Source organism: Streptomyces sp. NPDC018610 (assembly GCF_044391765.1).
Taxonomy (GTDB): Bacteria; Actinomycetota; Actinomycetes; order Streptomycetales; family Streptomycetaceae; genus Streptomyces.
The window spans coordinates 1-174,300 of the sequence record NZ_JBISAL010000007.1 but is presented as its reverse complement, the minus strand read 5'-3'; the positions used below and the strand labels follow the sequence as shown (position 1 = coordinate 174,300).

Here is a 174,300-nt window from a genome sequence, read left to right as displayed (position 1 = left end):
GTTCGCGAGCAGTGCGTTGGTGGTCCAAGGAAAGACGTCCCGCTTCCTGCGGGGAGATGCAGGTGCAAGGCCTGCCCGGCGCTCGAACAGACCCCGTCCCCGGTTCTCCGGGGGCGGGGTTCTTCGTTGTCCGCGGCCGGTCCGCTTGCCGGGTTCGGGTGAGGTCGCAGGGGGTGGGGCCGACGAGTGGTGCGTGGGCCGTCCGATGGAGTATGATCATCACACGCAAGCGGGCAACAACGGTTCGCGAGCAGTGCGTTGGTGGTCCAAGGAAAGACGTCCCGCTTCCTGCGGGGAGATGCAGGTGCAAGGCCTGCCCGGCGCTCGAACAGACCCCGCTCCCGGTTCTCCGGGGGCGGGGTTCTTCGTTTCCGGGGTTCTCCCCTCCCGCTTCCCCCGCCGGAACCACGGCGGGGGAAGCGGGACGCGGAGCGGGTGCGGCTCAGTCCGCCGCCGAGACCTCGGCCGGGCAACGCAGCCGCCGGTCCTCGCCCAGTTCCCGCACCGGGCCCGTCAGCGTCAGCCGGGCGGTGTGGCGCACGTCCGCGGCGGAGGCGGCGAGCCGCAGCTCCAGGACGCCCGGCTCGACCACGCGGCGGCCCGAGCGGTCGGTGAACGCCGACAGGTCCGCGTGGAAGCGGAACGTCACCCGGGCCGACTCGCCGGCGGCCAGCTCCACCCGCTGGTAGCCGATCAGGCGGACGTCGGGACGGGTCACCGATGCCACCGGATCGTGCAGGTAGAGCTGGACGACCTCGGCGCCCGCCCGGTCACCGGTGTTGCGGACGGCGAGCGAGAGGTCGTACGAGCCGTCCGTGCCGATCTCGGTGACATCGTTGCCCTGGAACGACTCCCACGCGAACGTCGTGTACGAGCGGCCGTGACCGAACGGGTACAGCGGTGTCGGGTCGAGGCTGCTGACCTCGCCGGCCAGGCCCAGCGGCGGCTGGAGGTAGGTCCACGGCTGGCCTCCGGTGCCGCGCGGCACGCTCACCGGGAGGCGGCCCGAGGGGTTCACCCGGCCCGAGAGCACCCCGGCTACCGCCGGACCGCCCTCCTCGCCGGGGAAGAACGCCTGCACCGTCGCGCCCAGACGGCCGTCCCAGCGGCCGAGCGCGTAGGGGCGGCCGGTCAGGAGCACCAGGACCACCGGGACGCCGGTCTCCACCAGCGCGTCCAGCAGGTCGCCCTGCACGCCAGGCAGCGACAGGTCCGCCACGTCGCAGCCCTCGCCGGAGGTGCCGCGGCCGAACAGGCCCGAGCGGTCGCCGAGCACCGCCACGACCACGTCGGCCTCCGACGCGCGCGCCACCGCCTCCGCGAAGCCCGAGACGTCCGTGTCCGTGACGCCGCAGCCCTCGCTGAACGTCACCTTCGCGTCGGGGAGTTCGGCGCGCAGGGCGTCCAGGACGGTGGGGATCTCGATGCCCATGGGCGTTTCGGGGTGCTGGGTGCCCACGTGGGAGGGGAAGGAGTAGCAGCCCAGCATGGCCAGGGCGTCGTCCGCGCGCGGGCCGACGACCGCGATCCGGGTGTCGGGGGCCAGGGGGAGCACGCCGTCCGGGTCGGCCAGCAGCACCACCGACTCCTCGGCCAGGCGGCGGGCCACGGCCCGGTTCTCCGGCGAGTCCAGGTCGACGTCCCGGGCGGGCGCCTCCGGCTCCCAGCCGGCGTCCAGCAGACCCAGTTCGCACTTCTGCAGCAGCACCCGGCGGGCCGCGCGGTCCACCAGCGCCTCGGGGACCGTCCCGGTGCGGACGGCGGCCACCAGGCCGTCGCCGTAGCACTTCACGGTCGGCAGTTCCACGTCGATGCCGGCGGCCAGGGCCAGGTGCCCGGACTCGGCGGGGCTGCCGGCGACCCGGTGCAGGGTCTGCAGGAAGTCGATGCCGAAGTAGTCGGCGACCACCGTGCCCGTGAAGCCCCAGCGCTCGCGCAGGAGTTCGGTGAGCAGATGCGGGTCGGCGGAGGCCGGCACGCCGTCGATCTCGTTGTACGCCGCCATCACCGAGCGCGCCCCGCCCTCGCGCAGCGCCATCTCGAACGGCACCAGCGTGATGTCCGCGAACTCGCGGGCGCCCGCCCGGACCGGGGCCAGGTTGCGGGCGCCGGCGGAGGAGGCGTAGCCGGCGAAGTGCTTGAGGGTGGCGACGATCCCGGCCGACTCCAGGCCCCGTACGTAGGCGGTGGCGACGGTGGCGACCAGATAGGGGTCCTCGCCGATGGTCTCCTCGACCCGACCCCAGCGCAGGTCGCGGACCACGTCCAGGACGGGGGCCAGGCCCTGGTGCACGCCCACCGAGCGCATGTCCCGGCCGATGCGGGCGGCCATCGCCTCCACCAGCGCCGGGTCGAAGGTCGCCCCCCAGGCCAGCGGGACCGGGTAGGCGGTCGCGCCCCAGGCGGTGAAGCCGGCCAGGCACTCCTCGTGGGCGACGGCCGGGATGCCGAAGCGGCCTGCCCCGGCGATCCGGCGCTGGGCGCGGGCCAGGGCCTGCGCGCCGAGCGCGGGATCAACGGGCGCGGTGCCGAAGGAGCGGGTGAGCTGGCCCAGGCCGCGGGTGATCAGCTCGTCCCAGTCGTAGTCGGTGTTCATGTGCTGCTGGTGTGGGGCGACTCCGTCGCCGTCCGTCGACGCGCCCACCCACACCCCGTACAGCTGGGCGGTCTTCTCCTCCAGGGTCATCCGGGAGAGCAGGTCGTCGACGCGGGCGGCGGCGGGCAGGGCGGGGTCCTGCCAGGGGGCGGTGGTCATGGAACTCCTGTCGGAGACGAAGGCGGAAGGTGGGTTCACTTGCCGCCCACCCCCATCAGGCCACCGACGAGGGCGCGCCGTGCCACCAGGTAGACGACGAAGATCGGGATGCCGGAGAGGACGACCGAGGCGAGCAGGGCCGGGATGTTGACCCCGAACTCGCTGACGTAGTTGAACAGGCCGAGGGTCAGCACCCGCGGCCCGTCGGACTGGGTGAAGATCAGCGGGAAGAGGAAGCCGTTCCAGGCCTGGAGGGCGGAGTAGATGACGACGGTGCTGATGCCGCCCTTGGTCATCGGGATGACCAGCTGGAACAGCATGCGGGTGGTCGAGGCGCCGTCCAGGGCCATCGCCTCGTACATCTCCTCGGAGATGTCCCGGAGCGTGCCGGTGAGGATCAGTACCGACACCGGCATCGCGAAGGCCGCCGTGGGCAGGATGATCGCGAGCAGGCTGTCGTAGAGGTTCAGCTTGGCGATCATCAGGTAGAGCGGGACGACGACCGCCTGCGCGGGGATCGCCACGCCCAGCAGGAACAGCCGGAAGGCCGCGCCCGACCAGAAGGTGCGCGAGCGCACGGCCACGTAGGACAGCGGGACGCACAGCACCAGCACGATGCCCACGACCGCGGCCGCCACGACGACGGTGTTGAGCAGGAGGTGGCCGAAGCCGTTGTGCAGGACGGTGTTGTAGTTGTCGAGGGTGGGGTCGGTGGGCGGCTTGAGGGCGTTGTTGCCCAGCGCCTTGTCCTGACGGGTCAGCGAGGTGGAGATCATCGCGTAGATCGGGATGATCACGACGGCCAGCCACACCGCCGAGCTCAGGCCGGCCACCGGGTTGGGGCGCCGGGTCCAGTGGCGGCGGCGCGCGGAGCCGGTGGTGCGGGGTCGTTCGGGGGTCTTCACGGGACGCGTACGTCGCAGCGTGTCGTGTGACACTGCGTCACATTCCTTCCCTGGTGCTGCGCATGGTGCCGAAGCCGGTCAGCCTGACCAGCACGAGCGACAGCGCGGTGGCGGCCACGACGAGGAAGGACGCGACGGCGCTCGCGTAGCCGAAGTCGTAGCTCTTGAAGCCCGCCTCGTACATCAGGTACGGCAGGATCGCGGTGTCCGTGCCCGGGCCGCCCTGGGTGAGGATCAGCACGGTCTCGAAGTACGTCAGCGAGCCGACGATCATCAGCACGGTGGACGTGGTCGCCGTGTTGCGCAGCTGGGGCAGGGTGATGGAGAAGAACTGGCGGTAGCGGCCGGCGCCGTCCATCGCGGCCGCCTGGTAGAGCACTTCGGGGATCTGCCGGGCGCCGCCCTGGTAGATCAGGGTGTGGAACGGGATGAACTGCCAGCCGCCGACGAAGACGATCGCCAGGAAGGCGCCGGAGGTCGTGCCGAGCGTGTCGCCGCGGACGATGCCGAAGTTCGGGTCGAGCAGGGCGTAGAACAGCAGCGCGATCGCCGTCGAGGAGAGCAGGAACGGCACGAAGAAGATCGCGGACAGCACGGCTCGGTTGCGCTGGCGGCCCGCCGCCCAGACGCCGAGCAGCAGCGACACGACCGTCTGGAAGGCCCAGCTGACGACGGTCAGCAGCACGGTCACCGTCAGCGACTGGGTCAGGCGCGGGTCGTGGATCAGCTTCTGCCAGTTGGCGAGGCCGACCGGCTGTGGATCGCCGAGGCCGTTCCACTTGGTGAAGGACAGGTAGAACGCCAGCGCCATGGGAGCGACGGCGAAGAACGCGAAGAACAGGACGCCGGGCAGGGCCCAGGCGGCGTGCGGACGCCCGGTCCGCGTGCCGCTGCCGGGCCTGCCCTTGGTCCGGGTGGTGACCGACGAACTCACTTCAGCCCCTTGAGCGCGGCCACGAACCTGGTCGGCGTCGACTTGCCCACGAACAGCTTGTTGATCTCGGTCAGCATCGGCGTCTGCCAGCTCGGGTCGACCGCCTGGTCCCAGCTCAGGGTGAACGCCGGGGCCTGCTGCACCATCTGGTACTGGAACTTGGCGAACTCCGGGTTGGGGGAGGAGTCCAGCAGGTTGGCGGCGATGGTGGTGGTCGGGACGTCGCCGTTGGCGATCAGGTCCTTGGTGTACGTCTCGGAGGCGCAGTCGCGCAGGAAGGCGATGGCCGCGTCCTTGTTGGAGACGCGGGCGTTCACGGACCAGTAGTTGTTGGGGTTGCCGACGACGTTGCGTATGTCGCCGGCGCCGCCGTCGAACTTCGGGAAGGCGCACCAGCCCACGTCCTTCTTGGCGAAGTCCGGGAAGATGCCGAGCAGCGTGGAGAACTCCCAGGAGCCCATCAGGTGCATGGCCGCCTTGCCCTTGGCGAAGGCCGCGGACGCGCCGTGGTTGTTGTACGACACCGAGCTGTAGCCCTTGCCGAAGGCGCCGTCGTCGATGAGCTGCTCGACCGTTTGGGCGGCCTTGAGGACGGCCGGGTCGCCCCAGCCGGAGGCGTCGCCGTCCTTGATCCGGGCGAAGACCGCCGGACCGCCGATGCGGTCGACCAGATACTCCAGCCACATCAGCTCGGGCCAGACGTCGGCGCCGCCGAGCGCGAAGGGGGTGATGTTCGCCTTCTTCAGCTTGGCGTTGATGTCGAGCAGCTGGTCCCAGCTGGTGGGCGGCTGCAGCTTGTGCTCGGCGAACAGCGTCTTGTTGTAGAAGAGGACCACCGGCTGCGTGCCGCGCATCGGGACGCCGTAGGTCTTGCCCTTCAGCCCGCCCGAGGCGAGGACGGTGGGCAGGAAGCCGTCCTTGAGGACCGCGTCGGACTGGATGATGTCGGTCAGGTCGATCAGCTGGTCGGCCTCCTGGTACGCCTTGATCGAGCCGCCGCCCCAGTTGAAGAAGACGTCGGGGGCGTTGGGCGAGCCCATCGCCGTGCGCAGCTTGGCCGGGTAGTCGGAGGCGGGGATCTTCTGCAGCTTCACCTCCCCCTTGGCCTTCTTGGCGGCCGCGGAGGAGTTGAACCGCTTGACCTGCTGGGCCTGGATCTTCGCCGCGTCGTCGCCGTACACCATCGCCGTGATGGTGCCGCCGCCCGAACCGCCGGAACCGCTGCCGGATCCGCAGGCGGTGAGCGCGGCCGCCGAGGCGAAGGTGGCGCCGGCGCCGAGGAACCAGCGCCTGCTGTAGGACTCCATGTGACGGCACCTCTCACAGAAGTTCGCTCGGGAGGGACTCTTCGCCCGGACCCGAATGTTTCGGATGCTACTTCGAATGTTCCGGGAACGTAAGACGTGCGAGGGGGTTCGTCAAGGGGTCGCGCAGAGATACGATCGCGACCATGAAACCGACGAAGCCCGCAGGAACGCGCACCGCCACCCTCGCTGAGATCGCCCGCGAGGCCGGGGTGTCAGCTCCGACTGTTTCGAAGGTGCTGAACGGGCGTGCGGACGTCGCTCCCGGGACCCGCAGCCGGGTCGAGGAGCTGCTGCGCGCCCACGGCTACCGGCGCCGCCGCGCCGAGGCGACCCGCTCGCCGCTGATCGACGTCGTCTTCCACGAGCTGGAGAGCGCCTGGGCGATGGAGGTCATCCGCGGTGTGGAGAACGTGGCGCGGGAGGCGGGCCTGAGCGTGGTGCTCTCCGAGAGCGCCGGCCGGCTGATCCCCGGCCGCAGCTGGGCCGACCAGGTCGCCGCCCGCCGTCCGCACGGCGTGGTCCTCGTGCTGTCCGGGCTCGACGAGTCCCAGCGGGCGCTGCTGACCAGCCGATCCATCCCGTTCGTCGTGATGGACCCGGCCGGCGACCCGGGCACCGACGTGCCCTCCATCGGCGCGACCAACTGGCAGGGCGGGCTCGCCGCCACCCGGCACCTGATCGAGCTGGGTCACACCCGGATCGGCGCGATCAGCGGGCCCTCGCGGATGATGTGCAGCCGCGCCCGCGTCGACGGCTACCGGGCGGCGCTGGAGACGGCGGGGCTGCCGGTGGACCCGTCGGTGATCCTGGCGGGCGACTTCCACCACGAGGCCGGCTACCGGCTGGGGCTGAAGCTGCTGCGCCGCGAGGACCGGCCGACCGCCGTCTTCGCGGGCAACGACCTCCAGGCCCTCGGCCTCTACGAGGCGGCGCGCGAGCTGGGGCTGCGCATCCCGGAGGACCTGAGCGTGGTCGGCTTCGACGACCTGCCGGTGGCGCGCTGGGTGGGGCCTCCGCTGACGACCGTACGCCAGCCGCTGACGGAGATGGCGGAGGCGGCGGCGAAGCTGGTGCTGGATCTGGGGCGCGAGGACGAGTCCCCGGTGGCGACCCGGGTGGAGCTGGCGACGAGCCTGGTCGTGCGCAGCAGCACGGCGGCGCCGGCCCGGTGAGGGACGGGGCGGCTTCCGCGTCGACCGGGGCGTCTTCGAAAGTTTCGAAGACGGGACCGGATCAGACCAGGGCGGGCTGTGCGCTGCCGCAGTGACGGCACTTGGCGGCGGCCTCGGGCAGGTCCTTCGAGAGACAGGCCGGGCAGGTCTTGAGGGGGCCGTCCTCCTCGAAGACCGTCACGCCCCTGCGGCTCTGGACGTGCTTGTACGGCACGACGATCAGGAAGTACACGACCGCCATGAACACGATGAAGTAGATCAGCGCGGAGATGAACGCGCCGATGTCCAGATAGGTCGCGGTGTTGCCGGGCCGGCCGAGCTGCCAGCCCAGTCCCGGCGACGCGTTGCCCTGGGCTCGGGCGATGATCGGGTTGATCACGGAGTCGGTGAAGGCCTTGATCAGCGTGCTGAACGCCAGGGCCACGATCAGGCCGACGGCCACGACGATGACATCGCCGCGCATCAGGAAGTTCTTGAAGCCCCGCAGCATGGTTCTCCTCGCCTCCGCTCGACACGGTCAGTCTCGGCGCGTCGGGCGGGGGACGCATGCGGGGCGGGTCCGAGTGGGGGCCTCAGAGCTGCGAACAGAAGTGGGCCCCGGCGGGCGGCGCCCGGCACGCGCGATCGCAAGGCGCCGGACACCGCCCGCTGATCGGAACCCACTTTTGTTCGCAGCTCTCAAGGGCCGGGGCTCCGCGGGCGGCCTCACCCGGCCGGGTGGCCCAGGAGCATCGTCGGGGCGCCGGCGACCCGGGTGAGGAAAACGGTCACGGCGGCCCGGCCGTGCGGCTTCGGCAGCACTTTGCGGCGCAGTTCCTCCGGTTCGACCGCCGAGCCCCGCTTCTTGACCGTCAGCACGCCGATCTCCCGCTCGCGCAGCAGCGCCTTCAGCTTCTTCACGTTGAAGGGGAGCCGGTCGGTGATCTCGTAGGCGGTGGCGTACGGGGTGGGGCGCAGCTCGTCGGCGGTCACGTAGGCGATCGTCTCGTCGAGGAGGCCGCCGTCGAGTTCCTCGGCGACCTCGGCGACCAGGTGGGCGCGGACGACGGCGCCGTCGGGCTCGTACAGGTACCGTCCGAGCGGACGTACCTGGGGGTCCGGGAGGCCGCGCCCGCGCAGGGTGCGGGGGCCGGGCAGCAGCGTCGCCCGGACCAGGCCCGGCTCGGTGCCGAACCACAGCACCGCCTCCTTCACGTCCCCGCCGTCGGAGATCCACTCGGCCTCGGCCTGCGGCGGGAGCGCCTCGTGGGGGATGCCGGGGGCGATCTTCAGGGCGGCGCGCGGCGCGCCGAGGGCGGTGTCGACGGCCCAGGACAGCGGGGGCGAGTAGGCCTCCGGATCGAAGATCCGGCCGCGGCCGCCCCGACGGGCCGGGTCGACGAAGACCGCGTCGTACGGCGACGGGTCCACCTCCGTCACGTCCGCCTCCCGCACCTCGACGAGGTCCGCGAGCCCGAGTTCATCGGCGTTCGCCCGCGCCGCGGCGGCCGTCAGCGGGTCCCGGTCCACGGCGAGGACCCGGATCCCGGCGCGGGCCAGCGCGATCGCGTCGCCACCGATGCCGCAGCACAGGTCGGCGACCGAGGTCACGCCCAGTTCCCGCAGCCGTGCCGCGCGGTACGCGGCCACGCTCGACCGGGTGGACTGCTCGACCCCGTTCGGCGTGAAGAACATCCGCCGCGCGTCCGCCTCCCCGAACTTCGCCGCCGCCCGCTGCCGCAGCCGGGCCTGGCCGAGCGCCGCCGAGACGAGTTCGGCGGGGTGCTCGCGGCGCAGGCGGGTGGCGACGGCGAGTTCGTCGGCGGGGTCGGTGCCGCGCACCTCGTCCAGGAGGGCGCGGCCCTCGGGGGTGAGGAGCGCGGCGAAGGCGTGGAGCGGGGCGGCGGCCTGTGCGTCGTTCACCGGCTCATTGTCCGGCAGCGGGGGAGCGGGCGGCGCCCCGGCCGGAGGGGGAGGCGCCGCCGGGCCCGGCGGGGCGGTCCACGGGCGGGCAGTTCGCGGGCGGCGGGCGGCGGTTCGTGGGTGGTGGGCGGCAGGTGGAAGTCCGCAGGCGGCAGGCAGGCGGCAAGCGGCAGTCCGCAGGTGCGGGCGGCGGTCCGCGGATGGCGGGCGGCAGGCCGGTTCGTTGGGCCGGTCGGTGGAAGGTGCGGCGCGGGCCGCGGTGTCGGCGCGGGATCCGGGCGGTGTCCTGGGAGGATCCGGCGCCATGAGACTAGTAGTACAAACTGATAAAAAGACCATGTATCGACGTGTCGGCGCCCGAGCCGCACTCGCCGTCCTCGCCGTCGCCGCACTCGCCGCGGGCTGCTCGCGGCCGGACACGCCGGTCCGCCCCGCCCAGGGCCAGCAGCTCCTCCAGGCGCCCCCCGCCCGCGCCCTCGACTCCTACGCGACCCGCCTGCACGCCTCCTATACCGCGCGGGTCGCCGCGGCCAAGCGCTGGGGCCTGGCGCGGGTGCCGCTCACACCCCCCGCGCCCCCCGCCGTGAAACCGAGGATCACCGCCCGCCCGGGCTTCGAGGTGGACCACCAGGAGGACTGGAACCTGCCCCCGGTCTTCACCACCGTCCCCACCGAGGACAAGGTCGTCTTCCTCACCATCGACGACGGCGCGGAGAAGGACCCCGAGTTCCTGCGCATGATGAGCGAGCTGAAGATCCCGTACACGGCGTTCCTCAGCGACTACCTGATCAAGGACGACTACGGCTACTTCCGCAAGATGCGCGACGCCGGGGTCACCCTCGACAACCACACCCTGCACCACCCGTACCTGCCGGGCCTGTCCTACGAGGACCAGCGGCACGAGATCTGCGACATGCAGGACATCATGCGGAAGCAGTTCGGCAGGCGCCCGGCCGTCGTGCGCTTCCCCTACGGCAACTACAACCAGGACTCCCTGGTCGCCGCCAAGTCCTGCGGCATCAAGTACGCGCCGATCTGGAACGAGGAGGTCTACGTCGACCACTGGGAGTTCCGCGAGGACGACCAGCGGATGCGCCGGGGCGACATCGTCCTCACCCACTTCCGGGGACGCGACGAGTGGAACGGCACCATGGCCGACGACATGCGCCGGTTCCTGAACCACGTGACGGCCGAGGGGTTCGCGGTGGCCCGGCTGGAGGACTACCTGTGAGACCGCCGCGCCGGCCGGGGACGGGACCGGGGGCGCGGCGCGCCGTCGCGACGCTGCTCGCGGCCGCGCTGCCGCTGCTCCTGGCCGGCTGCGCGCCGTCCGTCGACCCGATCGAGCGGCTGGGCCGCAAGGCGGCGCAGCGGGTGCGGCCCGCGAGCCCGGCCGCCGAACAGCCCTACCGCCGCTGGGGCCTGGACGCCCCGCCGGCCGAGCCGCCGCGCCCGCCGGACCGCCGCCCGGCGTCCGCCACCGCGGCGGCCACCGCAGGAGCGTCCGCGCTCCCTCCGGTGGTGGACCACGCCGACACCGCGGACCGCGTCGTCTTCCTCACCTACGACGACGAGGCCGAGCGGGACCCGCAGTTCGTCGCCATGGTCCGCGAACTGCGGCTGCCGGTCAGCCTGTTCCTCACTGACAGCGTCGTCGGACCGGGGTACGGGCACTTCGCCCGCCTGCTGTCCGTCGGCGCGGACCTGCAGAACCACACCCTCGACCACCCCTCACTGCGCGGCCTGCCCTACGCCGGACAGCGCGCCGAGATCTGCGGACAGCGCGACAAGCTGCACGCCCGCTTCGGCGTCCGCCCCCGCCTGTTCCGGCCGCCCTACGGCGCCTACGACACCACGACCCTGCGCGCCGCCGCCCACTGCCAAGTGTCGGCGGTCGTCCTGTGGCGCGCCGCGCTGACCGCGACCGGCCTGCGCTTCACCCACGGCCCTCACGCGCTGCGCCCCGGCGACATCGTCCTCGTCGCCTCGGACGACGACGACCTGAACGGCCCGGGCCTGCGCGAGCGCACCACCCGGCTGCTGCGCGAGATCGAGGCCGAGGGGCTGACGGTGGGGCGGCTGCGGGACTACCTCTGAGGCGTCGACCAGCCGGTCGGAGGGGGGAGTGGCGGGGAAGCGGTCGCGGTGGTGCGTGTCGTGCCAGGCCCCGAGCGCGGCGCCCGCGACCAGCACGGCGAGCGCCAGTTGCACCGCGCCGGTGAACCGGGACCCGCCGCGCACGAGCAGGACCCCGGTCGTCGCGGCCGCCAGCGCCAGGGCGCCGTACAGCGCCACCGGGACCAGGTCGCCCGGCGGCGGCCCGGCGGGTCCGCCGCCCGGAGCCTCCACCCGGCCCAGCCCCCGCACGGCGAGCACGATGACGACCAGCAGCCCGGCCGTCACGTCCGCCACCAGGACGAGCAGCAGCAGAAGCCCACCGGTGACCGCGACCGAGGCAGGGGAACGTGACCGCATGAACCTACGGTCGTACAAACGCGGACGCCGGGGAAGGGGGCGGGGCGCTCGCATCCACGCGCCGGCGCGGACAGCCCGTCCGGCGCTCGCGCGCGAGGCCGTTCGGGCCGGAGCGGGGATCCGGGGCGGCGGCCCCCGGGGAGAGGCCGCTCCAGGGCACGGCGACTTCGTACGCACGTACGACAAAAGGCGGCCCACATCCCGACGCGCCGCGAGCAATTGGCACTCCGCTTGACCGAGTGCTAACGACGGTCATAGTCTCAGGTCTGGCACTCCCCCCTGGAGAGTGCCAACAAAGCGACGGGCAGGTCCGGCACCCGCGACGACGGATCGACCTGGTCGCCACCTCAGACAGTTAACCCCGTGAGATCTCCGAAGGGGGAGGTCGGATCGTGACGACCGCCAGCTCCAAGGTTGCCATCAAGCCGCTCGAGGACCGCATCGTGGTCCAGCCGCTCGACGCCGAGCAGACCACGGCTTCGGGCCTGGTCATTCCGGACACCGCCAAGGAGAAGCCCCAGGAGGGCGTCGTCCTGGCCGTGGGCCCGGGCCGCTTCGAGGACGGCAACCGTCTTCCGCTCGACGTCCAGGTCGGCGACGTCGTGCTCTACAGCAAGTACGGCGGCACCGAGGTGAAGTACAACAACGAGGAGTACCTCGTTCTCTCGGCCCGCGACGTGCTCGCGATCATCGAGAAGTAAGAGGTTCTCGGGGACATCCCCGGAAACCCTCACCTCAGCATTCTGCTGTGAGCTGCGCCCCTGGCCCCCGCGACCGATAAGAAGCCGGGCGCCCGGGGCGCGGCTTTTTTCACCCTAGATTTCGGAAGAGGGCTCCCGCTGCCATGGCGAAGATCCTGAAGTTCGACGAGGACGCCCGTCGCGCCCTCGAGCGCGGCGTCAACAAGCTTGCCGACACGGTGAAGGTGACGATCGGTCCGAAGGGCCGCAACGTCGTCATCGACAAGAAGTTCGGCGCCCCGACCATCACCAACGACGGCGTCACCATCGCCCGCGAGGTCGAGATCGAGGACCCGTACGAGAACCTCGGCGCCCAGCTGGTGAAGGAGGTGGCGACCAAGACCAACGACATCGCGGGTGACGGCACCACCACCGCCACCGTGCTCGCCCAGGCGCTGGTGCGCGAGGGCCTGAAGAACGTCGCCGCCGGCGCCTCCCCGGCGCTGCTGAAGAAGGGCATCGACGCGGCCGTCGCCGCCGTCTCCGAGGACCTGCTCGCCTCGGCCCGCCCGATCGACGAGAAGTCCGACATCGCCGCCGTGGCCGCGCTGTCCGCCCAGGACCAGCAGGTCGGCGAGCTCATCGCCGAGGCGATGGACAAGGTCGGCAAGGACGGTGTCATCACCGTCGAGGAGTCCAACACCTTCGGTCTGGAGCTGGACTTCACCGAGGGCATGGCCTTCGACAAGGGCTACCTGTCCCCGTACTTCGTCACCGACCAGGAGCGTATGGAGGCCGTCCTCGACGACCCGTACATCCTGATCAACCAGGGCAAGATCTCCTCGATCGCGGACCTGCTCCCGCTGCTCGAGAAGATCATCCAGACCAACGCCTCGAAGCCGCTGCTGATCATCGCCGAGGACGTCGAGGGCGAGGCCCTGTCGACCCTGGTGGTCAACAAGATCCGCGGCACCTTCAACGCCACCGCGGTGAAGGCCCCCGGCTTCGGCGACCGCCGCAAGGCGATGCTCCAGGACATGGCGATCCTCACCGGCGCCACGGTCATCTCCGAGGAGGTCGGCCTCAAGCTCGACCAGGTCGGCCTGGACGTGCTGGGCTCCGCCCGCCGCGTCACGGTCACCAAGGACGACACCACGATCGTCGACGGCGCCGGAAACAAGGCGGACGTCGAGGGCCGCGTCGCCCAGATCAAGGCCGAGATCGAGAACACGGACTCCGACTGGGACCGCGAGAAGCTCCAGGAGCGCCTCGCGAAGCTGGCCGGCGGCGTGTGCGTGATCAAGGTCGGCGCCGCCACCGAGGTGGAGCTGAAGGAGAAGAAGCACCGTCTGGAGGACGCCATCTCCGCGACCCGCGCCGCGGTCGAGGAGGGCATCGTCTCCGGTGGCGGTTCCGCTCTGGTCCACGCCGTGAAGGTCCTCGAGGGCAACCTCGACAAGACCGGCGACGAGGCCACCGGTGTCTCCGTCGTCCGCCGCGCCGCCGTCGAGCCGCTGCGCTGGATCGCCGAGAACGCCGGCCTCGAGGGCTACGTCATCGTCTCCAAGGTGGCCGAGCTGGAGAAGGGCAGCGGCTACAACGCCGCCACCGGCGAGTACGGCGACCTGGTCAAGGCCGGCGTCATCGACCCGGTCAAGGTCACCCGCTCCGCCCTGGAGAACGCGGCCTCCATCGCCTCCCTCCTCCTGACGACCGAGACCCTGGTCGTCGAGAAGAAGGAAGAGGAAGAGCCGGCCGCCGCGGGCCACGGCCACGGCCACGCCCACTGAGGCGACACGCCGAGCCGATCGACGGCTTGAGCGGACCACCGGTGCCCGGCACCCCTTCGGGGGCGCCGGGCACCGGCGTGTCGGGCCCCCTGCTGCCGGGCGCGCTCGCCCGGACGTGCCCGCGCTGCGTCCGCTACTCCGTGCGACTGGTACCGCAGGCCTGTACCGTAAGACCGGTACAGCTTTCCCGTACCAGTTCCGCCGACCGGAGGGAGCGGGCCATGTCCATCACCGCCAGCGAGGCCCGAGCCAGGCTCTTCCCGTTGATCCAGCAGGTCAACGACGACCATGAGCCCGTCGAGATCACGTCCAGGGGCGGCAACGCCATACTGATGTCCGCCGATGACTTCCGCTCCTGGCAGGAGACGGTGTACCTGCTGCGTTCACCGGCCAACGCCGCCCACCTCATGGCGGCCGTCGCGGCGGACAAGGCAGCCGACACTCCGGTGATCACCAAGAGCATGGAAGAGCTTCAGGTCCTGGCGGAGGACGTGGATTGAGGGACGTACGGTTCCGCCCCACCGGGTGGGAGGACCTCCTGTACTGGCAGGACGCCGACAGGAAGCCGTTCCGCAAGCTTGTCCGCCTCATCGGCGAGATCCAGCGCGATCCTTTCGCCGGCATCGGCAAGCCGGAACCCCTGAAGGGTGACCTGTCCGGCTACTGGTCGCGCCGGATCGACGACGAGCACCGGCTCGTCTACCGGGCCACCGACAAAGAAGTCGTGATCATCAAGGCCCGGTACCACTACTGACGTTCACACGCCGCCGACGGGACACCGGTGGGCACGACGGCCCACGCGGTCTTGCCGGGGGCGTCGGGGCGAGCCGCCGTGCCCCACTCCTCGGCGAGTGCCGCGACCAGGACGAGCCCTCGCCCGCCGTCCTCCTCGTCCCTGGCGTCCGGCACCAGGGGCAGCCGCAAGGTGTTCTACCTGCCGGTTCGACAGGGCGGCAGCCGCCCGCTCGTCGATCGCGGCACCGCCCTATGTCTCGCGTGGAGGTGACGCCGCTTCCAGTTCCCCTCCTAGCGGCGCCGGAAGTCGGACAGATGGTGGAGCGAGGTCTTCCCGACCCGTGCCCTCAACATAAGGCGCGGCCCGACGGCGCAGCGGCGACGTCCTGTCCCAGACGTGCCAGCGCGCACCGCACACCGGATCGGCCGCGTACGTCACCTCGCCGGGGAAACCGTCGACCTTGACCTGCTCGGCCGGCGGGTCGGCGAGACGCCTGCCGCAGCCCGGACAGCGCTCCGGCGTACGCATCGGGTACATGCCCATGTCGCTCCTCCCGCCCGCCTCAACGCCCGAGCGGACCCGCGGAGCGGCCCCGCTCGGAGGCCGCCCACCCGCTCACGTCGGCGAGGTCGGCGCCGCAGGCCAGCACGCGCCAGGCGGTGGCACTCCAGGCGAAGACCGCGTCCTGGCCGAAGCGGTGGCCCAGGTCGCGTGCCGCGGCATCGCTCAGGCCGACGACGGCGACGCTCTCCTCGCTGTGCGCGCCGGCCGGGTCACCGCCCACCGCGGGCCACCAGGTGAGACCACGGCGGCGGACCTCGTCGAGCAACCGGGACTGGGCGCGGGCGTTCGCGTCGTCCGAGGCGGCGCGGCCCAGGGGGTTCCACGCGGTGATCACATGGACGGTGGCGCCACCGGCTGCCTCCGGGAAGGAGCCCTCGGCCGTGCCGGAAGGACGGGGTTCGGCGTGGACGGTCCGGTCCGGGAACCGGATGTCGACGACGGCGGTTCGGTAGTGATGCCAGTTGCCGGGCGTGACGGCTGCGTCGACGGCGAACACAAGGGCCTCCTGGGGAACGAAGACCCCCTTACAGACGGTGCAGGGAGATCAGAGCTTCGGGTCTCGACCCCGCCGTGCCCGGCCGGGTCGTCCAGGCCGCAACATTTCATGAGGAGACCTTCAGGGCAAGGGGTTCGTGAAGATCTTGCGGGAGATCGGCACCGGTGTTAGCTTCCGGCACGGTCGTGTGATCCGCCGTCGAGCCCTGGCTCGCCGGACGGCGTCGGACCGGCGCGAGAAGCCGCCGGTGAGCGGCCGGCCCGCGCGAGGTGCGCGGGACAGTACAGATCACCGGGGTGCGGCAGTGCGCTACCGGGGTCCTTCGACTCCGGGAGGCTGCTCGTCATGCCCGTACCATCCGAGACCGAGCCGGTCCGCGAGGGCCTGCCGCTCGTCGATCACGCCGCCGCGCGGGAACTGTTCCGCTCCGCCGAGTGCACCGGCCTCGGCAGACCCGGAAGCGACGAGATCTTCGACGAGTGGCTCGACGGCCTCAGCGACATCGCCTTCTACCGCAACGGTGATCTGCCCGTGCAGGCGCGTCAGGTCGACGCGAGCGGCGGGTGGGTGCCGGAATCGCTCGGCAACAGCCGCGTCGGAGTAGCGCGGCTGCAGGCGGTCTTCCTCAACCCCGCGCAGCCCGCTCCCGCACCGGAGAAGGAGTGGTCGAAGCCGTCCCCGGACACGGGGGCGGACGAGAAGGCCGACGAGACGGACGGGATCAGCGAGGCCGGCGAGACGGACGAGGCCGACGCGGCGGGCGAGTTCGACGCGGCGGGCGAGTCCGACGACGACACGGACACCGGCGGCTGCGACGGCATGCCCGGCCTCTGCTGGGACTGCGAGGGCGACGTGGAACGCTACGCGGAGATCGTCCACAACAGGCGCCCCGAGGGCGACGACGACCCTTACGTCCTCCGGTTCGTGAACACCTACCCGGGAGGGATGGGCGAGGACCCGTCCTACGGCCTGGGCGGCGAACTCCCACCGGACCTCCGGCCGAACTCGATCGACGGCCTCACCGTCCTCACCGAAGCCGCCCAGAGGAAACTGGACACGGAGCGGTGGGACGTGGGAGGGCCTTGGCGTCTGGACGGCTTCTCCTGCGAAGGCGACATCGCCGACCCCGACGGCGCGGACGAGGAAGACGAGGAACCCGACTCCGGCGACGACGAGCCGGACCGGGAATCGGACACGATCCGCTACTACGCCGAGATCGACGACGATGACGACGTCCCCGCCCTCCAGATCACCGGAGCCCGCTGGGGAGAACTGCACATCTTCTACCGCGAGCCCGTGACCGTCCCCGGCGACGAGCCCCTGGACACGGGCACCGTCGACGGACTGCGAACCCTCCTGCGACGAGCCACCGAACAAGTCGGCGAGGCGGGCTACCGGATGGACGGCGGCTGGACCCTCCACTGGTCCCGCTGCTACGTCCTCCTGGCGGACTGATGACGATGAGACGGACAAGCGCACCTGGCGCGCGAAGCCCCCACCCACGAAGACGGGACCGGCCGTTGTCCGGCACTCCGGCCGCCTACCGCTCCAGCTCGTCCAGCGCGCCCAGCTGTTGCAGCAGGCCCAGCTGGTCGTGCTGCCACCAGGTGTCGGTGAGTTTGCCGGCCGCGCCGAAGCGGAACAGGGTCATGCCGGTCATGGTGACCCGGCGGCCGGTCGGGGCGATGCCCAGGAACTCGCCCTTGTGAGTGGCGTTCCAGGTCCAGCGGGCGCAGATCCGGTCGTCCTGGGCGATCAGGTCCTCGACGGTGAAGGCGAAGTCGAAGGCGTCCCGCCACATCCTGAACTCGCGCCGGATCGCGTCCAGCCCGATGGTCGGCTGTGGGTCGACCGGGTCGTGGCTGTGGCAGTCCTCGTCGAACAGGTCGTTCAGCGGCGGCAGTTCGCCCGCCGCGGCGAGGGTGTCGAACAGGCGTCGCACGGCCGCGCCGTAGAGCCGCTCGTCGCGGACGACCTCCAGGTCGGTGAAGGTGGGCATCTCGTCGCAGAGCGCGACCATGCCGCGGAAGATCTCGTCGGTCTCCGGGAGGTTCGAGCTCCGCATCGCCTCCTCGTAGGACGGGAACTCCACCATCTCCACGATGTGCGCGCGGTCCGAGCGGTCCTTGCCGACCAGGGCGTGCGTCGCGGTCCGCCTGCCCCCGGTCTGTTCGACCCAGGTGTCGATCAGCCGGTTCATCTCGTCGAACCGGCTCGTCCTGCACTCGATGAGCTGTACGAAGGTCATGACGCCGCCTCCGGCCCCCCTGGCCCGGTCTCGTCCATGCCATTTTCGCACCGGGGCGGCGACGTCACCTCTCAGGCCGCGGGCGCGGACCGGCCGCCCGGCTGGGCCCTCACCGGGGGCCGTACTTGCGGCCCGTCCGCGACGTGACTCCGCCCAGCAGGCCCCTCGGGGTCAGCTTCACCAGGCCCATCAGCGCCTTGTAGCGAGGGTCCGGGACGGACAGCGTCCGGCCGCGGGCCAGGTCCGCCAGGGCCGTCGCGACCAGCTTGTCCGCGTCCAGCCACATCCAGTTCGGGATGTTGTCCGTGCCCATGCCGGCCCGCTCGTGGAACTCGGTGCGCACGAAACCGGGGCACAACGCCATCAGGCGTACGCCGGTGCCGGCCAGGTCGCGCGCCGCGCCCTGGGTGAACTGCACGACCCACGCCTTCGACGCGCCGTAGGTGCCGCGCGGCACGAAGGCCGCCACCGAGGCCACGTTCACCACCCCGCCCCGGCCGCGTTCGCGCATCGCCGCGGTCGCCGCCGACGTCAGCCGCAGCACCGCCTCGATGTGCACCTTGAGCATCCGCAGCTCGTCGGCCATCGGCACGTCGAGGTAACGGCCCTTGTTGCCGAAGCCCGCGTTGTTGACCAGCAGGTCGACGGGGTTGCGGCGGTCCTCCAGCCGGGCGGCGACCTTCTCGACCCCCTCGTCCGTCGCCAGGTCGGCGCTCAGCACCTCGGCCTCGATGCCGTGCTTGTCGTGCAGCTCGGTCGCCTGCTCCGTCAGGCGCTTGGTGTCGCGCGCCACCAGGACGAGGTCGTGCCCGTCCGCCGCCAGCCGCCGCGCGAACGCGGCGCCGATGCCCGCGGTCGATCCCGTAATCAGAGCCGTTGTCATGGCGAAAGGTTAGTGGGCCGGACCCTCCCGTTCCGATCTGCGCACAGGCTCTCCCGATCAGTGGAGGACGGGTGCGCGCGCCCCTCGCGCGCGCTGCGTCAGCCCGCGTACGCCTCGGCGTACTTCCGCGCCGCCGCCAGCGACTCCGGGTGCAGCGCCGTACCCGCCGCGAGCAGGCTCGGCAGCAGCGATCGGTCCGTCGTCGACGCCCGGAACTGGAGCGCCACGGTCACGGCGTGGTCCGGGCGGTGCACGATCTCGACCGGGTCGCCCGCACGGATCTCACCCGGCTCGATCACCCGCAGGTAGGCGCCCGGCGCGCCGTTCAGCGTGAACCGCCGCACCCAGCCCTTCTCGCCCAGGTGGCCCTGGAAGGTCCGGCACGGGATGCGCCCGCAGGTGACCTCCAACAGCACCGCGGAGCCGCCCGGCGTGCCGATCCGCCAGCGCTCGCCGATCCGCGCCCCGGACATGTCGAGGCCCACGGTCGTGAGGTTCTCGCCGAACGAACCGTTCGGCAGGGTCCGGCCCAGCTCGCGCTCCCAGAAGTCGAGGTCCTCGCGCGCCATCGCGTACACGGCCTGGTCGTCGCCGCCGTGGTGCCGCGTGTCGCACACCGCGTCCCCGGCCAGCCCGCTCGCTCCCACGCCCTTCGGCCCCGGCGCCGACACCCGCACCGGCCCGTCCACCGGCCGCTTGTCGATCCCGGTCACGCCCTGCGGCTGGTCGGTGTACGGCACGGCCTCGGCACGGCCCACGTTGACGGAGAGAAGCTGCATCATCCCCGCACCGTAGGCGACCGGACACCAAAGTGTCGACGTGATATCGCGTGATCCATCCAAGGGAGGCTTATGCTCGAGGGGTGATCGAGGCTCGTCATCTCCGCGTCCTGCGCGCCGTGGCCGCCAGTGGCTCCTTCTCCGCCGCGGCACGCGACCTGGGCTGCACCCAGCCCGCCGTCAGCCAGCAGATGAAGGCCCTGGAGACCTCCGTCGGCACCCCTCTGCTGGTCCGCACCGGCCGCGAGATGCGTCTCACCCAGGCCGGTGAGGCGCTCGTCCGGCACGCCAACGGCATCCTCGCCGGGCTCACCGCCGCAGAGGAGGAGGTCGCCGCCATCGCGGGGCTGCGCGCCGGACGGGTCCGGCTCGTCTCCTTCCCCAGCGGCAGCTCCACCCTCGTGCCCACCGCGCTCGCGGCGCTGCGTGCCGCGCACCCCGGTACCCGGGTCTCCCTGGAGGAGGCCGAGCCGCCCAGGTCGGTCGAGCTGCTGCGCGAAGGAGACTGCGACGTGGCGCTCGCCTTCCGCTACGAGGGCGCCGCCGGTCGAGACGGCGCGGGCGCGGAGGAGTGGGCCGATCTGGTGGTGCGGCCGCTGCTGACCGACCGGCTCGTCGCACTGGTGCCCGAACAGCACCGGCTGGCCCGCGCCGGTTCCGGCTCCGTCGCGATCGCGGAACTCGCGGACGAGCCGTGGATCGCCGGCTGCCCGCGCTGCCGCGGCCAGCTGGTGGAGGTGTGCGCGAGCGCAGGCTTCACGCCCCGCATCGACTTCGCCACCGACGACTACCCCGCCGTGGCCGGCCTGGTGGGCGCGGGCCTGGGCGTCGCCGTCCTGCCCCAGCTCGCGGTCGAGTCCGTACGACCCCGGGGCGTGCGCACCGTGACCCTCGAACCCGCCGTGCGCCGCGAGATCGTCGCCCTCACCCTCCCCGACCTGTCACAGGTCCCGGCGGTGGCGGCCACGCTGGACGAACTGGTGCGCGCCGGGGCGCGCTGAGCCGACGCGGCCCCCGGGCGACCTGGCCACCCCTGTCGGTGGGGGCGCACTGGGGCGACGCCCGCCTGCCCGTGCCGCCGGGGCGACGCCCGCCTGTCCGTGCCGTGCATGCCGCCGGGACGGCCCCGCGGCAAAGGAAGGGCACGCCCAGAGCGTGCCCTTGGTGATCGCGAATATGAAGAAGAAACGTTCCTTCAGTTGTTCGAAGCGGTGTCCCCGGTGGGCGACGAGGCCGTCACCAGACGGTTCCGGGCCCGCCCCATGAGCTCCTCGCGCTCGTCCTCGGTGAGGCCACCCCATACCCCGTACGGTTCGCGCACCGCCAAGGCGTGCGCCGCGCACTCCGCACGGACCGGGCACCTCATGCAGACCTCCTTGGCCGAGTTCTCGCGAGCGCTGCGAGCCGCTCCGCGCTCGCCCTCCGGATGGAAGAAGAGCGAGCTGTCCACCCCGCGGCAGGCAGCGAGCAGCTGCCAGTCCCACAGGTCCGCATTCGGTCCTGGAAGGCGGGAGAAATCTGCCATTGCGTGACCCCTTGTAGCCGTTCGGTGGCGGATACGGTGCCGACGACCGTACATCTCCGATCTAAGGAGATGAAAATATGACTCATTGCGAATCTAGCCCTAGACACCTGGAAACGGGAAGAAAAGGGGCTAAATGGGGCATAGCTTGTGATGAAAAGTTGAGGGGATGACGTCTGTGTCTGCACTGTGTCCGCTCCCTCACGTAGAGTGCCGAAAACGGCGTACGGCCCCGTAACTCTTTCGAGTGACCGTCGTTGAGAGTGCGGAGGCGGTTGAAAACACAAGTGCTCGGGCAGGCGTCCGAGACGGTCGACCGCACAGGTGACGATTTCGTACCAGCCTGGAGGCTCAAGGTGACGCGCATCAGCTGCGGAGGGCGGCCATGACATCCGTCCTCGTCTGCGACGACTCCCCGCTTGCCCGAGAGGCGCTCCGCCGCGCGGTCGCGACCGTGCCCGGTGTCGAGCGCGTGACGACGGCGGCCAACGGCGAGGAAGTCCTCCGCCGCTGGGGCGCCGACCGCTCGGACCTCATCCTGATGGACGTGCGCATGCCCGGACTGGGCGGCGTCGAGACGGTCCGGCGGCTGCTCTCCGCCGACCCCGGGGCGCGCATCATCATGCTCACGGTCGCCGAGGACCTCGACGGCGTGGCGCTCGCCGTCGCCGCCGGCGCGCGCGGCTACCTGCACAAGGACGCCTCCCGCGCGGAGCTGAGGGCCACGGTGACACAGGCCCTCGCCGACCCCACCTGGCGGCTCGCCCCGCGCCGGCTGCGGTCCGCCGAGATGGGCGCCGCGCCGACGCTCACCGCGCGTGAGATCCAGGTCCTGGAAGGGATGAGTCACGGCCGTTCCAACGCGGAGATCGGCCGCGAGCTGTTCCTCTCCGAGGACACCGTCAAGACGCACGCCCGTCGGCTGTTCAAGAAGCTCGGCGCCTCCGACCGCGCGCACGCGGTGGCGCTCGGCTTCCGCTGGGGCCTGGTCCGCTAGGGCCTGCCCGACGGGTCGTGTCGCAGGTGAGTCACGGTGCCGGATCGCCCCGCGTCCGCGGCACGATCCGCCGGGCAGGACCCGGCCCCGCCCAGGTCCCGGGCTGGTCGCGAACGGGCCCGGGTCCGGCCGACCGGGCCGCCTCCCGCGGCGGGGTCCGGCCTGTCCGACGGGCGGAGCGCGACGGTGAGACGCCATGACGCGACGTGACGAGGCGACACGACGTGACGAGGCGACACGGCGTGACGCCGCGACGCGGCGAAGTGACATGGCGACACGACCCGACGCGGCGACGGAACACACCGGATCCGACGCGGCGAACGCGACGACCGCGACCACGGTGCACGGCGGAGCCGGCGCGGACCGGGCGGTCCGGGGCACCGGGACCGTGTGCCGGGGCCCCGCGCGAGGCCGGTTCCGGACCGTGGCCGGCGCCGCGTACCGCACGCCGGTCACCTGCGGCGACGCGGCCCGCCGGACGGCCGATGCTCGTTTCGCCGCTGATGCCGCATCCTTGAGGTGTGGAGTTCCTCGGGGACGAGTCGGTCGAGCGGAATGGGAGGGCGCAGGGGATGGGTTCCGGCGCACCCGCTCATAACGCTTCGGTGCACAACCACGACGGTGGTGCCTCGGAGCGTTCGGCGCCAAGGCACCATGGACCGATGCGCGACGACGAGGCGGCAGTTGCCCCAGGGGCGATCGGCGCACTCGTCCATCGCGCCGTCGACGGCGACGAGCGGGCGACGCACGACCTGCTCGCCCGCGTCCATCCGCTGGCGTTGCGCTACTGCCGCACCCGGCTGTCCCGGCTGCCGGGCGACGCGCGCCACTTCGTGGAGGACCTGGCCCAGGAGGTCTGCGTCGCCGTCCTCCTCGCCCTGCCGCGCTACCGCGACACCGGCCGGCCGTTCGAGGCGTTCGTCTTCGCCATCGCCTCCCACAAGGTCGCCGACCTGCAGCGCGCGGCGATGCGGCACCCCGGCTCGACCGCCGTGCCCTCCGACGAGATGCCCGAACGTCCGGACGACTCCCTCGGCCCGGAGGAGCGCGCCCTGCTCAGCAGCGACGCGGAGTGGGCCAAGAAGCTGCTGGCCAACCTCCCCGAGAACCAGCGCGAACTGCTGCTGCTGCGGATCGCGGTGGGCTTGACCGCGGAGGAGACCGGGCAGATGTTGGGAATGTCACCGGGAGCCGTCCGGGTCGCCCAGCACCGCGCGCTGAGTCGGCTGCGGGCCCTCGCCGAGCAGTAGCCGTACGCCGGTTGAACCGGCGCCGCCCCGGTTCCGTACGAAGATACGAAGCCCGGGGCCGCCGTCCATCGTGGAATGAGACGCCTCCGCTTCCCGTTAGCATGGACATCCGCACCGATCAAGGCCATTTGGGGAAGGTGTCATGACTGCAAACGTCGACGGAGTGCCCGAGAAGTTCGCGACACTCGGGCTGACCTACGACGACGTGCTGCTGCTGCCGGGCGCATCCGAGGTGCTCCCCAACGCGGTCGACACCTCGTCCCGCATCTCCCGCAACGTCCGGGTCAACATCCCGCTGCTGTCCGCGGCGATGGACAAGGTGACCGAGTCCCGCATGGCGATCGCCATGGCCCGCCTCGGCGGCGTCGGCGTGCTGCACCGCAACCTGTCCATCGAAGGCCAGGCCAACCAGGTCGACCTGGTCAAGCGCTCCGAGTCCGGCATGGTGGCCAACCCCATCACCATCCACCCGGAGGCCACGCTCGCCGAGGCCGACGCGCTGTGCGCGAAGTTCCGCATCAGCGGCACCCCGGTCACCGACCCGGCCGGCAAGCTGCTCGGCATCGTCACCAACCGCGACATGGCCTTCGAGCCCGACCGCTCGCGCCGCGTCAGCGAGGTCATGACGCCGATGCCGCTGGTCACCGGCAAGGTCGGCATCTCCCGGGCGGACGCCATGGAGCTGCTGCGCCGCCACAAGATCGAGAAGCTGCCGCTGGTCGACGACGCGGGCGTCCTCAAGGGCCTGATCACCGTCAAGGACTTCGTCAAGGCGGAGCAGTACCCGAACGCCGCCAAGGACGCCGAGGGCCGCCTGCTCGTCGGCGCCGCCGTCGGCGCGAGCCCCGAAGCCCTGGAGCGCGCCCAGGCCCTCGCCGAGGCCGGCGCCGACTTCCTGGTCGTCGACACCTCGCACGGCCACAACAGCAACGCGCTGAGCTGGATGGCGAAGATCAAGTCGAGCGTGTCCATCGACGTGATCGGCGGCAACGTCGCCACCCGTGACGGCGCGCAGGCGCTGATCGACGCCGGCGTCGACGGCATCAAGGTGGGCGTCGGCCCCGGCTCGATCTGCACGACCCGTGTGGTCGCCGGCATCGGCGTCCCGCAGGTCACCGCCATCTACGAGGCCTCGCTCGCCGCCCGCGCGGCGGGCATCCCGCTGATCGGCGACGGCGGCCTGCAGTACTCCGGCGACATCGGCAAGGCGCTCGCCGCCGGCGCCGACACGGTCATGCTGGGCAGCCTGCTCGCGGGCTGCGAGGAGTCCCCCGGCGAGCTGCTCTTCATCAACGGCAAGCAGTTCAAGTCGTACCGCGGCATGGGCTCGCTGGGCGCCATGCAGTCCCGCGGCCAGGCGAAGTCGTACTCGAAGGACCGCTACTTCCAGGCCGAGGTCGCCTCCGACGACAAGCTCGTGCCCGAGGGCGTGGAGGGTCAGGTGCCCTACCGCGGTCCGCTGGCCAACGTGCTGCACCAGCTTGTCGGCGGTCTGCGCCAGACCATGGGCTACGTGGGCGCGGCCACCATCGAGGAGATGGAGTCCAAGGGCCGCTTCGTCCGCATCACCTCGGCGGGTCTCAAGGAGAGCCACCCGCACGACATCCAGATGACGGTCGAGGCGCCGAACTACAGCAGCAAGTAGGCGACGGACCTCGGCAGCAGGTCTCACAGGGCGGCTCCGGATCCTCCGGGGCCGCCCTCGCCATGGGCGTCGGCGATACTGGAAGACGCTGAAACGCATCAGGGAAAGGCCACAGACGTGACTGAGATCGAGATCGGGCGCGGCAAGCGCGGCCGCCGGGCGTACGCCTTCGACGACATCGCCGTCGTCCCCAGCCGCCGTACGCGGGACCCGAAGGAGGTCTCGATCGCCTGGCAGATCGACGCCTACCGCTTCGAGCTGCCCTTCCTGGCCGCCCCCATGGACTCGGTCGTCTCCCCGGCCACCGCCATCCGCATCGGCGAGCTGGGCGGCCTGGGCGTGCTCAACCTCGAGGGCCTGTGGACGCGGTACGAGGACCCGCAGCCGCTGCTGGACGAGATCACCGAGCTGCCCGCCGAGGCCGCCACCCGCCGCCTCCAGGAGATCTACTCCGCCCCCATCAAGGAGGAGCTGATCGGGGCGCGGATCAAGGAGGTGCGCGACTCCGGCGTGGTCACCGCCGCCGCGCTCTCCCCGCAGCGCACCGCCCAGTTCTCCAAGGCCGTCGTCGACGCGGGCGTGGACATCTTCGTCATCCGCGGGACGACCGTGTCGGCCGAGCACGTCTCGGGCGCCGCGGAGCCGCTGAACCTGAAGCAGTTCATCTACGAGCTGGACGTCCCCGTGATCGTCGGCGGCTGCGCCACGTACACGGCGGCGCTGCACCTGATGCGCACCGGCGCGGCCGGCGTCCTGGTCGGCTTCGGCGGCGGCGCCGCGCACACCACGCGCAACGTGCTCGGCATCCAGGTCCCGATGGCGACGGCCGTCGCCGACGTGGCCGCCGCGCGCCGCGACTACATGGACGAGTCCGGCGGCCGGTACGTGCACGTGATCGCGGACGGCGGCGTCGGCTGGTCCGGAGACCTGCCCAAGGCGATCGCCTGCGGCGCGGACGCGGTCATGATGGGCTCCCCGCTGGCCCGCGCCACGGACGCGCCCGGCAAGGGCCACCACTGGGGCATGGAGGCGGTCAACGAGGAGCTGCCGCGCGGCAAGAAGGTCGACCTCGGCACGGTGGGCACCATCGAGGAGGTCCTCACCGGCCCCTCGCACACCCCCGACGGCTCCATGAACCTCTTCGGTGCGCTGCGCCGGGCCATGGCCACCACGGGCTACAGCGAGCTGAAGGAGTTCCAGCGCGTCGAGGTGACGGTGGCGGACTCCCAGCACAAGCGGTAAGCACCGCTCCGGTACGCCCCAGGGGCCCGGCCCTCGCTCAGGCGAGGGCCGGGCCCCTGCGTGTTCGGCGCTGAAGGGGGGCGCGTCGCGGTGCGCCCCCCGTCACAACCGATGCGCCGCCCCCGTGGGCGCCGCGCCCCGGGTGTCCAGGAGGAGCTGGGCCTTGACCGAGAGGCCCTGGAGGTCGTACGTGCGGTGGTGCTGGAGGAGGATCGTGAGGTCCGCGTCGGCGACCGCCTCGTACAGCGCGTCCGCGCGGGGCACCGGGTGGCCCTCGACCTCCCAGGCGGGCACGTGCGGGTCGTGGTAGCTGACCGAGGCGCCGAGGCCGGTGAGGCGGACGGCGATCTCCTCGGCGGGCGTGCCCTCCAGATCGGCGAGGTCGGGCTTGTAGGTGACGCCGAGGAGCAGCACCCGTGCGCCGCGGGCCGACTTGCCGTGCTCGTTGAGCAGGGTCGCGGCGCGCTGGACGACGTAGCGGGGCATGCGGCTGTTGACCCGCTGGGCGAGTTCCACCATGCGCAGTCCGCCTCCCGAGGGGCCGGTGAGGTCCTGGGGGTGGCCGTGGCCGCCGACGCCGGGGCCGGGCCGGAAGGCCTGGAAGCCGTACGGCTTGGTCTCCGCGCAGCGCAGCACGTCCCACAGATCGACGCCCAGGTCGTGGCAGAGCACGGCCATCTCGTTGACGAGGGCGATGTTGACGTGCCGGTAGTTGGTCTCCAGCAGCTGGACGGTCTCGGCCTCGCGCAGTCCGCGCGCGCGGACCACCTTGTCGGTGAGCCGGCCGTAGAAGGCGGCCGCCGACTCGGTGCAGGCGGGGGTGAGGCCGCCGATCACCTTGGGCGTGTTGGCCGGGGTGACGTCGCGATTGCCGGGATCGACGCGGCTGGGCGAGTAGGCGAGGTGGAAGTCGCGGCCCGCGCGCAGCCCCGAGCCCTCCTCCAGCAGCGGGCACAGGAACTCCTCCGTGGTGCCCGGCAGCACCGGCGACTCCAGGATCACGGTGGTGTGCGGGCGCAGCTGCCCGGCCAGGGCGCGGGCGGCGGCCTCCACCTGGGTCAGGTCGAGGCCGCCGTCCGCGCCGCGCGGGGTCGGCGCGCAGATCACCGCCGTGCGGACGCGGCCCAGTCCGGCCGGGTCCGTGGCCGGTCGGAAGCCCCCCGAGAGCATCCGGCGCAGTTCGGCGGCGCTGAGCAGGCCCGACTCGTCCCCGGTCCGGTAGCCGAGCGTGGAGATGCCGGCGGCGACGGCGGCCTGGGCCAGGGGCAGGCCGAGTGGACCGAGTCCGATGACGGCGAGATCTGCGGGCATGGCGTGGGCCGTCCTTCCCAATAACCGACGTGGTGCGAACCCGCAAGCCCGGTGGACAGGACGAGCGAGTGCAATGTCAGACTAGGAGTAAATATGACCGTTTTGCGGGATTGACCAGCGTGTTTCTCGGTGCGCCGGGCCGAGTTGTCCACAGGCAGGCGGCGACTGGTGGCTGAAGTCGGGCAAGACGGTCAGAATTCTGGGCAGGGAGACACGTGGGGGAGATGGGACGGGCTTCGCCCGACGGGTGCGGCCGGCGCGACGGACACCGGGAGGCAGCAGTGATGACAGCGACACTGGGGCCGGCGCAGCGCGCCGAGTCACTGGCGGGAATGGCCGAGCGTGAGCTGGACATCCTGGTCGTGGGCGGCGGCGTGGTCGGAGCGGGCACGGCCCTGGACGCGGTCACTCGCGGCCTGAGCACCGGCATCGTGGAGGCGCGCGACTGGGCCTCGGGCACCTCCAGCCGCTCCAGCAAACTGATACACGGCGGGCTGCGCTATCTGGAGATGCTCGACTTCGCCCTCGTGCGGGAGGCCCTGAAGGAGCGCGGTCTGCTGCTGGAGCGCATCGCCCCCCACCTGGTGCGGCCGGTGCCGTTCCTGTACCCGCTCCAGCACAAGGGCTGGGAGCGCTGGTACGCCGGTTCGGGCGTCGCGCTCTACGACGGCATGTCGATGGCCCGCGGTCACGGCCGGGGCCTTCCCCTGCACCGCCACCTGAGCCGCCGTCACGCCCTGCGCGTCGCCCCCTGCCTGAAGAAGGACGCCCTGGTGGGCGCGTTGCAGTACTACGACGCCCAGATGGACGACGCCCGCTTCGTGGCCACCTTGGTGCGCACCGCCGTGTCCTACGGCGCGAAGGCGGCCAACCGCGCGCGCGTCACCGGCTTCCTGCGCGAGGGCGAGCGCGTGGTCGGCGCGCTGGTGCGGGACGTGGAGGGCGGCGGCGAGTACGAGGTCCGCGCCAAGCAGATCGTCAACGCCACCGGGGTGTGGACCGACGACACCCAGGCGATGGTGGGGGAGCGCGGCCAGTTCCACGTCCGCGCCTCCAAGGGCATCCACCTCGTCGTGCCCAAGGACCGCATCAACTCCACCACCGGCCTGATCCTGCGCACCGAGAAGTCCGTGCTCTTCGTCATCCCCTGGGGCAGGCACTGGATCGTCGGCACCACCGACACCGACTGGGACCTCGACAAGGCCCACCCGGCCGCCTCCAGCGCCGACATCGACTACCTGCTGGAGCACGTCAACTCGGTGCTCGCGGTGCCGCTCGGCCGCGACGACGTGGAGGGCGTGTACGCGGGCCTGCGCCCGCTGCTGGCCGGGGAGTCCGACGCCACCAGCAAGCTCTCGCGCGAGCACACCGTCGCCCACCCGGCGCCGGGCCTCGTGGTGGTCGCGGGCGGCAAGTACACGACGTACCGGGTGATGGCGAAGGACGCCGTCGACGAGGCGGTGCACGGCCTGGACATGCGCGTCGCCGACTGCGTCACCGAGGAGATCCCGCTGTTCGGCGCGGAGGGCTACCGCGCGCTGTGGAACGCGCGGGCGCGGATCGCCGCCGACACCGGCATCCACGTGGTGCGCGTCGAGCACCTGCTGAACCGGTACGGATCGGCCGCGCAGGAGGTCCTCGCCCTCATCGCCGACGACCCGGCCCTGGGCGCGCCCCTGCAGTTCGCCGACGACTACCTGCGCGCCGAGGTCGTCTACGCCGCCTCGCACGAGGGCGCCCGGCACCTCGACGACGTGCTGACCCGGCGGACGCGCATATCCATCGAGACCTTCGACCGGGGGACGCGCAGCGCCCGCGAGGCGGCGGAGCTGATGGCGCCGGTGCTCGGCTGGGACGCGGACCAGATCGAGCGCGAGGTCGAGCACTACGAGAAGCGGGTGGAGGCCGAACGCGAGTCGCAGCGCCAGCCCGACGACCTGACGGCCGACGCGGCACGCCTGGGAGCGCCGGACATCGTGCCGCTGTGACCGGCCGCCGCGGCCGGCCGAGGGAGACTGATCGGTGATCGGTGGCGGGCGGTCGGCGGTCGGGCGGCGGCGGTCGGTCAGTCGGCAGGTGAGTCGGCCGCCGAGTCGCGGCGGCCGGGTGTGTGGGCCGGGCTCGTGCTGCCGCCCGGCCGCCGGTTCCGGGCGGGGGCGGACGTCCGGGGACCCGTCTGCGCGACGGTGTCGGCGTGTCTCGGCGCGATCGGATTTCGGCGGAACCGGAAGGAGGCGGGACCCTTACGGACGGAAGTGTCCGGGAGAGCCGGTACCCGGCGCTGACCTGTTGTCACGGCCCGTCATCCCGCCGCCCGAAGAGCGCCGTTCGGCGACGGGACGGAGCGTCCCGAGGGGCACCCTGGGCGTTGAGCACTTGTCGCGTGAGGGACAATGGAGCCTCTGTCAGGGCGGGTTGCATGAGGGGACGCATGTCGGAGGCGGAGCGGACGGGGGCATCCCGTCAGGACACTCGTCAGGACAACAGCGAGCGTCTTCTCGCGGGGCGTTACCGGTTGGGGGACGTGCTCGGCCGGGGCGGCATGGGCACGGTGTGGCGGGCCCAGGACGAGACCCTGGGCCGGACGGTCGCGGTCAAGGAACTGAGGTTCCCGTCCAACATCGACGAGGACGAGAAGCGGCGCCTGATCACGCGCACGCTGCGTGAGGCCAAGGCCATCGCGCGGATCCGCAACACCAGTGCGGTGACCGTCTTCGACGTGGTCGACGAGGACGACCGGCCGTGGATCGTGATGGAACTGGTCGAGGGCAAGTCCCTGGCCGAGGTGATCCGCGAGGACGGTCTGCTGGAGCCGAAGCGGGCCGCGGAGGTCGGCCTCGCCGTCCTGGACGTGCTGCGCTCCGCGCACCGCCAGGGCATCCTGCACCGCGACGTGAAGCCGTCCAACGTGCTCATCGCCGAGGACGGCCGGGTCGTGCTCACCGACTTCGGCATCGCCCAGGTCGAGGGCGACCCCTCCATCACCTCGACCGGCATGCTGGTCGGCGCCCCCTCCTACATCTCCCCGGAGCGGGCCCGCGGCCACAAGCCGGGCCCCGCGGCCGACCTGTGGTCGCTCGGCGGCCTGATCTACGCGGCGGTCGAGGGCACGCCGCCGTACGACAAGGGGTCGGCGATCGCCACGCTGACCGCGGTGATGACCGAGCCCCTGGAGGAGCCGAAGAACGCCGGCCCGCTGCGGGACGTCATCTACGGCCTGCTCAACAAGGACCCGGCCAAGCGCCTCGACGACGCGGGCGCGCGGGCGATGCTCAAGGCCGTCATCGCCGCGCCCGAGCCGAAGGCGGCCGACCCGGAGCCGCCCGCGGACGCGACGAAGGTGGTCCCGCTGCCCGCGCAGCCGGACCGGCGCTCGGGCAAGGGCGCCAAGGCGGGCCGGGGTTCCACGTCCGGCCTCGCGGCCGAATCCGGTTCCGGTTCCTCTTCCTCCTCCGGTACGGACTCGCGTCCGGCTTCCGGCGGCAAGCGGGGCGAGGAGGCGGCCGACCGGCTGCGGGGGGCGCTGCGGTCCGTGCGCAAGGCGGCCGGCGCGGGAGCGGCCGGCTCGGCGGCGACCCGTACCGAGCCGACGGCCGGCGAGGCGGGAGCGGCGAGCGTGGCGGGCGCCGCCGCGACGGGTTCCGCGAGCGCCACGACCGGTGGCCCGGGCGCGAAGGGGAACGGGAGCGGGAGCGGCGCGCAGACGGGGCGTACGAGCTCCGGCTGGCCCGTGATGCCGCCGCCGGACCTGGACCTGCCGCCCCGCCCGGTGCCGAGGGCGCCCCTCACCGATGTGGTGCCCCGGCGGACGCTGGTGATCATCGCGGTGCTCGTGGCGCTCGCCGTGGTCGGCGTGGTGCTGGGCATCGTCCTCAGCGGGGGCGGGGACTCCGAGGACGGCAAGAGCGGCGCGGCCCGCACGTCGACCGCCGCGACCGGGAGCGCCGCCGCCACGGGCACCGGGAACGGCGCCGAGGGCACGGACGGCAAGCGGACCGACTCCGCGAAGGGCACGGCCCGGGCGTCCGGTTCGGGCGGCGCGGCCGACGCGACGGACGCGAGCACCGGCGGCGAGGCGAAGGGCGACGACTCCGGTTCCGGTTCCGGCGCGGACTCCGAGGGGGCCGGTGACGACGACGGCGTGGTGACGACGTACAAGAGCCCGCACGGGTACTCCATCGGGCTGCCCAAGGGGTGGAAGTACGCCTACGCCGCTGACGCCGGGGACCGGTTCACCGGCCCCGACGGGCAGAAGCTGCTGGTCGCCTGGACGTCCCAGCCCAAGAGCGACCCGGTGGCCGACTGGAAGCGCCAGGAGCCCGACATGATCCGCTCCGAGTACCGGCGCATCCGGATCGAGAAGGTCGGCTACCGCGGCTGGAACACGGCCGACTGGGAGTTCACCTACGTCGACGACGGGACCAAGTACCGCAGCGTGGACCGCGGGTTCGTCACCGACTCCACCCACGGCTACGCCCTGATGTACACGGCCAAGGCCGGCGACTGGGGCGACGACCTGCGCCGGGACACCTGGCAGACGCTGACGAAATCCTTCGAACCCGCCAAGTGAGGCGGCCGGGCCCGGTCCGGCCGGGCCCCGGCACACGCGTTCGCTGCCACGAGATTCCGGCATCCTCTCTTTGCGGGTTGCCTCCGGCACGTATCGTGAGTGGTTGCGGACCGTAAGCATCGGGAACGGGTCGCGTGGCGAACGGATTTGACCGACCGTGCGGCCGGGGGAGGCAACGTGGACGACTATGCGGGCCGGGTTCTCGCCGACCGCTACCGCCTGCCGCTGCCCCCGTCCGACGAGTACGAACTCACCGAGACCCGGGCCTTCGACACCTACAGCGGTCAGGAAGTACTGCTGCGACAGGTGCCGTTGCCCGAGGTGGTCGAGGCGGAGGTGCTCGACGCGGACGGCCTGCCCGAGGGGTTCACGCCTCGGGAGGGCATGGCCCGGCGGCCCTCGGCACGCCCAGCAAACGCAGGACACCCGGGACGTACGGGCAGTCCGGCGGCGTCCGGGCGCGGTGCCGGGGCGGCCACCCGGCGGCCCGCCGACCCGGCGGTGCGGCGGGCGGTGGAGGCGGCACAGGCCGCGGCCCGGATCCCCGACCACCCCCGGCTCGACCAGGTCTTCGACGTGTTCGCGGAGGGCGGTTCGCTGTGGATCGCCAGCGAGCTGGTCGCCGCGCGGCCACTGGCGGCGCTGCTGGCCGAGCAGCCGCTGACGCCGTACCGGGCGGCCGAGGTCGCCTCCGACATACTCATGGCGCTGCGGGTGCTGCACGGCCACGGCTGGGTGCACCGCAACATCACCGCCCGCACGGTCCTGGTCTGCGACGACGGCCGGGTGATGCTGACCGGTCTCGCCGTCGGAGCGGCGGAGGAGGCGCTGTGCGGCTATGACCCGGTGCCCGCGCAGGACGGCGAGGGCGACGGCGACGAGACGTCAGCCCCGGGCCCGGTCGCGGGCCATGGCGCCCCGGGCCTGTCCGCCGCCCCCGGCGGGCCGGGCGAACTGGGGAGGCCGGGCGCGCCCGGCGCATCCGGTGGACTCGGCGGGCCGGGGCGGGACGCGGGCTACGGCGGCGGTGCGGCCGGCTCCGGTGACTTCCCCGGAGCCGGTGACGGCCCGGGGCGTGCGCCCGCTCTTCCCGGTGCCCGTCTTCCCGGCCCCGTTACGGGCCTGTCCGGTACGGGAACCGGCCTGCCCGGCCCCGGCGGCGCCGCCCCCGGTGGCGGCAGCGGCGGTGCGGGCGGCGTCTCGGGTGCGGCCGGCGGCTTCGGCGTCCCCTCAGAGGACCCCGAGGCCGCACGGCGGGCCGCCATCGAGGCCCGGGCCGCCGGTGCGCTGCCGCCGGCCGGGGGCGACACGGCGAACGGCGCCGGTGAGCCGGGAGCGCTCGTGCGGCGGACACCGGAGAGCGGCGAGGACGTCCGGGCGGCGCGTGCCGGGGCGATCGCCGCGTACCGCGCGGGCGCACGGGCGGCCGCCCGGGTGCAGGAGGCGCAGCAGGGCGCGCGTGCCGCCCTGCCCGGCGCCCGGCCGCCCGCCGAGGACGAGACCCGCGGCATGCCGCCGGGCCGGATCGCCGACCCCTACGGCGTCCGCGCCACCCCCTGGAACGGCGCGGCGACCCACCCCGGAGCCGACGGCCCGCCCCCGGCCGAGGGCGCCGGCCAGGGGCGTACGGCACTTCCCGCCGGAACCTCCGGGGACGACCGGACGGAACGCGGTCTCCCGCCCGTCCCCGCCCCTGCTCCCGTCCCCGTTCCCGGTGCGCGGCCCGCCCCCGGCACCGGTACGCCCGGCTCCCCCGGGGAGCCCCCGGCCGTACCGGCCGCCGCCGGCTGGGACGGGCCGGCCCCGGCGGTGTCGATGCGGCGCGGCCCCGGCACCGCGCTGGCGGCCGAACGGGCGCGGCAGGCGCGGATGACCGTGGTCGGGCCGGTCACCGAGCGGTGGGCGCCCGAGCAGGCCGGGCCCGTGCACGAGAACTGGCAGCTGGCCGCGCCGATCGGGCCGGCGACCGACCTGTGGGCGCTGGGCGCGCTGTTGTTCCGGGCCGTACAGGGACACGCTCCCTACCCGGAGGAGTCGACCGCCGAGCTGGTGCAGCTGGTGTGCGCCGAGCCGCCCGCCTTCGCCGAGGAGTGCGGGGCGCTGCGCCCGGTCGTCGAGTCGCTGCTGCGTCAGGACCCGACCGAAAGGCTGGACTTCGAGGAACTGGGCGGCTGGCTGCGGTCGCTGGTGCGCTCCGCGCCCGAACCGGAGGCCGGCGCGCACGTGGTGGCCGCACCGCCCGCGGACCCCGCCCGGCTGCCGGTCATACGCCGCCGCGGCGAACTGGTGCGCAGGCGGCGCGCCGGGCTGCCCGCCCACCACGGGCGGCACAAGCGGGCCCGCGGCCGGACCGGTTCGCCGCGCAGCCTCGGGCGCGTCCTGCTCCTGCTGGTGCTGCTCCTGCTGGCCGGCGCGGTCGCCTACGCGATGCTGTTCATGCCGAAGGCCGGGCACGACGGGGCGGCCGGCGGGGACCGTACGGGTTCCGCCGGGGACGCGAGCCCGGCGCCGTCCCGAGGCGGTGACGCCGGCGGCGCGCCCGCGCCCGGTGGATCCGCGCCCGCCACGAGCGACCGCCCGGCCGGCTCGGCGAGTTCGGCGGGCTCGGCCGAGACGCAGACCACCGGCCCGGGTGCCGCCGACGGCTTCACCCTGCGCGAGGACGCCGCCGGGTTCCGGGTGGCCGTCGCCGACGGCTGGACCCGGACGCCCAAGAACGGCCAGGGGCAAGTGGTGTACTCCAAGGGCGGCTTCGAGCTGATCGTCGTCCCCGGGCGGGACAGCGCGGCCGAGTTCGGGAGCGACCCGATGACGTACCAGCGGGAGAAGGAGAGCGAGCTGCAGGGGTACCGCGCCTCCAGCTGGGCGACCTCCTCCGGGCTGCGGACCATCGAGGTCGGCGGGAAGTCCATGGCGGAGGGGCAGTTCACCTGGAACGGCGCGGGCGGGCAGGAGCTGTTCGTGCGCAACCTCGCGATCCTCCTCGACGGCCGCTACCACGTGGTGCAGGTGCGCGGCCCGGAGACGCAGCGCGACAAGGTCGACAAGGTGTACGAGCAGGCGTCGGCGACGTACCGGTACACCGGCTGAGACGTCAGGAACCGCGGCAGTTCCCGGAATTGACAGAAGCGACAACTGTCACAGTGCGGATTCCGTGGGACCCCGCTGGTTCCCTGCCGGGTGGTCGGTCCTTACGCTGACCCTGACAAGAACATTGCGGGGAAACGTGAATCAGATGCAGGGCCAGCTCCTCGCGGGCCGCTACCGGCTCGCCGAGTCCATCGGCCGGGGCGGCATGGGGCGGGTGTGGCGTGCGCACGACGAGGTGCTGAGCCGGACCGTCGCCATAAAGGAGTTGACCGCCGCGCTCTACGTGGCCGAGAGCGACCAGGCCGTCCTCCTCGCGCGCACCAGGGCGGAGGCGCGCGCCGCCGCCCGGATCAACCACTCCGCCGTCGTCACCGTGCACGACGTGCTCGAACACGACGGCCGTCCGTGGATCGTGATGGAACTGGTCGAGGGCCAGTCGCTGGCGGACGCCGTCAAGGAGCGGGGCCGGGTGGAGCCGGCGGAGGCCGCCCGGATCGGCCTGTGGGTGCTGCGCGCGCTGCGCGCGGCGCACACCGCCGGTGTGCTGCACCGCGACGTCAAGCCCGGCAACGTCCTGCTCGGCAAGGACGGCCGGGTCCTGCTCACCGACTTCGGCATCGCGCAGATCGAGGGCGACACCACCATCACCCGCACCGGTGAGGTCGTCGGCTCGGTCGACTACCTGGCCCCCGAGCGGGTCCGCGGCCACGACCCCGGCCCGGCCTCCGACCTGTGGGCGCTCGGCGCGACGCTCTACACGGCGGTGGAGGGACTGTCCCCGTTCCGCCGTACCTCGCCGCTGACCACCATGCAGGCGGTCGTCGACGAGGAACCCCGCGAGTCGCAGTACGCCGGCCCGCTCGCACCGGTCATCACCGCGCTGCTGCGCAAGGACCCCGCCCAGCGCCCGGACGCCATGGCGGCCGAGCAGCTGCTCGCGGAGGCCGCCGAGGGACGCCGTCCGAAGGACGCGCAGATGTACGTGCCGACGCAGGTGGTCGGCGCCCCCGGCGCCCCCGGCGTGCCGGGCGCCGACCCGGGCGCGGAAGCGGGCGGCGGCGGACCCGGCGTGGGCACGGCCGTCGGCCCGGGGCCCGCCGGCTCCGCCGCGCCGACGGGCACGGACGCCCACGGCGCCACGAGTACCACGGGCGCCCACGGCGCCACGGGCGTCACGGGCGCTCACGGCACCGCGGGCGTCACGGGCGCCCATGGCGCCACGGGGTACCGGCCGGTGGGCGCGCCGACGACCGTCGGGCCCGCGTACGCCACCCCGCCGGGTCCCGCCCCTGCCAAGGGGCACCGCCTGCGCAACGCGGCGCTCGTGGTGGTCCTCGCCGTGCTCGTCGGCGGCGGCACCGCGCTGGCGCTGCGCACGTGGGACGCGGGCCGGGAGCAGGACGGCGGCGGCTCCGCGACGACGCACCACTCCGCACAGGCCTCGCCCGGCCCCACCCGCACCAAGAAGGCCGAGACGGGCGGCCTGCCCGCCGGCTGGACGAGCAAGAAGGACCCGTACGGGTTCAGCATCGCCGTGCCCGGGGCGGACTGGAAGCGGGTGGTGTCCGACGAGTCCCTCCACCAGGTCGACTACACCCCTGACGGCGGCGAGCACTTCATCCGCGTCGCCATCGACGACTCGCCGGACTTCTCGTCCGCGCACGACCACCAGCTCGACCTGGAACAGCAGTTGCACCGGCTGGTCGACTACCGGCAGGTGAGGCTGGAGGAGAACACCTTCCGTGACCAGCCGGGCTCCCTGTGGGAGTACACCTGGACCGCGCTGGCCAAGGACACCCCCTTCCCCGGGCCGCGGCACGCCGTCGAGGAGACGTACTTCTCCCGCGACGGCGTCGAGTACGCGATCTACATGTCCACGCCCGCGGCGGACTGGGCGACCACGGAGAAGCAGTTCAAGGCGGTACTGCAGAGCTGGCGGCCCGGCTCGGGCTGACCGGAACGCACCGTTCATGCTTGGCCGGTCGCCACCCCGGAACGGGACCGGCCCATGCGGCATGATGGGGCTCATGGTGACCGAGGGGGACGACTTCCGTGTGATCGCGGGCCGTTACCGCCTGGAGGCGCGGCTCGGCCGCGGGGGCATGGGCATCGTGTGGCGGGCCACCGACCAACTGCTCGCCCGGCAGGTCGCGGTCAAGGAACTCCCGTTCGACGAAGCCCTGTCCGCCGAGGAGGCCCGGCAGCAGCGCGACCGCACGCTGCGGGAGGCCCGCGCGGTCGCCCAGCTGCGGCACCCGCACATCATCGTCGTCCACGACATAGTGGAGCAGGACGAACGCCCCTTCATCGTCATGGAGTTGATCGACGGCGGCTCGCTGGCCGACCGGATCGCCACGCACGGCCCGGTGGACGCCGCCGAGGGCGCGCGGATCGGCATCGCCCTGCTGAGCGCGCTGCGGACCGCGCACGCGGCCGGGGTCCTGCACCGTGACATCAAACCGGCGAACGTGCTGATGGAGACCGGCACCGACCGGGCCGTCCTCACCGACTTCGGCATCGCCCAGGTGGCGGGCGCGACCACGCTCACCGAGACCGGCTCCTTCGTCGGCTCGCCGGAGTACACCGCGCCCGAAAGGATGTCCGGCACCGGCGCGGGCCCGCAGTCCGACCTGTGGTCGCTGGGCGCGCTGCTGTGCACGGCGCTGAGCGGCGAATCCCCGTTCCGCCGGGACTCGCTGGGCGGCATCCTGCACGCGGTCGTCATGGACGAGATCCGGCCGCCCGCGCAGGCCGGACCGTTGCTGCCCGTCGTGCGCGGCCTGCTGGAACGCGACCCGGACCGGCGGCTGACGGCGGCCGAGGCGGAGGCCATGCTGCGCGGTTACCTGGAGTCGGGGCGTACGCCGCAGCAGCCGCCGTCCCCCCACACGCCGTTCCCGGCCCACACGCCGACGCAGCGCGATGTGCCGCGGCCGCCCGGACCGCCGCTGCCGCCCGGTTCCCCGGAAGCGGCCACGGTGCCCGGACCGGGCCGGGCCGGCGCGCCCCGGGCGCCGGCCGGCCGGTTCACCCGGCGGATGCTGGTCACCGCGCTGGTCGCCGCCGCGCTGGCCGGGGCGGGCGTGTCCGCGGCGGCCCTGCTGATGAGCGGCGACGGCAACGGCGGCGGCACGCCGTCGAGTCCGACCCCGCACACCGCCACGAGCGGCGGCGAGAGTCCGTCGAGCGGTTCGGCGAGCACCGAGTCCCGGACGCGCGCGCCCGCCTCGCCCGCGCTGTCCCCGTCGTCCGCGACCCCGGCCGGTCCGGCCGGCTCGGTCACCGCCGCCGCGACCCGGTCCGCGCCGGGCGGCGGGGACCGGGTCGCGGCGCCCTCGGGGTACCACCTGGTGCGGGACCCGGCGGGATTCTCGCTGGCCGTGCCGGACGGCTTCACGCGCACGCCGCAGGGGGTGCGGACCTTCTACATGTCGCCGGGCGACACCTTCCGCATCGGCGTCAAGGTCACCGGTCCGGGCACCGGCGGTCCGCTCGCCGTGATGCGCCGCGCGGACGCCGCCGGCCCGTCCACCAACCCCGGCTACCACGACGGGGAGGTCACGGCCACCCGGCACATCGGACATCCCGCCGCCCTGTGGCAGTTCAGCTGGGAGGGCTACAGCGCGGCGGAGGGGGCCCGCCACACCTACGACCTGTGCTGGGAGCAGGACGGGCGGATGTACGACGTGTGGGTGTCGGCGCCGGTCGGCAAGGTGCGGGAGGCGAGGGAGTACTTCGACGTGGCGGTCGACACGTTCACCGCCGGCTGAGCCGTACGGCGTCCGCTCCCGGGGCGACGGGCGCGGGCGCGCGGTGGAGGGTGCGTGGGGCGGGAGGGCGCGCGGTGGAGGGTGCGTGGGGCGGGAGGGCGCGTGGTGGAGGGTGCGTGGGGCGGGAGGGCGCGTGGGGCGCGGGACGGGAGCGCCGGGGAGCGGGCCGTACGTCACGGGTCTGTGACCGCCCGGCCGGCAGGCTGGAGAGCACGGCGGCGGTCGCGGTATGGATGGACCATGAGCGACAACGGGGGACACCGCCGCGAGGCCGAGGAGCCGACGAGTTTCGTGCTGCGACCGCCTGACCCGCAGCCGCGGATCCCCCACCCGCACAACCCGTACGCCACACCCGCCGCGCCGGCGCCGGCGACCCCGGTCCCGGCGCAAGCAGCGCAAGCAGCGCAAGCAGCGCAAGCGGCGCAACCCGCGGGCTCGGCCGTGCCCGTCCCGCCCGCCCCACCGGCCCCGCCCGCCACGGTGACCGCGGCCGCCGGGGCTCCCGCCGGGCACGGGCGACCGCCGGAGCCCGCCCCCGGCGCCGGGCGGCTGATCGCCGGGCGCTACCGGCTGCTGGCCAAGCTGGGCCACGGCGGCATGGGGACCGTGTGGCGGGCCCGGGACGAGACGGTGGACCGCGAGGTCGCCGTCAAGGAACCCCGTGTCCCGGACCACCTCCCCGAACGGGAACGCGCCAACGCCTACGAGCGCATGCGCCGCGAGGCCCGTGCCGCGGCCCGGCTCGACCACCCCGCGGTCGTCGGCGTCCACGACGTCGCCGTGGTCGACGGGCAGCCGTGGATCGTGATGGAGCTGGTGCGCGGCCGCTCGCTCGGCGCCGTCCTCGAGGAGGGCACCCTGGACGCGCGCGAGGCCGCCAGGATCGGTCTGGAGGTGCTCGGCGCGCTGGAGGCCGCGCATGCGGCGGGCGTGCTGCACCGGGACGTCAAGCCGGACAACATCCTGCTCGGCCGGCACGGCCGGATCGTCCTCACCGACTTCGGCATCGCCCGGATCGAGGGTGAGACGCGGCTGACCGACACCGGGGGTTTCGTCGGCTCGCCCGAGTACATCGCGCCGGAGCGGGTGCTGGGGCAGCACCCCGGCCCGCCGAGCGACCTGTGGTCCCTCGGCGTCGTCCTGTACGCGGCGGCGGAGGGCGTCTCGCCGTTCCGCCGCAGCAACACCCCGGCCACCCTCCAGTCGGTCCTCAACGCCGTGCCCGCCCCGCCCACCGCGGCGCCCGGCCCGCTCGCCGAGGTCATCACCGGCCTGCTGCACAAGGACCCCGCGCACCGGCCGGACGCAGCCCGGGTCCGCGTCCTGCTCGAAGAGGCCGCCGCGCCGCCCGCACCCGCGCCCACGCAGGCCGTCCGGCACGTCCAGGGCGCCGGACGCTCCCGGCGCCCGGGACGCGGGACGTGGCTCGGCCTCGGCGCGGCGGCCGTCGTGGCGGCGGTGACGGCGTACGTCCTGCTCGCGCGCCCGTTCGCCGGCCCGCTGCCGGACGGCTGGAAGACCGACCACGTCAAGGACGTCGCCGCGACGCTCGCCGTGCCCGACACGTACCAGCGCTCGCTGCCCGACCGGAAGTCGGACAAGGGCCACTGGGTCACCTACACGGACTGGAGCGGCAGCATCTCGATCACCCTCACGCTGGACAGGGCGGCCGAGGACACCAGCCACGACATCTCCGACTCGGCCGCGGCCGAGATGTACGAGGACAACGGCAAGTTCAAGGAGAACGGCGACTACGGCCTCGACATGCCCTCGGGCGGGAAGACCCGGACCAGGCCCGACGGCGACGCCACGTTCGACGGACGGAAGGCGGCCGGGAACACCGTCTCCTACACCACCGACGACGCGCAGCACCCCCGCCCGCGCGAGGTGCGGATCCTGTACTACAAGACCACCGGCGGTGACATGTACAAGCTCTTCGTCGGCTATCCCGGTGAGGGCGACTTCACGGCGCGCGGACGCGAGGTGGCGAAGACGGCGATCGCCGACCTGGAGGTCGACAAGCCCTGACCCGGCCCCGACGTCGGAGCGCAGCGCCGCCACACCCTGAGGCCCCACGCCGCCGCACCCCGAGGCCCCACGCCGCCATGCCTGAGGCGCCACGCCGCCGCACCCCGGGGCACGGCATGGCCGTCCGTCTCCGTGCGGCGCGCCGGAGAAGACCGTGGGCCGGCTGCCCGGAGTCGGCGACCGTCAGAAGGACCGCTGATCAGCACGTTTGTTGCCAGTGATCACTGGCGGCGTGTGAGCACTCCGTGAATGACCGTTACCGACGGGTACACAAACCCCCGCCCACGTCATACCCTGCGCTTCATGACGGACGCGCAGGCCCCGGCACAGACCGGCACGAACCCCCTGGCCCCCGCACCGGCGGGCGCCCGAACCGCCGCCGACGTGGTGACCCCCGAGCTGGTCGCCCAGCTCACCAAGGGCGTCGTCGGCTCCGGCCGGACCGCCAACCACTCGCCGTTCACCGGCGACAAGCTCGCCGACCTGCCCGAGTCCACCCCCGAGGACGTGGCCCTCGCCTTCGACCGGGCCCGCGCCGCGCAGGGCGCCTGGGAGCGCACCCCGGTCCGGCGGCGCGCCGCCGTCCTGCTCCGTTTCCACGACCTGGTCCTCGCCCGCCAGGCCGAGGTGCTGGACCTGATCCAGCTGGAGACCGGGAAGGCCCGCCTGCACGCCCACGAGGAGGTGCAGGCCGTCGCCGTCGCCGCCCGGCACTACGGCCGCAAGGCCGCCGCCTACCTGAAGCCCAAGCGGCACACCGGTGCGATCCCCACCCTGACCAAGGTCACCGAACTGCGCCACCCGCGCGGCGTCGTCGGCCAGATCGCCCCCTGGAACTACCCGCTGGAGCTGTCGGTCGGCGACGCGCTGCCCGCCTTCGCCGCGGGCAACGCCGTGGTGATGAAGCCCGACACCGAGACCTGCCTGACCGCGCTGTGGGCCCGCGACCTGCTCATCGAGGCCGGACTGCCCGCCGAGGTCTTCCAGGTCGTCCTCGGCGACGGCCCCGTCGTCGGCCCGGAGGTCGTCCGGCACGCAGACTACGTCTCCTTCACCGGCTCCACCCGCACCGGCCGCGAGGTCGCCCAGAGCGCCGCCGCCCGCCTGGTCGGCGTCTCCCTCGAGCTCGGCGGCAAGAACGCCATGCTGGTCCTGGAGGACGCCGACATCGAGAAGGCGGCGGCGGGAGCGGTCCGCGCCTGCTTCTCCTCCGCCGGACAGCTGTGCATCTCCATCGAGCGGCTGTACGTCCACGAGTCGGTCGCCGACGCCTTCCTCGAACGCTTCGCCGCCCGCACGAGGGCGATGCGGCTCGGCACCTCCCTCGCCTACGGCGCCGACATGGGCTCCCTGGTCGGCGAACGCCAGCTGGAGACCGTCACCCGGCACGTGGAGGAGGCCGTCGCCAAGGGCGCCAAGGTGGTGGCCGGCGGCGTCGCCCGCCCGGACATCGGCCCCTACTTCTTCGAACCGACCATCCTCGACGGCGTCGACACCCCGATGTCCGTGTGCACGGAGGAGACCTTCGGCCCGGTCGTCTCGGTCTACCGCTTCTCGACCGACGACGAGGCCGTCGAGCGCGCCAACTCCACTCCCTACGGCCTGAACTCGTCCGTCTGGACGCGTGACGCCCGCCGGGGCCGTGAGATCGCCGCCCGGCTGCGCACCGGCACCGTCAACGTCAACGAGGGCTACGCGCCCGCCTACGGCAGCGTGCAGTCGCCGATGGGCGGCATGAAGGACTCCGGCCTCGGCCGCCGGCACGGCTCCGAGGGCATCCTCAAGTACACCGAGGCCCAGACCATCGCCCACCAGCGGCTGCTGCCCATGGCGCCCTCGCTCGGCATGGACGACGAGAAGTACGCGGCGTTCATGAGCCGGAGCCTGCGGGCGATGAAGGCGTTCCGCTTCCGCTAGGACCTCCCGCCAGGACCTCTCGTCCGGATCAGGCCGGATCAGGCCGGATCAGGCCCGCGAGTCCGGCGCGCTCCGCACGAGCGGTCCCAGGGCCCTCGTCCGGATCCCGCCCGGTCCGGACGGCAGGACCCGGGTCCCGTCGAGGACGGGACCCGGCCCCCGACCCCATCCCGTTCTCGACGAGGAGAGCACGTGTCGCAGGAGAACTCCGTCCGCGATCAGGACGACGCGGCGCACGACCACGACGGCGCGGCCTACGACTACGACGTCATCGTCGTCGGCTCCGGCTTCGGCGGCTCCGTCACCGCGCTGCGCCTGACCGAGAAGGGCTACCGCGTCGGCGTCCTGGAGGCCGGCCGCCGCTTCACCCGCGAGAGCCTGCCGAAGAACTCCTGGGACCTGAAGAACTACCTGTGGGCCCCCAAGCTCGGCATGTACGGCATCCAGCGCATCCACCTGCTGGGCAACGTGATGGTGCTGGCCGGCGCGGGAGTCGGCGGCGGCTCCCTCAACTACGCCAACACCCTCTACGTACCGCCGAAGGCATTCTTCGACGACCCCCAGTGGCGGCACATCACCGACTGGCAGGAGGAGTTGGCTCCCTACTACGACCAGGCCAAGCGGATGCTCGGCGTGCGCCTCAACCCGACGATGACCCCCTCCGACGTGCACCTGAAGGCGGCGGCGCAGCGCATGGGCGTCGGCGACACCTTCCACATGGCGCCGGTCGGGGTGTTCTTCGGCGACGGCGAGGACGCCGACGGGAAGGCGAAGGCCAAGGCGGGCGAGAAGGTCGCCGACCCCTACTTCGGCGGGGCCGGGCCCGACCGCCGGGCCTGCACCGAGTGCGGCGAGTGCATGACGGGCTGCCGGCACGGCGCGAAGAACACGCTGAACGAGAACTACCTCCACCTCGCCGAGAAGGCGGGCGCGGTGGTGCACCCCATGACGACGGTCACGTCCGTCACGGACGACTCGCGCGGCGGCTACGCGGTCACCACGCTCCCCACCGACGACAGGAAGAAGGGCGCGAGCCGCGTCTTCACCGCCCGCAGGGTTGTCCTGGCCGCCGGCACCTACGGCACCCAGACGCTGCTGCACCGCATGAAGGCGGGCCGCCAACTTCCCCATCTCTCGCCCCGGCTGGGCGAGCTGACCCGCACCAACTCCGAGGCGCTGGTCGGCGCGCAGACCGACGACCGGCGCTACCGCAGGGCCACCGGGCAGGCGAAGGCCGACTTCACGCGCGGAGTCGCCATCACCTCCTCCATCCACCCCGACGGGAACACCCACATCGAACCGGTCCGCTACGGCAAGGGCTCCAACTCGATGGGCGGCCTGTCGATCCTGCAAGTGCCCTTCACCGACGGCGGATCGAGGGCCGCCGCCTGGCTGCGCAACGCCGCGCGCCACCCGATGCTGGTCCTGCGCTCGCTGTCGAACCGCAAGTGGTCGGAGCGCACCATCATCGGTCTGGTGATGCAGTCACTGGACAACTCCCTGACCACGTACCTGAAGCCGGACGGCGTGGGCAAGGGCCTGCTCACCGCACGCCAGGGCCACGGCTCGCCCAACCCCAAGCAGATCAAGGCCGCGACGGAGGGCGCCGACGCGCTCGCCGCCGAGATCAACGGCTTCGCCGGCTCCAACGTGGGCGAGCTGATGGGCACCCCGCTCACCGCGCACTTCCTGGGCGGCTGCCCGATCGGCGACTCGTCCGAGACCGGCGTCATCGACCCGTACCACCGCCTGTGGGGCCACCCGGGCATCTCGGTGGTCGACGGCGCGGCGGTCTCGGCGAACCTGGGCGTGAACCCGTCCCTGACCATCACCGCGCAGGCCGAGCGGGCGATGTCGTACTGGCCCAACAAGGGCGAGGCCGACCCGCGTCCGGCGCAGGGCGCGGCCTACGAGCGGCTGAAGCCGGTGGAGCCCCGGCGTCCGGCCGTCCCGGCGGACGCGTTCGGCGCGCTGCGACTGCCCTTCCTGGGGATGCCGTCGGTGCCGCCGAAGAAGTAGCGGCGCGAGGGACAGCGCACGCAGGGGAACGCGAAGGGCAGCGCACGCGGAGGACGCCCAGCGCAAGCAGAGGAAGCAAGAGGAACGCCCAGCGCAAGCCGAGCAAAAGGAAAAGAAGAAGGACCTGTGCCCCCCTCCTGGCTCAGGTCCTTCTCCTTGGTGCGGGTCCGGCGCCGTGCGGCACCGGACCCGGTGGTCCTCCGCGCTTACGCCCGCGCGCCGTCCTTGCGGCGGCGGACGGCGAACAGCGCACCCGCGCCGACGACGACCGCGACGCCGCCGACCAGACCGACGGCGGGCAGCATCGAGCTGGAGCCGGTCTCGGCGAGCGTGCCGGTGGGCGGGATCTCCTTGGCGCCGCCCTGCGGCCGCTTGCCGCCGGCGGGCTTGTCGCCGTCGCCCGGCCTGGGCTTGGCGTCGCCCGGTTCGTCGTTCGGGCTGCCGGGCTTGAGGACGGTGAACCCGTAGTAGTCGAACGCGCTGTGGACGCAGTTCTTCTCCTGGTCGACGTAGCCGCCCAGGCCCACGGTGTAGCCGTCGCCCGCGGGGGCCTTCGCGGTGATGTCGACGCGCATCCGGATGTCGACCGTCTGCTTCGGGCCGAGCTCGGTCTCGCCGAAGTAGATGCCGTCGCCGATCTCGTCCGCGAGGGACTCCCAGGCCTTGGTCTCGGGGTTGAAGTACTCGAGCCGGGCGTAGTCGCTCAGCCAGTCCGACTCGTCGTCGCTCATGGAGTCGTTGTCGACGAGCGCGAGCCACTGCACCTGCCCGAGGGACTGGTCACCGTGGTTGGCGGCGGTCAGCTCGAAGGGGTGCCAGCCGCTGCCCGCGACGATCTTGCCGGGCAGGCCGGAGACCGAGATCGTCAGCTGGGAGTCGGGGTCGACGTCGTCCATCGTGCAGGGCGTCGGTTCGGCGGTGGGCTCCCCGGACGGGGAGGCCTGCGGGGAGGAACTGCTCGGCGCCGGGCTGGACGCGGACGCCGACGCGCTCGCGGAGGCGCTGGCGGAGGCGCTCTCGGACGCCGACTCGGACGCGGAGGCGCTGGCGGAGGCGCTCTCGGACGCCGACTCCGACGCGGAGGCACTGGCGGAGGCGCTCTCCGACGCCGACTCGTCGGCGCTGGCGCTGGCGCTGGTGCTCGGAGTGGAGCCCTCGCCGTCGGACGCGAACGCGGTCGTCGCCGACAGCAGTGCCAGGGGGGCTATGACAGCCGTCGCGGCCGTGGCGACCAGGGCGCGGCGAAGCTTCATGAAGACCTCGGGGAGTCTGGCGTACGGCGCCTTGGGCGCAGCACGAGCGCTGGGAAGGCCTCCGCGTGTGGGGCCGCGGGTGTGGCTCTCGGTTCTCCTGGTGTGACCAGAGGAAACTGTGAATGGTTGCGCTCGTTCTCACGGAATTCTCATGTGACGCGCCTCACGCCCTGTCGGATGGGCGGGCGTGCGCCGTCGCGCGGTGCGGGGATTCCGTGCGCCCTCGTGTTCACGGTCGGCCCCGGGCGTCCCCGGGGCCGACCGTTACCTGGGTGACCGGGCTGCTGTCCCCTGCCGTCCGGTCACTGTCCCCGGCGCGAGGTCCCACGGCGCACGGCACGATTCCGTGCGCCTCATCGCTCCGGGGAGCCAACGCGTGGCTCTCGTGGAGCCGCCCCTGGCCGGCGCGGACATCCAGAGCAACGAGGCGCGGTGCGCGTCGGTCACGCGCCGTACGGGTGAGATGCGGCGGACGCGGCGAGCGCGCGGGACGGGCCGCAGGGCGGGGCGGGGCGTTCGGGAGGGAGCCGGATCCCGCCCCCGGGACCTGGAGGCGGGACGGGCCGTGCCGGGGCCCGGGGTGCGCCGGTGCGTCCGGGTGCGCCGGGAGGGGCCGGGTGTGCCAGGAGGGGCCGGGACGGAGTCAGATCCGGCCCCGGCACAGCTCCAGCAGCGTCATCGCCAGCGACGTGCCCGGCTTGCCGAGCGCGTCCCTGTAGTGGCCGAGGATCTCCATCTCGCGGGAGAGGTTCACGCGCCGGCCGCCGGAGCCGATCCGGGCCTCCTGGATGACGGCCGAGACGGCCATCCGTTCCTGGACCAGTCCGATGATCCGGTCGTCGAGGGCGTCGATGCGCTCACGGGCGCCGGAGATCACGTCCGCGGCCTCGTCGGTACGGGCGCCGGTGCGGTCCGTCGTGGTGGTGGTCATTCTGGGGCTCCTCACGGGGTGGGGGCGGTGCCCCGGACCGGCAAGGACCGAAGGAAACGCCAGGCGCCCCGGGCCTTGTCGGCCCGGGGCGCCTGGGAAGTCGCTCGTCAGTAGCTCAAGCGACACGACCATGGCAGCCGGCGGGCCGGGTGCCATAGGTAAACAGGAAGGTCGTGGTCTGCGAGAGCATGGTTCCAGTATGACGCCGTGACGGCCGGCGTCCAAGCCGGTTCGGATGGTGAGACGCCGGCTCCGGACCGTGACCGTCGTCGGAGCTCGGGACGTCACCCGTGCCCACCCCGTTAGAATCGGTGTACACAGCCCCCGCCCAACCGCCGGAAGGCACCCCGTGTCATCAGCGACCCCCGCTGCCGCCGCCCCCGACACCGTCCTGGTCGTCGACTTCGGCGCGCAGTACGCCCAGCTCATCGCCCGTCGCGTCCGCGAGGCCCGGGTCTACAGCGAGATCGTGCCGAGCACCATGCCGGTCGAGGACATGCTCGCCAAGAACCCGGCGGCGATCATCCTCTCCGGCGGCCCCTCCTCGGTGTACGAAGAGGGCGCCCCCCGCCTGGACCGCGAGATCTTCGAGTCCGGCGTGCCCGTCTTCGGCATGTGCTACGGCTTCCAGCTGATGGCCCAGGTCCTCGGCGGAACCGTGGACAACACCGGTGCGCGCGAGTACGGCCGCACCGACCTCGCCGTCTCCAAGCCCTCCTCCACGCTCTTCGAGGGCACCCCGGACGAGCAGGCCGTGTGGATGTCGCACGGCGACGCCTGCTCCGCCGCCCCCGAGGGCTTCACCGTCACGGCCTCCACGGACGTCGTCCCGGTCGCCGCGTTCGAGAACGACGACAAGAAGCTCTACGGCGTCCAGTACCACCCCGAGGTCATGCACTCCACGCACGGCCAGCAGGTGCTGGAGCACTTCCTGTACCGCGGCGCGGGCCTGAAGCCCGACTGGACCACGGGCAACGTCATCGACGAGCAGGTCGCCGCCATCCGCGAACTGGTCGGCGACAAGCGCGCCATCTGCGGTCTGTCCGGCGGCGTGGACTCCGCCGTCGCCGCGGCCCTCGTCCAGAAGGCCATCGGCTCCCAGCTCACCTGCGTCTACGTCGACCACGGTCTGATGCGCAAGGGCGAGACCGAGCAGGTCGAGAAGGACTTCGTGGCCGCGACCGGCGTCCAGCTGAAGGTCGTCGACGCCGAGGAACGCTTCCTCACCGCTCTGAAGGGGGTCTCCGACCCCGAGGAGAAGCGGAAGATCATCGGCCGCGAGTTCATCCGGGTCTTCGAGCAGGCCCAGGCCGAGATCATCGCGGACGAGGGCCCGGCGGTCGAGTTCCTCGTCCAGGGCACGCTCTACCCGGACGTCGTCGAGTCCGGCGGCGGCACCGGCACCGCCAACATCAAGTCGCACCACAACGTCGGCGGCCTGCCCGAGGACCTCGAGTTCAAGCTGATCGAGCCGCTGCGCAAGCTGTTCAAGGACGAGGTCCGCATGGTCGGCCAGGAACTGGGCCTGCCCGAGGAGATCGTCCAGCGCCAGCCCTTCCCCGGCCCCGGCCTCGGCATCCGCATCGTCGGCGAGGTCACCAAGGAGCGCCTGGACCTGCTGCGCGAGGCCGACGCCATCGCCCGCGAGGAGCTCAGCGCGGCCGGCCTGGACCGCGACATCTGGCAGTGCCCCGTCGTGCTGCTCGCGGACGTCCGCAGCGTCGGCGTCCAGGGCGACGGCCGCACCTACGGCCATCCGATCGTGCTGCGCCCGGTGTCCTCCGAGGACGCGATGACCGCGGACTGGTCGCGTCTGCCGTACGACGTCCTCGCCAAGATCTCCACCCGGATCACCAACGAGGTGCGCGACGTCAACCGGGTCGTCCTCGACGTCACCTCGAAGCCGCCGGGCACCATCGAGTGGGAGTAGCCCCGCCCGAGGGGGAGTAGTCCCACCCGATCGGGAGTACTCCCACCGGCCAGGTGCGGAGGATCCGGGAGAGGTGGGGGGGGGGGGGGCCCCCCCCCCCCCCCCCCGCCCCCCCCCCCCCGCCCACCCCCCCCCCCCCCCCGGGGCCCCGCCCCCCCCCCCCCCCCCCCACGCCACCACCCCCCCCCCCCCGCCCACTGCGGCGGGGCCCCCCCCCGCCGGGGCGGGGGGGGCCCCCCCCCCGGGGGCCCCCCCCCCCCCGGCGGGGGGGGGGGGGGCGGGGGGGGGGGGGCGCCCCGCCCCCCCCCCACCTCTCCCGCGTTCACGCCCCTCTTTTCCCGCGCCGGGCCGCGCCGTGCGCCGCATCTTCACACACCGGCGCTGTCCTCCCGGCCCCACCGCGGGTACCTTCCGGCCGTACGCCGACCCCGCGCCGGAGGACCCATGCACGGCTCCACCCCGCCCCCGCCCCTGCCGACCGACAAGCTGCGGTTCGCCATGCCGCCGATGCACGACTCGGTCGAGGACGAACGCCGGTACCGCAGGGAACGGCTCGCCGGCGCCCTGCGGATCTTCGGACGGTACGGCTTCGAGGACGGTGTCTCCGGGCACATCACCGCCCGCGACCCCGAGTTCAGCGACTGCTTCTGGGTCAACCCCTTCGGGATGCCCTTCAAGCACGTGACGGTGGACGACCTCGTGCTCGCCAACCAGGACGGGCAGGTCATCGAGGGCGCCCACCACGTCAACCAGGCCGCCTTCACCGTGCACGCCCAGGTCCACGCGGCCCGCCCGGACGTCGTCGCCGTCGCCCACTGCCACTCCGTGCACGGCCGGGCGCTGGCGGCCCTGGGCGAACTGCTGGACCCCATCACCCAGGAGAGCTGCGCCTTCCACGAGGACCACGCCCTCTACGACGCCTACACGGGCGTCACCGTCGACGCCGAGGAGGGCCGCCGGATCGCGGCCGTGCTGGGCTCCCGCAAGGCCCTGGTGCTGCGCAATCACGGGCTGCTCACCGTCGGCGACTCGGTGGACGCCGCCGCCTGGTGGTTCCTGTCGATGGAACGCTGCGCCCAGGTGCAGCTGACCGCCCGGGCGGCGGGCCGGCCCGTCCTCGTCGACCACAAGGCGGCGGTCGCCACCCGGGAACAGCTCGGCGGGGACCTGGTGGCGTGGATCAACTACCAGCCCCTGTGGCAGGACATCAGCCGTAGCGAACCCGACCTGCTGGGCCGGACCGGCCCCGCCGGACCGGCATCCGCCCCGCCGGACGATCACGCCGGCTGATCCCACCAGTTGCTTCCACCGACTGATCCCACCAGCTGATCACGTCCGGAAGACGATTCCCGCGCCCGGGTCAACACGGCACCCCGAGCTTCACCCGCACTGATCAGAGCGAGTAACCACGGACGGCCAGGTAGGGCACAATTCGCAGTCGGCGTAAGCGTGTTGGCCGCAGGGTCTCTGCGGGTTCCGGGGAAGGCGGGCGTCGGGCGTGGCGGTGCAGGAAGCGAGAGACAGCGCGGGGGCTGCTGCCCACTCGGGCGGCTGCACGTGCGGGGACTGCCCGCACGGGGCGCGCACGGGACACCGGCGGGCCGTGGCCGCGTTCCTCCTCAAGCGGGAGGAGTTCGCCGCCGGGCAGGGGCTGCCCGCCGCCGTGGCGCACTCCGCGTCGGCCTCCCGGCAGTGGGTCTCGGAGGAACTGACCCAGTCCGCGGAACTCGTCGCCGTCCGCGGCCGGGCCGAGGGCGAGGCCTGGCTGGCCCGGCTCTGGGCCTGGACGGCGTGCACGGTGTGGGCGACGGTGGTGCTGCTGCTCCTGACGCAGGCGCTCACGGCGATCGGCGCCGGCTGGAGCGCCGCACGGACGGCGGGTCTCCTGGCAGCCGTGGCGGTGGCCGGGGCGGTGACGGCCGCCTCGTGGTTCCACCGGGCGCGCGGCGGGGCGCTGGCCCCGGTCATCGGCGAGGACAACCGCCTGTCCACCTCGCGCGCCGTCGCCGCGGCGTGGGTGCTGTTCGTGGTGTACGCGGTGCTGGTGCTGGCCGGCCGGCTCGCGGCGGCCTCCGACCACGCGGAGCGTGACGCGCTGCTCGACGGGCTGGCCCTGGCCCGGGGCGCCGGCGTGGTCACCGTGCTCGCCGTGGTGTGCGGGATCGCCGTGCTGGTGCGGCGGGTGGTCGGGCTGCGGGTCCTGGGCCAACGGCTCCAGAAGGTGCGGGCCCACCGGCCGCGGGCGGCCGACCTCCTCACCGACGACGCGGGACGGGGCGCCTTCCCGGACATCCAGTACGTCGTCATCAGTGCTGTCTCCCTCGTGTTCGCCGCGGTGCGGCTGGCCCGGCGGCCCGATCAGCTGCCCGATCTGCCGTGGGGTCTGGCGGTGGTGGTGCTGGTGTCGGCCCTGACCTACCTGGCGGGCAAGTACGCCGAGGGCGGTCGGCCGGTCATCCTCTCGGTGGTCCGGGCCCGGGAGGCCGGGGACCTGGACGCCCCGATCCGCACCGGCGACGACATCGAGATCCGCGGGGCCGGGTTCGTCCCGCCCGGTGCGCAGGGAGCCGACCGGCTGTCACGGATGGTGGTCCGCATCGGCGCGGTCAACGTCCACGTCCCCCTGGTCCCCGTCACCGGCGGCTTCAGCAACCCCACGGACGCGGCCCTGACCGTCCCCGTCCCGGCGGACGTGGAACCGGGCCGGGTGGAGGTCCAGCTCGTGACCGCGGCGGGCGTGGAGACGAACCGGTGCACGATCGACGTGACGGAGTGAGCGGACGGGAGTGAGCGGACGGGAGTGAGCGGGCGGTCGGCGAGTGGACGGGGAGCCTGGGGCGAGGGAGCGGCGGACCGGGGGACGGCAGAGCGGGGAGCGGCGAGTCGGGGGACGGGGGAAGGGGAGCGGCGGACCGGGGCGGTGGGGAGCGGGAGTCGGGCCGCGCGAGGCCGCGAGAGGGAACGCCGGGAGGGGGAGCGCAGGGCGCGGCCCGCTCGGGCGGTCGCGGGGAGCGCCGTAGGGGCGCGCGCCAAAATCATACGGAAGTCGGAAAAACATCCCGGCGTGATTGAGTGAGCCCTTTCTTACATACGTATGGTCTGTTGAGGAGTGAACGGCTTTGCGGTGAGAGGTGGCTGGCAGCGATGACTCACGGCGTTCGTATGGACACCCGGACCTCGTACGACGACCGGCACGGTGACTGGCGTGACACCGCCGCCCGTTATGCCCTCCTTCCCCTCCGTTTCTTCCTGGGCGTCACCTTTATCTACGCCGGCCTGGACAAACTCACCGACAGCGCCTTCCTGAAGGCCTCCGGCGCGGGGTCGATCGGCGACACGATGCGTGCCGCGCACGGCTCCTCCGCCATCCCGGCCCTGGTCGACCTGGCGCTGAAGGCCCCGGTCGGCTTCGGCTGCGCCATCGCCGCCGGAGAGCTGGCGGTCGGCATCGGCGTCCTGTTCGGCCTGTTGGGCCGACTGGCCGCACTCGGCGGCGCGCTGATCTCCCTCAGCCTGTGGCTCACGGTCAGCTGGCCCACCACCCCCTACTACTACGGCAACGACCTCGCCTACCTCATGGCCTGGCTGCCTCTCGTGCTGGCCGGCACCCCGATGTTCTCCCTGGACGCCGCCCTGCGGACACGCCGCGGGCGCAGTCCGCGCCGCTACCGCTGACCGTTCTCGTCACCCCTTCCGGACCTCGGGCCCGTCCTTCGCTCCTTCCGGACCTCGGGCCCGTCCTTCGCTCCTTCCGGACCTCGGGCCCGTCCTACGCTCGACGGTCGCATGGGTCCCCGTCGGCTCAGTCAGTCGGCTCAGTCCGTCGGCTCCGGCCCGGTGGCGTCCGGCCTGGTGGCGCGGGACCCGGTGGTGCCCGGTGCTGGGCGACGGCCCGCCCGCTGTCTTCGTATCGTGCGGCTCAGCAGTCCCGTCACTCCCGCCAGGCACAGGCCGCCCACGACCAGGGGGACGGCCGCGAACCAGGGCGTTCGCCAGAGACCATCGGCGGCACCGGCGTAGACGACGCCCGCCGCTACCAGGAAGACACCCGCCACCAGCTTCCCGGGCTGGAACTCATGACGCAGCACGGCTCACCTCCGCCTGTCCCAGGCCGACCCGCAGGTCGAGATCGAGTGTTCCGGCATCCTCGCCGCCCGATGCCGGGGCCAGAGTCACCTGCTGGTGCCTGCCCGGAGTCACGTCCACGTCGTCGGACTTCTCGCCCGGCAACTGGACGTCGCCGAGACCCACGTCGATGGTCGCCAGGACGGTCACGTCCCGGGGAACGACCACCCGCAGCCGTCCCACCCCGACCTCGGCCCGGGCCGTGACCGTCCGGCCCCGGCCGACGTGTATTCGGGTCAGGTCGAGCGTGCCCTCGCCGGTGCCGAGGTCGTACTTCCGCTGGACCTCCGCCGTCGCGGCCGGCCGCCACGTCGCGTGCGTCCACCGGGTGCCGATGTCCTTGGGGAGCGCCGCGGACGCGGTGAGCAGGGCCGCGGTGACGAGTGCCAGCAGGACCGACCCCGCGCCCGTCCGCCCGAGGAAGGCGCTGACCGCTATGCCCAGCCCGAAGACGGCGAGCGCACAGCCCAGGCCGGCCTGCAGACTGGTGCCGAGCGCGTGGTCGTCCCAGGTCAGCCGGGTGGCCAGGCCTCCGGCGATCAGCGCCAGCAGGAAGATCCAGCCGCCGATCCAGCGCGGGCCCCGGGGGCTCGGCGGCTCCGAGCGCGGGGTGCGGGCCTCCTCTCCCGCGGGACTGCCCAGGCCGATGTTGACGGCGGCCGCGATGTCCCGGTCGCGGGAGTCCCGGGGACCCCACAGATAGCCGGTGCCGCCGACATGGGTGCCGTCCTTGACGATCGGGTCGCGCCACCAGGAGGGGTAGGAGGCGGGGAACGGCGGCGCCTGAGCCTCCGGCGGGGCGTCGGCGGCGGCTTGGGCCGCCAGCGGATCCGGGTCGGAGGAGCCGCGGTGCCGCGACCAGTACCCGGCTCCCGCGAGCAGCAGGGAGAGGACGACGGCGAAGGTCAGCACGCTGCCGTTGCTCAGCATCGACAGGAACACCCCGCAGCCCACCAGCGCGAACAGCACGCCCGCCAGCGCCTGGCCGTCCACCCGGCCGGTGAGGAGCTTGCGCACCTCGTTCTCGTCCTCGTCGTCGAAGGGGACGAGGAGCCAGGCGAAGCCGTAGAAGATGAGGCCTATCCCGCCGGTCGCGGCGAGCACGGCCAGCGTGATCCGGAAGATCACCGGGTCCATGTCGCACTGCCGTCCCAGTCCCGAACAGACCCCGGCGATCAGCCTGTGCCGTCTGTCGCGCCGGAACCTCGGCGCTCCCCCCGCGCCTCCGGGCCCCTCGGCCGTTGCACCTCCTGCCCCGGCCTCCAGGCCGGACTCCGGGCCGGCCGCCCCCGCTGTCCCCGTCACACTCGCCTCTCCGGTCCGGCGAGGGCGGTCGCCCGCACCCGGCTGTCCGCTTGTGTCCCACGCACGCGCGCCCGTGTGCCCGGGCGTGCGCGGTTCCTCACCCGCACCCGTGCCGGGCGCGGTGTCCCGCGGCCCGGCGCCCGGGACCGGACGGGGGCCGGAGCCGGGCTCCGGACCCGTCGCGGCGTGCTGGTGATTCGTCATGCGTCCATGGTGACGGGCGCGCCGCCGCGACGGCAGTCGGGACGACCCTGGCCGAACCCTGATTCGCCCCTGACTCCTGCCGGGGATGCGTTCGACGGCTCTCCGGGACGGCCGGCGTCGCGCCCCTCGCGGCCCGCGCGAAGATCAGGGGCGTCTCGGGGGCGGACCCTGATGTCCTCGCTCCGGCGGCGTGTGACCATCGATGGCATGCCGGAAGCCGCAGCACTGCCTCTCGACGACCCGCGGCCGCCGCGCAAGCTCTACCGCAGCAGCGACGGACGCTGGCTCGGCGGAGTGGCGCGGGGCCTCGCCGGGCATCTCGGGCTGCCCGTGGTCTGGGTGCGGCTCGTCTTCGCGGGCCTGTTCATGGCCGACGGCCTCGGCGCGCTGCTGTACGCGGCCTTCTGGTTCTTCGTACCGCTCGGCGTCGGCGGAGTGGGAGGCCAGAAGCCGCCCTCCCTCGTCACCACCGAGACGTCGCCGGACGGCCGCCGCAGGATCGTCGCCCGCAAGCCCGACCGGGGGCAGATACTCGCCCTGCTCCTCATGGTCGTCGTGGCGATGGTCTTCGTCGGCAGCGTGGACCTGGGCAGCGGCGCCAAGGCGTATCTGCTGCCGGCCGTGCTCGTCGCCGCGGGCGTCGCCCTGGTCTGGCGCCAGGCGGACAACGCCCGGCGGGCCCGCTGGGTCGAGGTGGGCCGGCACCGCCGCACGCTCACGCTGCTGCGCGCCGGCGCGGGCGTCCTGCTGGTCACGGCCGGCGTCTCGGCCATCTTCGTGCTGCAGGGCTCGGCCGCCCACCTCGGCTCGGTCCTCCAGGCGGCGCTCGCCGTCCTCGTCGGCATAACGCTGCTCGCCGGACCGTATCTCGTGCGCATGACGCAGGACCTCTCCGAGGAGCGTCTGATGCGCATCCGCGCCCAGGAGCGGGCCGAGGTCGCGGCCCATGTGCACGACTCGGTGCTGCACACCCTGACCCTGATCCAGCGCAACGCGGAGAACGCGGGAGAGGTGCGCCGCCTGGCCCGCGCCCAGGAGCGCGACCTGCGGGCCTGGCTCTACAGACCCGAGGGCAACGGCAAGGACGAGGCCGACGAACCGGCCACCCTGGCCGAAGCGGTCAAGCGCAACGCCGCCGAGGTGGAGGACAAGCACGGCGTCCCCATAGAGGTGGTCGTGGTCGGCGACTGCCCGCTCGACGAGCGGATCGGCGCCCAGATGCAGGCCGCGCGGGAGGCCATGGTGAATGCCGCCAAGTACGGTGGCGAGGGCGGCGCCGTGCAGGTCTACGCCGAGGTGGAGGGGGAGAAGGTCTTCGTGTCCGTCCGGGACCGCGGTCCCGGGTTCGACCTCGACGCGATACCCGCCGACCGCATGGGCGTCAGAGAATCGATCATCGGCCGCATGGAGCGCCACGGGGGCACTGCCCGGCTGCGCGCGGTGCCGGACGGCGGCACGGAGGTCGAGCTGGAGATGGAGAGGGCGGAGAACACGTGATGAGCGACCCGACCGAGGCGAACGGTACGGCGGGAGCGGAGGCGGCGCGGGGGGCCGGCGACGGGGCGGACGGCCGACGCGTGCGCGTGGTCCTCGTCGACGACCACCGCATGTTCCGCACGGGTGTCCAGGCCGAGATCGGCCGGACCGAGGAGACCGGGGTGGAGGTGGTCGGCGAGGCCGCCGACGTCGACCAGGCGGTCGATGTGATCACCGAGGTACGGCCCGAGGTGGTCCTGCTCGACGTGCACCTCCCCGGCGGCGGCGGGGTCGAGGTGCTGCGCCGCTGCGCGGCCCTCATGGCCGACGCCGAGCGGCCCGTGCGCTTCCTCGCGCTGTCCGTCTCGGACGCGGCGGAGGACGTGATCGGCGTCATCCGCGGCGGGGCACGCGGGTACGTGACGAAGACGATCACGGGGGCGGACCTCGTCGCCTCGATCTTCCGCGTCCAGGAAGGGGACGCGGTCTTCTCGCCGCGGCTGGCGGGATTCGTGCTCGACGCCTTCGCCTCGACCGACGCTCCGCCGGTCGACGAGGACCTCGACCGTCTCACCCAGCGCGAGCGCGAGGTGCTCAGGCTCATCGCCCGCGGTTACGCCTACAAGGAGATCGCCAAGCAGCTCTTCATCTCCGTGAAGACGGTGGAGTCCCACGTGTCGGCGGTCCTGCGCAAGCTCCAGCTGTCCAACCGGCACGAACTGACCCGCTGGGCCACGGCACGCCGGCTGGTGTGAGCGAACGGCTCCCGGCGACGGACCCGCTCACACCACCCGCGTCGCCCCCGCGAACGGCATCTGGTCGATCGGGGCCAGGCGGACGGGGGCGGAGGGGTTCGGGGCGTGGATCATGCGGCCGTCGCCCACGTAGATGCCGACGTGGCTGACCCCGGAGTAGAAGAACACCAGGTCACCGGGGAGCAGCTCGGACCGCGCCACGCGGTGGCCGGCGTTGATCTGGGCGTAGGTGGTGCGGGGGAGGGAGACACCGGCGGCGCGGTAGGCGGCCTGGGCCAGGCCGGAGCAGTCGAAGGCGTCGGGCCCGGTCGCGCCCCAGACATAGGGGCTGCCGAGCTTGCGGTAGGCGTACGCGACGGCGGCCGCCGCCCGGGAGGTGGGCGCCGCGACCGCTCCCGGCCCGCCGAGCGCGTGCGCGGACGCCGTGGAGGAAGGGGAGGCGGCTCCGGCGTCCCCGCCCTGGCCGGTCGTCGCGGTCATCGCGGCGCGCTCGGGCGGAGTGAGCCGGGACAGCAGCCGACGGGCCTCGCTCAGCTTGCCGTTGATCGTCTTCTTGTGCCGCCGCAGCTCCGCCTGCTGTGATCGCAGCGAGGTCAGTTCGACGCGGGCCGCCCCACGCAGCCGCTCGATCCTCCCGAGCTGGCTGCGCACGCCGGCCACGGCGGCCGTCTGCCGGGCGCCCGCCCGCTCGGTGAACTCGGCGTCCCGCAGATACCGCCCGGGGTCGTCGGACAGCATCAACCGCAGGGCGGGGTCGACCCCGCCCTCCCGGTACTGCGCGGCGGCGATCGACCCCAGGGCGTCCCGCGCCGAGTTGAGCCGGTCCTGGCCGCGGGCCGCCTCGTCGCCCAGCGTCCGCAGCCGTCGCTCGGCCGCGTCCGCCTTCTCCTTCGCGCCGTCGTACTTCTGGGTGGCGACCTCCGCCTCCCGGTACAGCTGGTCCACCCTGGCCCTGACCTGCGTGGGCGTCGGCTGAGGAGCGGCCTGGCCGACACCGTCGAAGCCGGCCGCCGTCGCCGCGCCCGCCAGGGCGATCGTGACGGCCGTACGCGCCGCGGCACTGCCGCTGAGCGAGCGTTGTCGGGGCCTGCGGTGCGCTGCCACCTGAAACGTCACGTTCCCTTCGTCCGGCCGCGGATGCGGGCTGGCGTGCCCGGCGGCGGCCCGAACAGGGGGGAGCGTGCCGCCGCCGGACCATTCGGCGGGGTGTCCGGCTGCCGCCCCTGACCCGGGCGGTGCTGGGGAGCCGGTCACCTGGGGAAGGACGCTAGGGCTGAGCGCGTCGGGCAGGCGCCTCCATGTGCGGAACTGGCACGAGCGGACCGAACGGTGACCGCATGTGACCATGACGAGGCCACAGGGGTGGCCACTTCACGCTGAGTGATGACCGATGCGGAGGTTCCTGCGTGAACGGGAGCAAGAGGGTGCTATGGGGCTTGTGAGTGCCGCGGTGGCCGTCGGGGCCGCCCGTCCCGGTGTGGCGCTCGGGGCCGGGGCGGTGTCCGAGGGGCGGGGCGCTGAGATTAGGCTCCGGCCTCATGGACGTACTCATCCATCTCTTCGTCGGCCTGCACATCATCGGCATCGCCGCGCTGCTCGGCGGTTTCCTCACCCAGATGAAGGCGATGGGCCGGGGCACGGCCCGGTTCGTGCCGGCGATGCTGCACGGCGCGCTCACCATGCTGGTCACCGGCGTCGTCCTGGTCGGCCTCAACCAGGCCGAGGACTTCCACGTCAACAACATCAAGATCGGCGTCAAGCTCGCGCTGCTGATCGTCATCCTGGGTCTCGTCTACGTCAAGCGTGACGACGAGAAGGTGGACAAGAGCCTGTTCGGCCTGGTCGGACTGCTGACCATGACGAACGTCTTCATCGCCGTGCTGTGGACGTGACCGGGGGAAGGCGGGCGTGAGGATCAGCGCACGGACCTGAGCTCCGCGCGCGCTTCCACGACCGCGCCCGTGGCGACCGCCAGCCACGCCGCGACCGAGATCCACAGCAGCACCCGGCCGGGCGTCTCCAGCCCCGGGACGTGCAGGGCGGTGACGACGGTGAGCGCCGCCGCCGCCGTCATCCCCAGGGGGAAGACGGTCGACCAGCGGCGCACGTCGTAGTGGAGCCGGGGCCGTACGAACTCGGCGACGAGCAGGACGGCGTACCAGCACAGGTCGAGGACGAACAGGGCGACGGTCACGGTGTGCAGGACACCGCTGTCGTCGTCGTTCCACAGGTACCGTCCCGCATCCGCCGCGGCGATCAGCTTCGCGCCGGCGAGCGTCGAGATCGCCAGCGCGCCGCCAGCGACCCACTGGTCCCCGTGCCCCTCGAGGACCTCCCGCAGTCCGAACCGGGACAGTGCGAGGAGGTAGAGCGCGAGGCCGAGCCAGAAGAACACCAGGGACGTGTGCGCCAGCCAGGCCACGGCCTCCGCCTCGGCCAGGGACGCGCCGAGCACGGCGAGTCCCTCCGTGGCCACGCAGCACAGGAAGACGGCCCCGGGCATGGGGCGCCGCGCATTGCGCACCACCAGCACGAGCAGCCACGGCCACAGCACGAACGCCAGCGCGAGCAACGCCGCGGCGAGGGTCTGCCACCCCAGTGCGGAGAAACGCGTCCCCAGCACGGTGGTCGCGGCGACGGCGGTGAGCCCGCCCGGCGTCCCCGCCTCGGCCAGCCACCTCGGCCGCTCGCGCAGCAGCCGTACGGCGAAGTCCGCGGCCAGTGCGAGATAGGCGGCGCAGGCCACCGCCAGGACGGCCAGGGAGAGCGCCTCGTGACCCGTCAGATGCAGCCCGATCGACACGATGCCGCTCGCCATCACGGCGGCCCCGGCGGCGGGCGGACGCTGCGCCAGCCAGGCGCGCAGGGGTGAGTCGACGGGCATGGTCATGATCTTAAGGAGCCGTGCGCGCCGTGCGAGCGGGGCACGCGCGCGGGCGCACCCGAAAAAGCGCCGGGGGCGACACGTGCCGGACGCGCGGGCCGCCCCTCCGGGCGGGCGCCCCGTCTCTTCCAGGACGCGCGCGCATCGGCCCCCCGGCGCACGCCCGCGTGCCCCGGGGCCCTCCTCAGGCCGGCGCGTCCACCTCAGACCGGGCGCACCACGTGGTGCACGGTCGGCCCGCCGTCACCGAGGACCGGGTCCTCGGTGACGCACGCGCCCGGCCCCGGGGCGTGGATCATCCTGCCGTGACCGGCGTAGACGCCGACGTGGCCGGCGTCGTCTCCGAAGAAGACGAGGTCGCCGGGGAGCGCCTCGGACAGCGGGACCGCCGGGCCCGCCGCGGACTGGTCACGGGCGGTGCGCGGGAGGGCGACACCGGCGGCCTTCCACGCGGCCTGGGTGAGCCCCGAGCAGTCGTAGGAACCGGGGCCCGACGCGCCCCAGAGACACGGCTTGCCGATCTGGGCCCGGGCGAAGGCGAGGGCCTTGTGCGCCTCGGCCGTCCCCGCGGTGACGTGCTCAGCCGTCATGTGTCCGGTCGCCGCGTGGTCGGCCGGGGCGCGCCCGGCGGCCGTCTGCTCCGTCGCCGTGTGCTCCGCGGGCTCCGGGCGCGGGCGCGCGTCCGCCGGAGCGGCCGGTTCCGGACCGCCCCTCGGATCCGTCAGGTCCGTCACGTCCGTCAGATCCGTCACGTCCGTCAGGTTCGACAGCAGTGTGCGGGCGGCGGCGAGCTTGCGCTGGACGCCGGCCTTCGCCGCCTTGATGTCGTACGGCTGTGCGGCCTGCCGCAACTCGTCCGGGGCGCAGCGCGGGTCGGCGGCCGCCGGGGGCGCCGGAACCGGGGGCGTCGGGGCGGTCTGGGGCGTCGGCCGCTGGGCGGCCCGGTCGCCGGCCCGGATCCTCTGGCGGGCGGTCAGCCGGCTCATCAGCTGGGCCTGGTCGAAGTAGCCGCGAGGGGCGTCCGCGAGCAGCAGGGCCGCGGCGTCCGGAGCGTCGGCCGCCGGGCGGTTCGGGGCCGCGGTGAACGCGCCCAGCATCTCGCGCGCCCTGGTGAGCATGTCGGTCCGCTTGGTGACGTCGTCGAGGAGCGCCGCGACCCGGCCGCGCTGCCTGGCCGTCGGCTCCTCGGCCCCGACGTGCCCGCCACCGGCGCCTCGGGGGGTGTCGCCCGCCGTGTCGGCCCGCCGGTACAGCTCGTCGATCTTCTTCTCGACCTCTTCACGGCTCGGCGTGCGGTCCCGGGCGTCCAGGGGCGTGGCCTCGGCCGTGTGGGGAAGCAACGCCACGGCTGTCGGGGACGGGTCGGCCGGCGCGGGAGCCGCGGCCGGTGCGGGACCGGGCAGGCCCGCCGTGTTCGTGACCGGGGGAGGGAGCTTCGTGACGGGGGGAGGGAGCTTGCGGTGCGACGCCAAGGGGGGCGACTCCTTCCATCGTCCGCCTGCCGGGTGGGCTGTCGGGTTCGGGCGGACGTTCCGGAAGGAAGGGGCGCCTTGCTGTTCCCGTTCGTTCCCGTTCGCGGAAGGAGCTCCTGGAAGAAGGCGGACCGGTTCCCCTCGGGGCGCGGATCCCGGCTCCGGCCCGCATGGCGGCGGGGCCGGATTCGGCGGAGGCCGCGCGGCCCGGCGCCGTTCGCCGGTGGGGTCGTGCGGCCCGACGGAACGGTAACCAACCCGTGAGGCTCGTGTGAAGGTCGATGCGGGATATGCCCGATACGTATGCGTGACCTGGCCGAACAGTGCCGTTGCCGTGACGGACCGGCTCCGCCCGGTGAGCGGCTGGTCCGGGCCGCGCGGCTCCGCGGGCGGTGGCTGGCCCGGTCCACTCGGCGCCGTGGGGGGATCGGCCGATCCGGCCCCGGGTTGTCGGTGGGGAGCCCTAGACTCGTAGAGCGATGAGCAGCCTCTTTGACGACAGCTTCCTGGCGGACCTCCAGACCCCGCGGGGCCATGGGGAAGAACCTCCGCCGCCGCCCGAGGACGATCACGCTCCGGAGCCCGTTCCGGACGATCTGTTCGGCGGGAAGTTCGACGTGCCGCCGGACCCGGCCTCCTACCGCCCGGATCCCCACGACCCCGACGGGTACGGGCGGGACGCCTACTACCGCGACGGAGCCCCCCGGCCCGTCCTCGACCCGGCCGCGCTCCTGGAGGGGCTGAACGAGAACCAGCGCGCCGCCGTCGTCCACGCGGACTCCCCGCTGCTCATCGTGGCCGGCGCCGGCTCCGGCAAGACCCGCGTGCTCACGCACCGCATCGCCCACCTGCTGGCGGAGCGGGGCGTCCACCCGGGCCAGATCCTCGCGATCACCTTCACCAACAAGGCCGCCGGGGAGATGAAGGAGCGCGTCGAACAACTGGTCGGCCCGCGGGCCAACGCGATGTGGGTGATGACCTTCCACAGCGCGTGCGTGCGCATCCTGCGCCGCGAGAGCAAGCGCCTCGGCTTCACGTCCTCCTTCTCGATCTACGACGCCGCCGACTCCAAGCGCCTGATGGCCCTGGTCTGCCGCGACCTGGACCTCGATCCCAAGCGCTACCCGCCCAAGTCCTTCAGCGCCAAGATCAGCAACCTGAAGAACGAGCTGATCGACGAGGAGGACTTCGCCGCCCAGGCCACCGACGGTTTCGAGAAGACCCTCGCCCAGGCCTACGCGCTCTACCAGTCGCGGCTGCGCGAGGCCAACGCCCTCGACTTCGACGACCTGATCATGACGACGGTCAACCTGCTGCGCGCCTTCCCGGACGTCGCCGAGCACTACCGCCGCCGCTTCCGGCACGTCCTGGTCGACGAGTACCAGGACACCAACCACGCCCAGTACGCCCTGGTGCGCGAGCTCGTCGGCACCGCCGCCCACCCCGCGGACGTCCCGCCGGGCCCGGACGACCTGGGCCCCGCCGAGCTGTGCGTGGTCGGTGACGCCGACCAGTCGATCTACGCCTTCCGTGGCGCCACCATCCGCAACATCCTCCAGTTCGAGGAGGACTACCCGGACGCGACGACGATCCTGCTGGAGCAGAACTACCGCTCCACGCAGACCATCCTGTCCGCCGCCAACGCGGTCATCGAGCGCAACGAGTCGCGCCGCCCGAAGAACCTGTGGACCAACGCCGGCGCCGGCGCCCGCATCACCGGGTACGTCGCCGACACCGAGCACGACGAGGCGCAGTTCGTCGCCGACGAGATAGACCGCCTCACCGACGCGGGCGAGGCCAAGGCCGGCGATGTCGCCGTCTTCTACCGCACCAACGCCCAGTCCCGCGTCTTCGAGGAGATCTTCATCCGCGTCGGCCTGCCCTACAAGGTCGTCGGCGGTGTCCGCTTCTACGAGCGCAAGGAGGTCCGGGACGTCCTCGCCTACCTGCGGGTGCTGGCCAACCCCGAGGACTCCGTGCCGCTGCGCCGCATCCTCAACGTGCCCAAGCGCGGCATCGGCGATCGCGCCGAGGCGATGATCGACGCCCTCGCCCAGCGCGAGAAGATCAGCTTCCCGCAGGCCCTGCGCCGCGTCGACGAGGCGTACGGCATGGCCGCGCGGTCGACGAACGCCGTCAAGCGGTTCAACACGCTGATGGAGGACCTGCGCACCATCGTCGAGTCCGGCGCGGGACCGGCGACCGTGCTGGAGGCCATACTCGAACGCACCGGTTACCTCGCCGAGCTGCAGTCCTCCACCGACCCGCAGGACGAGACCCGCATCGAGAACCTCCAGGAACTCGCCGCGGTCGCCCTGGAGTTCGAGCAGGAGCGCGGGGAGGGCGAGCCGGTCGCGCTGTCCGAGTTCCTGGAGCAGGTCGCCCTGGTCGCCGACTCCGACCAGATCCCCGACGAGGAGGACGGCGACGGCGTCATCACGCTGATGACCCTGCACACCGCCAAGGGCCTGGAGTTCCCGGTCGTCTTCCTCACCGGCATGGAGGACGGCGTCTTCCCGCACATGCGCGCCCTCGGCCAGACCAAGGAGCTGGAGGAGGAGCGCCGGCTGGCCTACGTCGGCATCACGCGCGCGCGGGAGCGGCTGTACCTGACCCGCTCGGCGATGCGCAGCGCGTGGGGGCAGCCCTCGTACAACCCGCCCTCGCGGTTCCTGGAGGAGATCCCGCAGACGCACGTCGACTGGAAGCGGACGGGCGGCTCGGTGTCCGCGCCCTCCGGAGCGGCGTCCGGCGTGGCGGCCTCGCTGTCCTCGTCCCGTTCCCGCTCTTCGGCGTCCGGCGCCTCGGGCTTCGCCACCCGCCGTGCCGCCGACAAGCCGGTGGTGTCCCTCGCCGTCGGCGACCGGGTCACGCATGACCAGTTCGGCCTCGGCACGGTGGTCGCCGTCAAGGGCACGGGCGGCAACGCCGAGGCGACGATCGACTTCGGCGACGCCAAGCCCAAGCGGCTGCTGCTGCGGTACGCGCCGGTGGAGAAGCTGTAGGCCTCAGGCAGACAGCGGTGAGCCCCCGCACGCGGCGGGGGCTCATCCCTCTTCCCGGGACGGACCGGGACTACGCCGGGTCGAGACCGTGGCTGCGCAGCCACGGCAGGGGGTCTATCGGCGACCCGCCCGCGGGCCTGACCTCGAAGTGCAGATGCGGGCCCGTCGAGTTGCCTGAGTTGCCCGAGTACGCGATGGGATCCCCGGCCTTGACCGTCGTTCCGGAGGGAACCCGGTAACTGGAGAGGTGGCAGTACCAGGTCTGGGTGCCGTCCTTCGCGGTGAGGATCAGCATGTTGCCGTAGGCGCTGTTCCACTGCGTGCGGACCGTGCCGTCGGTCGCGGCCATGACCGTGGTCCCGTACGAGACGGGGAAGTCGATGCCGGTGTGCACGGACATCCAGTTCACGCCGGCCTGGCCGAAGTAGGCGCTCAGCCCGTGCTGGGTGACCGGCAGGACGAACTTGGGGCGCAGTCGCTCCTTGCGGGCCGCCTCCTCGGCGGCCTTCCTCAGCTCGGCCGCCTGCTGCGCCTTGAGGTCGATGCGCTCCTGCGTACGGCTGGCCCGGTCGGCGAAGTCGTTCGCCCCCGCCGACAGGCCCTGCAGTTGGGTGTCCAGCTTGTTGTTGGCGGTGGCCGGCTGGACCGGGTGCACGTCGGACGCGGACGCCGAGGTGTCGTCACCGTCGTGGCTGAAGGTGCCCACGGAGGCGGCGGCCGCCCCGGCCACGCCCAGCACGCAGACCGAGGGCACGGCCACGGTCAGCAGTGCCGACCGCTTGGCCGGGGAACGGCGGCGGGAACGGCCCGCGCCGCGGCCCGCGGCGCGCGGGGCGGGGAGGGGGACCGGTGTGATCTCCTCCTGGTCCTCCAGCAGGGCGACGGCGGGCAGTTCACCGGTGTCGCCGTGCTCCTGGGACGCCGGGACGTCCGGGGCGGAGCCGGCGTCGTCGTACGGCTGCCGGGGTTCGGGGAACCGGCCGGGTGTGCCGCCCTCGTCGCCGGCCGCGCCGTCGGTGTTCCACTGGGTGGCGTCGTAGGCCCCGGTGTCGAAGGCCTGCGCCTCGAAACCCCCGGTGTCGAAACCCTGGGCGTCGAAGGCCCGCGCCTCGAAGGCCTGCGCCTCGAAGGTCTGGGTGTCGAGGGTCTGGGCGTTCCAGTCCCACTGGCGGGCGCCCTCGTCCGTGGTGTCCGGCCCGTCGGGCTGGAGCCAGGCGCTCGCGTCCCACTGGCCGCTGGTCTCGGTGGGAGCGGACTGCTGCGGCACGTAAGGCAGTTGCTGATACCCGGTGGCCCAGGCCGTCGTGTCGTAGGCGCCGGTGTCGTACGAGGCGTGGTGCTGGGCCGCGTACACGTCGTAGTTCAGCGTCCGGTGGCTGCCCGTGGACCACTGCGCTGTGTCGTAGGCGCCGGTGACCTGGGCGCTCTCGGTCGGGAGGCCGGCGAAGCCGGGGTCGGCGCCGTAGCCCGCCGTGTCGTACGTGCCGGTGTGAAAACCGGTGGCGCCGTACTCGCCGTACGTGGTGAAGTCGCCGTACGCGGCTTCCTGTCCGCCCTCGTACGACGCGTAGGGCGCCGAGGCGTCATCGGAGGCCGGAGCCGGGGCGGGGGACCCCGACGGGTGACGGTCGTTCACCAACTTCTCTTTCGCCTCGACAACAGTGGCTGCCAGAGCAGTGCGGTGACTGTACCCGGCGGTACGCGGGCGCGACAATCTTCGGCCGTCTCCCCCGACGCGGGAAACGGCCGATCGACAGTGTTCCGGCGGGCCGTCGAGACGGCCTTGGCGTTGTGTTCGAGGCGAGGTTCGACCCTGATGGGTCAACGTCAGGCCACGGTCAGGCCGCCGGAGTGCCCTGTGGACGGGTCTCCGGGACGCGCGGTGTCCAGCGCCTGCCGGATGCCGCTCGCGACGGCCGGGTGCACGGGCAGCGCGAGATGGCCGATGCCGCTCACCCGGACGTTCTCCGCCTTCAGGTCGGGGTGCTCGACGCACGCCGACTCCAGCGGGTCCATAAGGTGGTCGAGGTCGCTCCAGAAGCTGACGAAGTACGTACGGCAGCCCGGTGCGGGACGGGACAGTTCCTCGATCAGTTCCGAACCGGGGCGCATCTGGCGCACGATCGGATGGGCGTTGGCCAGCGGTGCCACCCGGGTGCCGGCGTGCGGGGTGCCGAGGGTGACCAGGGTGCGCACCCGCAGGTCACCGCCGAGCCGCTGCACGTAGTAGCGGGCGATCAGCCCGCCCAGGCTGTGCCCGACGACGTCGACCCGCTTGCTTCCGGTGCGCTCGCAGATCTCCTCGATGTGCCGGCCGAGCAGTTCGGCCGCGGTGCGGATGTCGCAGGTCAGCGGCGAGTAGTTGAGGGACTCCATGCGCTGCCGGCCGTGCTGGGCCAGGCTGCGGCGCAGCAGGACGAACACCGAGCGGTTGTCGATGAACCCGTGCAGCAGCACCACGGGGGGCTTGGCCTCCACGGGCAGCTGCTGGGCGGCGGATCCGCCGGGCGCGGGGAGCGGGCAGGCCGGTCCCCGGCGCTCCTGGACGATTCCGGAGGGATAGAGGAGGACGTGTCCCGCGAGGATCGCGAGTTCCAGGGCGGTCGCCTTCAGCAGGCCCAGCGAGAGTCCCGCGATCCTGCTCGGGAGCAGACGCTGACAGAGCGGAAGAATGGGGTCTGCGACGCTGGTGACCTTCATGGCCGACCTCCTGTCGGCACGCGGGAGGACGTCCCTGTCCCCCGTGTGCTCTCGTGGGCGGTCGCGGCGGAGGCGGCCGGGAGGACATGAGCGGGGCACCCGGGGCGGCCCGCCCGGTGCGCGGCGGGCGTGCCGCCGAGCAGCCGGCGCGGCCCCTCGCCGGCGGGGCGTCGGGCATCCCCGCCGCCGTGCCGGATCCGCCCTGTGCGTCCTCCGAGCCCTCGCCGGTGCGCGGCACCGCCACGGCGCGCGGAGTGCTGCGCCGTGGTGCGACGACCTTGTTGCGGCTCCCGTGGAGCCTGTTCCCGTCGGGATTCCCCTGCCGTGGTGGCACGGGGTTCGTGAACCGCTGTGACGGGGAACAGTGCGCGGTGTGGGAGTCCTCCTCGCTCCAGGAGCCCGGAGGAGTGTCCCACCGTGTGATTTGCCCCTCGCTGCGCACCCTGAAACTGCCGGTTGCGGGATGCTGGCGATAACGTTCGTTCACTTCCCCGGACGATGTGGTGCGGGGCGTCCGTCCCGCACGGGGCGGGTGTAGTCGCTTCATGGAGGCAGTGATGGGTGTGGCAGCCGGTCCGATCCGCGTGGTGGTGGCCAAGCCGGGGCTCGACGGCCACGATCGCGGGGCGAAGGTGATCGCGCGGGCGCTGCGCGACGCCGGCATGGAGGTCATCTACACGGGGCTCCACCAGACCCCGGAGCAGATCGTCGACACGGCCATCCAGGAGGACGCCGACGCGATCGGCCTCTCCATCCTCTCCGGCGCGCACAACACGCTGTTCGCCGCCGTGATCGACCTGCTCAGGGAGCGGGACGCCGAGGACATCGTCGTCTTCGGCGGCGGCATCATCCCCGAGGCGGACATCGCGCCGCTCAAGGAGAAGGGCGTCGCGGAGATCTTCACCCCGGGCGCGACCACCCAGTCGATCGTGGACTGGGTCCGCGCCAACGTCCGCGAGCCCGCGGGGGCGTAGCTCCTCCGGCGGCCGCACAGGGGGCTCAGGGCGGGGCCCAGGGCGCGGCCCCCGGGGCCGGCCGCCGAGGCTCAGGGCGCGGGCCGGCCCGCCGGGGCCGGCTCCAGTTCCTCGGCCATGGCGGCGCGCAACCGCAAGGTCGTCACCAGCCGTTGGAACGCCTCCGCCCAGTACCCGCCGGCCCCGGGCGAGGCGTCGTGCGCCTCGTCCGGCACCGCCAGCAGTCCGTCGAGCCGGCTCGCCTGAGCGGGGTCCAGACACCGCTCGGCCAGTCCCATCACTCCACTGAAACTCCATGGGTAACTCCCTGCGTCCCGCGCGATGTTGAGCGCGTCGACCACCGCTCGTCCGAGCGGTGCGGCCCACGGCACCGCGCACACCCCGAGCAGCTGAAACGCCTCGGACAGACCGTGCGCCGCGATGAAGTCGGCGACCCAGTCGGCCCGTTCGGCCGCACCCAGGGTGCCGAGCAGCCGGGCGCGCTCGGCCAGCGACACCGCTCCCGGACCGCCGGCCTCGGGCGCCGCGGGCGCCCCGAGGAGCGCCCGCGCCCACCGCGCGTCCCGCTGCCGCACCGCCGCCCGGCACCAGGCGGCGTGCAGCTCGCCCTGCCAGCCGTCCGCGACCGGCAGCGCCACGATCTGGCGCGGTGTGCGCCCGCCCAGCCGCGCCGGCCACGTGCCCAGCGGGGCCGCCTCCAGCAGTTGGCCCAGCCACCACGACCGCTCACCCCGTCCCGTCGGCGCCTTGGGGACGACACCGTCACGCTCCATGCTCGCGTCGCACTCGTGCGGGGCCTCGACGGCGATGGTCGGCGTGCCGAGGGTGTGGTCGACGGCGACGCACGCGGCGGCCCGCCCGGCCATCCGCGCGGCCAGCGCCGAACCGGGCAGTGCCGACAGCAACTCCGCGGCCGTCGCCCGCACATTGCGGCTGCGGTCGGCGAGGGCCTGTTCCAGGAACGGCTCGTCGTCCGGCCCGAGGCCGCCGCGCAGCGAGTCGAGGAACATCAGGCGGTCCTCGGCGCGCTCGGTCGCCCAGGTGGAGGCGAGCAGCTCGCGGGCCGCCGCCGGCTCGCGCTCGCGGATCGCCGCCAGGAGGGCCACCCGCTCGGCGAACAGACCCTCCTCCCACAGCCGCCGGACCCGGTCCGCCTCCTCGGGGCCGGGCAGTGCGGAACCGCCGCCGGGAGCCGCCCGCAGGGCGAACCGCCAGTCCGGGTTCAGCCGCGCCAGCCACAGCGCGCGGGGGCCCGCGAAGGCCAGCACGGCCGACCGCAGATCCGTGCGCCCGCGGGCGGCGTCCAGCAGCGCGGGCAGTGCCTGAGGGGGCGCCGCGTAGCCGCGCGCGCCGGCCGCCGCCAGCCACTGGGGCAGCAGCTCCATCAGGTCGGGCGCCGTGCCCCTGCGCCCGCCGCCCGCCGCTCCGGGCCGGTCCGCCAGCAGCATGGTGAGCCGGCGGGCCGCCGCCGCGGGCAGCGGCGGACGCGGGTCCTCGGGCGCGGGCCTCGGACGCGGGGCGGCCGGCGCCGGACACAGTCCGGCCCGCCGCCGCACCGTCTCCACGGCCGCCTCGTCCAGCAGCGCCGTCGGCGCCTGCCGGCCCGCGGCGCCGCCCGGGGGCGTACGACGGTCCGTGCCGAGCAGGGCGGCGGTGACCAGCTCCTCCCAGGCGCCCGGTGCGGGCGCCTCCACCGGGGCGGAGGTCTCGATCATGAGCTTCCCTTCGGTTGCCGGGTGCCTGAGGGTGGTCGGAGGGTCACCCGCGCCGGGTTTCCCATGGGGCGGAACAAATGCGTGAAACCGGTGAGTAGGGGTGGACGGATGTGGCGTGGTCCTCGCCGGTGTGCGCCTTTCGGGTGAGGCTTTCCCGCCGGACGCCGGGGCCGCCCCGCCCACCCCCGTGACGTCACTCCAATGCCGGACACACGCACCCCGCGACCAGCGAGAATATCGCCCTGGGTATGTGATGTGTCAGCGGAGAGTGACCATCTCGTCCTCCTCCGGCCGCCAGGCCGTCAAGGGGGTGAAGCCGCGGTGGCCGCACTCGCCGAACACCGTGAGGGGAGCGCCGCCCGACAGCGCCACCAGCCGCCACAGCCCCGGGCGGGCACGGGCCGCCGCGGTGATCGGCAGCGCGTCGTCCGAGCCGGCGTCGGCCAGCTGCCAGGAGTCGCCGTCGGGCACCGGTATCACCTCCCGCAGCGTCACCGGAACGGCCTCCAGCCACGGGTCCTCGCGCAGCGCGTCGCCGTAGCGCGCCGCCGCCCGCGCGGGCGGCACGCCGGACGGACGGGCCCCGCCCGGCGCGGGAGGCGCGAACCGCTCGCCGAGGGCCACGCGCGGCCGGCCGTCGCCCGGATACGCGGTCACCTCCGCGTCCAGCGTCAGCCCGACCGGCAGCGTCGGCTCAGGGGCTCGGCCGGCGGCACCGTGGGAGAGCAGCAGGACCGTGCGGCCGCAGTCGGCGCCGTACAGCCAGATGCGGCGCGTGGTCAGCTTCGCGTCCGCCGTGTCGTACTGGGCGAGGACGAGCCAGCGGTCACGCAGCGGCGGGCCGTCCACGGCGGTGGGCAGGCCGACGCGGGAGCGGACCGTCGCCGCCAGCCCCTCCGGCAGCCGCTCGCGGCGCAGCCAGCCCTGGTCCAGCAGGTGCAGCAGCGCGCACTCCTCCAGCAGGCGCACCGGCCAGCCCGGACCGGACGACGCGATCGCCCCCAGCTCCCGCACCCGGGCCGCCAGACCCGGGGCCTGCGCGTCGACCATGCGGGCCGCCGTCTCCTCCCACAGCCCGTACCCCGCCTGCTCGGCCGCGGCCAGGCCGCCGCGCAGCAGGTCGGCCAGGCGCTGCTCCAGCTCCGTCGCCCCCGCCGTGACCCGCTCGGCCCGGCGCTCCGCCCGCCGCCGCGCCGCCCGCGGGTCCGCGGCGCCGGCGCTCTCCGCCGCCCCGGCCGGCCGGTCGCCCGCCCGCCCGCGCCGGCCCGCCAGCCACCGCTCGGCCCAGTCCGGCGCCCGCCCCGCCGGCACCGCGCCCTCGTCGCCCGCCCACAGCAACAGCAGCCCGAGCGCGTGCTTGCACGGGAACTTGCGGCTAGGACAACTGCACTCGTACGCCGGCCCGGCTCCGTCCGCGAGGTCGACGACCGTCCGGTACGGCAGGCTGCCGCCGCCCTTGCACAGCCCCCACACCGCCCCCTCGACCGAACTCCCCGCCTCCGACCACGGCCCGGCCGTGCCGAGTCCGCTCCCCGCCTCGCGTGACGCGTCGTCGGGCGCCAGGGCCAGCACCTGGTCCGCGGTCGGACGCACCCCCTGCTGTGTCATGCCGTCGAAGGTAGGTCCCCCCACTGACAATCGGCCCGGCGAGCGCGTTCGCGCAGGTCGGAACGGATTGTCAGTGGTGTGGTGCACGGTGGTCGACAGATCCGAACCGGCCGAGCTGGAGGGGGCCTCAGCCATGTCTGTGTCCGTCGAGTCCGTCGAACCGACGCCCGTCGAACCGAGCCGGAACCATCCCGCGCCCGCGCACACGAGCCATCCGGGGGGCACGGAGGACCCGGAGCGCACGGAGAGCGCGGAGCGCGTGGAGCGGCCCCCGGGCGCCGAGGCGCTGCGACCGCATGCCGAGACCGCCTTCGCCGCCGAGCTCGCCGCGCTGGCAGCGCAGGACGACCGCCCGCGCCCGGCCCGCTGGAAGCTGTCGCCGTGGGCCGTGGCCACCTACCTCCTCGGCGGCACACTGCCGGACGGCACCGTCATCACGCCGAAGTACATCGGCCCGCGCCGCATCGTCGAGGTCGCCGTCACCACCCTGGCCACCGACCGCGCCCTGCTCCTGCTCGGCGTGCCCGGCACGGCGAAGACCTGGGTGTCCGAGCACCTCGCCGCGGCCGTCAGCGGCGACTCGACGCTGCTGGTCCAGGGCACGGCGGGCACACCGGAGGAGGCCATCCGCTACGGGTGGAACTACGCACGGCTGCTCGCGCACGGCCCGAGCCGCGACGCCCTCGTGCCCAGCCCGGTCATGCGGGCCATGGCGCAGGGCATGACCGCCCGGGTCGAGGAGCTGACCCGCGTCCCGGCCGACGTACAGGACACCCTCATCACGATCCTGTCGGAGAAGACCCTGCCGATACCGGAACTGGGCCAGGAGGTGCAGGCGGTCCGCGGCTTCAACCTGATCGCCACCGCCAACGACCGCGACCGCGGGGTGAACGACCTGTCCAGCGCCCTGCGCCGGCGTTTCAACACGGTGGTGCTGCCGCTGCCGGAGACAGCCGAGGCCGAGGTCGACATCGTCTCGCGCCGCGTCGGCCAGATCGGCCGCTCCCTGGACCTGCCGGCCGTGCCGGACGGCATCGACGAGATCCGCCGGGTCGTGACCGTCTTCCGGGAGCTGCGCGACGGCGTCACCGCGGACGGCCGGACGAAGCTGAAGTCGCCCAGCGGCACGCTCTCCACCGCCGAGGCGATCTCGGTGGTCACGGGCGGCCTGGCGCTGGCCGCCCACTTCGGCGACGGCGTACTGCGGGCCGGTGACGTCGCCGCGGGCATCCTCGGCGCCGTCGTCCGCGACCCGGCCGCCGACCGCGTCGTCTGGCAGGAGTACCTGGAGACGGTGGTCCGCGAACGCGACGGCTGGAAGGACTTCTACCGCGCCTGCCGGGAGGTGAGCGCGTGACCGGCCACGGTGCTCACGGCGGGACCTCGCCGCGCCCGGCGCGGGCGCGACGGCCGGTGCCGAGCGGCGCGGTGCGGGCCCGGCCCGACGACGACCCCAGCTGGACGGGCGGGCGCGGCGGACGACGCGGACGGCGCGCGAGGGGGACCGCGTGACAGGGGCTGAGACGACGCGCGGCCGGGGGCCCGGAGCGACGCCGCTGCTCCTCGGGGTGCGGCACCACGGGCCGGGCTCGGCGCGGGCGGTGCGGGCCGCGCTGGAGGCGGCCCGGCCCCAGGCGGTCCTGATCGAGGGCCCGCCCGAGGCCGACGCGCTGATCCCGCTCGCCCTGGACGAGGGGATGCGGCCGCCGGTCGCCCTCCTCGCCCACGCCGTGGACGACCCGGGGCGCTCCGCGTTCTGGCCGCTGGCCGCGTTCTCCCCGGAATGGGTCGCCGTCCGCTGGGCCCTGGAGCACGGCGTCCCGGCCCGCTTCGTCGACCTCCCGGCCGCGCACACGCTGGCCTGGCAGAGGGACGACGAGGACTCCCCGCGAGAGGGCGCCGGCGAGCCCCCGGACCGCGCGCGACCCGCCGGCTCCGATGTACGCGTCGACCCGCTCGCCGTGCTCGCCGACGCCGCCGGCCACGACGACCCCGAGCGCTGGTGGGAGGACGTCGTCGAGCACCGGGGAAGCGGGGAGAGGGACCCGTTCGCCCCGTTCCTGGCACTGGAGGAGGCCATGGGCGCGCTGCGGGAGGAGTACGGGAGCGGGGGCCACGAACGGGACCTCGTGCGCGAGGCCCACATGCGTCTCCAGGTCCGCGCGGCACAGCGCGAGTTCGGGAAGGGCGTCGCCGTGGTGTGCGGGGCGTGGCACGTGCCCGCGCTGCGGCGCAGGACCACCGTCGCCGCCGACCGGGCCCTGCTCAAGGGCCTGCCCAAGGTCAGGACGGACATGACGTGGGTGCCGTGGACGCACCGCCGGCTGTCACGGGCCGGCGGCTACGGCGCGGGCATCGACTCGCCGGGCTGGTACGCCCACCTGTTCGAGGTGCCGGACCGGCCGGTCGAGCGGTGGCTGACCAGGGTGGCCGGACTGCTGCGCGAGGAGGACCGGATGGTGTCCTCCGCGCACGTCATCGAGGCGGTGCGGCTGGCGGAGACGCTCGCGGCGATGCGCGGCCGCCCGCTGCCCGGACTGAGCGAGACGACGGACGCGGTGCGCGCGGTGATGTGCGAGGGCTCGGACGTGCCGCAGGCACTGGTGCACGACCGTCTGGTGGTCGGGGACGTCCTGGGCGAGGTGCCCGCGACGGCGCCCGCCGTGCCGTTGCAGCGCGACCTCACCCGGCTCCAGCGACGGCTGCGACTGAGACCGGAGGCGCCGGAACGGGAGCTGGAACTCGACCTGCGCAAGGAGACCGACGCCGAGCGGAGCCGGCTGCTGCACCGGCTGCGGCTGCTCGGCGTCGGTTGGGGCGAGCCGGCCGCCTCGCGGGGCGGCACGGGCACGTTCCGTGAGACGTGGCGGCTGCGCTGGGAACCGGAGCTGTCGGTGCGGGTCGCCGAGGCCGGGGTGTGGGGGACCACCGTGCACTCCGCCGCGAACGCCAGGGCGGAGGCGGACGCGACCGGCGCGCGGGCGCTCGCCGAGGTCACCGCGCTCGCCGAGCACTGCCTGCTCGCGGGCCTCTCCGCGGCCCTGCCCGCGGTGATGCGCGCGCTCGCCGACCGGGCGGCGCTCGACGCGGACGTCGGCCATCTCGCCCAGGCGCTGCCGGCGCTGGTCCGCTCGCTGCGCTACGGCGACGTCCGAGGCACCGACACCGGGGCGCTGGCCGAGGTCGCCGCGGGCCTGGCCGAGCGGATCTTCGTCGGTCTGCCCCCGGCGTGCGCCGCACTGGACGCGGACGCGGCCGAGGAGATGCGGCGCCACGTGGACGCGGTGCACACGGCGGTGGGCCTGCTGGGCGACACCCCCGCGGCAGACCCCGCCGACCTGCGCGCGCGCTGGTACGCCGTCCTGCGGACCTTGTCGGGACGGGACACGGCGCCCGGTGTGATCCGGGGACGCGCGGTGCGGCTCCTGCTGGACGACGGGGAGATGGAGCAGGAGCGGGCCGCGCGGCTCATGGGGCTAGCGCTGTCCCCGGGCACGCCCCCGCAGGACGCGGCGGCCTGGATCGAGGGATTCGTCGGCGGCGGAGGCGGCGGAATGCTGCTCGTGCACGACGAGCGGCTGCTCGGGCTCGTCGACACCTGGCTGAGCGGGGTGCCGGCGGAGGCGTTCACGGACGTCCTGCCCCTGCTGCGGCGGACCTTCTCGGCGTACGAGCCGGGGGTGCGCCGGACACTCGGCGAGCTGGTCCGGCGCGGCCCCGGGCAGGGCGGCGGCGCGGCCGGGGCGGTGGCGGCCGGTGCTCCCGGCTTCGGCCCCGGCCTCGACCGGGATCGCGCGGACGCCGTGGTCCCGGTGGTCCGGCTGCTGCTGGGCCTGGACGACACGGAGGCGGCGGCATGACGGACGAGGCGGCGCGGGAGCGGCTCAGGCGCTGGCGGCTCGTGCTCGGCGGGGACGGCGCCGACGGCACCGGTCACGCGCTCTCGGGCAGGGACGCGGCCATGGACGGGGCGCTCACCGCGCTCTACGGCACGGGCGACGGCAAGCGGGCCGGGACGAGCCGCTCGGCGGGGCTCGGGGCCTCGGCGCCCTCGGTGGCGCGCTGGCTCGGCGACATACGCACGTACTTCCCCTCCTCCGTCGTCCAGGTCATGCAGCGCGACGCCATCGACCGGCTGGGGCTGGCCACATTGCTGCTGGAGCCGGAGATGCTGGCCGCGGTGGAGGCGGACGTGCACCTCGTCGGCACGTTGCTCTCGCTGAACAAGGCGATGCCGGAGACGACGAAGGAGACGGCGCGTGCGGTGGTGCGCAAGGTGGTCGAGGACCTGGAGAAGCGCCTCGCGAGCCGCACCCGGGCCACCCTGACCGGCGCCCTCGACCGCAGCGCCCGCGTCAGCAGGCCCCGGCACCACGACATCGACTGGAACCGCACGATCGCGGCCAACCTCAAGCACTATCTGCCCGAGTACCGCACGGTCGTGCCGGAGCGGCTCATCGGCCACGGACGGGCGTCCCGGTCCGTGAAGAAGGAGGTCGTGCTCTGCGTCGACCAGTCCGGGTCGATGGCGGCGTCCGTCGTGTACGCCTCCGTGTTCGGGGCGGTGCTGGCGTCGATGCGGTCGATCAGCACCCGGCTGGTCGTGTTCGACACGGCGGTCGTCGACCTCACCGACCAGCTCGACGACCCGGTCGACGTGCTCTTCGGCACCCGACTGGGCGGCGGCACGGACATCAACCGGGCGCTGGCGTACTGCCAGTCGCGGATCACCCGGCCGACGGAGACGGTGGTCGTGCTGATCAGCGACCTGTACGAGGGAGGCATACGCGACGAGATGCTCAAGCGGGTCGCGACGATGCAGGCGTCGGGAGTGCGGTTCGTGACGCTGCTCGCGCTCTCCGACGAGGGCGCGCCCGCCTACGACCGGGAGCACGCCGCCGCGCTGGCCGCGCTCGGGGCGCCCGCGTTCGCCTGCACCCCCGACCTGTTCCCGGAGGTGATGGCGGCGGCGATCGAGAAGCGCCCGCTGCCGGTGCCCGACACCGTGTGATCGCGCGGCCCGCCCGGGTATCCGTACGATTCCGCGGGACCGGTGGGCCCGGATGGCCGAAAGCCGTCGGTTCGTCCGGCCGCCCGCCCGGAACCCCGCGGAAGGGCCGCTGGTCCCCATCGGGGTGGGAATCAGCGGTCCGGGACCGTTCCAGGGGTCTCACCGGGTCGACCCCAGCCCGGTGAGGCCCCGCGGGAGCGGCACGCCGTGCCAGGAAGCGCGGCATCATGTGACAGGTATCACCGCTCAGGTGTGACCCCGGATTTAGGGCGCCCCCGCGAGCGGAGATAACCTGCGAGATGGACATGCCGCGCGCTCGGACACCGTGTGCGCCTCCCTTGTGACACAGCGGACGTCACGTTGCCCTTCGCGGCACGCCCACGCATCCAACGAACCGCGAGATCACTGATAGGGACGGAAGCGCGTGGACCTGTTCGAGTACCAGGCGAGGGACCTCTTCGCCAAGCACGGTGTACCGGTGCTGGCCGGTGAAGTCATCGACACGCCTGAGGCGGCGCGCGAGATCACCGAGCGGCTGGGCGGCAAGTCGGTCGTCAAGGCCCAGGTGAAGGTCGGTGGTCGTGGCAAGGCCGGCGGTGTGAAGCTCGCCGCCACCCCGGACGAGGCCGTCGCCCGTTCGACGGACATCCTCGGCATGGACATCAAGGGCCACACGGTCCACAAGGTCATGATCGCCGAGACGGCCCCGGAGATCGTCGAGGAGTACTACGTCTCCTTCCTCCTCGACCGTGCGAACCGCACCTTCCTCTCCATCGCCTCCGTCGAGGGCGGCATGGAGATCGAGGAGGTCGCGGCCACCCGTCCCGAGGCCGTCGCGAAGACCCCGATCGACGCCATCGACGGTGTGACCCTGGAGAAGGCCCGCGAGATCGTCGCCGCCGCCAAGTTCCCGGCCGAGGTCGCGGACAAGGTCGCCGACGTCCTGGTCACGCTGTGGGACACCTTCATCAAGGAGGACGCCCTCCTGGTCGAGGTCAACCCGCTGGCCAAGGTCGCCTCCGGCGAGGTCATCGCCCTCGACGGCAAGGTCTCCCTGGACGACAACGCCGAGTTCCGTCACCCCGACTTCGAGGAGCTCCACGACAAGGCCGCCGCCAACCCGCTCGAGGCGGCAGCCAAGGAGAAGAACCTCAACTACGTCAAGCTCGACGGCGAGGTCGGCATCATCGGCAACGGCGCCGGCCTGGTCATGTCGACCCTGGACGTCGTCGCGTACGCCGGTGAGAAGCACGGCAATGTGAAGCCCGCCAACTTCCTGGACATCGGCGGTGGCGCCTCCGCCCAGGTGATGGCCAACGGCCTGGAGATCATCCTCGGCGACCCGGACGTCAAGTCCGTGTTCGTCAACGTCTTCGGCGGCATCACCGCCTGTGACGAGGTCGCCAACGGCATCGTCCAGGCCCTCAAGCTCCTCGAGGACCGCGGCGAGAAGGTCGAGAAGCCGCTCGTCGTCCGCCTCGACGGCAACAACGCCGAGCTCGGCCGCAAGATCCTCACCGACGCCAACCACCCGCTGGTCCAGCGCGTCGACACCATGGACGGCGCGGCCGACAAGGCCGCCGAGCTGGCCCACGCCGCCAAGTAAGCACTCAGGACGAGGACACCAACACACCATGGCTATCTGGCTCAACAAGGACAGCAAGGTCATCGTCCAGGGCATGACCGGCGCCACCGGCATGAAGCACACCAAGCTCATGCTCGGCGACGGCACCAACGTCGTGGGCGGCGTGAACCCGCGCAAGGCGGGGCAGACCGTGGACTTCGACGGCACCGAGGTACCCGTCTTCGGCACCGTCAAGGAGGCCATCGAGAAGACCGGCGCCGACGTCTCCGTCATCTTCGTGCCGGAGAAGTTCACCAAGGACGCGGTCGTCGAGGCCATCGACGCCGAGATCCCGCTGGCCGTCGTGATCACCGAGGGCATCGCCGTGCACGACACGGCCGCCTTCTGGGCGTACGCCGGCAAGAAGGGCAACAAGACCCGCATCATCGGCCCGAACTGCCCCGGCATCATCACCCCGGGCCAGTCGAACGTCGGCATCATCCCGGGCGACATCACGAAGCCGGGCCGCATCGGCCTGGTCTCGAAGTCCGGCACGCTGACGTATCAGATGATGTACGAGCTGCGGGACATCGGCTTCTCGACGGCCGTCGGCATCGGTGGCGACCCGATCATCGGCACCACCCACATCGACGCCCTCGCCGCGTTCCAGGCCGACCCCGACACCGACCTGATCGTCATGATCGGCGAGATCGGCGGCGACGCCGAGGAGCGTGCCGCGGCCTACATCAAGGAGAACGTGACCAAGCCGGTCGTCGGCTACGTCGCGGGCTTCACCGCGCCCGAGGGCAAGACGATGGGCCACGCCGGCGCCATCGTCTCCGGCTCCTCCGGCACGGCCCAGGCCAAGAAGGAGGCCCTGGAGGCCGCGGGCGTCAAGGTCGGCAAGACCCCGACCGAGACGGCCAAGCTCGCCCGCGAGATCCTCGCCGGCTGAACCGGCCGGGCAGTACCTGCCCGACGCGACATCGGTGGGCCCGCTCCCCGGCATGGGGGGGCGGGCCCACCGGCGTGTCCGGGCGGGGAGGCCGGCCGGGGGACGCGGACCGGCCGGGGAGGGACGGCCGCGGGCCGGTCGGGCGGTGTCAGCGGGCCTCGGGCACCGTCCTCTCCCGTCCTCCCGCGACCCGGGCCTTGAGCTCGGCGCGCAGCTTGAGCGCGTCCTGCGACAGAGGGCCGGCCGCCACGCCCTTCGGCGGCAGGCCCTGGACCGCGTGACCGGGGGAGACGGGGGCCAGGTAGTGCGTGGGGGCCGTGCGGAGGGTGAGCGCCGTCGCGCCCATGATGGTGACCGTGAAGGCGATCGCGGACCGGGTCCAGAAGCGGGTGCTGCGTTCCCCGGCGGTCCGCACGTCCGCCGGAGCGGAGACCGAGGCGGACACCGACGCGGACGCCGGCGCGCTCGCCGCCTTCCAGGAGGGTCCCGGCCCAGGCGCCGGACCGGCGGCCGGCCGTGCCGACGGCCCGCCGGCCGTGCCGCCGAAGGCCCCCGCCGACGCCTCGCCCGCGCCGCCGGACGCCCCCGGCCGCGCCGGGCTCCCCGTCGCGGCCAGGTGGCCCGCCGAGGCCAGCCTGACCAGGCGGCGGTGGAGTTCCGCCGGGTCCGCGAGCTCGGGCAGGTCGGCGGCGACGGCCTCCCGGGCGTGCATCAGGCGGTTCGCCGCCGCCGGGGTGCTCGCCTCCGTCTCCGCCGCCGTCTCCGGCAGATCGAGGCCGACGCCGTCGTAGAGCACCAGGGTGCGGCGGTACGACGGCGGCAGCCGCAGCAGCGCGTCCTGCAGGGCACGGTCGGCGGGGTCGGGCGGCGGGTCGGGCAGGCGGTCGCGCCGGCGGAGCCGGTGCCAGGGGGAGAGCGCGCACTCGTACGCGGCCGCCCGCACCCAGCCCGCCGGGTCCCGGTCGTGGGCCACCTCGGGCCAGCGCTGCCAGGCCATGTGGAAGGCCGCCTCCACGGCGGCACGCGCGCGTTCGTGACGGCCGGTCAGGAGGTAGGCCTGCCGTACGAGGGCGGGGGCGCAGAAGGCGTAGAGCGCGTCGAAGGCTTGAGCGGGCGTCAGCGTGCGCTCGTCCTCGCCGCCCGCCTTTCCCGCCGTCCCGGCGTCCGCGTCCCTGCGCGCCCACCTCGCCGTCCTGGCTACTGCTTCCCTTGCCGTCGCGACCCCCGCCGCCCCTGCCTCCTCGGCTCCCGCCGCCCCCGCCGACGTCCCCTCCGCCCGCCTCCGGGTGTCCGTGTCCGTCGCTCCTGCGGTCTGAGTGCGTGTCAGGGCCGGTACCGGTACCGCGCAGGCGGTACGGCCTGGGGTGGTGCTGCCCTCCACGGGCTGCGGCAACGACCTGGCTTGACGATCCGTCATGATGCGTCCCTCCGCATGAATAGGCACATAAACGTATATTGAGCGACACTTCGGAGGTTCGCCTGTTGCGCCGGGAAAGCGTGTGACGTTGGGAGCATGGCGGACGTGATCCAGACGACCCATCGCCGTCCGCCGCTGGCCCACCTGCGCACCCGCGTGCGGGACCGATCGCCTGGGCTCGGCGCGGGCTTCCTCGGCGGCGTGGTCGCGGCGGGCCTCGGGCTCGGCTCGTCCGCCGTGCTCGTCATCGTGCTGTGGATCAGCTCGCCCTACCCCGACAGCGGGCCGAGCGGCGCGCTGCACGTCGCCGCCGCGCTGTGGCTGCTCGCCCACGGCGCCGAACTGCTGCGCACCGGCACGCTCACCGGGGCGCCCACCCCCATCGGAGTGACCCCGCTGCTGCTGCTCGCGCTGCCCGTGCTGCTGGTGCACCGGGCGGCGCGGGACGCCACCGACGGCAGCGACGGCGGCCCGCTGCTGCCCCAGCGCACCGCCTGGGCGGGCGTGGTGCTCGGCTACCTCTCCGTCGCCTGCGCGGCCTCGGTGTACGCGGCCGGCGGCCCGCTGCGACCCTCGTGGCCGTGGACCGTCCTGTGGGTGCCGCTGGTCGCGGTGGCGGCGGCGGGCAGCGGCGTCTGGGCGGCGTACGGCTGTCCGCGCGCCCCGCTGGACCGCGCGCTGACCCGGCTGTCGCTGTCGCCGGGGGTACGGCGCCTGCTCCTCGGGCCGGGTCCACGGGCCCGCCTCGGCGCCTCCGCGCGGGCGGCGGGAGCCGGGGCGGTGGTGTTCGTCGGGGGCGGCGCGCTGGTGCTCGGGGTGTCGCTGGTGTGGCACGGCGGTGCGGCCCAGGCGGGCTTCCTGAAACTGACGGAGGGCTGGTCGGGGCGGTTCGCCGTGCTGCTGCTGTGCCTGGCGCTGCTGCCGAACGCGGTGCTGTGGGCGGCGGCCTACGCCCTCGGGCCCGGCTTCGTGCTCGGTCCGGGGCACGCCGACCCGTTCTCGTCGGCGCCACTGCCGTCGCTGCCACCGTTCCCGCTGCTCGCGGCGGTCCCGGACGCGGGGCCGGGAACCCCGCTGAACTGGGCGGCCACGGCGGTGCCCGCGGCGGCCGGGCTGACGGTCGGGTGGTTCGTCGCGGGTGCGGCGGTCCGGGACGAGCGCGGCGCCGGAGGCGCGGGCGCGGTGCGGGCGTGGTCGTGGCGGCGGACCGTGGGCGGGGCCGGGCTGGCCTGTCTGCTGTGCGCGCTCGGGCTCGGAGCGGGCGCGCAGCTGGCGGGCGGCCCGCTGGGCGACGCCGCCCTCGCCCGGTTCGGGCCGGCGGGATGGCAGGTGGCCGGGGCCGCACTGCTGTGGACGGCGGTCGCGGCCGTGCCGACGGCGGTGACGGTACGGGCCTGGCGCTGCCGGGGACACCGGGCGCAGATCGACGACGGGACCCCCTGGCGGATCGGGCGGCCCCGACCGGGCGGCGGAACCGACCGGGCGGCACAGGCGGCCCAGAAGGCGAAGGCGGCCCAGGCGGTGGACGCCGGCCGCAGGCCCCTGCCCGACCACCACTACGACGCGACCCTCGAACCGTACGACGTGCTCCCGCTGGACCCGTCGGCGTCCGAGCCCGCCGGAGCGACCCCGTGGCCGGACACCGGCACCGTCACCAGCACCACCAGCGCCGCCACCGACGGCGGTCACCGCCCCCACCGGCCCGCGCCCGACCAGCCGACCACCTCCTCGACGAGCCTCACGAACCCCGCAGCCCCGGCGAAGCACCCGGAGCCGAACCGCTCCGCGAGGCCCGAAGACCCCCAGAATCCCGAGGACCCCGCCGCGTCGGGGAACCCCGCCGATCCGAAGGGCTTCGCGCAGCCCTCACAGCCCACCCGGTCCGCGGAACCGGCCGAGTGAGTGAGTGCCCCCGGCCGCCCTGGCGACAAGGAGCCCCGGCGTTCTCAGCCGTCGACGCCGAGCACGCCGCGCAGCTCCTGCGGCAGATGCTGGTCGCAGGAGTGCTTCGCCTCGTTGGTGAGGGCGTCGTTCATGCAGGAGTAGTAGTCGCTGTAGACGAACTGCGCGGCGAAGCCCGTGGCGACCAGGACGAGGGCCAGGGAGGCGGTGACCAGGCCGCTGACCGCCGCCGTCGTCTGCGGGCGGCCCTCGGGCGCCGGGGCGTCGGGGCCGGGGCGGCGCGGCTTGGCGCGCAGGGCGCTGACGCCCCAGTACAGGGCGAGCGCGCCGAGCAGCAGGGCGACATAGGGCCAGCTGAAGAGGGCGAAGAAGAAGGCCCACATGCCGGACAGCAGTGCGAACCGCGCACGGCGCTGGGCGGGGTCGGTGGGGTCCCAGCGCATGCCGGAACCGCCACCGGGCTGCTTCTCGGGGGCGCCGCCGGGCCGCTGCGGGCGCTCGCCGAAACCGCCGGAGGACCGGCCGGGCTGGCGGTCGCTCCACTGGCTGCCCCAGGGCGAGCGGCCGTCACCGGAGCCGTCGCCGGTTCCGGGGGCGCCGCCGGAGCCGGATCCGCCGTCCGGGCCGTGCCCGTGACCCGACGGGTGCCGGGGCTGCCAGGGACGGTCGGGGGTGCCCTCCGGGGGCGGAGCGAAGGGGTTGTCGTCCGGAGCGGTGCCCTTGCCCCGGCCGCCCTCGCCGCCGCCGGAGGGCGCGTTCGGCGGCGAGGCGGGACGCTCCCTCAGCAGCACGGCGCCGCGCTCCCCTCCCCGCGTCGTCTGCGGAGGGAGCGTGAGGAGTCGCAGGCTGCGGTCCGGCATCAAGTGAGCGTCTTCCCCTTGTAGTCACGTGTCCCGGAGAGTCCGGTGTCCGGTCCGGTACCCATGGAACGCACGGCGCACCGACTGCGTTCCCGCGCGTTCCCGTACCAGCTCTCCCCAGACGCTACCTTCCGGCCACGCCCCCGTCCCATGGGGGCCTTCCGGTGTGCCGGTATCGTTGCTGGCGGTCGGCCGTTTCGTAGGCTTCCCCGTATCCGGGGGCGCGAAGCATTCGTACGACCGTACAAACTGCCTCCCCGAGAAAGGGCCCCACCGTGGCCGCCAAGCCCGTGGCCAAGCGCCTCGTCGTGCTGGTCTCCGGATCCGGCACCAACCTTCAGGCGCTCCTCGACGCGATCGCCGAGACCGGAGCCGAGGCCTACGGCGCCGAGATCGTCGCCGTGGGCGCCGACCGCCAGGGCATCGAGGGGCTGGCGCGCGCCGAGCGTGCCGGGCTGCCGACCTTCGTGCGGAAGGTCAAGGACTACGGCACCCGCGAGGAGTGGGACGCGGCGCTCGCCGAGGCCGTCGCCGCCCACGAGCCCGACCTCGTCGTCTCGGCCGGGTTCATGAAAGTCGTGGGGAAGGAGTTCCTCGCGCGCTTCGGCGGGCGGTTCGTCAACACCCACCCCGCGCTGCTGCCCAGTTTTCCCGGGGCCCACGGCGTCCGTGACGCGCTCGCGTACGGCGCCAGGGTCACCGGCTGCACCGTCCACTTCGTCGACGACGGGGTCGACACCGGCCCGATCATCGCCCAGGGCGTGGTCGAGATCCGGGACGAGGACGACGAGAGTGCGCTGCACGAGCGCATCAAGGAAGTCGAGCGAAGGCTGCTCGTCGAGGTCGTGAGCCGGCTCGCCCGCCACGGCTATCGCATCGAGGGACGAAAGGTAGTAATCCTGTGACCGCCGAGAGCAACAAGCGGCCCATCCGGCGCGCGCTCGTCAGCGTCTACGACAAGACCGGTCTGGAGGAGCTCGCGCGCGGGCTGCACGAGGCCGGCGTCGAACTCGTCTCCACCGGCTCCACCGCCGCGAAGATCGCCGCGGCCGGTGTGCCCGTCACCAAGGTCGAGGAGCTGACCGGCTTCCCCGAGTGCCTGGACGGCCGGGTCAAGACCCTGCACCCCAAGGTCCACGCGGGCATCCTCGCCGATCTGCGCCTCGAGGACCACCAGCGGCAGCTGGCCGAGCTGGGCGTCGAGCCGTTCGACCTGGTCGTCGTCAACCTGTACCCGTTCCGCGAGACGGTCGCCTCCGGCGCCTCGGCCGACGAGTGCGTCGAGCAGATCGACATCGGCGGCCCCTCCATGGTGCGCGCCGCCGCCAAGAACCACCCCTCGGTCGCGGTCGTCACCAGCCCCGAGCGCTACGCCGACGTCCTCGGCGCGGTGCGCGGCGGCGGCTTCGACCTGAGCACCCGCAAGCGGCTGGCCGCCGAGGCCTTCCAGCACACGGCCGCCTACGACGTCGCCGTCGCCTCCTGGTTCGCCTCCGAGTACGCCCCCGTCGACGAGTCGCGCTTCCCCGACTTCCTCGGCGCCACCTGGGAGCGCGCGCACACCCTGCGCTACGGCGAGAACCCGCACCAGCCCGCCGCGCTCTACGTCGACGCCGGCGCCGCCGGTCTCGCGCAGGCCGAGCAGCTGCACGGCAAGGAGATGTCGTACAACAACTACACGGACACGGACGCCGCGCGCCGTGCCGCGTACGACCACGACGAGCCCTGTGTCGCGATCATCAAGCACGCCAACCCGTGCGGCATCGCCGTCGGCGCGGACGTCGCCGAGGCGCACCGCAAGGCGCACGCCTGCGACCCGGTCTCCGCCTACGGTGGCGTGATCGCCGTGAACCGGCCGGTCAGCAAGGAGATGGCCGAGCAGGTCGCCGACATCTTCACCGAGGTCATCGTGGCCCCGGACTACGAGGAGGGGGCGCTCGAAGCCCTCACCAAGAAGAAGAACATTCGCGTGCTGCGGGCCCCCGAGGCTCCGGCCGCCCCGGTCGAGGTCAAGGCGATCGACGGCGGCGCGCTTCTCCAGGTCACCGACCGGCTCCAGGCCGACGGTGACGACCCGGCCAACTGGACCCTCGCCACCGGCGAGGCCCTGTCCGCCGACGAGCTGGCCGAACTGGCCTTCGCCTGGAAGGCGTGCCGGGCCGTGAAGTCCAACGCGATCCTGCTCGCCAAGGACGGCGCGTCGGTCGGCGTCGGCATGGGCCAGGTCAACCGCGTCGACTCCTGCAAGCTCGCGGTCGAGCGGGCGGGCGAGGAGCGGGCGCGCGGTTCCTACGCCGCCTCCGACGCGTTCTTCCCCTTCCCGGACGGTCCCGAGATCCTCATCGCGGCGGGCGTGCGGGCCATCGTCCAGCCGGGCGGCTCCATCCGCGACGAGCTGGTCGTGGAGGCCGCGAAGAAGGCGGGCGTGACGATGTACTTCACCGGGACGCGCCACTTCTTCCACTGATCGCCGTTCCCCGCGCGCGAGTGTGAGGCACCGCGCGGGGAATGCCGACCGTTCGCCGGTGGCCTCCGGCCCTCCCCCAGGAGGGGCCGGAGGCCACCGGTGTCGGACGGGCCGGGATCAGCAGGGGCGCAGGGACCAGATCGGGTCCCAGGTGGCCGTACCGGCCTGGTAGGCCGTGGACGTCCAGCGGACGCTGCCGTCCCTGTTGTAGAACCTGGCCACGGTGCCCGGCGTCTGGTTGTTGGTGAACGGGCCGTCGCCGGTCCAGTTGTTCACGGTCCACGTCTGGCACTTGTAGAAGTCGAACTTCGTTCCCTTCACGACCATGCACAGATGGCCGTAGCCGCAGGCCAGGTCCTTGAGGGCGGCCTTGCCCCGGGGCGCGGCGGTGACGGTCAGGCCCTCGTAGCGGACCGCGTCGGCGGACACGTGCAGGGCCTTCGGGTGGCCGGCCAGCACCTGCTCGGCCCTCTGCTGGAGGCTGGTCACCCGGGTGCCGGCCGGGTCGGCGGCGGATGCCGCGACCGTGGTCCCGGCGAGCAGGGCGGTGGCCGCGACGAGCAGCGCGGCGGGCTTCTTCACGTTCACAGGTTCCCCCATGTGACGAAGGTGGTCGTTCCGCCGGAGCGGAGTGGTACCACCCTGCCGACGGCCGACCCCCGCCGGTACCTCGGAAGTCTCAGGGTCACCTGCGGCCCGGGGGCGTGTACTCCTTGAGGTAGTGCGCGACGCGGGCGCAGTAGTCGCGGTTCTTCGGGGGGACTCCGCCCGCGCCGTTCACCTTCCGGAAGGACGTCCGGTAGGCGGCGGCGATCAGCACCCGCCTGTCGCCGGGCAGGCCGGGGTCCAGGTTGGGCGCGATGAAGCAGAGGTAGCGGCCCATGGCGGGGATGGACACCGCGGCGGAGAAGGGCGGCCGGGGGACGGCGTCGGCGGGCCGGCCGTCCGGGCGGATCCAGTAGCGCAGCACCCGAGGTGTCCAGCGGGCGATGCCGTACTCGTCCCGGGCCGGGTCGGACAGGGCGGGGTCGAAGTCGCTCTCCGCCTTCAGCATGGCCGCGATCAGCGCGGGCGTGACGTCCGGATGGGGGCAGTCGTGCGCCGCGTCGACGATCAGCGGCCGGTAGGAGGGCGGTACGCCCCGGTCGGTGCGGAGTTCGGGGGCGCCGTAGGTCGCCGGGGCGACGGGCCCCGGCAGCGCCGTGGCGGCCCGGGTGCCGGGCGGGGCGTGCGCGAAGGTGCCGATGCCGTAGCCGAGCCCGGCGACGAGGGCCGTGGCGAGCGTGCCGCCCAGCACCAGCCGTGCGCGGCCCGGGCGCGCGGTCCTGTACGGGGTCCTGTGCCGACGCGTGGACGTTCCCCTGCGCCGGCGCGGTCCCGGTGCGGCGGCGCCGCGCCGCCACGGCCCGGGTGACAGGGGGCGGGGGAGGGATGCGATGCCCGTGGCGGCGGCCACCCGCCGCAGCAGGGCGTCCGTGCCGATCCGGTCGGCGTGCGTGCGGGTCAGGCACGCCCGGACGATCTCCCGCCACTCGTCCGGGAGCACGGGGGACAGGCGCAGTTCCTCCGTGCGCCGGGCGTACGCCGCCGCCGCGTCCCGGCGGGCGGCGGGGGTGGCGCCGGGCAGCGGGAAGGAGCCGGTGAGGGTGAGGTGGGCGAGGACGCCGAAGGCCCACACGTCGGCGGACGGGCGGACCTGGCGGCCCCGCACGTCGACCTCCGACCACAGCAGCTCCGGAGGGGTGTAGTCGGGGGTGGAGAAGGCGGGGGAGTAGGCGTGGGTGCCCTCCAGTTCGGCGGCCATGTTGAAGTCGGCGAGGCGGGCCGAACCGTCCCGCATCAGCAGCACGTTGGCCGGCTTCAGGTCGCCGTGCACCCAGCCCGCCCGGTGCAGTTGGGCCAGGCCCTCGCAGATCTGCGCGAGCAGCGCGGGCCCGGCGGCGGGGCGGGGCCCGGCACCGAGCAGCGCGGCCAGCGAACCCTCGGCCTTCTCCAGCACCAGCACGGTGGCGCCGTCGAGTTCGGGGCGGGAGGGATCGTCGACGGTGAGGGTCTCGTACATCCGGATCAGCCGGGGGCGGCGCAGCCGCCGGTGCAGCGTCACCTCCCGTTCGACGAGTTCACGCAGATGGGTGAGGTGGCGCGGGGTTCCGGTGCCGGTGGGCAGGAACTTCAGGGCGGCCGTGTCCGGGAGCGCGGTGTCCGGCGCGGCTCCCGCGCGGGCCGCGTCCGGGCGCGGCGTGCGGCCGTCCACGCGCCGCGCCTCGTACACGCTGCCGAAGGCGCCCGTCGCGATGGGCCGGCGGACCTCCCAGACGCCGACCCGGTAGCCGCGCGGCACCACGACGGCGTACGCGTCGGTCACCGGGCCGCCCCGTCCGGCGGCGCGGCCAGCACGGCGAGGTCGTCCTCCCGCACCAGGTCGAAGCGGAGGGCCAGCGAGACCAGCGACTCCTTCTTGCCGTTGAGGCGCGGGCCCGTCTCGGCGGTGTCCGGGCCGGGCTTGAGCCGCAGTTTCACGGCCAGGTAGTCGATGTTCCACTGCACCGAGGTGCGGGAGACGGCGGCCCAGGCGGGGCGCAGCCGCTCGACCACCTGGTCGACGGTGGGCAGCGGGGCGTGCGGGTCGCCGCGCAGCCGGGGCTCGCACAGGGCGGCGAGCACCGCGAAGTAGCGCTTGGCGCGGTCCACGGAGAAGGCGGGCGCGGTGGGCTCGCCGTCCGTCCCGTCCGCGTCGGTCAGGTAGTCGTGCCGGGGCGCCCACACCTCGATCGGCAGCAGGTCCCCGGCGGCGGGCAGCACGATCCGGGAGAACTCGAAGGGGACGGGCGCGTCCAGCCGGCCCGGCCCCACCTTGATGTGCTCGCCCGCGCCCTCCGGGTTCTCCACGACGTAGGTCTGACGTGCGGAGAGGTTGCTCAGTATCCAGAACGCGCCGTGCGCGACGATCTCGCCGGCCCGGCGGGACACCCCGTCGTGCCGGATCACCAGCCCGTTGTCCGGGGCGGAGCGTCCGAAGGCGAGGCGTTCGCCGGGCGCGAGCCGGATCTGGGCGCCGTTCCGTTCGTCCTCCGTGGTCGGCGGAGGTACCACGATGATGCTGTACAAGGTGCGTCTCCCCGTGCCTGTACGGCTACGGATTCCAGATTAGGGGGACGCACAAGGGCCGTGCCCCGCCTGTGGACAAGCGGGTCACGGCCTGGGCGCGAACGGCGCGGAGCGAGTTCGGGGCTCCGTCCCAGGGCCTGCCTGACGAATTCCCGCCTGCCTCGCGGCGTACGGGCGAACGACGGGGACGTGTCGGACAGGTCCTAGTAGCGTGGGCGGTTGAACCACTCCTTGCCCTTGGAGCCGCCGACGAAGCAGGCGATCAGGATGGCGAGCACCAGGTGGACGATGCCGATGATGGTGAACGGGTACAGACCGAGGACCGCGGTGATGATGGCGAAGACCATGAGGGTGACGCGGACGCCGTTGCCGCCCGAGTTGAACTTCGTGGCCAGCACGGCCGCGAACACACCCCACGCGATCGCGAACACCACGAGCGCCCACAGCTTGCCGGTCGAGTAGTCCACGAGCTGCTGGAAGGCCGAGTCGTCCTTCAGGGTGTCGTCGTTCTTCGCGGCGTTCAGGCCTATGGCCCCGAGGGCGAAGAGCGCCGCGCCGACCACCTGAAGGCCGACGATCACCCACATCATGGCCCGGGCTCCGCTGACGGTCCCGGGCATCGTCTGCGGCACGCCGCCGTACGGCTGCTGCACGGGCGGGGCCTGCGGGTAGCCGTAGCCGGGCTGCTGGCCCTGCTGGGGGTAGGCGTACCCGGGCTGCTGCGGCTGCTGCGGCGGGCCGTACGGGTTGTTGGGGTCGCCGTGACTCATGGCGGTGTTTCCTCCGTAGATCAAGCGCGGGGACGACGCGCGGCACCGCACGGAGGAGAGTTCCACAGAATGCGGCCCGTCCCCCCGATGAGCTGCCCGCGGCACTGTGCCGTTCATCGTTCTTGACCGAACCCTTACTTGTCCAGCCGCATTCCGTATGTGTTGTGCAAGTGCAACATCGTCGATCACCAAGGCGGGAGGGGGGATCAGGGGCCGGGCCCGAAGCGGCCCCCCGGATTGGAACAGGCGCCGGGTCATCCGCGAGGATGGGGACATGACCGCCCAGATTCTCGATGGCAAGGCCACCGCAGCCGCGATCAAGTCCGATCTGACCGCCCGCGTGGCGGCGCTGAAGGAGAAGGGCGTCACGCCCGGCCTCGGCACGATCCTGGTCGGTGACGACCCCGGCAGCCGCAAGTACGTCGCGGGCAAGCACCGCGACTGCGCCGAGGTCGGCATCGCCTCCATCCAGCGCGAGCTGCCGGCCACCGCCTCCCAGGAGGAGATCGAGGCGGTCGTCCGCGAGCTGAACGAGGACCCGACCTGCACCGGTTACATCGTCCAACTGCCGCTGCCCAAGGGCATCGACGAGAACCGCATCCTCGAACTGATGGACCCCGACAAGGACGCCGACGGCCTGCACCCGATGAATCTCGGCCGCCTGGTCCTGGGCGAGCCGGCTCCGCTGCCCTGCACCCCCAACGGCGTACTGACCCTGCTGCGCCGCTACGGCGTGGAGATCAAGGGCGCCGAGGTCGTGGTGGTCGGCCGCGGCGTGACCATCGGCCGCCCGATGCCGCTGCTGCTGACCCGCCGCAGTGAGAACGCCACGGTCACCCAGTGCCACACCGGCACCCGCGACCTGTCCGCCCACCTCAAGCGGGCCGACATCGTCGTCGCCGCGGCCGGCTCCCCGCACCTGATCCGCGCCGAGGACGTCAAGCCCGGCGCGGCCGTCCTCGACGTCGGCGTCTCGCGCAACGCCGAGGGCAGGATCGTCGGCGACGTCCACCCGGACGTGGCCGAGGTGGCCGGCTGGATCTCCCCGAACCCCGGCGGCGTCGGCCCGATGACCCGGGCCCAGCTGCTGGTCAACGTGGTCGAGGCGGCGGAGCGCAGTGTCGGCTGAGCCGGGCGGACCCCGCAGGGACCGGGCCACCGAGGAGACCTCCGGGGAGCCGGAGATCGAGGTACGGGACGCGGTCAGCGCACCGGACGCCGAGGGACGGCCGCGCCGGACCACGCGCCGCTTCCCGCTGTTCACCAGGGACACGGCACGCCCCGAGGGCGGCGGCCGGGCCGCGGCCGGCGGCGCCCCGGCGCCCGCCCGGCAGTGGCCGCTGCTGTCCGTGCTGATAGCCGTCGGCCTCGGCCTGCTGGTGACCGCCTTCGACGCCTTCCGCGTCGGGCTGCTGCTGATCGGCGCCGCGCTGCTGGGCGGCGCCGTGCTGCGCTGGCTGCTGCCCCGCGTCGGCATGCTCGCCGTCCGCTCCCGCTTCACGGACATCGTCACCTACGGCGTCCTCGGCGTCGCCATCGTGCTGCTCGCGCTGATGGCCCAGCCCAAGCCGTGGCTGGAGATACCGTTCCTGGACGACGCGCTGCACTTCACCGTGCGCAACAGCTAGTTCCCGTCGCGAGCCGGCTTCCCGTCCCGAGCCGGCTTCCCGTCGCGACCGCCGGTCCTCGCCGTGACGGCGGCCCGTCCTCTCCCCCGAGCAAGGACGGGCCGCCGCCGGGACCAACCTTCCTGCACGGAGAACGCCCTGTTCAACGGCTGTCCGGGCGCTGTGGCACGGAAGTGACCGTTCCGCTACGGTGTCCGCGCTCTGCCACAAGGGCGGCCCGACCGGTGCGGGAACCGTTCCGTCGCCGCCGTCGTCACTCGCCGTGAGGGCAACGCGAGGGACTCCGGGAGGGGAACGATGGGGGCCTGGCAGGCGCTGCCGGACGATCTGCCGCCGGAGGTGCGGCACTTCACGGAGCAACTGCGGCTCCTCAAGGACGGAACCGGCCTCAGTCTCGTCGCGCTCGGTGCGCGCACCGCCTACAGCAAGTCCTCCTGGCAGCGCTACCTCAACGCCACCCAGCCGCCGCCGGCGCAGGCGGTCGCCGCGCTGTGCCGGGTCGCGGGTCTGTCCGGCGCGGACGCCGAACGGCACGCCGTGCGCTGGGAGATGGCGGTCAAGGCCTGGCCCAGAGGAGGGCAGACGGACCGCGAGGGGGGAACGGACGCGGTCCACGAAGAGGGAGCGGTCCACGAAGAGGAAGCGGTCCGCGAAGAGGAAGCGGGGCGTGCGGAGGGAGCCCGGTGTGAAGAGGGCGCGGGGCGTGCGGAGGGCCGGGAGCAGGGGGAGCGCGGGGAGTCCGACGGGGATGCGGAGCGTGACGCGCGCCCGGGGCCGGAACGGCGCGGCGAGCGGGGCGAGGAACACGAGCCGTACGAGGAGGTCCCCACCGTTCCCTGGTGGGACCGGCCGCCGGAGCCGCCGCGCGCGGCACCGGGCGGGCGTCTCCTGCTGTACGCCGTCGCGCTGCTCGCCGTGGTCCTGCTGACGGCCGTGGTGAGCGCGGTCCTCCTCGGTTGACCGGAACCGAACCGCGCACCCGTGTGGCGAACGGGCCGACGTCCGGGCGTACTCAGTGTCGATGTGTTGACAAAATAGGGGTCCGCGGCGGAGCCGTCCGGCAACCGGGCTAGCTTGGACAATCAGCGCGACGGCACGTGTCCTGGGCCGCGACGGGCACCGAGCCCGGGGAACAGCCGGCACGAACCGGGGGAGAGGGTGAAGCAGCGATGCCTCGTTGGAAGGCCTTGCCCGAGGAACTCGATCCGCAGGTCAAGGAGTTCGCGACCCAGTTGCGGCGGCTCGTGGACCGCAGTGGCCTGAGCGTCGCGGCGCTCGCCGACCGCACGGGCTACAGCAGGACCTCCTGGGACCGGTATCTGGGGGGCCGTCTGCTGGCGCCCAAGGGAGCGGTCGTCGCCCTCGCCGAGGTCACCGGCGCCAACCCCGGCCACCTCACCGCGGTGTGGGAGCTCGCCGAGCGGGCCTGGAGCCGCTCCGAACTGCGTCACGACCGGACCATGGAGGCCATCCGGATGGCCCAGGCACGTGCCGCGCTGGGGGAGTTCGGCGCGGCGGCGCCCGGAACGGAGCTGACCGGCGGCGAGCGGGACGCCGACGGCGAGCCGCGCGACGGCTCCCAGGGCGGCGGCAAGGCGAGCGGCGGCAGGGCCGGCGGCGACGGCAAGGCGGGCGACGCGCGCGAGGCGGGTCAGGGCGGCAGGACCGACGGCGCCGACGAAGGCGACGGCGCGGCGCCCGTCCGGCCGGTTCCCGCGGGCGCGGGCCCGGCGGGCGTGTCGCCCACGGTGCCGGTACAGCCGACGGTGTCCGACGCGGACGCGCGCGAGGGAGCGGGGCGCGAGCGTCCGGTGCGGGACCGGCCCCGCACCGACGCGTCGGGTCCGGGGACCGAACCCCGTGCCGAAGCGTCAGCTCCCGCCGACGCGCGGCCCGGCGCCGCACCGGCATCCGTCCCCGACGCACCGTCGGGTGCCGATTCCACTTCCGTGTCCGATGCGGATTCCGGTTCCGGCTCCGGTTCCGGTCCGGCGGTCTCGTCGGGCGGCAACTCGTGGCGGCTGGCCGGGTACCGGGGGCCCTCCCCGGTGGGCGGAAGGAGCACGGCCCAGGCGTCCGGTATCGCGGGGGCCCCCGGTCCCGCCGGTGTCGCCGCCCCCTCGGCGACCCCGCGCACACCGGGCGACGGCACCCCGTCCCCGTACGCCACCGGCGTCCCGCGCCCGAACGTCATGGGCACCTCGCACCCGTACGGCGGCGCGCCCTTCCCGGTCCCCGACGGCGCGAGCGCCCCGCCCGTCGTCCACGGCGCGCCACCGGAGGAGCCGGGAGCCGCCGGTGCCGCCGGCGGCGGTGGGTTCAGGCAGCAGGTGACGATGTTCCTCGCGGGGCTGGTCGCGACGCTCGTCGTGATCGCGGCCGTCTTCCACCTCACCGGGGGCGGCAGCGACGGGAAGGCCGGGCGCGCGGGCGGGTCGCCGTCCCCGTCCGCCCGTACGGCCGTGAGGCTGCCGCCGGGGGTGAAGTGCGTCGGCGCCGGCTGCACCGGCAAGGACGCCGAGGCGATGGGGTGCAGCGGCGCGCTGGGGACCACGGCCCGCAGCGTCACCGTCGGCACCACGCTCGTCGAGGTCCGCTTCAGCGAGCGCTGCGGCGCGGCCTGGGGCCGGATCACTCAGGCGGCTCCGGGCGACCAGGTCCGGTTCACGGCCGGCACACGCACGGAGACCGACACCGTCGACGCCGCCGGGGACACCATCGCGTACACGCCGATGGTGGCCGTGCCGGACGCGGCCCGGGCGACGGCGTGCGTGACGCTCGCGGCGTCGGGCCGTCAGGGGTGTACGACGTGAGATGCGGGGCAGCCGGAAAAGATTCGGCGTAGGGCGCGCATGAGCTCCCCGGTTCGGGGCAGACGGACACCCCCCACGGGAGTCAGGTTGCTCCGGCAACCCCCGTACGGCGGCCGCCCTCGTCCCACCTCTCCTGGACGGGCGGCCGCCACCTGTGCCCGCCACTTGCCGCCACCCCGTCACTCTGTGGGACGGGCCACATGGTCCGGGCGGTGCGTGATCCCCCAGTCGCGATAGCCTGACCGGTGGATCTCTCTTGACGCCAAGAGATCGATCATCCGTACCTTTGATCGATCATCGCGGCGGCACACGGCCACGAACCGGACAAGAGGATCCAGCTTCCCGGGGCAGGGACGCCCCACCGCCAGCTGTCATACGGAGAACGCCATGACCCGCACTCCCGTGAACGTCACCGTCACCGGCGCGGCCGGCCAGATCGGTTACGCCCTGCTCTTCCGCATCGCCTCCGGCCAGCTGCTCGGCGCGGACGTGCCGGTCAAGCTGCGCCTCCTGGAGATCACCCCGGCGCTCAAGGCCGCCGAGGGCACCGCGATGGAGCTGGACGACTGCGCGTTCCCGCTCCTGCAGGGCATCGACATCACCGACGACCCGAACGTCGCCTTCGACGGCACGAACGTCGCCCTCCTCGTGGGCGCCCGCCCGCGCACCAAGGGCATGGAGCGCGGTGACCTCCTGGAGGCCAACGGCGGCATCTTCAAGCCGCAGGGCAAGGCCATCAACGACCACGCCGCGGACGACGTCAAGGTCCTGGTCGTCGGCAACCCGGCGAACACCAACGCGCTCATCGCCCAGGCCGCCGCCCCGGACGTACCGGCCGAGCGCTTCACCGCCATGACCCGTCTCGACCACAACCGCGCGCTGACCCAGCTCGCGAAGAAGACGGGCACGACGGTCGCCGACATCAAGCGCCTGACCATCTGGGGCAACCACTCCGCCACCCAGTACCCGGACATCTTCCACGCCACGGTCGCCGGCAAGAACGCCGCCGAGGTCGTCAACGACGAGAAGTGGCTGGCCGAGGACTTCATCCCGACCGTCGCCAAGCGCGGCGCGGCCATCATCGAGGCCCGCGGCGCCTCGTCGGCCGCCTCCGCCGCCAACGCGGCCATCGACCACGTGTACACCTGGGTCAACGGCACCGCCGAGGGCGACTGGGTCTCCATGGGCATCCCGTCGGACGGCTCCTACGGCGTCCCGGAGGGCCTGATCTCCTCCTTCCCCGTCACCACCAAGGACGGCAAGTACGAGATCGTCCAGGGCCTGGAGATCAACGACTTCTCCCGCGCCCGCATCGACGCCTCCGTGCAGGAGCTCGTCGAGGAGCGCGACGCGGTCCGCTCTCTCGGCCTCATCTGAGTTCGACGCACCGTCACAGCGGTACGCCCGGCTCGTGCCCGTCAGGAGCACGAGCCCGCACCACGGGCCCCCTTCCGGTCTTCTCCGGAACGGGGCCCGTGGCCTTTTCCGCGCGGGTGGTCCGGGAGGCGCGGGTGGTGCGGGTGACGCCGGCGGTGCTCAGGACGCGTCCCGTCCGCGTCCGCCGTCGCGGCCGTAGCCGGCGACCACCACCGCCGTCGCCACGAGGACCAGCAGGGCGACGACGCGCAGCGTGGGCGCCATGCCGTCGAGGAGGCCGTGCCGGCCGGGGCGGGCGGCGTGGGTGGACAGGACCGTGCCGGTGACGGCGACGCCCAGGGCCGCGCCGAGTTCGCGTGCCGAGGTGCCGAGTCCGGAGCCCAGCCCCGCCTGGTGCGGGGGCAGCGAGGTGACCACGCCGACGGTGAGCGCGGGCATGCTGAGCCCGGTGCCGGCGGAGATGACCAGCAGCCAGCAGGCGTACACCGCGTACGGCGTGCCCGCGTCGGCGGTGGACGCGCCGAGCAGCCCGAGGCCGATCAGGGCCAGACCGCCGCCGATCACCGGACGCGGACGGTCCGACCAGCGCGCCGCCAGCTTCGGCACCAGCGCCATGCCGACGGTGAGCGGCACGATCGCCACGCCGGTGAGAGCGGCGCCGTACCCCTTGACGCCCTGGAGGTACTGGGAGTTGACGTAGAACAGGGCGAACAGGCCGAAGAAGCCGGTGGCCGTGCCGAGGGCGGCGGCGCGCAGCCGGGGCCGGGCGAAGACACGCGGGTCGAACAGCGGCGCGGGCGAGCGCAGGGCGTGCCGGGCGAAGACGGCCACGAGCAGCGCGCCGACCGCGAACGCGGCGACGATACGGGGCGAGCCCCAGCCGTACGACGGACCCTCGATGATGCCGAAGAGGACGGCGACCAGGCCCGCGGTGAGCAGCACGGTGCCGAGCGGGTCGGGGTGGGCGCGCGCCGTGCGTCCGGTGCGGGGAACGGCGACGGCGACGGCCGCGGCGAGCGCGGCGGCCAGCGGGACCATGACGGCGAACAGGGCGCGCCAGGACAGGAACTGGCCGATCAGGCCGCCGCCGAGGTTGCCCGCGAGGCCGCCCAGGCCGATGGCCAGGGTCCAGGAGGCCAGCGCGCGGGCACGGTGCTCGGGCGTGCTGAGGTGCACCAGGATCGACAGCGTAGCCGGTGTGATCAGCGCGGCGCCGGCCCCGGACAGGCCCCGGCCCGCGATGAGCAGCGCGGGCCCGGTCGCGAGCGCGCTGGTGGCGGCGCCCGCGGCGAACAGGGCGAGACCGGCGAGCAGCGCGCCCTTGCGGCCGTGCCGGTCACCGAGGGCGCCGGCCGGGATGAGCAGCCCGGCGAAGGCGATGACGTAGGCGTCGACCGTCCACAGGATGTCGCTGTGCGTGGGGTGCAGCGACGACGAAGTCAGCTGCGGGATCAGCAGGTTGATGGCGGCGACCATGCTCTGTGCGACCAGGACGCAGGCGCACAGGGCCAGCAGGGTGGAGCGCTTCGGCGCGCCCGGGCCGGCGGTGCCGGGGGAGTCCGGGGCGGGGCCGGCGACGGGAGCCTCGGCCGGGGCGACGGCGGGGACGCCGGCGCGGGGGCCGGAGTTTCGGGCAGGCGAGGGCATGGCTCCTCCAGGGAGACCGGTGTGGTGGGGGATGCCCTGTCACCGTAGGCTCGGAGGCCGACCGCACTCCAGTGCAACCTTCGCAAGGGACGAATGCGCGTGACGCAATCCGCGGACCCGGCCGGGACCCCGGCGCCCACCGGGGTCGACCTCAACCTGCTGCTCGCCCTCGACGTCCTGCTGGAGGAGCGGAGCGTCCAGGGCGCCGCGCGCCGGATGCACCTGTCCGAACCGGCGATGAGCCGCACCCTGGGCCGGATCCGCAAGGCGCTCGGCGACCCGGTGCTGGTGCGCGCGGGCCGGCGCATGGTGCCGACCCCGCACGCGCTGGCCGTACGCGCCGAGGTGAGCGCGGTGGTGGAACGCGCCCGCGCCCTCTTCACACCCGGCCGGGACAGCGATCTGCGCACGGTCACCCGCACGTTCACCGTGCTGTGCCACGACGCCGTGCCCGCCTCCTGCGGCGCGGCGCTGTTCGACCGGGCCGCTCAGGAGGCGCCCGGCATCCGGATCCGCTTCCTCGGGGAGAGCCACGTCGACGCGCCGTTCCTGCGGCAGGGGACCGCCGACCTGGAGGTCGGGGTGATCGACACGACCTCGCCCGAGGTGCGCACCGAGCGCCTGTACGAGGACCGGATGGTGGGCGTCGTACGGTCCGGGCACCCGCTGCTCACCGGCGAGCTCACCCCCGAGCGGTACGCGGCGGCCGAGCACCTGTCCGTGTCCCGGCGCGGCCGGCTGCACGGCCCCGTCGACACGGCCCTCGCCCGGCTGGGCCTGACCCGGCGGGTGGCGGGCGCCGTCGGGACCTTCCCCGCCTCGCTGTTCGTGATCCGTGACTCGGACCTGGTCGGACTGATCATGTCCTGGGGGCTGCCGCTGGCCGCCGCGCTGGACCTGGCCACCTTCGAGGTCCCGCTCGAACTGCCCGTGCTCGGGCTGGGCCTGGCCTGGCACCCCCGCCACGACGCCGACCCGGCGCACGCCTGGCTGCGCCAGTGCTTCCGGGAGGTGATGGCCCAGTGGTCCCGGGCCCGGGGCGGGTGATCCCGCGTCGACGGTCGCGGCGCGGACGGTCCCGGGAGCGGGCGGTCCTCTGAGCGGCCCCAGGGCGGACGATCCCCCGTGTCGCCCGGCCCCAGATGGCCGAAGTTGCCCAGAGCCGCCCCGGACCGGCCCGCCCAGGCCCGCGCATGACGGCCGGTCGCGTGGCGGCCGCCGGCGCGCGGCGCCTACCCGGCCAGGCCGTCGGCGATCTCCCGCAGTGCCGCCGCCGCGCGCCGCTGGAGCCCCGGACCGAAGGTGATCCGGGTCGCCCCGAGTGCGCCGAGCTCGGCCGGCGAAGGGCCGCCGGCGGGGAGGGCCAGCGCGTTCAGCGGACCCGGGACGCCGGCCCGCAGCGCCGGCAGCGCGTCCGCCGGGGCGAGGAGGGGATACACGCAGTCCGCGCCCGCCGCCACGTACGCCACGGCCCGCTCGACGGTCCGTTCGACGGCCTGTCCGGCCGCGCGGCCGGGGCCGCCGTCCCCGTGCACGAACGTGTCGACTCGGGCGTTGACGAAGAGCCGGTCGCCTGCCGCCGCGCGGACCTCGGCGAGGAAGTCCGCCTGCCGCCGCAGGTCCTTCAGGACGCCCCCGTGCGAGTCCTCGAGGTTGCAGCCCACGACCCCGGCCTCCAGCAGCCGTTCCACCAGCTCCTTCGGCGCCAGCCCGTACCCGTCCTCGACGTCCGCCGACACCGGCACGTCCACCGCCCGGGCGATCCGCGCCACGGCCGCGAACATCTCCCGCGGCGGAGTCGATCCGTCGGCGTACCCGAGGGAGGCGGCCACCCCGGCGCTCGGCGTCGCCAGCGCCGGGAACCCGGCCTCGGCGAACACCCGGGCGCTCGCCGCGTCCCACGGGCCGGGCAGCACCAGGGGATCGCCCGGCGCCCGCCCGTGGTGCAGGGCGCGGAACGTCTCGGCCCCGCTCACGACTGCCCTCCTCCCGGCGGGACGCGGCGGGTGACCATGAGCCGGTTCCAGCCGTTGATGACGGTGATCAGCGAGACCAGATGGGCCAGCTCGGCCTCCTCGAACAGTTTCGCGGCCCGGTCGTATACCTCGTCCGGGACGAAGCCGTCGGTCAGGACGGTGACCGCCTCGGTCAGGGCGAGGGCGGCCCGTTCCCGCTCGGTGTAGAGACCCTCGGCCTCCTCCCATGCGTCGAGCAGCTGGATGCGGTCCTGCGACTCGCCGTTCTGCCGGGCGATGCCGAGGTGCATGTCGAGGCAGAAGGCGCAGTGGTTGATCTGCGAGGCCCGGATCATGACCAGCTCGGCGAGGACCGGGTCGCCGAGCCCCTTCTTGGCGGCCGCGCTGACCGCCTGCATCGCCTGGAACACCTTCTGGTCCAGCAGCTGCGAACGGCTCACGCGTGCCGCCCCGGCCGATAGTGGCCCGGCGTCATCCGGGTGGTCACGCCGAACCGGTTCCACGCGTTGATCACCGTGATCGCGGCGATCAGTTGGGCCAGCTCGGCCTCCTCGAACAGCTTCGCGGCCCGGTCGTAGACCTCGTCCGGGACGAAGCCGTCGGTCAGGACGGTGACCGCCTCGGTCAGCTCGATCGCCGCGAGCTCCTTCTCCGTGTAGAAGTGCCGCGACTCCTCCCAGGCGCTGAGCTGCACGATCCGCTCCACGCTCTCGCCGGCCGCGAGCGCGTCCTTGGTGTGCATGTCGAGGCAGAAGGCGCAGTGGTTGAGCTGCGAGGCGCGGATCTTCACCAGCTCGTACAGCCGTGCGTCCAGGCCCTGCTTGGCGGCGGTGTCCAGACGGATCATCGCCTTGTACACCTCGGGGGCGTGCTTGGCCCACTCCATCCGGGGGGCCTGCTCGGGCGCGTACTCGGCGCCCGTCGTCGTGTTCGTCGTCGTAGTCACGCTTCGACCCTAGGGGCGAAGCGTCCCAGGAGTATGGTCCATTCCCATGGCGGAATCGTGGGCCACTTTGGGCGTCGACCTGCATCTGGAACCGGCCGGTCCCGGCGTGCGCCGGGGGCTGACCGACGCGTTGCGCGAGGCGGTGCGCACCGGCCGCCTCGCGCCCGGCACCCGGCTGCCCTCCTCCCGGTCCCTCGCCGTCGACCTCGGCGTCGCCCGCAACACCGTCGCCGACGCCTACGCCGATCTGGTCGCCGAGGGCTGGCTGACCGCCCGCCAGGGCTCCGGCACCCGGGTCGCCGCCGGGGCGCCCACCGCGCCGTACCCCCGTGCGGGGCGGACGGCGGTGGCGCCCGGCAGCTCCTCCCGCCCGCGCCGCGCGGAGCCCCGGCCCCGCCACGACCTGCGCACCGGCGTCCCCGACCTGTCCTCCTTCCCCCGCGCCGAATGGCTCAGGGCCGCCCGCCGGGCCCTGACCGCGGCCCCCCACCACGCCCTCGGCTACGGCGACCCGCGCGGCCGCCCCGAACTGCGCGCCGCCCTCGCCGGCTACCTCGCCCGCGCCCGCGGCGTGCGCACCGACCCGGATCACGTGCTGGTCTGTTCGGGCTTCGCGCACGGCCTGCGGATCCTCGCCGAGGTGCTGCGCCGCCGCGGCGCGACCACCGTCGCCGTCGAGTCGTACGGACTCGACGTGCACTGGGACCTGCTGGCCCGGGCCGGACTGCGCACCCGCCCCCTGCCCTTCGACGAACGGGGCACCGTCACCGGCGGCGTCGAGGACGTCGGGGCGGTCCTGCTGACCCCCTCGCACCAGTTCCCGATCGGCGTGCCGCTGCGGCCCGACCGGCGCGCGGCCGTCGCCGACTGGGCCCGGCGCACCGGCGGCCTGATCCTGGAGGACGACTACGACGGCGAGTTCCGCTACGACCGCCAGCCGATCGGCGCGCTCCAGGGACTCGAACCCGACCACGTGGTGTACCTGGGCACGGCGAGCAAGTCCCTGGCGCCCGGGCTGCGCCTGGCCTGGATGGCGCTGCCGCCGTCCCTGGCCCGGGAGGCCGCCGAGGCCAAGGGCGCCACGGAGACCTGCGGGGTGCTGGACCAGCTGACGCTGGCGGAGTTCATCACCTCCGGCGCCTACGACCGCCATGTGCGCTCCGCCCGGCTGCGCTACCGGCGCCGCCGGGACGCCCTGGTCGAGGCGCTCGCCACCCGCGCCCCCGACGTCCGCGCCACCGGCATCGCGGCCGGCCTGCACGCCGTCCTGCGGCTGCCGCCCGGCGCCGAACCGACCGTGGTCCAGGCGGCGGCCTGGCAGGGCCTCGCCCTCTACGGCCTCGCCCGCTTCCGCCACCGACAGGCCACCGCCACCGCCGTGGACGCCCTGGTCGTCGGCTACGGCACCCCGGCGGACCACGCCTGGCCCGGTGCCCTGGACGCGCTGTGCCGGGTGCTGCCCTAGGGAAGGGGCCGGCCGGGGGCGCCCGACCGCTCGCGGCCCGCACCGCACGCGACCCGGCCCGCGGGCCCGCTCCGGCGCGGGCCGGGCCGGGAACAGGGCGCCGCCGCGCCCTCGCACCGCGCGGCCCTTCACCGCACCGCCCGGCCCCTCACCTCACCGTGCGTCCCCTGCGGGCGTCCTCTCGGCCGGGGCGCTCACGGCCGGGTCCTCCTCGGCCGGCGCCTCCCCGAACCGGGCCAGCGCCAGCGCTCCGGCCACCGCCACCGCGAAGCCCAGCACCGCGAGCCAGGCCAGGCCGTCCCGGGTGCGGTCGCCCAGCCACACCACGCCGACCGCCGCCGGGCCGAGCGTCTCGCCGATCACCATGCCCGCGGTCGCCGTCGTGACCGAGCCGCGCTGGAGGGCCGAGGTGAGCAGGAGGAACGCCGCGCCGCCGCCCAGCACCAGGGCGTACGCCGCCGGATCGGCCAGCAGCTTCGCCGGGCTGAGCGAATCCACCAGCCGTACCGTCACCTCGACCACGCCGAACCCGAAACCCGCGCCCAGTCCGAGCAGCAGGGCCCGGCCGCGCTCCGGGAGGCGGCCGGCCACCGCGCCCAGCGCCAGCACGGCCAGCGCCGCGCCCAGCATCACCCACCTCAGCGCGGCGGAACCGCCCTCGTGCCCCTCGGCCCCCGAGGCGAGGCCCAGCATGGCCAGGCCGGCGCACACGACTCCCACGGCGGCCCACTCCGTGCCGCTCAGCCGCACCCGCAGCAGCCGTGCCGCGGCCACCGCCGTCACCGCGAGACTCGACGCCAGGGCCGCGCCGACCGCGTAGATCGGCAGCGAGCGCAGCGCCACGACCTGGAGCAGGAAACCGAGCCCGTCCAGGCCCAGACCCGCCACGTACCGCCACTGCCGCAGCGCCCGCAGCAGCAGCGCCGCGTCCCCGCCCGCATCCCCCTCGGGACCGGCGGCCGCCCGGGCGGCGACCGCCTGGAGCACCGTCGCCGTACCGAAACACACCGCCGCGCCGAGCGCGCACACCATTCCCAAGAGCACGCAGCGACTCTAGGGCCTCCAGCCCGGACCGTGCCGGGACGGCGGCCGATCCAGGGGCCCCCTGGGCGGTCGTCCGCGCCGTTCTCTAGGCTGACGGCCGGAAACCGGCCACATCCAGGCGGCCGGCGGTCGATCACGACGGGGAGAAGCGGATATGGCGGACGCGCGGCGACAACTTCGGTCGGCCACGGTCGTACTCGGTGGCATGGGACTGCTCGCGGCGGCGCTCACCGCCTGTTCCTCCGACCCGGACAAGCGGTGCGTCGACCGCAACAGCTACAACCTCACCAAGGGCTACAAGGTCGTCTCCGACAAGTACTGCAAGAGCACCGGCACGACCAAGACCTCCGTCAACGGCGTCTGGTACTACGGCGGCAAGAAGAAGAGCGGCTGGATCGACGGCGGTTCCCTCACCAAGCCGCACAAGAGCTCCAGCGGATCCGGCGGGTCCGGCGGCCACGGCGGCGTGGACCGGGGAGGCTTCGGCAGCGGCCACGGCAAGTCCGGCGGCTGACGCCGCGATGGAACGCCGTACGATCACGCCCCGCCCCGACTGGCAGCGGACCGTCGAGTCCCAGGGGCTCATCTATCCCCTCACCCGGCACCCCGACGACTCCCTGCGGCCCTACTGGGACGAGAGCGCGTACTACGTCTTCTCGCTCCCCGAGGTCGAGGCGCTGGAGGAGACCGTCGAGGAACTGCACCAGATGTGCCTGGCGGCGGCCGACCACATCGTCGCCACCGGCAGGTTCGCCGACCTCGGCATCACCGACCCGCGCGTCGCCGCGGCCGTCGCCGAGGCATGGCACCGGCGTGCCGAACTCCCCACCGTCTACGGCCGGTTCGATCTGCGCTACGACGGCACGGGACCGGCCAGGATGCTGGAGTACAACGCCGACACCCCGACCTCCCTCGTCGAGGCGGCCTCGCCCCAGTGGTTCTGGATGCAGGACCGCTTCCCGGGCGCCGACCAGTGGAACTCCCTGCACGAACGCCTGGTCGCCGCCTGGGGCAAGCAGGCCGGCCTCCTGCCGCCGGGCAGCCCGCTGCACTTCGCGCACTCCGCCGACGACGAGCTCGGCGAGGACCTGATGACGGTCGCCTACCTCAAGGAGACCGCCGAGCAGGCGGGGCTGGACACCGACTGGACATCCATGGAGGAGATCGGCTGGGACCCGCTCTCCGGCCGGTTCGTCGACAACGGCCTCCAGTTCATCCGGGCGATCTTCAAGCTCTACCCCTGGGAGTGGCTGACCACCGACCGCTTCGCCGGCCACGTCCTGGACACCCTCGACAACGGCGGCGGCACCGGCTCCACCCTGTGGATCGAACCCGCCTGGAAGATGCTGCTCAGCAACAAGGCGCTGCTGGCGATCCTCTGGGAGCTGTACCCCGGCCACCCCAACCTGCTGCCCGCCCACCTGGACGGTCCGCGCGACCTGGCGGCCGGCCCCGGCTACGTCGCCAAACCGCTGCTCGGCCGGGAAGGCGCGGGCGTGACCGTGCACGAACCGGGATCCGCGCCCGTCCCGCGCGACGAACCCTGCTGCTACCAGGCCCTCGCCCCGCTGCCCGCCTTCGACGGCAACCACGTCGTCCTCGGCGCCTGGGTCGTGGAGGACGAGCCGGCGGGCCTCGGCATCCGCGAGTCGGCCGGCCTGATCACCGACGAGTACGCGCGCTTCGTCCCGCACGTGATCCTCTGAAACCGTGACCCTCCAAGACCGTGACCCTCTGCAACCGTGATCCTGTGACACCGCGATCCTCCGGAACACGGCACCGGCCGGGCGACGGCCCGGCGGCGTACGACTCCGCCCACCGGGGCCGGCCGGTGGGCGGTCGCCGAGGCCGCCCCGCCCGACCGGCGACACCCCGATCGACAGCACAGGGACGACCCGCCACGCGCTCGTATGGTGGACGCCGCGCCGTCCGCCGTGCACCGCCCGGTAGGCTGGCGGGCAGGCCGTGACTGGCGCGCTGGGATGGGATGGACCATCGGGGAGCGGCCTGAGCGGGAAACTAGTGCCGTGCGCCTGGGCCGTACCGTGAACGCCGAACGCACGTCCGGAGGTCCCTGCCATGTCCGCGCCCCTCTCCACCGAGTCCACCGCCTTCCGCGCCGCCCTCGACGTGATCCGCGCCGTGGAGCCGCGCGTCGCCGACGCCATCGGCCAGGAGGTCGCCGACCAGCGCGAGATGCTCAAGCTGATCGCCTCGGAGAACTACGCCTCTCCGGCCACGCTGCTCGCGATGGGCAACTGGTTCAGCGACAAGTACGCCGAGGGCACCGTCGGCCGCCGCTTCTACGCCGGCTGCCGCAACGTCGACACCGTCGAGTCGCTCGCCGCCGAGCACGCCAAGGAGCTCTTCGGCGCCCGCCACGCCTACGTCCAGCCGCACTCCGGCATCGACGCCAACCTCGTCGCCTTCTGGGCGGTCCTCGCCGACCGGGTCGAGGCCCCCTTCCTCCAGAAGACCGGCGTCCGCCAGATCAACGACCTGTCCGAGGCGGACTGGGCGGAGCTGCGCCAGGCCTTCGGCAACCAGCGCATGCTGGGCATGTCCCTGGACGCCGGCGGTCACCTCACCCACGGCTTCCGCCCGAACATCTCCGGCAAGATGTTCGACCAGCGTTCCTACGGCACCGACCCGGCCACCGGCCTGATCGACTACGACGCGCTGCGCGCCCAGGCCCGCGAGTTCAAGCCGCTGATCATCGTGGCGGGCTACTCGGCCTACCCCCGCCTGGTGAACTTCCGGATCATGCGCGAGATCGCCGACGAGGTCGGCGCCACGCTCATGGTCGACATGGCCCACTTCGCGGGCCTGGTCGCCGGCAAGGTCCTCACCGGCGACTTCGACCCGGTCCCGCACGCCCAGATCGTCACCACCACCACCCACAAGTCGCTGCGCGGCCCGCGCGGCGGCATGGTCCTGTGCGACGACTCCCTCAAGGACCAGGTCGACCGCGGCTGCCCGATGGTGCTCGGCGGTCCGCTCCCGCACGTCATGGCCGCCAAGGCCGTCGCCCTCGCCGAGGCCCGGCAGCCCGCCTTCCAGGACTACGCCCGGCGGATCGTGGACAACGCCCGCGCCCTGGCCGAGGGCCTGACCCGCCGGGGCGCCACCCTGGTCACCGGCGGCACGGACAACCACCTCAACCTCATCGACGTCGCCTCCTCCTACGGCCTCACCGGCCGCCAGGCCGAGGCCGCGCTGCTGGACTCCGGCATCGTCACCAACCGCAACGCGATCCCGGCCGACCCCAACGGCGCCTGGTACACCTCCGGCATCCGGGTCGGCACGCCCGCGCTGACCACCCGGGGTCTCGGCACCGCCGAGATGGACGAGGTGGCCGGCCTCATCGACCGCGTGCTGACCACCACCGAGCCCGGCACCACCAGCAAGGGCGCGCCTTCCAAGGCGCAGCACGTCCTCGACCCGAAGATCGCGGACGAGATCTCCCAGCGGGCCACGGACCTGGTGGCCGGCTTCCCGCTCTACCCGGAGATCGACCTCGGCTGACCCGCCCCGCCGGGCGCCCCGCCCGGCACCCGCCTGCCCCCGGCACCGGCCCGGGCCCGGCGGGACTCACAGGTCGATCGGCTCCTGTCGTGGCTCCTCGCGCGGCGGTCCGCCCCCACGGCGGGCCGCCGCGCGGTGCGTCCGGCCCACGGGCAGCGTGCCGCCGACCCCGGCCGCGATCCCGCCGGCCGCCCACCGGACGCCGCCCACCGGACACCGACCGCCGGACCCCGCCGGGATCGCCCCACCGCCGGTCCCGCCGGGATCGCCCCACCGTCGGCCCCGCCGGGACCGCCCGCGCCGGCCTCGCCGGCCGCCGCGGCGCCCGTCCGCGCCCGGTGCCTCGCGGCGGACCCCCGGCGCGGTCCGCGCCGCCAAACCCGTCCCCTGAGGGTGAGCGGTCAATGAGAGAATGGTGAGCATGGCTTCTCGACCTCGCGTGCTCTCCGGAATCCAGCCCACCGCAGGCTCGTTCCACCTCGGCAACTACCTCGGCGCCGTCCGCCAGTGGGTGGCCCTGCAGGAAAGCCACGACGCGTTCTACATGCTCGCCGACCTGCACGCGATCACGGTCACGCAGGACCCGGCGGAACTGCGCGCCAACACCCGGGTGGCCGCCGCCCAGCTGCTGGCCGCAGGACTGGACCCGGACCGCTGCACGCTGTTCGTGCAGAGCCACGTGCCCGAGCACGCCCAGCTCGCCTGGGTCATGAACTGCCTCACCGGCTTCGGCGAGGCCGGCCGCATGACCCAGTTCAAGGACAAGTCCGCCAAGCAGGGCGCCGACCGCACCTCCGTCGGACTGTTCACGTACCCGATCCTCCAGGTCGCCGACATCCTGCTCTACCAGGCCCACGAGGTCCCGGTCGGCGAGGACCAGCGCCAGCACATCGAGCTGACCCGCGACCTGGCCGAGCGCTTCAACGGCCGCTACGGCGAGACCTTCACCGTCCCCCGGGCGTACATCCTCAAGGAGACGGCCAAGATCTACGACCTGCAGGAGCCGACGGCCAAGATGAGCAAGTCGGCGTCCACGCCGAAGGGCCTCATCAACCTGCTGGACGACCCGAAGGCCACCGCGAAGAAGGTCAGGAGCGCGGTCACCGACACCGACACCGTCATCCGCTACGACCCGCAGACCAAGGCCGGCGTCAGCAACCTCCTCACCATCTACTCCACCCTCACCGGCGCCGGTATCGGCGAACTGGAGGAGAAGTACGCGGGCAAGGGCTACGGTGCGCTCAAGACGGATCTCGCCGAGATCATGGTCGAGTTCGTGACGCCGTTCCGGGAGCAGACCCAGCAGTACCTGGACGACCCGGAGACGCTGGACTCGATCCTGGCCAAGGGCGCGGAGAAGGCGCGCACGGTCGCCGCGGAGACCCTCTCCCAGGCGTACGAGAAGGTGGGCTTCCTGCCCGCCAAGCACTGAGGCGCACCACCGCTCGCGCGGCGGGCCGGGCAGAGCGCCGCACATCACTGTGTCCGTGCCTGCCCTGAGCCCGCCGGTGGCCGTACAGTCGAAAGCCGGACGGCCGTGACGAAACGGCCGGGACCGAACGGCCGCGACGAAACGGCCGGGATCCGAGCGGTCGGGACGAAACGGCCGGGAGCGCGACGGAAGCGACGCCCGGCACGAGCACAGACCATCGGTACGACGACAGGAGACGACGTGGGGACCGTAACGATCGGCGTGTCGATCGCGGTCCCGGAGCCTCACGGCAGCCTGCTCCAGGAGCGGCGCGCGGGCTTCGGTGACGCCGCGGCTCACGGCATTCCCACACACGTCACGCTGCTGCCGCCGACCGAGGTCGAGGCCGCCGAGCTGCCGGCCGTCGAGGCCCATCTGACCGAGGTCGCCGCGGCCGGGCGCCCCTTCACGATGCGGCTGTCCGGCACGGACACCTTCCGGCCGCTGTCGCCGGTGGTGTACGTCCGGGTCGTCGAGGGCGCCGAGGCCTGCGGCCGGCTGCAGCAGCGGGTCCGCGCCACCTCCGGGCCGCTGGCGCGCGAACTCCAGTTCCCCTACCACCCGCACGTCACGGTGGCGCACGGCATCGACGAGGCGGCGATGGACCGCGCCCTGGCGGAGCTGGCCGGCTACCGGGCCGAGTGGCCGTGCACCGGCTTCGCCCTGCACCAGCAGGACGCGGCCGGGGTGTGGCACAAGCTGCGCGAGTTCACCTTCGGCGGCTGCGGGATGGTGCCGCCGCAGGCGGCCCCCGCCGACCGCGGCACGCTCCCCACCCGCTGAGCACCCCCGCGCCGGGCCCGCCGCGCGCCGAGATCCCACGCCGCCCCGGCCGCGCCGAGCCTCCCGCGTCGACAACCCCCGCGCCGAGCCGCCGGCGTCGGAAGCCCGCGCGCCCGCGCTACAGCGGCAGCCGGCGGTACAGCGCGCGCGGCAGGTGCCGCAGCGCCGTCGTCACGATCCGGAGCACTCCCGGCACCCATACCGTCTCCGAGCGCCGCCGCAGCCCCAGCTCGACAGCCGTGGCGACCTCCTCCGGCGTGGTCGCGAGCAGCGTCGCCGTGCGGTCGGCCGTCGCCCGGGAGCGCACGAAGTCGGGGCGGACGACCATGACGTGCACGCCGGTGCCGTACAGGGCGTCGCCCAGGCCCTGGGCGAAGACGTCCAGGCCGGCCTTGCTGGAGCCGTAGATGAAGTCGGTGCGGCGGGCCCGCTCGCCGGCGGCCGACGAGAGCACGACCAGCGTGCCGTGGCCCTGGTTCTGCAGCAGCCGCGCGGCCACCAGCCCCGCGGAGACGGCCCCGGTGTAGTTGGTCCGCGCGACCCGCACCGCGGCCGGCGGGTCCCGCTCGTCGTACGCCTGGTCGCCCGGGATTCCGAAGGACATCAGCACCATGTCGACGCCGCCCTCGGCGAACACCTTGCCCAGCGCGCTCTCGTGGGCCTCGGTGTCCAGCGCGTCGAAGTCGACCGTGCGCACCTCGGCGCCGAGGGTGCGCAGATGCCGGGCGGCCTCCTCCAGCGCGGGCGAGGGGCGACCCGCCAGCCACACCGTGCGGGTGCGGCGCGCGATCAGCCGGTGCGCGGTGGCCAGCGCGATCGGGGACGTGCCGCCGAGGACGAGCAGGGACTGGGGGAGACGGGCGAGACCGGAGGCATCCTTCACGGCAGCCGACTGTATCGCCCGGTCATGGGCGCTTTGTCGCAGAAACGCGGTGTTGGCGCGCCCGCTGAGCGGGAACGGTCCGTCCATGGACTGGCTGAAGAACCTCCCGGTCGTCGGCCCGTGGCTGGCACGGCTGATGCTCACGCACGCCTGGCGGTCGTACGAGCGCCTGGACCGGGTGAAGTGGACGCGGCTGGCCGCCGCCATGACGTTCGTCAGCTTCATCGCGCTCTTCCCGCTGTTGACGGTGGCCGCCGCGGTCGGCGCCGCCACGCTCACCGGCACGCAACAGCACACCCTGGAGAGCAAGATCGCCCAGCAGTTCCCGGGGCTGGGCAACGAACTCGACATCGCCTCCCTGGCGCAGAACGCCGGGACGGTCGGCGTCATCGCGGGCGCCGTGCTGCTGCTGACCGGCGTCAACTGGGTGGCACAGATGCGCGACTGCCTGCGCGCCGTGTGGGAGCGGGCCGACCCCGCGGAGAACCCGCTGCTGAGCAGGCTCAAGGACGCGGGGATCCTGGTCGGCCTGGGCGGCGCGGTCCTGGTCACCTTCACCGCCTCCGCCGTCGCCTCGGCCGCCGTGGGCTGGGTGTCGCGGCAGATCGGCCTCGACGAACACGGCTGGGGCAGCGTGGTGCTGCGCGTCGCGGCGTTCGTCGTCGCCGTGCTCGCCGACTTCCTGGTCCTGCTGTACGTCCTGACCCTGCTGCCCGGCGTCGAGCCGCCGCGCCGCCGGCTGCTGGTGGCCGCGCTGCTCGGCGCGGTCGGTTTCGAGCTGCTGAAGCTGCTGCTCAGCGGCTACATCCAGGGCGTGGCGGCGAAGAGCGTGTACGGCGCGTTCGGGGTCCCGGTCGCCCTGCTGCTGTGGATCAACTTCACGTCCAAGCTGGTGCTGTACTGCGCGGCCTGGACGGCCACGGGCAGCAAGGCGGCTTCGGGAGGGGCGGGGGAGCTCAGGGACGGGGACGGCGGCGCATCAGGTCCGGCAGCGGCCAGCGCCGGTTGACCAGCCAGGCCCCGGCCGCGAGCAGCACCAGCACCCCGCCGGCGATGCCGAGGGCGACGCCCATGCCGCCGGAGCGGCCGCTCACCGAGGCGCTCGCGACCGGCTCGGCCGAGCCGCCCCGCCCGCCGCCGGCCGGTCCGGCCGAGGGCGTCGCGCCGGCCTTCGCGCCGCCCGCCGGCTCGGCGCTCTCCGGCGGCACCAGTTCGCCCACCGGCCGCACCTTGCCGGCCGCCTTGAAGCCCCAGTCGAACAGCTTCGCCGTCTCCCGGTAGACCTCGTTGTGCTCCTTCTTCTCGGGGTTCATCACCGTCACGAGCAGCACCCTGCCGCCGCGTTCGGCGACGCCGGTGAAGGTGGCGCCCGCGTTGGTGGTGTTGCCGTTCTTCACCCCCGCGATGCCCGGGTACACGGAGATGTCGTAGTCGCCGCTCAGCAGCCGGTCGGTGTTCTGGATCTCGAAGGAACCCCGGGTGGTCTTCCCCTTCTTGTCCTTCTTCGTCTCGCCGGGGAACTGGGCCCGCACGGTCGAGCAGTACTCCCTGAAGTCCTTCTTCTGCAGCCCGGAGCGGGCGAACAGGGTCAGGTCGTAGGCGGAGGAGACCTGGCGGGGGGCGTCGTAGCCGTCCGGGCTGACGACATGGGTGTCGAGCGCCTGGAGGTCGTGGGCGTGCGCGTTCATGTCCGCCACGGTCCGGCCGACGCCGCCGTTCATCGCGGACAGCACGTGCACGGCGTCGTTGCCCGAGCGCAGGAAGACGCCGAGCCACAGGTCGTGGACCGAGTAGGTCTCGTTCTCCTTTATGCCGACCAGGCTGGAGCCCTCGCCCATGCCGGCCAGGTCGCTCGCGACGGCCTTGTGCTTCAGGGTGCGGGGGAACTTGGGCAGGACGGTGTCGGCGAACAGCATCTTCAGGGTGCTGGCGGGAGGCAGTTCCCAGTGCGCGTTGTGCGCGGCGAGGACCTGCCCGGACTCGGCGTCGGCCACGATCCAGGAGCGGGCGGTGAGGTCCTTGGGCAGCACGGGGGCGCCGCCGGCCAGGTCGACCTGGGTGCCCGTCAGGCCGAGGCGGGCGCCGCCCACGGTCGACATGTGCGCCGGGGGAGCGGCGGCGCTCTTCTTCGGGGCCGGCGCGGCCAGCGCCGCGGGCGCGGTCAGTGACACGGACAACAGGGCGGCGGAGGCGACCAGCAGGGTCCGCCGGACGGTCTTCTGCGATGCGGGCACGGTCGGAAACGTACCTGCCGCGTCCCGGGGGGCCGCGCCCGAGTCCCCGGTCCCACCCCCGGCCCGGCCCCGGGCGCCCGGCAGCGATACTGAGGGTATGAAGCTCAGCCGCCCGGTCTCCTGGTTCCTGCTCGCCTTCGGGGTGTGGAGCTGGATCATCTGGATCACTTTCGTCAAGAACCTCGTCAAGGACGGCAGCGGACTCGCGTTCGACCACGGGCACCCGACGGCGTACTTCTGGGTGCACCTGGCGCTGGCCGTCGTCTCCTTCGTTATGGGGACGGTCATCGGGGTCATCGGGTTGCGCGGACTGCGCGCACTGCGCCGGACGTCATAGCCCCCGGGAGAGCCGACCCGGGCCGCGGGCGCGCGGGACACGCGCGCGCCCTCTCCTCAACTCACCCCGAAGCAGCCGCGAAACCGGACGCGAAACGCCAGAACGGTCATTTCGCTGCCGTCTGAGAGCCCGCTGTGAAACGAACTGACAACGCTTCTTCATAACGTCTTTTCATTCTCTCCAGAATCCTCTTCCCCCAGGTGAAAAACCTGTGATTAGGTAGCCGCGCCACTCACGTGTGTGGCATATGCACGACGGCCCGGGGCGGGCCCGGGAGGGACATCACCGATGCGGTCGGTTCGCATGCGGATTCTGCTGACGCTGCTCGTACTGGCGGTCGTGGGTGTGGGGGCCTGGCGACTGCTGCCGTCCCAGGGCGACAACGACAAGGCGATCACCGTCGGCACCACGGACGCCGTCACCTCGCTCGACCCGGCCGGCGCCTATGACGCCGGCTCCTGGGCCCTGTACAGCAACGTCTTCCAGTCCCTGCTGACGTTCGAGTCCGACGGCACCACCCCCGTGCCGGACGCCGCCGAGCACTGCGCCTTCACCGACGGCACGCTGCGCACCTACCGCTGCGAGTTGCGCGAGGGCCTGAAGTTCCCGAGCGGCCGGACGATGACCGCCGAGGACGCGAAGTACTCCTTCGACCGGGTCAAGAAGATCAAGTCCGACGTCGGCCCGTCGTCCCTGTTCGACACCCTCGGCTCGGTGGACGCCTCCGGCCTGACCGTCACGTTCCACCTGTCCACGCCCGACGCCACCTTCCCGTTCAAGGTGGCCACCGGGGCCGGCTCCATCGTCGACCACACCCGCTACCCGCTGGACGCGCTGCGCACCGGCAGCGAGGCCGACGGCACCGGCCCGTACCGCCTGTCCGGGTACGCCAAGGGCAAGTCCGCCGATCTGGAGCCCAACGGCTCCTACGAGGGCGCCGGCAGCGGCGCCGGCAAGCCCGTCCGGCTGCGCTACTACGACGACGGCAACGCGCTCGACAAGGCCTGGCAGGACAAGGGCATCGACGTCGCCACCCGCACCCTGACGCCCAAGGTGCTCGCCGGGCTCAACCCGAGCGACCCCGACCAGCGCGTGTCGGTGAGCGACAGCTCCGAGACCCGCAACCTGTACCTCAACACCCACTCCTCCTCGCCGCTGCACGACGCCCGCGTCCGCCGCGCCATCGCCTGGCTGGTCAACCGCGAGCAGCTGGCCTCCGACGTGTACGACGGGACCGTCGACCCGCTGTACTCGCTGATCCCGGCCGGCCTCACCGGCCACACCACGTCCTTCTTCGACGCCTATCCGGCGCAGAGCGCCAAGAAGGCGCGCGAGCTGCTGACCGAGGCCGGTGTCTCCGTCCCGGTGCGCTTCACCTTCGGCTACGGCGCCGGGCGCGGCGCGGGCGCCGAGGAAGCCGCGATGCTCAAGAAGCAGCTGGAGGCGAGCGGCCTGTTCAAGGTCGACGTCAAGGGCTACGAGTGGACCGACTTCCAGAAGCGGTACACGGCCGGCAAGATCGACGCCTGGGCGGTCGGCTGGGTCGCCGACTACCCCGACCCGGACACCTTCGGCGCCCCGCTCGTCGGCACCGGCTCCAGCATGAACACCGGCTACAGCAGCAAGGCCGTCGACCGCCTGATCACCGACAGCCGGCGCTACGCCGACCGCAGCCGGACCTCCTCCGACTTCCGCGACCTGCAGGGCGACGTCGCCGACGACGTGCCGCTGATCCCGCTGTGGCAGCAGAAGGAGTACGTCGTCACCACGGAGGACATCGGCGGCGGCCAGTACCTGTCGGACGCCACGGGCGTCTTCCGGCTGTGGAAGCTCACCTGGATCTGACCGCGGAGCCGGCCCGGCGGTCCTTGGCCGCCGGGTCGGGCAGCGCCCTCGTCATGCCCGGCAGGAAGTCCGTGAACAGCTCGTGGACCTCCAGGACGAGGGGTCGCAGCACCCGGAAGCGGGCCAGCGAGACGCCCCGCGCGGTGAGGCGGGCGCCGCGCTCGGCCAGCCGGTAGCTGCGCTCGCGGCCCTCCGTGCGGTCGAACACCCAGTACAGGACCAGCCCCATCTGGGCCAGCCACATCAACTCGGGCAGCACCTCGCGCAGTTCCGGCGCCACCTTCGTCCTCGCCCCGTACAGCACCTCCTTGTGGACGCTGACGGCCTCCTCGCGCGCGTGCTCGGACTCGGGGGAGAAGGGGCTGAGCGGGCTGTCGGGGTCGGCCGCGTTCTTGAAGAACTGCACCGCGAACTCGTGGTACGGCGTGGCGATGTCCAGCCAGGTCTTCAGCACGCCGGCGAGCCGCGCCTCCAGGTCGCTCTCCCGGTCCAGGACCTCCCGTACCGCCGCCTGGTGCTCGGCGGCGATCCGGTCGTAGAAGCCCTGGATCAGGTGCTCCTTGCCCTCGAAGTAGTAGTACGCGTTGCCGACCGAGACCCCGGCCTCCTTGGCGATGGCCCGCATGGTCGTCTTGTCGTAGCCGCGCTCCTGGAACAGCCGCATGGCCGTCTCCAGGATCAGGGCACGCGTCTGCTCGGACTTGCTGATGTTCTTCTCGGGCACGGGGAGAGCCTAGTGCTGCGCCCTGAGTGGTCACGGCCGACGGCCCGGCTCCGGGAGTGCTGAGCCCCGGGTGATCACGGCCGGCGGCCCAGCTCCGGGCGCTTGGTGTAGTCGGTGAAGCCGAGGACGTTGCCCCACGGGTCGGCGATCTCCACCGTCCAGCCGGTCGCCACCGCCGCCGGCTCGTCCAGCAGCGCGATCTGGGCCCGGGTCAGTTCCCGCGCCGCCGCCCGGGCGTCCGGGACCTCCAGCCACAGGCGCGGGGAGGGCCACGGCGGCGTCCGGTGGCCGAGCGCCTCCTCGGTCCGCAGCAGGATGCCCGGCGTCTCGCCGCCGACCTTCAGCAGCGCGATGCCGGCCTCGTCCAGCCGGAACGCCACCTCGAAGCCGGCCCGCCCGTAGAAGCGGACGGCCTCGTCGAGGTCTCCCACGGGCAGCAGCACGTTGTCGAACCCGAGCAGCTCGTACGACTCGTCATCTGACATGCGATCAGATTAGGTACGGCCCCGGGAGGCGCCCCGGCGCACACCCCGGGCGACCGGTCCCCGGGTCACCCGCCCGGCGCACCACCGCACCGCCACGGCGGGGGCCGCCGGAAGCACGTGAAGGGCCCCGCTCCTGTCGGAGCGGGGCCCTTCACGTGCGTGCCGGAGACGGGGCCGGACTCAGAAGCGGCGCGTGATCAGCGCCCGCTTCACCTCGGCGATCGCCTTCGTCACCTCGATGCCGCGGGGGCAGGCGTCGGTGCAGTTGAAGGTGGTGCGGCAGCGCCAGACGCCGTCCTTGTCGTTCAGGATCTCCAGGCGCTGCTCACCGGCCTCGTCACGGCTGTCGAAGATGAAGCGGTGGGCGTTCACGATCGCGGCCGGACCGAAGTACTGGCCGTCGTTCCAGAACACCGGGCAGGAGGAGGTGCAGGCCGCGCACAGGATGCACTTCGTGGTGTCGTCGAAGCGCGCCCGGTCCTCGGCGGACTGCAGCCGCTCGCGCGTGGGCTCGTTGGTGTCCTTCGTGATCAGGAAGGGCATCACGTCCCGGTACGCCTGGAAGAACGGCTCCATGTCGACGACCAGGTCCTTGAGGACCGTCAGGCCCTTGATGGGCTCGACCGTGATCGGCTTCTCGGGGTTGATGTCCTTGATCAGCGTCTTGCAGGCGAGGCGGTTCTTGCCGTTGATCCGCATGGCGTCCGAGCCGCAGATGCCGTGCGCGCAGGAGCGGCGGAACGTCAGCGTGCCGTCCAGGTCCCACTTGATCTTGTGCAGACCGTCGAGGACGCGCTCCTTGGGGTCGATCTCCAGCTGGAAGTCTTCCCAGACCGCCTCCGCCGAGACCTCCGGGTTGAACCGGCGGATGCGGAAGGTGACGGTGATGTAGGGGGAGTCGCCGAATCCCGGCTCGGGCTGCCCGGCCGCGTCCGCCTTGTCCAGAACAGGGGTTGCCATCAGTACTTACGCTCCATCGGCTGGTAGCGGGTCTGGACGACCGGCTTGTAGTCGAGACGGATGGATTCGGACCCGTCGGCGCCGACCTCGCGGTACGCCATGGTGTGGCGCATGAAGTTGACGTCGTCGCGGTTCGGGTAGTCCTCGCGGTAGTGACCGCCGCGGGACTCCTTGCGGGCCAGGGCGGAGACCGCCATGACCTCGGCCAGGTCCAGCAGGTTGCCCAGCTCGATGGCCTCCAGGAGGTCGGTGTTGAACCGCTTGCCCTTGTCCTGGATCGCCACGTTCTTGTAGCGCTCGCGCAGCTCGGCGATCTTCTCGACCGCCGTCTTGATCGTCTGCTCGGTGCGGAACACCATGACGTTGGCGTCCATGGTCTCCTGCAGCTCGCGGCGCAGCTCCGCCACGCGCTCGGTGCCCGTGGAGTTGCGCAGGTGCTCGATCTGCTCGACGACGAGCGAGGCCGGGTCCTCCGGCAGCTCGACGAAGTCCGCCGTGTGCGCGTACTCGGCGGCGGCGATGCCGGCCCGACGGCCGAACACGTTGATGTCCAGCAGCGAGTTGGTGCCCAGGCGGTTGGCGCCGTGCACGGACACGCAGGCCACCTCGCCGGCCGCGTACAGGCCGGGGACGACGGTGGTGTTGTCCGCCAGGACCTCGCCCTCGACGTTGGTCGGGATGCCGCCCATGGCGTAGTGCGCCGTCGGCTGGATCGGGATCGGGTCCGTGTAGGGCTCGATGCCGAGGTAGGTGCGCGCGAACTCGGTGATGTCGGGCAGCTTGGCGTCCAGCTGCTCCGGCGGGAGGTGCGTGAGGTCGAGGTAGACGTGGTCGCCCTCGGGACCGCAGCCGCGGCCCTCGCGGATCTCCGTGTAGATGGAGCGGGACACGACGTCACGGGACGCCAGGTCCTTCATGACGGGAGCGTACTTCTCCATGAAGCGCTCGCCGTCCTTGTTGCGCAGGATGCCGCCCTCGCCGCGGGCGCCCTCGGTGAGCAGGATGCCCATGCGCCAGATGCCGGTCGGGTGGAACTGGAAGAACTCCATGTCCTCCAGCGGCAGCCCGCGCCGGTACACGGCGGCCTGGCCGTCACCGGTCAGGGTGTGCGCGTTGGAGGTCACCTTGAAGAACTTGCCGCAGCCGCCGGAGGCGTAGATCACGGACTTCGCCTGGAAGACGTGGATCTCACCGGTCGCCAGCTCGTAGGCCACCACGCCGGCCGAGCGCTTGACGCCGTCGACCTCGGTGATCAGCTGGTCCAGGACGTAGAACTCGTTGAAGAACTCCACGCCCTCCTTGACGCAGTTCTGGTACAGCGTCTGCAGGATCATGTGGCCGGTGCGGTCGGCCGCGTAGCAGGAGCGGCGGACCGGGGCCTCGCCGTGGTTGCGCGAGTGACCGCCGAAGCGGCGCTGGTCGATGGTGCCGTTCGGGGTGCGGTTGAACGGCAGGCCCATCTTCTCCAGGTCGAGGACGGAGTCGATGGCCTCCTTCGCCAGGATCTCGGCGGCGTCCTGGTCGACCAGGTAGTCACCGCCCTTGACCGTGTCGAAGGTGTGCCACTCCCAGTTGTCCTCCTCCACGTTGGCCAGCGCGGCGGCCATGCCGCCCTGCGCGGCGCCCGTGTGGGAGCGGGTGGGGTAGAGCTTGGTCAGCACGGCGGTGCGGCTGCGCTTCGTCGACTCGATGGCGGCGCGCATACCGGCGCCGCCGGCGCCGACGATGACGGTGTCGTACTTGTGGATCTTCATGAGTGGATGCCTCAGCCCCGTGCCTATCGGATGTTCGGGTCGAAGGTGAAGATCACCAGCGTGCCCAGCAGGATGGTCCACACCGTGGCGGTGTAGAGCAGGCCCTTCAGCCACAGCCGCGTGTTGGCGCGCTCCGCGTAGTCGTTGATCACGGTGCGCAGGCCGTTGCAGCCGTGCAGCATGGCCAGCCACAGCATCAGCAGGTCCCAGACCTGCCACCAGGGGGAGGCCCAGCGGCCCGCGACGAAGGCGAATCCGACCTTGGAGACGCCGCCGTCCAGGACGAGCTGGATCAGCAGGTGCCCGATGACCAGGACGACCAGCACGATGCCGGACAGCCGCATGAACAGCCAGCCGTACATCTCGAAGTTGCCCCGGGTCGACTTCGGGGTCTTCTTGGTGCGCTTGCGCGGGGCCTCGATGAACGGCGCCGGGTTGTCCACGGTGTAGACGGAGGCGCCTTCGACCGGGCCGATGCCGGAAGCGGGGGATTCAGTGGTGGACATGCGCGTCAGCTCCCGAAGACGACTCGAGCGGCGTGGCCGAGGACGGGGTAGATGGCCCCGATCATGAGCACGACCCAGACGCCGACGACGGTCCAGAGCATCTGCTTCTGGTAGCGGGCGCCCTTGGCCCAGAAGTCGACGGCGATGACACGAAGGCCGTTGAGCGCGTGGAAGAGGATGGCGGCCACGAGGCCGTACTCCAGGCACGCGACGATCGGGGTCTTGTACGTGGACACGACCTTGTCGTAGTCCTCGGGAGACACGCGGACGAGCGCGGTGTCCAGCACGTGGACGAACAGGAAGAAGAAGATGAGGACGCCGGTGACTCGGTGAGCCACCCAGGACCACATTCCTTCCCGTCCGCGGTACAGCGTTCCAGCCGGCACGGAAGAACCCTCCGGGAGCGGGGACTAGGGCCGCGCCGGCTTCACTGTCGGTCGGGCCCGGCCGGGTACGGTCCACCGGCCCCCAGCATCGTAGCGATGCGCCGCCGCGAGCTTTGCAGGGGGCCTGCCGGTGTGATCAAACTGGCACTCAAACGTGCACGGACGGATTAGCGGCGGCGGCTACCGGACGGGGGCCTTCCGCCGCTCGCCGGGCGCGGGTCCGTCGGGGCCGGTCGCTTCCCCAAGTCCCCGGCTCCGCTCGACCAGCGGGGACCCCTGTCGCGGCCGGGGCGGCGGAGGACACGGTCCCGCGTCCCTCAGCGCCTCGCCCAGCCGCTGCCTGGCGAGGCGGCGGAGTTCGTCCGCCGTCACCACCCGCTCGTCCTCCGGATCGTTCGCCAATCGTGACCGGATCGCGGCCAGGACCCGGTTCAGGGTCTCGTCGGGGGCGACGCCGTCGAGGCAGATGGCGAACGTGTGTCCGAATCTCGCCTCGTAGGCCGCGGCGGCCGCGCTCAGGGCCATGGAGGCGGCCGCGTAGATCGGCGCGGGCAGCGTCGGCAGGTGCTCCCCCGCCAGTGCCTCCGTCAGGTCGTCCGGACCCAGGTCGTACGCCGCCTCGTCGGCCGCCGCCAGCAGGGCGGGGAGGTCCGGGTAGGGGCGGTGGGCGGCGAGGCGGTGGGCCCAGCGGGAGCTGTGCAGGCAGGTCAGGAGGGTGCGGCGGGCCTCGTCGGGCGGGGCGGCGTTGAAGTGCTCCAGGGTCTGCGCGGGCAGCGTGGGTCCTCGGCGTGGGATGCGGGCGCGCCCGGTGCGGGCGTCCCGCGCGGGTCGGCAGGGGGATGTCGTGAGAGCTGTGCGCCTACGTTAGCCGGGTTGATCATCACCTGTTCACCGGGCGCGCGGATTTCACCCGGACGGCCGAGTTTGAGGACGTCCAGTGGACGGATCTCCCGTGCGCAGGCCTTAAGTTGGCCGTGTGAGTCAGCACAGGCGGCGCCGGGCTCCGGCGCGAAGGCCGGGGCGCGGACGCGTGGTGGCCGGCGGGGCGTTCGTGGTCACGGTCGCGCTCGGCGTGGGGCTCGGCGTCCGGGCCTCCGGCGGTGACGGGTCACCCGCGGGATCGGCGCGCAGCGCGTCCGAGGCGCCCTCGGGGGCCTCCTCCCCGGCCTCGGCGAGCCCGAGCCCCACCCGCTCCTACCCCCTGTCGCGGGCGCCGCGGACCATCCCCGCCGTGCGCTCGCACACCGCCGCCCGCGGTCCCGGCTGGCGGCCGGCCCGCGGCGGCCGGGTCGTGGTGACCGACGCCTCCCTGGCCGACGAGGGGCGGCTGACGGCGAGCGAGCTGGGCCTGGACTACGCGGGCGAGCGCGAGGACACCCGGCCCGGGGACGTGCGCCTCACCCTGGGCGGCGGCCGGGCGGGCGCCCCCGAGTCCTACACCATGACCGTGCGCGGCGGCGGCGTGACCATCGCCGGGCCGTCCGACGCGGGTGTCTTCTACGGCACCCGCACCCTGAAGCAGGAGGTGCGCGGCGGCGGGACCGCGCCCGAGGGCGTGGTGAACGACGCGCCGGCCAAACCGCGCCGCGGCTTCATGCTCGACATCGCCCGCAAGCCGTTCTCGGCCGACTGGATCGAGGACCGAATAAGGGAGCTGGGCGACCTCAAGTACAACGAACTGGGGCTGCACTTCTCCGACGACCAGGCCTTCCGCCTCCAGTCCGACACGCACCCCGAGATCGTCTCCCGGGACCACCTCACCAAGGCGCAGGTCAAGCAGATCGTCGACCTGGCCGCGAGCCGGCACGTCACCGTCGTGCCGGAGATCGACTCCCCGGGCCACCTGGGCGCGGTCATCGCCGCCCACCCCGACCTCCAGCTGCGCGACGCGCGGGGCGTGCCGACCAAGGGCGCCGTCGACATCTCCAAGCCCGCGGCGGCCGAGATCGTCGACGACCTCCTCGACGAGTTCGCGGGCGTCTTCCCCGGCGGCTACTGGAACCTGGGCGGCGACGAGTACCAGGCGCTGACCGTGCGCGACCCCGAGGCGTCCTACCCGCAGCTGGCCGCCGCCGCGAAGCAGGCGTACGGCTCGGGCGGCACCGTGGCCGACCTCACCACCGGCTGGCTCGACGACCGCGCCGCCGCCGTCCGCGCGCACGACCGCGCCCCGCGCGCCTGGAACGACGGCTTCTACCGGAGCGCCTCCCACCAGCCGGCCGAGGACATCGAGGTCGCCTACTGGACCGGCAAGGAGATCGGCGCCCGCCGGCCCGCCGTCTACCTGGGCGCCGGCCGCGAGGTGATCAACTACAACGACGAGTTCCTCTACTACGTCCTCGGCGAGCCGCAGACCTTCGTCTACCCGACCGGACAGCGCATCTACGAGCAGTGGACCCCGCGGGTGCTGCGCGGCACCGAGGCGGTCCCCGCCCGGTACGACGCCCAGATCCTGGGCGGCGTCCTCGCGGTGTGGTGCGACCTCGCGAACTCCCAGACCCAGGACCAGGTGGCCGCCGGCATCCGCATGCCGTTGCGGGCGACCGCCCAGAAACTGTGGGACCCGCGGAAGCCGGCCCTGTCCTGGACGGACTTCAGGGCGCTGGCGACCCGACTGGGCTGACGGCGCGCCACGGCCCGCTCCCGACCCGATTCCGACCCGCTCCCGGCGCGCGGCGGCCGAGCGCGCCGTGCGGAAGCGCGCCACCCGCGCCGATCGGCCTGCCGGAGACCGGCGCCGGGCTACGGGACCGGCGGTGGCCGAAATCTTTCTTACGTCTTCACCCTCGACTGCGTGTGACGGTCGTGTGACACTACGGGGCGGCCGCACGCGCGGCAGCGGAAAATGCGGCCTTCGCGAAGGCCGGGGCCCTGGCGGGGAGGCGTACATGAGCCTGGTGGAACTGATCGCGCGGGCCGACGAGCGTGGGCTGGCCGCCAGCGGGCTGGCTTGTTTGGATCGGTGTCTGCCCCTGCTCGGCGGCGACGACGAGGTGCTGCGCCCGCTGTGGGGCGTCCTCGCGGAGGGGACCGGGGAGGGCTGGGCCGAACGTCTGGAGCAGGTGCGCGGCGCACTCGCCGCGGCCGGACCGGAGGAGCCCGCCGAGGACGAGGCCGCGCTGCTGGCCCGCGGGATGCTCGCCACGGCGCCGGCCGCCCGGTCCGCCGGCGGCGTGCGGGAGTGGGCCGACGCCTGCTCGATGGCCTCCCTGCGGATCCACCGCATCCTCGACCCGGCCGAGGCCCCCGTCCCGGCCGGCTCCCTCCCCGACGCCCTGGAACTGGCCCGGGCCGGGGCGGGTCCGGGCGAGGGCGGCCCGGACGGCGTGTCCCCCCTCGTCGCGGCGGAGCTGCGCCGCCAGATCACCGTCCTCGAACTCGTCGCCGGACACGGCGCCGCCGGTCTGCGCCAGGCCCTCGCGGTCTCCACGGAGGGCCGCCGGGTGCTGCGCGCGGTGGTCTCGCGCCGGGCGCGCGGACGGGTGTGACCACGGGGTGAGCGGCCCGGGCCCGTGGACGCCCGGACGATCCTGTGAGCGTCCTGCGGGCATGCTGCGCGGGTCCTGGAAGGGTTGCCGAAACCGCCCGGATCCGTGTGACGCGAAAGGCCCCTGCCGCGCTCACCCCTATGTGACAGCGCAGCAAGTGACGAATCGGCAGCACAACCGGCCGCACGCCGCCACCCGGCCGGCGCGCTGGGCGGCGGACACCGTGGCGGCGATGCGCGAGGGCGCCCGGCTGCGCCTGGACTACTCGGCGCGCAGCCTGTGGCGGGTGGACCGGGTGATCGAGGAGATACGCCGCGAGCGCACGCCGTACGCCGCCGTGGAGAGCGCGCTGCGCGGCTTCGGCGCCTACGCCGGCGAGGTGATCGTCCGCGAGGGCGGCGCCGAGTGGTGGGCGACCGGCGGTGAGCACTGGGTGCGCACCGCGGACGGACGGTTCTGGGATCCCATCGACGAGGCCCGGCGCTGCTTCGGCGGCCACGGGTCGCTGCGGTTGCTGTGCCGGGAGGCCCTGGGCCCGGTGGTGCGGGCCTGAACGGCCGGGGCCGGCGGCAGTGACACTTCCGTCCGCCGCGACGCTGATGACCTTGGGGGCGTGCGCGTGGCCGGTCACCCGGTGCGCGCACACCAGGGACTCGCTACGGACGAGGACGGTACTTGGGCCACGGAGGGGAAGCCCGCCGCGCGCAGGCGTACGACGCCGAACTGGGCGCGGCCGTCGCGCGGGCCCAGGAGGGCGACGAGGACGCCTTCGCGGTCGCCTACCGGCTGGTGCAGCCCGGCCTGCTCGCCTACCTGCGCTCCCTCGTCGGCGACGACGCCGAGGACGTGGCCGCCGACGCCTGGCTGGAGATCGCCCGGGACCTGGACCGGTTCCGGGGCGACGGGGCGGGTTTCCGCGGCTGGACGGCGACCATCGCCCGGCACCGTGCGCTGGACCATCTGCGCCGGCGGCGGGCCCGGCCCCGGGGGACCGCGCTGGAGCCGGACGTGCTGGACCTGCCCGCCCCGGACAGCACCCATGACCAGGCCATGGAGGCCATCGGCACGGAGCGCGCGCTCGCCCTCGTCCGCCGGCTGCCCCGCGACCAGGCCGAGGCCGTGCTGCTGAGGGTCGTCGTCGGCCTCGACGGACCGTCCGCCGCGCGCGTCCTCGGCAAGCGGCCGGGCGCCGTCCGCACCGCCGCCCACCGGGGTCTGAGACGGCTGGCCGGACAGCTGGTGCCGCAACAGGCGCGGGCGGGCCGGGACGGGAGCGCCGGGCGCCCGGGCGACGGCCGGGGGGAGACCGGGGAGGGCCGCGGCCGGTCCGCCGCCGAGGGAGAGGGCGAGGGCGTGAGCGGGGGCGGGGGCGGGGACGAGTAGTCCCGGCCGGGCGTGGGGACCGAGGCGACGGCCGGGGCCGCCACCCCCCACAGGAGAGGCCCCGGCCGTCGCGCGGCACGGGTCGCGCGGCGGCCCGTATCTCCTACAGCGTCAGGTGTGCGTTTTCCGTCACACCGCACCCCGGAATCAGTTAGTTGCACGTTGTACTGTCATGGACGGATGACGGTTTCAGGTCGTAACGTGCGTATCGCGCCGAGGCACGGCGGGCATACGGCCATCGCGACCATCTGCGGCCGCGAACACCGCAACCATCCAACGAGGAACCACGACGGCGAGAAGCCGGTCCGCGCGAGCGGCGCCGGTCCAGGCGCAAGGAAAGGGCACCACGGGGTGCTGGGGGACGACGCGGAGCTGACCGCCGCGGTGCTCGCGGCACAGGACGGGGACGAGACCGCGTTCCGGACTGTGTACCGCGCCGTGCACCCGCGGCTGCTCGGATACATACGCACGCTGGTCGGCGACCCGGACGCCGAGGACGTGGCCTCCGAGTCGTGGCTGCAGATCGCCCGCGACCTGCCGCGTTTCAGCGGGGACGCCGACCGGTTCCGCGGCTGGGCCGCCCGGATAGCCCGCAACCGCGCCCTCGACCACATACGGATGCGGGGCCGCCGCCCGGCCATCGGCGGCGACGAAACGGAACTCACCGGCAAGGCCGCCGAAAGCGACACGGCGGGCGAGGCCATCGAGTCCCTGGCCACCGACCGCACCCTCTCGCTGATCGCCCGGCTGCCCCAGGACCAGGCCGAGGCCGTCGTGTTGCGCGTGGTCGTGGGGCTGGACGCCAAGACCGCCGCTCAGACGCTGGGCAAACGGCCGGGCGCCGTCCGTACGGCGGCGCACCGGGGCCTGAAACGGCTCGCGGAACTGCTCGGCGACGATCCGGAATGCGTCGCCGCGCTCGACGCGGTGCCCCCGCCGAGGCAACCGCGGGGCCGCTCGGTGACGTCCGCCGGTGTGACGCATATGCGCGCCCGGACGCAGAGGGACATGTGATGGCCGACGAGCAGTACCGATGGCTGGACCGCGACACGGCGGAGCGACTGCTGCGCGGGGAGTCACCGGACACCGTCGACGCGACCGCCCGTCACCAGGCGGAACGGCTCGCCCGAGCGCTGAACGCCCTGGCCGCCGAGCCCTACGGTGAGGACCGTGCCGAGGCCTCGCGGGACGCCGGCGGGCTGCCCGGCGAGGCGGCCGCGCTGGCCGCCTTCCGCAAGGCCGCCGCCGAGCGGGCCGACGCCCGGACCGCACGCCTGGACCCCTACCCCGCCTCCGCTCCGGCCGACGCCGGTGTCGTGCGCATCCAGGCGCGCCCGCGGCCGGGGGCCGCCGGGCGCGTCCGGCGCCTGGGCTGGGGCCGCCCCGTGCACCTCGCGCTGTCCGCGGCGCTGGCCGCCGGCGCGGTGGGCGGAGTCGCCGCGGCGGCCACGACGGGTGTGCTGCCGACACCGTTCGGCGGCGACGACCCGGCGCCCGCGGCCTCCGTCTCCGCCCGGCCCACGCCCGGCCGTCCGGCCGCCACGCTCTCCTCGGGCGGCCGCCAGGGCGACGGGCGGGGCACGCCCACGCCCGGCGGCACGACCGCGGGCGCCTTTGGCGGCGGCCGTGACGACACCGCCCGTGACGGCGCCGCCGCCCCCGGCGGCGTACCCGCCGCCGGGACCGAGGGCGACGGGCGGGACGGCGGGCCCGGTGGTCGTCGCGGCCGGCTGACCCTGTCCTGCCGCGACCTGCGCGACGGCAAGGGACTGGACGCCCTGCGCCGACGCGCCCTGGACGGGGCGGCCGGCGGGGCCGCGCGCGTGGGGACGTACTGCGACGGGATCCTCAAGGCGCTGGAGAGCCGCGGCTCCGGCCGCGGCGGCGACGGCGGCCAGGGCGCGGACGGCGGCGGCGACCGCGACGGGCGCGGCGGCGGCCGCGGCGGACACGGAGGCGACAAGGACGGCAAGGGCGGCAAGGGCGACGACGACGGCCACCCCCGAGGGGGTCTCCCGGGCGGCGGCCCGCCCCGGACGGACATCGTCCCGGCCCCGTCCCTCGGCCTCCCGCTCCCGAAGCGGGCGACGGTCACACCCCCGGCCACACCCCAGGCCGCGCCCCCGGCCACACCCCAGGCCGCGCCCCCGGTCACACCTCCGGCCACACCCTCCGCGCCGGACCCGGATCCCGCGGACGGCGCCCCCTGATCGGGGAGCCCTTCCCGGTGTGTCGAGATCCCGGCGCGCGACCCCGCTGACCTGCGGTTTTCCCTACCGCAAAAATTCCTTCGCGCGAGGTGTGACGTTTTTGGCGGCCGCGGCGCAGTAATGAGTGAGCCGACTGGTCATCGGCCCTCGCACAGAGCCGGGGTTCCCCCCGTACCCACGGCTCGTGCACCCGGCGCGGGCGGGACACGTTCCCCCGGTCCCGCCCGCGCCCCGAACCCTCTCCCCGCCCCCCTTCGGGCGCCGGCCGTCACCAGTACACGACGACCTTGTCGCCCACCTTCACCTGCGCGAACACCTGAGCGATCGCCGCCTCGTCGCGTACGTTGACGCAGCCGTGCGAGCCGCCCGCGTAACCGCGGGCCGCGAAGTCGGAGGAGTAGTGCACGGCCTGCCCGCCGCTGAAGAACATCGCGTACGGCATCGCGGTGTGGTAGATCGTCGACACGTGGTGGCGTGACTTCCAGTAGATCTGGAAGACGCCCTCGCGGGTGGGTGTGTACTGCGTGCCGAAACGCACCGCCATCGTCGACAGGGTCCGCCCGCCGACCATCCAGCGCAGCGTCCGGCTGGTCTTGTCGATGCACAGCACCCGGCCGGTCAGACAGCGCGCGTCCGGCGCGCCGGCCGGCTGCCCGCCCGTCGGATACAGCTCCCAGGTGCCCGGTTCCCGCGTCATGCCCACCAGCCGCTGCCAGGTGACGGTGTCCGTCCGGCCCGTCGGCGGCAGGCCCCGCTTGCCCTGGAACCCCCTGACCGCCTGCTCCGTCAGCGCGCCGTACGTCCCGGTCGGCGCGCCGGACAGCCAGGCGATCTGCCGCAGCCGGGCCTGGAGTTCACGGACGGCACGGCCGCTGTCGCCGCGCGACCACAGGACCCGCGCGGGCGGCCCGGACGCGGTGGTCCGGTGCGCGGCCGATCCCGTGGCCGTCCCCTTGCCCTGCCCGGGCCGGTCGTCGCCGCCGAAGCGCCCGCCGGACGGGGTCCGCGCCCCCGTCGGCGAACCGTACCGCCCGCCGGAACCCGCGCCCGCGCTGCTTCCCGCGCCCGCTCCCGTGTCCCGCACCTCGCAGCCGGACACCGCCAGCAGCGCCAGCACCGCGGCCGCCGCGGCGCCCGCCCTCCCCACGCACCCCATGCGCATACCGCCCCCGCCGTCTCCTCGGCGCCCGGCGTCCGTCCGCCGCGCCCGCCGCCGTCCCGGTCGTACACCGGATACCTCCCCACACGTGACCGGCGGCGAACCACGGGGCATGGTGGGAATGGGAGAGAGTCGGGCGGCGGCCGGTGAGCGAGCGCCGGAGCAGCGAGCGACCAGGAACGCGGAGGCACACCATGGCGCGCGAGTCGGAGTCCGGGCTGACCGTCGAGCCGGTCTACGGACCGGACGCCCTGAAGGACTGGGACCCCGCCGAGAGGCTCGGGGAGCCCGGCGCGTACCCCTTCACCCGCGGCGTGTACCCGACGATGTACACCGGGCGCCCGTGGACCATGCGCCAGTACGCCGGCTTCGGGACGGCCGCCGAGTCCAACGCCCGCTACCGGCAGCTCATCGCCCACGGCACCACGGGCCTGTCCGTCGCCTTCGACCTGCCCACCCAGATGGGGTACGACTCCGACGCCCCGATCGCGCACGGCGAGGTCGGCAAGGTCGGCGTGGCCGTCGACTCGATCGACGACATGCGGGTCCTGTTCGGCGGCATCCCGCTGGGCGAGGTCTCCACGTCCATGACGATCAACGCCCCCGCCGCGCTGCTGCTCCTGCTGTACCAGCTGGTGGCCGAGGAGCAGGGCGTCCCGGCGGACCGGCTCACCGGCACCGTCCAGAACGACGTGCTCAAGGAGTACATCGCGCGCGGGACGTACATCTTCCCGCCCAAGCCGTCGCTGCGGCTGACCGCGGACATCTTCCAGTACTGCCGGGCCGAGATCCCGAGGTGGAACACCATCTCCATCTCCGGCTACCACATGGCGGAGGCCGGCGCCTCGCCCGCGCAGGAGATCGCGTTCACACTCGCCGACGGCGTCGAGTACGTCCGCACGGCGGTCGCGGCCGGCATGGACGTCGACGACTTCGCGCCCCGCCTGTCCTTCTTCTTCGTCGCCCGCACCACGCTCCTGGAGGAGGTCGCCAAGTTCCGCGCGGCCCGCAGGATCTGGGCCAGGGTCATGAAGGAGGAGTTCGGGGCGAAGAACCCCAAGTCGATGATGCTGCGCTTCCACACGCAGACGGCGGGCGTGCAGCTGACCGCCCAGCAGCCGGAGGTGAACCTGGTCCGCGTCGCCGTCCAGGGTCTGGCCGCCGTGCTCGGCGGCACCCAGTCGCTGCACACCAACTCCTTCGACGAGGCGATCGCGCTGCCGACCGACAAGAGCGCCCGCCTCGCCCTGCGCACCCAGCAGGTCCTCGCCCACGAGACGGACGTGACGGCCACGGTCGACCCCTTCGCCGGCTCCTACGCCGTCGAGACGATGACCGACGACATGGAGGCCGCCATTGTGGAGCTGATGCGGAAGGTCGAGGACCTCGGCGGCGCGGTCGCGGCGATCGAGCGCGGCTTCCAGAAGGGCGAGATCGAGCGCAGCGCCTACCGCGTCGCCCAGGAGACCGACTCCGGCGAGCGGGTCGTCGTCGGCGTCAACCGCTTCCGGCTCGACGAGGAGGAGCCGTACGAGCCGCTGCGCGTCGACCCCGCGATCGAGGCCCGGCAGGCCGAACGCCTGGCCGCCCTGCGCGCCGGGCGCGACCAGCCGGCGGTCGACGCCGCCCTGGCCGCCCTGAAGAAGGCCGCCGGGGGCGATGACAACGTCCTGTATCCGATGAAGGAGGCCCTGCGCGCCCGCGCCACGGTGGGCGAGGTGTGCGGGGCGCTGCGCGAGGTGTGGGGGAGTTACGTTCCCTCGGACGCCTTCTGAGCTGCGGTTATCTCTCGTACGGGTGATCGGGGGCGAGGAATCTCCGCCGCCGGTTACTCTCGTGGAGAGTGGGCCCCGAAGAGGAGGACGCCATGGCCGTACTGCAGCAGGAGCTGACCCTGGGCGAGGCTGCTGATCAGCTTGCCCGTGCACTGCCTGGCCACCGCGTGGAGATTCTCCAGGGGAGGCTCACTGTGACACCGCCGCCGGATGGTTCGCATCAGCTGGCGCTGACCAAGCTCGGCAGGGTTTTCGACCGGGCCGGGATCGTCGAGGCAGGGTACGAATACGTCCAAGGCGTCGGACTGTGGCTGCCCCTGCTGCCGGAAGACTTCGCGATCCCGGACTTCTCGGTCGTGGAGGAGGACTTCCGCGACGCCCACGTCACCAAGAACTACTACGCGCCGCACGTCTTCCGTCTGGTCGTGGAGATCACGTCCTCCAACTGGGCCGACGACCTCGGTCCCAAGGTGGAGTGCTACGCGCAGGCCGGCATCCCGGTCTACCTCGTCGCCGACCGCAAGCACGACGAGGTCCTCCTCTACACCGACCCGGCCGACGGCGCGTATCCCGCCCCCGAGCGCTTCAAGCGCGGCCAGTTCGTGCCCGTACCGGAGTCCGTCGGCGTCTCACTGGACCTCTCTGTCGACACCCTCCTCGACGGCGGCTGACCCGCCGGCCCCGCACCCCGTCTCGCCTCGCGAAACCCCTCCCCGAGTGTCGTACTCGCGTGCGACACTCCCTGCCATGTTCGGCGTCATCGATCTCCCCACCTACCTGGCGGGCCTCGTCCTCATCGTCCTGCTCCCCGGCCCCAACTCGCTCTACGTGCTGTCCGTGGCCGCACGGCGCGGAGTGCGGGCCGGATACACCGCCGCGGCCGGCGTCTGGTGCGGTGACACCGTGCTGATGACGCTGTCGGCGGCCGGGGTCGCCTCCCTGCTCAAGGCGAACGACGTGCTGTTCGGCATCGTGAAGTACGCCGGCGCCGGATATCTGACCTGGCTCGCCGTCGGCATGATGCGGGCCGCCTGGTCGATGTGGCGCACCCGGCGGGAGAAGACCCTGGAGGAGACCGCCACCGCCCCCTCGGCCACCGACGAGCGGCCCTACCGCCGCGCCTTCGTCGTCAGCCTGTTCAACCCCAAGGCGATCCTGTTCTTCGTGGCCTTCTTCGTGCAGTTCGTCGACCCCGGCTACGCCTATCCGGCCCTGTCCTTCGTCGTCCTCGGCGCCTTCGCGCAGCTCGCCAGCTTCCTCTACCTCAGCGCCCTGATCTTCGGCGGCACCAAGCTCTCCGCCGCCTTCCGCCGCCGCAAGCGCCTGTCGGCGTGGGCGACCTCGGCGGCGGGAGCGCTCTTCCTCGGGTTCGCGGTCAAACTGTCGCTGGCGAGCGCGTAGCGGACGCCGGGGCGCGACGACGCCGGCGTCAGCGGCCCGCCGCGCGCCCCAGGGAGCGGGCGCGGCGCGCCATCCGCCGCACCGCCGCGTTGCGCGGTATGAACGCCAGCTGCACCGGAATGCCGCCGGGAAGCGCCAGCGAGGTGAGCCGGCGGCGCTTGAAGTAGCGGCGGGTGTGCGCGTCGAGGTGCGCGGCCAGATACCGTTCGGCGGTCGCGCGCAGGTCCGGACGGATCTTCGGCTGCATCGCGAACGACACCGCCTCGACCAGCTCGGCCAGCGCCCCGACGTCCACGCCCTGCCGCTGCCCGGCCACCGCCTCGCGGTCGTCCAGGTCGGGCAGCAGCGCGTCCACGATCGTCACGGGCACGCGGTTGCTGTTCTCGTAGGGCGTCAGCCGCTCCAGCAGCGCGCCGGTCCCGGTGCGGGCGACCGGCAGCCCGTACAGCGCCGACGCGGTGAGCAGCGCGGTGGAGAAGCAGCCGGCGACCAGCGCCGGACGCGTGCGCTGGTACAGCACCTCGGCGAGGACCGGCACGTCGAGCACCGTCAGTTCGGCGCCCAGCGTCTCCGCCTCCTTCTCCAGCGACCGCGACCAGCGGGCCGGCGCGGAGGGGTGCGGCTTGAACACCACCCGGGTGTGGCCCAGCCGGACCGCGCCCCGCAGCATCCGCACGTGCAGTTCCTCCTCCTCCTCGGCGGTGAGGATGCCGAGCGCGGAGAGGTACTGCCCCAGCAGCAGCGCGGGTTCCTCCGGCAGCGCGGGCAGTTCGGGCGCCGCGTCGCCGAGTTCGCCCAGCACCTTCAAGAAGGCGTCCGTGGGGACGAGTTCCGGCTCGACGCCGAACTCGGTGAGCAGCACCGGCTTCAGACCCGGCACCAGGTCCAGGTGCAGCAGGCGGTCGATGCGGGTGCCGACCAGCGGGTCGATCTTGTTGCGGGTGGGGCCGTAGCTCATCAGGCCGTCGGCGTAGACGGTGACGGGGGCCCCGGTGAAGATCTGGCAGACCGCGAGCGCCGGGTTGACCTGGATCGACTCGACGGCCAGCTCGACGTCGTCCTCGCCCAGCCGCCACAGCAGCCGCAGATACCGCTCCCACAGCGGCACGTCGTCCGGACGCGGCGCCCAGCCGCCCGGGTGGAAGGGGGAGATGGTCTCGTTCCACGACAGCACGTCGTCGAAGCGGTCCCGCAGCCGCTCGAAGCCCGGCAGCTCGTCCAGCGGCGCCGTGGTCTCGGGCGTCGCCACGTTGTTGCAGACGAGCAGGATCCGCCGGTCGGCGGCGCCGAAGCGGTCGGAGTCGAGGGCGGCGGCGAGGGTGGCCGCGCCGTACAGCGTCGACGCGAGGAAGATCTGCGTGCTCACGCGGCGGCCCCCGTCGCTGCCGGGCGACGGCGCAGCCGGCGCAGCCGGCTCGCCCGCTGGAGGTCCATGGAGTCCAGCGCCGCGTCCAGGACGTCCTGCGGCATGCGCCGCAGCGCGCCCGCGCTGAGCGACTTCAGCTTCCGTGCCACCGCCGGTTCGAACCTCTCGATGGAGCCCAGGTGATGGGAGATGATCGCGCAGTACGTGCGGACCGCCTTGGGCAGCAGCCGGTCCGCCTCCCGGTCCTCGGCCGTCTCCTGGACGACCTGGTCGAAGGCGCGGATGAAGTCGAGCTGGCGCACGTCGCCGATCTGCGTCAGCGAGGAGGCGACCCCGCGCCGGTAGTGCACGCCGAGCAGCCCCACCACGGCGAAGGACTCCGCCTGCCGGTGCAGCCGCCAGATCCACGGCCGGTCCTCGGCGGTGCGCAGACCGTCGGTGAAGTGCAGCAGGCCCCGGTCGACGAGGCGGCGGTGGTAGATCCCGGCCCAGGCGTAGGGGTAGTCGACGGAGGTGGAGCGGTCGGCGGGCAGTATCGCCGAGCGCGGGTCCAGCACCACCGAGCGCCGTCCGTGCGGCACCCGGTGGACTGTGCGCGCCTGGCCGGTGCACTGCACATGGTCGGTGCGCACGAAGTCGCAGCCCAGTTCCTCGGCCGCCGCCAGGAGCCGCGGGTAGTAGCCGGGCGCGAGCCAGTCGTCGCCGTCCAGGAACGTCAGGTACTCGCCGCGCGCCCGGTCGATCCCGGTGTTGCGCGCGGTCGCCAGTCCTCCGTTCCTCTCGTGTCGGACGCACACCGCACCCGGCAGCTCGCGTTCCGCGCGCGCGAGAATGTCCGGGGTCTCGTCGCGCGAACAGTCGTCGACGAGAATGAATTCGAAGTCGTCGCGCGCGTTCGCACGCAGACTTCTCAAGGTGTCGGGTGCGTATTGCTGCACGTTGTAGAACGGCACGATGACGGAGAGCTTGACCACACGGGTGACGTTAGGGCGCGGCCCCCGCCTGCGTCTTTACCCGCGGTTTGACCTTGGGTGAACGACGCGTGGCGATGCCGTGAACCAGGCCTCCGAGCCGGCCTTCCCGAGCCCGATTCGCCGTACGGCGGTGTGCTGTTAACCGTTTGTTGCCGCCCGGTTGGGCGGGACCTAGAAATGCCTTCCTACGGTCTTCGACGTGCCAGCAAGAACGAAGAAGACCCGGCGGGTCGCCGTTCTCGCGGATTCCGACACCCGGTGGAAATGGGGCGCGCTCACCGCGTCCCGCATCGTTTCCGCCCAGCCGCACGGTCCGGGCGACACGGCCGGACCGTCCGCACCGGGTGAACCGGGCCTCCGCCTCGACGGCTACCTCCTGCGGGGCCGAGCCACCCCCACCGCCCGCCAGCTGACGGAGGTCGGCGTCCGCGCCGACTCGCTGCGCGAGGTGACCGCCGTCGAGTTCCTGCGCGCCATGGACGCCGACGCCGGCGGCGAGGAGCCGTACGACGTCCTGGTCCTCGCCCTCGTGGGCGGCGGCACGCAGGCGGTGCTGCACGGGCTGAAGCGGGTGTGGCAGGGCCGCGAGCGACGCCCCGTCGTCGTCACCGGCTACGTCGGCGTGGTCTACGAGAAGCTCGCCGACGGGCTGCTGCTGCGGCACGGCGCCGACCTCGTCCTCGCCAACTCCCGCCACGACGCGGACCGGTTCCGGGCCGTGTACGAAGGGGTGGGCGCCGACGCCTCGGCGGTCACCGAGGTGGCGCTGCCGTTCCTCGGCGGCACGCCCTACGCCGGGCCGAACGACCCGTACACGGTGGTGTTCGCCGCGCAGCCCTCGGTTCCGGCCGGCCGCGCCGACCGCGCCTACCTGCTGGACCGGCTGATCCGGCACGCCCGGCTGCACCCCGAGCGCGAGGTGCTGCTCAAGCTGCGCTCCCGGCCCGGCGAACACACCACCCACATCGAGGAACTGCCCTACCAGAAGCTGGCGCAGAAGACGGAGCTGCCGCCCAACCTCCGCCTGGTCTACGGCCACATGGGCACGGTCCTGGACCGCGCGGACCTGCTGGTGACGGTCAGCTCCACGGCCGCGCTGGAGGCGCTGCACCGCCGGATCCCCACCGCCGTCCTCACCGACCTCGGCGTGCGCGAGGCGCTCGGCAACCACCACTTCACCGGCTCCGGCTGCCTCGCCTCCTGGGAGCGGCTGGACGCCGGACACCGCCCGGTGCCCGACGAGGAGTGGCTGGCCCGGCAGGGCGTGGCCGCGGTCGGCCCCGTCCGGGGCGCCCCCGACGGCGCCCCGTCCGCCGGTCCCGCCGCCGGCGGGGGAGAGGCGTACGCCACCGCCTTCGACGCGGCCCGCGAACGCGTCGCGAGGCTGCTCGCGGCGCCCGGCGGGCTGCCGCCCCTCGACCCGTACTACACGGCCGCGACAGCGCCCGGCTACCTGCCCGGCATCCTCGCCCGCCACCACCTCGGCCCCGACGGCGCCCCGCTGCCGGGCGCCCCGGACGCCGGCCGCGAGCCCGGCCCGGTCCGGCAGATCGTGCGCCGGGCCGCCCGCGGCGCCTACCGGCACGGCGTCCAGCGCGTCGCCCCCGTCATCCGGCGCATGGGCGAGCTGTGACCCGCCCCCCGGCCCCGCGACGCGCCGCGAACCGCCCCCCGGCCCCACGACAAGGAGCAGGCCCCATGCCCCACCCGGAACCCAGCAGCCCGCGACCTCGCCACCCGGAGGAGGGCCTGCCGGAGGAGGGCGCCGCGGAGGCCGGCCGAGGCACCACCGTGCGGCGGGTGCTCGCCGTGATCCCCGCGCGCGGCGGCTCCAAGGGCGTGCCCGCCAAGAACCTGGCCCCCGTCGGCGGTGTGCCGCTGGTCGTCAGGGCGGTGCGCGAGTGCCGCGCCACCCGGCACGTGACGGACGTCGTGGTCTCCACCGACGACGCCGCCATCGCCGCCGCGGCCCGCGAGGCCGGCGCCGAGGTGGTGCAGCGCCCGGCGGCGATAGCCGGCGACACGGCGACCTCCGAGGCGGCCGTGCTGCACGCCCTGGACACCCACGAGGCGCTGCACGGCGCCCGCGTGGACGTCGTGCTGCTGGTCCAGTGCACCAGCCCGTTCCTCGCCCGCGAGGACGTCGACGGGGTGGCCGGCGCGATCGTCGAGAACGGCGCGGACACCGCCGTGACCGTCGCCCCCTTCCAAGGCTTCGTCTGGCGCGACGCCGAGGACGAGTCCGCGGCGGGCGGCGTCCCCAAGGCCGCCGCGGCGTCCGGCGGCGGCTACGGCGTCAACCACGACAAGTCCGTCCGCCCCCGCCGCCAGGACCGCCCCCAGGACCTGCTGGAGACCGGCGCCGCCTACGCGATGACCGCCGCCGGCTTCCGCGCGCACCGCCACCGCTTCTTCGGCCGCACCGAACTCGTGCGCACCGACCCGGCCCGCGTGCTGGAGATCGACGACCCGCACGACCTGGCCCGCGCCCGCGCCCTCGCCCCGCTCCTCGACACCGGACGGCGCGGCGCCCTGCCCTCCCTCGCCGACGTCGACGCCGTCGTCCTCGACTTCGACGGCACCCAGACCGACGACCGGGTGCTGATCGACTCCGACGGACGCGAGCTCGTCTCCGTCCACCGCGGCGACGGCCTCGGCATCGCTGCCCTGCGCAGAAGCGGCCTGCCGCTGCTGATCCTGTCCACGGAGCAGAACCCGGTCGTCGCCGCCCGCGCCCGCAAGCTGCGGCTGCCCGTGCTGCACGGCATCGACCACAAGGACCTCGCGCTCAAGCAGTGGTGCGAGGAACAGGGCATCGCGCCCGAACGCGTGCTCTACGTCGGCAACGACGTCAACGACCTGCCCTGCTTCGCCCTCGTCGGCTGGCCCGTGGCCGTCGCCGACGCCCACGACGCCGTACGCGGCGCCGCCCGAGCCGTCACCACCGTCCCCGGCGGCCACGGCGCCGTCCGGGAGATCGCCGGCTGGCTCCTCGGCCCCTCGCTGACCCCCGCCGGCCCCCGCTCCGTCCCCGAACCCCTCACCAGCAAGTAAGGACCCCCGCCATGAGCACCACCACGCACACCGACTCCCGCATCCGCACCCTCGGCGCCCGCGAGGCCGGCCCCGGCCGCCCCGTCTACATCACCGGCGAGATCGGCATCAACCACAACGGCGACGTCGACAACGCCCTCAAGCTCATCGACGTGGCCGCCGAGGCCGGCTGCGACGCCGTGAAGTTCCAGAAGCGCACCCCCGAGATCTGCACCCCGCGCGACCAGTGGGACATCGAGCGCGACACCCCCTGGGGCCGGATGACCTACATCGACTACCGCCACCGCGTGGAGTTCGGCGAGGACGAGTACCGCCGGATCGACGAGCACTGCAGGGAGAAGGGCATCGCCTGGTTCGCCTCCCCGTGGGACACCGAGGCCGTCGCCTTCCTGGAGAAGTTCGACGTGCCCGCCCACAAGGTGGCCTCCGCCTCCCTCACCGACGACGAGCTGCTGCGCGCGCTGCGCGCCACCGGCCGCACGGTCATCCTCTCCACCGGCATGTCCACCCCGAGGCAGATCCGCCACGCGGTGGAGGTGCTCGGCAGCGACAACATCCTGCTCTGCCACGCCACGTCGACGTACCCGGCGAAGGCCGACGAGCTGAACCTGCGGGTGATCAACACGCTGGAGAAGGAGTACCCGAACGTCCCGATCGGCTACTCCGGCCACGAGACCGGCCTGCAGACCACGCTGGCCGCCGTCGCGCTCGGCGCGGTCTTCGTCGAGCGGCACATCACCCTGGACCGCGCGATGTGGGGCTCCGACCAGGCCGCCTCCGTCGAGCCGCAGGGCCTCAGCCGCCTCGTCCGCGACATCCGCACCATCGAGGCCTCCCTCGGCGACGGAGTGAAGAAGGTCTACGACTCCGAGCTCGGTCCGATGAAGAAGCTGCGCCGCGTCACCGGGGTCGTCGCCGAGGCGGAGATCGCCGCCGCGGCGGGCGAGCCGGTCGCGGTCTGAGACCGGTCCGGCCCGTCCGCCGGTCCCCCCACGCCCCTTACGACGGAACGGTCGTGCGCCGATGAGCCCCCACACCCTCGCCTTCGTCGAGAGCCCCGTCCAGCTCCTCAACGTCCTGGAGTGGGCCCACGCCCAGGGCATGACGCGCGACCCGCGGGGGCCCCGGGAACCGTCCGGCCCGATGCCCCCGTACGCCTCGCCCGCCCCGCGGGACTCCGACGTCCCCACAACCACCGGCATCGCCGGTGCGCCCGGGGCCGCCGTGACCGGGGGCGGGGGCCCGCCGGCGGGCCGCCTGATCCCGGCCCAGCCGCGCCGCCGGCCGGCCGCCCCGGCGGCGGTCGCGGCCGGGAGTGGCCAGGGCGCCGGGGCGGGCCAGGGCGCCGGGCCCGGCCCGCGCATCACCCTCGTCGTGCTGTCCCCGACCGACCCGATGACCCGCGGACAGCTGCGGCGGATGGCCGAACTGGCCCGGGAGGAGGGGCACGAGGTCCGCTGGGAGGAGGCGCGGGGCGGCGCCGGCGCGCCGTTCCGCACCGTCGGCGGACTGCGCCGGCTGCTGCGGCGGGCGGAGCGCGTGGTCATGGGGGACCCGTTCTCCCGCTACGTGCAGCTGCTGCTGACCATCACCAAGGCCCCAGACCTGGTGGTCGTCGACGACGGCACGGCCACCATGGAGTTCGTCGCCCAGCTGGCCCGAGGCGAACGACTGGTGCGCTGGCACCGCAAGGGCGGCCGGCCGGGCCCGAGGGACCTGCTGTTCGCCCCGGTGTCGGCCGCCGCCCGCCGCCGGCTGACCCCCGACCCGGACAGCGGCGACCACCGGGTGGAGGTCTTCTCCGCCATGCCGGTCGACGACGTCCCGGACGGTGTCCGCGTCAGCGCGAACGACTTCGCCTGGACCCGAGCCCGCTTCGGGCCGCCCCGCCTCACCTCCGGCGCCGACCTGGTCGGCACCTCGCTCGTCGAGACGGGCGTGGTGGACGGCGAGCACTACCTCGACGCCGTACGCGCCCTCGCCCAGGCGCACGGCGCGACCCGCTACTTCGCCCACCGCCGCGAGAGCACGGACAAGCTGCACCGGCTGGCCGTCGAGACGGGCCTGGAGGTGGTCCGCCCCGACCTGCCGCTGGAGCTGATCGCCCGGCGTGGCCCGATCGGCCGTACGGTCCTCAGTTTCCCGTCCACGGTCGTGCACACCCTGCCCCGGGCCCTGGCCGGCACCCCGGTGCGCGTCGCCGTCTGCGACATCGACCCGGACTGGCTGACCGCGCACGCCTCGCCGCGCGCCCAGGGTTTCCTGTCCGGGGTGACGGGCACGGCCCGTGACGTGCATCGCATCGCCCGGACGGGCGGCCCGGCCGATCGGCCCGTTCCCCAGGGAGCAGCCAGGTCAGCGGGTGCGCCGGGGCAGTCCGACAGGTGAACATTTCGGGCGTGCTCCCGGTGAAGCGTGGTATGCGTGGAGGAGAGAACAGTGGGGCGAGTGCCAAGGACGTGGCGGATGCGTCACTCCCGGGGATCCCGTGATCCGCTCGGCCGGCAAAGGCGGGCGAGTGTACCCGGCCCAGTAGACAGTCATGCGTCCGCGGCCGGTCCTTCTTCCCCTGACGGACTGAACTTTTGCTGATCGAGGGTCAGTTGACCGCCCCGGCGTCATACCCTTCAGAGGGTGAAGCAACTGATGTCCCCAGAGTCCGAGGCCGATCTCCCCGCGGAAACCGTCCTTCCCGGCACGCTGCCGGAGGCGCTGTTCGCCGAACTCGTCGCGTTCCGCCGCGACCTGCACATGCATCCGGAACTCGGCAACCAGGAGTTCCGCACCACCGCCGCGATCAAGGCGCGCCTGGAGAAGGCCGGGCTGGCGCCGCGCGTCCTGCCCTCCGGGACCGGACTCGTCTGCGACATCGGTGACGTCAGCGACCTCGACAGCGCGGCCGGACCCGGCTTCGCCGACCCCGGCGCGGACGGCGCCGACGGCGAGGCGGGGGCCGCGGCCTCGCGGGGCATCCTCGCCCTGCGCGCCGACATCGACGCGCTGCCCATCCCGGACAGCAAGAGCGAGTGCCCCTACCGCTCCACCGTCCCCGACCGGGCCCACGCCTGCGGCCACGACGTGCACACCACCGTGGTGCTCGGCACCGGGCTCGTCCTGGCCGATCTGCACCGGCGGGGACTGCTGCCCCGGCCGGTGCGGCTGGTCTTCCAGCCGGCCGAGGAGGTGCTGCCCGGCGGCGCCGCCGAAGCCATCAAGGCCGGCGTGCTGAGGGGCGTGGGCCGGATCCTCGCCGTGCACTGCGACCCCCGGGTGGACGCCGGCATGATCGGCCTGCGCCAGGGCGCCATCACCTCCGCCTGCGACCGGCTGGAGGTCTCGCTCGACGGGCCCGGCGGGCACAGCGCCCGCCCGCACCTGACGACCGACCTCGTCACCGCCGTCGCCCGCGTCGTCACCGACGTGCCCGCGCTGGTCGGCCGCCGTATCGACACCCGGGCGGGGCTCGCCGTGACCTGGGGACGGATCGAGTCCGGGCACGCCCCGAACGTCATCCCGCAGCACGCCGAGCTGGCCGGGACCGTGCGCTGCCTGGACATCAACGCCTGGCGGCACGCCCCCGACATCGTGGTCGCCGCGATCGACGAGGTCGCCAACCTGCACAAGGCCAAGTCGGAGATCAACTACGTGCGCGGGGTGCCGCCGGTCGTCAACGAGCCGGAGGCGACCGAGCTGCTGCGCGCGGCGATGACGGCCCGTCGCGGCGCGGCCTCCGTCGAGGGCACCGAGCAGAGCCTCGGCGGCGAGGACTTCTCCTGGTACCTCGAACACGTGCCCGGCGCGATGGCCCGTCTCGGCGTGCGCACCCCGGGCGAGCGCACCCTGCGCGACCTGCACCAGGGCGACTTCGACGCCGACGAGTCGGCGATCCGGGTGGGCGTGGAGCTCTTCACCGCCGCGGCCCTGCTGCACCCCGCCCACTGACCCCGCCCGCCCGGCGCCGACGAGCGGGAGGAGCGGCGGATCCGGCTCACGACGGGGACGCGCGAGGCGTGCGCGCGTGGCCCGCCCCGGTCCGCCTCCGCCGCTCGCCCCGCCGTGCGGTGACGAGCCCGGCAGCGTGATGCGTACGCCTTCGTCCGGCCCGGTCACCCGACCGTCATCGGGGAAACGCGGCCGTGACCGGTCGGCGGCACGGTTCGGTAACGGCCCGGAGAAAGACCGTTCCCCCCTCCTTCTACGCGCGTTACTGTGCGCCGGATCGCCACCAGAGGCGGCACATGGGGATGCGGGCCGGTGACGGCGCCGTGGGCAAGAAGGGGTGCTTGCTGTGCGTACGAACTCCCGAAGGACCAGGTTCTCCAAGGCCGCGGTGGCCGTCGCGGCCCTCGCGCTCGCGGCCGCCGGATGCGGCAAGTCCAGCACCGACTCCGGGAGCGGCGGCTCCTCCGAGTCCGGCAAGTACTCGGGCAAGGGCATCGGCCTGGCCTACGACGTCGGCGGCAAGGGCGACCAGTCCTTCAACGACGCCGCCTTCGCCGGTATGGAGAAGGCCGAGAAGGAGTTCAAGATCGGCGGCCGGGACATCGAGCCGCAGGACGGCGAGTCGAACGCCGACAAGGTGCAGCGCCTGGAGCAGCTCGCCAAGAGCGGCTACGACCCCGTGGTCGGCGTCGGCTTCGTCTACGCGCCGGCCGTCAAGGAGGTCGCGGCCAAGTACCCGAAGACCACCTTCGGCATCATCGACGACAACACCGTCGAGGCGAGCAACGTCGTGGACCTCGTCTTCCACGAGGAGCAGGCCTCGTACCTGGCGGGTGTGGCGGCGGCCAAGGCCACCAAGAAGAACCACATCGGCTTCGTCGGCGGCGTGGACATCCCGCTCATCCACAAGTTCGAGGCCGGCTTCGACCAGGGCGCCCGGTCGGTCGACCCGAAGATCAAGATCGAGTCGCAGTACCTGACGCAGACCGCCCAGGAGGGCGGCTTCGCCAGCCCCGACAAGGGCAAGGACGCGGCCAACGCCCAGATCGAGAAGGGCGCGGACGTCGTCTACCACGCGGCCGGCCTGTCCGGTCAGGGCGTCATCCAGTCCGCGGCGGCGCACCATGTGTGGGCCATCGGCGTGGACTCCGACCAGTATCAGCAGGCCGCCCTCGCCCAGTACAAGGACTGGATCCTCGGCTCGGCCCTCAAGAACGTCGGCGGCGCGGTGTACGACCTGACCAAGTCCGTCGTCGACGGCAAGCCGCTGACCGGCGAGGTGCGCGGCGACCTGAAGTCGGGCGGCGTCGGCTTCGCCGACTCCAACCCGAAGTACCGCGCCATGAAGGACGTCGTCGCCGCCGTCGACAAGGCCGAGCAGGACATCATCTCGGGCAAGGTCACGGTCGACACCAACTGACCTCCACCGCGCCCACCCCCGCCCCCACGACGCCCCCGTTCCGTCCCGACCCTCGCCAGGAGCCCGCCTCCGCCCCGGCCCGGCCCCGCCGGCACCCGCCCCCGGCCCGTCCCGGCCCCCTGCCGGAACCACCTCAGCCCCGGCAGGGACCGGCCTCGGGCCCGGGGCGGCGGCTTCCGCCTCCGAACCGGGTGACGGCGGGGACCGGCGTCCGGCCCGGGAGGCGGTAGGCACCGCCTCGACCCCGGCAGGGACCGGCCTCGGCGTCCGGGGGCTGACAGGCTCCTTCTCCCGCCGGGGTCGGCAGGCTCCCCCTCCGGGGCGGTCCGGATTCCCGGCCCGGGTGCACTTCCCGGGCCGGGCCGGCCCGGTGCGCGGCGCCTGCCCCGGCCCGGGGCTGTTCCCCGTGCGGGCGCGGTGGCACCCCGCCCGCACCGGCCACTCCCGCACGCACCGGCCGCCCCCCGCCCGGTATCCACGCCCGCCCGCACCGGCCAACCCCCGCCCGCACCGGCCACCCCCCCGGGTATCCATGCCCGCCCGCACCGGCCACCCCCGCCCGGAACCCACGTCCGCCCAGCCGCAGGCATCCCCCACCCGCCGCCACCCCACTCTCACCCGCCCCGCGAAGGCCACTCGCACCCGGCCGGAGGCCCCCTCACCAAGCCGCGAGCACCTCCCCCCAGCCGGAGACACCCCATCAGCCCCCACGTCACCCCCACCCGCCCAAGGCCACCCGCCCAACTGCCCGAAGACCACTGGCTCACCCGGCCGAAGGCCACCCCCACCCCGCCCCGCGGTCATCCCCGCCCCCGCCGGAGGCGCCCCCCTCGCCTTGCGCAAGGGGCGTTGTGCTGTCCGTGAGGAGGGGCCGTGAGTGTGGCCACAGGTCGATAACGGACCGGACAGAAGGGGTTTTCCGTCTGGTCTACGCGCGTTACGCTGCGGCGGAACCAGCGCCTGGTTTGGGCGCTTGCACAAAGGAGTCTCGTTCCATGCGCCGGGTGTCCCGTATCGCGGTTGCAGGCGTTGCAACCGCAGCTCTCGCCGTCACCGTTTCCGCCTGTGGCAGCAGCTCGTCCAGCGAGTCGGCCGGCAACGGCGCGAAGAAGAACCTGGGCCTCGCCCTGGCCTACGACGTCGGCGGCAAGGGCGACCAGTCCTTCAACGACGCCGCCACGGCCGGCATGGAGAAGGCCGACCAGGAGTACGGCTACAAGAGCGCCGCCGTCGAGCCGCAGGACGGCGAGTCGGACGCCGACAAGGCGCAGCGCCTGGAGACCCTCGCCAAGCAGGGCTACAACCCGGTGGTCGGCGTCGGCTTCGCCTACGCTCCCGCCGTCAAGGAGGTCGCGGCCAAGTACCCGAAGACCACCTTCGGCATCGTCGACGACAACACCATCAAGGCCGACAACGTCGCCGACCTGGTCTTCCACGAGGAGCAGGCCTCCTACCTGGCCGGCGTCGCCGCCGCCAAGACCACCAAGTCGAACACCGTCGGCTTCATCGGCGGCGTGGACGTCCCGCTCATCCACAAGTTCGAGGCCGGCTTCAAGCAGGGCGTCGCGGACACCAAGAAGGGCGTCAAGGTCAAGTCGCAGTACCTGACCGAGACGGCCGCCGAGGGCGGCTTCGCCAGCCCGGACAAGGGCGAGAACGCCGCCAACGGCCAGATCGACGCGGGCGCCGACGTGGTCTACGCCGCCGCCGGCCTCTCCGGCCAGGGCGTCATCAAGGCCGCCAACGCCCACAAGATCTGGGCCATCGGCGTCGACTCCGACCAGTACCAGCAGGACGCGCTGGCCAAGTACAAGGACTCGATCCTCACCTCGGCCATGAAGGACGTCGCGGGCGCGGTCTACAACCTGGCCAAGTCGGTCAAGGACGGCAAGCCCCAGACCGGTGAGGTCCGTGCCAGCCTGTCCACCGGCGGTGTCAGCCTCGCCGACTCCAACCCGGTCTTCAAGAACAACGCCGGCCTGCAGGCCGCGCTGAAGAAGGCCGAGGATGGCATCAAGAACGGCAGCATCAAGGTCAAGACCTCCTGACCGAAGGGTCACGGACCTGTCGCGACCGGGGGTGAACCCGTCGTAGGCATGGTCAAAACAACGCTGCAGTGGCAGCGTTACGGCCACGGAACGGGGTGCGGGCGAGCTCGTCGACCCGCGCCCCGTTCGCGGCAGAATGCTCGGAACGGATCGAGAGAAATTCACGATCGATCAGATCCGGGCACTATTTAAAGCAGGGGCGCTACGCGCGTAGAGCGGCCCCTTTCCTGAGGAGAGTGCGCCATCGACGCGTCCAGCAGCCCTCCGCTCACCGCTCGGTCGACCGTGGCGGTGGAGCTCGCGGGCATCACCAAGCGGTTCCCCGGAGTCGTCGCCAACCACGACATCCACCTGACGGTCCGCAAGGGCACCGTCCACGCCCTCGTCGGCGAGAACGGCGCCGGCAAGTCGACCCTGATGAAGATCCTCTACGGCATGCAGAAGCCGGACGAGGGCACCATCGCGATCGACGGCGAGCAGGTCGCCTTCGGCAGCCCCGCCGACGCCATCGCCCGCGGCATCGGCATGGTCCACCAGCACTTCATGCTGGCCGACAACCTCACCGTCCTCGAGAACGTGGTCCTCGGCAGCGAGAAGCTCTACGGCATCGGCGGCAACGCCCGCAACAAGATCAAGGAGATCTCCGAGCGCTACGGCCTCGGCGTGCGCCCCGACGCCCTGGTCGAGAACCTCGGCGTCGCCGACCGCCAGCGCGTGGAGATCCTCAAGGTCCTCTACCGCGGCGCCACCACCCTCATCCTCGACGAGCCGACCGCCGTGCTCGTCCCGCAGGAGGTCGACGCGCTCTTCGACAACCTGCGCGAGCTGAAGTCCGAGGGCCTGTCCGTCATCTTCATCTCCCACAAGCTGGGCGAGGTCCTCTCCGTCGCCGACGACATCACCGTCATCCGGCGCGGCACCACGGTCGGCACCGCCGTCCCCGCCGAGACCACCCCCCGCCAGCTCGCCGAGATGATGGTGGGCAGCGAACTGCCGACCCCGGAGACCGCCGAGTCGACCGTCACCGACCGCCCGGTCCTCACCGTCGACAAGCTGCGTCTTCAGGCCGAGGGCGGCCGCGCCGTCCTCGACGACATCACCTTCACCATCCACGCCGGCGAGGTCCTCGGCCTCGCGGGCGTCGAGGGCAACGGCCAGACCGAGCTGATCGAGGCCCTCATCGGCCTCAAGCACGCCGACTCCGGCACCATCACCCTGGGCGAGGAGGACATCACCCCCTGGCCCACCCGCAGGCGCCGCGAGTCCGGCGTCGGCTACATCCCCGAGGACCGCCACCGCCACGGCCTCCTGCTGGAAGCCCCGCTGTGGGAGAACCGCATCCTCGGCCACGTCACCGAACGCCCCAACGCCAAGGGCTTCTGGCTCGACCCCAAGGGCGCCCAGGACGACACCCGCCGCATCGTCGAGGCGTACGACGTCCGCACCCCCGGCATCGACGTCACCGCCGCCTCCCTGTCCGGCGGCAACCAGCAGAAGCTGATCGTCGGCCGCGAGATGAGCCACAGCCCGAAGTTCCTGATCGCCGCCCACCCCACCCGCGGTGTGGACGTCGGCGCGCAGGCCGCGATCTGGGACCACATCCGCGAGGCCCGCCGCGAGGGCCTGGCCGTGCTGCTGATCTCGGCCGACCTGGACGAGCTGATCGGCCTGTCCGACACCCTGCGGGTGATCTACAACGGCCGCCTCGTCGCCGACGCCGACCCCGCCACCATCACCCCGGAGGAGCTGGGCTCGGCCATGACGGGCGCCGCCTCCGGCCACCTGGAACACGACGACACCACCGACGAAGCCGCCGGTCCGGAGGACGAGGCCCGATGAAGAAGTTCGACAAGGAGCGGGTGCTCCTCGCGGTGGCCGGTCCGGTCATCGCGCTCGTCGCGGCGATCGTGCTGACCTCGGTCGTGCTGATCGCCTCGGGCAAGAGCCCGATCGAGCCGTACACGCTGATGCTCCAGCAGGCCGGCTTCTCCGACGTCCAGGTGCTGATCCTGAACCAGGCGTCGATGTACTACCTGGCCGCGCTCGCGGTCGCCGTCGGCTTCCGCATGAACCTGTTCAACATCGGCGTCGACGGCCAGTACCGGCTCGCCGCGATGATGACCGCCGTCGTCGGCGCCCACGTCGCGCTGCCGTCCTTCCTGCAGATCCCCGTGCTGCTCATCGTGGGCATGCTCACCGGCGCCTTCTGGGCCGGCATCGCGGGCGTCCTGAAGGTCACCCGGGGCGTGAGCGAGGTCGTCGCCACGATCATGCTCAACTCCATCGCCACCAGCCTCATCGGCTACCTCACCCTCTCCGACGTGTGGGGCGTGCAGGTCGGCAACAACATGACGACCGGCATCATGAAGAAGTCCGGCTGGATCCCGGGCATCAACCTGGGCTCGGACGTCGGCGAGATCTACGGCCTGGTCTTCCTCGCCGTCGCCATGGGCGTCGTCTACTGGGTCGTCCTCAACCGCACCCGCTTCGGCTTCGACCTGCGCGCCACCGGCGAGTCCGAGACCGCCGCCGCGGCCTCCGGCGTCGACGCCAAGAAGATGGTCCTCACCGCCATGCTGATCTCCGGCGCGGTCGCGGGCCTCTCGGGCCTGCCGCTGCTGCTCGGCGACTCCCACACCTACAGCCTGAGCTTCCCGACGGGCCTAGGCTTCACCGGCATCACCATCGCCCTGCTCGGCCGCAACAACCCGGTCGGCATCGCCTTCGCCGCGCTGCTGATCGCCTTCCTCGACAAGGCCTCTCCCGCCCTCGACTACGCCACCCCGGTGGCGTACGAGAAGGAGATCGCCACGATCATGCAGGGCCTGATCGTCTTCGCGGTCGTCATCTCCTACGAGGCCGTGCGCCAGTGGGGTCTGCGCCGCCAGCAGAAGCAGGTCGGCGCCGAGCTCGCCGCGGCCGCCGCCCAGAACAACTCCGAGAAGAAGGAGGTGGCGGCCCGATGACCACCGCGACCATCGCCGAGCCGCAGGCGAAGCAGCCCGGCAAGGGCAGCCGCCGGTTCTCCCTGCCGGTACTCCTGCTGATCATCGCGGGCGTGCTGGTGCTGACCTCGGCCGTCCGGCTGATCACCGGCGCCGACGAGATCACCTCCATCGGGCAGATGTCCACCGCCCTGCGGCTGGCCGTGCCGATCGGCCTGGCCGGCCTCGGCGGCCTGTGGGCCGAACGCGCCGGCGTCGTCAACATCGGCCTCGAAGGCATGATGATCCTCGGCACCTGGTTCGGCGCCTGGGCCGGCTACCAGTGGGGCCCGTGGATCGGCGTCCTGTTCGGCATCGCCGGCGGCGCGCTCGGCGCCCTGCTGCACGCCGTCGCCACCGTGACGTTCAACGTCAACCACATCGTCTCCGGTGTGGCCATCAACATCCTGGCGCTCGGCACCACCCGCTACCTGTCGAAGTTCACCTTCGAGGGCGTCCCGCAGGGCTCCTCCAAGCAGTCCCCGCCGATCGACTCGCTCGGCACCTTCGACATCCCGGGACTGTCCGACTGGCTCGCCACCCTCAACGGCAAGCACTGGTTCCTGGTCTCCGACATCGCCGGCCTGCTCGGCGGCCTGATCACCGACCTGTCGCCGCTGACCGTCATCGCCGTCGCCCTGGTCCCGCTGTCCTGGTGGGTGCTGTGGCGCACCGCGTTCGGCCTCCGGCTGCGCTCCTGCGGCGAGAACCCGGTCGCCGCCGAATCGCTCGGTGTCAACGTCTACAAGTACAAGTACCTCGCCGTGATCATCTCCGGCGGCTTCGCCGGCCTCGGCGGCGCGTTCCTGTCGATCGTCGCCTCCAACGTCTACCTCGACGGGCAGACCGCCGGCCGCGGCTACATCGGCCTCGCCGCGATGATCTTCGGCAACTGGATGCCGGGCGGCCTCGCCCTCGGCGCCGGCCTGTTCGGTTACACCGACAGCCTGAACCTGCGCGGCGGCACCACCAACGTCCACGCGCTGATCCTGCTGCTGGCGATCCTGCTGGTGTTCGGGGTCGCGTACCTGGTGTGGAAGAAGAAGCTGGTGCCCGCCGTCATCACCGCCGTCGTCTCGGCGCTGATGTTCGTCTGGTACGTCGGCACCGACGACGTGCCGAAGCAGGTCGTGACCGCGACCCCCTACATCGTCACCCTGCTGGTGCTGTCGCTGTCCGCGCAGCACCTGCGGATGCCGAAGGCGGACGGTCTGCCGTACCGGAAGGGGCAGGGCAAGTGAGCCAGGAGCCGACGACGGTCGACTGGGCGGCGCTGCGCGAGGAGGCGCGGGCGGCGATGTGCCGCGCCTACGCCCCCTACTCCGGCTACCCGGTCGGCGTCGCCGCCCTGGTCGACGACGGCCGCACCGTCACCGGCTGCAACGTCGAGAACGCCTCCTACGGGATCGGCCTGTGCGCCGAGTGCGGTCTCGTCTCGCAGCTGCAGAACAGCGGCGGCGGCCGGCTGACCCACTTCACCTGCGTGGACGGCCGCGGCGACATCCTCGTGCCGTGCGGGCGCTGCCGCCAGCTGCTGTACGAGTTCGGCGGCCCTGACCTGCTGCTGGAGACCCCCGAGGGGATCCTGCCGCTGTCCGCGATGCTGCCGCAGGCCTTCGGCCCGGACCACCTCGCCAAGTGAGACCGTGCGGCCCCTCCGAGCCCGTCCTGGCCGGAGGGGCCGCACCCGTTTCCCCGGGCTTCCCCCGGCTTCCACCCGCTTTTCCTCTCAGCCCCCTTCGCACCACCGGAAGGAACCGAACCCCATGGCCATGGACGCCATCTCCGTCATCCGCACCAAGCGGGACCGCGGTGAGCTCAGCGACGAGCAGATCGACTGGGTCATCGACGCGTACACCCGCGGGGAGGTCGCCGACGAGCAGATGTCCGCGCTCGCCATGGCCATCCTGCTCAACGGCATGGACCGCCGGGAGATCGCCCGCTGGACCGCCGCGATGATCGCCTCCGGCGAGCGCATGGACTTCTCCTCCCTGTCCCGCCCCACCGCCGACAAGCACTCCACCGGCGGTGTCGGCGACAAGATCACCCTGCCGCTGGCCCCGCTGGTCGCCGCCTGCGGCGCGGCCGTCCCGCAGCTGTCGGGCCGGGGCCTCGGCCACACCGGCGGCACGCTGGACAAGCTGGAGTCGATCCCCGGCTGGCGCGCGCTGCTGTCCAACGAGGAGATGCTGTCGGTGCTCGACGGCTGCGGCGCGGTGATCTGCGCGGCGGGCGACGGCCTCGCGCCCGCCGACAAGAAGCTGTACGCCCTGCGTGACGTCACGGGCACGGTCGAGGCGATCCCGCTGATCGCCTCCTCCATCATGTCCAAGAAGATCGCCGAGGGGACCGGCTCGCTGGTCCTGGACGTCAAGGTCGGCTCCGGCGCCTTCATGAAGACGATCGAGGACGCCCGCGAGCTGGCCTCCACCATGGTCGGCCTGGGCACGGACCACGGCGTGAGGACGGTCGCGCTGCTGACCGACATGTCGACCCCGCTCGGCCTGACGGCGGGCAACGCGCTGGAGATCCGCGAGTCCGTGGAGGTCCTGGCGGGCGGCGGCCCGGCGGACGTGGTCGAGCTGACCCTGGCCCTGGCCCGGGAGATGCTGGACGCGGCCGGCCTGAAGGACGCCGACCCGGCCAAGGCCCTGGCCGACGGCTCGGCGATGGACGTCTGGCGCCGGATGATCGCGGCCCAGGGCGGCGACCCGGACGCGGCCCTGCCCACCTCGAAGGAACAGCACGTGATCACGGCCTCCGCCACCGGGGTCCTGACCCGCCTGGACGCCTACGACATCGGTGTCGCCGCCTGGCGCCTGGGCGCCGGCCGGGCCCGCAAGGAGGACCCGGTGCAGGCGGCGGCGGGCGTCGAGCTGCACGCCAAGCCCGGCGACACGGTCACGGCGGGCCAGCCCCTGATGACCCTCCACACCGACACCCCCGAGCGCTTCGACTACGCCCTCCAGGCCACGCGGGGCTCCTACGACATCGCCCCGGCCGGCACGGACTTCAAGGCGACCCCGGTCGTGCTGGAACGTATCGCCTGACCTGCGCTTCCCTCGTTCGGGCGAACGGGGCCGGTGGACCGCCACCGGTCCCGTTCGGCATGCTGGGATCGGTGACGCACCGATAGGAGAACCGCCATGAGCGCACTCACCGTGAGCCAGGACCCCGACCAGAGCTGGGACGACCTCGTCCGGTTCTGGGAAGAGATGGAATGGCCCGAGGGCAGCAAGGTGGAGATCATCGAGGGGATCATCACCGTGTCACCTGCTCCCGCACCTCGTCACAACGTCATCGCCGCCCGCATCCAGCGTCGCCTCTACTCAGTGATCCCTGAGGACTGGGAGGTCTTCCAGACGTTGGCCATCGCCGTGCCGTCGCGGCTGGGCATGCTCGTCCCGGATCTCGTAGTGGCTCCATTGCCGGAGTGCACGGAGGCGGACACCCACGTGCCCGCCGCCCTCGCCGAACTCGTCGTGGAAGTGACCTCCAAGTCGAACGCCCGCCACGACCGCATCAGCAAGGCCGCCGCCTACGCCGCCGCGGGCATCCCGTTCTACCTCCTGGTCGACCGCTGGGCCCCCGACGGTCCCACGATCACGCTCCACGGTGAGCCCAGGGGCGACGTCTACCGCCCTCTGGCCACGGCCAAGTTCGGTGAGCCCGTCAAGCTCCCGGCTCCGTTCGACCTGGTGATCGACACCAGCGAGTTCCCGGTCGACTGACCGTCCCTCATCCCAGCAGCGCCGCGATCGCCACCAGGACCGGGACCGAGAGCAGGGTCGACAGCAGGATGGACTCGCGGGCCAGGGACTCGCCCACCTGGTAGCGGCTGGCATAGGTGAACAGGTTCTGGGCGGCGGGCAGGGCCGAGGTGACCACCACGTCCAGCAGGGGCGCGCCGCGCAGGCCGAAGACGCCGGCCGCCAGCGCCCACGCGGCCATGGGCTGGCCCAGCGACTTGAGGGCGACGGACAGCAGCACCGGATGGCGGTCGCGGCCACGACCGGGGGCCGCACTGCCGGGCAGGGCGATGCCGAAGGCCAGCAGGACCGCGGGGACCGACATGTTGGCGATCAGGGTGAGGGGCTCCATGACCGGGCCGGGCACCGTCCACCCGGCCGCGGAGACGAGGACCCCGCTCAGCGCGCCCACCGCGATCGGGTTGCGCAGCGGGGTGAGCAGCCGCCGCCACAGCGGGCCCTTCTCGCCCGCGCCGGTCAGGTCCAGCACGGTCAGCGCGACGGGCGTCACCACGATCTGCTGGAACAGCAGCACCGGCGCCACCAGCGAGGCGTCGCCCAGGACGTACGCGGCGATCGGGATGCCGAGGTTGCCGGAGTTGACGTAACTGGAGCACAGCGCGCCGATCGTGGTGCGGCCCACGCCCCAGTGCCGTACGGCGCCGACGGCCACGAAGACGCCGGCGGCCGCGGCGGTGCTCATCGCCGTCACCAGGAGCCGGCTGGAGAAGACCACCGCCAGGTCGGCGCGGGCGAGCGTGGTGAACAGCAGCGCCGGGGTCGCCACGTGGAAGGCCAGCCTGGTCAGCACCTCGCCGCCCTGCTCCCCGAGCGAGCCGCGCCGCCCGAGCGCGTAGCCGACGCCGATCACCACCGCGATGACCGCGAAACCGGTCAGCACCCCCTGCACGCGGCCCCCTCGGTGGACGCGAGAGGGCCGTCGGGTATCCGGGGCGGTGCTGATCCATGGGGCATGCAGTCACCCTCCGGGGAGGGCGGCCGGCGGGTCAACGTGATCTCCGCCCCGTCCCGCCTCCGACGACCCCTCACCGCCCGCCCCGATGAGTTACGGCCCACCCGGCGGTCTGCAGATCGTGGACGCCAGGAGACCCGCCCCGCCCGTGCTCGTGCTCGCCGGCCCCGTCACCCGGGAGGAGGTGAGGGGGCTGTGCGACGACGTGCGGCGGCTGCTGGCCGCGACCCGTGCCCGGGTCGTGGTGTGCGACGTCGGCGGGCTGGGGCCACCCGGTCTCGGCGCCGTGGAGCTGCTGGCGCGGTTGCGGCTCGCCGCCCGGCGGGCCGGGGGAGGGATACGGCTGCGCGATCCCGACCCGGCCCTACTGGGCCTGCTCGACCTGGTCGGCCTCCCCTTCCAGGTGGAGGGGAAGCCCGAACAGCGGGAACCACCGGCCCGTGTCCAGGAAGCAGTGGAACCCGGCGATCCGCCCCTCTGATATCTCCAGCACCTGCACCGCCCACGGCGTGAAGCCGCCCTTGTCCGGGTCCGGCTTGTAATGGGCGAAGCCGGGCAGGCCGTTGGCGCGCACCGGCAGCAGCCGGGAGTCCGCGCAGGAGGCGCCCAGGGTCGACATGAAGCCGGTGATGTCGGCCGGCCCGGTCAGCCACAGGTCGAACGGCGGCATCGTCATGACCGCGTCCTCGTGCAGCAGCGCGGTCAGCGCCGTCATGTCGTATCCCTCGAAGGCCCGCACATAGCGCTCCAGGAGGCGCTGCTGCTCCTCGTCCAGCGGGTCGGACACCTCCGCGCGGGCTCCCTGTCCCTCCCGCTCGGCGAGCGTGGCCCGCGCGCGCTGGAGGGCGCTGTTGACCGAGGCGACCGTGGTGCCGAGCAGTTCGGCGACCTCGCTCGCCTTCCAGGCCAGCACCTCGCGCAGGATCAGCACCGCCCGCTGCCTGGGCGGCAGCTGCTGGAGCGCGGCCATGAAGGCGAGCCGCACCGACTCCTTGGCGACCGCGGCCTGCGCCGGGTCGTCGACCGTCGGCAGCACCCGGCCGTCGGGCATCGGCTCCAGCCAGGTGCTGTCCGGACGGGGCGCCAGAGCGGCCTGGGCCAGCGGCGTCGACTCGGTCAGGTCCATCGGCCGCGCCCGCTTGTTGCCCGCGGAGAGCAGGTCCAGGCACACGTTGGTCGCGATCCGGTACAGCCAGGACCGCAGGCTGGAGCGGCCCTCGAACTTGTCGTGGCTGCGCCAGGCGCGGACCAGCGTGTCCTGGACCGCGTCCTCCGCCTCGAAGGACGAGCCCAGCATGCGGTAGCAGTACCCGGTCAGCTCGACCCGGTACCTCTCCAGCTCCCTGCCGAGATCGGTCGCCGTCGCCGTACCGTCGCCCATCGTCGTCCACCCGCCCCTGTGGCCGCTGTGTCCTGGACGCGTCGTCGCGCCCAGCACTTCGAAAAGCTAGCGCAGGCCACTGACAACGGCCTTCGGAGCGGACGGATCAGCAGGTCACAGGCGTGTGCGGACCGCACTCACACCGGTGTCCGCGCGCCTTCACGCACGCGGACACCGACGCCCCGGCAGGCACGCCCTTCCCTCACCCGGACACCGGCGTCCGGTGCGTGCCGCCGCTCACGCGGACACCGGCGTCCGGCGCGCCGCCACGCGGGCCGCCCGGGACCCGAGGACCGTGATCGCCACCACGCCCAGCACCGCCAGCAGCCCCACGGCGACCGTCCCCGACCAGCCCTGGGCGTGGAAGGCGGTCGCGCCGACCGTGCTGCCCACGCTGGAGCCGATGTAGTACGCCGACTGGTAGAGGGCGGAGGCCTGCGCCCGGCCGCGGGTCGCCGTCCGGCTGACCGCCGAGGAGGCCACCGCGTGACCGGCGAAGAAGCCCGCCGTGATCAGGACCAGGCCCAGCAGCACCGGAACGACCGAGTCCAGCAGGGACAGCAGCAGCCCCGCCGCCGTCGTCGCGCCCGCCAGGTACAGGGCGCCCCTGCGGCCCAGCCGGCCCACCAGCCGCCCCGCCGTCGACGCCGACACCGTGCCCACCAGGTACACCAGGAAGATCGAGCCGACGATGCCCTGCGGCAGCGAGAAGGGCGCCTCGGTCAGGCGGTAGCCGATCACCGTGTAGACGCCGCCGAACACCGTCATGAACAGCGCGCCGATCGCGTACAGGCGGCGCAGCAGCGGGTTCGACAGATGGTCGCGAACCGTGCCGGCCAGCACGCGCGGGCGCAGCGACCCCGGCGTGAAGTGCCTCGGCGCCGGCAGCAGCATCCGGAACGCGACCGCGCACAGCACCGCCACCACGCCGACGACCCCGACGGCGACCCGCCAGCCCCACTCCTGAGCGACCCAGCCGGTGACCACCCGGCCGCTCATCCCGCCCACGCTGTTGCCGGCCACGAACAGGCCGATCGCCGTGACCAGGGCCTTGGGCCTGACCTCCTCCGCGAGATACGCCTGCGCCGAGGCCGGCAGCCCCGCCAGCGCCGCGCCCTGCAGCGCCCGCAGCACCACCAGCGCGCCCAGCGACGGCGCGAACGGCACCAGCAGTCCGACCACCACCGCGACCGCGAGCGAGGCCGTCATCACCGTACGGCGGCCGAAACGTTCCGACAGCGCGCTCATCGGCAGCACGAACAGCGCCAGACCACCGGTCGCCGCCGCCACGGTCCAGCTCGCCTCGCTCGCCGCGACCCCGTACTCGCCGGAGATCAGCGGCAGCAGCGCCTGCGTGGAGTACAGCAGCGCGAAGGTCGCGACGCCGGCGAGGAAGAGGGCGAGGCTCATCCGGCGGTAGCCGGGGCCACCCGGCGTCATCCGGGTGTCGGCGGCCTCGGGGACCGAGGGCGCGCCGACGGCGGCGGGCGCGGGGGCGGGAGCGGCGGGGGCTTCCGGCACGGCGTCCACGACGGCGGACGCCCCGGTATCGGCGGGAGACATACGTCGACCGTAGGAAGGCGGCCCGTCATCCGTCCAATGCACGGACTCGACATAATCGTTCCCATGGTGCATCAGCCGAGGTCACGGGTCCGTCTGTCACCGTCCGGTGACACAGAAGTCATCGAAACGAACAGTGAGGAGATCGCCCTGCTGCTCGCGCCGCGCCTCGCCCACTTCGCCGGCGTCGCCCGCACCGAGCACGTCACCCGGGCCGCGCAGGAGATGCGGGTCCCGCAGTCCACCCTGTCGCGCGCCATGGTCCGGCTCGAACAGGACCTCGGCGTCGACCTCTTCGCCCGCCGGGGCCGCACCGTCGCCCTCACCCCCGCCGGCCGCACCTTCCTCGCCTCCGTCGAACGCGCCCTCGCCGAGATCGAACGCGCCGCCGAGGAGGTGCGCGCCGACGCCGACCCGGCCACCGGCAAGGTCGCCTTCGGTTTCCTGCACACCATGGGCGCCGAGACCGTGCCCGGCCTCATCCACGCCTTCCGCGCCGACCACCCCCGCGTCCGCTTCAGCCTCGTGCAGAACTACGGCGAGGCCATGCTGGAGCGGCTGCGCGCCGGCGAGCTGGACCTCTGCCTCACCTCGCCCGTCCCGGACGCCCCCGACCTCGTCGCGCGCCGCCTGGACGAGCAGAAGCTGCGCCTGGTCGTCCCCGCCGACCACCGCCTCGCCGCCCGCCGGCGGATCCGCCTCGCCGAGGCCGCCGACGAGGCGTTCGTGACCCTGGAGCCCGGCTACGGGCTGCGCCGGATCACCGACGACCTGTGCCGCGCGGCCGGCTTCACGCCGCGGATCGCCTTCGAGGGCGAGGAGGCGGAGACCCTGCGGGGCCTGGTGGCGGCCGGCCTCGGCGTCGCCCTGCTGCCGCCCCCGGCCGTGCCCCGCCCGGGGGTGGCCGAACTGACGGTCACCGCCCCGCGCGCGGCCCGCGAGATCGGCGTGGCCTGGCTGGAGGGCCACCCGGACACGCCCCCGGTGGCCGCCTTCAAGAAGTTCCTGCTCTCCCGCCGCGGCCGCCTCCTGCCGTGACGGGCTACCAGCTCAGCGACGCGCCGAACCCCGCCGCCAGCGGCATCCGCAGGCCCAGCGGCGGCGGCGCGGCCAGCGCGTCCCGCACCGGCCGGGCGAACGCCCGCCCGAACAGGGTCCCCATCATGAAGTCCGCGGCGAGCGCGGTGACTTCGTCGCGGTACTGGCGCAGCCCGTGCCCGTCGGCGTGGACCTCGAACCGGCACACCTCGCGGTTCGCCTTCTTCGCCCGCTCCGCGAACCGGAAGGACAGCTCGGGGTCGGTGCGCGCGTCGTTGGTGCCGTGCACGATGAGCACCTGGCGCCCGGCGAGCTGCTTCACCGGTTCGGGGGAGGCGGCGACGTCGTCCTCGGGCAGCCAGGGGGCGATCGCCACCACCGAGTTGACGGCCTCGTGGCCGCCCGCGCGCAGCGCCGCCCGGCCGCCCATGTCCAGACCTGCCAGGCACACCGGGACGTCGCCGTAGCGCCGCAGGACCTCCTCCACCGCCCAGGTGGCGTCGCGGGCGAGGTGCGCGTCGCCGCCGTTCCAGCCGCGATAGCGGTAGTGCACCACGTGCGCCGCCAGGCCCTCCCCGCGGCCCGCGCGGGCCAGCCTGCGCCCCAGCGCGCGCACGGAGGCGTTCGCGAGCAGGCTGGACGGTCTGCGGCCGGACACCTCCTGGCCGCCCGGGAGCAGCAGCACCGCTCCGCTCACCGCCGTCGGCTCCTGGCCGAGCGTCCTCCCCAGCCGGGCCGTGCGAACCGGCGTCGCTTGCTGTGCCATGACAGAACAGTGTCAGAAGCGCCGGTGTACGCCACCCGTCCGTGCGGTCACCGTTGCATATCGACGATTCCGCCGGCCGGGCCCGGGATGTGAACGGACCCTGTTCCGCGCGTCTCCGGTACGGCGCTTTCTACGCGCGTAGGAGTTAGAGTGCGGAAATGACGAGCCAGACCGCCCGACAGGGAAACACACCGAGCTCGGACCAGATCCTCCGGGCGCCCAAGGTTCTCCTGCACGACCACCTCGACGGCGGACTCCGCCCCGCCACCGTCGTCGAACTCGCCCACGAAGCCGGCTACGGCGAACTGCCCGACACCGACCCGGACAAGCTCGGCCTGTGGTTCCGCGAGGCCGCCGACTCCGGATCCCTGGAACGCTATCTGGAGACCTTCTCCCACACCGTGGCCGTCATGCAGACCCGCGACGCGCTCGTCCGGGTCGCCCGCGAGGCGACCGAGGACCTCGCCCGGGACGGCGTCGTCTACGCCGAGATCCGCTACGCCCCCGAGCAGCACCTGACGGCCGGGCTGGCCCTGGAGGACGTCGTCGAGGCGGTCGACGAGGGCTTCCGGCAGGGGGAGCGGCTCGCCCTCGCCGCCGGCCGGCGCATCCGCGTCGGCGCCCTGCTCACCGCCATGCGGCACGCGGCCCGCTCCCTGGAGATCGCCGAACTCGCCGACCGGTACCGGGACTCGGGCGTCGTCGGCTTCGACATCGCGGGCGCCGAGGCCGGTTACCCGCCCACCCGGCACCTGGACGCCTTCGAGTTCCTGAAGCGGGCCAACAACCACTTCACCATCCACGCCGGCGAGGCCTTCGGACTGCCCTCCATCTGGCAGGCGCTGCAGTGGTGCGGCGCCGACCGGCTCGGGCACGGGGTGCGCATCATCGACGACATCACCGTCCGCGAGGACGGCACGGTCGAACTCGGGCGGCTGGCCTCCTACGTCCGCGACAAGCGCGTCCCGCTGGAGCTGTGCCCCAGCTCCAACCTCCAGACCGGGGCGGCGGCCTCCTACGCCGAACACCCGATCGGGCTGCTGCGCCGGCTCCATTTCCGCGCCACGGTCAACACGGACAATCGTCTTATGTCCCACACGAGTATGAGCCGGGAATTCGAGCACCTTGTCGACGCGTTCGGTTACACGCTCGACGACCTGCAGTGGTTCACTGTCAACGGCATGAAGTCGGCGTTCATTCCTTTCGATGAACGTCTGGCGATGATCAATGATGTGATCAAGCCCGGATATGCGACGCTGAAATCCGAATGGCTGTTTACCCGGACCGTTCCGACCAGCGGGTCCTCAGCATTCGAGGGATGATCGGTAATCGAGGGGGGCGCGACCGCCTTCACATTCCGTCCGCATTTCCGTGTTTGCGGCCGGCGGCCGGGCGTGTTTACGGTCGAGAACCGCTCAGTTCCCCGTCTTCCAGTCAAGGACGCGTTTTCATGAAGCAGTCTGCCGCCAAGACCCTCGGTGTCGCCGCTCTCGGTGCCGCTTTCGCCGCCGCCGGCGCGGGCGCCGCGAACGCCGCGCCGGCCGTCCCGGACGCCGGCCAGGCGCTGGGCGCCGTGGCCAAGGAGCTCCCGACGGGGAACGTCGCCCAGCTGCCGGCGGCCGGCCGGGCGCTGGACCAGGCCGAGGCCGTGCTCGGCTCGGGGCTCACCGCCCAGCCCGCCGCCGGCGACCTCCAGCGCGGCCCCGTCCAGTCGGCCACCCGGCTGCTGGGCGGCATGCCGGTGCAGAGCATGCCCACCAACGGCGTGCAGGTGAACGGCTTCCCGCTGGGCTGATCCGGCCCCGACGCCGGCACGCCGCCGGGGCGCACCCTCGCTTCAGGGTGCGCCCCGGCGGCGTTCACGCCTCGGGCTACCAGGCCGTACGGGCGGCCTTGTCCTGCGAGGGCAGCAGGATCCACAGCGCGAGGTAGACCAGGAACTGCGGGCCCGGCAGCAGGCACGAGGCCAGGAAGATCACCCGCATCGTCGTCGCGGAGGTGCCGAAGCGCCGAGCCAGCGCGGCGCACACTCCGCCGATCACGCGGCCGTGGGTGGGGCGGGCAAGGGCGTTCATCGTGATGCCTCCGTCAGTGGTGCGGGGCCTCCCCGTCGGTGACCCGTCCGACCTCCACGTTACGGAGACGAAGGGGGCAAAACGTCACTCCAGGGAGCGATGCCGACCCTGGGAATCGTCGGGGTCCGACCCTGAGCCTGCTCCTCCTGGCGTACGGCCGTGCCCTCCCGCGACCCGGCCCTGCGGCGGAGCCGGGAGCGGACGGCGGGGACGGCCGCGAGGTGCACGAGGGCGACCCCCAGCGTGTTCAGGAGCAGCGTGTCGACGTCCACGACCCGGCCCGGCACGCCCGTCTGCAACAGGGCGATCGCCAGCGAGACCATGGCGCCCGCGGCGACGGTGCGGGCCAGGGAGGCGAGGGTCGAGGCGCCCGGTCGCCCGTGCGCCAGCGGCAGCAGCACGCCCAGCGGCGCCAGCAGGGCGAGATCCTCGCCGAGCCGCCGGACGGCCTCGGCCCCGCCCAGCGCCAGATCGGCGCGGACGGTGGCGAACGGACGCAGATTGGCCGGCATGACCCAGGGCACGTCCAGCGGACGCAGCATCAGCCAGGCGACGAACGCGAGATGGGCGACGAGGAGGACACCCCCTGTCACGCGGACGCGGAACACGGCGCTGCCGCCGACGGAGCCTTGACGCTGCACGCCCCCCAAGACGCGCCTTCCCGCGCGCGCGGTTCCGGGACGGCCCGCCCGCCCCGATGAGGCACGCACCACACCGGGCCGTCACCCCACCCGCGACCACGACCGCGCGGCCCGCGACGACCGACCGTCCGGCAGCACCCGGACGCCGGGTCGCCCGCTCACCCGGTCGCCCGGTCGCGTCAGACCTAGTCGGCGGTCGCCTCCGTCGACGGCGGCTCGGTGGTGCCGGGCCTCGACCGCAGCTCGTCCGTGCACTCGTAGCGGCGCACGACGCCGGCGGGACCGCCGAGGACGACCGAGCCGTCGCCCTCCGCCGCAGCCGAGTCGGACAGCGTGCAGACGATCTGCGCGAGCGCGTACGCGGACAGGGCGGCCGGGGCGGTGCCCAGCCGCAGCGTGTCCCCGGGGTCCTTCGGGCGCGGCCCGGTGACGGACAGGCCGTGCGGGACGTGCGTCGTGTACCCGGCCGCCTTCTCGCTCGGCGACGGCGGGGCGGCGAGCTGCTCCAGCAGCCCCTGCGCCACGATCACCCGCCGCCGCGCGTCCGCCGTGCCCTCCGGCACCCGCACCACGCGGTCCACGGTGACCAGCGACGACCCGCACAGCAGGAACACCTGAACCGGAACTCCGCGCGAGGTCTGCGTGGCCTGGTCGGGCTGGGTCAGCGAGCAGGGCACCCGCGAGGGCGCGCCGCCGAAGTCGGTGGGCACCTCGGTGGGGCGGATCCCGCACCCGGCCAGGAGCAGGGCCAGCGCGGGCAGCGCCAGCAGCGCGCGACGGCGCGCACCGCGTCCGGGGCCGCGCACACCGCGTCCGGTTCCGGGTACGTCTCCACGCCCGCGCTCGTCTCGTACCGTCATCGGGCGCCCCCCTTCGAGCCCTCGTCCGCGCCGCCGTCCTTCGCCCGGCCGCTGCCGCCGCGGCCACGGACGTCGCCCTCGTCCCCGGCCGGGTCCTCGGTGAGCGCGGAGGCGTCCCGGGGCAGCCGCAGGGTGAAGACCGCGCCGCCGTCGGGCGAGTTGGCGGCGGATATGTCACCGCCGTGGATGTGGGCGTTGTTCAGGGCGATCGACAGGCCCAGACCGCTGCCCTCGGAGCGCGGCCGGGAGGCGCTCGCCTTGTAGAACCGGTCGAAGACGTGCGGCAGCACGTCTTCGGGGATGCCGGGGCCGTGGTCGCGCACCTGGATGACCATCTGCGCCGACTCCGGCGTCTCACCGCCCTCCTCGCGCACCGAGACCCGTACCGGCGAGCCGCCGTGCTTGAGGGCGTTGCCGATGAGGTTGGCGAGGATGACGTCGAGGCGGCGCGGGTCGAGGCGGGCGTGGATGCCGCGTTCGGCGTCCAGCTCCACCGCGTCCAGCCAGGCCCGGGCGTCGATGCAGGCGGTGATCTGGTCGGCGATGTCGACGTCGTCCAGGACCAGCCGGGCCGTGCCCGCGTCGAAGCGGGTGACCTCCATCAGGTTCTCGACCAGGTCGTTGAGCCGCCGGGTCTCGCTGACGACGAGCCGCACCGCGGGCTCGATCATCGGATCGAAACCGCCGCCCTCGAACTCCAGCTCCTCCTCCAGCACCTCCGTGACGGCGGTGATGGCGGTCAGCGGCGTACGCAGCTCATGGCTCATGTCGGCGACGAACCGCCGGGACGCCTCGTCGCGGGCCGCCATGTCGGCGACCCGTTTCTCCAGCGCCTCCGCCGCGTTGTTGAACGTCCGCGACAGATCCGCGAGTTCGTCCGTGCCGGACACCCTGAGCCGGGTGTCGAGCCGGCCCTCGCCGAGCCGGCGCGCCGCGACGCCGAGCCGGTGCACCGGCTTCAGCACGGTCGTGGCCGCGGCCTGCGCGAGCAGCGCCGCCCCGACCAGGGCCAGCGCGGTGGCCACACCCAGCGACCAGGCCAGCGAGTTGAGGTCCTTGGCCTCCGGCTCCAGCGACTTGAGCATGTAACCGGTCGGGCCGCCCCCGATGATCCGCGTGCCCGCCACCAGATACGGCGTGCCGTGCTCGGTGACCCGCTGCCAGTACAGGTGGTACGCCGACTTGTCGGACGAGTCGCCCGTGTGCTCCTTGTTCACCGCGGTGCGCAGCGACTCGGGCACGTCCTCCAGCGCGAAACCGCTCAGGCCGCCCGAATTGCCGTACAGGGCGCGGCCGTCGGCGTCCTGGCCGACCAGCAGCACGCTGAACCGCTGGCTGCTGTTGGCCATCTGCCCGGCCGTGCGCTGCAACTGGTCCTGCGTCTGGTGCACCGGCAGCGCGCCCGCCCGGTTGCGCATCTCCTGCTGGAAGTCGCGCAGCACCGCGTCCTGGGTGCGGGTGAGCACCGCCTCGCGGTTGAGCCAGTACGCGATCCCGGACGCCGACACCGCCGCGGTCAGCGCCACCAGCGCGAAGACGACGACGAGCCGCAGCCGCAGACTCGTGAAGCGCAGTCCGGACAGTGTCTTCCCACGCCCCGCGAACCAGCCGCGGAGCCCCCCTCGCCCCTGTGTCACTGAGGCGCGTCCAGGCGGTAGCCGACCCCGCGCACCGTACGGATCAGCGTCGGGGACGACGGGACGTCCTCGACCTTGGCGCGCAGCCGCTGCACACAGGCGTCCACCAGCCGCGAGTCACCGAGGTAGTCGTGCTCCCACACCAGCCGCAGCAACTGCTGCCGGGACAGCGCCTGCCCCGGCCGCCGGCTCAGCTCCAGCAGCAGCCGCAGCTCGGTCGGGGTCAGCTGGAGGTCGTCGCCGTTCTTCGTCACCGTCATCGCCGAACGGTCGATGACCAGGCTCCCGAACGTCGCCGAGTCCGTCGACTCCCGCTCACCGCGCCGCAGCACGGCCCGGATCCGGGCGTCCAGCACCCGCCCCTGCACCGGCTTGACGACGTAGTCGTCAGCACCGGACTCCAGGCCCACCACCACGTCGATGTCATCGCTGCGCGCGGTCAGCAGGATGATCGGCAGCTGGTCCGTGCGCCGGATGCGGCGGCACACCTCGAAGCCGTCGATGCCGGGCAGCATCACGTCCAGGACGATGAGGTCCGGCCGCTGCTCGCGCAACAGCTTCAGACCGTCCTCGCCGCTGGCAGCGGTGGCCACCCGGTGTCCCTGGCGCGTCAGTGAGAGCTCCAGGGCCGTCCGGATGGCGTCGTCGTCCTCGATCAGCAACAGGGAAGGCACGAGCTTCATTCTGGCCCATCCGGGGCCGGTGTTTCGACACCCCCACGGCCGCCTCCTCGCCGAGGGACGCCCGGGGCGCTGTGACAGGTCTGTGACAGTCGGCGGACACGGCCATGAAGTGGCGGCGGAAAGATTCTCGGCACAGGCAAGGAAGCAGGACGGACACCGGAACTCCACGACGGGGGGCGCGAGATGAACACGCTGCACAGCAACAGCACCAGCGCAGTGGTCACGCGTCTGCACGACGTGACCCGGGGTCCGGAGAAGTCCGGCGCCCAGACGAGCGTGCGGGGGTGCGCTCGGGGCGCCGGGCGTCAGCACACCGCCTACATGGCGGTGGTCGACGCCGGCCCGGGGGAGCCGCACGGGGCGAGCGCGTACGGGGAGGACACGGGGGAGCGGCGCACCCGGTCGGAGGCGGAGTTCACCGCCTACGTCCAGGAGCGCCGGGCCTCCCTGTACGCGACCGCCTACCACCTGACCGGCGACCGCTTCGAGGCCGAGGACCTGCTGCAGAGCGCGCTGTTCTCGACGTACCGGGCGTGGGACCGGATCAGCGACAAGGCGGCCGTCGGCGGATACCTCCGCCGCACCATGACCAACCTGCACATCAGCGCCTGGCGGCGCCGCAAGCTCAACGAGTACCCGACCGAGGAACTGCCGGAGACGCCCGGCGACACGGACGCCATGCGCGGCACCGAGCTGCGCGCCGTCCTGTGGCAGGCGCTGGCCCGGCTGCCCGAACTCCAGCGCACCATGCTGGTCCTGCGCTACTACGAGGGCCGCACCGACCCGGAGATCGCGGACATCCTCGGCATCAGCGTCGGCACGGTGAAGTCCAGCATCTGGCGCTCGCTGCGCCGGCTGCGCGAGGACGAGGTCCTCAGCTTCGGCCGTGACCAGGAGGAGTCCTTCGGCGAGCTCGTCGCCTGAGAGAGCCGGAGGTACGGGGGGAAGAACGGGGGAGCGGTACCGGGGGAGCCCACGGGGGAATGTGGGGGAAAGGTACCGGGGGGCCCACGGGGGAATGTGGGGAAGCGCCACCACGGGAGATGTGGGGGAGCACCGAAGGAGCGGGACCGGACGGCTGGGGGGCCGTCCGGTCCCGCTCCGCGTGCGCGGCGGCCGGCGCCCGCGGTACGGCGCGGCCGGCGGGTGCGGGCGCCGTACGCCCTCAGGCGGCCGTGCGGGCCTGGGGCTGCCGGCCCGCCGCGGCGGCGGCCAGCCGGCCCAGCGCCTCGTCCCGGTCGCAGGCGTGGGCGCCCAGGGCGACCTGCCGGGTGACGATCGACCGTTCGGTGCGCATCAGCCGCCAGCCGCGGCGCAGCAGGAACGGCACCGACTTGCGGCCCTCCTTCAGGTCCCGCAGGAAACGGCGGCGGAAGGTGGTCACCGGGCCGCGGGACAGGCACAGCGCGTCGGCCAGCACGCCCAGTTCACGGCAGCGGTCCACGATCTCGGCGGCGAAGATCCCCTCCGCGATGAACAGCGGCGTACGGCCGATGTGGAGCGTGTTCTCCCCGGTCCGGGCGCTGCGGGAGATGTCGTACACGGGCACGCCCGTGCTGCCCGTCGCGCACAGCCGGCTGATCGCCTCGACCGCGACGTCCGCGTCCCAGGAGGCGGGGTGGTCCCAGTCGATGTCCGAACTCCCCGCCACCAGCGGCAGCGTGGGGTCGTCGGCCTCCTTGTAGAAGTCGTCGAGGCGCAGCACGGGCAGCCCGGAACGGGCGGCGACCAGGGACTTGCCCGAGCCCGAGGGGCCGCAGAGCAGCACGACGCGGGCGGGTGACGGGGGATGAAGGCTCACGGAAGACCAGTTTGACGCATGGTGGCGCGCCTGCCGACCCCGCGGGTCCGCTTTGGAGCGTGGGCTGCGTCTCAACTACCCTGTGCGCTGATTCCGTTACCCAGAGCATTAGAAGGTGGCATCAGAAATGGCCCGACACGCCTCCACCCCCCACTCCACCGCACGGCGCGTCCTGTTCGCCGTCGCGACCGCCGGGGCCGCCCTGGGCGCGGGTGCGGCGACGGCCGCGGCCGCCACCGCTCCGGCCGCCCACGAGGCCCGCGGACCGGTCACCCGGGGCGAGTTGGACCCGCAGGCGGCGGCGCGGACGCTGACCGGCACCGTCCACCACGCCACCGGACCGGTCGCCGGCCTCAAGCCCAACCCGCTGGCGGGCACCGGCGTCGACCCGCTCGACAACGGCGTCACCACGCAGGTCGCCGACTTCCGGCAGGTCAGCTCCCGGCAGCTCACCGGGCCGGTGGCCGAGGCCCCGTCGGTCGGCGCGGTTCCCGTCGTCGACCGGGTGGCCGGGACGCTGCGCTGACGCACGCGCGGACACGGACCCACAGCGGAGAGCCGCGTCTCCCCCGGACGGAGGGGAGGCGCGGCTCTCGGTCCGCGGTACGGCTCCGGGCCTGCCGGCGGCTCAGTAGGAGGAGCCGGAGGCGCCCAGCGAGCCCGTCGGGTGCCAGACCGTCTTCGTCTCCAGGAACGCGGTGAGGCGCTCGGTGCCCGGCGTCGCGGCCCAGTCGTCCACAGGCTGTGGACGCAGGACGCGCTTCAGGTTGTCGGCCGCGGCGATCTCCAGCTCCTTCGCCAGCGTCTCGTCGGCGCCCGCGAGGTCGATCGCGTTGACGTCCTGGTGCGCGGCGAGCGGGGCGGCGATCTCCGCCGTACGGCCGGACAGGACGTTCACCACGCCGCCGGGCACGTCGGAGGTGGCCAGCACCTCGCCCAGGGACAGGGCGGGCAGCGGGGCCTTCTCGGAGGCGATGACGATCGCCGTGTTGCCGGTGGCGATCACCGGGGCCAGGACCGAGACCAGACCCAGGAACGACGACTCCTGCGGGGCCAGCACGGCGACCACGCCGGTCGGCTCCGGGGAGGAGAGGTTGAAGTACGGGCCCGCGACCGGGTTCGCGCCGCCGACCACCTGGGCGATCTTGTCGGTCCAGCCGGCGTACCAGACCCAGCGGTCGACGGTCGCGTCCACGACGGCCGCGGCCTTTGCCCGGGACAGGCCCTCCGCGTCGGCGACCTCGCGGGTGAACTGCTCGCGCCGGCCCTCCAGCATCTCCGCCACGCGGTACAGCACCTGGCCGCGGTTGTACGCGGTCGCGCCGGACCAGCCGCCGAACGCCTTTCGGGCGGCGACGACCGCGTCTCGGGCGTCCTTGCGGGACGAAAGGGGCGCGTTCGCCAGCCAGTTGTCCTTGGAGTCGGTCACCTCGTACACCCGGCCGCTCTCGGAACGCGGGAACTTCCCGCCGACGTACAGCTTGTAGGTCTTGAAGACCGACAGTCGGGGCTCGGTCTTCTCGGACTTCTCAGACATCGAGGTACGCCTCCAGGCCGTGGCGACCGCCCTCGCGGCCGAAGCCCGACTCCTTGTAACCGCCGAACGGCGAGGTCGGGTCGAACTTGTTGAACGTGTTGGACCAGATCACGCCCGCGCGCAGCTTGTTCGCGACGGCGAGGATCCGCGAGCCCTTCTCGGTCCAGATGCCGGCGCTCAGGCCGTACTGGGTGTTGTTGGCCTTCGCCACCGCCTCGTCGGGGGTGCGGAAGCTGAGCACCGACAGCACCGGGCCGAAGATCTCGTCCCGGGCGATGGTGTGCGCCTGGGTGACGCCCGTGAACAGCGTCGGCGCGAACCAGTAGCCGGACGCCGGCAGTTCGCAGACCGGGGACCAGCGCTCGGCGCCCTCGGCCTCGCCCTGGTCGGCCAGCGCGGTGATCCGGGCCAGCTGCTCGGCGGAGTTGATCGCGCCGATGTCGGTGTTCTTGTCCAGCGGGTCGCCCAGACGCAGGGTGGACAGGCGGCGCTTGAGGGCGTCCAGCAGCTCGTCCTGGACGGACTCCTGGACCAGGAGGCGGGAGCCCGCGCAGCAGACCTGGCCCTGGTTGAAGAAGATGCCGGTGACGATGCCCTCGACGGCCTGGTCGATCGGGGCGTCGTCGAAGACGATGTTCGCGCCCTTGCCGCCCAGTTCCAGGGTGAGCTTCTTGTTCGTGCCCGCGACCGTGCGGGCGATCTCCTTGCCCACGGCGGTGGAGCCGGTGAAGGCGACCTTGTTCACGTCCGGGTGCGCCACCAGCGCGGCGCCCGCGTCGCCGTAGCCCGGAAGGATGTTGACGACACCCTTCGGCAGGCCCGCCTGGCGGCAGATGTCCGCGAAGAACAGGGCGGACAGCGGGGTCGTCTCGGCGGGCTTGAGGACGACGGTGTTGCCCGTCGCCAGCGCCGGGGCGATCTTCCACGCCAGCATCAGCAGCGGGAAGTTCCACGGGATGACCTGGCCGGCCACGCCGAGGGGACGCGGGTTCGCCCCGAACCCGGCGTGGTCGAGCTTGTCCGCCCAGCCCGCGTAGTAGAAGAAGTGCGCCGCCACCAGGGGGAGGTCCGCGTCGCGGGTCTCCTTGATCGGCTTGCCGTTGTCCAGCGTCTCCAGGACGGCCAGCTCGCGGCTGCGCTCCTGGATGATGCGGGCGACGCGGAACAGGTACTTGGCGCGCTCGGAGCCGGGCAGCGCCGACCACTTCACGAACGCCTTGCGGGCGGCCCTGACGGCACGGTCGACGTCCTCGGCGCCGGCCTGCGCCACCTCGGAGAGGACCTCCTCGGTGGACGGCGAGACGGTCTTGAAGACCTTGCCGCCCGCGGCCTCGGTGAACTCACCGTCGATGAACAGGCCGTAGGAGGGGGCGATGTCGACGACCGAGCGGGACTCGGGCGCGGGTGCGTACTCGAATGCGGAAGCCATGGTGATCAGTCCACCGTCACGTAGTCGGGGCCGGAGTAGCGGCCGGTGGCCAGCTTCTGGCGCTGCATCAGGAGGTCGTTCAGCAGCGAGGAGGCGCCGAAGCGGAACCAGTGGTTGTCCAGCCAGTCCTCGCCCGCGGTCTCGTTGACCAGGACCAGGAACTTGATGGCGTCCTTGCTGGTGCGGATGCCGCCGGCCGGCTTCACGCCGACCTGGACGCCGGTCTGCGCCCGGAAGTCGCGCACGGCCTCCAGCATGAGCAGGGTGTTGGCGGGCGTCGCGTTGACGGCGACCTTGCCGGTGGAGGTCTTGATGAAGTCCGCCCCGGCGAGCATGCCGAGCCAGCTGGCGCGGCGGATGTTGTCGTACGTCGACAGCTCGCCGGTCTCGAAGATGACCTTCAGACGGGCGTCGGCGCCGCAGGCCTCCTTCACGGCGACGATCTCGTCGTACACCTTCAGGTACTTGCCCGCGAGGAACGCTCCGCGGTCGATGACCATGTCGATCTCGTCGGCGCCGGCGGCGACCGCGTCGCGCACGTCGGCCAGCTTCACGGCCGGCGCCGCGCGGCCCGCCGGGAAGGCGGTGGCGACCGAGGCGACCTTCACGCCGGAGCCGGCGACGGCCTCCTTGGCGGCGGCCACCATGTCGGGGTAGACGCAGACGGCGGCCGTGGTGGGCGTGGTGCGGTCCGTGGGGTCGGGATGCACCGCCTTGGCGCCGAGCGCCCGGACCTTGCCCGGGGTGTCCGCGCCTTCCAGCGTCGTCAGGTCGACCATCGAGATGGCGAGGTCGATGGCGTACGCCTTCGCGGTGGTCTTGATGGAACGGGTGCCGAGAGCGGCGGCGCGCGCCTCCAGGCCGACCGCGTCGACGCCGGGCAGCCCGTACAGGAAGCGACGCAGCGAGCTGTCGGACGACGTGACGTCGGCGAGAGCCGGTGCGGTGGGGGCAGTGGTGGGCATGGTCACCAGACGAGCATATCTACGCGCGTAGCGGCTGTACACCCCTGCGTGGGGGAGGGGGTGGATTTGGGGGGGTGGGGAGCAAGTCCGGCGGCGAGGGGAGCGCGCGGGACCGGGGGCGGAGGGCGAGGCCTGGGGGCGGGCGGTGCGGGGCGGTGCGGTGGGGGCGGGTGTGGTGGGTGGTGAGAAGTGCTGGTTGCGGTGGGTCGGGGTGGTGGGGGACGCGGTGTGGGGCGGTGCGACGCCGAGGGGCGCGGGGGCGGGAGCGGGGCTCCGGGGGGCGGTGCGCGGGGGGCGGGTTTGTGGTGCGGGGGACGGTGTGCAGAATCGGGACCATGACGACGCCCGAGCACGAGTCCCCCGCCCCCGAGTACAAGGACCGGACCAACCGGTCGACCGGCGGCATCGCGGGTGGGATCGTGCTGCTCGCCGTCGTCCTGTGGCTCGGCTTCGACGCCATGTTCACCGGTGACGGCCGCACCCCCTGGCTGGCGCTCGCCGGAATGATCCTCGTGGCGCCGTTCGTCGTCGCCTTCACGCTCCGTCCGGCCGTGTTCGTCAACCAGGACCGGCTGCGCCTGCGCAACCCGTTCCGCGTGATCGTCCTGCCGTGGGGACAGATCGCCGTCCTGCGCTCCGGGTATTCGAACGAGGTCATCACCAAGTCCGGCGACAAGTACCAGATGTGGGCCGTGCCGGTCTCCCTGCGGGCGCGCAAGCGGGCCGCCCGGCAGGAGGCGCGGGCCGCCACCGCCGGGGAGCGCGGTGTCGGCGGCGGTCGGGGGGCCATCGGCGGAGTGATCGGGCGCGGGAGCACCCGAGGGCTCAGCGGCGGAGGCTCGGCCGACGGGCCGATCCGCGCCGAGGGCGACCAGTTCATGGCCGATCTGCGCGAGCTCCAGGAGGCCCGCGAGAACGCGGAGAGCGCCCAGGGCGCGGTGTCGGTGCGGTGGGCCTACGAGATTCTCGGGCCCGCGCTGGCCGGGGCGCTTGTGATGATCGTTCTGCTGGTCGCCGGCTGAGCCGGGCCGTGGGTGCGGGCGTGCCCGGGCCTTCGCGCGGGGGCCCGCCCGCGGGCCCGGCCTGCTCCGTCGGCTGAGGCGCGGGGCGGACGCGTGTGCCGTCTCGCCTCGGTCCAGGTGTGAGGGCGGGGGCGGACTGTGCGCTGTCCCTCCCCGGGGCAGTGCGGGTCTCTCCTCGGCCGAGGTGCGAGGCCGGTGTGCCGTCCGTCCTCGGGTGCGCCGTCTGTCCTCCGGTGAGGTGTGGGGCGGGCGCCCGCGATGCGCCCGCCCCCGTTTCGTCAGATTCCCAGCGCCGTCGCCAGGTCTTCCTTGATCGCGGCCAGGAGCGCCGTCGCCTTCGCGTGCGCCCGCGGGAGGTCCGCGCGGGACGCCACCGGGACCACGACCTCCAGGTAGCACTTCAGCTTCGGCTCCGTGCCGGACGGGCGGACGATCACCCGGGCGCCGTCGAGCGTGTAGCGCAGTCCGTCGGTCGGCGGCAGCGTCTCCGTGCCCTGGGTCAGGTCCTCGGTCCGGGTGACGGCCAGGCCCGCCAGCGCGGTCGGGGGCTGCTCGCGCAGGCGGCGCATCGCGTCGGAGATCAGGGACAGGTCCTGGACCCGGACCGAGAGCTGGTCCGTGGCGTGCAGGCCGTGGTCCACGGCGAGGTCGTCGAGCAGGTCCAGGAGCGTACGGCCCTGCTCCTTGAGCTGCGAGGCCAGCTCCGTGATCAGCAGCGCCGCGGTGATGCCGTCCTTGTCGCGCACGCCCTGGGGGTCCACGCAGTAGCCGAGGGCCTCCTCGTAGCCGTAGCGCAGGCCCTCGACCCGGGCGATCCACTTGAAGCCGGTCAGGGTCTCCTCGTGCGGCAGGCCCGCCTCGGCGGCGATGCTGCCGAGGAGGGAGGAGGACACGATCGACTCCGCGAACGTGCCGCGCGCGCCGCGGGCGACCAGGTGGGCGGCGAGCAGCGCGCCGACCTCGTCGCCGCGGAGCATGCGCCAGTCCGCGCCGTCCTTGACCGCCACGGCGCAGCGGTCCGCGTCCGGGTCGTTGGCGACGATCAGGTCCGGGTCCGTCTCGCGGGCCCTGGCGAACGCCAGGTCCATCGCGCCGGGCTCCTCCGGGTTGGGGAACGCGACCGTCGGGAAGTCCGGGTCCGGCTCCGCCTGCTCGGCGACGAGGACCGGCTCCGGGAAGCCCGCGCGGGCGAAGGCGGCGAGGAGGGTGTCCTTTCCGACGCCGTGCATCGCCGTATAGACCGTGCGGGCGGTGCGGGGGGAACCCGGGGCGAGGACCGCGTCCGTACGGGCCAGGTAGGCGTCCAGGACGTCCTCGCCGAGGGTCTCCCAGCCGGAGTCCGGGCGGGGAACCGCGGTGAGGGTGGTGATCGCGTCGATCTCCGCCGCGATCTCCGCGTCGGCGGGCGGGACGATCTGGGAACCGTCGCCCAGATACACCTTGTAGCCGTTGTCGCGGGGCGGGTTGTGGCTGGCGGTGACCTCCACGCCGGCGACCGCGCCCAGGTGCCGGATCGCGAACGCGAGCACCGGGGTGGGCAGGGGGCGGGGGAGCACGGCCGCGCGCAGGCCGGCGCCGGTCATGACGGCGGCGGTGTCGCGGGCGAAGTCCGCCGACTTGTGGCGGGCGTCGTAGCCGATGACGACGAGGCCGGCCGTGTCCGTGCCGTCGCCGTGGGGGACGCCCTGCTTCTTCAGGTACGCGGCGAGGCCGGCCGCCGCGCGGATGACGACGGAGCGGTTCATGCGCAGGGGGCCGGCGCCGAGTTCGCCGCGGAGGCCGGCGGTGCCGAACTGGAGGGTGCCGGCGAAGCGGGCGGCGAGCTCCTCGGTGTCGCCTGCCTCGATGAGTTCGGCGAGTTCCGCGCGGGTGTCCGCGTCGGGGTCCTCGGCGAGCCATGCCTTGGCCCGTGCGATGAGGTCGTCGTGCACGATTGCGTCAGCCTCTCGTGTGGTGGGGGCGCCTGCGGTGCGGTGTGTGGTGGGGCTGTGTGCGGTGCGGCCCCTGCGGTGCGGTGCGGGCGCATGCGGTGCGCCGGGGGTCGGGGCCGTGGTGGTGCGTCCAGCCCGCCGCACACGGACGTACGGCCCTGAGTCGTGGTCGGTGGGGTAGGTGGGGACCGCAGTACGCGGCGGGCTTCGGACGCACCACCACGGCCCACTCCCGTCGTCTCGCGGCTGTCCGGGAGTGGGTGGTAGCGGTTCGTCCGGGGTACTGGCCGGCCCCCGGGGTGGGGACCGGTGCCCGGGGCGGGGCGCGGTCCGGCCCCGGGGTCCTGTCCTGTGGGGGCTACAGGCGTTCCAGGACCTGGGCCAGGAGGGCGCCCATGCGGGTGGCGCTGTCGCGGCCGGCCTGGAGGACTTCCTCGTGGTTGAGGGGCTCACCGGTCATGCCGGCGGCGAGGTTCGTCACCAGGGAGATGCCGAGGACCTCGGCGCCGGCCTCGCGGGCGGCGATGGCCTCCAGGACCGTGGACATGCCCACCAGGTCCGCGCCGATCACGCGGGCCATGCGGATCTCGGCCGGCGTCTCGTAGTGCGGGCCGGGGAACTGGGCGTAGACGCCCTCCTCCAGGCTGGCGTCGACCTCCTTGCACAGGGTGCGCAGGCGGGGGGAGTAGAGGTCGGTCAGGTCCACGAAGTTGGCGCCGACGATCGGGGAGGTCGCCGTCAGGTTGATGTGGTCGCTGATCAGGACCGGCTGGCCGGGGCGCATGCCCTCGCGCAGGCCGCCGCAGCCGTTGGTGAGGACGATCGTCTTGCAGCCGGCCGCGACGGCGGTGCGCACACCGTGGGCGACGGCGGCCACGCCGCGGCCCTCGTAGTAGTGGGTGCGGCCCAGGAACACCAGGGCGCGCTTGTTCCCGATGGTGTACGAGCGGACCTTGCCGCCGTGGCCCTCGACCGCCGGGGGCGGGAAGCCGGGCAGCTCGGTGACCTGGAACTCGGCGTCGGGGGCGCCCAGGGCGTCGACGGCCGGAGCCCAGCCGGAGCCCATCACGAGGGCGACGTCGTGGGTCTCCGCGCCGGTGAGTTCGCGCAGGCGCGCGGCGGCGGCGTCGGCGGCGGCGTAGGGATCGCCCTGGATGTCGTCCGGAAGAAGAGATGCGTTCACGCGGATGAGGGTAGCCGCTCTCGGCCTACGCGCGTAGATGACGGAGCTCACGGGAATGCGATCGTTGTCTTGTCGTTTCCGACAAAAGCCTCGCGCGAGTGAGTCAGCAGGGACGTTTGCGCAGTTCCATCACGTAGTCGTGGGGCGCTCCGGCCGATTCGGCGGCGTCCGCGATCTCGCCCAGGTAGCGGGCGGAGGGCAGGCCGCCCTCGTAGCCGTTGAGGACGTAGACCCAGGCCGGCTCCTCGCCGTCCAGGGTGTGCGCGCGCACGCGCATGCGCCGGTACACCTCGTTGCCGACGCCCTCCCAGCGGTCCAGGGACTCCTCGTCCATGGGCGCGATGTCGTAGAGCGCCACGAAGACCTGGGAGATCGGGTCCTCGACCAGGGTCGCGAGCGCGCCCTCCCAGCCCATGTGCTCGCCGCCGAAGGTCAGCCGCCAGCCGTTCAGCCAGCCCGTGGCGCGCAGCGGCGAGTGCGGGGCGCGGCGGGACATCAGCCGCGCGTCGAGATTGCCGGCGTACGCGGCGTAGAGCGACATGGAGCGAAGCGTACGGCAGGGAGCGGTATGTCACATCCGTGCCGGTGGGCGGCGCGGTGGCGCCCCGCCGACGCCCGGGCGAGGGGCGTCCGCCGCCCCGGGGCAGTGGCACGTTGAGGAGTGCGGGACAATGGAGTACGTGACTCGGATCGTGATCATCGGTGGCGGACCCGGCGGATACGAAGCGGCGCTGGTCGCCGCTCAGCTCGGCGCGGAGGTGACCGTCGTCGACTGCGACGGTCTGGGCGGAGCGTCGGTGCTGACCGACTGCGTGCCGTCGAAGACCCTTATCGCTACGGCCGAGGTGATGACCACCTTCGACTCCTCCTACGAGGAGCTGGGGATCATCGTCGCCGACGACACCCCGCCCCTGGAGCAGGCCGCCCGGGTGGTCGGCGTCGACCTGGGCAAGGTCAACCGGCGGGTGAAGCGCCTGGCGCTCGCGCAGTCGCACGACATCACGGCGTCCGTGACGCGCGCCGGCGCGCGGGTCATGCGCGGGCGCGGCCGGCTGGAGGGCATGCAGGCCCTCGACGGCTCGCGCAAGGTCGTCGTCACCACGGCCGACGGCAGCGAGGAGACGCTCACCGCGGACGCGGTGCTCATCGCCACCGGCGGTCACCCGCGTGAGCTGCCCGACGCCCAGCCCGACGGCGAGCGCATCCTCAACTGGACCCAGGTCTACGACCTCACCGAGCTGCCGGAAGAGTTGATCGTGGTCGGCTCCGGCGTCACCGGCGCCGAGTTCGCCGGCGCCTACCAGGCGCTCGGCTCGCGGGTCACGCTGGTGTCCTCCCGCGACCGCGTGCTGCCCGGCGAGGACCCGGACGCCGCCGCCGTCCTGGAGGACGTCTTCCGGCGCCGCGGCATGAACGTCATGGCGCGTTCGCGTGCCGCGGCGGCCAAGCGGGTCGGCGACCGAGTCGAGGTGACGCTGGCCGACGGGCGCGTCATCACCGGCTCGCACTGCCTCATGGCCGTCGGCGCCGTCCCCAACAGCGCCGGGCTCGGCCTGGAGGAGGCCGGTGTCAAGCTGCGCGAGTCCGGTCACATCTGGACCGACAAGGTGTCACGGACGACCGCTCCGGGCGTGTACGCGGCCGGTGACGTGACCGGAGTGTTCGCACTCGCGTCGGTGGCGGCGATGCAGGGGCGCATCGCCATGTACCACTTCCTCGGCGACGCGGTGGCGCCGCTGAACCTCAAGACGGTCTCCTCCAACGTCTTCACCGACCCGGAGATCGCCACCGTCGGCTACAGCCAGGCCGACGTCGACGCCGGCAAGATCGACGCCCGCTGCGTGAAGCTGCCGCTGCTGCGCAACCCGCGCGCGAAGATGCAGGGCATCCGGGACGGCTTCGTCAAGATCTTCTGCCGTCCGGGCACGGGCATCGTGGTCGGCGGTGTGGTCGTGGCGCCGCGCGCCTCGGAACTGATCCACCCCATCTCGATCGCCGTCGACAACAATCTGACGGTCGAGCAGATCGCGAACGCCTTCACCGTGTACCCGTCTCTTTCGGGCTCGATCGCCGAGGTGGCCCGCCAGCTGCACGGCCGGAAGGCCACGGGCGAGGCGTAGGCGGCCGGGCGGCGGGTGGCCGTCGCGCGGCGGCCGGGTGGTCTGTTCGGTGCCCGGCGGCCCGGTGGTCTGCCCGGTGAGTGGGCGATCCGCCGGGCGGGCGGGTGGCCCGGTCTCGCGGCCTGCCGTGCCGCGGATGTCGGCCCGGTGGGCGGTGGCGTCCGGTGGGTGTGCCGGTCATGCGTGCGGCATAGGCGGGGTGACTAGGTCCTATACCACCTGGTGCCCTGCCATGCGAACAACTTCTGTTATTCGGCGCAAACTGCTGAAAGCAGACGGTCGCTGGGGTTACTGTCAGTTTCGTGTTCGCTGCTGAACGTCGCCAATTGATCCTCGAAATGGTGCGAGCCAACGGTGCGGTCTCGCTCCGTGAACTCGCCCGCGTCGTCCAGACCTCCGAAGTGACCGTACGGCGGGACGTGCGCGCGCTGGAGGCAGAAGGACTCCTCGACCGCCGACACGGCGGTGCGGTACTTCCCGGCGGGTTCACGCGGGAGTCGGGCTTCCCGCAGAAGTCGCATCTCGCGACCGCGGAGAAGACGGCCATCGCCGACCTCGCCGCGGGCCTCGTCGAAGAGGGCGAGGCCATCGTCGTCGGGGCGGGTACGACCACGCAGGAGCTGGCGCGACGGCTCGCCCGGGTACCCGGGCTGACCGTCGTCACCAACTCCCTCCTGGTCGCCCAGGCCCTCGCCCACGCCAACCGCGTGGAGGTCGTGATGACCGGCGGCACGCTGCGCGGCTCCAACTACGCCCTCGTCGGGTCGGGAGCCGAGCAGTCGCTGCAGGGGCTGCGGGTGTCGAAGGCCTTCCTCTCGGGGAGCGGCCTCACCGCCGAGCGGGGCCTGTCCACGTCCAACATGCTGTCGGCCTCGGTGGACCGGGCCCTGGTCCAGGCCGCCGCGGAGGTCGTGGTCCTCGCCGACCACGGCAAGCTCGGCGCGGACACGATGTTCCAGACCGTCCCGACCGACCTCATCACCCGTCTGGTGACGGACGAGCCCCCGGTCCACGACGACCGCGCGGGCACCGAGCTCCAGGCCCTGGCCGACCAGGGCGTCCAGATCGCCGTGGCCGGCTCCTCGGGACACCCGGTGGGCGACCAGCCCCCGGGGCGCGGTGAGCGCCGCCGCGACGTGCCCCTGCCTGGTCCGCGCCGCGGACAGGTCCCGGGCGGGCCGGCCACGCCCCTGCGCTCCGCCTCGCTCAACGGAGCCGACCAGACGGGACCCGAACGGGCCGCCCGGGTCGCGGATCTGCGGCGGCGGTGAGCGCGGGGCCCGGGGGCCGGTGAGGCGCGTCTGTGCCGGAGGCGCGGCGGGATGCGTGGCGGACGCCGTCCTGATGCGCGCCGGGCGGCTGTGCCGGCGCAAAGAAGCGCCGGGGGAGCCGGGGCGAGCGAGCCGGTGGTTCCCGGGGAACGAAACGAGGCGCCCGGCCGATCGCTGTCGCGGTCGGCCGGGCGCCCGGTCGTTTCAGGTGCGGTGTGTCAGTCCTTGATCTCGCAGATGGGGGCGCCGGAGGTGAGGGAGGCGCCGACTTCGGCGGTGAGGCCCTTGATGGTGCCGTTCTTGTGGG

At 73.3% G+C, this 174,300-nt stretch carries 149 protein-coding genes and 1 riboswitch; of the genes, 86 read left to right on the top strand and 63 right to left on the bottom strand.

Features of this window, described 5'->3' with window-relative positions; genetic code table 11:
- Positions 1–442: 442 nt before the first annotated feature.
- The 4 genes from ACH5A8_RS19325 to ACH5A8_RS19310 are packed head-to-tail and all read right to left on the bottom strand — an operon-like array spanning position 443 to position 5,901.
- Complete coding sequence (locus ACH5A8_RS19325; RefSeq protein WP_399003463.1) at positions 443–2,755, bottom strand: glycoside hydrolase family 3 N-terminal domain-containing protein; 2,313 nt, start codon at positions 2,753–2,755, stop codon at positions 443–445.
- 35 nt (positions 2,756–2,790) lie between these two features.
- Positions 2,791–3,693: a carbohydrate ABC transporter permease gene (locus ACH5A8_RS19320; protein ID WP_399003461.1), complete on the bottom strand. Its 903-nt coding sequence runs from the start codon at positions 3,691–3,693 to the stop codon at positions 2,791–2,793.
- A gap of 4 nt (positions 3,694–3,697) precedes the next feature.
- On the bottom strand, positions 3,698–4,594 hold the full coding sequence (locus ACH5A8_RS19315) for a carbohydrate ABC transporter permease (RefSeq protein ID WP_399003459.1): 897 nt from the start codon (positions 4,592–4,594) through the stop codon (positions 3,698–3,700).
- Positions 4,591–5,901 carry an ABC transporter substrate-binding protein gene (locus ACH5A8_RS19310; RefSeq protein ID WP_399003457.1) on the bottom strand — a complete coding sequence of 437 codons (1,311 nt, stop codon included), beginning with the start codon at positions 5,899–5,901 and terminating at the stop codon, positions 4,591–4,593. Before ACH5A8_RS19310 ends, ACH5A8_RS19315 begins: the two co-directional genes overlap by 4 nt.
- Positions 5,902–6,044: 143 nt before the next feature.
- Here ACH5A8_RS19310 and ACH5A8_RS19305 point away from each other — a divergent pair, with 143 nt between their 5' ends.
- Positions 6,045–7,073 carry a LacI family DNA-binding transcriptional regulator gene (locus ACH5A8_RS19305; RefSeq protein ID WP_399003455.1) on the top strand — a complete coding sequence of 343 codons (1,029 nt, stop codon included), beginning with the start codon at positions 6,045–6,047 and terminating at the stop codon, positions 7,071–7,073.
- A gap of 61 nt (positions 7,074–7,134) precedes the next feature.
- Here ACH5A8_RS19305 and ACH5A8_RS19300 read toward each other — a convergent pair whose 3' ends face one another.
- On the bottom strand, positions 7,135–7,563 hold the full coding sequence (locus tag ACH5A8_RS19300) for an MscL family protein (RefSeq protein WP_399003453.1): 429 nt from the start codon (positions 7,561–7,563) through the stop codon (positions 7,135–7,137).
- 215 nt (positions 7,564–7,778) lie between these two features.
- On the bottom strand, positions 7,779–8,993 hold the full coding sequence (locus ACH5A8_RS19295) for a methyltransferase domain-containing protein (protein WP_399003952.1): 1,215 nt from the start codon (positions 8,991–8,993) through the stop codon (positions 7,779–7,781).
- Between the two features lie 286 nt (positions 8,994–9,279).
- Here ACH5A8_RS19295 and ACH5A8_RS19290 point away from each other — a divergent pair, with 286 nt between their 5' ends.
- The 7 genes from ACH5A8_RS19290 (at position 9,280) to ACH5A8_RS19260 (ending at position 14,674) form a co-directional block, all read left to right on the top strand.
- Positions 9,280–10,206, top strand: a complete 927-nt coding sequence (locus tag ACH5A8_RS19290) for a polysaccharide deacetylase family protein (protein WP_399003451.1) — start codon at positions 9,280–9,282, stop codon at positions 10,204–10,206.
- Positions 10,203–11,072 (top strand): polysaccharide deacetylase family protein, encoded by an 870-nt coding sequence (locus tag ACH5A8_RS19285; RefSeq protein WP_399003449.1) that lies wholly within the window; start codon positions 10,203–10,205, stop codon positions 11,070–11,072. The genes ACH5A8_RS19290 and ACH5A8_RS19285 overlap by 4 nt, the downstream gene beginning before the upstream one ends.
- A gap of 60 nt (positions 11,073–11,132) precedes the next feature.
- Positions 11,133–11,444: a hypothetical protein gene (locus ACH5A8_RS19280; RefSeq protein ID WP_399003447.1), complete on the top strand. Its 312-nt coding sequence runs from the start codon at positions 11,133–11,135 to the stop codon at positions 11,442–11,444.
- 398 nt (positions 11,445–11,842) lie between these two features.
- A complete protein-coding gene (groES, locus tag ACH5A8_RS19275; protein WP_086729066.1) occupies positions 11,843–12,151 on the top strand; it encodes a co-chaperone GroES in 309 nt (102 codons plus the stop codon).
- 143 nt (positions 12,152–12,294) lie between these two features.
- The gene (gene groL / locus ACH5A8_RS19270) at positions 12,295–13,920 is read left to right on the top strand and encodes a chaperonin GroEL (RefSeq protein WP_399003445.1); all 1,626 of its coding nucleotides are present in this window, start codon (positions 12,295–12,297) and stop codon (positions 13,918–13,920) included.
- Positions 13,921–14,141: 221 nt separating this feature from the next.
- Positions 14,142–14,420, top strand: coding sequence for a type II toxin-antitoxin system Phd/YefM family antitoxin (locus ACH5A8_RS19265; protein WP_399003443.1), 279 nt, complete (start codon positions 14,142–14,144; stop codon positions 14,418–14,420).
- Positions 14,417–14,674 carry a Txe/YoeB family addiction module toxin gene (locus ACH5A8_RS19260; protein WP_399003441.1) on the top strand — a complete coding sequence of 86 codons (258 nt, stop codon included), beginning with the start codon at positions 14,417–14,419 and terminating at the stop codon, positions 14,672–14,674. Before ACH5A8_RS19265 ends, ACH5A8_RS19260 begins: the two co-directional genes overlap by 4 nt.
- Here ACH5A8_RS19260 and ACH5A8_RS19255 read toward each other — a convergent pair.
- Positions 14,668–14,844: a hypothetical protein gene (locus tag ACH5A8_RS19255; protein ID WP_399003439.1), complete on the bottom strand. Its 177-nt coding sequence runs from the start codon at positions 14,842–14,844 to the stop codon at positions 14,668–14,670. The genes ACH5A8_RS19260 and ACH5A8_RS19255 overlap by 7 nt on opposite strands.
- Positions 14,845–15,218: 374 nt before the next feature.
- On the bottom strand, positions 15,219–15,716 hold the full coding sequence (locus tag ACH5A8_RS19250; protein ID WP_399003437.1) for a DUF3293 domain-containing protein: 498 nt from the start codon (positions 15,714–15,716) through the stop codon (positions 15,219–15,221).
- A gap of 345 nt (positions 15,717–16,061) precedes the next feature.
- Here ACH5A8_RS19250 and ACH5A8_RS19245 point away from each other — a divergent pair, with 345 nt between their 5' ends.
- The gene (locus ACH5A8_RS19245) at positions 16,062–17,171 is read left to right on the top strand and encodes a hypothetical protein (RefSeq protein WP_399003435.1); all 1,110 of its coding nucleotides are present in this window, start codon (positions 16,062–16,064) and stop codon (positions 17,169–17,171) included.
- Between the two features lie 85 nt (positions 17,172–17,256).
- Here the strand turns inward: ACH5A8_RS19245 and ACH5A8_RS19240 are convergent, their stop codons facing one another.
- The 3 genes from ACH5A8_RS19240 to ACH5A8_RS19230 form a co-directional block, all read right to left on the bottom strand.
- On the bottom strand, positions 17,257–17,964 hold the full coding sequence (locus ACH5A8_RS19240; RefSeq protein ID WP_399003433.1) for an ester cyclase: 708 nt from the start codon (positions 17,962–17,964) through the stop codon (positions 17,257–17,259).
- A 109-nt stretch (positions 17,965–18,073) separates the two neighbouring features.
- Positions 18,074–18,847, bottom strand: coding sequence for an SDR family NAD(P)-dependent oxidoreductase (locus ACH5A8_RS19235; protein ID WP_399003431.1), 774 nt, complete (start codon positions 18,845–18,847; stop codon positions 18,074–18,076).
- A gap of 98 nt (positions 18,848–18,945) precedes the next feature.
- Positions 18,946–19,626: an MOSC domain-containing protein gene (locus ACH5A8_RS19230; RefSeq protein ID WP_399003950.1), complete on the bottom strand. Its 681-nt coding sequence runs from the start codon at positions 19,624–19,626 to the stop codon at positions 18,946–18,948.
- An 83-nt stretch (positions 19,627–19,709) separates the two neighbouring features.
- Between ACH5A8_RS19230 and ACH5A8_RS19225 the strand changes: the two genes are divergently transcribed.
- Entirely contained in the window at positions 19,710–20,627 is a 918-nt protein-coding gene (locus ACH5A8_RS19225; protein ID WP_399003429.1) for a LysR family transcriptional regulator, read from the top strand.
- A gap of 194 nt (positions 20,628–20,821) precedes the next feature.
- Here ACH5A8_RS19225 and ACH5A8_RS19220 read toward each other — a convergent pair whose 3' ends face one another.
- On the bottom strand, positions 20,822–21,151 hold the full coding sequence (locus ACH5A8_RS19220) for a WhiB family transcriptional regulator (RefSeq protein ID WP_399003427.1): 330 nt from the start codon (positions 21,149–21,151) through the stop codon (positions 20,822–20,824).
- Positions 21,152–21,533: 382 nt separating this feature from the next.
- On the opposite strand from ACH5A8_RS19220, the gene ACH5A8_RS19215 reads away from it, so the two are divergent.
- The 4 genes from ACH5A8_RS19215 to ACH5A8_RS19200 all read left to right on the top strand — a co-directional run bounded on the left by ACH5A8_RS19215 (position 21,534) and on the right by ACH5A8_RS19200 (position 26,282).
- Positions 21,534–22,145: a response regulator transcription factor gene (locus ACH5A8_RS19215; protein WP_003948568.1), complete on the top strand. Its 612-nt coding sequence runs from the start codon at positions 21,534–21,536 to the stop codon at positions 22,143–22,145.
- Positions 22,146–22,807: 662 nt separating this feature from the next.
- Positions 22,808–23,395 (top strand): sigma-70 family RNA polymerase sigma factor, encoded by a 588-nt coding sequence (locus tag ACH5A8_RS19210; RefSeq protein WP_027758016.1) that lies wholly within the window; start codon positions 22,808–22,810, stop codon positions 23,393–23,395.
- 142 nt (positions 23,396–23,537) lie between these two features.
- Positions 23,538–25,040 (top strand): IMP dehydrogenase, encoded by a 1,503-nt coding sequence (gene guaB, locus ACH5A8_RS19205; RefSeq protein ID WP_399003425.1) that lies wholly within the window; start codon positions 23,538–23,540, stop codon positions 25,038–25,040.
- 117 nt (positions 25,041–25,157) lie between these two features.
- Positions 25,158–26,282, top strand: coding sequence for a GuaB3 family IMP dehydrogenase-related protein (locus ACH5A8_RS19200; protein ID WP_399003424.1), 1,125 nt, complete (start codon positions 25,158–25,160; stop codon positions 26,280–26,282).
- Between the two features lie 102 nt (positions 26,283–26,384).
- On the opposite strand, the gene ACH5A8_RS19195 is transcribed toward ACH5A8_RS19200, so the two are convergent.
- Positions 26,385–27,593: a nucleotide sugar dehydrogenase gene (locus ACH5A8_RS19195; protein ID WP_399003423.1), complete on the bottom strand. Its 1,209-nt coding sequence runs from the start codon at positions 27,591–27,593 to the stop codon at positions 26,385–26,387.
- A 281-nt stretch (positions 27,594–27,874) separates the two neighbouring features.
- Here ACH5A8_RS19195 and ACH5A8_RS19190 point away from each other — a divergent pair, with 281 nt between their 5' ends.
- The 8 genes from ACH5A8_RS19190 to ACH5A8_RS19155 all read left to right on the top strand — a co-directional run bounded on the left by ACH5A8_RS19190 (position 27,875) and on the right by ACH5A8_RS19155 (position 44,987).
- Complete coding sequence (locus tag ACH5A8_RS19190; protein WP_399003421.1) at positions 27,875–29,581, top strand: glycerol-3-phosphate dehydrogenase/oxidase; 1,707 nt, start codon at positions 27,875–27,877, stop codon at positions 29,579–29,581.
- Between the two features lie 443 nt (positions 29,582–30,024).
- Entirely contained in the window at positions 30,025–32,163 is a 2,139-nt protein-coding gene (locus tag ACH5A8_RS19185; protein WP_399003949.1) for a serine/threonine-protein kinase, read from the top strand.
- A gap of 177 nt (positions 32,164–32,340) precedes the next feature.
- Positions 32,341–35,253 (top strand): protein kinase, encoded by a 2,913-nt coding sequence (locus tag ACH5A8_RS19180; protein ID WP_399003419.1) that lies wholly within the window; start codon positions 32,341–32,343, stop codon positions 35,251–35,253.
- 145 nt (positions 35,254–35,398) lie between these two features.
- On the top strand, positions 35,399–37,207 hold the full coding sequence (locus ACH5A8_RS19175) for a protein kinase (protein ID WP_399003947.1): 1,809 nt from the start codon (positions 35,399–35,401) through the stop codon (positions 37,205–37,207).
- A gap of 73 nt (positions 37,208–37,280) precedes the next feature.
- A complete protein-coding gene (locus tag ACH5A8_RS19170; protein WP_399003417.1) occupies positions 37,281–39,023 on the top strand; it encodes a protein kinase in 1,743 nt (580 codons plus the stop codon).
- A gap of 240 nt (positions 39,024–39,263) precedes the next feature.
- Positions 39,264–41,051 carry a serine/threonine-protein kinase gene (locus ACH5A8_RS19165; protein ID WP_399003415.1) on the top strand — a complete coding sequence of 596 codons (1,788 nt, stop codon included), beginning with the start codon at positions 39,264–39,266 and terminating at the stop codon, positions 41,049–41,051.
- Between the two features lie 303 nt (positions 41,052–41,354).
- The gene (locus tag ACH5A8_RS19160) at positions 41,355–42,968 is read left to right on the top strand and encodes a succinic semialdehyde dehydrogenase (protein WP_399003413.1); all 1,614 of its coding nucleotides are present in this window, start codon (positions 41,355–41,357) and stop codon (positions 42,966–42,968) included.
- A 192-nt stretch (positions 42,969–43,160) separates the two neighbouring features.
- A complete protein-coding gene (locus ACH5A8_RS19155; protein ID WP_399003411.1) occupies positions 43,161–44,987 on the top strand; it encodes a GMC family oxidoreductase N-terminal domain-containing protein in 1,827 nt (608 codons plus the stop codon).
- A gap of 206 nt (positions 44,988–45,193) precedes the next feature.
- On the opposite strand, the gene ACH5A8_RS19150 is transcribed toward ACH5A8_RS19155, so the two are convergent.
- On the bottom strand, positions 45,194–45,883 hold the full coding sequence (locus ACH5A8_RS19150; protein ID WP_399003409.1) for an LPXTG cell wall anchor domain-containing protein: 690 nt from the start codon (positions 45,881–45,883) through the stop codon (positions 45,194–45,196).
- 1 nt (position 45,884) lies between these two features.
- On the opposite strand from ACH5A8_RS19150, the gene ACH5A8_RS19145 reads away from it, so the two are divergent.
- Positions 45,885–46,346, top strand: coding sequence for a hypothetical protein (locus ACH5A8_RS19145; protein WP_399003408.1), 462 nt, complete (start codon positions 45,885–45,887; stop codon positions 46,344–46,346).
- A gap of 537 nt (positions 46,347–46,883) precedes the next feature.
- Here ACH5A8_RS19145 and ACH5A8_RS19140 read toward each other — a convergent pair.
- Positions 46,884–47,171 carry a chorismate mutase gene (locus ACH5A8_RS19140; RefSeq protein ID WP_399003406.1) on the bottom strand — a complete coding sequence of 96 codons (288 nt, stop codon included), beginning with the start codon at positions 47,169–47,171 and terminating at the stop codon, positions 46,884–46,886.
- A gap of 349 nt (positions 47,172–47,520) precedes the next feature.
- On the opposite strand from ACH5A8_RS19140, the gene guaA reads away from it, so the two are divergent.
- From guaA to ACH5A8_RS19120, 4 genes are all read left to right on the top strand, one after another.
- Positions 47,521–49,101, top strand: a complete 1,581-nt coding sequence (guaA, locus tag ACH5A8_RS19135) for a glutamine-hydrolyzing GMP synthase (RefSeq protein WP_399003404.1) — start codon at positions 47,521–47,523, stop codon at positions 49,099–49,101.
- A 444-nt stretch (positions 49,102–49,545) separates the two neighbouring features.
- Entirely contained in the window at positions 49,546–50,391 is an 846-nt protein-coding gene (locus ACH5A8_RS19130) for a class II aldolase/adducin family protein (protein WP_399003402.1), read from the top strand.
- A gap of 208 nt (positions 50,392–50,599) precedes the next feature.
- On the top strand, positions 50,600–51,877 hold the full coding sequence (locus tag ACH5A8_RS19125) for a hypothetical protein (RefSeq protein ID WP_399003400.1): 1,278 nt from the start codon (positions 50,600–50,602) through the stop codon (positions 51,875–51,877).
- A 368-nt stretch (positions 51,878–52,245) separates the two neighbouring features.
- A complete protein-coding gene (locus ACH5A8_RS19120) occupies positions 52,246–52,776 on the top strand; it encodes a DoxX family protein (RefSeq protein ID WP_399003398.1) in 531 nt (176 codons plus the stop codon).
- Between the two features lie 140 nt (positions 52,777–52,916).
- Here ACH5A8_RS19120 and ACH5A8_RS19115 read toward each other — a convergent pair whose 3' ends face one another.
- Positions 52,917–53,189: a hypothetical protein gene (locus ACH5A8_RS19115; protein WP_399003396.1), complete on the bottom strand. Its 273-nt coding sequence runs from the start codon at positions 53,187–53,189 to the stop codon at positions 52,917–52,919.
- Positions 53,176–54,735, bottom strand: a complete 1,560-nt coding sequence (locus tag ACH5A8_RS19110; protein WP_399003394.1) for a PspC domain-containing protein — start codon at positions 54,733–54,735, stop codon at positions 53,176–53,178. The genes ACH5A8_RS19115 and ACH5A8_RS19110 overlap by 14 nt, the downstream gene beginning before the upstream one ends.
- A 207-nt stretch (positions 54,736–54,942) precedes the next feature.
- Between ACH5A8_RS19110 and ACH5A8_RS19105 the strand changes: the two genes are divergently transcribed.
- Entirely contained in the window at positions 54,943–56,232 is a 1,290-nt protein-coding gene (locus ACH5A8_RS19105) for a PspC domain-containing protein (RefSeq protein WP_399003392.1), read from the top strand.
- A complete protein-coding gene (locus ACH5A8_RS19100; protein ID WP_399003390.1) occupies positions 56,232–56,966 on the top strand; it encodes a LuxR C-terminal-related transcriptional regulator in 735 nt (244 codons plus the stop codon). The genes ACH5A8_RS19105 and ACH5A8_RS19100 overlap by 1 nt, the downstream gene beginning before the upstream one ends.
- 27 nt (positions 56,967–56,993) lie before the next feature.
- Here the strand turns inward: ACH5A8_RS19100 and ACH5A8_RS19095 are convergent, their stop codons facing one another.
- Positions 56,994–58,070 carry an NlpC/P60 family protein gene (locus ACH5A8_RS19095; protein WP_399003945.1) on the bottom strand — a complete coding sequence of 359 codons (1,077 nt, stop codon included), beginning with the start codon at positions 58,068–58,070 and terminating at the stop codon, positions 56,994–56,996.
- A 434-nt stretch (positions 58,071–58,504) separates the two neighbouring features.
- On the opposite strand from ACH5A8_RS19095, the gene ACH5A8_RS19090 reads away from it, so the two are divergent.
- Complete coding sequence (locus ACH5A8_RS19090; RefSeq protein WP_399003388.1) at positions 58,505–58,858, top strand: hypothetical protein; 354 nt, start codon at positions 58,505–58,507, stop codon at positions 58,856–58,858.
- A gap of 23 nt (positions 58,859–58,881) precedes the next feature.
- On the opposite strand, the gene ACH5A8_RS19085 is transcribed toward ACH5A8_RS19090, so the two are convergent.
- Together ACH5A8_RS19085 and ACH5A8_RS19080 are read right to left on the bottom strand one after the other, a co-directional pair.
- Positions 58,882–59,850, bottom strand: a complete 969-nt coding sequence (locus ACH5A8_RS19085) for a tellurite resistance/C4-dicarboxylate transporter family protein (RefSeq protein WP_399003386.1) — start codon at positions 59,848–59,850, stop codon at positions 58,882–58,884.
- A gap of 203 nt (positions 59,851–60,053) precedes the next feature.
- Positions 60,054–61,196 carry a C40 family peptidase gene (locus ACH5A8_RS19080; protein ID WP_399003384.1) on the bottom strand — a complete coding sequence of 381 codons (1,143 nt, stop codon included), beginning with the start codon at positions 61,194–61,196 and terminating at the stop codon, positions 60,054–60,056.
- Positions 61,197–61,801: 605 nt separating this feature from the next.
- On the opposite strand from ACH5A8_RS19080, the gene pcrA reads away from it, so the two are divergent.
- Positions 61,802–64,327 carry a DNA helicase PcrA gene (pcrA, locus tag ACH5A8_RS19075; RefSeq protein WP_399003382.1) on the top strand — a complete coding sequence of 842 codons (2,526 nt, stop codon included), beginning with the start codon at positions 61,802–61,804 and terminating at the stop codon, positions 64,325–64,327.
- Positions 64,328–64,397: 70 nt separating this feature from the next.
- Here pcrA and ACH5A8_RS19070 read toward each other — a convergent pair whose 3' ends face one another.
- On the bottom strand, positions 64,398–65,963 hold the full coding sequence (locus tag ACH5A8_RS19070) for a M23 family metallopeptidase (RefSeq protein WP_399003380.1): 1,566 nt from the start codon (positions 65,961–65,963) through the stop codon (positions 64,398–64,400).
- 191 nt (positions 65,964–66,154) lie between these two features.
- On the bottom strand, positions 66,155–67,027 hold the full coding sequence (locus tag ACH5A8_RS19065; protein WP_399003378.1) for an esterase/lipase family protein: 873 nt from the start codon (positions 67,025–67,027) through the stop codon (positions 66,155–66,157).
- A gap of 557 nt (positions 67,028–67,584) precedes the next feature.
- Between ACH5A8_RS19065 and ACH5A8_RS19060 the strand changes: the two genes are divergently transcribed.
- Positions 67,585–68,001 carry a cobalamin B12-binding domain-containing protein gene (locus ACH5A8_RS19060; RefSeq protein WP_399003376.1) on the top strand — a complete coding sequence of 139 codons (417 nt, stop codon included), beginning with the start codon at positions 67,585–67,587 and terminating at the stop codon, positions 67,999–68,001.
- A 71-nt stretch (positions 68,002–68,072) separates the two neighbouring features.
- Here ACH5A8_RS19060 and ACH5A8_RS19055 read toward each other — a convergent pair whose 3' ends face one another.
- A complete protein-coding gene (locus tag ACH5A8_RS19055) occupies positions 68,073–69,716 on the bottom strand; it encodes a DUF5691 domain-containing protein (protein ID WP_399003374.1) in 1,644 nt (547 codons plus the stop codon).
- Positions 69,717–69,974: 258 nt separating this feature from the next.
- Complete coding sequence (locus ACH5A8_RS19050; protein WP_399003372.1) at positions 69,975–71,324, bottom strand: SWIM zinc finger family protein; 1,350 nt, start codon at positions 71,322–71,324, stop codon at positions 69,975–69,977.
- 133 nt (positions 71,325–71,457) lie between these two features.
- Here ACH5A8_RS19050 and ACH5A8_RS19045 point away from each other — a divergent pair, with 133 nt between their 5' ends.
- The 5 genes from ACH5A8_RS19045 to sucD all read left to right on the top strand — a co-directional run bounded on the left by ACH5A8_RS19045 (position 71,458) and on the right by sucD (position 78,854).
- Positions 71,458–72,681 (top strand): AAA family ATPase, encoded by a 1,224-nt coding sequence (locus ACH5A8_RS19045; RefSeq protein WP_399003370.1) that lies wholly within the window; start codon positions 71,458–71,460, stop codon positions 72,679–72,681.
- 151 nt (positions 72,682–72,832) lie between these two features.
- On the top strand, positions 72,833–75,184 hold the full coding sequence (locus ACH5A8_RS19040) for a DUF5682 family protein (RefSeq protein ID WP_399003368.1): 2,352 nt from the start codon (positions 72,833–72,835) through the stop codon (positions 75,182–75,184).
- Positions 75,181–76,335 carry a VWA domain-containing protein gene (locus tag ACH5A8_RS19035; RefSeq protein ID WP_399003366.1) on the top strand — a complete coding sequence of 385 codons (1,155 nt, stop codon included), beginning with the start codon at positions 75,181–75,183 and terminating at the stop codon, positions 76,333–76,335. Before ACH5A8_RS19040 ends, ACH5A8_RS19035 begins: the two co-directional genes overlap by 4 nt.
- Positions 76,336–76,759: 424 nt before the next feature.
- Positions 76,760–77,941: an ADP-forming succinate--CoA ligase subunit beta gene (sucC, locus tag ACH5A8_RS19030; RefSeq protein WP_399003364.1), complete on the top strand. Its 1,182-nt coding sequence runs from the start codon at positions 76,760–76,762 to the stop codon at positions 77,939–77,941.
- Positions 77,942–77,969: 28 nt separating this feature from the next.
- Positions 77,970–78,854, top strand: coding sequence for a succinate--CoA ligase subunit alpha (gene sucD, locus ACH5A8_RS19025; protein ID WP_399003362.1), 885 nt, complete (start codon positions 77,970–77,972; stop codon positions 78,852–78,854).
- Between the two features lie 148 nt (positions 78,855–79,002).
- On the opposite strand, the gene ACH5A8_RS19020 is transcribed toward sucD, so the two are convergent.
- Positions 79,003–80,271: a sigma factor-like helix-turn-helix DNA-binding protein gene (locus tag ACH5A8_RS19020; protein WP_399003360.1), complete on the bottom strand. Its 1,269-nt coding sequence runs from the start codon at positions 80,269–80,271 to the stop codon at positions 79,003–79,005.
- A gap of 96 nt (positions 80,272–80,367) precedes the next feature.
- Here ACH5A8_RS19020 and ACH5A8_RS19015 point away from each other — a divergent pair, with 96 nt between their 5' ends.
- Entirely contained in the window at positions 80,368–82,173 is a 1,806-nt protein-coding gene (locus ACH5A8_RS19015; protein ID WP_399003358.1) for a DUF6350 family protein, read from the top strand.
- A 44-nt stretch (positions 82,174–82,217) separates the two neighbouring features.
- On the opposite strand, the gene ACH5A8_RS19010 is transcribed toward ACH5A8_RS19015, so the two are convergent.
- Positions 82,218–83,033 carry a hypothetical protein gene (locus tag ACH5A8_RS19010; protein WP_399003356.1) on the bottom strand — a complete coding sequence of 272 codons (816 nt, stop codon included), beginning with the start codon at positions 83,031–83,033 and terminating at the stop codon, positions 82,218–82,220.
- A gap of 275 nt (positions 83,034–83,308) precedes the next feature.
- Between ACH5A8_RS19010 and purN the strand changes: the two genes are divergently transcribed.
- Positions 83,309–83,938: a phosphoribosylglycinamide formyltransferase gene (gene purN / locus ACH5A8_RS19005; RefSeq protein ID WP_399003354.1), complete on the top strand. Its 630-nt coding sequence runs from the start codon at positions 83,309–83,311 to the stop codon at positions 83,936–83,938.
- The gene (gene purH, locus ACH5A8_RS19000; RefSeq protein ID WP_399003352.1) at positions 83,935–85,500 is read left to right on the top strand and encodes a bifunctional phosphoribosylaminoimidazolecarboxamide formyltransferase/IMP cyclohydrolase; all 1,566 of its coding nucleotides are present in this window, start codon (positions 83,935–83,937) and stop codon (positions 85,498–85,500) included. The genes purN and purH overlap by 4 nt, the downstream gene beginning before the upstream one ends.
- 117 nt (positions 85,501–85,617) lie before the next feature.
- On the opposite strand, the gene ACH5A8_RS18995 is transcribed toward purH, so the two are convergent.
- The 4 genes from ACH5A8_RS18995 to ACH5A8_RS18980 form a co-directional block, all read right to left on the bottom strand.
- The gene (locus ACH5A8_RS18995) at positions 85,618–86,088 is read right to left on the bottom strand and encodes a hypothetical protein (protein ID WP_399003943.1); all 471 of its coding nucleotides are present in this window, start codon (positions 86,086–86,088) and stop codon (positions 85,618–85,620) included.
- Positions 86,089–86,185: 97 nt separating this feature from the next.
- Complete coding sequence (locus ACH5A8_RS18990) at positions 86,186–87,865, bottom strand: serine/threonine protein kinase (RefSeq protein ID WP_399003350.1); 1,680 nt, start codon at positions 87,863–87,865, stop codon at positions 86,186–86,188.
- Positions 87,862–88,608 (bottom strand): FHA domain-containing protein, encoded by a 747-nt coding sequence (locus ACH5A8_RS18985; RefSeq protein ID WP_399003348.1) that lies wholly within the window; start codon positions 88,606–88,608, stop codon positions 87,862–87,864. The genes ACH5A8_RS18990 and ACH5A8_RS18985 overlap by 4 nt, the downstream gene beginning before the upstream one ends.
- Positions 88,609–88,811: 203 nt before the next feature.
- Entirely contained in the window at positions 88,812–89,378 is a 567-nt protein-coding gene (locus tag ACH5A8_RS18980; RefSeq protein ID WP_399003346.1) for a hypothetical protein, read from the bottom strand.
- A 274-nt stretch (positions 89,379–89,652) separates the two neighbouring features.
- Here ACH5A8_RS18980 and ACH5A8_RS18975 point away from each other — a divergent pair, with 274 nt between their 5' ends.
- From ACH5A8_RS18975 to ACH5A8_RS18955, 5 genes are all read left to right on the top strand, one after another.
- On the top strand, positions 89,653–90,507 hold the full coding sequence (locus tag ACH5A8_RS18975) for a bifunctional methylenetetrahydrofolate dehydrogenase/methenyltetrahydrofolate cyclohydrolase (protein ID WP_399003344.1): 855 nt from the start codon (positions 89,653–89,655) through the stop codon (positions 90,505–90,507).
- A gap of 55 nt (positions 90,508–90,562) precedes the next feature.
- On the top strand, positions 90,563–91,006 hold the full coding sequence (locus ACH5A8_RS18970) for a DUF3017 domain-containing protein (protein WP_399003941.1): 444 nt from the start codon (positions 90,563–90,565) through the stop codon (positions 91,004–91,006).
- Positions 91,007–91,303: 297 nt separating this feature from the next.
- Complete coding sequence (locus ACH5A8_RS18965) at positions 91,304–91,966, top strand: helix-turn-helix domain-containing protein (RefSeq protein ID WP_399003342.1); 663 nt, start codon at positions 91,304–91,306, stop codon at positions 91,964–91,966.
- Positions 91,967–92,175: 209 nt separating this feature from the next.
- Positions 92,176–93,819: a helix-turn-helix domain-containing protein gene (locus ACH5A8_RS18960; RefSeq protein WP_399003340.1), complete on the top strand. Its 1,644-nt coding sequence runs from the start codon at positions 92,176–92,178 to the stop codon at positions 93,817–93,819.
- Between the two features lie 387 nt (positions 93,820–94,206).
- Entirely contained in the window at positions 94,207–95,196 is a 990-nt protein-coding gene (locus ACH5A8_RS18955; protein ID WP_399003338.1) for a malate dehydrogenase, read from the top strand.
- 159 nt (positions 95,197–95,355) lie between these two features.
- On the opposite strand, the gene ACH5A8_RS18950 is transcribed toward ACH5A8_RS18955, so the two are convergent.
- Positions 95,356–96,843 carry an MFS transporter gene (locus ACH5A8_RS18950; protein WP_399003336.1) on the bottom strand — a complete coding sequence of 496 codons (1,488 nt, stop codon included), beginning with the start codon at positions 96,841–96,843 and terminating at the stop codon, positions 95,356–95,358.
- A gap of 93 nt (positions 96,844–96,936) precedes the next feature.
- On the opposite strand from ACH5A8_RS18950, the gene ACH5A8_RS18945 reads away from it, so the two are divergent.
- Positions 96,937–97,890 carry a LysR family transcriptional regulator gene (locus ACH5A8_RS18945; RefSeq protein WP_399003334.1) on the top strand — a complete coding sequence of 318 codons (954 nt, stop codon included), beginning with the start codon at positions 96,937–96,939 and terminating at the stop codon, positions 97,888–97,890.
- A gap of 185 nt (positions 97,891–98,075) precedes the next feature.
- Here the strand turns inward: ACH5A8_RS18945 and ACH5A8_RS18940 are convergent, their stop codons facing one another.
- Genes ACH5A8_RS18940 through ACH5A8_RS18930 form a run of 3 tightly spaced genes read right to left on the bottom strand, consistent with a single transcriptional unit; the run spans position 98,076 to position 99,705 of the window.
- On the bottom strand, positions 98,076–98,819 hold the full coding sequence (locus ACH5A8_RS18940; RefSeq protein ID WP_399003333.1) for an isocitrate lyase/phosphoenolpyruvate mutase family protein: 744 nt from the start codon (positions 98,817–98,819) through the stop codon (positions 98,076–98,078).
- On the bottom strand, positions 98,816–99,259 hold the full coding sequence (locus ACH5A8_RS18935) for a carboxymuconolactone decarboxylase family protein (RefSeq protein WP_399003331.1): 444 nt from the start codon (positions 99,257–99,259) through the stop codon (positions 98,816–98,818). Before ACH5A8_RS18935 ends, ACH5A8_RS18940 begins: the two co-directional genes overlap by 4 nt.
- Positions 99,256–99,705 carry a carboxymuconolactone decarboxylase family protein gene (locus tag ACH5A8_RS18930; RefSeq protein WP_399003939.1) on the bottom strand — a complete coding sequence of 150 codons (450 nt, stop codon included), beginning with the start codon at positions 99,703–99,705 and terminating at the stop codon, positions 99,256–99,258. Before ACH5A8_RS18930 ends, ACH5A8_RS18935 begins: the two co-directional genes overlap by 4 nt.
- Positions 99,706–99,811: 106 nt before the next feature.
- Between ACH5A8_RS18930 and ACH5A8_RS18925 the strand changes: the two genes are divergently transcribed.
- Positions 99,812–101,230 carry a PLP-dependent aminotransferase family protein gene (locus tag ACH5A8_RS18925; RefSeq protein ID WP_399003329.1) on the top strand — a complete coding sequence of 473 codons (1,419 nt, stop codon included), beginning with the start codon at positions 99,812–99,814 and terminating at the stop codon, positions 101,228–101,230.
- A gap of 153 nt (positions 101,231–101,383) precedes the next feature.
- Here the strand turns inward: ACH5A8_RS18925 and ACH5A8_RS18920 are convergent, their stop codons facing one another.
- On the bottom strand, positions 101,384–102,262 hold the full coding sequence (locus ACH5A8_RS18920) for a hypothetical protein (protein ID WP_399003937.1): 879 nt from the start codon (positions 102,260–102,262) through the stop codon (positions 101,384–101,386).
- Positions 102,263–102,428: 166 nt separating this feature from the next.
- Here ACH5A8_RS18920 and ACH5A8_RS18915 point away from each other — a divergent pair, with 166 nt between their 5' ends.
- The 5 genes from ACH5A8_RS18915 (at position 102,429) to ACH5A8_RS18895 (ending at position 108,053) form a co-directional block, all read left to right on the top strand.
- Positions 102,429–102,788: a hypothetical protein gene (locus tag ACH5A8_RS18915; RefSeq protein WP_399003327.1), complete on the top strand. Its 360-nt coding sequence runs from the start codon at positions 102,429–102,431 to the stop codon at positions 102,786–102,788.
- A 7-nt stretch (positions 102,789–102,795) separates the two neighbouring features.
- Complete coding sequence (locus ACH5A8_RS18910; RefSeq protein ID WP_399003325.1) at positions 102,796–103,980, top strand: glutathionylspermidine synthase family protein; 1,185 nt, start codon at positions 102,796–102,798, stop codon at positions 103,978–103,980.
- Between the two features lie 249 nt (positions 103,981–104,229).
- Positions 104,230–104,320, top strand: a riboswitch (ZMP/ZTP riboswitch).
- Between the two features lie 33 nt (positions 104,321–104,353).
- Positions 104,354–105,799 (top strand): glycine hydroxymethyltransferase, encoded by a 1,446-nt coding sequence (locus ACH5A8_RS18905; protein WP_399003323.1) that lies wholly within the window; start codon positions 104,354–104,356, stop codon positions 105,797–105,799.
- A 421-nt stretch (positions 105,800–106,220) separates the two neighbouring features.
- Positions 106,221–107,231, top strand: a complete 1,011-nt coding sequence (gene trpS / locus ACH5A8_RS18900; RefSeq protein WP_399003321.1) for a tryptophan--tRNA ligase — start codon at positions 106,221–106,223, stop codon at positions 107,229–107,231.
- Positions 107,232–107,471: 240 nt separating this feature from the next.
- Entirely contained in the window at positions 107,472–108,053 is a 582-nt protein-coding gene (locus tag ACH5A8_RS18895) for a 2'-5' RNA ligase family protein (RefSeq protein WP_399003319.1), read from the top strand.
- A gap of 118 nt (positions 108,054–108,171) precedes the next feature.
- Here the strand turns inward: ACH5A8_RS18895 and ACH5A8_RS18890 are convergent, their stop codons facing one another.
- Entirely contained in the window at positions 108,172–108,936 is a 765-nt protein-coding gene (locus ACH5A8_RS18890) for an SDR family NAD(P)-dependent oxidoreductase (RefSeq protein WP_399003317.1), read from the bottom strand.
- Positions 108,937–109,021: 85 nt separating this feature from the next.
- Between ACH5A8_RS18890 and ACH5A8_RS18885 the strand changes: the two genes are divergently transcribed.
- Entirely contained in the window at positions 109,022–109,945 is a 924-nt protein-coding gene (locus ACH5A8_RS18885; protein ID WP_399003315.1) for a YihY/virulence factor BrkB family protein, read from the top strand.
- On the opposite strand, the gene ACH5A8_RS18880 is transcribed toward ACH5A8_RS18885, so the two are convergent.
- A complete protein-coding gene (locus ACH5A8_RS18880; RefSeq protein WP_399003313.1) occupies positions 109,893–111,170 on the bottom strand; it encodes a D-alanyl-D-alanine carboxypeptidase family protein in 1,278 nt (425 codons plus the stop codon). The genes ACH5A8_RS18885 and ACH5A8_RS18880 overlap by 53 nt on opposite strands.
- Before the next feature lie 97 nt (positions 111,171–111,267).
- Here ACH5A8_RS18880 and ACH5A8_RS18875 point away from each other — a divergent pair, with 97 nt between their 5' ends.
- Together ACH5A8_RS18875 and ACH5A8_RS18870 are read left to right on the top strand one after the other, a co-directional pair.
- Complete coding sequence (locus ACH5A8_RS18875; RefSeq protein WP_396318918.1) at positions 111,268–111,507, top strand: SCO4848 family membrane protein; 240 nt, start codon at positions 111,268–111,270, stop codon at positions 111,505–111,507.
- A 303-nt stretch (positions 111,508–111,810) separates the two neighbouring features.
- The gene (locus ACH5A8_RS18870; RefSeq protein ID WP_399003311.1) at positions 111,811–113,352 is read left to right on the top strand and encodes an ABC transporter substrate-binding protein; all 1,542 of its coding nucleotides are present in this window, start codon (positions 111,811–111,813) and stop codon (positions 113,350–113,352) included.
- On the opposite strand, the gene ACH5A8_RS18865 is transcribed toward ACH5A8_RS18870, so the two are convergent.
- The 7 genes from ACH5A8_RS18865 to ACH5A8_RS18835 form a co-directional block, all read right to left on the bottom strand.
- Positions 113,339–114,076: a TetR/AcrR family transcriptional regulator gene (locus tag ACH5A8_RS18865; protein WP_399003309.1), complete on the bottom strand. Its 738-nt coding sequence runs from the start codon at positions 114,074–114,076 to the stop codon at positions 113,339–113,341. The two genes, ACH5A8_RS18870 and ACH5A8_RS18865, sit on opposite strands and share 14 nt — an antisense overlap.
- A 74-nt stretch (positions 114,077–114,150) precedes the next feature.
- Positions 114,151–114,561: a VOC family protein gene (locus ACH5A8_RS18860; RefSeq protein WP_399003307.1), complete on the bottom strand. Its 411-nt coding sequence runs from the start codon at positions 114,559–114,561 to the stop codon at positions 114,151–114,153.
- 180 nt (positions 114,562–114,741) lie between these two features.
- Entirely contained in the window at positions 114,742–115,521 is a 780-nt protein-coding gene (locus ACH5A8_RS18855; protein WP_399003305.1) for a succinate dehydrogenase iron-sulfur subunit, read from the bottom strand.
- Positions 115,521–117,275 (bottom strand): succinate dehydrogenase flavoprotein subunit, encoded by a 1,755-nt coding sequence (gene sdhA, locus ACH5A8_RS18850; protein ID WP_399003303.1) that lies wholly within the window; start codon positions 117,273–117,275, stop codon positions 115,521–115,523. Before sdhA ends, ACH5A8_RS18855 begins: the two co-directional genes overlap by 1 nt.
- A 23-nt stretch (positions 117,276–117,298) precedes the next feature.
- Positions 117,299–117,781, bottom strand: coding sequence for a succinate dehydrogenase hydrophobic membrane anchor subunit (locus tag ACH5A8_RS18845; protein ID WP_164589549.1), 483 nt, complete (start codon positions 117,779–117,781; stop codon positions 117,299–117,301).
- Between the two features lie 5 nt (positions 117,782–117,786).
- On the bottom strand, positions 117,787–118,167 hold the full coding sequence (gene sdhC, locus ACH5A8_RS18840; RefSeq protein ID WP_009190275.1) for a succinate dehydrogenase, cytochrome b556 subunit: 381 nt from the start codon (positions 118,165–118,167) through the stop codon (positions 117,787–117,789).
- Positions 118,168–118,347: 180 nt separating this feature from the next.
- Positions 118,348–118,962, bottom strand: coding sequence for a 2-oxo-4-hydroxy-4-carboxy-5-ureidoimidazoline decarboxylase (locus ACH5A8_RS18835; RefSeq protein ID WP_399003936.1), 615 nt, complete (start codon positions 118,960–118,962; stop codon positions 118,348–118,350).
- 181 nt (positions 118,963–119,143) lie between these two features.
- Here ACH5A8_RS18835 and ACH5A8_RS18830 point away from each other — a divergent pair, with 181 nt between their 5' ends.
- From ACH5A8_RS18830 to ACH5A8_RS18805, 6 genes are all read left to right on the top strand, one after another.
- Positions 119,144–120,790 (top strand): glycoside hydrolase family 20 protein, encoded by a 1,647-nt coding sequence (locus ACH5A8_RS18830; protein WP_399003301.1) that lies wholly within the window; start codon positions 119,144–119,146, stop codon positions 120,788–120,790.
- Between the two features lie 265 nt (positions 120,791–121,055).
- Positions 121,056–121,655 (top strand): hypothetical protein, encoded by a 600-nt coding sequence (locus ACH5A8_RS18825; RefSeq protein ID WP_399003299.1) that lies wholly within the window; start codon positions 121,056–121,058, stop codon positions 121,653–121,655.
- Positions 121,656–121,812: 157 nt separating this feature from the next.
- Positions 121,813–122,208, top strand: coding sequence for a hypothetical protein (locus ACH5A8_RS18820; RefSeq protein WP_399003297.1), 396 nt, complete (start codon positions 121,813–121,815; stop codon positions 122,206–122,208).
- 122 nt (positions 122,209–122,330) lie between these two features.
- A complete protein-coding gene (locus ACH5A8_RS18815) occupies positions 122,331–123,038 on the top strand; it encodes an RNA polymerase sigma factor (protein WP_399003295.1) in 708 nt (235 codons plus the stop codon).
- A 351-nt stretch (positions 123,039–123,389) separates the two neighbouring features.
- Positions 123,390–124,052: an RNA polymerase sigma factor gene (locus ACH5A8_RS18810; RefSeq protein ID WP_399003293.1), complete on the top strand. Its 663-nt coding sequence runs from the start codon at positions 123,390–123,392 to the stop codon at positions 124,050–124,052.
- Positions 124,052–125,248, top strand: coding sequence for an extensin (locus ACH5A8_RS18805; RefSeq protein WP_399003292.1), 1,197 nt, complete (start codon positions 124,052–124,054; stop codon positions 125,246–125,248). Before ACH5A8_RS18810 ends, ACH5A8_RS18805 begins: the two co-directional genes overlap by 1 nt.
- A gap of 268 nt (positions 125,249–125,516) precedes the next feature.
- Here the strand turns inward: ACH5A8_RS18805 and ACH5A8_RS18800 are convergent, their stop codons facing one another.
- On the bottom strand, positions 125,517–126,410 hold the full coding sequence (locus ACH5A8_RS18800) for a L,D-transpeptidase family protein (protein ID WP_399003290.1): 894 nt from the start codon (positions 126,408–126,410) through the stop codon (positions 125,517–125,519).
- 191 nt (positions 126,411–126,601) lie between these two features.
- On the opposite strand from ACH5A8_RS18800, the gene ACH5A8_RS18795 reads away from it, so the two are divergent.
- The 3 genes from ACH5A8_RS18795 to leuE all read left to right on the top strand — a co-directional run bounded on the left by ACH5A8_RS18795 (position 126,602) and on the right by leuE (position 129,583).
- Positions 126,602–128,182, top strand: coding sequence for a methylmalonyl-CoA mutase (locus ACH5A8_RS18795; protein WP_399003288.1), 1,581 nt, complete (start codon positions 126,602–126,604; stop codon positions 128,180–128,182).
- A gap of 92 nt (positions 128,183–128,274) precedes the next feature.
- Entirely contained in the window at positions 128,275–128,853 is a 579-nt protein-coding gene (locus tag ACH5A8_RS18790) for a Uma2 family endonuclease (protein ID WP_399003286.1), read from the top strand.
- Positions 128,854–128,929: 76 nt separating this feature from the next.
- A complete protein-coding gene (gene leuE / locus ACH5A8_RS18785) occupies positions 128,930–129,583 on the top strand; it encodes a leucine efflux protein LeuE (RefSeq protein ID WP_399003284.1) in 654 nt (217 codons plus the stop codon).
- A gap of 28 nt (positions 129,584–129,611) precedes the next feature.
- Here leuE and ACH5A8_RS18780 read toward each other — a convergent pair whose 3' ends face one another.
- Positions 129,612–130,949 carry an alpha-2,8-polysialyltransferase family protein gene (locus ACH5A8_RS18780; RefSeq protein WP_399003282.1) on the bottom strand — a complete coding sequence of 446 codons (1,338 nt, stop codon included), beginning with the start codon at positions 130,947–130,949 and terminating at the stop codon, positions 129,612–129,614.
- Positions 130,946–131,923: a glycosyltransferase family 2 protein gene (locus ACH5A8_RS18775; RefSeq protein WP_399003280.1), complete on the bottom strand. Its 978-nt coding sequence runs from the start codon at positions 131,921–131,923 to the stop codon at positions 130,946–130,948. Before ACH5A8_RS18775 ends, ACH5A8_RS18780 begins: the two co-directional genes overlap by 4 nt.
- Positions 131,924–132,122: 199 nt before the next feature.
- On the opposite strand from ACH5A8_RS18775, the gene ACH5A8_RS18770 reads away from it, so the two are divergent.
- From ACH5A8_RS18770 to ACH5A8_RS18710, 13 genes are all read left to right on the top strand, one after another.
- Positions 132,123–133,556, top strand: coding sequence for a DUF6716 putative glycosyltransferase (locus tag ACH5A8_RS18770; RefSeq protein WP_399003278.1), 1,434 nt, complete (start codon positions 132,123–132,125; stop codon positions 133,554–133,556).
- A 65-nt stretch (positions 133,557–133,621) separates the two neighbouring features.
- On the top strand, positions 133,622–134,977 hold the full coding sequence (locus tag ACH5A8_RS18765) for a cytidylyltransferase domain-containing protein (protein WP_399003276.1): 1,356 nt from the start codon (positions 133,622–133,624) through the stop codon (positions 134,975–134,977).
- An 11-nt stretch (positions 134,978–134,988) separates the two neighbouring features.
- Entirely contained in the window at positions 134,989–135,939 is a 951-nt protein-coding gene (locus ACH5A8_RS18760) for an N-acetylneuraminate synthase family protein (protein ID WP_399003274.1), read from the top strand.
- Between the two features lie 61 nt (positions 135,940–136,000).
- Complete coding sequence (locus tag ACH5A8_RS18755) at positions 136,001–137,365, top strand: hypothetical protein (RefSeq protein WP_399003272.1); 1,365 nt, start codon at positions 136,001–136,003, stop codon at positions 137,363–137,365.
- Positions 137,366–137,623: 258 nt separating this feature from the next.
- Entirely contained in the window at positions 137,624–138,919 is a 1,296-nt protein-coding gene (locus ACH5A8_RS18750; protein ID WP_399003934.1) for an amidohydrolase, read from the top strand.
- 388 nt (positions 138,920–139,307) lie between these two features.
- Positions 139,308–140,339, top strand: coding sequence for a BMP family protein (locus tag ACH5A8_RS18745; protein ID WP_399003932.1), 1,032 nt, complete (start codon positions 139,308–139,310; stop codon positions 140,337–140,339).
- 995 nt (positions 140,340–141,334) lie between these two features.
- Positions 141,335–142,387 carry a BMP family protein gene (locus ACH5A8_RS18740; protein WP_399003270.1) on the top strand — a complete coding sequence of 351 codons (1,053 nt, stop codon included), beginning with the start codon at positions 141,335–141,337 and terminating at the stop codon, positions 142,385–142,387.
- A 285-nt stretch (positions 142,388–142,672) separates the two neighbouring features.
- The gene (locus ACH5A8_RS18735) at positions 142,673–144,226 is read left to right on the top strand and encodes an ABC transporter ATP-binding protein (protein WP_399003268.1); all 1,554 of its coding nucleotides are present in this window, start codon (positions 142,673–142,675) and stop codon (positions 144,224–144,226) included.
- Positions 144,223–145,353, top strand: coding sequence for an ABC transporter permease (locus ACH5A8_RS18730; protein WP_399003266.1), 1,131 nt, complete (start codon positions 144,223–144,225; stop codon positions 145,351–145,353). The genes ACH5A8_RS18735 and ACH5A8_RS18730 overlap by 4 nt, the downstream gene beginning before the upstream one ends.
- Positions 145,350–146,612: an ABC transporter permease gene (locus ACH5A8_RS18725; protein ID WP_399003264.1), complete on the top strand. Its 1,263-nt coding sequence runs from the start codon at positions 145,350–145,352 to the stop codon at positions 146,610–146,612. The genes ACH5A8_RS18730 and ACH5A8_RS18725 overlap by 4 nt, the downstream gene beginning before the upstream one ends.
- The gene (locus tag ACH5A8_RS18720; protein WP_399003262.1) at positions 146,609–147,013 is read left to right on the top strand and encodes a cytidine deaminase; all 405 of its coding nucleotides are present in this window, start codon (positions 146,609–146,611) and stop codon (positions 147,011–147,013) included. The genes ACH5A8_RS18725 and ACH5A8_RS18720 overlap by 4 nt, the downstream gene beginning before the upstream one ends.
- A gap of 130 nt (positions 147,014–147,143) precedes the next feature.
- Complete coding sequence (locus ACH5A8_RS18715; RefSeq protein ID WP_399003930.1) at positions 147,144–148,421, top strand: thymidine phosphorylase; 1,278 nt, start codon at positions 147,144–147,146, stop codon at positions 148,419–148,421.
- Between the two features lie 96 nt (positions 148,422–148,517).
- On the top strand, positions 148,518–149,102 hold the full coding sequence (locus ACH5A8_RS18710; protein WP_399003260.1) for a Uma2 family endonuclease: 585 nt from the start codon (positions 148,518–148,520) through the stop codon (positions 149,100–149,102).
- A gap of 7 nt (positions 149,103–149,109) precedes the next feature.
- Here the strand turns inward: ACH5A8_RS18710 and ACH5A8_RS18705 are convergent, their stop codons facing one another.
- Positions 149,110–150,030: an AEC family transporter gene (locus ACH5A8_RS18705; protein WP_399003258.1), complete on the bottom strand. Its 921-nt coding sequence runs from the start codon at positions 150,028–150,030 to the stop codon at positions 149,110–149,112.
- Positions 150,031–150,181: 151 nt separating this feature from the next.
- Here ACH5A8_RS18705 and ACH5A8_RS18700 point away from each other — a divergent pair, with 151 nt between their 5' ends.
- Entirely contained in the window at positions 150,182–150,574 is a 393-nt protein-coding gene (locus ACH5A8_RS18700) for an STAS domain-containing protein (protein ID WP_399003256.1), read from the top strand.
- On the opposite strand, the gene ACH5A8_RS18695 is transcribed toward ACH5A8_RS18700, so the two are convergent.
- A complete protein-coding gene (locus ACH5A8_RS18695; RefSeq protein WP_399003254.1) occupies positions 150,458–151,474 on the bottom strand; it encodes a sigma-70 family RNA polymerase sigma factor in 1,017 nt (338 codons plus the stop codon). The two genes, ACH5A8_RS18700 and ACH5A8_RS18695, sit on opposite strands and share 117 nt — an antisense overlap.
- 237 nt (positions 151,475–151,711) lie before the next feature.
- On the bottom strand, positions 151,712–153,037 hold the full coding sequence (locus ACH5A8_RS18690; RefSeq protein ID WP_399003252.1) for an MFS transporter: 1,326 nt from the start codon (positions 153,035–153,037) through the stop codon (positions 151,712–151,714).
- A gap of 63 nt (positions 153,038–153,100) precedes the next feature.
- On the opposite strand from ACH5A8_RS18690, the gene ACH5A8_RS18685 reads away from it, so the two are divergent.
- Entirely contained in the window at positions 153,101–154,072 is a 972-nt protein-coding gene (locus ACH5A8_RS18685) for a LysR substrate-binding domain-containing protein (protein ID WP_399003250.1), read from the top strand.
- Between the two features lie 4 nt (positions 154,073–154,076).
- Here ACH5A8_RS18685 and ACH5A8_RS18680 read toward each other — a convergent pair whose 3' ends face one another.
- Entirely contained in the window at positions 154,077–154,838 is a 762-nt protein-coding gene (locus tag ACH5A8_RS18680) for an alpha/beta hydrolase (protein WP_399003248.1), read from the bottom strand.
- Between the two features lie 158 nt (positions 154,839–154,996).
- Between ACH5A8_RS18680 and ACH5A8_RS18675 the strand changes: the two genes are divergently transcribed.
- Positions 154,997–156,160, top strand: coding sequence for an adenosine deaminase (locus ACH5A8_RS18675; RefSeq protein ID WP_399003246.1), 1,164 nt, complete (start codon positions 154,997–154,999; stop codon positions 156,158–156,160).
- Positions 156,161–156,288: 128 nt separating this feature from the next.
- The gene (locus ACH5A8_RS18670; RefSeq protein WP_399003244.1) at positions 156,289–156,633 is read left to right on the top strand and encodes an ATP-binding protein; all 345 of its coding nucleotides are present in this window, start codon (positions 156,289–156,291) and stop codon (positions 156,631–156,633) included.
- Positions 156,634–156,709: 76 nt separating this feature from the next.
- Here the strand turns inward: ACH5A8_RS18670 and ACH5A8_RS18665 are convergent, their stop codons facing one another.
- From ACH5A8_RS18665 to afsQ1, 5 genes are all read right to left on the bottom strand, one after another.
- Positions 156,710–156,913 carry a PspC domain-containing protein gene (locus ACH5A8_RS18665; protein ID WP_399003242.1) on the bottom strand — a complete coding sequence of 68 codons (204 nt, stop codon included), beginning with the start codon at positions 156,911–156,913 and terminating at the stop codon, positions 156,710–156,712.
- A gap of 59 nt (positions 156,914–156,972) precedes the next feature.
- Positions 156,973–157,554 (bottom strand): VanZ family protein, encoded by a 582-nt coding sequence (locus ACH5A8_RS18660; RefSeq protein WP_399003241.1) that lies wholly within the window; start codon positions 157,552–157,554, stop codon positions 156,973–156,975.
- A 185-nt stretch (positions 157,555–157,739) separates the two neighbouring features.
- On the bottom strand, positions 157,740–158,414 hold the full coding sequence (locus ACH5A8_RS18655) for a hypothetical protein (protein WP_399003239.1): 675 nt from the start codon (positions 158,412–158,414) through the stop codon (positions 157,740–157,742).
- Positions 158,411–160,051, bottom strand: a complete 1,641-nt coding sequence (locus ACH5A8_RS18650; RefSeq protein WP_399003237.1) for an ATP-binding protein — start codon at positions 160,049–160,051, stop codon at positions 158,411–158,413. Before ACH5A8_RS18650 ends, ACH5A8_RS18655 begins: the two co-directional genes overlap by 4 nt.
- Entirely contained in the window at positions 160,048–160,725 is a 678-nt protein-coding gene (afsQ1, locus tag ACH5A8_RS18645; RefSeq protein ID WP_399003235.1) for a two-component system response regulator AfsQ1, read from the bottom strand. The genes ACH5A8_RS18650 and afsQ1 overlap by 4 nt, the downstream gene beginning before the upstream one ends.
- A 192-nt stretch (positions 160,726–160,917) precedes the next feature.
- On the opposite strand from afsQ1, the gene ACH5A8_RS18640 reads away from it, so the two are divergent.
- Positions 160,918–161,658 carry a SigE family RNA polymerase sigma factor gene (locus ACH5A8_RS18640; protein WP_399003233.1) on the top strand — a complete coding sequence of 247 codons (741 nt, stop codon included), beginning with the start codon at positions 160,918–160,920 and terminating at the stop codon, positions 161,656–161,658.
- A gap of 241 nt (positions 161,659–161,899) precedes the next feature.
- Here the strand turns inward: ACH5A8_RS18640 and ACH5A8_RS18635 are convergent, their stop codons facing one another.
- On the bottom strand, positions 161,900–162,535 hold the full coding sequence (locus ACH5A8_RS18635) for a uridine kinase (protein WP_399003231.1): 636 nt from the start codon (positions 162,533–162,535) through the stop codon (positions 161,900–161,902).
- A gap of 127 nt (positions 162,536–162,662) precedes the next feature.
- Here ACH5A8_RS18635 and ACH5A8_RS18630 point away from each other — a divergent pair, with 127 nt between their 5' ends.
- Positions 162,663–163,061, top strand: coding sequence for a hypothetical protein (locus ACH5A8_RS18630; RefSeq protein ID WP_399003230.1), 399 nt, complete (start codon positions 162,663–162,665; stop codon positions 163,059–163,061).
- 102 nt (positions 163,062–163,163) lie between these two features.
- On the opposite strand, the gene ACH5A8_RS18625 is transcribed toward ACH5A8_RS18630, so the two are convergent.
- The 3 genes from ACH5A8_RS18625 to deoC are packed head-to-tail and all read right to left on the bottom strand — an operon-like array spanning position 163,164 to position 166,466.
- Positions 163,164–164,072 carry an aldehyde dehydrogenase family protein gene (locus ACH5A8_RS18625; protein ID WP_399003228.1) on the bottom strand — a complete coding sequence of 303 codons (909 nt, stop codon included), beginning with the start codon at positions 164,070–164,072 and terminating at the stop codon, positions 163,164–163,166.
- Positions 164,065–165,501, bottom strand: coding sequence for an aldehyde dehydrogenase family protein (locus tag ACH5A8_RS18620; protein WP_399003226.1), 1,437 nt, complete (start codon positions 165,499–165,501; stop codon positions 164,065–164,067). The genes ACH5A8_RS18625 and ACH5A8_RS18620 overlap by 8 nt, the downstream gene beginning before the upstream one ends.
- A 5-nt stretch (positions 165,502–165,506) precedes the next feature.
- The gene (deoC, locus tag ACH5A8_RS18615; protein ID WP_399003224.1) at positions 165,507–166,466 is read right to left on the bottom strand and encodes a deoxyribose-phosphate aldolase; all 960 of its coding nucleotides are present in this window, start codon (positions 166,464–166,466) and stop codon (positions 165,507–165,509) included.
- A 335-nt stretch (positions 166,467–166,801) separates the two neighbouring features.
- Here deoC and ACH5A8_RS18610 point away from each other — a divergent pair, with 335 nt between their 5' ends.
- On the top strand, positions 166,802–167,488 hold the full coding sequence (locus ACH5A8_RS18610) for a PH domain-containing protein (protein ID WP_399003222.1): 687 nt from the start codon (positions 166,802–166,804) through the stop codon (positions 167,486–167,488).
- Between the two features lie 278 nt (positions 167,489–167,766).
- Here the strand turns inward: ACH5A8_RS18610 and ACH5A8_RS18605 are convergent, their stop codons facing one another.
- The 3 genes from ACH5A8_RS18605 to ACH5A8_RS18595 all read right to left on the bottom strand — a co-directional run bounded on the left by ACH5A8_RS18605 (position 167,767) and on the right by ACH5A8_RS18595 (position 171,143).
- Positions 167,767–169,419 carry a phospho-sugar mutase gene (locus ACH5A8_RS18605; RefSeq protein WP_399003220.1) on the bottom strand — a complete coding sequence of 551 codons (1,653 nt, stop codon included), beginning with the start codon at positions 169,417–169,419 and terminating at the stop codon, positions 167,767–167,769.
- Between the two features lie 358 nt (positions 169,420–169,777).
- On the bottom strand, positions 169,778–170,602 hold the full coding sequence (locus tag ACH5A8_RS18600) for a purine-nucleoside phosphorylase (protein ID WP_399003218.1): 825 nt from the start codon (positions 170,600–170,602) through the stop codon (positions 169,778–169,780).
- A gap of 103 nt (positions 170,603–170,705) precedes the next feature.
- Positions 170,706–171,143, bottom strand: a complete 438-nt coding sequence (locus ACH5A8_RS18595) for a gamma-glutamylcyclotransferase (protein ID WP_399003216.1) — start codon at positions 171,141–171,143, stop codon at positions 170,706–170,708.
- Positions 171,144–171,273: 130 nt separating this feature from the next.
- Between ACH5A8_RS18595 and ACH5A8_RS18590 the strand changes: the two genes are divergently transcribed.
- Positions 171,274–172,722: an NAD(P)H-quinone dehydrogenase gene (locus ACH5A8_RS18590; RefSeq protein ID WP_399003214.1), complete on the top strand. Its 1,449-nt coding sequence runs from the start codon at positions 171,274–171,276 to the stop codon at positions 172,720–172,722.
- A gap of 338 nt (positions 172,723–173,060) precedes the next feature.
- Entirely contained in the window at positions 173,061–173,993 is a 933-nt protein-coding gene (locus ACH5A8_RS18585) for a DeoR family transcriptional regulator (protein WP_399003212.1), read from the top strand.
- Positions 173,994–174,300: the final 307 nt, after the last annotated feature.

Bases quoted from the DNA above. Each gene is read 5' to 3' on its own strand.
- ACH5A8_RS19325 (WP_399003463.1), bottom strand. From the start codon at position 2,755: ATGACCACCGCCCCCTGGCAGGACCCCGCCCTGCCCGCCGCCGCCCGC.
- ACH5A8_RS19310 (WP_399003457.1), bottom strand. From the start codon at position 5,901: ATGGAGTCCTACAGCAGGCGCTGGTTCCTCGGCGCCGGCGCCACCTTC.
- ACH5A8_RS19305 (WP_399003455.1), top strand. From the start codon at position 6,045: ATGAAACCGACGAAGCCCGCAGGAACGCGCACCGCCACCCTCGCTGAG.
- ACH5A8_RS19300 (WP_399003453.1), bottom strand. From the start codon at position 7,563: ATGCTGCGGGGCTTCAAGAACTTCCTGATGCGCGGCGATGTCATCGTC.
- ACH5A8_RS19290 (WP_399003451.1), top strand. From the start codon at position 9,280: ATGAGACTAGTAGTACAAACTGATAAAAAGACCATGTATCGACGTGTC.
- groL (WP_399003445.1), top strand. From the start codon at position 12,295: ATGGCGAAGATCCTGAAGTTCGACGAGGACGCCCGTCGCGCCCTCGAG.
- ACH5A8_RS19265 (WP_399003443.1), top strand. From the start codon at position 14,142: ATGTCCATCACCGCCAGCGAGGCCCGAGCCAGGCTCTTCCCGTTGATC.
- ACH5A8_RS19245 (WP_399003435.1), top strand. From the start codon at position 16,062: ATGCCCGTACCATCCGAGACCGAGCCGGTCCGCGAGGGCCTGCCGCTC.
- ACH5A8_RS19240 (WP_399003433.1), bottom strand. From the start codon at position 17,964: ATGACCTTCGTACAGCTCATCGAGTGCAGGACGAGCCGGTTCGACGAG.
- ACH5A8_RS19235 (WP_399003431.1), bottom strand. From the start codon at position 18,847: ATGACAACGGCTCTGATTACGGGATCGACCGCGGGCATCGGCGCCGCG.
- ACH5A8_RS19230 (WP_399003950.1), bottom strand. From the start codon at position 19,626: ATGCAGCTTCTCTCCGTCAACGTGGGCCGTGCCGAGGCCGTGCCGTAC.
- ACH5A8_RS19220 (WP_399003427.1), bottom strand. From the start codon at position 21,151: ATGGCAGATTTCTCCCGCCTTCCAGGACCGAATGCGGACCTGTGGGAC.
- ACH5A8_RS19215 (WP_003948568.1), top strand. From the start codon at position 21,534: ATGACATCCGTCCTCGTCTGCGACGACTCCCCGCTTGCCCGAGAGGCG.
- ACH5A8_RS19210 (WP_027758016.1), top strand. From the start codon at position 22,808: ATGCGCGACGACGAGGCGGCAGTTGCCCCAGGGGCGATCGGCGCACTC.
- guaB (WP_399003425.1), top strand. From the start codon at position 23,538: ATGACTGCAAACGTCGACGGAGTGCCCGAGAAGTTCGCGACACTCGGG.
- ACH5A8_RS19195 (WP_399003423.1), bottom strand. From the start codon at position 27,593: ATGCCCGCAGATCTCGCCGTCATCGGACTCGGTCCACTCGGCCTGCCC.
- ACH5A8_RS19185 (WP_399003949.1), top strand. From the start codon at position 30,025: ATGTCGGAGGCGGAGCGGACGGGGGCATCCCGTCAGGACACTCGTCAG.
- ACH5A8_RS19175 (WP_399003947.1), top strand. From the start codon at position 35,399: ATGCAGGGCCAGCTCCTCGCGGGCCGCTACCGGCTCGCCGAGTCCATC.
- ACH5A8_RS19170 (WP_399003417.1), top strand. From the start codon at position 37,281: ATGGTGACCGAGGGGGACGACTTCCGTGTGATCGCGGGCCGTTACCGC.
- ACH5A8_RS19165 (WP_399003415.1), top strand. From the start codon at position 39,264: ATGAGCGACAACGGGGGACACCGCCGCGAGGCCGAGGAGCCGACGAGT.
- ACH5A8_RS19160 (WP_399003413.1), top strand. From the start codon at position 41,355: ATGACGGACGCGCAGGCCCCGGCACAGACCGGCACGAACCCCCTGGCC.
- ACH5A8_RS19150 (WP_399003409.1), bottom strand. From the start codon at position 45,883: ATGGACGACGTCGACCCCGACTCCCAGCTGACGATCTCGGTCTCCGGC.
- ACH5A8_RS19140 (WP_399003406.1), bottom strand. From the start codon at position 47,171: ATGACCACCACCACGACGGACCGCACCGGCGCCCGTACCGACGAGGCC.
- ACH5A8_RS19130 (WP_399003402.1), top strand. From the start codon at position 49,546: ATGCACGGCTCCACCCCGCCCCCGCCCCTGCCGACCGACAAGCTGCGG.
- ACH5A8_RS19120 (WP_399003398.1), top strand. From the start codon at position 52,246: ATGACTCACGGCGTTCGTATGGACACCCGGACCTCGTACGACGACCGG.
- ACH5A8_RS19110 (WP_399003394.1), bottom strand. From the start codon at position 54,735: ATGACGAATCACCAGCACGCCGCGACGGGTCCGGAGCCCGGCTCCGGC.
- ACH5A8_RS19105 (WP_399003392.1), top strand. From the start codon at position 54,943: ATGCCGGAAGCCGCAGCACTGCCTCTCGACGACCCGCGGCCGCCGCGC.
- ACH5A8_RS19100 (WP_399003390.1), top strand. From the start codon at position 56,232: ATGAGCGACCCGACCGAGGCGAACGGTACGGCGGGAGCGGAGGCGGCG.
- ACH5A8_RS19090 (WP_399003388.1), top strand. From the start codon at position 58,505: ATGGACGTACTCATCCATCTCTTCGTCGGCCTGCACATCATCGGCATC.
- ACH5A8_RS19085 (WP_399003386.1), bottom strand. From the start codon at position 59,850: ATGCCCGTCGACTCACCCCTGCGCGCCTGGCTGGCGCAGCGTCCGCCC.
- pcrA (WP_399003382.1), top strand. From the start codon at position 61,802: ATGAGCAGCCTCTTTGACGACAGCTTCCTGGCGGACCTCCAGACCCCG.
- ACH5A8_RS19065 (WP_399003378.1), bottom strand. From the start codon at position 67,027: ATGAAGGTCACCAGCGTCGCAGACCCCATTCTTCCGCTCTGTCAGCGT.
- ACH5A8_RS19060 (WP_399003376.1), top strand. From the start codon at position 67,585: ATGGGTGTGGCAGCCGGTCCGATCCGCGTGGTGGTGGCCAAGCCGGGG.
- ACH5A8_RS19055 (WP_399003374.1), bottom strand. From the start codon at position 69,716: ATGATCGAGACCTCCGCCCCGGTGGAGGCGCCCGCACCGGGCGCCTGG.
- ACH5A8_RS19050 (WP_399003372.1), bottom strand. From the start codon at position 71,324: ATGACACAGCAGGGGGTGCGTCCGACCGCGGACCAGGTGCTGGCCCTG.
- ACH5A8_RS19045 (WP_399003370.1), top strand. From the start codon at position 71,458: ATGTCTGTGTCCGTCGAGTCCGTCGAACCGACGCCCGTCGAACCGAGC.
- ACH5A8_RS19035 (WP_399003366.1), top strand. From the start codon at position 75,181: ATGACGGACGAGGCGGCGCGGGAGCGGCTCAGGCGCTGGCGGCTCGTG.
- sucD (WP_399003362.1), top strand. From the start codon at position 77,970: ATGGCTATCTGGCTCAACAAGGACAGCAAGGTCATCGTCCAGGGCATG.
- ACH5A8_RS19020 (WP_399003360.1), bottom strand. From the start codon at position 80,271: ATGACGGATCGTCAAGCCAGGTCGTTGCCGCAGCCCGTGGAGGGCAGC.
- ACH5A8_RS19015 (WP_399003358.1), top strand. From the start codon at position 80,368: ATGGCGGACGTGATCCAGACGACCCATCGCCGTCCGCCGCTGGCCCAC.
- ACH5A8_RS19010 (WP_399003356.1), bottom strand. From the start codon at position 83,033: ATGCCGGACCGCAGCCTGCGACTCCTCACGCTCCCTCCGCAGACGACG.
- ACH5A8_RS18980 (WP_399003346.1), bottom strand. From the start codon at position 89,378: ATGAGTCACGGCGACCCCAACAACCCGTACGGCCCGCCGCAGCAGCCG.
- ACH5A8_RS18975 (WP_399003344.1), top strand. From the start codon at position 89,653: ATGACCGCCCAGATTCTCGATGGCAAGGCCACCGCAGCCGCGATCAAG.
- ACH5A8_RS18965 (WP_399003342.1), top strand. From the start codon at position 91,304: ATGGGGGCCTGGCAGGCGCTGCCGGACGATCTGCCGCCGGAGGTGCGG.
- ACH5A8_RS18960 (WP_399003340.1), top strand. From the start codon at position 92,176: ATGCCTCGTTGGAAGGCCTTGCCCGAGGAACTCGATCCGCAGGTCAAG.
- ACH5A8_RS18955 (WP_399003338.1), top strand. From the start codon at position 94,207: ATGACCCGCACTCCCGTGAACGTCACCGTCACCGGCGCGGCCGGCCAG.
- ACH5A8_RS18950 (WP_399003336.1), bottom strand. From the start codon at position 96,843: ATGCCCTCGCCTGCCCGAAACTCCGGCCCCCGCGCCGGCGTCCCCGCC.
- ACH5A8_RS18945 (WP_399003334.1), top strand. From the start codon at position 96,937: ATGCGCGTGACGCAATCCGCGGACCCGGCCGGGACCCCGGCGCCCACC.
- ACH5A8_RS18930 (WP_399003939.1), bottom strand. From the start codon at position 99,705: ATGGAGTGGGCCAAGCACGCCCCCGAGGTGTACAAGGCGATGATCCGT.
- ACH5A8_RS18925 (WP_399003329.1), top strand. From the start codon at position 99,812: ATGGCGGAATCGTGGGCCACTTTGGGCGTCGACCTGCATCTGGAACCG.
- ACH5A8_RS18920 (WP_399003937.1), bottom strand. From the start codon at position 102,262: ATGGTGTGCGCGCTCGGCGCGGCGGTGTGTTTCGGTACGGCGACGGTG.
- ACH5A8_RS18915 (WP_399003327.1), top strand. From the start codon at position 102,429: ATGGCGGACGCGCGGCGACAACTTCGGTCGGCCACGGTCGTACTCGGT.
- ACH5A8_RS18910 (WP_399003325.1), top strand. From the start codon at position 102,796: ATGGAACGCCGTACGATCACGCCCCGCCCCGACTGGCAGCGGACCGTC.
- ACH5A8_RS18905 (WP_399003323.1), top strand. From the start codon at position 104,354: ATGTCCGCGCCCCTCTCCACCGAGTCCACCGCCTTCCGCGCCGCCCTC.
- trpS (WP_399003321.1), top strand. From the start codon at position 106,221: ATGGCTTCTCGACCTCGCGTGCTCTCCGGAATCCAGCCCACCGCAGGC.
- ACH5A8_RS18885 (WP_399003315.1), top strand. From the start codon at position 109,022: ATGGACTGGCTGAAGAACCTCCCGGTCGTCGGCCCGTGGCTGGCACGG.
- ACH5A8_RS18875 (WP_396318918.1), top strand. From the start codon at position 111,268: ATGAAGCTCAGCCGCCCGGTCTCCTGGTTCCTGCTCGCCTTCGGGGTG.
- ACH5A8_RS18870 (WP_399003311.1), top strand. From the start codon at position 111,811: ATGCGGATTCTGCTGACGCTGCTCGTACTGGCGGTCGTGGGTGTGGGG.
- ACH5A8_RS18860 (WP_399003307.1), bottom strand. From the start codon at position 114,561: ATGTCAGATGACGAGTCGTACGAGCTGCTCGGGTTCGACAACGTGCTG.
- ACH5A8_RS18855 (WP_399003305.1), bottom strand. From the start codon at position 115,521: ATGGCAACCCCTGTTCTGGACAAGGCGGACGCGGCCGGGCAGCCCGAG.
- sdhA (WP_399003303.1), bottom strand. From the start codon at position 117,275: ATGAAGATCCACAAGTACGACACCGTCATCGTCGGCGCCGGCGGCGCC.
- ACH5A8_RS18845 (WP_164589549.1), bottom strand. From the start codon at position 117,781: ATGTCCACCACTGAATCCCCCGCTTCCGGCATCGGCCCGGTCGAAGGC.
- ACH5A8_RS18825 (WP_399003299.1), top strand. From the start codon at position 121,056: ATGAGCCTGGTGGAACTGATCGCGCGGGCCGACGAGCGTGGGCTGGCC.
- ACH5A8_RS18805 (WP_399003292.1), top strand. From the start codon at position 124,052: ATGGCCGACGAGCAGTACCGATGGCTGGACCGCGACACGGCGGAGCGA.
- ACH5A8_RS18800 (WP_399003290.1), bottom strand. From the start codon at position 126,410: ATGCGCATGGGGTGCGTGGGGAGGGCGGGCGCCGCGGCGGCCGCGGTG.
- ACH5A8_RS18795 (WP_399003288.1), top strand. From the start codon at position 126,602: ATGGCGCGCGAGTCGGAGTCCGGGCTGACCGTCGAGCCGGTCTACGGA.
- ACH5A8_RS18790 (WP_399003286.1), top strand. From the start codon at position 128,275: ATGGCCGTACTGCAGCAGGAGCTGACCCTGGGCGAGGCTGCTGATCAG.
- leuE (WP_399003284.1), top strand. From the start codon at position 128,930: ATGTTCGGCGTCATCGATCTCCCCACCTACCTGGCGGGCCTCGTCCTC.
- ACH5A8_RS18765 (WP_399003276.1), top strand. From the start codon at position 133,622: ATGCCCCACCCGGAACCCAGCAGCCCGCGACCTCGCCACCCGGAGGAG.
- ACH5A8_RS18760 (WP_399003274.1), top strand. From the start codon at position 134,989: ATGAGCACCACCACGCACACCGACTCCCGCATCCGCACCCTCGGCGCC.
- ACH5A8_RS18755 (WP_399003272.1), top strand. From the start codon at position 136,001: ATGAGCCCCCACACCCTCGCCTTCGTCGAGAGCCCCGTCCAGCTCCTC.
- ACH5A8_RS18750 (WP_399003934.1), top strand. From the start codon at position 137,624: ATGTCCCCAGAGTCCGAGGCCGATCTCCCCGCGGAAACCGTCCTTCCC.
- ACH5A8_RS18740 (WP_399003270.1), top strand. From the start codon at position 141,335: ATGCGCCGGGTGTCCCGTATCGCGGTTGCAGGCGTTGCAACCGCAGCT.
- ACH5A8_RS18730 (WP_399003266.1), top strand. From the start codon at position 144,223: ATGAAGAAGTTCGACAAGGAGCGGGTGCTCCTCGCGGTGGCCGGTCCG.
- ACH5A8_RS18725 (WP_399003264.1), top strand. From the start codon at position 145,350: ATGACCACCGCGACCATCGCCGAGCCGCAGGCGAAGCAGCCCGGCAAG.
- ACH5A8_RS18715 (WP_399003930.1), top strand. From the start codon at position 147,144: ATGGACGCCATCTCCGTCATCCGCACCAAGCGGGACCGCGGTGAGCTC.
- ACH5A8_RS18710 (WP_399003260.1), top strand. From the start codon at position 148,518: ATGAGCGCACTCACCGTGAGCCAGGACCCCGACCAGAGCTGGGACGAC.
- ACH5A8_RS18700 (WP_399003256.1), top strand. From the start codon at position 150,182: ATGAGTTACGGCCCACCCGGCGGTCTGCAGATCGTGGACGCCAGGAGA.
- ACH5A8_RS18695 (WP_399003254.1), bottom strand. From the start codon at position 151,474: ATGGGCGACGGTACGGCGACGGCGACCGATCTCGGCAGGGAGCTGGAG.
- ACH5A8_RS18690 (WP_399003252.1), bottom strand. From the start codon at position 153,037: ATGTCTCCCGCCGATACCGGGGCGTCCGCCGTCGTGGACGCCGTGCCG.
- ACH5A8_RS18685 (WP_399003250.1), top strand. From the start codon at position 153,101: ATGGTGCATCAGCCGAGGTCACGGGTCCGTCTGTCACCGTCCGGTGAC.
- ACH5A8_RS18680 (WP_399003248.1), bottom strand. From the start codon at position 154,838: ATGGCACAGCAAGCGACGCCGGTTCGCACGGCCCGGCTGGGGAGGACG.
- ACH5A8_RS18675 (WP_399003246.1), top strand. From the start codon at position 154,997: ATGACGAGCCAGACCGCCCGACAGGGAAACACACCGAGCTCGGACCAG.
- ACH5A8_RS18670 (WP_399003244.1), top strand. From the start codon at position 156,289: ATGAAGCAGTCTGCCGCCAAGACCCTCGGTGTCGCCGCTCTCGGTGCC.
- ACH5A8_RS18665 (WP_399003242.1), bottom strand. From the start codon at position 156,913: ATGAACGCCCTTGCCCGCCCCACCCACGGCCGCGTGATCGGCGGAGTG.
- ACH5A8_RS18655 (WP_399003239.1), bottom strand. From the start codon at position 158,414: ATGACGGTACGAGACGAGCGCGGGCGTGGAGACGTACCCGGAACCGGA.
- ACH5A8_RS18640 (WP_399003233.1), top strand. From the start codon at position 160,918: ATGAACACGCTGCACAGCAACAGCACCAGCGCAGTGGTCACGCGTCTG.
- ACH5A8_RS18630 (WP_399003230.1), top strand. From the start codon at position 162,663: ATGGCCCGACACGCCTCCACCCCCCACTCCACCGCACGGCGCGTCCTG.
- ACH5A8_RS18625 (WP_399003228.1), bottom strand. From the start codon at position 164,072: ATGTCTGAGAAGTCCGAGAAGACCGAGCCCCGACTGTCGGTCTTCAAG.
- ACH5A8_RS18620 (WP_399003226.1), bottom strand. From the start codon at position 165,501: ATGGCTTCCGCATTCGAGTACGCACCCGCGCCCGAGTCCCGCTCGGTC.
- deoC (WP_399003224.1), bottom strand. From the start codon at position 166,466: ATGCCCACCACTGCCCCCACCGCACCGGCTCTCGCCGACGTCACGTCG.
- ACH5A8_RS18610 (WP_399003222.1), top strand. From the start codon at position 166,802: ATGACGACGCCCGAGCACGAGTCCCCCGCCCCCGAGTACAAGGACCGG.
- ACH5A8_RS18595 (WP_399003216.1), bottom strand. From the start codon at position 171,143: ATGTCGCTCTACGCCGCGTACGCCGGCAATCTCGACGCGCGGCTGATG.
- ACH5A8_RS18590 (WP_399003214.1), top strand. From the start codon at position 171,274: ATGGAGTACGTGACTCGGATCGTGATCATCGGTGGCGGACCCGGCGGA.
- ACH5A8_RS18585 (WP_399003212.1), top strand. From the start codon at position 173,061: ATGGTGCGAGCCAACGGTGCGGTCTCGCTCCGTGAACTCGCCCGCGTC.